The 229,398-nt window shown below is 63.4% G+C and carries 213 protein-coding genes, 5 tRNA genes, 1 pseudogene and 2 riboswitches (2 of these 221 running past the window's edge); of the genes and pseudogenes, 105 read left to right on the top strand and 114 right to left on the bottom strand.

The window, feature by feature from the left end:
• The 10 genes and pseudogenes from LL253_RS07885 to LL253_RS07840 form a co-directional block, all read right to left on the bottom strand.
• A pseudogene (locus tag LL253_RS07885) lies at window positions 1-1,007 on the bottom strand (strawberry notch-like NTP hydrolase domain-containing protein) (it extends 3,342 nt beyond the left edge of the window).
• A 211-nt stretch (window positions 1,008-1,218) separates the two neighbouring features.
• Window positions 1,219-2,022 (bottom strand): DUF7007 domain-containing protein, encoded by an 804-nt coding sequence (locus LL253_RS07880; protein ID WP_021228112.1) that lies wholly within the window; start codon window positions 2,020-2,022, stop codon window positions 1,219-1,221.
• Window positions 2,019-2,309: a hypothetical protein gene (locus LL253_RS07875; protein ID WP_228226818.1), complete on the bottom strand. Its 291-nt coding sequence runs from the start codon at window positions 2,307-2,309 to the stop codon at window positions 2,019-2,021. The genes LL253_RS07880 and LL253_RS07875 overlap by 4 nt, the downstream gene beginning before the upstream one ends.
• The gene (locus LL253_RS07870) at window positions 2,306-2,782 is read right to left on the bottom strand and encodes a hypothetical protein (protein WP_228226817.1); all 477 of its coding nucleotides are present in this window, start codon (window positions 2,780-2,782) and stop codon (window positions 2,306-2,308) included. The genes LL253_RS07875 and LL253_RS07870 overlap by 4 nt, the downstream gene beginning before the upstream one ends.
• 73 nt (window positions 2,783-2,855) lie before the next feature.
• The gene (locus tag LL253_RS07865) at window positions 2,856-3,602 is read right to left on the bottom strand and encodes a hypothetical protein (protein ID WP_228226816.1); all 747 of its coding nucleotides are present in this window, start codon (window positions 3,600-3,602) and stop codon (window positions 2,856-2,858) included.
• 84 nt (window positions 3,603-3,686) lie between these two features.
• Window positions 3,687-3,905 (bottom strand): hypothetical protein, encoded by a 219-nt coding sequence (locus LL253_RS07860; RefSeq protein ID WP_021228108.1) that lies wholly within the window; start codon window positions 3,903-3,905, stop codon window positions 3,687-3,689.
• Window positions 3,902-4,288, bottom strand: a complete 387-nt coding sequence (locus tag LL253_RS07855) for a DUF6915 family protein (RefSeq protein ID WP_228226847.1) — start codon at window positions 4,286-4,288, stop codon at window positions 3,902-3,904. Before LL253_RS07855 ends, LL253_RS07860 begins: the two co-directional genes overlap by 4 nt.
• Window positions 4,289-4,298: 10 nt before the next feature.
• A complete protein-coding gene (locus LL253_RS07850) occupies window positions 4,299-4,766 on the bottom strand; it encodes a DUF6878 family protein (RefSeq protein ID WP_228226815.1) in 468 nt (155 codons plus the stop codon).
• An 81-nt stretch (window positions 4,767-4,847) separates the two neighbouring features.
• Window positions 4,848-5,042, bottom strand: a complete 195-nt coding sequence (locus LL253_RS07845; protein ID WP_228226814.1) for a hypothetical protein — start codon at window positions 5,040-5,042, stop codon at window positions 4,848-4,850.
• 62 nt (window positions 5,043-5,104) lie between these two features.
• Window positions 5,105-7,255, bottom strand: coding sequence for a ParB/RepB/Spo0J family partition protein (locus LL253_RS07840; protein WP_228226813.1), 2,151 nt, complete (start codon window positions 7,253-7,255; stop codon window positions 5,105-5,107).
• Window positions 7,256-7,394: 139 nt separating this feature from the next.
• On the opposite strand from LL253_RS07840, the gene LL253_RS07835 reads away from it, so the two are divergent.
• Both LL253_RS07835 and LL253_RS07830 read left to right on the top strand, forming a co-directional pair.
• Window positions 7,395-7,640, top strand: a complete 246-nt coding sequence (locus LL253_RS07835) for a DUF6771 family protein (RefSeq protein WP_228226812.1) — start codon at window positions 7,395-7,397, stop codon at window positions 7,638-7,640.
• 30 nt (window positions 7,641-7,670) lie between these two features.
• Window positions 7,671-7,898, top strand: a complete 228-nt coding sequence (locus LL253_RS07830; RefSeq protein ID WP_228226811.1) for a hydrogenase maturation nickel metallochaperone HypA — start codon at window positions 7,671-7,673, stop codon at window positions 7,896-7,898.
• Here LL253_RS07830 and LL253_RS07825 read toward each other — a convergent pair.
• The 18 genes from LL253_RS07825 to LL253_RS07745 all read right to left on the bottom strand — a co-directional run bounded on the left by LL253_RS07825 (window position 7,895) and on the right by LL253_RS07745 (window position 24,975).
• The gene (locus tag LL253_RS07825) at window positions 7,895-8,275 is read right to left on the bottom strand and encodes a hypothetical protein (protein ID WP_228226810.1); all 381 of its coding nucleotides are present in this window, start codon (window positions 8,273-8,275) and stop codon (window positions 7,895-7,897) included. The genes LL253_RS07830 and LL253_RS07825 overlap by 4 nt on opposite strands.
• Window positions 8,272-9,504, bottom strand: coding sequence for a hypothetical protein (locus LL253_RS07820; RefSeq protein ID WP_228226809.1), 1,233 nt, complete (start codon window positions 9,502-9,504; stop codon window positions 8,272-8,274). Before LL253_RS07820 ends, LL253_RS07825 begins: the two co-directional genes overlap by 4 nt.
• Window positions 9,504-9,905, bottom strand: a complete 402-nt coding sequence (locus LL253_RS07815) for a DUF2958 domain-containing protein (protein ID WP_228226808.1) — start codon at window positions 9,903-9,905, stop codon at window positions 9,504-9,506. The genes LL253_RS07820 and LL253_RS07815 overlap by 1 nt, the downstream gene beginning before the upstream one ends.
• Complete coding sequence (locus LL253_RS07810; protein ID WP_021228099.1) at window positions 9,902-10,885, bottom strand: ArdC family protein; 984 nt, start codon at window positions 10,883-10,885, stop codon at window positions 9,902-9,904. The genes LL253_RS07815 and LL253_RS07810 overlap by 4 nt, the downstream gene beginning before the upstream one ends.
• A gap of 321 nt (window positions 10,886-11,206) precedes the next feature.
• Window positions 11,207-12,346 carry a DUF3800 domain-containing protein gene (locus LL253_RS07805; RefSeq protein WP_021228098.1) on the bottom strand — a complete coding sequence of 380 codons (1,140 nt, stop codon included), beginning with the start codon at window positions 12,344-12,346 and terminating at the stop codon, window positions 11,207-11,209.
• On the bottom strand, window positions 12,343-12,459 hold the full coding sequence (locus LL253_RS19990) for an SEC-C metal-binding domain-containing protein (protein WP_161626757.1): 117 nt from the start codon (window positions 12,457-12,459) through the stop codon (window positions 12,343-12,345). The genes LL253_RS07805 and LL253_RS19990 overlap by 4 nt, the downstream gene beginning before the upstream one ends.
• Complete coding sequence (locus tag LL253_RS07800) at window positions 12,456-13,157, bottom strand: competence protein CoiA (protein WP_228226807.1); 702 nt, start codon at window positions 13,155-13,157, stop codon at window positions 12,456-12,458. The genes LL253_RS19990 and LL253_RS07800 overlap by 4 nt, the downstream gene beginning before the upstream one ends.
• Window positions 13,158-13,172: 15 nt before the next feature.
• The gene (locus LL253_RS07795) at window positions 13,173-16,688 is read right to left on the bottom strand and encodes a DEAD/DEAH box helicase (protein WP_228226806.1); all 3,516 of its coding nucleotides are present in this window, start codon (window positions 16,686-16,688) and stop codon (window positions 13,173-13,175) included.
• Window positions 16,675-17,457, bottom strand: a complete 783-nt coding sequence (locus LL253_RS07790; protein WP_228226805.1) for a HamA C-terminal domain-containing protein — start codon at window positions 17,455-17,457, stop codon at window positions 16,675-16,677. Before LL253_RS07790 ends, LL253_RS07795 begins: the two co-directional genes overlap by 14 nt.
• Window positions 17,458-17,474: 17 nt before the next feature.
• On the bottom strand, window positions 17,475-18,491 hold the full coding sequence (locus LL253_RS07785; protein WP_021228094.1) for a nucleotidyl transferase AbiEii/AbiGii toxin family protein: 1,017 nt from the start codon (window positions 18,489-18,491) through the stop codon (window positions 17,475-17,477).
• Entirely contained in the window at window positions 18,484-19,077 is a 594-nt protein-coding gene (locus LL253_RS07780; RefSeq protein WP_021228093.1) for a DUF6088 family protein, read from the bottom strand. Before LL253_RS07780 ends, LL253_RS07785 begins: the two co-directional genes overlap by 8 nt.
• 502 nt (window positions 19,078-19,579) lie before the next feature.
• A tRNA-Arg gene (locus LL253_RS07775) sits at window positions 19,580-19,656 on the bottom strand.
• A gap of 280 nt (window positions 19,657-19,936) precedes the next feature.
• The gene (locus LL253_RS07770) at window positions 19,937-20,323 is read right to left on the bottom strand and encodes a hypothetical protein (RefSeq protein WP_050763014.1); all 387 of its coding nucleotides are present in this window, start codon (window positions 20,321-20,323) and stop codon (window positions 19,937-19,939) included.
• Window positions 20,324-20,378: 55 nt separating this feature from the next.
• Window positions 20,379-21,083: an endonuclease III gene (gene nth, locus LL253_RS07765; RefSeq protein ID WP_228220259.1), complete on the bottom strand. Its 705-nt coding sequence runs from the start codon at window positions 21,081-21,083 to the stop codon at window positions 20,379-20,381.
• The gene (gene dapB / locus LL253_RS07760) at window positions 21,084-21,848 is read right to left on the bottom strand and encodes a 4-hydroxy-tetrahydrodipicolinate reductase (protein WP_228226804.1); all 765 of its coding nucleotides are present in this window, start codon (window positions 21,846-21,848) and stop codon (window positions 21,084-21,086) included.
• 75 nt (window positions 21,849-21,923) lie between these two features.
• On the bottom strand, window positions 21,924-22,451 hold the full coding sequence (gene moaB / locus LL253_RS07755; RefSeq protein WP_009821504.1) for a molybdenum cofactor biosynthesis protein B: 528 nt from the start codon (window positions 22,449-22,451) through the stop codon (window positions 21,924-21,926).
• The gene (locus LL253_RS07750; protein ID WP_228226803.1) at window positions 22,451-24,238 is read right to left on the bottom strand and encodes a lytic transglycosylase domain-containing protein; all 1,788 of its coding nucleotides are present in this window, start codon (window positions 24,236-24,238) and stop codon (window positions 22,451-22,453) included. The genes moaB and LL253_RS07750 overlap by 1 nt, the downstream gene beginning before the upstream one ends.
• Window positions 24,235-24,975 (bottom strand): uracil-DNA glycosylase family protein, encoded by a 741-nt coding sequence (locus LL253_RS07745; RefSeq protein WP_228226802.1) that lies wholly within the window; start codon window positions 24,973-24,975, stop codon window positions 24,235-24,237. The genes LL253_RS07750 and LL253_RS07745 overlap by 4 nt, the downstream gene beginning before the upstream one ends.
• 121 nt (window positions 24,976-25,096) lie before the next feature.
• Between LL253_RS07745 and LL253_RS07740 the strand changes: the two genes are divergently transcribed.
• Genes LL253_RS07740 through LL253_RS07710 form a run of 7 tightly spaced genes read left to right on the top strand, consistent with a single transcriptional unit; the run spans window position 25,097 to window position 32,936 of the window.
• Window positions 25,097-26,749 (top strand): electron transfer flavoprotein-ubiquinone oxidoreductase, encoded by a 1,653-nt coding sequence (locus tag LL253_RS07740; protein ID WP_228226801.1) that lies wholly within the window; start codon window positions 25,097-25,099, stop codon window positions 26,747-26,749.
• A 28-nt stretch (window positions 26,750-26,777) separates the two neighbouring features.
• Entirely contained in the window at window positions 26,778-28,394 is a 1,617-nt protein-coding gene (locus LL253_RS07735) for a tetratricopeptide repeat protein (protein ID WP_228226800.1), read from the top strand.
• A complete protein-coding gene (locus LL253_RS07730; RefSeq protein WP_228226799.1) occupies window positions 28,381-29,262 on the top strand; it encodes a 4-(cytidine 5'-diphospho)-2-C-methyl-D-erythritol kinase in 882 nt (293 codons plus the stop codon). The genes LL253_RS07735 and LL253_RS07730 overlap by 14 nt, the downstream gene beginning before the upstream one ends.
• Complete coding sequence (locus tag LL253_RS07725; RefSeq protein WP_009821510.1) at window positions 29,259-29,975, top strand: N-formylglutamate amidohydrolase; 717 nt, start codon at window positions 29,259-29,261, stop codon at window positions 29,973-29,975. The genes LL253_RS07730 and LL253_RS07725 overlap by 4 nt, the downstream gene beginning before the upstream one ends.
• The gene (locus tag LL253_RS07720) at window positions 29,972-30,334 is read left to right on the top strand and encodes a hypothetical protein (RefSeq protein ID WP_228226798.1); all 363 of its coding nucleotides are present in this window, start codon (window positions 29,972-29,974) and stop codon (window positions 30,332-30,334) included. Before LL253_RS07725 ends, LL253_RS07720 begins: the two co-directional genes overlap by 4 nt.
• Window positions 30,331-31,722, top strand: coding sequence for an NAD(P)H-hydrate dehydratase (locus LL253_RS07715; protein ID WP_228226797.1), 1,392 nt, complete (start codon window positions 30,331-30,333; stop codon window positions 31,720-31,722). Before LL253_RS07720 ends, LL253_RS07715 begins: the two co-directional genes overlap by 4 nt.
• Window positions 31,719-32,936 (top strand): class I SAM-dependent RNA methyltransferase, encoded by a 1,218-nt coding sequence (locus tag LL253_RS07710; protein WP_228226796.1) that lies wholly within the window; start codon window positions 31,719-31,721, stop codon window positions 32,934-32,936. The genes LL253_RS07715 and LL253_RS07710 overlap by 4 nt, the downstream gene beginning before the upstream one ends.
• Window positions 32,937-32,982: 46 nt before the next feature.
• On the opposite strand, the gene LL253_RS07705 is transcribed toward LL253_RS07710, so the two are convergent.
• The 3 genes from LL253_RS07705 to LL253_RS07695 all read right to left on the bottom strand — a co-directional run bounded on the left by LL253_RS07705 (window position 32,983) and on the right by LL253_RS07695 (window position 36,829).
• Complete coding sequence (locus tag LL253_RS07705; protein ID WP_009821514.1) at window positions 32,983-34,191, bottom strand: type III PLP-dependent enzyme; 1,209 nt, start codon at window positions 34,189-34,191, stop codon at window positions 32,983-32,985.
• 151 nt (window positions 34,192-34,342) lie between these two features.
• Window positions 34,343-35,515: a carboxynorspermidine decarboxylase gene (locus LL253_RS07700; protein ID WP_228226795.1), complete on the bottom strand. Its 1,173-nt coding sequence runs from the start codon at window positions 35,513-35,515 to the stop codon at window positions 34,343-34,345.
• Between the two features lie 108 nt (window positions 35,516-35,623).
• Window positions 35,624-36,829, bottom strand: coding sequence for a saccharopine dehydrogenase family protein (locus LL253_RS07695; RefSeq protein WP_228226794.1), 1,206 nt, complete (start codon window positions 36,827-36,829; stop codon window positions 35,624-35,626).
• Between the two features lie 195 nt (window positions 36,830-37,024).
• Between LL253_RS07695 and LL253_RS07690 the strand changes: the two genes are divergently transcribed.
• The gene (locus tag LL253_RS07690; RefSeq protein WP_228220245.1) at window positions 37,025-37,582 is read left to right on the top strand and encodes a fasciclin domain-containing protein; all 558 of its coding nucleotides are present in this window, start codon (window positions 37,025-37,027) and stop codon (window positions 37,580-37,582) included.
• Window positions 37,583-37,645: 63 nt separating this feature from the next.
• Here the strand turns inward: LL253_RS07690 and LL253_RS07685 are convergent, their stop codons facing one another.
• Entirely contained in the window at window positions 37,646-39,229 is a 1,584-nt protein-coding gene (locus LL253_RS07685; protein ID WP_228226793.1) for a cisplatin damage response ATP-dependent DNA ligase, read from the bottom strand.
• Window positions 39,229-40,221: a ligase-associated DNA damage response exonuclease gene (locus LL253_RS07680; protein ID WP_009821519.1), complete on the bottom strand. Its 993-nt coding sequence runs from the start codon at window positions 40,219-40,221 to the stop codon at window positions 39,229-39,231. Before LL253_RS07680 ends, LL253_RS07685 begins: the two co-directional genes overlap by 1 nt.
• A gap of 145 nt (window positions 40,222-40,366) precedes the next feature.
• Here LL253_RS07680 and LL253_RS07675 point away from each other — a divergent pair, with 145 nt between their 5' ends.
• Window positions 40,367-41,587 (top strand): DUF3419 family protein, encoded by a 1,221-nt coding sequence (locus LL253_RS07675; RefSeq protein ID WP_228226792.1) that lies wholly within the window; start codon window positions 40,367-40,369, stop codon window positions 41,585-41,587.
• Window positions 41,588-41,604: 17 nt separating this feature from the next.
• A complete protein-coding gene (locus LL253_RS07670; protein ID WP_266100920.1) occupies window positions 41,605-42,228 on the top strand; it encodes a class I SAM-dependent methyltransferase in 624 nt (207 codons plus the stop codon).
• Between the two features lie 31 nt (window positions 42,229-42,259).
• Here the strand turns inward: LL253_RS07670 and LL253_RS07665 are convergent, their stop codons facing one another.
• The 4 genes from LL253_RS07665 to LL253_RS07650 all read right to left on the bottom strand — a co-directional run bounded on the left by LL253_RS07665 (window position 42,260) and on the right by LL253_RS07650 (window position 45,452).
• Window positions 42,260-42,730, bottom strand: a complete 471-nt coding sequence (locus LL253_RS07665; protein WP_456115072.1) for an SF0329 family protein — start codon at window positions 42,728-42,730, stop codon at window positions 42,260-42,262.
• A 1-nt stretch (window position 42,731) separates the two neighbouring features.
• Window positions 42,732-43,958: a 5-aminolevulinate synthase gene (hemA, locus tag LL253_RS07660; protein WP_228226790.1), complete on the bottom strand. Its 1,227-nt coding sequence runs from the start codon at window positions 43,956-43,958 to the stop codon at window positions 42,732-42,734.
• 180 nt (window positions 43,959-44,138) lie between these two features.
• Window positions 44,139-44,942, bottom strand: coding sequence for a glutamate racemase (gene murI, locus LL253_RS07655; RefSeq protein WP_228226789.1), 804 nt, complete (start codon window positions 44,940-44,942; stop codon window positions 44,139-44,141).
• A gap of 51 nt (window positions 44,943-44,993) precedes the next feature.
• Window positions 44,994-45,452 (bottom strand): DUF4126 domain-containing protein, encoded by a 459-nt coding sequence (locus tag LL253_RS07650; protein WP_228226788.1) that lies wholly within the window; start codon window positions 45,450-45,452, stop codon window positions 44,994-44,996.
• Window positions 45,453-45,606: 154 nt separating this feature from the next.
• On the opposite strand from LL253_RS07650, the gene plsY reads away from it, so the two are divergent.
• From plsY to LL253_RS07630, 4 genes are all read left to right on the top strand, one after another.
• On the top strand, window positions 45,607-46,218 hold the full coding sequence (gene plsY / locus LL253_RS07645) for a glycerol-3-phosphate 1-O-acyltransferase PlsY (protein WP_037542665.1): 612 nt from the start codon (window positions 45,607-45,609) through the stop codon (window positions 46,216-46,218).
• Window positions 46,215-47,297: a DNA-processing protein DprA gene (gene dprA / locus LL253_RS07640; protein ID WP_228226787.1), complete on the top strand. Its 1,083-nt coding sequence runs from the start codon at window positions 46,215-46,217 to the stop codon at window positions 47,295-47,297. The genes plsY and dprA overlap by 4 nt, the downstream gene beginning before the upstream one ends.
• Window positions 47,298-47,408: 111 nt before the next feature.
• Window positions 47,409-49,976, top strand: coding sequence for a type I DNA topoisomerase (topA, locus tag LL253_RS07635; protein WP_228226786.1), 2,568 nt, complete (start codon window positions 47,409-47,411; stop codon window positions 49,974-49,976).
• A gap of 107 nt (window positions 49,977-50,083) precedes the next feature.
• On the top strand, window positions 50,084-50,959 hold the full coding sequence (locus tag LL253_RS07630; RefSeq protein WP_228226785.1) for a hypothetical protein: 876 nt from the start codon (window positions 50,084-50,086) through the stop codon (window positions 50,957-50,959).
• A 142-nt stretch (window positions 50,960-51,101) separates the two neighbouring features.
• Here LL253_RS07630 and era read toward each other — a convergent pair whose 3' ends face one another.
• From era to lepB, 3 genes are all read right to left on the bottom strand, one after another.
• Entirely contained in the window at window positions 51,102-52,010 is a 909-nt protein-coding gene (gene era / locus LL253_RS07625) for a GTPase Era (protein ID WP_228226784.1), read from the bottom strand.
• 158 nt (window positions 52,011-52,168) lie between these two features.
• Window positions 52,169-52,852: a ribonuclease III gene (rnc, locus tag LL253_RS07620; protein ID WP_228226783.1), complete on the bottom strand. Its 684-nt coding sequence runs from the start codon at window positions 52,850-52,852 to the stop codon at window positions 52,169-52,171.
• Entirely contained in the window at window positions 52,849-53,673 is an 825-nt protein-coding gene (gene lepB / locus LL253_RS07615) for a signal peptidase I (protein ID WP_228226782.1), read from the bottom strand. Before lepB ends, rnc begins: the two co-directional genes overlap by 4 nt.
• Window positions 53,674-53,851: 178 nt before the next feature.
• On the opposite strand from lepB, the gene pgi reads away from it, so the two are divergent.
• Together pgi and gorA are read left to right on the top strand one after the other, a co-directional pair.
• On the top strand, window positions 53,852-55,366 hold the full coding sequence (gene pgi, locus LL253_RS07610; RefSeq protein WP_228226781.1) for a glucose-6-phosphate isomerase: 1,515 nt from the start codon (window positions 53,852-53,854) through the stop codon (window positions 55,364-55,366).
• A 162-nt stretch (window positions 55,367-55,528) separates the two neighbouring features.
• A complete protein-coding gene (gene gorA, locus LL253_RS07605) occupies window positions 55,529-56,875 on the top strand; it encodes a glutathione-disulfide reductase (RefSeq protein ID WP_228226780.1) in 1,347 nt (448 codons plus the stop codon).
• 7 nt (window positions 56,876-56,882) lie between these two features.
• Here the strand turns inward: gorA and LL253_RS07600 are convergent, their stop codons facing one another.
• Window positions 56,883-57,596 carry a 2OG-Fe dioxygenase family protein gene (locus LL253_RS07600; RefSeq protein ID WP_228226779.1) on the bottom strand — a complete coding sequence of 238 codons (714 nt, stop codon included), beginning with the start codon at window positions 57,594-57,596 and terminating at the stop codon, window positions 56,883-56,885.
• A gap of 78 nt (window positions 57,597-57,674) precedes the next feature.
• Window positions 57,675-58,454 carry an SDR family NAD(P)-dependent oxidoreductase gene (locus LL253_RS07595; protein ID WP_228226778.1) on the bottom strand — a complete coding sequence of 260 codons (780 nt, stop codon included), beginning with the start codon at window positions 58,452-58,454 and terminating at the stop codon, window positions 57,675-57,677.
• 100 nt (window positions 58,455-58,554) lie between these two features.
• On the opposite strand from LL253_RS07595, the gene LL253_RS07590 reads away from it, so the two are divergent.
• Window positions 58,555-59,448, top strand: a complete 894-nt coding sequence (locus LL253_RS07590; protein WP_228226777.1) for a LysR family transcriptional regulator — start codon at window positions 58,555-58,557, stop codon at window positions 59,446-59,448.
• Window positions 59,449-59,452: 4 nt separating this feature from the next.
• On the opposite strand, the gene LL253_RS07585 is transcribed toward LL253_RS07590, so the two are convergent.
• Both LL253_RS07585 and parE read right to left on the bottom strand, forming a co-directional pair.
• Window positions 59,453-60,748 carry a serine hydrolase gene (locus LL253_RS07585; RefSeq protein ID WP_228226776.1) on the bottom strand — a complete coding sequence of 432 codons (1,296 nt, stop codon included), beginning with the start codon at window positions 60,746-60,748 and terminating at the stop codon, window positions 59,453-59,455.
• Window positions 60,749-60,821: 73 nt separating this feature from the next.
• The gene (gene parE, locus LL253_RS07580; protein WP_228226775.1) at window positions 60,822-62,798 is read right to left on the bottom strand and encodes a DNA topoisomerase IV subunit B; all 1,977 of its coding nucleotides are present in this window, start codon (window positions 62,796-62,798) and stop codon (window positions 60,822-60,824) included.
• Between the two features lie 156 nt (window positions 62,799-62,954).
• On the opposite strand from parE, the gene LL253_RS07575 reads away from it, so the two are divergent.
• Window positions 62,955-63,794 (top strand): outer membrane protein, encoded by an 840-nt coding sequence (locus tag LL253_RS07575; protein ID WP_228226774.1) that lies wholly within the window; start codon window positions 62,955-62,957, stop codon window positions 63,792-63,794.
• Window positions 63,795-63,863: 69 nt separating this feature from the next.
• Here LL253_RS07575 and LL253_RS07570 read toward each other — a convergent pair whose 3' ends face one another.
• Window positions 63,864-64,562, bottom strand: coding sequence for a GcrA family cell cycle regulator (locus LL253_RS07570; protein ID WP_228226773.1), 699 nt, complete (start codon window positions 64,560-64,562; stop codon window positions 63,864-63,866).
• A gap of 118 nt (window positions 64,563-64,680) precedes the next feature.
• Here LL253_RS07570 and LL253_RS07565 point away from each other — a divergent pair, with 118 nt between their 5' ends.
• On the top strand, window positions 64,681-65,529 hold the full coding sequence (locus LL253_RS07565; protein ID WP_228220549.1) for an ABC transporter permease: 849 nt from the start codon (window positions 64,681-64,683) through the stop codon (window positions 65,527-65,529).
• A gap of 3 nt (window positions 65,530-65,532) precedes the next feature.
• Here LL253_RS07565 and LL253_RS19770 read toward each other — a convergent pair whose 3' ends face one another.
• Both LL253_RS19770 and LL253_RS07560 read right to left on the bottom strand, forming a co-directional pair.
• Window positions 65,533-65,655, bottom strand: coding sequence for a hypothetical protein (locus LL253_RS19770; protein ID WP_266100906.1), 123 nt, complete (start codon window positions 65,653-65,655; stop codon window positions 65,533-65,535).
• Window positions 65,655-66,974: a UDP-glucose dehydrogenase family protein gene (locus LL253_RS07560; protein WP_228226772.1), complete on the bottom strand. Its 1,320-nt coding sequence runs from the start codon at window positions 66,972-66,974 to the stop codon at window positions 65,655-65,657. Before LL253_RS07560 ends, LL253_RS19770 begins: the two co-directional genes overlap by 1 nt.
• Window positions 66,975-67,142: 168 nt before the next feature.
• Between LL253_RS07560 and wecB the strand changes: the two genes are divergently transcribed.
• Complete coding sequence (gene wecB, locus LL253_RS07555; RefSeq protein ID WP_323133406.1) at window positions 67,143-68,255, top strand: non-hydrolyzing UDP-N-acetylglucosamine 2-epimerase; 1,113 nt, start codon at window positions 67,143-67,145, stop codon at window positions 68,253-68,255.
• A 38-nt stretch (window positions 68,256-68,293) separates the two neighbouring features.
• Here wecB and purQ read toward each other — a convergent pair whose 3' ends face one another.
• The 6 genes from purQ to sppA all read right to left on the bottom strand — a co-directional run bounded on the left by purQ (window position 68,294) and on the right by sppA (window position 75,569).
• Window positions 68,294-68,968, bottom strand: a complete 675-nt coding sequence (gene purQ, locus LL253_RS07550) for a phosphoribosylformylglycinamidine synthase subunit PurQ (RefSeq protein WP_009821547.1) — start codon at window positions 68,966-68,968, stop codon at window positions 68,294-68,296.
• Window positions 68,969-68,971: 3 nt separating this feature from the next.
• The gene (purS, locus tag LL253_RS07545) at window positions 68,972-69,205 is read right to left on the bottom strand and encodes a phosphoribosylformylglycinamidine synthase subunit PurS (protein ID WP_009821548.1); all 234 of its coding nucleotides are present in this window, start codon (window positions 69,203-69,205) and stop codon (window positions 68,972-68,974) included.
• Window positions 69,206-69,329: 124 nt separating this feature from the next.
• The gene (locus tag LL253_RS07540; protein WP_228226770.1) at window positions 69,330-71,453 is read right to left on the bottom strand and encodes a GumC family protein; all 2,124 of its coding nucleotides are present in this window, start codon (window positions 71,451-71,453) and stop codon (window positions 69,330-69,332) included.
• Between the two features lie 2 nt (window positions 71,454-71,455).
• Window positions 71,456-72,157 (bottom strand): polysaccharide biosynthesis/export family protein, encoded by a 702-nt coding sequence (locus LL253_RS07535; RefSeq protein WP_228226769.1) that lies wholly within the window; start codon window positions 72,155-72,157, stop codon window positions 71,456-71,458.
• A gap of 123 nt (window positions 72,158-72,280) precedes the next feature.
• Entirely contained in the window at window positions 72,281-73,576 is a 1,296-nt protein-coding gene (wecC, locus tag LL253_RS07530; protein ID WP_228226768.1) for a UDP-N-acetyl-D-mannosamine dehydrogenase, read from the bottom strand.
• A 109-nt stretch (window positions 73,577-73,685) separates the two neighbouring features.
• On the bottom strand, window positions 73,686-75,569 hold the full coding sequence (sppA, locus tag LL253_RS07525; RefSeq protein WP_228226767.1) for a signal peptide peptidase SppA: 1,884 nt from the start codon (window positions 75,567-75,569) through the stop codon (window positions 73,686-73,688).
• A 168-nt stretch (window positions 75,570-75,737) separates the two neighbouring features.
• On the opposite strand from sppA, the gene gpmA reads away from it, so the two are divergent.
• The gene (gene gpmA, locus LL253_RS07520) at window positions 75,738-76,424 is read left to right on the top strand and encodes a 2,3-diphosphoglycerate-dependent phosphoglycerate mutase (protein ID WP_228226766.1); all 687 of its coding nucleotides are present in this window, start codon (window positions 75,738-75,740) and stop codon (window positions 76,422-76,424) included.
• A 6-nt stretch (window positions 76,425-76,430) separates the two neighbouring features.
• Here the strand turns inward: gpmA and LL253_RS07515 are convergent, their stop codons facing one another.
• Window positions 76,431-77,327 carry a S1 family peptidase gene (locus LL253_RS07515; RefSeq protein WP_228226765.1) on the bottom strand — a complete coding sequence of 299 codons (897 nt, stop codon included), beginning with the start codon at window positions 77,325-77,327 and terminating at the stop codon, window positions 76,431-76,433.
• Window positions 77,328-77,511: 184 nt separating this feature from the next.
• On the opposite strand from LL253_RS07515, the gene purE reads away from it, so the two are divergent.
• The 7 genes from purE (at window position 77,512) to LL253_RS07480 (ending at window position 84,681) form a co-directional block, all read left to right on the top strand.
• Window positions 77,512-77,997, top strand: coding sequence for a 5-(carboxyamino)imidazole ribonucleotide mutase (purE, locus tag LL253_RS07510; protein WP_009821554.1), 486 nt, complete (start codon window positions 77,512-77,514; stop codon window positions 77,995-77,997).
• A 22-nt stretch (window positions 77,998-78,019) separates the two neighbouring features.
• The gene (locus LL253_RS07505; protein WP_009821555.1) at window positions 78,020-79,090 is read left to right on the top strand and encodes a 5-(carboxyamino)imidazole ribonucleotide synthase; all 1,071 of its coding nucleotides are present in this window, start codon (window positions 78,020-78,022) and stop codon (window positions 79,088-79,090) included.
• A complete protein-coding gene (locus LL253_RS07500; RefSeq protein WP_009821556.1) occupies window positions 79,087-79,575 on the top strand; it encodes a dihydrofolate reductase in 489 nt (162 codons plus the stop codon). The genes LL253_RS07505 and LL253_RS07500 overlap by 4 nt, the downstream gene beginning before the upstream one ends.
• Before the next feature lie 70 nt (window positions 79,576-79,645).
• Window positions 79,646-80,572, top strand: coding sequence for a bifunctional riboflavin kinase/FAD synthetase (locus LL253_RS07495; protein WP_228226764.1), 927 nt, complete (start codon window positions 79,646-79,648; stop codon window positions 80,570-80,572).
• Between the two features lie 121 nt (window positions 80,573-80,693).
• A complete protein-coding gene (gene ileS, locus LL253_RS07490; RefSeq protein ID WP_228226763.1) occupies window positions 80,694-83,762 on the top strand; it encodes an isoleucine--tRNA ligase in 3,069 nt (1,022 codons plus the stop codon).
• On the top strand, window positions 83,759-84,271 hold the full coding sequence (gene lspA / locus LL253_RS07485; protein WP_228226762.1) for a signal peptidase II: 513 nt from the start codon (window positions 83,759-83,761) through the stop codon (window positions 84,269-84,271). Before ileS ends, lspA begins: the two co-directional genes overlap by 4 nt.
• Window positions 84,268-84,681, top strand: coding sequence for a DUF3035 domain-containing protein (locus LL253_RS07480; protein WP_228226761.1), 414 nt, complete (start codon window positions 84,268-84,270; stop codon window positions 84,679-84,681). Before lspA ends, LL253_RS07480 begins: the two co-directional genes overlap by 4 nt.
• A gap of 3 nt (window positions 84,682-84,684) precedes the next feature.
• Here LL253_RS07480 and LL253_RS07475 read toward each other — a convergent pair whose 3' ends face one another.
• The 6 genes from LL253_RS07475 to LL253_RS07450 form a co-directional block, all read right to left on the bottom strand.
• Complete coding sequence (locus LL253_RS07475; protein WP_228226760.1) at window positions 84,685-86,172, bottom strand: DUF4403 family protein; 1,488 nt, start codon at window positions 86,170-86,172, stop codon at window positions 84,685-84,687.
• A 96-nt stretch (window positions 86,173-86,268) separates the two neighbouring features.
• Window positions 86,269-88,188: a 1-deoxy-D-xylulose-5-phosphate synthase gene (gene dxs, locus LL253_RS07470; protein ID WP_228226759.1), complete on the bottom strand. Its 1,920-nt coding sequence runs from the start codon at window positions 88,186-88,188 to the stop codon at window positions 86,269-86,271.
• Window positions 88,189-88,248: 60 nt separating this feature from the next.
• Window positions 88,249-88,713, bottom strand: a complete 465-nt coding sequence (locus LL253_RS07465; RefSeq protein ID WP_009821563.1) for a Fur family transcriptional regulator — start codon at window positions 88,711-88,713, stop codon at window positions 88,249-88,251.
• 46 nt (window positions 88,714-88,759) lie between these two features.
• Window positions 88,760-89,086, bottom strand: coding sequence for a DUF423 domain-containing protein (locus LL253_RS07460; RefSeq protein ID WP_228226758.1), 327 nt, complete (start codon window positions 89,084-89,086; stop codon window positions 88,760-88,762).
• Window positions 89,083-90,873: a cation:proton antiporter domain-containing protein gene (locus LL253_RS07455; protein ID WP_009821565.1), complete on the bottom strand. Its 1,791-nt coding sequence runs from the start codon at window positions 90,871-90,873 to the stop codon at window positions 89,083-89,085. The genes LL253_RS07460 and LL253_RS07455 overlap by 4 nt, the downstream gene beginning before the upstream one ends.
• Window positions 90,873-91,295 carry an iron-sulfur cluster assembly scaffold protein gene (locus LL253_RS07450; RefSeq protein ID WP_037542672.1) on the bottom strand — a complete coding sequence of 141 codons (423 nt, stop codon included), beginning with the start codon at window positions 91,293-91,295 and terminating at the stop codon, window positions 90,873-90,875. Before LL253_RS07450 ends, LL253_RS07455 begins: the two co-directional genes overlap by 1 nt.
• A 109-nt stretch (window positions 91,296-91,404) precedes the next feature.
• On the opposite strand from LL253_RS07450, the gene LL253_RS07445 reads away from it, so the two are divergent.
• Both LL253_RS07445 and LL253_RS07440 read left to right on the top strand, forming a co-directional pair.
• The gene (locus LL253_RS07445) at window positions 91,405-91,860 is read left to right on the top strand and encodes a YaiI/YqxD family protein (RefSeq protein WP_228226757.1); all 456 of its coding nucleotides are present in this window, start codon (window positions 91,405-91,407) and stop codon (window positions 91,858-91,860) included.
• A complete protein-coding gene (locus LL253_RS07440) occupies window positions 91,860-93,047 on the top strand; it encodes a BaiN/RdsA family NAD(P)/FAD-dependent oxidoreductase (RefSeq protein ID WP_228226756.1) in 1,188 nt (395 codons plus the stop codon). The genes LL253_RS07445 and LL253_RS07440 overlap by 1 nt, the downstream gene beginning before the upstream one ends.
• A gap of 20 nt (window positions 93,048-93,067) precedes the next feature.
• On the opposite strand, the gene LL253_RS07435 is transcribed toward LL253_RS07440, so the two are convergent.
• Both LL253_RS07435 and LL253_RS07430 read right to left on the bottom strand, forming a co-directional pair.
• Window positions 93,068-94,765 carry a GAF domain-containing hybrid sensor histidine kinase/response regulator gene (locus LL253_RS07435; RefSeq protein ID WP_228226755.1) on the bottom strand — a complete coding sequence of 566 codons (1,698 nt, stop codon included), beginning with the start codon at window positions 94,763-94,765 and terminating at the stop codon, window positions 93,068-93,070.
• Between the two features lie 137 nt (window positions 94,766-94,902).
• Complete coding sequence (locus tag LL253_RS07430; protein ID WP_228226754.1) at window positions 94,903-96,957, bottom strand: transglycosylase domain-containing protein; 2,055 nt, start codon at window positions 96,955-96,957, stop codon at window positions 94,903-94,905.
• A gap of 108 nt (window positions 96,958-97,065) precedes the next feature.
• Here LL253_RS07430 and LL253_RS07425 point away from each other — a divergent pair, with 108 nt between their 5' ends.
• Window positions 97,066-97,263 carry a hypothetical protein gene (locus LL253_RS07425; RefSeq protein ID WP_228226845.1) on the top strand — a complete coding sequence of 66 codons (198 nt, stop codon included), beginning with the start codon at window positions 97,066-97,068 and terminating at the stop codon, window positions 97,261-97,263.
• 26 nt (window positions 97,264-97,289) lie between these two features.
• Here the strand turns inward: LL253_RS07425 and LL253_RS07420 are convergent, their stop codons facing one another.
• Complete coding sequence (locus tag LL253_RS07420) at window positions 97,290-98,600, bottom strand: MFS transporter (protein WP_228226753.1); 1,311 nt, start codon at window positions 98,598-98,600, stop codon at window positions 97,290-97,292.
• Window positions 98,601-98,755: 155 nt separating this feature from the next.
• Here LL253_RS07420 and pgsA point away from each other — a divergent pair, with 155 nt between their 5' ends.
• From pgsA to LL253_RS07405, 3 genes are read left to right on the top strand one after another with little or no spacing between them, the layout of a single operon-like run.
• Window positions 98,756-99,319, top strand: coding sequence for a CDP-diacylglycerol--glycerol-3-phosphate 3-phosphatidyltransferase (pgsA, locus tag LL253_RS07415; protein WP_228226844.1), 564 nt, complete (start codon window positions 98,756-98,758; stop codon window positions 99,317-99,319).
• A gap of 5 nt (window positions 99,320-99,324) precedes the next feature.
• The gene (gene moaD / locus LL253_RS07410; protein ID WP_037542678.1) at window positions 99,325-99,585 is read left to right on the top strand and encodes a molybdopterin converting factor subunit 1; all 261 of its coding nucleotides are present in this window, start codon (window positions 99,325-99,327) and stop codon (window positions 99,583-99,585) included.
• Window positions 99,582-100,025: a molybdenum cofactor biosynthesis protein MoaE gene (locus tag LL253_RS07405; protein ID WP_228226752.1), complete on the top strand. Its 444-nt coding sequence runs from the start codon at window positions 99,582-99,584 to the stop codon at window positions 100,023-100,025. The genes moaD and LL253_RS07405 overlap by 4 nt, the downstream gene beginning before the upstream one ends.
• Before the next feature lie 428 nt (window positions 100,026-100,453).
• Here LL253_RS07405 and LL253_RS07400 read toward each other — a convergent pair whose 3' ends face one another.
• Both LL253_RS07400 and LL253_RS07395 read right to left on the bottom strand, forming a co-directional pair.
• A complete protein-coding gene (locus LL253_RS07400) occupies window positions 100,454-101,383 on the bottom strand; it encodes a hydrogen peroxide-inducible genes activator (RefSeq protein ID WP_228226751.1) in 930 nt (309 codons plus the stop codon).
• Between the two features lie 39 nt (window positions 101,384-101,422).
• Complete coding sequence (locus LL253_RS07395) at window positions 101,423-102,196, bottom strand: sulfite exporter TauE/SafE family protein (RefSeq protein WP_228226750.1); 774 nt, start codon at window positions 102,194-102,196, stop codon at window positions 101,423-101,425.
• A gap of 166 nt (window positions 102,197-102,362) precedes the next feature.
• On the opposite strand from LL253_RS07395, the gene epsC reads away from it, so the two are divergent.
• The 3 genes from epsC (at window position 102,363) to uvrC (ending at window position 105,399) form a co-directional block, all read left to right on the top strand.
• Window positions 102,363-103,076, top strand: coding sequence for a serine O-acetyltransferase EpsC (epsC, locus tag LL253_RS07390; RefSeq protein ID WP_009821579.1), 714 nt, complete (start codon window positions 102,363-102,365; stop codon window positions 103,074-103,076).
• Window positions 103,076-103,414, top strand: coding sequence for a DUF2794 domain-containing protein (locus LL253_RS07385; protein ID WP_228226749.1), 339 nt, complete (start codon window positions 103,076-103,078; stop codon window positions 103,412-103,414). Before epsC ends, LL253_RS07385 begins: the two co-directional genes overlap by 1 nt.
• A 71-nt stretch (window positions 103,415-103,485) precedes the next feature.
• Window positions 103,486-105,399, top strand: a complete 1,914-nt coding sequence (uvrC, locus tag LL253_RS07380; protein ID WP_228226748.1) for an excinuclease ABC subunit UvrC — start codon at window positions 103,486-103,488, stop codon at window positions 105,397-105,399.
• Between the two features lie 164 nt (window positions 105,400-105,563).
• On the opposite strand, the gene LL253_RS07375 is transcribed toward uvrC, so the two are convergent.
• The 6 genes from LL253_RS07375 to LL253_RS07350 all read right to left on the bottom strand — a co-directional run bounded on the left by LL253_RS07375 (window position 105,564) and on the right by LL253_RS07350 (window position 111,396).
• Window positions 105,564-105,639, bottom strand: a tRNA-Lys gene (locus LL253_RS07375).
• 113 nt (window positions 105,640-105,752) lie between these two features.
• Window positions 105,753-106,865 (bottom strand): rod shape-determining protein RodA, encoded by a 1,113-nt coding sequence (gene rodA, locus LL253_RS07370; protein ID WP_009821582.1) that lies wholly within the window; start codon window positions 106,863-106,865, stop codon window positions 105,753-105,755.
• A complete protein-coding gene (gene mrdA / locus LL253_RS07365; RefSeq protein ID WP_228226747.1) occupies window positions 106,862-108,901 on the bottom strand; it encodes a penicillin-binding protein 2 in 2,040 nt (679 codons plus the stop codon). The genes rodA and mrdA overlap by 4 nt, the downstream gene beginning before the upstream one ends.
• Entirely contained in the window at window positions 108,898-109,425 is a 528-nt protein-coding gene (mreD, locus tag LL253_RS07360; RefSeq protein ID WP_228226746.1) for a rod shape-determining protein MreD, read from the bottom strand. The genes mrdA and mreD overlap by 4 nt, the downstream gene beginning before the upstream one ends.
• Window positions 109,422-110,333 carry a rod shape-determining protein MreC gene (gene mreC, locus LL253_RS07355; protein WP_228226745.1) on the bottom strand — a complete coding sequence of 304 codons (912 nt, stop codon included), beginning with the start codon at window positions 110,331-110,333 and terminating at the stop codon, window positions 109,422-109,424. The genes mreD and mreC overlap by 4 nt, the downstream gene beginning before the upstream one ends.
• A gap of 16 nt (window positions 110,334-110,349) precedes the next feature.
• Complete coding sequence (locus tag LL253_RS07350) at window positions 110,350-111,396, bottom strand: rod shape-determining protein (protein ID WP_009821586.1); 1,047 nt, start codon at window positions 111,394-111,396, stop codon at window positions 110,350-110,352.
• Window positions 111,397-111,552: 156 nt separating this feature from the next.
• On the opposite strand from LL253_RS07350, the gene mutL reads away from it, so the two are divergent.
• Entirely contained in the window at window positions 111,553-113,337 is a 1,785-nt protein-coding gene (gene mutL, locus LL253_RS07345; RefSeq protein ID WP_228226744.1) for a DNA mismatch repair endonuclease MutL, read from the top strand.
• Window positions 113,338-113,345: 8 nt separating this feature from the next.
• On the opposite strand, the gene LL253_RS07340 is transcribed toward mutL, so the two are convergent.
• The 5 genes from LL253_RS07340 to ychF all read right to left on the bottom strand — a co-directional run bounded on the left by LL253_RS07340 (window position 113,346) and on the right by ychF (window position 118,456).
• On the bottom strand, window positions 113,346-113,813 hold the full coding sequence (locus LL253_RS07340) for a MaoC family dehydratase (protein ID WP_228226743.1): 468 nt from the start codon (window positions 113,811-113,813) through the stop codon (window positions 113,346-113,348).
• Window positions 113,814-113,866: 53 nt separating this feature from the next.
• On the bottom strand, window positions 113,867-115,420 hold the full coding sequence (locus LL253_RS07335) for an alkaline phosphatase D family protein (protein ID WP_228226742.1): 1,554 nt from the start codon (window positions 115,418-115,420) through the stop codon (window positions 113,867-113,869).
• 10 nt (window positions 115,421-115,430) lie between these two features.
• A complete protein-coding gene (locus LL253_RS07330) occupies window positions 115,431-116,696 on the bottom strand; it encodes an alkaline phosphatase family protein (RefSeq protein WP_228226741.1) in 1,266 nt (421 codons plus the stop codon).
• Between the two features lie 103 nt (window positions 116,697-116,799).
• A complete protein-coding gene (locus LL253_RS07325; RefSeq protein ID WP_228226740.1) occupies window positions 116,800-117,294 on the bottom strand; it encodes a DNA-deoxyinosine glycosylase in 495 nt (164 codons plus the stop codon).
• A gap of 61 nt (window positions 117,295-117,355) precedes the next feature.
• Complete coding sequence (gene ychF, locus LL253_RS07320; protein ID WP_228226739.1) at window positions 117,356-118,456, bottom strand: redox-regulated ATPase YchF; 1,101 nt, start codon at window positions 118,454-118,456, stop codon at window positions 117,356-117,358.
• 118 nt (window positions 118,457-118,574) lie between these two features.
• Here ychF and LL253_RS07315 point away from each other — a divergent pair, with 118 nt between their 5' ends.
• Complete coding sequence (locus LL253_RS07315) at window positions 118,575-119,030, top strand: DUF983 domain-containing protein (protein ID WP_228226738.1); 456 nt, start codon at window positions 118,575-118,577, stop codon at window positions 119,028-119,030.
• A gap of 10 nt (window positions 119,031-119,040) precedes the next feature.
• Here LL253_RS07315 and LL253_RS07310 read toward each other — a convergent pair whose 3' ends face one another.
• Entirely contained in the window at window positions 119,041-120,456 is a 1,416-nt protein-coding gene (locus tag LL253_RS07310; RefSeq protein ID WP_009821594.1) for a helix-turn-helix domain-containing protein, read from the bottom strand.
• Window positions 120,457-120,579: 123 nt separating this feature from the next.
• Here LL253_RS07310 and LL253_RS07305 point away from each other — a divergent pair, with 123 nt between their 5' ends.
• The 8 genes from LL253_RS07305 (at window position 120,580) to LL253_RS07270 (ending at window position 130,819) form a co-directional block, all read left to right on the top strand.
• The gene (locus tag LL253_RS07305; RefSeq protein ID WP_037542684.1) at window positions 120,580-122,112 is read left to right on the top strand and encodes an acyl-CoA carboxylase subunit beta; all 1,533 of its coding nucleotides are present in this window, start codon (window positions 120,580-120,582) and stop codon (window positions 122,110-122,112) included.
• Between the two features lie 29 nt (window positions 122,113-122,141).
• Window positions 122,142-123,332: an acetyl-CoA C-acyltransferase family protein gene (locus LL253_RS07300; RefSeq protein ID WP_228226737.1), complete on the top strand. Its 1,191-nt coding sequence runs from the start codon at window positions 122,142-122,144 to the stop codon at window positions 123,330-123,332.
• On the top strand, window positions 123,329-123,766 hold the full coding sequence (mce, locus tag LL253_RS07295) for a methylmalonyl-CoA epimerase (RefSeq protein ID WP_228226736.1): 438 nt from the start codon (window positions 123,329-123,331) through the stop codon (window positions 123,764-123,766). Before LL253_RS07300 ends, mce begins: the two co-directional genes overlap by 4 nt.
• Before the next feature lie 114 nt (window positions 123,767-123,880).
• Window positions 123,881-126,028 (top strand): methylmalonyl-CoA mutase, encoded by a 2,148-nt coding sequence (scpA, locus tag LL253_RS07290; protein WP_228222813.1) that lies wholly within the window; start codon window positions 123,881-123,883, stop codon window positions 126,026-126,028.
• On the top strand, window positions 126,028-127,116 hold the full coding sequence (gene bioB / locus LL253_RS07285; RefSeq protein WP_228226735.1) for a biotin synthase BioB: 1,089 nt from the start codon (window positions 126,028-126,030) through the stop codon (window positions 127,114-127,116). The genes scpA and bioB overlap by 1 nt, the downstream gene beginning before the upstream one ends.
• A 406-nt stretch (window positions 127,117-127,522) precedes the next feature.
• Window positions 127,523-129,523 (top strand): acetyl-CoA carboxylase biotin carboxylase subunit, encoded by a 2,001-nt coding sequence (locus tag LL253_RS07280; RefSeq protein ID WP_228226734.1) that lies wholly within the window; start codon window positions 127,523-127,525, stop codon window positions 129,521-129,523.
• A gap of 103 nt (window positions 129,524-129,626) precedes the next feature.
• On the top strand, window positions 129,627-130,673 hold the full coding sequence (gene alr / locus LL253_RS07275; protein ID WP_228226733.1) for an alanine racemase: 1,047 nt from the start codon (window positions 129,627-129,629) through the stop codon (window positions 130,671-130,673).
• Entirely contained in the window at window positions 130,673-130,819 is a 147-nt protein-coding gene (locus LL253_RS07270) for a DUF2256 domain-containing protein (RefSeq protein WP_228226732.1), read from the top strand. Before alr ends, LL253_RS07270 begins: the two co-directional genes overlap by 1 nt.
• A gap of 54 nt (window positions 130,820-130,873) precedes the next feature.
• On the opposite strand, the gene LL253_RS07265 is transcribed toward LL253_RS07270, so the two are convergent.
• Together LL253_RS07265 and LL253_RS07260 are read right to left on the bottom strand one after the other, a co-directional pair.
• Window positions 130,874-132,046 (bottom strand): acetyl-CoA C-acetyltransferase, encoded by a 1,173-nt coding sequence (locus LL253_RS07265; RefSeq protein ID WP_228222807.1) that lies wholly within the window; start codon window positions 132,044-132,046, stop codon window positions 130,874-130,876.
• Between the two features lie 49 nt (window positions 132,047-132,095).
• Window positions 132,096-133,184, bottom strand: a complete 1,089-nt coding sequence (locus LL253_RS07260; protein WP_228226731.1) for an alpha/beta hydrolase — start codon at window positions 133,182-133,184, stop codon at window positions 132,096-132,098.
• Between LL253_RS07260 and phaR the strand changes: the two genes are divergently transcribed.
• Both phaR and proS read left to right on the top strand, forming a co-directional pair.
• Window positions 133,183-133,770, top strand: coding sequence for a polyhydroxyalkanoate synthesis repressor PhaR (gene phaR / locus LL253_RS07255; RefSeq protein WP_009821605.1), 588 nt, complete (start codon window positions 133,183-133,185; stop codon window positions 133,768-133,770). The genes LL253_RS07260 and phaR overlap by 2 nt on opposite strands.
• 84 nt (window positions 133,771-133,854) lie before the next feature.
• Window positions 133,855-135,381 (top strand): proline--tRNA ligase, encoded by a 1,527-nt coding sequence (proS, locus tag LL253_RS07250; RefSeq protein WP_228226730.1) that lies wholly within the window; start codon window positions 133,855-133,857, stop codon window positions 135,379-135,381.
• 60 nt (window positions 135,382-135,441) lie between these two features.
• Here proS and hslU read toward each other — a convergent pair whose 3' ends face one another.
• Window positions 135,442-136,743, bottom strand: a complete 1,302-nt coding sequence (gene hslU, locus LL253_RS07245) for an ATP-dependent protease ATPase subunit HslU (protein WP_228226729.1) — start codon at window positions 136,741-136,743, stop codon at window positions 135,442-135,444.
• Between the two features lie 24 nt (window positions 136,744-136,767).
• Window positions 136,768-137,337, bottom strand: coding sequence for an ATP-dependent protease subunit HslV (hslV, locus tag LL253_RS07240; protein WP_300114670.1), 570 nt, complete (start codon window positions 137,335-137,337; stop codon window positions 136,768-136,770).
• A gap of 174 nt (window positions 137,338-137,511) precedes the next feature.
• On the opposite strand from hslV, the gene LL253_RS07235 reads away from it, so the two are divergent.
• The 3 genes from LL253_RS07235 to LL253_RS07225 all read left to right on the top strand — a co-directional run bounded on the left by LL253_RS07235 (window position 137,512) and on the right by LL253_RS07225 (window position 140,281).
• On the top strand, window positions 137,512-137,700 hold the full coding sequence (locus tag LL253_RS07235; protein ID WP_037542210.1) for a hypothetical protein: 189 nt from the start codon (window positions 137,512-137,514) through the stop codon (window positions 137,698-137,700).
• Between the two features lie 161 nt (window positions 137,701-137,861).
• A tRNA-Val gene (locus tag LL253_RS07230) sits at window positions 137,862-137,936 on the top strand.
• A gap of 116 nt (window positions 137,937-138,052) precedes the next feature.
• Window positions 138,053-140,281 (top strand): S9 family peptidase, encoded by a 2,229-nt coding sequence (locus LL253_RS07225; protein ID WP_228226728.1) that lies wholly within the window; start codon window positions 138,053-138,055, stop codon window positions 140,279-140,281.
• Window positions 140,282-140,290: 9 nt separating this feature from the next.
• Here LL253_RS07225 and LL253_RS07220 read toward each other — a convergent pair whose 3' ends face one another.
• Window positions 140,291-141,001: a class I SAM-dependent methyltransferase gene (locus LL253_RS07220; protein ID WP_228226727.1), complete on the bottom strand. Its 711-nt coding sequence runs from the start codon at window positions 140,999-141,001 to the stop codon at window positions 140,291-140,293.
• Between the two features lie 157 nt (window positions 141,002-141,158).
• Here LL253_RS07220 and LL253_RS07215 point away from each other — a divergent pair, with 157 nt between their 5' ends.
• From LL253_RS07215 to LL253_RS07195, 5 genes are all read left to right on the top strand, one after another.
• Complete coding sequence (locus tag LL253_RS07215; protein ID WP_009821613.1) at window positions 141,159-142,184, top strand: aspartate-semialdehyde dehydrogenase; 1,026 nt, start codon at window positions 141,159-141,161, stop codon at window positions 142,182-142,184.
• Between the two features lie 7 nt (window positions 142,185-142,191).
• A complete protein-coding gene (locus LL253_RS07210; protein ID WP_228226726.1) occupies window positions 142,192-142,875 on the top strand; it encodes a DUF2238 domain-containing protein in 684 nt (227 codons plus the stop codon).
• Window positions 142,875-143,636, top strand: a complete 762-nt coding sequence (locus tag LL253_RS07205) for an alpha/beta fold hydrolase (protein WP_228226842.1) — start codon at window positions 142,875-142,877, stop codon at window positions 143,634-143,636. Before LL253_RS07210 ends, LL253_RS07205 begins: the two co-directional genes overlap by 1 nt.
• A 52-nt stretch (window positions 143,637-143,688) precedes the next feature.
• Window positions 143,689-145,509: a M2 family metallopeptidase gene (locus LL253_RS07200; protein ID WP_228226725.1), complete on the top strand. Its 1,821-nt coding sequence runs from the start codon at window positions 143,689-143,691 to the stop codon at window positions 145,507-145,509.
• Between the two features lie 82 nt (window positions 145,510-145,591).
• The gene (locus tag LL253_RS07195; protein ID WP_228226724.1) at window positions 145,592-146,686 is read left to right on the top strand and encodes a GGDEF domain-containing protein; all 1,095 of its coding nucleotides are present in this window, start codon (window positions 145,592-145,594) and stop codon (window positions 146,684-146,686) included.
• A gap of 8 nt (window positions 146,687-146,694) precedes the next feature.
• On the opposite strand, the gene LL253_RS07190 is transcribed toward LL253_RS07195, so the two are convergent.
• Window positions 146,695-148,149: an AMP nucleosidase gene (locus LL253_RS07190; protein WP_228226723.1), complete on the bottom strand. Its 1,455-nt coding sequence runs from the start codon at window positions 148,147-148,149 to the stop codon at window positions 146,695-146,697.
• Between the two features lie 79 nt (window positions 148,150-148,228).
• Entirely contained in the window at window positions 148,229-148,711 is a 483-nt protein-coding gene (locus LL253_RS07185) for a peroxiredoxin (protein ID WP_009821619.1), read from the bottom strand.
• Between the two features lie 144 nt (window positions 148,712-148,855).
• On the opposite strand from LL253_RS07185, the gene LL253_RS07180 reads away from it, so the two are divergent.
• From LL253_RS07180 to trxA, 9 genes are all read left to right on the top strand, one after another.
• Entirely contained in the window at window positions 148,856-149,416 is a 561-nt protein-coding gene (locus tag LL253_RS07180; RefSeq protein ID WP_228226722.1) for a YqgE/AlgH family protein, read from the top strand.
• A 139-nt stretch (window positions 149,417-149,555) separates the two neighbouring features.
• Window positions 149,556-150,968: an adenosylhomocysteinase gene (gene ahcY, locus LL253_RS07175; RefSeq protein WP_228222795.1), complete on the top strand. Its 1,413-nt coding sequence runs from the start codon at window positions 149,556-149,558 to the stop codon at window positions 150,966-150,968.
• 171 nt (window positions 150,969-151,139) lie between these two features.
• Window positions 151,140-153,488 (top strand): sensor histidine kinase, encoded by a 2,349-nt coding sequence (locus LL253_RS07170; RefSeq protein WP_228226721.1) that lies wholly within the window; start codon window positions 151,140-151,142, stop codon window positions 153,486-153,488.
• Complete coding sequence (gene tsaE / locus LL253_RS07165; RefSeq protein ID WP_228226720.1) at window positions 153,481-153,939, top strand: tRNA (adenosine(37)-N6)-threonylcarbamoyltransferase complex ATPase subunit type 1 TsaE; 459 nt, start codon at window positions 153,481-153,483, stop codon at window positions 153,937-153,939. Before LL253_RS07170 ends, tsaE begins: the two co-directional genes overlap by 8 nt.
• A complete protein-coding gene (locus tag LL253_RS07160; protein ID WP_228226841.1) occupies window positions 153,936-154,922 on the top strand; it encodes an aminoglycoside phosphotransferase family protein in 987 nt (328 codons plus the stop codon). The genes tsaE and LL253_RS07160 overlap by 4 nt, the downstream gene beginning before the upstream one ends.
• 10 nt (window positions 154,923-154,932) lie before the next feature.
• Window positions 154,933-155,643: a nucleotidyltransferase family protein gene (locus LL253_RS07155; RefSeq protein ID WP_228226719.1), complete on the top strand. Its 711-nt coding sequence runs from the start codon at window positions 154,933-154,935 to the stop codon at window positions 155,641-155,643.
• Window positions 155,636-158,605 carry a double-strand break repair protein AddB gene (gene addB, locus LL253_RS07150; RefSeq protein WP_228226718.1) on the top strand — a complete coding sequence of 990 codons (2,970 nt, stop codon included), beginning with the start codon at window positions 155,636-155,638 and terminating at the stop codon, window positions 158,603-158,605. Before LL253_RS07155 ends, addB begins: the two co-directional genes overlap by 8 nt.
• Window positions 158,586-162,020, top strand: coding sequence for a double-strand break repair helicase AddA (gene addA / locus LL253_RS07145; RefSeq protein WP_228226717.1), 3,435 nt, complete (start codon window positions 158,586-158,588; stop codon window positions 162,018-162,020). Before addB ends, addA begins: the two co-directional genes overlap by 20 nt.
• 29 nt (window positions 162,021-162,049) lie before the next feature.
• Complete coding sequence (trxA, locus tag LL253_RS07140; protein ID WP_009821630.1) at window positions 162,050-162,370, top strand: thioredoxin TrxA; 321 nt, start codon at window positions 162,050-162,052, stop codon at window positions 162,368-162,370.
• A 168-nt stretch (window positions 162,371-162,538) separates the two neighbouring features.
• Here the strand turns inward: trxA and LL253_RS07135 are convergent, their stop codons facing one another.
• Together LL253_RS07135 and argJ are read right to left on the bottom strand one after the other, a co-directional pair.
• Complete coding sequence (locus tag LL253_RS07135; protein ID WP_228226716.1) at window positions 162,539-163,336, bottom strand: inositol monophosphatase family protein; 798 nt, start codon at window positions 163,334-163,336, stop codon at window positions 162,539-162,541.
• Window positions 163,336-164,559, bottom strand: coding sequence for a bifunctional glutamate N-acetyltransferase/amino-acid acetyltransferase ArgJ (argJ, locus tag LL253_RS07130; RefSeq protein ID WP_228226715.1), 1,224 nt, complete (start codon window positions 164,557-164,559; stop codon window positions 163,336-163,338). The genes LL253_RS07135 and argJ overlap by 1 nt, the downstream gene beginning before the upstream one ends.
• A gap of 131 nt (window positions 164,560-164,690) precedes the next feature.
• Between argJ and LL253_RS07125 the strand changes: the two genes are divergently transcribed.
• The 3 genes from LL253_RS07125 to LL253_RS07115 all read left to right on the top strand — a co-directional run bounded on the left by LL253_RS07125 (window position 164,691) and on the right by LL253_RS07115 (window position 169,081).
• Window positions 164,691-165,752, top strand: a complete 1,062-nt coding sequence (locus LL253_RS07125) for a hypothetical protein (protein WP_228226714.1) — start codon at window positions 164,691-164,693, stop codon at window positions 165,750-165,752.
• A 124-nt stretch (window positions 165,753-165,876) separates the two neighbouring features.
• A complete protein-coding gene (gene secA / locus LL253_RS07120; protein WP_228226713.1) occupies window positions 165,877-168,612 on the top strand; it encodes a preprotein translocase subunit SecA in 2,736 nt (911 codons plus the stop codon).
• A 112-nt stretch (window positions 168,613-168,724) separates the two neighbouring features.
• Entirely contained in the window at window positions 168,725-169,081 is a 357-nt protein-coding gene (locus LL253_RS07115; RefSeq protein ID WP_228226712.1) for a PilZ domain-containing protein, read from the top strand.
• A gap of 158 nt (window positions 169,082-169,239) precedes the next feature.
• On the opposite strand, the gene LL253_RS07110 is transcribed toward LL253_RS07115, so the two are convergent.
• Together LL253_RS07110 and LL253_RS07105 are read right to left on the bottom strand one after the other, a co-directional pair.
• Entirely contained in the window at window positions 169,240-170,385 is a 1,146-nt protein-coding gene (locus tag LL253_RS07110) for a hypothetical protein (protein WP_228226711.1), read from the bottom strand.
• Window positions 170,386-170,501: 116 nt separating this feature from the next.
• Window positions 170,502-170,591: transfer RNA gene (locus tag LL253_RS07105), tRNA-Ser, on the bottom strand.
• 131 nt (window positions 170,592-170,722) lie between these two features.
• On the opposite strand from LL253_RS07105, the gene LL253_RS07100 reads away from it, so the two are divergent.
• From LL253_RS07100 to LL253_RS07045, 12 genes are all read left to right on the top strand, one after another.
• Window positions 170,723-171,772: a lytic murein transglycosylase gene (locus tag LL253_RS07100; RefSeq protein WP_228226710.1), complete on the top strand. Its 1,050-nt coding sequence runs from the start codon at window positions 170,723-170,725 to the stop codon at window positions 171,770-171,772.
• Entirely contained in the window at window positions 171,756-172,682 is a 927-nt protein-coding gene (locus LL253_RS07095; protein WP_228226709.1) for an SPOR domain-containing protein, read from the top strand. The genes LL253_RS07100 and LL253_RS07095 overlap by 17 nt, the downstream gene beginning before the upstream one ends.
• A gap of 48 nt (window positions 172,683-172,730) precedes the next feature.
• Complete coding sequence (locus tag LL253_RS07090; protein ID WP_009821638.1) at window positions 172,731-173,894, top strand: D-alanyl-D-alanine carboxypeptidase family protein; 1,164 nt, start codon at window positions 172,731-172,733, stop codon at window positions 173,892-173,894.
• Window positions 173,891-174,517 (top strand): dTMP kinase, encoded by a 627-nt coding sequence (gene tmk / locus LL253_RS07085; RefSeq protein ID WP_009821639.1) that lies wholly within the window; start codon window positions 173,891-173,893, stop codon window positions 174,515-174,517. Before LL253_RS07090 ends, tmk begins: the two co-directional genes overlap by 4 nt.
• Window positions 174,514-175,482: an AAA family ATPase gene (locus LL253_RS07080; protein ID WP_228226708.1), complete on the top strand. Its 969-nt coding sequence runs from the start codon at window positions 174,514-174,516 to the stop codon at window positions 175,480-175,482. Before tmk ends, LL253_RS07080 begins: the two co-directional genes overlap by 4 nt.
• Window positions 175,483-175,525: 43 nt before the next feature.
• Window positions 175,526-177,088: a methionine--tRNA ligase gene (metG, locus tag LL253_RS07075; RefSeq protein WP_228226707.1), complete on the top strand. Its 1,563-nt coding sequence runs from the start codon at window positions 175,526-175,528 to the stop codon at window positions 177,086-177,088.
• 3 nt (window positions 177,089-177,091) lie between these two features.
• Entirely contained in the window at window positions 177,092-177,865 is a 774-nt protein-coding gene (locus tag LL253_RS07070; protein ID WP_228226706.1) for a TatD family hydrolase, read from the top strand.
• On the top strand, window positions 177,862-178,653 hold the full coding sequence (locus LL253_RS07065; protein ID WP_009821643.1) for an MBL fold metallo-hydrolase: 792 nt from the start codon (window positions 177,862-177,864) through the stop codon (window positions 178,651-178,653). Before LL253_RS07070 ends, LL253_RS07065 begins: the two co-directional genes overlap by 4 nt.
• Window positions 178,653-179,282, top strand: coding sequence for a retropepsin-like aspartic protease family protein (locus LL253_RS07060; RefSeq protein ID WP_228226705.1), 630 nt, complete (start codon window positions 178,653-178,655; stop codon window positions 179,280-179,282). The genes LL253_RS07065 and LL253_RS07060 overlap by 1 nt, the downstream gene beginning before the upstream one ends.
• A complete protein-coding gene (locus LL253_RS07055; protein WP_228226704.1) occupies window positions 179,279-180,574 on the top strand; it encodes an MFS transporter in 1,296 nt (431 codons plus the stop codon). Before LL253_RS07060 ends, LL253_RS07055 begins: the two co-directional genes overlap by 4 nt.
• A 198-nt stretch (window positions 180,575-180,772) precedes the next feature.
• On the top strand, window positions 180,773-181,525 hold the full coding sequence (gene mazG / locus LL253_RS07050) for a nucleoside triphosphate pyrophosphohydrolase (protein ID WP_228226703.1): 753 nt from the start codon (window positions 180,773-180,775) through the stop codon (window positions 181,523-181,525).
• A 107-nt stretch (window positions 181,526-181,632) separates the two neighbouring features.
• Window positions 181,633-182,163 carry a tetratricopeptide repeat protein gene (locus LL253_RS07045; protein ID WP_009821648.1) on the top strand — a complete coding sequence of 177 codons (531 nt, stop codon included), beginning with the start codon at window positions 181,633-181,635 and terminating at the stop codon, window positions 182,161-182,163.
• A gap of 36 nt (window positions 182,164-182,199) precedes the next feature.
• On the opposite strand, the gene hflX is transcribed toward LL253_RS07045, so the two are convergent.
• From hflX to dusB, 7 genes are all read right to left on the bottom strand, one after another.
• Window positions 182,200-183,534 (bottom strand): GTPase HflX, encoded by a 1,335-nt coding sequence (gene hflX / locus LL253_RS07040; protein WP_228226702.1) that lies wholly within the window; start codon window positions 183,532-183,534, stop codon window positions 182,200-182,202.
• Window positions 183,535-183,651: 117 nt separating this feature from the next.
• Entirely contained in the window at window positions 183,652-184,134 is a 483-nt protein-coding gene (gene hfq / locus LL253_RS07035) for an RNA chaperone Hfq (RefSeq protein ID WP_009821650.1), read from the bottom strand.
• A 143-nt stretch (window positions 184,135-184,277) separates the two neighbouring features.
• Entirely contained in the window at window positions 184,278-185,648 is a 1,371-nt protein-coding gene (gene ntrX, locus LL253_RS07030; RefSeq protein WP_228226701.1) for a nitrogen assimilation response regulator NtrX, read from the bottom strand.
• Entirely contained in the window at window positions 185,638-187,893 is a 2,256-nt protein-coding gene (locus LL253_RS07025; RefSeq protein WP_228226700.1) for a sensor histidine kinase, read from the bottom strand. Before LL253_RS07025 ends, ntrX begins: the two co-directional genes overlap by 11 nt.
• 110 nt (window positions 187,894-188,003) lie before the next feature.
• Complete coding sequence (ntrC, locus tag LL253_RS07020; RefSeq protein ID WP_228226699.1) at window positions 188,004-189,452, bottom strand: nitrogen regulation protein NR(I); 1,449 nt, start codon at window positions 189,450-189,452, stop codon at window positions 188,004-188,006.
• Window positions 189,449-190,561 (bottom strand): two-component system sensor histidine kinase NtrB, encoded by a 1,113-nt coding sequence (locus tag LL253_RS07015; protein ID WP_009821654.1) that lies wholly within the window; start codon window positions 190,559-190,561, stop codon window positions 189,449-189,451. The genes ntrC and LL253_RS07015 overlap by 4 nt, the downstream gene beginning before the upstream one ends.
• Complete coding sequence (gene dusB / locus LL253_RS07010; protein ID WP_228226840.1) at window positions 190,558-191,580, bottom strand: tRNA dihydrouridine synthase DusB; 1,023 nt, start codon at window positions 191,578-191,580, stop codon at window positions 190,558-190,560. Before dusB ends, LL253_RS07015 begins: the two co-directional genes overlap by 4 nt.
• A 118-nt stretch (window positions 191,581-191,698) precedes the next feature.
• On the opposite strand from dusB, the gene LL253_RS07005 reads away from it, so the two are divergent.
• Both LL253_RS07005 and LL253_RS07000 read left to right on the top strand, forming a co-directional pair.
• Window positions 191,699-192,865, top strand: coding sequence for a bifunctional 2-C-methyl-D-erythritol 4-phosphate cytidylyltransferase/2-C-methyl-D-erythritol 2,4-cyclodiphosphate synthase (locus tag LL253_RS07005; RefSeq protein WP_228226698.1), 1,167 nt, complete (start codon window positions 191,699-191,701; stop codon window positions 192,863-192,865).
• 4 nt (window positions 192,866-192,869) lie between these two features.
• Window positions 192,870-193,382, top strand: a complete 513-nt coding sequence (locus tag LL253_RS07000; RefSeq protein ID WP_228226697.1) for a CinA family protein — start codon at window positions 192,870-192,872, stop codon at window positions 193,380-193,382.
• Here the strand turns inward: LL253_RS07000 and LL253_RS06995 are convergent.
• A complete protein-coding gene (locus LL253_RS06995; RefSeq protein WP_009821658.1) occupies window positions 193,334-193,804 on the bottom strand; it encodes a type II toxin-antitoxin system RatA family toxin in 471 nt (156 codons plus the stop codon). The genes LL253_RS07000 and LL253_RS06995 overlap by 49 nt on opposite strands.
• A gap of 7 nt (window positions 193,805-193,811) precedes the next feature.
• On the bottom strand, window positions 193,812-194,810 hold the full coding sequence (gene lipA, locus LL253_RS06990) for a lipoyl synthase (RefSeq protein ID WP_050763017.1): 999 nt from the start codon (window positions 194,808-194,810) through the stop codon (window positions 193,812-193,814).
• Window positions 194,811-194,817: 7 nt separating this feature from the next.
• Here lipA and LL253_RS06985 point away from each other — a divergent pair, with 7 nt between their 5' ends.
• From LL253_RS06985 to LL253_RS06975, 3 genes are read left to right on the top strand one after another with little or no spacing between them, the layout of a single operon-like run.
• Complete coding sequence (locus LL253_RS06985) at window positions 194,818-195,459, top strand: carbonic anhydrase (protein WP_009821661.1); 642 nt, start codon at window positions 194,818-194,820, stop codon at window positions 195,457-195,459.
• Between the two features lie 14 nt (window positions 195,460-195,473).
• Complete coding sequence (locus LL253_RS06980) at window positions 195,474-196,247, top strand: NYN domain-containing protein (protein ID WP_009821662.1); 774 nt, start codon at window positions 195,474-195,476, stop codon at window positions 196,245-196,247.
• A complete protein-coding gene (locus LL253_RS06975; protein ID WP_228226696.1) occupies window positions 196,247-196,528 on the top strand; it encodes an acylphosphatase in 282 nt (93 codons plus the stop codon). Before LL253_RS06980 ends, LL253_RS06975 begins: the two co-directional genes overlap by 1 nt.
• Window positions 196,529-196,546: 18 nt before the next feature.
• Here the strand turns inward: LL253_RS06975 and LL253_RS06970 are convergent, their stop codons facing one another.
• Together LL253_RS06970 and ettA are read right to left on the bottom strand one after the other, a co-directional pair.
• Window positions 196,547-196,774: a hypothetical protein gene (locus LL253_RS06970; protein WP_228226695.1), complete on the bottom strand. Its 228-nt coding sequence runs from the start codon at window positions 196,772-196,774 to the stop codon at window positions 196,547-196,549.
• A gap of 329 nt (window positions 196,775-197,103) precedes the next feature.
• The gene (gene ettA / locus LL253_RS06965) at window positions 197,104-198,789 is read right to left on the bottom strand and encodes an energy-dependent translational throttle protein EttA (RefSeq protein ID WP_009821665.1); all 1,686 of its coding nucleotides are present in this window, start codon (window positions 198,787-198,789) and stop codon (window positions 197,104-197,106) included.
• Between the two features lie 117 nt (window positions 198,790-198,906).
• On the opposite strand from ettA, the gene LL253_RS06960 reads away from it, so the two are divergent.
• The 6 genes from LL253_RS06960 (at window position 198,907) to cobO (ending at window position 205,243) form a co-directional block, all read left to right on the top strand.
• Window positions 198,907-200,280, top strand: coding sequence for a M28 family peptidase (locus LL253_RS06960; protein WP_228226694.1), 1,374 nt, complete (start codon window positions 198,907-198,909; stop codon window positions 200,278-200,280).
• Window positions 200,281-200,436: 156 nt separating this feature from the next.
• Window positions 200,437-200,649: a hypothetical protein gene (locus LL253_RS06955; RefSeq protein ID WP_009821667.1), complete on the top strand. Its 213-nt coding sequence runs from the start codon at window positions 200,437-200,439 to the stop codon at window positions 200,647-200,649.
• Between the two features lie 198 nt (window positions 200,650-200,847).
• Window positions 200,848-200,924, top strand: a tRNA-Pro gene (locus tag LL253_RS06950).
• Window positions 200,925-201,406: 482 nt separating this feature from the next.
• Window positions 201,407-203,440, top strand: a complete 2,034-nt coding sequence (locus tag LL253_RS06945; RefSeq protein WP_009821668.1) for a TonB-dependent siderophore receptor — start codon at window positions 201,407-201,409, stop codon at window positions 203,438-203,440.
• A 21-nt stretch (window positions 203,441-203,461) separates the two neighbouring features.
• The gene (locus LL253_RS06940) at window positions 203,462-204,094 is read left to right on the top strand and encodes a DUF4198 domain-containing protein (protein ID WP_228226693.1); all 633 of its coding nucleotides are present in this window, start codon (window positions 203,462-203,464) and stop codon (window positions 204,092-204,094) included.
• 84 nt (window positions 204,095-204,178) lie between these two features.
• Window positions 204,179-204,402, top strand: a riboswitch (cobalamin riboswitch).
• Window positions 204,403-204,634: 232 nt separating this feature from the next.
• A complete protein-coding gene (gene cobO / locus LL253_RS06935; RefSeq protein ID WP_228226692.1) occupies window positions 204,635-205,243 on the top strand; it encodes a cob(I)yrinic acid a,c-diamide adenosyltransferase in 609 nt (202 codons plus the stop codon).
• On the opposite strand, the gene LL253_RS06930 is transcribed toward cobO, so the two are convergent.
• Complete coding sequence (locus LL253_RS06930) at window positions 205,240-206,106, bottom strand: ABC transporter substrate-binding protein (protein ID WP_228226691.1); 867 nt, start codon at window positions 206,104-206,106, stop codon at window positions 205,240-205,242. The genes cobO and LL253_RS06930 overlap by 4 nt on opposite strands.
• A gap of 41 nt (window positions 206,107-206,147) precedes the next feature.
• Here LL253_RS06930 and LL253_RS06925 point away from each other — a divergent pair, with 41 nt between their 5' ends.
• The 10 genes from LL253_RS06925 (at window position 206,148) to cobU (ending at window position 215,388) form a co-directional block, all read left to right on the top strand.
• The gene (locus LL253_RS06925) at window positions 206,148-207,152 is read left to right on the top strand and encodes a FecCD family ABC transporter permease (RefSeq protein WP_228226839.1); all 1,005 of its coding nucleotides are present in this window, start codon (window positions 206,148-206,150) and stop codon (window positions 207,150-207,152) included.
• On the top strand, window positions 207,146-207,922 hold the full coding sequence (locus LL253_RS06920; protein WP_228226690.1) for an ABC transporter ATP-binding protein: 777 nt from the start codon (window positions 207,146-207,148) through the stop codon (window positions 207,920-207,922). The genes LL253_RS06925 and LL253_RS06920 overlap by 7 nt, the downstream gene beginning before the upstream one ends.
• Before the next feature lie 46 nt (window positions 207,923-207,968).
• Window positions 207,969-208,154: riboswitch (cobalamin riboswitch) on the top strand.
• Window positions 208,155-208,298: 144 nt separating this feature from the next.
• Window positions 208,299-210,242 carry a TonB-dependent receptor plug domain-containing protein gene (locus tag LL253_RS06915; protein WP_228226689.1) on the top strand — a complete coding sequence of 648 codons (1,944 nt, stop codon included), beginning with the start codon at window positions 208,299-208,301 and terminating at the stop codon, window positions 210,240-210,242.
• A gap of 1 nt (window position 210,243) precedes the next feature.
• The gene (locus LL253_RS06910) at window positions 210,244-210,645 is read left to right on the top strand and encodes a DUF1636 domain-containing protein (RefSeq protein WP_009821675.1); all 402 of its coding nucleotides are present in this window, start codon (window positions 210,244-210,246) and stop codon (window positions 210,643-210,645) included.
• Window positions 210,642-211,658, top strand: a complete 1,017-nt coding sequence (gene cobT, locus LL253_RS06905) for a nicotinate-nucleotide--dimethylbenzimidazole phosphoribosyltransferase (RefSeq protein WP_228226688.1) — start codon at window positions 210,642-210,644, stop codon at window positions 211,656-211,658. The genes LL253_RS06910 and cobT overlap by 4 nt, the downstream gene beginning before the upstream one ends.
• Window positions 211,655-212,224, top strand: coding sequence for a histidine phosphatase family protein (locus LL253_RS06900; protein ID WP_228226687.1), 570 nt, complete (start codon window positions 211,655-211,657; stop codon window positions 212,222-212,224). The genes cobT and LL253_RS06900 overlap by 4 nt, the downstream gene beginning before the upstream one ends.
• Window positions 212,221-212,943 carry an adenosylcobinamide-GDP ribazoletransferase gene (locus tag LL253_RS06895; protein ID WP_228226686.1) on the top strand — a complete coding sequence of 241 codons (723 nt, stop codon included), beginning with the start codon at window positions 212,221-212,223 and terminating at the stop codon, window positions 212,941-212,943. The genes LL253_RS06900 and LL253_RS06895 overlap by 4 nt, the downstream gene beginning before the upstream one ends.
• Window positions 212,940-213,917: an aminotransferase class I/II-fold pyridoxal phosphate-dependent enzyme gene (locus LL253_RS06890; RefSeq protein WP_228226685.1), complete on the top strand. Its 978-nt coding sequence runs from the start codon at window positions 212,940-212,942 to the stop codon at window positions 213,915-213,917. Before LL253_RS06895 ends, LL253_RS06890 begins: the two co-directional genes overlap by 4 nt.
• Entirely contained in the window at window positions 213,871-214,848 is a 978-nt protein-coding gene (gene cbiB, locus LL253_RS06885) for an adenosylcobinamide-phosphate synthase CbiB (RefSeq protein ID WP_407696086.1), read from the top strand. Before LL253_RS06890 ends, cbiB begins: the two co-directional genes overlap by 47 nt.
• 27 nt (window positions 214,849-214,875) lie before the next feature.
• Window positions 214,876-215,388, top strand: a complete 513-nt coding sequence (gene cobU / locus LL253_RS06880) for a bifunctional adenosylcobinamide kinase/adenosylcobinamide-phosphate guanylyltransferase (protein ID WP_228226684.1) — start codon at window positions 214,876-214,878, stop codon at window positions 215,386-215,388.
• A 33-nt stretch (window positions 215,389-215,421) separates the two neighbouring features.
• Here cobU and LL253_RS06875 read toward each other — a convergent pair whose 3' ends face one another.
• From LL253_RS06875 to LL253_RS06815, 13 genes are all read right to left on the bottom strand, one after another.
• Window positions 215,422-216,165 carry a prepilin peptidase gene (locus LL253_RS06875; protein WP_037542231.1) on the bottom strand — a complete coding sequence of 248 codons (744 nt, stop codon included), beginning with the start codon at window positions 216,163-216,165 and terminating at the stop codon, window positions 215,422-215,424.
• Entirely contained in the window at window positions 216,162-216,884 is a 723-nt protein-coding gene (gene gspN / locus LL253_RS06870; protein WP_228226683.1) for a type II secretion system protein N, read from the bottom strand. The genes LL253_RS06875 and gspN overlap by 4 nt, the downstream gene beginning before the upstream one ends.
• The gene (gene gspM / locus LL253_RS06865) at window positions 216,881-217,369 is read right to left on the bottom strand and encodes a type II secretion system protein GspM (RefSeq protein ID WP_037542232.1); all 489 of its coding nucleotides are present in this window, start codon (window positions 217,367-217,369) and stop codon (window positions 216,881-216,883) included. The genes gspN and gspM overlap by 4 nt, the downstream gene beginning before the upstream one ends.
• The gene (gene gspL / locus LL253_RS06860) at window positions 217,366-218,484 is read right to left on the bottom strand and encodes a type II secretion system protein GspL (protein WP_228226682.1); all 1,119 of its coding nucleotides are present in this window, start codon (window positions 218,482-218,484) and stop codon (window positions 217,366-217,368) included. Before gspL ends, gspM begins: the two co-directional genes overlap by 4 nt.
• Window positions 218,481-219,470 (bottom strand): type II secretion system minor pseudopilin GspK, encoded by a 990-nt coding sequence (gspK, locus tag LL253_RS06855; protein WP_037542705.1) that lies wholly within the window; start codon window positions 219,468-219,470, stop codon window positions 218,481-218,483. The genes gspL and gspK overlap by 4 nt, the downstream gene beginning before the upstream one ends.
• Entirely contained in the window at window positions 219,463-220,098 is a 636-nt protein-coding gene (gene gspJ, locus LL253_RS06850; RefSeq protein ID WP_228226681.1) for a type II secretion system minor pseudopilin GspJ, read from the bottom strand. The genes gspK and gspJ overlap by 8 nt, the downstream gene beginning before the upstream one ends.
• A 242-nt stretch (window positions 220,099-220,340) precedes the next feature.
• The gene (gene gspI / locus LL253_RS06845; RefSeq protein ID WP_228222471.1) at window positions 220,341-220,715 is read right to left on the bottom strand and encodes a type II secretion system minor pseudopilin GspI; all 375 of its coding nucleotides are present in this window, start codon (window positions 220,713-220,715) and stop codon (window positions 220,341-220,343) included.
• Window positions 220,708-221,160: a GspH/FimT family pseudopilin gene (locus LL253_RS06840; RefSeq protein WP_228226680.1), complete on the bottom strand. Its 453-nt coding sequence runs from the start codon at window positions 221,158-221,160 to the stop codon at window positions 220,708-220,710. The genes gspI and LL253_RS06840 overlap by 8 nt, the downstream gene beginning before the upstream one ends.
• A gap of 25 nt (window positions 221,161-221,185) precedes the next feature.
• Window positions 221,186-221,635, bottom strand: coding sequence for a type II secretion system major pseudopilin GspG (gene gspG / locus LL253_RS06835; RefSeq protein WP_009821690.1), 450 nt, complete (start codon window positions 221,633-221,635; stop codon window positions 221,186-221,188).
• Between the two features lie 76 nt (window positions 221,636-221,711).
• Complete coding sequence (gspF, locus tag LL253_RS06830) at window positions 221,712-222,929, bottom strand: type II secretion system inner membrane protein GspF (protein ID WP_228226679.1); 1,218 nt, start codon at window positions 222,927-222,929, stop codon at window positions 221,712-221,714.
• Window positions 222,922-224,460 carry a type II secretion system ATPase GspE gene (gene gspE / locus LL253_RS06825; protein ID WP_228222468.1) on the bottom strand — a complete coding sequence of 513 codons (1,539 nt, stop codon included), beginning with the start codon at window positions 224,458-224,460 and terminating at the stop codon, window positions 222,922-222,924. Before gspE ends, gspF begins: the two co-directional genes overlap by 8 nt.
• Window positions 224,457-226,667, bottom strand: coding sequence for a type II secretion system secretin GspD (gene gspD / locus LL253_RS06820; protein WP_228226678.1), 2,211 nt, complete (start codon window positions 226,665-226,667; stop codon window positions 224,457-224,459). Before gspD ends, gspE begins: the two co-directional genes overlap by 4 nt.
• On the bottom strand, window positions 226,664-227,506 hold the full coding sequence (locus LL253_RS06815; protein ID WP_228226677.1) for a type II secretion system protein N: 843 nt from the start codon (window positions 227,504-227,506) through the stop codon (window positions 226,664-226,666). The genes gspD and LL253_RS06815 overlap by 4 nt, the downstream gene beginning before the upstream one ends.
• A 164-nt stretch (window positions 227,507-227,670) precedes the next feature.
• On the opposite strand from LL253_RS06815, the gene LL253_RS06810 reads away from it, so the two are divergent.
• The gene (locus LL253_RS06810; RefSeq protein WP_228226676.1) at window positions 227,671-228,330 is read left to right on the top strand and encodes a prolyl hydroxylase family protein; all 660 of its coding nucleotides are present in this window, start codon (window positions 227,671-227,673) and stop codon (window positions 228,328-228,330) included.
• A gap of 3 nt (window positions 228,331-228,333) precedes the next feature.
• Here the strand turns inward: LL253_RS06810 and LL253_RS06805 are convergent, their stop codons facing one another.
• A protein-coding gene (locus LL253_RS06805; protein WP_228226675.1) for a CYTH and CHAD domain-containing protein crosses the window boundary here: on the bottom strand, window positions 228,334-229,398 show its 3' portion. It continues 363 nt past the right edge of the window; the window shows 1,065 of its 1,428 coding nt (coding positions 364-1,428); its start codon lies off the right edge, out of view; its stop codon occupies window positions 228,334-228,336.

The following is a 229,398-nucleotide window of genomic DNA, read 5'->3' as shown; positions in this document are numbered from 1 at the left end:
TGGCGGCACTTGGCTCAGCACCCATTCGAGCAGGGTTGACGTGTCGGGCGCCTTACCCGCGCTGAGCGGGAACTGACCGGGATCTCGGCCGGGATCTTGTCGATCACGGTCAGGCGTGTCGCGATGGTCGTGCCATGCTTGGCATAGACGCTGCCGTCGATCGCCGCGGTGAACAGGATGCGGCCTTGCTCCTGAAGGCGGGTGAACGCCCCGCGCCATTCCGGCGCTGATGGTGCGCAGTTGGAGCCAGTGATCGCGACCAGGCGGCCGCGGGACTCAAGCCGGGCGAGCGCCGAGGCGATATGCCGAAGCGCCGCATCCTTCATGGCATGATCGACATGAGCGACCGCCGAGAAGGGCGGGTTTATCAGCACGACAGTCGGGCGGATCGTCTGCGGAAGCCGGTCGTCGATCGAGGCTGCATCATGACAGGACAAGGGGACGGCCGGGAACAGGTGGCCGAGCAGTTCGGCGCGGACCTCCGCCAGCTCATTGAGCGCGAGATCCGCCCCGATGAGTTCTGCATGGATCGCCAGCATCCCCGTGCCGGCGGAGGGTTCAAGCACATGATCAGCGGGACGGATGGCGGCAGCGACTGACGAGACGAAGGCGAGGCCCGGCGGCGTCGAGAATTGCTGAAGCGCCTGACCCGCTTCCGATCGCCTCGTATGTGTCGGCAAGAGCGCGGCGATGCGTTCAATCAGCGCTAGGGAACTGGCCGGCGACCGCGCCAGGATCGTGCGCCCATATTTGCGCAAGAACAGGATCACCGCCGCCTCGCAGGCGTCATAGCCGGTCTTCCAGTCCCAGGCGCCTTCGGCATCCGAGCCCTCAAAGGCGTGGCTCATGGCGGCGCGCAGTTCATGGGCGTCTATCCGGCGGCCTGCTTCGAGCGCGGGGACAAGCCGCGTGGCGGCTGCCAACAGGGCGCCCGCGCGATCGGCAAAACTGGACGCGACTGGAGCAGGCGCGGCGCGAAGCGCCGCGTCGGACTGGATATGGGTCATGATGAAACGTCTCCGGGAGAGCAGGGGCAGCCGGCCCGCCGGACGCTCTCTCTGGCCCGGCCGGGCTCACGCCTTCCGGCCAAGCCTTTCCCTCTCACCCGGGATCGATATCCGGATCAGCATCGACGCCCCGAGCCTTTCGTCAGGCATGGCCAGGACTCCGGTCGTCGAGCATGAAAAAGCCCGTCCCGACGTGCGGAACGGGCTGAGGTCAGGCGGCAAGCGGGAGATGCCGTTCGAGATCGATCACGAAACCGTGTCGACCGATGATGTATTCGTCATTCGCGACGAGAAATTGCCGTCGCTCGTCACGGTCGCGACGGCCACCGAGGGCCGCAACCGTTTCAACAAAGCCTGGATGGCGATCGGACCTGGTAGCCGCGATCACCACCCAGTCGTCAGCGTGCTCTCGCTCGAAACGCTGCCGATCACGGGTGAAGGATTCCTCAGCAGTCAGGCTGCGACCATGGACGGCTTCCCAGGCGTCAGGCTCCCAGTCGCGCAATGTGCGATCGGCTTGTGCCTTCTCCTGATCAGTGAAGAGGGCGGGATAGCCGATGGCGACCCGCGCCCAGTCGCCGTCTTCCTCATACCATCCGCCCTTGATCCGGAGCGCGGGATGCAGAGCGGCGTTGCGCACGCGGTCGAGCTTGAACCCGCCGTGCGAAGCCGTCGAGTGAAGGACGACGCCATCGGCATAGATCGTCGCGCCCTGCGACATGCCCCAAGGCGTCGAGATTCGTATCCGCGTTTCCCGGCGACCCAACGCGGCGCGCTGGATGAGATGGACCGCGACCGCCTCGACATAGGCGCGGAAGGCGGCCTCGTCGGCGACCACGCCTTCGCTGCCGAAGACATCGGCTTTGGTCCATTCGTCGATCGGTCTCGACAGGCGCCATCCCGATGCGAGACGGATCCCGTCTCCCGCCGGTATGGCGATATAGCCCATATCGCCGACCCGGGCCGCGAGCAGGCCATCGGCGGTCCTGCCATAACCGGCCAGAATCGCGCTCATGCCGCCCTCCCGTCGCCGGATATACGGGAGGGTGTGAAATCGGGACCATAGTTACGCCATCGCTTGAAGTCCGGATCATCGGCCTCATCCACGAGGTACTCGGTGACTTCCTCGGCATAATCGGCACCGATCACCGCCGTATGGACAGGGCTCAACCGCACGGCATACCCGTGACCGAATACCACCGCATCGGCCGCCTGCATCGCCGCGCGATGATTTTCGGCATCGACCGCGACCTTGATCCGGATGGTCGTATAGACATGCACGAAATGGCGCCGGACCGTCATGCCGCCCTCCCCAGATAGGCGGGCGGCATGACCGGATCGGGATCGTCGACGATCTCGAACCGGGCGTCGGTGTAGCGGTTGCGAGCGAGCCAATCCTGGGCCGAAGCTATATCGGGCGCGAGGAAACGCAGTTCGTCGCGCGCGACAGAGCTTGTCAGCACGCGCACCATGCCGGGCTTTGGCATCTCGACGATCTCGAAATGAAGCGTGCTCTCGACCGAATAATGTCTGCGCACGACGACGGCGATGATGCCCTGGCTACCATAATTGCCTAGGTGTAGGCAGAAGCCAGCCGGCGATTGCCGGGTCGAGCGAACCTCCTGGGCGGTGCGTTCCACGAGGCGGCCGATGCCATTGTCGTGGTTCCACGCTTTGAGCTTGCGGGTGAAGCGCTGGGGCGGACGCGGCTCGCCATTGGAATAGCGGATCAGGCTGCCAAGCGGCGCGGTATCGTAGATCAACTGTGCGGACATATTCATGTCTCCTTGAAAACGCGAAAGCCCGGCGCGATGGCCGGGTATCAGCGGGGTTGAAGAGGAAGAAGGATCAGGCGCTGCGTTGCCCGGCGATCGCGATGGCGGCGCGGGCAGCGATTGCGGCTATGGCTTCGTGTTGCACGGCTAGGTCCGTCGCTTCGACGGCTTTGAGACACGCCATGCGGATATCCTCGCCGGTGACGGCCGAGGGATCGGCGCCAGCGGGGGAACCGACCTCCGCCATGGTGATGATCTCCTGGCGGACATCGGCTTCATCGAGGCGGAGCAGCACATGGCTGCCATGGCCGGGCGCGCAGCCCAGTTCGCCATATTCGCACCTGTCGAGCAGTCGGTATTCCATTTCGCTGGTCGAACTGGAGAGAATGTGGTCAGCGGTCACGACGGTCACCCCGCCGCCGAACCCATCGGGCCGCATCTTTGAGCAGGTCCAGCCGGATGTGATGGTGACGTGGTCGAGCTGGTCGCACCGCCTGACGATCGCCTGAAAGATCGTAGCATCGCCAAGATCGGACAGGTCGATTTCGATTTCGACCTCCTCGGGGCCGGCGGCATCGAGTTTGTCGCGTGCCATCCCGGCGATGCTCCCCGGAGCGATGATTTCATCCGCGAGCATCGCCCGAAGCTCGGTGATATCGAGCCAGACAATGCCGGACGGCCCTTCGCTGGCGAAGAAGTAGATCGATGCGTCGCCCAACTCATGCTCGTATATGCCGGTTAACAAGGCGAGTTCGAGTGGGGTGATGGCATCGACCGGGATATCCGGCTGAACGACGGTCTGCGAATAATAGTCAGCCATGTGATGTCTCCAAAAAACGCAAAACCCGGCGTGGCGGCCGGGTCTTCGTGAGAGTGAATCTGGAAGTCGGAGAGGTCGGCGCTATCAGGGCGGGGCAGGGTCTCCTCCCGCTTCGTCGAGCACCGAAACGCGCGGCGTCCAAGTGCCGAGGAGCGCGTCGCCCTCGAGAAAGCCCTCACCCATCAGTCGTGAACGGATCGCGAGTTCGGTATCTTGCACTGCCAGGTCGAACAGTTCGCGGTCGTCGACCGGCGAGCCGTCCCAGTCTTCGAGGTCGAATTCGAGAATGGCCTGAACCTTCATACGGCCTCCATTTCACTGTGCGTCGGGATCGCGAACGGATCGACGTCGCGGTGGATCGGCTGGGCGCGCCCCATCCATGGCTCGAGGCGGATGCAGCGGACCCAGTCGGCAAAGCTCGGAATGAAGCCGAGATCTTCGCGGACATGCTGCTCGCCGACGAACCGGACTGGCACGACCCGTCCCGTTGATATGGTGATCGTCGTCCCAAAGAAGCGTTCGAGCATGAAGATGCCCTCAGCATGATGGCGCAGCGCCCGATGCCGAAAGTCCGCGATGATCAGCTTCGACGGCTCGTCGAACCATTGATGCAGCGGGAGATAATCCTCCGGCGCACCGCCCCATTTGCGCACCGATGAAAGGGCATGGTGATAGCAATGTCCCATCATCGCCTCCTCACCAGCTATGCTGATGGAATTCGGACGACATGAACCGCTCATTATAGTCGAGCGTGATCGTCCCGGCGGTCACATCGAAGGTGAACTCGCCATAGGCGCCATCCGAATTCTCCCAGCCCTCATGCTTGTCGCGGAGAAGGTCATAGGCGAGCGTCTCCAGCGCTTCGTGGGTGCTGAGCTTGCGCGGTGTCGACTGTTTCGCGCCATACGGGAAATCGAGAATCTCGACCTTGCCTTTTGGGAGGTCGACCTGGGTCTCTCCTTCATAGGGCTGGATGTCCTCGATCTGGCCGCTGTCGCCCTCGCCGCCGAATGTAACGACAACGCGCGTAATCGAGGTCGAGGCGAGGTGGGCAAACAGTCGCTGCTTATTGTCGGGGACCAGCTTCGCGGCAGCTGTTTCCCAAGCTTCGTAATTGCGCATCACCTCGGCCATATCGAGAGGCGAACGGTCTGTGTCCGTCATTGTGGATCTCCGGAAACAGGAAAGCCCGGCGCGACGGCCGGGCTTTCGAGGAATTGAGGATTAGTGAAGTGCGGCCGCGCATCATTCGTGCAGGCCGCCCGAGGCGATGTCGGCGATCCAGTCGGCCGCCTCATCGAATGCGCCGTCATCGTCCGCGACGAGGCGCGCGAGCGCCACGGCTCCGTCGCGGCCAAGTTCGCCCAGACGCTGCAAGGCAGCGAGCAATGCCGGCGCGGGTTGCTCGGGGCCAGCGGTTGAAAGGTCGGTGAAGTTCATGATCGATTTCCTGAAATGGAGGGAGTGAAAGCGAGGCGGCCGAGGGCCGCCCCGCCCGCAGGTCATTCGGCGGCGACCGCGAAATCGCCGTCCTCGTCGGTGCCGATGTCCTCGTCGTCATCGAGGAAGGCCGGGAGCGATTGCGCTTCTTCGCCGGGCTCGCTCCCATCGGCCGCCAGATCATCCGGCAGGAGCGGCGTGCGCATCGGTTCGGGCAGCCAGTCCGAATCCTCCAGCAGGCGCTCGGCCTCGCGGGCCATATCCGCCTTTTTGAGATGGTCGATCATCTCGGCGAACTTCGACCCCTTCGCCTCTGCGACGTCGGCGATGATCCGCGGCTTGGTGACGCTGGTGAAATAGCCGGGGACCGTCGCCCGCCAGCCCGCGCCGATCAGGTCGAGGCCGACCGCGCGCGCGAGGACGTGGCTGTGCGCGATCCGCCGTTCGACGCTGTGCTTCGAGATGCGGCCATTGTCATATTTGGGCACCACCTCCTGCTGGGCGTTGATCGCAACCGACGCACAATGGGCGAACAGCGCAGCCTGCTCCGCGCCATCGAACTGAAGCAGCGCGTCCCACACATCCTTGTCGGAATCGGGCAGGCGATCGGCCCAACGCTTGTGACGTTCGGCGAGCGCCTTGGCCGGCGCGCTGTCGCGAAGACTCGCGGGGGCAAGCCCGAACGACACCTTGCGCAGCGATACTTCGAGACAGGATTCCCGGCTCGCATGATAGAAACAGTCGAGCACAAAGGCGTGGAGGACCGTCGCAAAGGCCGTGGACGGATTTTGCGCGAACGCATCCTGGAGCGCGAGCGTGCGCCACGCGGTGAGTTCGGCGACGAGCCGGTCGGGCAGCGGCTTCACCACCTCGCCATCCTCATCATCATCGTCACCCGATGCGGTGCCGATCGGCACGACATTGGAGCCGGTGGAGCCTTCGACGTCTTCGTCTTCCCCGCCCGTGCCGACATTGTCGCCATCGGGGGCTTCCGCCGCGCCGACCGATTCGACCTCCGCTTCGGGTTCATCCTCGGGGCGGACATAGCCGCGCTCAATGCACAGCGAGCCGTCGCGTTCGATCGACACGAAGACCCCCGCGCGCACCATTTCCTCGGAATCGAAGGTCTTCGGACGATCGACAATCGCCCCGATCTCTTCGTCGAGTGCGGTCAGCCGGGCATGGACCTCATCGGGAACGTCGGCTGCATCCATCCATTCGCTTCCGAGGGCGTCGGCTTCGGCCTGGAGCTTTTCCACGGTCTCGGCTTCTTCCGGCGTCATCGGCGTCTCGACACCATCGAGTTCACGCATGCCGCTGGTGACGCCCCAGGGCATGTCGACGGCGGTCGCTACCCATTTCCAGCCTTCCGCGCCGATCCTTTCGCCCTCGGCCTGGAGCTTTTCAGCGACGAGCCGGTCGAGCAAGGCAGGATCGGTGAGCCAGCCGCCATCGTCGGGCTGGAACAGGTCGCGCATCGCCTCGGTGCCGCCGGCGGCGACATAGGCATCGGTGCCGATGAAGCGGACCCGCTTGTCGGCGACGCGTACCGCATCCTCGGTCAGCCGGTCGCGGATGAACTGCGCCGATTTCTTGTAGCTATGGGAAAGCAGTTCCCACACCTGTTCCTGGCGGGCGTGGTCCTCCGAAACCGAAAAGGCCATGAGTTGTTCGAGCGTCATGCCGTCCTCGGCATAGATTTCGCGCAGCGCGGGCGAAACCTTGGCCAGCCGGAGGCGCTGGTTCACGACCGCCGGGGTGACGAGGAAATGCGCAGCGATCGATTCCACGCCTTCGCCCTTGTCGACCATCGCCTGCATGCCCGTGAACTGGTCGAGGGGATGCAGCGGTTCGCGGAACGTGTTTTCCGCATAGCTGTCCTCTTCGGCCAGGACATCGTCATTGGCGGCTTTGACCACGCAAGGGATCGGCGCGTTCTTCGCGAGGCGCTTCTGCTTGACGAGCAATTCAAGCGCGCGAAATCGCCGCCCGCCGGCCGGCACCTCGAACTGGCCGGTCTCCGCCCCCTCGCTGTCGAGAATGGGCCGGACATTGAGGCTCTGGAGGAGGGTACGGCGGACGATATCCTCCGCCAGCTCGCCGATCGAGACGCCGGCCTTCACCCGGCGCACGTTGGACTGGGAGAGCGACAGCCGGTCGAATGGAATGTCCCGCGAGCCCGCGAGGACGATCTTCTGGGGCGCTTTGGCCATGGGTTTTCTCCGTGACAGGCCGCCGCGAGACTCTCTCCCGGCTTCAAGCCCGTCACGAAAATCCGGCCCGCCTTTCCCTCTGGCGGGGCCGCCCTTTGGGCGGCGGCGCCCGCACGCTGGCGACATTCGTCGCAGGATCGTGGTGCAGGGCATCAACGGACTTGCCACGATGTTCTATTTTTGTTCCAATCGTCGCATGGAACGAATCGAACGAGACGAGCTATCCGCCATCCTGCTGTCGGCGCCAGGCTGGGCGCGCGTCGGCCTGACGATGCCGGATGCGCATATGCGCGAGCGCGCCGCCGACACGCTCGCGGCGACGATCATCGAGAAATTGCAGGGTGTGCCTGCGCCTGATGTCAATCAGCTCCGATTGCCGCTTTAGCGAGATTCAGGGTCGTCGCGCGGCGTCGTCATGATCGGCGGGATATGCTATTCTGCCGGGATGGGCGACGATCTCGATGATATCCTTGCGCAGGCGGAATGCCCGCGATGCGGGCGGGAATTCAGCATCCGCTATCGCACGCTTCGGCTCGAGCGGACCGTCGACTGCCCCGGCTGCGGCGAAACGATCCGGCCGATCGATGATACCCCGATCGGATTGGTCCAGAAGCTGATCGACGAAGCGCAAGGCCGCACCTAACGATATTCGTCGGGAAGATCTTTTTCCCATCCCTGCCAGACGATGTGATCACCCTCATAGATCCTGACAAACCCGTGTCCGCGCGTAAGCGGCTCCCGTGGCTTGGCTGAGAAATTGAGGCAGCCGAACGTGTCTGTCGTCGCGGAAAAGGCGAGCGGCTTGCCCGGCCGCATCAACACGCGGTCGCAGAAGCCGGTCGGCCGTTTGACACGCCGCCGAGAAATGCCGAGCTGAAACGCTTCGTAAGCGCGGACCTCCCAGTCCGAAGGCGGCGACCAATGCCGGCAATATTTGCAGTAACGCGGAACCGGCGGCCCCTCGTCCTCATCGAGGGGTGGGCCGCCATTATGGCCAAGTGGCGAGGACGGATCGGTCATCGACCGCGGCCAGCTTCGAGCCAACTGCGGAGCCGCTGACGCATCACGCCGATCCCGGCATTGATTTCGGTGACCTCGGCGTCGGGGGTGAGGCAGCGCATTTCGCGGAAGCCTTCCAGGAATGCCCGCATCACCTTGATGTAGAGTCCCCCGCCGACCAGCGCGACATTGGTGAAGGGCCGCGTGCCATGATAGGCGAGGCTGGCGATCTCGCAGCCGGGATGCGAGCCGTAAGTGTCAGGTTTGCGGGGAGACAGCGGGCGTGGCCAGCGCGTCGTCATCCCGCCCGCAATCAAGCGTTCGGCGAGATCGGAGGTCAGACGGGCGTCATAGTCCTCGATCGGGCTGTCACCCGCGCGAAAGCCGTAGCGGGCGGACAGGAAGCAGACACGGGCCAACCGGCGATCGGGATCGACCGCGCGCCAAGTCTGCCAAAGCGGCCCATCATAGCGTTCCCAGGCGGGCATCCAGCCGGGATCGTGGCGCTTGGTCGCCGAGCAGGCGAGAATGAGCAGGCGATGCGAGAAGCCCCCCTCGCGCGTCTGCGGCACATCGACCCGCACGACCTTGACCGGGCGACGCTCGGCCTCCGAGGCAAGACGGCCGATCAGGGTGATATCAGCGTTGGTGCAGACGCCGCGCACGCGGATGGTTACATCACCCTCGTCGAGCATGGACGGCACGGCATCGAGGAACAGGATCCCATTCCCGAGATTGCCGCAATATTGCCGCGCCTCAATCGCCGGTAATCCCGGCGCTGGCTCGACCATTCGCTGGCCGACGCGCTTGAAGGCATCGGCAAACCTTTGCGGATCAGGCGTTGTCCGCGCCTTGACCCGCGCATGGAACTTCCACGGCGGCCGGTCGGGATTGACACGGCCGACACGAATCTGATGCAGCAGATCGGCGAAGCTGTAGGGATCGGCCGGATAGGGACAGTCACGCCAGATCCGGCGAATCGTCCGGCGCGTTGTTTCCGGGAATGCAAACAGACGCGCCCTCGCTCGGCGCCAGACAGAGGCTCGCTCGTCCCGAAGCCGCTGTTGCTGATCGGGCCACCACTCGGCGCGGCGGGCCATTTCCTCGTCGACGCTATGCTGGCCGGCGGCGATCATGTCGGCGAAAAGCGGCAGCTTCTCGCGCTCGCGGCGCCGCTTGGCGGCAAAGGCGGAGCGCTTGCGCGCGGTCTCCACATAGGCGGTCGGCTTGGGCCATTTGGCGAAACGCATCACCGGCCTCCTTTTAAAGAGGCGGCCGCCTTGTGCAGCAGACGGTCCGCAAGAACCAGCGAGCCGGCCCGGCGCGCGGCTTCGGCATAAACCGACAAGGGAAAGGCACCTTCGAACAGGATGTCGCGTTCGATGCCGAGGCCGAGAGGCAAACGGATCGCCTCCATCTCGTCGAGCGCGAAGCTGCCCAACTCCGGGCAGCCAAAGCCCAAGTCGGCCAGTCCGAACATGACCCCGTCCGAATCGATCTCGGTGGCGAGCCAGGTGGCTTGGCCGACGGGGTTGAAGAAGCGGATGACGGGGATCGGATCGGGCTCACGCTCGCCCTTGGCCAACGCCACTCGGCGAGCATGGTCATTGGCGCACAGGGCTTCGCGGATTTCGGGGGTGAGGAGCATCATGCCGCGATCCTCCCCTCGATCGCCATCGCCCCATCAGGGTCCGGCTGCGAATCGTCGTCATTGGCGGCGATGGCGGATTGCGGCCGGAAGGCGAGCAGATAGTCGGCGGCTTTGGAGGCTGCGCTCGCGGCGCGCAGGATCGCGCGATTGTCCTCGCGGATGATCTCCAGCCAGGATCCGAGATAATCGGCGTGTCGGACGGTTGGCACGATGCCGAGCGCGGCACAGACGAAAGCGCCGGTCAGTTCGGCGCACAACTCTTCCTTGCCGTATGCGACCGAGCCGAACGCGCCGGTCTGATCGCGATTCAGTCGGGAAGCGCCGCCTGCCCAATGACCGAGTTCGTGAAAAGCCGTTCTGTGCCAGTTGGTCGGGTCGAAGAAATCATCCGGCCGCGGCACCTGCACATAATCGTGCGTCGGCGAATAGAAGGCCGATGGACCACCGATGCGGAAGTCGGCGCCGGTCGCCTCGATCAGCGCCTCGGCATGAGGCAGGATCAGCCCCTCCGGGATCGGCGGCGGCGGTTCGCAGATATGTGCGGGAAGCCCATCGCATTGCTCGACCGAGAAGACGGTGAAGTGCTTGAGGAAGGGGATGCCGCCCGATGGCTCGCGGCCCTCTATATTGGCGCGGCGGCGTTCCACCTTTGGCACGAACCGGCGTGTGTAGATCACGGCAATACCGTGCTCGCCCTTGCGGACCGACCCGCCCAGCGCGATCGCCTGTCTGAAGGTCAGAAAGGCTTGGCTCGCATAGCCGCGCGAGATCACGGCGTCCCAGAGCGTGAGAATATTGACGCCGCTATACCTTCGCTCGCTGACGGCGTTGTACGGCATGCCGATGCCGGCCTTCGCAGCGCCCCAGGGCTGGACCCAAGGGACACGGCCGGCCTCGAGTTCGGCGATGATCCGGTCGGTGATCTGCTGGTAGAGATTTGCCCGCTCGCTTGTGGGGCGGTTCTTGCTTTGCTGTGCCATGACCTGTCTCCGCGACGGGCCGGCGGCGAGCCTTTCTCTCCGCGCTCAGCCCATCACGGCCGAACCGGCTGTCCTCTCACTTTGGCGGGGCGTTGCGGGGCGGCAGCCCCGCACGAAGGGGTCCGGGGAGACGCGACAGCGGCTCGCCGGTAGGGGAAGACGTTCCCCTGCCTGGGGATATTTGGTCGGGGGTGCCCGCATACTGAAACCCAGACGAACTATCGTGGCGGAAGTCATGGAACGCATGGACGACGGCGAAGATAACGGGCGCGTGGCTTGGCCTGTCGTCGCTAGTCCGCACCTGGAGTGCGCAGGAATCGCCTACAGCAACATGCGTTCCGCGAAGTCCGCCGGGATGTGCGGAACACCCAGCGTTTCGAGCAGACGCGTGCTCATCACCAGGTTGATGCCGGTCGCTTGCATGGGGTTGCCTGCATCAATCATCCGGTGGAACACCGCGCGGAGCGGCTCGTCGATGCGAGCCTTGCGCGCCTTGCCATCCCGCGCGAAACGCATCGCGCAACCGGCAAGGATATCGGCCGCCTGGAGGCAGGGTTCGATCTTCCCCGTCGCGAAGACGAGATTTCCACGCCCTCGCAGGCGATAGTCGGCGAATGGAACGATCGGCAGAGCGGTCTCGGCCGCGAGCTGCTCCATAAGCGTCTTGGAGTCCTCGAGAACCTTCGCGTACTGCATCTGCTCGTCATGAACGAGCCGGGCGCCGTCGAGGCTGACAGGCCGGGACTGATTGAGGCGGGCGTAGATATTGGTGAGGCACTGAAGGTTGGGCAGCATCCAGACCTTCTTGCCGGTGGTGGACTCGTCGGCAATCGGCAGAAAGTCCTCGGCCTTCGCCGACGATTCCCGCACGCGGTCCCGCGCGAACATCGTCAGAACCTGAGCGGTTCGGGCGATCTCGGCGTCGGAGAGATCCAGCCAGTCCCAGAGTAGATCGATGACGCCCGCCACGGATGTCATCGAGAGCGTCTCGCAGGCGTTGATGTAGGCCAGCAACACCGCATCGGAATCCTCGTCCGAGAGGAATTCCGCGATCATATTGCGGCTCGCCATGTCGATATTGTCGAGACCGTAAGAGCCGCAAAGCAGGTGGTTGACGATGTGGGCCGCAATGAAGAACCGCTTGTCCACCAGCTCCACGAAGAGCGGCCATCGATGCCGGCCAAGGAAGGAGATCAATTCACCGGCGATCGGCGTCAGCTTCTTTCCCAACTTGGTCGATTTCAGTTCGCTTTCACCACAGGCGTAATGCACGCGCAGCCTATCCAGCTCGGCCGCCAACAGCGCGGAATCTCCCGCGCCGACGCAGGCCAGTGCGAAGAACGGCTGGCCGGCGAAAGCGAGTTCCTTCGCAGAAGCGAGATCGCCACCATGACCGCTTTCATCGAGGAAATAGCGATCGACGGGGATGCTCGACGCAGGATGGATGCCGCCGTCGATCATTGGCGGTGACAATGCTTGTATTTCCGGCCTGACTGGCACCGGCACCGCTCGTTTCGGCCGATTTTGGCCCCACGCTCGCGAGGCGGCGACGCTCGATACGAATAATCCGTCAAGGAGCACCATCCTCCCGGTGGACCGCCCGCAAAAACTCTTCGCGTGTCAGGGCGCAAAGGGCAAACTCGCCACGCTTCAATGGGCTTCCGAGTCGGGCGGCCACGCCAGGGCCGGCGAGGTAGAAGATGTACGGACCCGCATGGAAGAAGACGTGGGCAGCAGCGCGCTTCCACTTTTCAATGAACTGCTTGTTCGGTCCCATCCACCGCATGATCGCGAATTCCTTGCCGTCGAGATGGACGACCCGCGATTTGAAATCGAGCGACATGCCGAAATAGATTCCCAGGAACGAGCTTTCGCTATGGATGTGAACCAGCCAGAACATCCGATGCCCGCGCCGATAGAAGGCCTCCCGCGCATTGCGCTCGTCCTCGCTGATCGAGGAGTGCTGCAGTTCCAGCACGGTTGCCCTGGGCGTGCCGCTCCCGACCAGTACGCCCGCGCGATGAAGCTCACCTGTCATCGGATCGCGCAAAGCGATCTCGCGGCAGGACATATCGAAGAGTTCTTTCCAGCCGAGGTGCCAAGGTCCCTCAGGCTCGCCCCAGGGATCGCAGTCGCCCGCCTTGTGCCGCCAGTGGGGCGTGTTCTCAACAGGCATGACGGCGGTGAGCAGGCCGCCGCAGTCGCGGCAGGTCGTGCGTTCTCCCTTCGCGGCGGGTGCACGTTTCTGGTCGCCGACCCAGGCATAGAGCATAGCTACCGTTCCTCGTTACGCATCGGCCGTCGGCCAGCGCAGTTTCCCGCGACCGACACGCAACGTCTCCACCAACCTGGTGTCGCCGGGCAATCGGCCTGAAAAGAGGCTGGGCTTGGGATCGACCGCCGGCTTCTTGAAGACGGCAACCTGCTGGTAATCGGGCGTCGTCAGCCAGGTCCGCCCGTCACCCTCATCGGTGACGATCCGATAGAGACCGGCGGGCGGTGCAGCTGCGACGTCCAGCAAGCGCTTATAGTTTTCGACCGACCACTTCTGGATGCCGCCACTGAGGGCTTCGGTTCGGAAGCGCGCCCATAGCGCAGCGGTGTCGGGCGTGGGCCAGCCGCCGGCGTCCGTGTAGGCCGTGATGTCGTCGGATTCGAGCCAGGCACGCATCTCGGCGGGCGTGACGAAGACCGGCTTGGCATCCTCGATCGCCGCCATGGCCGCGCGCCGTGACGGTAGGCCCGCGCGGATCAGCATCGACATCATGAATTGCGGGACGCCGGTTTCGACCGCCGCCGCGGCACCGCCCGCCACCGTGTCTGGCGACCACCCGAGAGACATGCGGCGAGTGCGGACAGCCTCCAGAGCCCAAACCAAACGGTAGGTGAAGGCCTCTTCGACCGCCCGCATGTTCTGGGGCCCGATCTTGGCCACATCCTCGCCCGACACCCAACTATGCAGGATTGCCTTCCAATTCGCAGGCAGCGCGTTGTTCTTGCTGGGGATGAACGGACGCATGAACAAAAGCCGCTCTCCAAGGCCGCCAAGGGTCTCGACTAGTTCATCAATATCGCCGCTCAGTGCCGCTACGTCTGCGCGGTCGAGGAGTTCGGCCAACACGTCAGCCATGGCATCAATTGCAAGGCCTGCTTCCAGTCCAACACCCATGGCGAAATGACCGCGCCGGGCCGGCGCGGTGGTCGTCTTCCAGATGAGATCAGCTCGCGCCTCGATTACTCGCTTGTGCAGAGGAGCTACGTCTTCGTCCTCGCGGGCGATCTGACGAGCCCAGAGCGATCCTCTGAGGGCCTCGTCCAAAAGCTTCGGCAAATCGGCCCTATCAGAATCGAGCGCTTCAATGAGACCAAACACAGTCGCGTCTAGACGTTCGACTATCTGCGACAGAGGCTCCTCTTCGATGGTCTCTTCCGCATCGTCATCATCATCATCTTCTTCTTCGTCGTCATGAGCGACATCGCCATCATTCTGTCTTGCAGCAGCCAAGCGCTCGGCCAGAGATGCTTCCTCCTCCGACGACCTCCAAGCTTCGCGCGCATTAGCGAGATATTCCCAGGCATCGTCGCGATCCAGAACACCTTCGCGGGACAGCCGCTCAAGAATCTCGGCGACGATCTGGATGAGGCCGCTTTTCAGCGTGCGAGCTTTGGCGGAGGCAACCAGCTTGCCCCATTCTTTTTTTCGCCAGTTAATATTGTCGAACATGACGTGGACAATGAGTCCCTCGACGTCGACGAAGGCGCGTCCGGCTCGGCCGGCAACGTTCGCAAACTCTTCGCCTTTGATCTTCTCGCCGGCACGATACAACGCAGGCACCAAGAGCACGGCGGCGTTGAGATTGAGACCCTGCGAGAGCGTCGGCGACGCGACTATGACTTTCAGGACGCCCTCAGACAGCAGGGCTTCCAGCTCGCGCAAAAACGGGCTCGGCAGCCGACCATGGTGGATGGCAACGCCCTGCTTGAGGCAGGCGACAGCGGGATGGTCCTCACCCAGCCATTCATTGCCGACCTCCAGAGCGCGGGCGATCGACGCCTTATCCTCCAGCAGCGATTCCAGATAGCCGCGCTTGCAGAGGTCCACGACCTGTTTACCGTAGCTCTCGACCCAGTTCGCCTGCGTGGAGAAGATTAAGGTCCGCTTGCCCTGGCTGGCGAACTCCCATGCCGCGAACAAGGCGAGGTGCGAGTTCTTGCGCGGATAGGGCTTCTTCTCCCTCCCGAGCGCCGGTTTCTCCACGACGAATTTGTCGAGGAACGGACCATCTTCATCCAGGTCGAGCCGGAGCAGCGCGTCCTTGCCGCGCCACGTCAGCGCACCAAACCGCTGCCGTGTAGGACGCCAGTCAGAGCGCACAGGCTCGCCCGGCTCGTCTGAGCGAATCCAGGCGGTGAGATCATCCAATTCGTCGCCGCTGGGCAGGATGGCAGAAAGACACACAATCCGGCGGTCGCCCGCGTCCCCGCGTCGGAGCAGACGCTGAACCAGCGTCTCGTAGCGAATCTCGCGCTCGCTAGGACCGATCATGTGGCCTTCATCGAGGACGATCAGGCCCACGTCATCAATCAGAGAGGGGTCACTTCTCAGCGCGAAATCGAGCTTCTCGGGCGTCGCGATGATGATCTCACGGGTGCGCAGCGCGTCTTCATCGCCAGCCGAGAGGCCGCTGGCGCCATAAAGCGAGGAGACGCTGAACCCGAGGGGCGCGAAGGTCTTTCTGAAGGATCGCTCTGTCTGGGCGGAAAGGGCGCGCAGCGGTGTGACGATCAGCACCCGGCGCGCCGACGACAAGGTCATCAGCGCGGCGATCTCGGCCACGCGCGTCTTACCGGCGCTGGTCGGCAAGGCGACGACCAGATCGTCGGTGACGTCCGTGGAACGCTGGGCGGCTTCGCGCTGCGATGGCCATAACTCCACCTCGGACGTCTTGCGCGCGTAGAGCGACGAGATGAACAGCCGGCGCAGGTCCGGGTATTTTTCCTCCGTCCCTTCCGGCGGCTCGGTCGGCAGATTCTCGTGCAGCGAATGCCGCCAGAGGTCATCGATCAGGTGACGGCAGAGGTTCGATATCCACCAAAGTGGAACATTCTCCGCGTTGTCTGCCAGACTGACCGCAGTGGCGAGCAATGCCCGCGCAGTCTCGATCGGCTCGGACTCGCCCGTCTCGAGCGCGAAGTCAAAATGCGCCAGAGCCCGGCAGATCGTCGTGTTGAGGATAGTCGACAGCGCCTCGTCGATGTCGGGGTCTTCGCCTGTCAGCGTTCCGGCGATCTGCTCGTCGCCGTGCGCCTCATCGTCCAGCCACACGCGAACAAAGCCGCGCAGCTGGCCGAGATCGCGCAGGATCAGGTGCCGGATCGCCGTTTCGCCTGGCGAAGCATTGAGATCGTCCGCAGTCTCGTTGAAGAGCGAATAGGCGACGGCCGAAAAGCCGGCCAGGTGGTAGGCCGCAGCGGCAAGCGTGCGGCGGAAACCGCGGTCGGGCGACTCCAGATCGCCGTTGCGCACGAGGGCTTCGAAGGCGTTGGCGGCACGCTCGAACGCCTTGCTGGTCAGTTCGGAAGCGCCAGCCTGAGCGCGCAGGGCCATCGCGCCCCGAAGCAGGGCAAAACCATGCTCGGCAAGGTCGGTTTCGATCGTCGCGCCGAGGGGCGGCGCATTAGCGGGCAACACGCCATCCTCGCGCATCAGCGACCATGCGGCGCCCCGATAGAGCAGGCGCCCGAGGATGCCGTCGACGGTTGCGGTCGCTAGGAACGCGGTCAGTTCGTCAATCGTCTCCAAGGTCTTCCGCCTCCTGATACATGGCTGCGATGAAGTCCTGGTGGTCCTCGACGTGGATGTTCACGACGTAATGGTCCCGGTTGGTCCCGGTGGCGTCGAGGTCATCCTTCAGCGAAGCGTGAGGGCCGTTGCCCGACACGGTGAAGAGCATGTGGTCGATGCGATCGGCGCGGAGGGTTTTCAGGCCCACTTCGTCGCGAAGGCTGCGACCCAGCTCATTGTCGTCCGGATCGTTGCTCTCAAGCAGGCGATTGGCGACGAACAGCAGGGAATCGGGCGTGCAGCGGCCGTTGTCGCGGTTGAGCACCTTGCGGGCGCTCGTGACCGTGGTCTTGCCGAGCACCTTGTTGCTCTTGGCTTCGCCCTTCAGGAGCCAGAGCTTCTCGCCGGCCGCATCGTAACCGGCGCCAATGAAGTCGTCGCCGCGCATGGCCATGTTACGGCCGTCCTTGTAGCGGAGGCGGCGCACAGGGACGCGCAGGCCGATCTCCTCTTCGACCAGCTCGGTCGCGAGAATTTCACCGAGATCGCCGGAGCGGCCCTTGGGCGTCTGCGGCATCGCCTCGCTGAGAATCTTGGCGGCGACGTTGTAGCCGAGCCGCTCCACGTCCTCGGCGATGCGTTCGAGCCGGTCGTAGTGTGAGCGGATGGTCTCGGCGAGATCATCGCGAATTTCATCGCGGCCGCCGTCCTTCTCGACATAGGTCCAGTAGCGCTTGCGCTTGTCCTTCTCCCTGGTGGCGTCACACCAATTTTTGTATAGCCCCACGCTTTCCCCAACTCCCCCTATCGTGCCGCATCGTTCGCGCGTTCGGCGATGTCTGCGCATCGCTCGATCAGCGCCTCAAACGGCTCGGCATCTTCGAGCAGCAGCCCGTCTTCGACCATGCGCGCATAGTCTGTGGCCAATGCCGCGCGCGCTTCACCACTCGGGGCGAGCAGCAGCTTGCCGCCCACGGCGGCTTCATAGTCGATGGCCTCGCCATCGGCCGCTTTCTCCGCGAAGAACATGCTCTTGTGGCGAGCAACCGCGCCGGCGAGGTCGCGATCGGACATCGCGGCGACAGCGATCCCCGCATCATCAAGCCGAACGACATCGTGCCAGTGGCGGGCGAAGCGTTCGCCGCGTAGCCGTTCCTGCAGGCAGAAGACGTGCATCGCCGTCGCCTTCTCCCAGAAGGTCCGCTCAGCACGCATCACCCGCGGCCGCGCCATTGGAAATTCGACGCCTTCGATCAGCCCGGCCGCGTCGCACACGACATCGCGCGGGCTGGCCGGCTCTCCCGTCGAGCGGGCGCCGAACTCCAGCATCACGCTTGGAGCCACATAGCCCGACCCCGACGACGTCGCTTCGTAGTCAACGAACAATTTGTCGCCCTCGACCCTGAGCGTCGCTGGCAGCGATTGCGCCTCGATCGCGCCGGCAAGGAGAGGTCGGACCGTTCCGTCGACCCACTCGGGCAGGCGGTGCCGGACGGCCTTCGACCACCGCTTCTCCTCGCTGCGGTTTTTCGGCAGGGCCTCGCCGTTCTCGCCCACCAGATCGGGAGCGATGGCGCGAATGTCGTAGGTGAGATCCACATCCTCGGAAAAGCGCCGGATGACGTGATACGCCTTCGACAGCGACGTGCCGCCCTTGAACACGAGGTGCTCGCCAAGATCGGACCCGAACAGCGTTGCGAGGGTCCAGACGACCCACACATCCTTTTCCAGCAGATGGAGCGGGCGCCCGGATCGATCGGCGGCGACGGCCAGGGCCTCGCGCCGATCGTCCGCCGACAATGTGAGGAACGCCTCAGCCATGCGCGACCTTGCCGACCGATCTGGCGAGCCAGCTCGGGAGCTGGGGTGCTGCCGCGACAAGTTCGCCGAATGTCGAAGACGGCAGCTTGCGTTTCAATGTCTCCAAGGCCGCTTCCGCCTTCTCCGGTCCCAGCCAGGCAAGCGCGCGCACGGCCTGTCCGGCGGGCCGATCCGCCAGCGCCAACTGCCAGCGCGGAGCGTGCCGCAGCTCGACGACCTGCTGGCCGAGATTCATCGTCCGGCTACGGCCGGATGTCAGATAGACCGACCGGACCGGCACCTGGGTTGTGAGCCCGAGCGCATTGGCGGCGGCAGCGCCGTTCGACACGATGACTTCGCCGCGCTGAACCGCGAGGGCTTCGACGGCCTTCTCGACGGAGGGCGCCCGAACGCCGAACCGGCTTGAAACCGGGCGCAGATAGACGCCGCGCCCGGCGCGCATCAGCCGGCCGCGTTCAACCAGTCGCGACAATGCCTGGTCCACTGCGGCGCGATTGCCGAGATGGAGCAGGCTCTTCGCCGCGATCGGAGCGCCCTCGGGCAAGCCCTCGGCATGCGCCAGAATCTGTTCGGTCAGTCGCTGCACGATAATTCTCCTGTCAGAAATATACGCGGTTTTCTGACAATTTTCAACCTGACTACGACAGGGTCTGGACCGGGGCGCCCCAGCGGGGGAAAGGCCTCAAAAAGCCGCGCCGCCGAGCTGGCCGCCAGCGAATGCCTGCGGTCTGGGACACGACCGAATCAATGGCCCGCTAATTGGAATTATGTGTCCACGATCTGCGAGGCCGTGAGGGGAAGCCTTCCCATTTGGTAGGGGGTGCCCGCATACTGAAACCCAGATGAACTATCGTGGCCGAGGCTGCGGAATGCGCACACTCGACAGCGAGGACAGCGGACCGCGGCTTGTGGCCCGGCCTTGATCTGGTCTCTATCAATCCTTGGTGAGTTTTGAACCCAAGATTTTTTAAAGGAAATCAATGGCTTCTGCCGTCATCGCACTCAAAGGTGGTGAGTTTTTGTGATCGGCGACGCGGTAGAATGGAGAGGCTTTATCCTCTCAACCGCTTGATTTTGTTGGAGATTTTTGGCGCACCCAAGAGGATTCGAACCTCTGGCCTCTGCCTTCGGAGGGCAGCGCTCTATCCAGCTGAGCTATGGGTGCGTAGGGCTTAGAGCCGTAGGATTTGCGCCGAAAAAGGTCAATCCGCGATCAGAATCGGCAGTCCGCGCGCGGTGAGTTTCTGGTGAGTTTTTTATCCGTCCTTTCTTATGCCTTCCTAAACCCCCGGAAATCCTGTATAAAATCACTGCTCTCGCGTCGGACGTGAGCCTTCGGAGGGCAACGCTCTATCCAGCTGAGCTATGGGTGCGTGACGCAGGTCAGGAGCGGCGCTTAGCAAAGCCCGGCGCGCTGTGCCAGCATCAAATCGCCTGATGGCAGCTTATTTTGCAGGCTTTTCCATCGGCTGGAATTTGCCCAGTCCGCAGCTTGCGCCCGGTTGCAGGCCCGGGCCGACATTCCAAAGCACGGTGATGATATCGACAGAACAAAGCTGGGATATACTGGTGCGATACGAAAAACGTTTTTCGAAACCGAGGCTGGGACAACTGTTGGGCAGCGTGTTGCGGTAGATTTTCCGGTTGCTGACCTCAAAGTCGATCGTGCGGTCGTCCCGCACACGGGATGAGCGGATCGAGCGGATGTTGATGCAATCGACCGGTTCGCCCTTGGCGACATAGGGGTCAGGCTTATCCTTGGCGATCGCTGGTTGCGCGAGCGCGATAACGGCAAAAGCCGACAATAGACGGATCGGGGTGCTGACGGCCATCATCTTTCTCCTCATCTCCCGCCGGATCGACGACGCGGGGCAGGGTCTTCCGTCACTATTTGGCAGGAGGCTCCTGAACGGCACGAGAACGGGCGCGGCTGCCGCGGGTTCCCGCTGCGGATGCGGGCGGAGGCGTCTTGGGCTTGTAGCGACACAGGTCCGCCACAATACAATGCCAGCATTCCGGCCGCCGCGCCTTGCACACATAACGGCCATGCAGGATCAGCCAGTGATGCGCGTCGCGGCGAAAGGGTGCGGGCACGCGTTTGTCGAGTTTCTGCTCGACGGCCAGCACAGTTTTCCCGGGCGCAAGGCCGGTGCGGTTGCCGACGCGGAAGATATGGGTATCGACGGCAAAGGCTTCCTGACCAAAGGCGGTGTTCACAACGACGTTGGCGGTCTTTCGCCCGACACCCGGCAGGGTCGTGAGCGTATCGCGATCCTGCGGCACCTGTCCGCCGAAATCGCGCACCAAAATGGCTGACAGCGCAATGACGTTCTTCGCCTTCGCATTGAACAGGCCGATCGTCTTGATATGCTGTTTAAGGCCGTCCTCGCCCAGGTCGATCATCTGCTGGGGCGTATGGATTTCACGAAACAGTGCGCGGGTCGCCTTGTTGACGCCGACATCGGTTGCCTGCGCCGACAACACCACCGCCACGAGAAGCTGATAGTCATTGCCATAGTCCAGCTCGGTCTGCGGGGCGGGATTGGCGTCGGCAAGGCGGCTGAAAAAGTCGAAAATCTGCGTCTTGTTCATCTAGAGACCCAGCACCGCTTTCATGTCATAGCGACCGGCAGGCTGGCCGGCGAGCCAGAGCGCGCCCTTCACAGCGCCGCGAGCGAAGATGGTGCGATTTTCCGCGCGATGGCCAATTTCTATCCGCTCGCCTTCAGCGGCAAAGATGACCTGATGATCGCCCGCCACGGATCCACCACGCAGCGCGGCAAAGCCAATTGCTCCGGGCGTGCGTGGCCCTGTAATGCCATCGCGCCCGCGCTCGCTATGATCGGCCAGCACGATGCCGCGACCGCGCGCTGCGGCCTCTCCCAGCAACAGCGCCGTGCCGGACGGCGCATCAACCTTGTGGCGGTGATGCATCTCGACAATTTCGATGTCCCAGTCCTCACCCAGGCCGGCCGCCGCCTGTTCCACAAGCGCCGCGAGCAGGTTGACGCCAAGGGAGGTGTTGCCGGTCTGGAGCACGGGAATATTCGCCGCCGCCTCGTCGATCAGGGCGTGGTGGGTCGCCTCAAGACCGGTCGTGCCAATCAGGATGGGCTTATGCGCCGTGATGCAGGCCTCGAGATGGGCAGACAAGGCAGCGGGCGCGGAAAAGTCGATGAGGATGTCGGATCGCTCAGCCAGTGCGAGCGGATCGTCTGACATGGCGACGCCCGGCGTGATTTCGCCATCGGTCGTGCGGTCGGTGCCTCCGGCGATGGAAAGGCCTGCGTCCATTGCTGCGGCGGCGATCGCGCGGCCCATGCGGCCGCCTGCTCCAAAGATTCCGATGCTTGTCATGACCTTTGCCTTAGTCGGCAGGGAGGCACAAAGTCGAGAGGCCGGTTGGACGGATGGCGCGAAGATGCCGTGCCGTCACTGCTCAGTCAGGCGCGGCATCAGTTCGACGAAGTTGCAGGGACGAAACCGGCTGTCGAGTTGGCTGACGAGAATGCCGTCCCACGCGTCCTTCACCGCGCCGGTTGAGCCGGGCAGGGCGAAGATATAGGTGCCCCGCGCGACGCAGGCCGTGGCCCGTGACTGAATGGTCGATGTGCCGATGGTCTGGAAGCTCAACCAGCGAAACAGCTCGCCAAACCCTGGTATTTCCTTGTCCTGCACCTGGCGCAGTGCTTCGGGCGTCACATCGCGGCCGGTAACGCCCGTACCGCCGGTCGTCAGGATGACGTCGATCTGGGGATCGTCGATCCAGGCGTGCAGCCGTGCGACGATGGCGGCCCTGTCATCGCGCTCGATATAGCGGGCGGCCAGGACATGCCCCGCCGTTTCCAGCCGCTCGACCAGCGTATCGCCCGAACGGTCGTCGGCCGGGCCGCGCGTGTCGGACACGGTCAGCACGGCGATGCGGACCGGTACGAAAGGCCGGCTGTCGTCGATCGGCATCAGTCGGTGCCGCCGCCAATGCTGCCTTGCCCATCGGCTTTGCTGAGGCGCACCAGCTTCATGCCCTTGGCTGTCGGAAAGGTCGGCCACAGGCCCTGCGCCATGCCGGTCAGACACTCGGCGGCGCCCTTTGCCTGGATCTGGTACATCCAGTAATTGCGCATGACGATGTTCACATAAGCGCGGGTTTCGTAATAGGGCAGCGATTCCATGAACAGCAGGGGATCGCCCTTGTCGTGCACCTGCGTGTTCCACCGCTCGACCGGTTGCGGCCCGGCATTATAGGCGGCCATCACCTTGGGCAGCAGGCCACCGGTCGCGCTCATGTCGCGGAGGCTTTCCAGATAACGCTGGCCAAATTCCATGTTGGTGGAGGGAACAAAGAGCTGCGCGGCGTCGGTCAGGCCGACATCGCCTGCCGTGCCGGGACGCACCTGCATCAGGCCGCGCGCGCCGGCGCTGCTGACGACATTGGTGCGAAAACCGGATTCCTGAAGCGTGTGGGCGTAGATCAGCGACGGGTCGACCCGCCATCCGCCATCGGGACGCCAGTCGGGCGCGGGGAAGCGGGCGAAGCTACCGGGCTGCGTGCCAGCAGGGCCGTTATGCGCCAACCATAGCTGGGTCGCGGGCAGGTTGAGCGTGCTGGCAAGGCGCAGCAAGGCATCATATTGGTCTGCGCCGCCCAGTTTTGCCTGATAGCGGAGCAACTCATCCGCTTCGTCCTGCTGTCCGATCGCAGCCAATGCGATCGCTGCACGGGCATTGGGGCTGTCCTTGAGCTTTTGCCATTCGCTGCTGCCAAAGCGGGCGGCGAGGGGCGCTCCGCCCAGCGGCATGCCCAGCGACTCCCGCGCCAGAAGGCCATAGAAGGTTTCATCCGAGCGGGCGGCAAGTTTCAGATAATTCTCGACCTTTTCTGCTTCGCCGCAAACCATATAGGCGCGCGACGCCCAATAGGCCCCGGCGGCGCGCATGTCGCTATTGCCGGCCAGCGCGGCGACATTGGCGAAGGCCGGCGCGGCCGCGCGGCAGTCATTCTGGCGCCACGCGGCAAGGCCAGTGGTCCAGTGCGCCTGCACCGTCCAATCACCGCCGGTCCGCGTTTCGAGCGCGCGGGCGGCCATTCGACGGGCGTTACTATCGTCATTTTCAATATAATAGGCCCAGGCCACGCGCTGCCGTACTTCGGTCAGGCCCTCCGGCGACAAGCCCGCCTCCCCGGTCGACAACAAGCCTTCGGCGCCCATCGGATCATCGGCATTGATGAAGCCCTGAATCTTGCCAGTCAGCGCCTGCGCCAGCATGTCGGTCTTGACTGCCGCGACATATTGGCGGCGGGGCGCCGAGCCAAGCCAGACCATTTTCTGGATCTGGGGAAGTGCGGGCAGGATCGTCGCACCGCGTTTTTGGGCGAGGCGAGACAACTGATCGGCTCTGGGCAGCCAGGCCGCCTTGTTGATGAGATCCAGCAGATCGAACAGTTCCACGCGCGGGGAATTGCGGGCAAGATAGAGTTCCGACAGAGCGACCGGGCGCACCGCGTCCTGCGGGTCCAGCGCCAGGATCATCGCCTTGGCCTCAGCCCAGCGTTCGCCCTTCAGCGCGCCGAAGATCGCGCTGTAACGAGCCTTGTCGCCATCGCGCAGATCAAAGGGCGACGCGGCCACGCCGATCGTCTTCATATCCGGCAGTACGTCGGCGGTTTCGGCGCGGGCGGGCGCGGCCGCGATCCCCGCTGCGGCAAGCATGGCAAGACAAGACAGGCGGGTCGCGGCTCGAATCACGGACGGTTTTCCTCGATCAGGCTTTGCAGGGCGCGCCAGCATTCCGCCTTTGCCGCGGGCTGGCTGAGCAGAAGGCGCGGGTGGAATGTGGCGACAGCGGGCACGATGCCGCCATCATGATTAAAGTTGCGTAAACTATCCGGCTGCACCTCACCGCTCACCGGCATCAGCGCACGGACCGTCCTGTCGCCCAGCAGCAGCAGACGGCGAGGCCGGGCCAGATGAACATGTGTGCGCATACGATCTGCAGCGGCTGCCAGGTCGGCCGCTTCCACCATGCCGCCGGGCGGACGACGAAAAAACAGGGAGGCGACATAGACGTCCGCGCGATCCAATCCGATCGCGCGCAACATGGCGTCGCACAGCCCCCCAGCGCGATCGGCCAGTAGCGTTCCGGCATCCAGATCGGCGGGATCGGGCATGTCAGTCACGATCATCAACGGGGCATCGACCGATCCGGCAGGGAGAATGGCGCGGCCCGGCCAACGATGTTCGGGATGCGCGGAATCGTCCTGGAGCCAGCGTTGGAACGATTCGAGCTCTTTGGGCTTTTGGTTAGTAACCACGGACGTAGGGCGGCTTGCCGAATGACCGGAAACCGGCGCGACAGCAGGGCGCAGCCAATTGATCGGCGCTTCCGCTACGGCGCTGTCCACGCCGGCCGATTGCCACCAGGTCAGATAGGCCTGGGCGGCAATTTGGCCATCATCCTGTATTATTCCCCGCATCGCCGTCATCTAGGGCCAGAGGTTGACGAGGGGGTCAAGCTGCTTCATCGCCTGGGATGACAAACTGTTGGACTAATGCGGTGATCGGACAGCCGGGGTGCAGCCCGCCGGTCGCGCCAAGGAGGGATGAATGAGCGAACGGGAATCGATGCCCTATGACGTCGTGATCGTGGGCGGCGGGCCGGCTGGCCTGTCAGCAGCGATTCGATTGAAGCAACTTGCCAGTGAAGCGGGCGACGAACTGGCGGTATGCGTTCTTGAGAAGGGCTCCGAAATCGGTGCCCATATCCTGTCCGGGGCGGTCATTGATCCCAAGGCTCTGGATGAGCTTCTGCCCGACTGGCGAGAGCAGGGATGCAGCCTGGCCGATACGCCGGTGACGGACAACCGGCATTGGTTTCTGACGAAAAACGGCAAGATCACCATGCCACATCTCATGACGCCGGGCTGGATGCACAATAAGGGCACCTATACCGGGTCGCTGGGCAATCTGTGCCGCTGGCTGGCGGAGCAGGCAGAAGGGCTTGGTGTCGAAATCTTCCCCGGCTTTGCCGCCGCCGAAATCCTTTATCATGAGGATGGCAGCGTGAAGGGTGTCGCAACCGGTGACATGGGGATCGATCGGGAAGGCAATCGCAAACCCGATTATCAGCCGGGCCTGGAGCTTCACGCCAAATATACCTTCTTCGCTGAAGGCGCGCGCGGCCATCTGACCAAGATATTGAAGCGGCAGTTCGCGCTGGATGCAGAATGCGAACCGCAGGTCTATGGCCTTGGCATGAAGGAATTGTGGGATATCGATCCCGGCAAGCACCAGCCGGGCCTTGTCATCCACAGCCAGGGATGGCCTTTGACCGATGCCTATGGCGGCGGGTTCCTCTATCATCAGGCCAACGGGCAGGTCGCGCTCGGCTTCGTCGTCGGCCTGGGCTATCGCAACCCCCATCTCTATCCGTTCGAAGAGTTTCAGCGGTGGAAACAGCACCCGGAAATCCGGCAGTTTCTGGAAGGCGGCCGTCGCGTGTCCTATGGTGCGCGCGTCATTAATGAAGGCGGCTGGCAATCCATTCCCAAATTGGCGTTCCCTGGCGGCGCGCTGATTGGCTGCTCCGCCGGCTTCGTCAACGTGCCCCGGATCAAGGGCACGCACACAGCGATGAAATCGGGCATGCTGGCGGCTGAAACCGCGTTCGAAGCGATCCGGCAAGAGCGCACGGGCGACATTCTGTCCGACTATGATGATCGTGTACGGACCAGCTGGATCGCTACCGAATTGCAGCTGGTCAAGAATGCCGAACCGCTGCTTGCAAAGTTCGGCAACACGATCGGCACGCTGCTTGCGGGTATCGATATGTGGATGCGCACGTTGAAGATCGGATTGCCCTTCACCATGAAGCACAAGCCTGATCATGCGAAAATCTGGCGCAAGGAACAGTGCGCGGCAATCGCCTATCCCAAGCCCGATGGCGTCATCAGCTTCGACCGGCTGTCGTCAGTGTTTCTGAGCAATACCAATCATGAGGAGGACCAGCCGGTCCACCTGCAGCTCAAGGACCCGGCGATTCCGATCAGCTATAATCTGCCGCTGTATGATGAGCCGGCGCAGCGTTACTGCCCGGCGGGCGTCTATGAAGTGGTCGGCGAGGAAGAGGGTGATCCCCGTTTCCAGATCAACGCGCAGAATTGCGTTCACTGCAAGACGTGCGATATCAAGGACCCGACCCAGAACATCAATTGGGTCGTACCGGAAGGTGGCGGAGGGCCGAATTATCCCAATATGTAAGCGCCTCATCCCCGCCTTGCTGCTGGTCATGCCGGCGGTCGCTGGCGCGGCCGTTGACCCTGACAGCGCGCTTCACGCTTATGCGCAAGCGCGGCTGGCCGATGGAGATGGCGCTTTACAGGCGGCAGTGGCCAATTATCGGGCGGCGATGACGCTGGACCCTGATAGCATCGCCATCGCACGTCGTTCCTTCGCACAGGCGCTGGAAAGCGGGGACCAGAACCTGTCGGTGCGCGCTGCGACCATGCTGGATTCAGAAGGGATATTGCCGCGCGACGGGACGCTCTTGTGGATTGGCGAGGCGCTGGAGCGACGGGACTGGACGGCGGCGGCCCGCGCTACGGACAGGCTGGAACAGGAGGGCAATTTCGCTTTTCTGGCGCCGATGATCCGCAGCTGGATCGCGCAGGGCGAAGGTCGCGCCGCGCCGCCGGTCATTTCCGACGCCGATCCGTTCGCCAATCTGGCGCGGCGATATGTTGACGAGCATGTTGCGTTGCAGGCTATCGGCCGCGGCGATCTGGAGACGGCCATGCCAGCGGCCCGGCGGGCCTTGGCCTTGCGGGGCGGGAACGACGGCGCTGCACTGCGTCTCAATTTTGCCGGCCAGTTCGCCGCTCGGGGCTTTCGTGATGAAGCGTTGGCGATGCTGCCGGATGGCTCGCCGGATTTCGCGGTGGCGCGATCAGACCTGAAGCGCGGGAAATATCCCAAGGGCAAACGGGCGCTGCTATCCCCCGCGCAAGGCTATGCGCGGCTGGTGGCGCGTTTGGCGGCGGACATAGCAACGGATGAGGCGGGCGTAGCGCTTGGCATGCGGCTCGCGCGAATTGCGACCTTTGCCGACCCGACCAGTGCGGAGGGTCACATCATCGCCGCCCGGCTGCTGACCGCCGCAAGCTATCCGGCCTTTGGCGTGGCGGAGGCCCGAAAATCCACGGGCGACAGATGGTATGGTCCGCTGGCCGAAGCGGAATTGATCGTCGCGCTGGCCGAAGCGGGCGATCGCGCGGGCGCGATCGCTCTGGCGCGCAGCCGGGCGCAGCAGCCCGGGGCAGATGCGGCGCGCCATGTGCAGCTGGGTCGGTTGCTGGCCGACGAAAAGGATTTCGCCGGGGCTGCCGCCGCGTTCCGCGCCGCTCAGGCCGGCTACACCGATGAAACCATGCCATGGTCGTTGCTGTTGTTCGAAGGCAGCGCGCTGGAGCAGGGCGAGCAGTGGGACGGCGCGCGCGCCGTGCTGGAGCGTGCGGCGAGACTGGCGCCCAACGAGCCTGTCATCCTCAATTATCTGGGCTATGCGCAGATCGAGCGGCGGCAGAATGTGGATCAGGCGCTGACGCTGCTCAAGCGCGCCAGCGCCTTGAAGCCGCAGGACGCGTCCATCACGGATTCTCTGGGCTGGGCGCAATATGTGACAGGGAATGTGACAGCGGCCGTCCCTGTGCTGGAACGCGCGGCGGCGGGCGCACCAGACGACCCCACGGTAAACGAGCATCTGGGCGACGCGTTATGGAGCGCGGGGCGTCGGTATGAAGCGCGCTATGCGTGGAACGCGGCGGCCATCTTTGCCGAAGGCGATGTTGCCGAGCGGCTGGCCGCCAAGGCCCGCGAGGGATTGAAGCCCGAATATGCCGCACCCTGATCTGGAGGCTCCAGCCGATCTTCTGGTCGAAACCGCTTATGCCAAGGTCAATGTCGCTCTGCATGTGCGCAGGCGACGGGACGATGGCTATCATGCGCTCGAAAGTCTGTTCGTCTTTGCCGATCATGGCGATCGGCTGGAAGGCGAAGCGGATGATGAGGGCGCAATCGATCTGGTGATCGACGGGCCGTTCGCCACCGCGCTGGATGCGGGGCCGCGCAATCTGGTCATGCGGGCCGCCAAGGCTTTGCAGGATTATCTGGGCACCGAGCGTGGCGCACGGTTGCGTCTGACCAAGATGCTGCCCGTCGCTTCGGGGATCGGCGGTGGCTCGGCCGATGCGGCCGCGACGCTGCGCCTGCTGGTACGGCTGTGGGACGTACGGGTCGAACCGGCGGAACTGGCTGCGCTGGCTCTGGATCTGGGGTCGGACGTCCCGGCCTGCGTCGCCAGCGTGACACAGATAGTGAGCGGGCGTGGCGAGGAACTAGCGCGCCATGGCGTGGCCGGTTTGGAAGGTCGGCCGATGCTGATGGTCAATCCGGGTGTGGCGGTTTCCACCGCTGCGGTTTTTGCGGGCTGGGACCGGCAGGATCGCGGCCCGTTGTCGGCTGACAGCATAGAGCGTCTGGTCACGCAGGGACGCAATGACCTGGAAGAGCCGGCAATTGCGCTGGCGCCCGCCATTGCCGATGTGTTGGCGATGCTGAATGGACAGGCGGGGCTCACCTTAGCGCGTATGTCGGGGTCAGGCGCAACCTGCTTTGCGCTGTTTGACGATGACGTAGCGATGGGCCGGGCCGCTGCGGCGATCGGCGCCGATCGGCCGGAATGGTGGACAATGGAAACACGGATCAGAAGTGCATGACGCAAGCCTTCACCCGCATCGACGGCGGGCCGACTGACCTTTTGATCGTCGCTGATCATGCGTCAGCGCATGTGCCGGAGGATATTGACCTCGGCGTGGCCCCGGCTTTGCTGCGCAAGCATATCGCCATCGATATTGGCGTGGCGGAAGTGAGCGGGTTGCTGGCCGAACAATTGCGCTGCACCGCCCTGTTGGCCGGTGTGTCGCGCCTGGTGATCGACCTCAACCGGGAAGAGGATGCGGCCGGTTTGTTACCGGTGATGAGCGATGGCCATGCCATTCCGGGCAATCGCAACGCGGACCTGGCGGGACGGATGATCCGTTTCTATCATCCTTACCATCACGCCATCGGCGTGTTGCTGGATGGGATGACGTCGCCCTTCATCCTGTCACTGCACAGTTTTACGCCAATACTGGAGAGCGATCCGGCGCAGAAACGTCCTTGGGACATCGGCATATTGTATAATGAGGATGATCGCGCCGCCCGCATGGCGATTCCCATGCTGGAGGCGGCCGGACTGATCGTTGGCGACCAGTTGCCCTATTCGGGTCGATTGCTCAACGCCACGATGAACCGCCATGCCGAAGCCAATGGCATTCCCTATCTTGGGATCGAGATGCGGCAGGACCTTGTGGCGGACGCCGCCGGCCAGAAGCGATTTGCGGACCTGATCGGGCCGGTGCTGCTGGAATGCCGGGGTCGGTTGATATGACGCGTCTGTTCCCCGGCCTTTGTCTGCTGCCGCTGCTTGCGGCCTGTAGCGGCGATCGGACGGCTGCTGAGCAGGAGGCGGCAACGGCGCAGGGCGATGACACGCCGGTGTGCAGCATTGGAGGAGCGCAGAACTGGTCGCCCGATTGCATGTTGGAGCGCGATGGCGACGTGCTGACGATCCGTCACCCGGATGGTGGTTTTCGCCGATTCCGCGTCCTGGCCGATGGGCGCGGACTGAAGGAGGCCGATGGCGCGGAAGCTGTGCAGTTGCGCATAGTTGGCGATCATATGCTCGAAGCCAGCGTGGGCGATGATCGCTATCGGCTACCGGTGAAGATCGCCGGTCCGGCGCAATGAGCCATGCGTCTGTTCTGAAGGCAGCGCAGATGCGGGCGGCGGAGCAGGCGGCTTTCGATAGGGGTGTCGATCCTTATGCGCTGATGGAATGCGCCGGGAAGGCGGTTGCGCAGATCATTTGGCGTGCAGGACACCGGCGCGACCTGTTGGTCCTGTGCGGTCCGGGCAATAATGGCGGGGATGGCTTTGTCGTTGCGCGGTTGCTGCGCGAGCGCGGCGTTCCCGTGCGTGTGGCGGCCTTAAGCGAGAGCGGCACCGACTCCGCGCGACGGGCGCGGGCGGCATGGGATGGGCCGGTCGAAGATGTGATGACCACCGCGCCCGCGACGCAGGTGGTGGACGCCCTGTTCGGCATTGGCTTGAGCCGCGGGCTGGACGGGGCGGTAGCGCAGAGGTTGGGCGCGCTGGTGGAGAGCGCAGTGGCTTCCTATGCGGTCGACCTGCCAAGCGGAGTGGGGACCGACTGTGGCACGTTGCTGTCGGATGTGCCGCGGTTTGGCGTCACGATCGCATTGGGAGCCTGGAAGCCGGCGCATCTGTTGCAACCGGCGGCCGAGCGGTGCGGGCGACTGGTTTTGGCGCCGCTCCACATTCCGCTAGCCAGTCAGGTCGAGCGCCTGGTCGCGCCTGGTCTTACCGTTCCGGCCGTTACCGCGCATAAATATAGTCGGGGTCTGGTGGCCGTTATCGGCGGCGGCATGGCGGGGGCGAGCCTGTTGGCGAGCGAGGCGGCGGCGCGTTCTGGCGCGGGCGCGGTGCGACGGTTGGCTGTCGATGGGCCGGCTGGCGGGCTTCATGCCATCATCGATCGGCACGTTGCGCAACCTGAGGCTCTGGCGAGCGAACTGGACGATCAGCGGATTGCCGCGCTCTTGGTGGGGCCGGGCCTGGGCCTTGGCGCTGATGCGCGGGCGCGTCTGGAAGCGGCGCTGGAGAGCGGACATCCTATGGTGATCGATGCGGATGCGCTGACATTGCTCGCCGAGGAACATATGCCGTCCATTCCGTCCGGCGCGATCCTGACGCCGCATGAAGGTGAGTTCGGGCGCATGTTTGGACAGTTGTCAGGCAGCAAGATTGATCGTGCCCGCGCTGCGGCCAACAGGTCTGGAGCCATCATCGTCTACAAGGGCGCAGATAGCGTCGTGGCCGCGCCTGATGGTCGCGTGGCGGTCGCGGTGGGTGCGTCGAGCTGGCTATCGACCGCCGGGACAGGCGATGTGCTGGCGGGGCTGGCGGCTGGGCGGCTGGCGGTGACGGGCGATCCATTCCGTGCCGCCTGTCAGGCGGTTTGGCTGCACGGCGATGCGGCGCGACGCTGCCGACCGGCCTTTGTCGCGGATGATTTGCTTGACGCGCTGCCAGCGGCTATCGCCGCGCGATTGTGACCGATAGCAAGACAGACAGCGAAGCCGACAGCATCATCCGGATTGCCGCGCGCGGTGATGGCGTCACCGGCAACGGGCGGCATGTGCCCCTGACAGCGCCGGGCGACCGGGTGCTGCCCGATGGAACTGTCGTCTTTGGTGTCCATCATGCGCAGCCGCCCTGCACCCACTTTCCGGCCTGCGGGGGCTGCCAGCTCCAGCATCTGGACGAGGAAAGCTATGCCGATTTCGTAATCGCGCGGGTGGTCGGCGCATTGGCGGGTCAGGGCGTGACGGCGGCCACGGTGCTGCCGCCGCATCTGTCTCCGCCAATGACGCGGCGGCGCGCATCGCTGCGCGCGGCTAGGGCGGGCAAGCGCGTGACGATCGGCTTCGCCGAGGAGGGCAGTCATCGCCTGATCGACCTTCAGATGTGCGCTGTGCTCGACCCCAGATTGTTTGCGCTGGTGGACCCTCTGCGATCCTTGCTGGCGCTGATCTTGCCGGACAAGCGGGCGGCGCATGTGAAGATGTCCCTGATCGATCAGGGCGTTGACCTGCTGCTGGAGGGCGTGCGGGTCGAGGGGCTGGCGGCGGACGAAGGGCTGGGCGATTTTGCCCGGATGCATGGATTGGCGCGGCTGACGATCGACGAGGGGGACGGGCCGCAGACACGCTGGGAGCCGGACGCGGCAACAATCAGCTTCGGCGGTGTGCCGGTGGCGTTTCCGCCTTTTTCATTCCTCCAGGCGACGCCAGACGGGGAGGCGGCCTTGACCGATGCAGTGCGCGCTGCTTTGCCGGCAACAGGCGCGGTCGCAGACCTGTTTTGCGGACTTGGCACCTTTGCTTTGGCTGCTGGCGAAGGGAGGCCCGTCTATGCGGCGGAGGCCGCGCGTGATGTGATTCTTCAACTCAAGATGGCGGCGGGCCGGGCGCAACGGCGGCTGGCCGCCGATCATCGCGACCTGTTTCGGCGGCCATTGACACCTGAGGAGCTAAATCGCTTTGCCGCCGTCATTCTCGATCCCCCACGTGCGGGTGCGCGGGAGCAGGTGTTGCAGCTGGCGAAGGCGGATGTGCCGACAATCGCCTATGTGTCCTGCAACCCTGCCAGCTTTGCGCGGGATGCGGCGCATCTGACGGCAGCGGGCTATCGGCTGGAAAGCGTCAGGCCGGTAGGCCAGTTCCGCTGGTCGACTCATGTCGAACTGGTCGGCATCTTCCGCAAATAGAGAAAGGCCCCGCTAGCATCTGCCAGCGGGGCCTTTTTTCTGTCGCTCAGAGCGAAGAGCCGAGCTTCACCACATTCGCGCGCCTGCGGGGCAGCGAGTTTTCCGCGTAAAGGCTCGCCATCGGCTCATCCTCGACCTCGATCGTCGATTCCGAGGTAAAGCCGTTGAACCCGGTGCGCATGGCCGCGCCATAGGCGCCGAGCATGCCGATCTCGATATAGTCGCCGGCCTTCACGTCCGAAGGGAGCATGAAGGGGCCGACCATATGGTCCATATCGTCGCAGGTCGGGCCGTAAAAGGAAAAGCCCTCCAGCGATTCCAGGCTTGCTTCTTCGCGCAGCAGTTCGACCGGAAAGCGCCAGCCGATATGCGCGGCATCGAACAGCGCGCCATAGGCGCCGTCATTGATGTAGAGTTCATTGCCGCGGCGACGCTCGACGCGCACCACGACCGAGCTATATTCGGCCGACAGCGCGCGGCCGGGTTCGCACCACAGTTCCGCAGAATAGCTGATCGGCAGGCTTTCGAAACCGCGGTGGATGGCGTCGAAATAGCGCTCCAGCGACACCGGCTCCATGCCAGGATAAACCGAAGGGAAGCCGCCGCCTACGTCGATGATGTCGACCGTGACGGCCGCATCGACGATCGCCGCGCGTACGCGTTCGATGGCGTCGCTATAGGCCTGCGGGCTCATCGCCTGGCTGCCGACATGGAAGCAGATGCCGAGCGCATCGGCGGCCTGACGCGTGGCCATCAGCAATTCGCGGGTTTCGCCCAGTTCAGCGCCGAATTTGGACGCCAGGCTGAGTTCGGCATGTTCCGACGACACGCGCAGGCGAACGCACAATTCCAGATCGGTCGCATGGCCAGTCGCGCGCATGATCTTGTCCAGCTCGTCGATTGTGTCGAGCGAGAAGGTGCGCACGCCATGAACATGATAGGCTTCGGCAATGGCTTCCTCTGCCTTGACGGGATGCATGAAGCACAGCTTCGCGCCATCCTGCCCGGCAAGCGCTTCGGCAACCAGACGCACCTCAGCGATCGAGGCCACGTCGAAATGCGTGATGCCCGATGCGAACAGAGTGCGGATCAGATCAGGAGACGGATTTGCCTTAACCGCATAAAGTGAGCGACCCGGAAACTTCTCAGCAAAGAAGCGGGCGGCCCGAGCAGCGGCTTCGGGGCGAATCAGCGTTACCGGTGCTGCCGGTTTGAGGGTGGTCGCTACCCCCAGCGCGCTAGGATGCTTGTGCAATTCAAGGGACCTCCAGTGTAGTCGTTGGCAGTAAAAAAGCTGCCTTGCGGTGGAAGTCCCATGGGGCAGCGGACGGCCGATATATGCGGCGGGCTCCCCTCTGTAAAGCATCGGTAGAAATTTTGTTGCGTGGCTTGCCGTCAGCCGTGCCTCAGGAGAGACGGGCCTTGAAATCAGCGTAGGAAAAGGACCGGATTTCCTTGAGTTCGTCCGTGTCGCTGTTCCAAAGCCAGATGGATGGCAGGGGCACGCCGTTGAAGGTGTTGGTCTTCACCATCGAATAATGGGCCTGATCCAGGAAGGCGATACGCGCGCCCGGCTCTGCGCCACCGGGGACTCGATAGTCGCCGATGATGTCGCCTGCCAGACAGGACGGGCCGCCGAGCCGGGTCACGGGACCGTTGCTGTCCTCATGCAACATGGCGGGGCGATAGGGCGCTTCGATCACGTCAGGCATGTGGCAGGTGGCGCTGATGTCGGTGATAGCGACGGGCATGCCATTGTCGATGACGTCCAGGATTTCGCCGACCAATATGCCCGCGTCCAGCGCCATAGCTTCGCCGGGTTCGATATAGAGATCGAGCCCGGTCTGCGCCTTGATGGTCTGAAGAAAGGCGACGAGGTCGTCGATCTGGTAGTCGGCGCGGGTAACATGGTGGCCGCCGCCAAAATTCAGCCATTTAAGATTGGCAACGTGGGGCATGACGCGCGATTCGATCGCCGCCCAGGTGCGCTGGAGCGGGAGGAAATCCTGTTCGCACAGATTATGGATGTGGAGGCCATCCACGCCTTCCAGATGCTCCGGCCGCAACTGATCGACCGGAAAGCCGAGCCGACTATGCGGCTGCGAGGGGTCATATTTGGGCACTTCGCCTTCGGCATGGAGCGGGTTCAGGCGCAGGCCGATGTCGAAGTTCACACCATCCTTGCGTGCAGCGTCGATGACCGGCTTCAGGCGTGCGATCTGGCCGGGGCTGTTGAAGATGACATGATCGGAAATGCGCAGAATTTCGGCGAGATCATCGGGCTTGTAGGCGGCGCAATAGGTCGCGACCTCACCACGATATTCCTCTCGGCCGAGGCGCGCTTCATAGATGCCCGAGGCGCAGACGCCGTCAAGATATTCGCCGATGACGGGCCCGAGCGACCACATGGAAAAAGCCTTGAGCGCGCCCAGCACTTTGATGCCAGCGCGATCACCAATGTCGCGCAGGATCGAAAGGTTGCGGCGGATCGCGGCCTCGTCCACCACAAAGGCGGGCGAGGGCACGCGGTAGAGGTCGAAGCGGGCAAAGGCGGCGGGATCGCCGGCGCGGGTTTCCATAACAATAACTCCGTCACCCCAGCGGAGGCTGGGGTCTCAGGCGAGAGGGCACGGCGATGCCGCACGAGATCCCAGCCTTCGCCGGGATGACGATCCTGCGTGGGATCGTCAGAAGTCGAGCGGCGCGTCCAGTTCCTTCACCTGCCAGGGCAGGCCGTGCTTGTTCAGCATGTCCATGAAGGGATCGGGATCGAACTGTTCGATGTTGAACACGCCTTCTCCGCGCCAGGCGCCGGTCAGCATCATGGCCGCGCCGATCATCGCGGGCACGCCCGTCGTGTAGCTGACCGCCTGGTTGCCGGTTTCGGCATAGGCGTCCTCATGATCGCAGATATTATAGACATAGACGGTCTTTTCCTGACCATCCTTTTGACCCGTCGCGATGTCGCCAATGTTGGTCTTGCCCTTGGTGGTCGAGCCCAGGCTCGACGGTTCGGGCAGCACGGCCTTGAGGAACTGGAGCGGGATGATTTCCTGGCCATTATAGATGACCGGGTCGATCCGGGTCATGCCGACATTCTGGAGCACTTCGAGATGTTTGAGATACGCGTCTCCAAAGGTCATCCAGAAACGGATGCGCTTGATTTCGGGATAGTGGGTGGCAAGGCTTTCCAGTTCCTCATGATACATGAGGTACATGTTCTTCTCGCCGACCTGGTCGAAGTCGAAGACCTGCTTGTGGCTGAGTGCCGGCCCTTCGACCCATTCGCCGTTCGCCCAGTGGCGCGAGGGCGCGGTCACTTCGCGGATGTTGATCTCGGGGTTGAAGTTGGTGGCAAAATGCTGGCCATGATCGCCGCCATTGCAATCCAGAATGTCGAGCGTGTCGATCCGGTCGAGCAGATGCTTCTTGATGTAGCTGGCGAAGACGCTGGTAACGCCGGGGTCGAAGCCCGAACCCAGCAGCGCCATGATGCCGGCGTCCTTGAAGCGCTCCTGATAGGCCCACTGCCAGCTATATTCGAACTTGGCGGTGTCGCGCGGTTCGTAATTGGCGGTGTCGAGATAGTCGGTCCTGGTCGCGAGGCAGGCGTCCATGATCGCCAGATCCTGATAGGGCAGGGCCAGGTTCACGACGAGTTTTGGCTGGACCTTCTCAATGAGCGCGATCGTCTCGTCCACATTGTCGGCATCGACCTGCGCCACGTCGATGGTGACGCCCGTGCGCGCCTTCACCGATTCGGCGACCTTTTCGCAACTGACGATGCGGCGGCTGGCCAGCGTGATATGGCTGAATATGTCGCTGTTCATCGCCATCTTGTGGACCGCGACAGAACCGACGCCGCCCGCGCCGATGACCAGAACCTTGCTCAATTGTGTCTCCATATGCCTGCTGCGCGTGCCCGCGCGAAAGCGTCCATATAGGGTGCGGGCATGACAGCGCAAAGTCAGATGCGCCTGGGCGGGCCATCCGGCCTGTCCTTTGGGGCAGTCGCGCATCCTCCCGCCGGCTGGCGCGTAATGTCAGCATCCTCGCATGACGGGGAGTGACAGAGGAAGGATGACGACATGAAAGTATCCACCCTAACGATCGCGCTGGCCGGCGCGTTGCTATCCGTCAGCGGCGGGGCAATGGCCCAGACGGCGACCAACCCCATGGTCGGGGGAGCGGCCATGTCGCCGACCAAAGATATCATCGACAACGCGGTCAATTCGAAGGATCACACCACGCTGGTTGCGGCGGTGAAAGCGGCTGGCCTGGTCGATACGCTGAAAGGTTCTGGTCCCTTCACCGTGTTCGCGCCGACCAATGCCGCCTTTGCCAAGCTGCCCGCCGGCACGGTCGACACATTGCTGAAGCCTGAGAACAAGGCCGACCTGACCAAGATCCTGACCTATCATGTCGTGCCGGGCAAGCTGAACGCGGCCGACCTGATCGCGCAGGCCAAGGCCAATGGCGGCAAGGCGATGCTCACGACCGTTCAGGGCGAACCGCTGACGGCATGGGTGGAAGGCAATTCTGTCTATCTGACCGATGCTAAGGGCGGCAAATCGATGGTGACCATCGCAGATGTCAATCAGTCGAACGGCGTTATCCATGTCATCGATACGGTGCTGATGCCCTGACCGTTCCGATGATGTGAGGGAGGCGGCCGACCCGACTGCATGCGGGCCGGCCGCTTTCCGATTCTAGACCACCAGCTTTCTTAGCCCCTCAATCATATCCGCCTCATGCGCGGGCTTGTCCTTGCGGATACGGGCGATGCGTGGGAAGCGCATGGCCAGGCCGGACTTGTGACGCTTGCTGTCGTGGATGCTGTCGAACGCAACCTCCAGCACCAGCGTCTTTTCCACCTCCCGCACCGGGCCGAAGCGATTGACAGTATTCTGGCGGACGAAGCGGTCGAGCCATTTCAGTTCTTCGTCGGTGAATCCCGAATAGGCCTTGCCCACGGGCAGCAATTCACCCTCTGGGGTCCAGCAGCCGAACGTATAGTCGGAATAGAAAGACGATCTTTTGCCGTGGCCGCGCTGAGCATACATCATGACGCAGTCGGCGGTCAGCGGATCGCGCTTCCACTTATACCAGAGCGCGGCCTTGCGTCCGGCGACATAGGGGCTGTCGCGGCGTTTGAGCATCACCCCCTCGATCGCGGCATCGCGGGCACCGGCGCGGATGTTGGCGAGGGCGGCGAAGTCCGCAGCCTCGATCACTTGCGACAGATCGAAGCGGTGTGGATCGAGCGTGGGCGCCAATGCCTCCAGCCGGGTGCGGCGCTGGTGCCAGGGCAGCGCGCGAATATCGTCCTCGCCTTCAATCAGCATGTCGTAGAGGCGCACGAAGGCAGGATAGTCCTCCATCATCTTGGTGGTAACGGCCTTGCGTCCCAGGCGCTGTTGCAGTGCATTGAAGCTAGCGGCTTCACCCCCTTGGAACTCGCCTTTGACCAGCAATTCGCCGTCCAGCACGGCTTGGCCGGTGAAGGCCGCGGCGATTTCGGGAAAGCTGCCGGAAATATCGTCGCCGGCCCGGGAATAGAGTCGGGTCTCACGGCCGGTGCCCACAATCTGGATACGGATGCCGTCCCATTTCCATTCGGCGGCATAGTCGGTGAGGTCAACGCTGTCGGCCTCGAGCGGATGGGCGAGCATGAACGGGCGGAAATAGGGCGTGCCCTCGGGGTCTGGGCGACCGGCGCGGCCTTCGGCCCAATCGAACAGGGCCGCATAGGGCGGGGAGAGGGCGTGCCAGACCTGTTCGACATCATCGACGTCGAGGTCGAAAGCCTGGGCAAAGGCTGTCTTGGCCAACCGCGCCGAAATGCCGACTCGCAGGCCTCCGGTCGCCAGTTTCAAGAGCGCGAACCGTCCCGATGAATCGAGATGGTCCATCATGTGCGCGAGCGCGTCGGGCGCGGCGGCGCGGCTGACATTGTGGAGGCGGTCGATTATGGCGGAGAGGCTGAGCGATCCATCATCCAGTTCTGCAGGCTGGTCGGTGCGTTTGGGCCAGAGGAGGGCAACGGTTTCGGCGAGGTCGCCGACATAGTCGCGGCTCATTTCGTAAAGAATGGGGTCGGTGCGGGCGCGGATCATTTCGCTGATGGCGGAGGATTTGACGGTTTTGAGATCGAGGCTGCCAGTAAGCGCGGCAAGCGCCCAGCCGCGATCGGGATCAGGCGCGTCGCGCAGATAGGTGGCGATCAGGCCAAGCTTGCCATTGCGCGAGCGGGTGTAGACGAGGCCGTCGAGGAGTTGGGAGAAGCCGCGCATCAGCCTTCATCCTCGTCTTCACGGCCGACCAGCGCGAGCGCGCGGGCGCGGATCTGGTGGGTCATGCACCAGTGGAGCAGAGCTTCCTCGCGGCCATGGGTGATCCAGGTTTCGTTGGGGGCGACTTCCCGGATCGTATCGGTGAGTTCGTCCCAGTCGGCATGGTCGGAAATGACGAGGGGCAATTCGACATTCTTCTGCCGGGCGCGCTGGCGCACCCGCATCCACCCTGACGCCATGGCGGTGATGGGGTCGGGCAGGCGGCGGCTCCAGCGATCGTTGAGCGCGGATGGGGGCGAGAGGATGATATGCCCGCGCATCTCCTTGGCCGGAACGCCGGTGGCAGGGCGCAATGCGCCCAACTCGACGCCAAAATCCTGGTAAAGCGCGCACATCCGCTCCAGCGCGCCATGGATGTAAATGGCGTCATGATGGCCGCGGCCGCGCAGTTCGGCGATGACGCGCTGCGCCTTGCCCAGCGCATAGGCGCCGACGAGGACGCAGCGGTCGGGATTGGCATGGAGCGCGGCGAGCAGCCGATCCATCTCGCTGCCGGTGTCGGGGTGGCGAAACACCGGCAGGCCGAAGGTGGCTTCGGTCACGAAGATATCGCAGGGGACGGGTTCGAAGGGCAGGCAGGTAGGGTCGGGGCGGCGCTTGTAATCGCCGGTCACGACCACGCGCTCACCGGCATGGTCGAGGATGATCTGCGCCGATCCCAGCACATGACCGGCGGGGACATAGCGGATCGTCACGCCCCCTAGCCGCACGTCTTCGCCATAATCGACCGCAGTGCCGCTGGCCGTGCCATAGCGCAGGCCCATGATCGCCAGTGTCTCGCGCGTCGCCCAGACATGGCCATGGCCGCCGCGCGCATGATCGGCATGGCCATGCGTCACCAGCGCGCGCTCCTGCGGCAGGGAGGGGTCGATCCACGCGTCGGCGGGCCGGACATAGATGCCTGTCGGCTGTGGTTCGATCCAATGCGCCATGGGGCAAGAAGATGGGAAGGGGCATGGCGGTTCCGCAAGCCTGACCAGAAAGGCGAGTCACCGCATGGTAACGCCAGCGTCACGTCGCCGACACGCCATTGCCCTATCGCGCGAGGATAGGAACGCGCAGCGGGGAGTCGCGATCATGGCCATTTCAGCCCACAGGACCATCACCAAGGCGGTGCACAGGCATCGCCATCTGTCGAAACAGGGCTTGCTGGAACGCGCCTTCACCTTCGCCTTTCGCGGGCTGGTCTATGCCCAGATCTGGGAGGATCCGGCGGTGGACATGGAGGCGCTGGCGATTCAGCCCGACAACCATGTGGTGACGATCGCGTCGGGCGGGTGCAATGTGCTGTCCTATCTGACCGCGGACCCGGCGAAGATCACGGCAGTGGACCTGAATACCGCGCATATCGCGCTCAATCGTCTGAAGCTGATGGCGGCGCGGACGCTGCCCGATCATGCCAGTTTCCATCGATTCTTCGCGCAAGCCGACGATCGCGCCAATGTGGCGGCCTATCGCGAACTGGTCGCGCCGCAACTGGACGAGGCAACGCGGCGTTACTGGGAAGGGCGCGACCTGATCGGCCGGCGGCGCATCGGCGGATTTGCCCGTGGCATCTACAAACACGGCTTGCTGGGCCGATTTATCGGCGCGGCGCATCTGCTGGCGCGGCTGCATGGCGTCAATCCCCGGCGGATGCTGGACGCGCGGACGCGTGAGGAGCAGTTGGAAATTTTCGAGCGCGAACTGGCGCCGATCTTCGACAGGGGCTTTGTGCGCTGGCTGACCAGTCAACCGGCGTCGCTGTTCGGCCTTGGCATCCCGCCCGCGCAGTTCGAGGCACTTGCCGGGGACGCGCGCATGGACGCAGTGTTGAAGACGCGCCTGAAGAAACTGGCATGCGATTTTGATCTGAAGGACAATTATTTCGCGGTGCAGGCCTTCGGGCGCGGCTATGCAGGGGGTGAAGGGCCGTTGCCCCCCTATTTGCAGGCGGCAAACCATGAGGCGGTGCGGACGCGGGCCGGGCGCGTGGATGTCCGTCATGTCAACTTTACCGATTTTCTCGCCAGCCAGTCGGCCGCGTCCTGCGACCGCTATATCCTGCTCGATGCGCAGGACTGGATGGATGACGACCAGTTGAATGCGCTGTGGGCGCAGATTACGCGAACGGCGAAGCCGGGGGCGCGGGTTCTGTTCCGCACCGCGGGTGAGCCGAGCATCCTGCCGGGCCGTGTCAGCGACGACGTGCTGGGGCGCTGGCAGTATCGCGCCGACGCCTCGCGCGATTACACCGCGCGTGATCGTTCGGCCATTTATGGCGGCGTTCATCTTTATGTGCTGAGGGATGATGCGTGAACGATCATAAGGGGCTGATGGACGGGGTCTATCGCTACCAGCGGCATATCTATGACCTGACGCGCAAATATTATCTGCTGGGGCGGGACCGGCTGATCGCTGATCTCGCCGTGCCGGACGGCGGGACGGTTTTGGAAATCGGCTGTGGCACGGGGCGGAACCTGATCGCAGTGGGTAAGGCGTGGCCGCAGGCGGCATTACACGGTGTGGACATATCGGAAGCGATGCTGAACACGGCGCGCGGCAGCGTGGCGAAGGCAGGCATGGCGCAGCGCGTCACGCTGGCGCAGGGCGACGCTTGTGGCTTTGATGCGCTTACGCTGTTCGGGCGCGCGACCTTTGACCGGGTATTCATCAGCTATGCGCTGTCGATGATCCCGGATTGGGAAGCGGCGCTGCGGCAAGCAGCGCGATGCGTTGCTCTGGGCGGCAAGCTGGAGATCGTCGATTTCGGGCAGCAGGAGCGCCTGCCGGGACTTTGGAAGCGCGCGCTGTTCGGCTGGCTGGGGGCGTTCCATGTGTCGCCGCGCGCGGGCCTGCACGCGGCGATCGAGCAGCTGGCGCAGGATGTCGGCGGCGTGGCGCAGAGCCGGCCGCTCTATCGCGGCTATGCGGTGCGCGGCGGGTTGAGCCGGGTTTAATTATGGGGCGCGTAGGCACCGCTAAGTGGCTTCAGGCAGCGTTACGGGTCTTTACGCCTCTTGTCTGACGACGGATATCCAAGATATGGGCCGCCAGTCGGTGTAACTTGCTCCCATCAATCTGCTCAAGTCGTCGCGTTCCGATCCGGCCATCAGCCATCGCCAGGGATTGGATCAGCGGATCATCATCCTGCATCGCTTGTTCGATCGAGAGTTCATGGACGAAATCCCAGCAGGCGCGATACGCATCCTGCCGACTTAGCTCGCCAAAGTCAGCAAATTGCGAGCGATACATCAAGTTGCGACTGGCTGATCCACCTTCATAGCCACCCGCAATGTAATTTGCGCGCGTGCAGAAATTGGCAATGACCTCGCCGTCAAAGGTCATCCAGGCATGGCCACAGCTGCAATTGCCATAACGCGTGCTTTGAATATCCAGTCGGCGACGTAATTCAGGAGCGAAGCGCTCGATCACCAAAGCTCGCAACCCACTCCAACGCATCTCAAGCCGCCTGGCGCTCCAGCAGTTCCAGGTCCAGCCGGTCCCAGATTTCCACCAGTGCGCCGACCAGGTCGCGCATCATTTCTTCCGTATGGGCGGGGCCTGGCGTGAAGCGCAGCCTTTCGGTGCCGCGGGAGACTGTGGGATAATTGATGGGTTGAACATAGGCGCCATATTCGGCGAGCAGGATGTCGCTGATCCGCTTGGCCTTGACCGGATCGCCCACCATCAGCGGGACGATATGGGTGACGGAGTTCATGACCGGCAGCCCCGCGTCGCGCATCAACTGCTTGAGGAGCGCGGCCGATGCCTGCTGCCCCTCGCGCTCCTCGCTGGACCCCTTGAGATGGCGCACGCTGGCCAGGACGCCCGCGACCAGCACGGGCGAAAGGGATGTGGTGAAGATGAAGCCGGGCGCATAGCTGCGGATCACGTCGACGATCATCTGGTCGGCCGCAATATAGCCGCCCATGACGCCGAACGCCTTGCCCAGCGTGCCTTCGATGATGGTGACGCGATCGGCCACTTCGTCGCGTTCCGAAATGCCGCCACCGCGCGCGCCATACATGCCCACGGCATGGACTTCGTCGAGATAGGTGAGCGCGTTAAATTCGTCCGCCAGGTCGCAGATGGCGGCGATGGGGGCGATGTCGCCGTCCATCGAATACACGCTTTCAAAGGCGATCAGCTTGGGCGCATCGGGATCTTCGGCAGCAAGCAGTTCACGGAGATGATCGACGTCATTGTGGCGGAACACGCGCTTTTCGCATCCGGAATTACGGATGCCCGCGATCATCGACGCATGGTTGAGTTCATCGGAAAAGATGATGCAGCCGGGCAGTAGCTTGGCCAGCGTGGAGAGCGTCGCTTCGTTCGACACATAGCCCGAGGTGAAGAGCAGCGCCGCTTCCTTGCCGTGCAGGTCGGCGAGCTCGCCTTCCAGGTCGACATGATAATGGGTGTTGCCGCCGATGTTGCGCGTGCCGCCCGATCCGGCGCCGACATCGTGCAGCGCCTCTTCCATGGCGGCGACGACCTTGGGATGCTGGCCCATGGCGAGATAGTCGTTGGAGCACCACACGGTGATCGGCTTGGGGCCGTTATGGCCGTGGAAGCAGCGTGCGTTGGGGAAAGCGCCCTTGTTGCGCAGAATATCGATGAAGACGCGATAGCGGCCTTCACTGTGAAGCCGGTCGATCGCCTGCGAAAAGATGTGCTTGTAATTCACTACGCTTCTTCCCGTTCGTTCGCGCGCATATTGTCGTTCTGGGCGCGCATTTCCCCTGCCCATATGGTCGCATTTACCTGCGTGATCCGCCCATTACCAGCGATAACCATTCGCAGCCTTAGGGGGAAATACCTATCAGACTGATCGATGAAAGGGGCATTGGACAAATGGCCTACCCCGTCAGAGTTGTTCGATCCGATCAAGGCCATAGCGTGCCAGAGCCGGGCGCAACCTTTCCTGTTGGGCGTCGAGGCGGGTGAACACGGCAGTTCCCGGCGTTGGCTTAGCCGGCCAGGTCTGACCCTCCGTCAGGAAGGCGATGCGGCGGGCGATGCCTTCTCCGCCATGGACGAACCCCAGAGAATGGGGAGCGGCGGCGGCCAGTTCGGCCTCCACCAACGGGAAATGGGTACAGGCGAGGACGACCATGTCCATGCGCTGCCCCCCCGGCTGAGTCGTAAGGCCTGCGAGCGCGGCACGGGCGACCCGGGGATCGAGTGGTTCCCCGCGCAGCTTGGCTTCGGCCAACTGCACCAGGGCTGCTGAGCCATGACGCAGGACGATGCAATCGGCGCCATGTTCCGCCGCAAGGCGATCGACATAAGGCTGGCGCACGGTCGCGTCGGTGCCAAGGACGCCGAAGATACGGCTTTTCGATAGAAGCGCGGCGGGTTTGATCGCGGGAACGGTGCCGACCACGGGTATGTCGAGCGCGGCGCGCACATGCTGAAGGGCGATCGTCGATGCGGTGTTGCAGGCGATGACGGCGAGGCGCGGGCGATAGCGCTCCACCAGGCGGCCAAGCAGCGCTGGCACACGCGCGGCGATTTCCGCTTCGCTCTTGGTGCCATAAGGAAAGCCAGCGCTGTCGGCGGCATAGATTATGGATGCGGTGGGCAGCATGTCTCTGACCGGGGCGAGGATCGAAAGTCCGCCCACGCCGGAGTCGAAGAACAGGATGGGAGCATCTGCAGCGATGGTCATGCCCGCTCCTGTCGCGATGGGGTGCTTGCCTGTCAACGCCCCTGCGCGACGTCAGCGGGTGACGGCCAGTCCGCCGGCAAGGACCACCGCATCCTCGATCGCGCCGGTCGGCACTTGGCCATAGGCGCGCATCGCCTTCTTGCGCAGGGCAAGGCCCGCATAGGCGCTGGCGATGGCGGCGGTGATCGCCGTTGCGGCCCCAAGCGCGCCTTTGCCGCGGGGAGCAAGGACAGCTCCGGCGAAGGCCGACGTGATGATGCGCACCGCCAGGCCGCGCTTCACTGTGCGGTCGGGCGCGCTTTCCATCTTGTCGCCCGCCATTTCCAGCCCAGCGAGCGCAACCGCGCCCGTTGCGATCAACGGGTTGGAGAGGAGCGCGGTTGCGCGCGGCGCTTCGGGCAGTAATCCGTCGCGCGCGGCGCCGGCAAGCACGGCCAGCGGGGTGAGCGAGCGCTGGCCAGCAACCAGGCCGATAAGGGCGGATCGAAGTATCAAGGCAAGCTCCATCATGTCCGGGAAGAGAGGCATAAGCGCCCGAACGGGCAAAAGGATGCGAGTGACAGATACGGGTGACAAAGGGCGTCATCATTGCGCGACGCAGCTTCGCCATTGCTCCGCGCGACTGTCACGCTATGGTCGCGGGCACTTTCTATCGGCGATGTTCATGACACCTTATTGGCTTCTTCCCACTCTCGTTCTGGTCCTGGGTTATCTGCTGGGCTCCATCCCTTTTGGTTTGCTGCTGACCCGCGTGACCGGCGCTGGCGACCTGCGCCAGATCGGGTCAGGCAATATCGGCGCGACCAATGTGCTGCGCACCGGGCGCAAGGGGCTGGCCGCCGCGACGTTGTTGCTGGACCTGCTGAAAGGGGCCGCGGCGGTGCTGATCGGTGCTGCGATTGTCGATGGCGGTGGGCCGATGGCGGGCGCGATGGCCTTCATCGGCCATTGCTACCCGGTGTGGCTGCGCTTTGCCGGGGGCAAGGGCGTGGCGACGATGATGGGTGTCGTGACCGCGCTCTATTGGCCTGCGGGCATCGTTTTTGCGCTGGTGTGGCTGGGCCTTTTGTTCGGCACGCGCTGGTCGTCGGTCGGCGGCATGTCGGCGGGGATCAGCGCGCCCATAGCGATGTGGGCATTCGACCGCGTCGACCTGGTGCCGGTGAGCCTTGCGATGGCGTTGATCCTGTTGTGGCGGCATCGGCAGAATATTGCGCGATTGACGAGGGGTGAGGAACCCAAGGTCGGGAAATCCAAGACGGCTATGCCTGAATGAGTGAGCGGGAGCGGTTCGATCGATTGCGTTTGATCCGCTCGCCGCGAATCGGGCCAGTCAGCTATCGGCAACTGCTTGCCCGCTTTGGCAGCGCAAGCGAGGCGTTGCGCGCCATTCCCTTGCTGGCGGAACGGGGCGGTGGCCGGGCGAGCGTAGCCGATGCCGGCGCCGTCGAGCGCGAGATAGCGGCCACCCGCGCACTGGGCGGCCGCTATCTGTTGATGGGTGACGCTGATTATCCCGTCTTGCTGCATCAGATGGAAGGCGCGCCACCGGCTCTGATCGTGCGCGGCGATGCGGCACTGGCCGCGCGGTCCTGCGTCGCCATCGTGGGCGCGCGCAACGCGTCGGCGGCGGCGTGCCGCTTCGCGCGCAGTCTGGCGCAGGACTTGGGCCAGCGGGAGGCGGTGGTCGTATCGGGACTGGCGCGGGGGATCGATACCGAAGCCCATCGCGGGTCGATCGACAGCGGTACGATCGGCGTCATCGCCTGCGGCATCGACGTGGTGTTTCCGCCGGAGAATCGGGATTTGCAGGAGGCGCTTGCTGAACGCGGCCTGCTTGTCACCGAACATCCGCCGGGCGTTCAGCCGCTCGCGCGGCATTTCCCGGCGCGCAACCGGATCATCGCAGGGCTGGCTTTGGGAACGGTGGTGGTGGAGGCCGCGCCCAAATCGGGATCGCTCATCACCGCGCGGCTGGCGGGCGAGGCGGGGCGCGAGGTGATGGCGGTGCCCGGATCGCCCATCGATCCGCGCGCGCAAGGGTGCAACCTGCTGATCCGCGAGGGCGCGACGCTGATCCAGAATGGCGCGGACGTGATGGAGGCGATCGGCGGTTTCGACCCGCGCGTGGTGCGGCAGGGGAGCTTCGATTTTATCGGCGAGCCGGTGTCGAGCGACGTTGCGCAAAGCGAGCGCGCCGCTGTCATCGGGCTGCTGGGGCCGGCGGCGGCTCCGGTGGACGAACTTATCCGCCTGTCGGGCCTGTCGCCCGCCGTGGTGCAGACGGTGCTGCTCGAACTGGAGCTGGCCGGCGCGCTGGAGCGGCATGCGGGCGCTAAGGTAAGCCTGCGCTGAAAGAGGCTGGCCTTGGGCGGCAGCCATGCCTACATCAGCGACGCTTGACGGGGGGCGTCATCCCTTTCCACACTCGCGCGTATACGTGAGAGATTTTTAACCGGGGCATCCATGCAGCTTGTCATCGTCGAATCGCCGGCCAAGGCGAAGACCATCGAAAAATATCTGGGCGGCGATTTCCATGTCCTCGCCAGCTATGGCCATATCCGCGACCTGCCGCCCAAGGACGGGTCGGTGGATCCTGACAACGGCTTTGCGATGTCGTGGGAAAATTATGGCGACAAGGGCAAGCAGCTGAAAGCCATCGCCGACGAGGCGAAGAAGGCCGACCGATTGATCCTGGCGACTGACCCTGATCGCGAGGGCGAGGCGATCAGCTGGCATGTGCAGGAAGTGCTGCGCGCGAAGAAGGCGCTGCCGCAAAAGGTCGACCGGGTGACGTTCAACGCGATCACCAAGGCGGCAGTGACCGAGGCGATGGCGCAGCCACGCGCGCTGGACGAGGATTTGATCGACGCCTATCGGGCGCGCCGGGCGCTTGATTACCTGGTGGGTTTCACCCTGTCGCCGGTGCTGTGGCGCAAGCTGCCGGGCGCCAAGTCGGCCGGGCGCGTGCAGTCGGTGGCGCTGCGGTTGGTGGTCGAGCGCGAGCGCGAGATCGAAAGCTTCAGCCCCCAAGAATATTGGTCGGTCGCGGCTGAGATGGAGCAGGGCGGGCAGGCCTTCACCGCGCGCCTTGTCCGCTGGAAAGGCGAAAAGATTGAGCGCCTGACCATCGGCAAGGAAGGCGACGCCATGGCCGCCAAGGCCGATGTGGAGGCCGGGCGCTTCACCGTCGACAAGGTCGAGACGAAGCCACTCACGCGCAATCCGCCGCCGCCCTTCACCACGTCCACTTTGCAGCAGGAAGCGGCGCGCAAGCTCGGTTTTTCCGCCAGCCACACGATGCGGATCGCGCAGCAGCTCTACGAGGATGGCGCGATCACCTATATGCGGACCGACGGCGTGCAGATGGACGGAAGCGCGATTTCGGCGGCGCGCAAGGCGATTGCGGACCGTTATGACGGCGGCTATCTGCCCGAAAAACCGCGCCAATATCAGACCAAGGCGAAGAATGCGCAGGAAGCCCACGAGGCCATCCGTCCCACCGAGTTCGGCCGCGACAAGGCGGGGTCGGGCGATCATGCGCGCCTCTATGATCTGATCTTCAAGCGTGCGCTGGCAAGCCAGATGGCGTCCGCGCGGCTGGAGCGGACGACGATCGACATGGTCGATGGCAGCGGGAGTCATACGCTGCGCGCCACCGGGCAGGTCGTGATCTTTCCGGGCTTCCTGGCGCTTTACGAAGAGGGCCGCGACGACAGCGAGGACGATGATGCGAAGCTGTTGCCGCGCATGGCCGCGGGGGATGCGCCGGCCAAAAAGAAGGTCAGTGCCGAACAGCATTTCACCCAGCCGCCGCCGCGCTATTCCGAAGCCTCGCTGGTCAAGCGGCTGGAGGAACTGGGTATCGGGCGGCCGTCCACCTATGCCTCGACCTTGCAGGTGCTCAAGGACCGCGATTATGTGCGCGTGGAGAAAAACCGTTTCTTTGCCGAGGAAAGCGGGCGGCTGGTAACGGCGTTCCTGGAGCGGTTTTTCGAGCGCTACGTCTCCTATGACTTCACAGCGGGGCTGGAAGACGAGCTGGACGATATCAGCGGCGGCCGGGCGCAGTGGCAGGACGTGCTGGAGGCCTTTTGGCGCGACTTCAAGCCCAAGACCGCCGAGGTGATGGAGCAGAAGCCGAGCGACATCACGGCGGAACTGGACAAGTTTCTGGAGCCGATGCTCTTCCCGCCCAAGGCCGATGGCAGCAATCCGCGCGCCTGCCCGATGTGCGGCGACGGCCAACTGGCGCTGCGCGGCGGGCGGTTCGGGGCGTTCATCGCCTGCTCCAACTATCCTGACTGCAAATATACGCGCAAATTCGGCCAGCCCGGCGGCAAGGATGGCGAGGATACCGGGCCGGAAGTGCTGGGCCAGCATCCCGAAACCGGACAGGACATCACGCGCAAGTCCGGCCGCTTTGGCCCCTATATCGAGATGGGCGAGGGCAAGGAGGCGAAGCGCGGATCGATTCCCAAGGATCTGCCCGATGGCGAATTGACGCTGGACTGGGCGGTCAAGCTGCTGAGCCTGCCGCGTGAGGTGGGGCTGCACCCGGAAACGGGCAAGCCGATCGTCGCCAATATCGGCCGCTTTGGGCCGTATCTGCTGCACGATGGCAAATATGGCCGCTTGTCCAACACTGCCGAGATTTTCGAGGTGGGGATGAACAGCGCTGTCGTGAAACTCGCCGAAGCGGCCACGCGCGGCGGCCGGGGCGCGGCGCGCGAACCGCTGAAAGTGCTGGGCGCGCATCCCCGCACCGAAGCGGAGATCAAGGTGATGGAAGGGCGCTATGGTCCCTATGTCACCGATGGCACGACCAATGCGACGCTGCCCAAGACGGTCACGCCCGAAGCGTTGACGCTGGAGGAAGCCGCGCAACTGATCGACGCCAAGGCCGCATCGGCCCCGGCGAAGAAGGGCAAGAAGAAAGCCGCGCCCAAGAAGGCAGCCGCGAAGAAGGATAGCGCGCCAAAGAAGCCTGCCGTCAAGAAGGCATCGGCGAAGAAGACTGCCGCAACGGGCTGACCATCATGATCTTTTAGCTGCTTCATTTCGGATCAATAACGACTTGCGACTTACCATCCTTTCCTGGATGATATTCGCGGGTCGTGCGGATTCGGGGGGAGAAGCACATGCAGATTCGGCAATTTTCTGGCGGGATGGTTCTGTGCCTGGGGTCACTCCTCACGTCTGCGTGCGCGGGCGCGGGCGGCGCGCGCGTCGAACCCGTTACGATGGCGGTCTATCCCGACAGCGATAGCTGCCACACGGTACGGGAGCCTGACGTCCACAGGGGCAGGACCAGGCCGACGGCGGCGGATTCTCGTCCAGGCGCGATCGATCTGTCCTGTTTCACATTTCCTGGCACCGCCGATCCACGACTGACGGCTTATCATGCGGCGGTAGACAATGAGATTGCCCGAAATCGCCTGGCTGCGATCTTGCTGAAACAGGCGGATGACGTTTGCACGTCGGAAAAGGCGCTATTGCTCAAGCGTCAGGCCGAAGTGAATGGCTGGATGAGCATCTTCACTACAGGCTTGGCCACCACATCGACAATAGTGACCGGTGAATTGGCCAAATCCATTTTGTCGGGTGGTGCCGCCATTGTCAGCGGCAGCCGCGATCATGTGAACACCCATGTCTATCGCAACCAGATCATCCAGACGATCACCAAGGCCATCGACACCGAACGCGTCCGGTTGCTTGAGATCATCACCCCGCATCTGAAGCAGACCGCTGCGACTTATCCTGTCGACGAGATGATCCGCGAGGTGAACGCCTATCATCAGGCCTGCTCCTTTGGCACGGGACTACAGATCGTGATGGAGTCGGTCGAAAAGCGCGAGGCGTTTGACAAGATGGCGCGGGTGCAGAGCATCGACGACCAGATTCGCACGTTGGCGGATGAACGAGGGCGCAGTATCGCACCGGCTGACGCTGATACGCGGATGCAAATATTGCGCGATGAACGCATCCGGTTGGCAACGGGTGTCACCATCGATTAGCCGGCCTTTGGTCTTGTCGCACCCTGATATTGCCGGGTTGGCGGCCATGGTCGGATAATAGGTGCAAAGCCGGCCCAACCGCTGATGAGGCAGCAGCTGCGAAACCTGCTGCAAGCGGTCGGGCAACGATCTTGCTTGGCGGTTATTCCACCCAATCCAGACCGATGTCGCGGTAGATGAAGCGGTCGTCTTCCCAATCTTCCTTCACCTTGACGTGCAGGTAGAGATGGACCTTGACGCCAAGCAGCGTGGCCAGTTCGGCGCGCGCCTTTGATCCGATTTCCTTGAGACGCTGACCGCCCTTGCCGAGCACGATGGCGCGCTGGGTCGGGCGAGCGACGAGGATTTGCTGGTGGATTTCGACCGATCCATCCTCGCGTTCCTTATATTGTTCGGTATCGACGGCAGCGGCATAGGGGAGTTCGGCGTGGAGCTGATGGTAGAGCTGTTCGCGGGTGATTTCGGCGGCCAGCATGCGGTCGGTGGCGTCGGACACCTGATCCTCCGGGAAATGCCATGGTCCCTGCGGCATAGCGTCGGCAAAGGCGGTCTTGAGCTGCGCCAGGCCGTCGCCAGTCTGGGCGGAAATGAAAAATGTCTCCTCAAAGCCCACCCGCTCATAGAGTTTCTGGGTGTGGACCAGCAGCTTTTCCTTGATGGCGATGTCGACCTTGTTGAGGATCAGCCATTTGCGTTCAGAGCGATGGACGAGCGCCTCGACGATCGGCTCCATCTTGGGGCCAAGACCCGCTTTGCCATCCACGACAAGCGCGATGAGGTCCGCGCCCTGCGCGCCGCCCCAGGCCGCCTGCACCATCGCGCGGTCGAGCCGACGCTTGGGCGCGAAGATGCCGGGCGTATCGACCAGCACGATCTGCGCGTCGCCTTCGATCGCGACGCCCATGACACGGGTGCGAGTGGTCTGCGCTTTGGGACTGGTGATCGCCACCTTCTGCCCTACCAGCGCATTCACCAGCGTGGATTTGCCCGCATTGGGCGCCCCGACGATCGCGACGACGCCGCAGCGCTGGGATTCTTCTGAAACGTCCAACAAATATACTCCGTTCGACTACGGCAATCCCGTCGTCCCGGCGAAAAAGCCGGGATCCCGCTTATTCTCGCGTGTTTTGCGGAAAAAGCGGGATCCCGGGTCAAGCCCGGGATGACGAGAATGTTGTAGGTGTTTTCTATCTTGAGAGGAAGCTGGACCTATCCCGCCAGTTTCTCCAGCAGCGCCTTGGCCGCCGCCGTTTCCGCTTCCTGCTTGGATGCGCCGGTCGCGCTTGCCTCGCCTGCGCCCTTGATCGAGACGGCGACGGTGAAGCGCAGCGCATGCTGGGGGCCGGAGCGGTCTGTCATCTGATATTCGGGGGGCTTGCGCCTGTTGGCGGCGGCCCACTCCTGAAGCGCGGACTTGGGGTGGCGCGGCGCGCTGGTCTGGGTGTCGACGCGGTTGCCCCACAAGCGGCGGACGAGGGCGCGTGCTTCGTCCAGGCCGCCTTCCAGATAGAGCGCGCCGATCAACGCCTCCATCACGTCGCCCAGCACATTGTCGCTGTCGGCGGCGCCATCGTCGCGCGCCTGCTTGCCCAGGATCAGATGTTTGGGCACGCCTGCGGCGCGGGCGATGTCGGCGCAGGTTTCGCCGGACACCAGCGCGTTATACCGGCGCGACAGCTTGCCTTCGGGTTCATCGGCAAAGCGGTCGAACACCCATTCGCCGATCAACAGGCCCAATATGCGGTCGCCCAGAAATTCCAGCCGCTCATAATTGACCGGCTTGGCGCTGCCATGGGTGAGCGCTTGTTCGAAGGCGGCGCGGTTGGTCGGCGCGCGGCCGATCAAGTCCTGGAGCCAGCCATCGGTGTCAGGTCTGGGTGGCGATACGGTCAAAAGCCTTCCCCGATGCGACTCCAGCGGGCGGCGGTGAACCAGGTCCAGGGGAGCAGCCAATTGGCGCTGCCGTCGGTCGAGAACACAGAAACCAGCGCTTTGCCCACCAGATTCTTTTCCGGGACCAGTCCGATGCCGCCGCCTTCGACCGCGGGGAAGCGGCTGTCGGCGCTGCGGTCGCGATTGTCGCCCATCATGAACAAATGGCCTTCGGGCACCAGCACCGCGTCGCGATCATCGGCCGCGCCATCGGGCAGCAGGTCGAGCACATTATAGCTTTTGCCGCCGGGCAGCGTTTCGCGATATTGCGGATAGCGGCATTGCCGCCCGCCGCCCGGCGCGGCTTCCTCGAACTCCGGGCGATAGCAGGGCGAAGGGCTGCCCTCCTTTTCCGATGCCTCAATCATGTTGGGCGTTACAGGAATGACGAAGTCGGCGACCTTCTGTTTGGGGACGGCCTGGCCGTTCAGATAGACCGTGCCGCCGCGCACCGCGACGATGTCGCCGGGCAGGCCGATCACCCGCTTGATATAGTCATTTTTTTGCGTCGGCGGCGCCTTGAACACCGCCACGTCGCCGCGTTCCGGCGTGGAGGCAAGGATGCGGCCGGGGATCAACGGCACGCTGAACGGCAGCGAATAGCGCGAATAGCCATAGGGCCATTTGGCCACCAGCAGATAATCGCCGATCAGCAAGCGCGGCTGCATCGATTCCGATGGGATGTTGAAGGGCGAGACGATGAAGCTGCGCAGGATGAAGACGAACAGGCCCAGCTTGACGAGAAACCAGAGGAAGTCCCGTGTTTCGGATTTGGCAGTCATGGATGCTGGTCTTTTCCTTCGCTCTGGCCCGCAAAAGGGCCGTGGCGGCTTTTGCGGTGTCGCAAAGGCCGCGTCAAGCACACCCGATGGTGCATTGCACGGCGCGCCGGTCTAGAACGGCACAGAATCGACCGGTGCAGCGTCGATATCGACCAACGTCACAAAAAGGATTCCCAGCATGACCAGCCCTGCACTGCACGGTCCCTTGGCGGCCATTGCCGCGCTGCCCCAACCCGACCTCAAGACGATCTTTACCGCTGAGCCCGACCGGCTGTCGTCGCTGGTGCTCAGCCAGGGGCCTTTGCGGTTCGACTGGTCCAAGACGCACCTGACCGGCGAACTGATCGACGCGTTCCTGACCCTGGCGCAGGAACAGGGCTTTGCCGCGCAGCGCGATGCGCTTTTCGCTGGCGAGGCGGTCAACAATACCGAAGGTCGCGCCGCCGAGCATCCTGCCGAGCGCGGCGAGGGCAATGCCGACAGCGTTGCACGAGCCAAGGCGCTGCACGCGAGGATGCGCGCGCTGATCGATGCGATCGAGGCGGGTGCGTTGGGCGAGATCCGTCATATCCTGCATATCGGCATTGGCGGGTCGGCGCTTGGTCCCGACCTCATCATCGACGCGCTGGACGGCGATGGCATCCGTTATGACGTGGCGATCGTGTCCAATGTCGATGGCACCGCGCTGGAGCGGGCAATGGACAGTTTCGACCCGGCCTATACGCTGATCGCGGTCGCGTCGAAAACCTTCACCACGACCGAGACGATGCTGAACGCGGCGAGCGCGATCAACTGGATGGTCGAGGCCGGCGTAGAGGACCCCTATGGCCGGGTCATCGCGCTGACGGCCTCGCCCGACAAGGCAATCGAATGGGGCGTCGACGAAACGCGCATCCTGCCTTTTTCCGAAAGCGTGGGCGGGCGCTATTCGCTCTGGTCCTCAATCGGTTTTCCTGCTGCGCTGTCGCTGGGCTGGGACGCGTTCGAGAGCCTGCTGGAGGGCGCGGCGGCGATGGACCGGCATTTTCGCCTGTCCGACCCGCGCGAAAACGCCCCGCTGATCGCGGCCTTCGCCGACCAATATTATGCGCGGGTGATGGGATGCCAGACCCGCGCGCTGTTCGCCTATGACGAGCGGCTGAAGCTGCTGCCATCCTATCTTCAGCAACTTGAGATGGAGAGCAACGGCAAGAGCGTGAAGCGCGATGGCACGCCGGTCGACGGCCCGACCGCGCCGATCACCTGGGGCGGAGTGGGCACCGATGCACAGCATGCGGTGTTCCAGCTGTTGCACCAGGGGACCATCATCGCACCGGTCGAGTTCATCGCCTCGATCGAACAGGGCCATACGCTGGACCCGGCGCATCACCGGGCGCTGCTGGTCAACTGCTTTGCGCAGGGCGCGGCGCTGATGCGGGGCAAGGAGAATCCGGACGATCCGGCGCGCGCCTATCCCGGCGGGCGGCCGTCGACCACGATCCTGATGGAGGATGTGACGCCAGAGGCGCTGGGCGCGCTGATCGCCTTCTACGAGCATCGCACCTTCGCCAATGCCGTGCTGATGGGGATCAACCCGTTCGACCAGTTCGGCGTGGAACTGGGCAAGGAGATCGCCAAGTCGATCGAAGCCGATGGGCCGAGCGGATTTGATCCGTCGACCATGGCGCTGATCGATCTGGCTTTGGGAGAGTAACCTAAACCCGTTCGGTTCGAGCCTGTCGAGAACCTGTTCTCGATACGTCTTCTCGACTTCGCTCGAAGGCTACTCGAACCGAACGGAATGGTTTGCGGCGATTGCCATTTGTAACTCGCCGCGCCAGCCGCCATATCGCGCGCATCATCAGCGGAGACCGGCATGAGCGACTATGATTTCGACCTTTTCGTCATTGGCGCGGGATCGGGCGGGGTGCGGGCGTCGCGGGTGGCGGCGGCGCATGGTGCCAAGGTCGCGGTGGCCGAGGAGTTCCGGGTCGGGGGCACCTGCGTCATCCGCGGCTGCGTGCCCAAGAAGCTGCTCATCTATGGCGCGCACTTTGCCGAGGATCTGAAGGACGCGCGGCGCTTTGGCTGGAATGTGCCCGATTGCGGTTTTGAATGGACGACGCTGCGCGACAATGTGCTGGCCGATGTCGACCGGCTGGAGGGACTCTACAAGAATACGCTCGACAACCACAAGGTCGAGCTGATCGGCGAGCGGGCGACGATCACCGGGCCGCACAGCGTCAAGCTGGCGAGCGGGCGCGAGGTGACGGCGAAGGTCATATTGGTCGCGACCGGCGCCTGGCCGATCATTCCGGACGTCGAGGGCGCGGAGCATGGCATCACCAGCAACGAGGTGTTCCATCTGGACGAATGCCCCGGCCGCATCGTCATCGTGGGTGGCGGCTATATCGCCAATGAGTTCGCCGGCATCTTCCACCAGTTCGGCAGTCATGTGACGATGGTCAATCGCGGCAATACCTTGCTGCGCGGCTATGACGAAACGGTGCGCGACAGGCTGCTTCAGATTTCGACGATGAAGGGGATCAATTTCCGCTTCAATGCGAAGATGGAGAAGATCGAGAAGAATGAGGACGGGACGCTGTGCGTGCGGTTCGAGAGCGGCGATCCGGTTGCGGCCGACCTGGTGTTGTTCGCGACCGGGCGGCGGCCCCATACCGAAGAGCTGGGGCTGGAGACGGCGGGCGTTGAGCTGGACGAGAAGGGCGCGATCAAGGTCGACGACTATAGCCAGACGAGCTGCGAGAGCATCTATGCGGTGGGCGACGTGACCGACCGGTTGCAGCTGACGCCGGTCGCGATCCGCGAAGGCCATGCCTTTGCCGATACGGTGTTCGGCGGTAACAAGCGCAAGGTCGATTATGGCTGCGTGCCCTCAGCGGTGTTCAGCCATCCCCCGCTGGCGGGCGTGGGCATGACCGAGGCGGAAGCGCGCAACACGCTGGGCACGGTCAAAATCTACACGTCGGATTTCCGGCCCATGAAGAATGTGCTGGCGAACCGCGACGAGCGGGCGCTCTACAAGATGATCGTGGACGCGACGACCGACCGGGTGGTGGGGCTGCACATGATCGGCCCGGACGCGCCGGAGATTTTGCAGGCGGCAGCGGTCGCGGTGAAGGCGGGGCTCACCAAGCAGGATTTCGATGACACCGTCGCGCTGCACCCCAGCATGGCGGAAGAGCTGGTGCTGCTGAAATAGCGTTTCGTCAGCCGGCGGACGCGAAGGTTACGACCAGCGCGTCGCGCCAGGCGGGCTGGTCGGGATCGACCGGGTGGATTGCGGTGACGCCATGGAAAATTCTATGGTCGTCGATCAGCATCGTATCGCCCGGATCGGTAAGGGTGAATTCGCCGAGCGGCATGCCGTCGGGCGCGCCGATGCGGGTAATGCCTTCGCGGACGTTGCGCCGTTCGATCAGCATGACCATCACCCGGTCGACGCCGTCGCGATGCATGCCTTCGGGCGTGGGGCGGCCCTGCTGCGCGACGCTGGCCTCGATCCGGAATTGATGCAGTTCGACATGCCAGTCGCCTGATTTGGCGGGATCGAAACTGTCGGCGCAGAAGGCGAGGATCGCCTGGGCGACAGGATTGGCGATGGTGGCAGGGGCGACAGGATCGAACCAGCGCTGCACGTCGCCATTTAGAGGATTATAGTCGCGGCTTTGCCAATGGGGCTGGTGCGGTCGGCGCGTGAAGACCCCAGCCCGCAGCGCAAAGGTGGCGTGGCGACGGCGGCGATAGCGGCCGCCATCGGCCATGAAGCGATCCGGGCCAAGGTCGTTCCAGCTGGCGGCGAAATCCGCCCAGTCGCGGTCTGCAATGGCGAGCCGTTCACGCATGGCGGCAGCGGGAAGGCGTGCATAGCCGTCCAGCGCCAGCGCGGCGTCGATGCGGGAAAGGCTGTCCGTGTCGCTCATTCTTGTCCCTTAGGCGAAAAGGGGGAACGAGCGACAGGGCCATTTGCCGCCAGCAGGATCGCCAGCGGCTTGCGGGCGTCAGGCGATGGTCGGCACCATGCCGCCTTCGACGCGAAGCGCCGCGCCATTGGTGGCGGCGGCCAGCGGGCTGGCGAGATAGGCCACCATGGCGGCGACCTCGTCCGCTTCGATGAGCCGCTTGATGAGCGAGAGCGGGCGCATGCGGGTGAAGAACTCCGCTTCGCGATCGGCTTCGGGGGCGTCCTTGTCATCGACGACCGAGCGGATGAAGTCGACGATGCCTTCCGATCGGGTGGGGCCGGGCAGCACGCTGTTGACGGTGACGCCGGTGCCGCGCGTATGTTCGGCAAGGCCGCGCGAGATGGCGAGCTGCGCCGACTTGGTCATGCCATAGTGGATCATTTCGGCGGGCGGGAGCAACCCGCTTTCCGAAGCGATGAAGAGGATGCGGCCCCAATTGGCGGCGAGCATCTGCGGGAAATAGTGGCGCGAGAGACGTGCGCCGCTGACCACATTGACTTCAAAGAGGTGATGCCAGTCCGCGTCGCTGATGTCGGCAAAATCCTTTGCCTCATAGATGCCGAGATTGTTGACGAGGATATCGGTGGAGGGAACGGCGGCGATCAGGGCGGCGGCGCCATCAGCCGTCGCGGGATCGGCAAGGACGGGATTGACGGTGCCGCCGACCTGCGCGGCGGCGGCGTCCAGCTTGGCCTGGCTACGGCCGGTGATGGTGACGGCCACCCCTTCGTCTGCCAATCTTTTGGCGATGGCGAGGCCGATGCCGGCAGTCGAACCGGTGACGATTGCGCTTTTGCCCAAGAGCTTCAAATCCATGATGATTTCCTTTGAACCTGACAACGAACTGGAGAGAAGTAAGGCCATGCGCGATTAATGATTAGAGCGCATGTCATCACTTCAGAAGTGAATTGAAATCATGGATAACCGACTGGGCGATATCGAGACATTCCTGATGGTCGCGACCGAAGGCAGCTTTGCCAATGCTGCCAAGGCGTTGCGGTTGACGCCATCGGCGGTCAGCCGGTCGATCGCGCGGCTGGAACAGAGGCTGGGCGTGACGCTGGTGCGGCGCACGACGCGGGCGCTGGCGCTGACGCGCGAGGGCATGGCCTATCGTGACCGGATGATGGTGCTGCTGACCGACATGATGGAACTGGAGACGGGGCTGGGCGAGGAACGGGGCGCGCCGCGCGGCGTGTTGCGGATCAATGCCTCGCCGTCCTTCGGGGTTGAGTGGCTGATCCCGATGCTGCCTGATTTCCGTGCGCGCTATCCGGCCGTCCGCATCGATTTGACGCTGTCGGATGCGATCGTCGATCTGGTCGAGGAGCGGGCGGATATCGCCATCCGCATCGGGCCGCTGCGCGATATGCGGTTGCGTGCGAAGAAGCTGGGGCATAGCCGTATGGCGTTGGTGGCCAGTCCGGACTATCTGGCGCGGCGGGGGACGCCCGCGACGCCCAATGATCTGGCGGGACATGACTGCTTGCGCTTCAGCTTCCGCCGGTCCGTCGATAGCTGGCCCTTCCGCGTCGGGCGAAAGATCGTGCAGCTACCTGTCGAAGGCGCGTATTTCGGCAATTCGGGCGAGGTGGTGCGGCAGATGGCGGTGGCGGGATGCGGCATAGCGCGGCATGGCTATTTTCACGTCGCTCGCGACCTGGAGGCGGGGCGGCTGATAGAAATATTGGCGGACTATGCCGTGGGCGATGGCGAGGATATTCACGCCCTTTATGCCGCGGAAGACCGGACGGCGGCGCGGGTGCGGGCATTTCTCGACTTTCTGGAGGGAATAGAGTTGCCCGGCTGATCGCTCAACGCGAAGGGGCGTGCTGCGCCAGAAGGTTAAGCGCGCGGGTCATCAGCGCAACGAAGCGGGGTTCATCGACCCGTGCGGCCGGATTGTTCCAGCTGGCGCTCAGCGCATACCAGTCGCCATCCCGTGCCTGGGCGAGGAAGTTCATGGCGATGACGCCCGGTTCGCTGCCGCCCTTATAGCCCAGATAGCGCCAGCGTTTCGCGTCGGCGGGGGCGATGCCTGGATTGACCGCCAGGATCGGTAGCGCGTCGCCGCCAGCGCGCCGCAGCCGGTCGAGCAGGGCGATGCTGTCGGTGGGCGAGGCGAACCATTCTATGCTGTCGATCGCGACCGGGCTTTCCGCGACGCTGCCGATATCCACGCTGGCGGCGGTCAGGCGCGCGGCGGCGTCGCGCAGCAGCACGCGGCGGGCGTCGGGCGTGGCGGCGGCATAGCGGGCGCGCAGGTCGGCGGCAGCGGGCATTTTGAGCGCGAAGGCTTCGGCGGTGGTGAGCAGCGGCAAAGTGCGGGCCGGATCGGCATGGCCGCTGGCTGTGACCATGGCGTCCACCCTGTTGCGGCCAAGCGCCAGGAGCAACGTGTCGGCGGCACTGTTGTCGCTTTCGGCGATCATCGCGGTGGCGAGGCTGTGCAGCGTCATCGGTGCGGCGTCAGGCCAGCGCATCAGACGGCCGGAGAAGCTCTTGGGGCCGAGCGGGATGACGTCGCTCCAGCGGCGTTCCCCAGCTGCGGTGGCGCGCGCGAGTTCGGCGAGGATATAGAGTTTGAAGCTGGAGCCGGTCGCCATCTGCACCATGGCGTTGCGGGCGCGGACCAACTGCGGGCCTGCGTTGGTCAGCCGGGCGATGGCGATGGCGCTCTGACCGGGCAGCGCGGCGAGGTCGGTCATGACTTTGTCGAGGCTGTCGTCCCTCGTGCGGGCGCCGACGATGTGCAGGCCGATGACGCGGGCGGGCGGTTGGGGCGCGACGACCAGGGTGAAGCCGACCGTCGCGCGCTCGTAGCGGATTTCGACCTGGCCGGCGGTCGCGCTTTCGGTGCGGACCGCGCCCAGCGCGACCGGCTTGCCATGCTGGGCGCGCAGATCGGCGGCAGTGGCGCGCCACCGATCCACCGGCACGGCGTCAAGGAAGAGCGGGGCGAAGAAATCGGTTTCGTTGCCGGGGGCCGCGAGGATGCGGAGCAGTTGTTGCGCGCGCGCCTGATAGGCGGGGGAGGGAGCGGCGGAGGCCGGCGTCGCTAGGAACATCGTGGCGAGGGCGAGGACGATGGGCCAGGCGCGCAGGGTCATGGACGCGCGCACATGGCGGGAATAGCCCTGTTCTCCGTTTCTCGATTGCGCTCGAAACGACCGGCTGGCGCTGTCATGCGTCGATGGCTTCTTCGTCCACTGCCGCGGCATTTTCCTGGATGAAGGCGAAGCGGTGCGCGGGATTGGTGCCCATCAGCCGGTCGACCAGATCGCGCACCTGCTGCCTGTCCTCGACATCGTCGGGCAGGGTGATGCGGATGAGGCTGCGCGTCTTGGGGTCCATGGTGGTTTCGCGCAGTTGCATCGGGTTCATTTCGCCCAGCCCCTTGAAGCGGCTGACATCGACCTTCTTGCCTTTGAATTCCTTGGCGAGCAGTTGCTCGCGATGCGCGTCGTCCTTGGCATAGAGGCTCTTGCCGCCCGCGGTCAGGCGATAGAGCGGCGGCTGGGCAAGGTAGAGATGGCCGCGCCGCACCAGTTCAGGCATTTCCTGGAAGAAGAAAGTCATCAGCAGCGTCGCGATATGCGCGCCATCGACGTCCGCGTCGGTCATGATCACGACGCGTTCGTAGCGCAGATTGTCGGGATTGCAGTCCTTGCGGATGCCGCAGCCCAGCGCCAGGATCATGTCGGCGATTTCCTGATTGGCGAAAATCTTGGCGGTGTTGGCCGACGCAACGTTCAGGATCTTGCCGCGCAGGGGCAGGATCGCCTGCGTCTTGCGGTCGCGCGCCTGTTTCGCCGAACCACCGGCGCTGTCCCCTTCGACCAGAAAGATTTCAGCACCTTCCGGGTCGTCGTTCGAACAATCGGTGAGCTTGCCGGGCAGACGCAACTTGCGGCTGTTGGTCGCTGTCTTGCGCTTGACTTCTTTCTCCTGCTTGCGGCGCAGGCGTTCGTCCATGCGGTCGAGCACATAGGCCAGCAGCGCCTTGCCCCTGTCCATATGGTCGGTCAGATAATGGTCGAAATGATCGCGCACGGCGTTTTCAACCAGGCGCGCGGCGTCCGGGCTGGTGAGGCGGTCCTTGGTCTGGCTTTGAAACTGGGGGTCGCGGATGAAGACCGAGAGCATGATTTCCGATGACGTCATGATGTCGTCGGCGGTGATGTCCTTCGCCTTTTTCTGCCCGACCAGATCGCCAAAGGCGCGGATACCCTTGACCAGCGCGGCGCGCAGGCCCGCTTCATGGGTGCCGCCATCGGGCGTGGGGATGGTGTTGCAATACCAGCTGTAGCTGCCGTCCGACCAGAGTGGCCAAGCGACAGCCCATTCGACCCGGCCGGCGTCGCCGGGAAAATCCTGATTGCCTGAAAAGAAGACGCTGGTGGCGCATTCGCGGTCGCCGACCTGTTCCTTGAGATGATCGGCAAGGCCGCCGGGGAATTGAAAGACGGCTTCGGCGGGCGTGTCGTCCGACAGGATTTCGGGCGCGCATTTCCAGCGGATTTCGACCCCGGCGAAGAGATAGGCCTTGGACCGGGCGAGGCGGTAGAGGCGGGCGGGCTTAAATTTCTGTTCGCCGAAGATCGCTGTGTCGGGGGTGAAGGCGACCGATGTGCCGCGCCGGTTGGGCGCGCCGCCGACCTTTTCGAGCGGCCCTTGCGGTAATCCCTGGGAGAAGCTCTGGCGGAACAGTTCCTTGTTGCGGGCGACCTCCACCACGGTGGATGTGGACAGGGCATTGACGACCGAGATGCCGACGCCGTGCAGGCCGCCGGAGGTGGCATAGGCTTTGCCCTCGAACTTGCCGCCCGAATGGAGCGTGGTGAGGATGACCTCCAGCGCCGACTGGTTCGGGAATTTGGGGTGGGGGTCTACCGGGATGCCCCGGCCATTGTCGGTGATGGTGAGCCGGTTGCCCGGTTCCAGCGTCACTTCGATGCGGGTGGCGTGGCCGGCGACCGCCTCGTCCATGCTGTTGTCGAGCACTTCGCTGGCAAGATGGTGCAGCGCGCGTTCGTCCGTGCCGCCAATATACATGCCCGGCCGGCGACGGACCGGCTCCAGCCCTTCCAGAACCTCGATCGTCGAGGCGTCATAATCGGTGGACGGGACGGGGCTGGCGGCAAACAGGTCATCGGACATGACAGCAAGCTATAGGCAGGCAGGCGGCGCGTGCAAGCGGCACGGCATGGTGCGACGCAGCAACAATATGTTACGATGAGCCGTGAAACTAATTGAGATCATGATCCGTTTGCACCGCGGAACAGGGGACTTGTCCCAGGCGAGGAGATAAATTTTATGAAAATCAAGATGCTGGCGCCGGTTGGCGCAGTGATGGCGCTCGGCCTGTCGATGCCCGCGATGGCGCAGGACAGCGGAGCGGTGGATTGGACCGGCCCCTATGTTGGCGGATCGTTTGGCTATAATTGGCAGAAGAGCGATGGCGGCGAACATCTGCGGTTCGATACGGACGCCGATGGCGACTATAATGACGTTGTGACAACGACGACCGGTGCCAACGCCTTTTCGCCGGGCACCTGCGGCGGCGCAGCGCGCGGCCCGACGCCTGCATCGGGTTGCAATGACGACAAGGATGCGATCGCCTGGATGGGCCATGTCGGTTATGACATGCAGTTCGGCAGCTTCGTCGCCGGTGTGGTTGCCGAAGCTGGCAAAGCTTATGTCGACGACAAGGTGACAGAATTTTCCACGACTCCCGCCTTCTACACGATGCGCCGCAAGATCGACTGGAACGGCAATCTGCGCGCGCGCCTGGGCTATACGACGCCAAGCGGCATCATGCCCTATATCACTGGTGGTCTGGCCTATGCGAAGGTGAAGAACAATTTCACCACGAGCAACGGCGCCAACAGCTTCACCGAGAACAACCGCAGCGAGGACGGCTGGGGCTGGACCATGGGTGGCGGTGTCGAAGCGAAGGTTTCGGACAATTTCTCGATCGGCGCACGCTATCTGTGGACCCGCTACAATGTCGATGATTATCGCGTCGATGTGGGTGCCGGCAGCGCTCCCGCGACCAACCCGTTTCTGATCACGCCATCGGGTGGCACCAGCATCAACCGCGGCGACAAGTTCGATACGCAGAGCGTGATGGTGACGACCAGCTTCCGTTTCTAAGGTAAGCTCAAGCAACAAAAAAGGGGCCGGTTCCATGGCGGAACCGGCCCCTTTTTGCATTAAGTCGTATCAGCGGACGCGGGGCCCGCCAAAGGGCATGGGCGGCGGCGGGCGGCGCGTGCCGCGCGGCAACTGGGCCTGATAGGCGCGGCCGCAATGTTCGACGCAATAGGGGAAGCCAGGATTGACCGCTTCGCCGCAGAAGTGGAAGTCGGGCTCGCCCGGATGGCCCATCGGCCATTTGCAGATCCGCTCAGTGAGGTCGAGCAGGCTGGTCTTGTCGGCGATTTCCGGGCTGGGCTTGGCAGGCACCAGGCGGCGTGGCGGCGCGGGCGGGATCGGCGCCTGCTGATCGCCCGGACCCTGACGCAGGAAGCCGCCAGGACCGACGGAGATGATGCGAGGCTGCGGCGCGGGCGTGGGCGCGTCCGATGCGGCATCGGCTGCCGGCGCAGCAGGCGGGGCGGCGGGCGCAGCAGGTGCGGCCGCCGGGCGTGGCGGCGGTGGCGGGGCGGAAACCGGCGCGGCGGCGCGGGGCGTTTCGGCTTCAGGCGCGGCGGGCGTGGGCTTGCGGGCAGGCGCGGCGGCACGCTTGGGCGCCTCGTTCGCCTTCACCGGGGACGGGCGGGACTGCAGGCCGAGGCGATGCGCCTTGCCGATCACCGCGTTGCGGCTGACGCCGCCCAGTTCCTCGGCAATCTGGCTGGCGGTCAGGCCGCGTTCCCACATCGCCTTGAGCTGGTCGATGCGCTCGTCAGTCCAGGACAATGAAAAACTCCTTACAGATTTGGGATCACTCCCCATATGGGAAGCCCGCGCATCAGGTTCAAATCCTTTGGACCTGAACCCTTGCAGCACAACGGACCAGCCGATAGTCGATCCCACCATGAACGACCAGCCCAAAATTGCCGCCGACTCGCCCTTTGCCGAGCCGGGCGTGCCGCAGATCCGCAACGTGAACTGGGCCGGGACCTGGGCGCTGTACCGCAAGGAGGTGCGCCGGTTCCTGAAGGTGCAGTTGCAGACGGTGTGGGCGCCTGCGATCACGACCTTGATGTTCCTCATCATCTTCATCGTTGCGCTGGGGGGAAGCGGACGGACGGTTTCGCTGCGCGGCGAGGCGGTGGCCTTTGCTGATTTCATCGCGCCCGGCCTCATCATCATGGGCATGATCAACGCCTGCTTTGCCAATGCCAGCTTTTCGTTGATGGTCGGCAAGGTGCAGGGAACGCTGGTCGACTATCTGATGCCGCCGATTTCGGTGGGCGAATTGCTGTTCGCGTTGGCGGCGTCTTCAGTGACGCGCGCGGTGTTCGTGGGCTGCGCCCTATGGCTGGCGATGGCAGCGTGGCCGGGCGTGCATGTGACGCCCGCGCATCTGTGGGCGGTACTGTGGTTCGGCTTGCTCGGCACCAGTTTCATCGCGTTTCTGGGGGTGCTGACCTCCATCTGGGCGGAGAAGTTCGACCATGGCGCTGCGATCACCAATTTCGTAATCGGGCCGCTGGCGCTGCTGTCGGGCACCTTCTATTCGATCGACCGGCTGCCCGCCTTTTTCCAGGGCGTCAGCCATGCCAATCCGTTTTTCTACATCATCTCCGGCTTCCGCTATGGCTTCGTCGCGGCGGCCGACACCAATGTGGTGGTGGGCAGCGCGGTGCTGCTGGGGCTGAACCTGCTGTTCGGCGGGCTGTGCTATACGCTGTTGCGGCGCGGCTGGAAGATCAAGGCCTGATCGTCAGATGAAGGCCGCGAACAACGGCCCGGCCAGCATGAGGATGATCAGGATCGCCGCGGCCAGCAGCCAGTGATGCAGGCGGGGAGAGCGATCGGACGCCTCCCCATCCTGCGGCAGGCGCATCAGGCCGTCGCCCCGCTTGCGCCGACGCGGGTGAGGGTGAAGCCGGCGTCCTGGGCTTCGGCGAGGGGGTAGATGTTGCGCAAGTCGATGAGCGCCTTGCCGGCCATGGCGGCGGCGATGCGTTTCAGGTCCAGCGCGCGGAAAATGTCCCATTCGGTGACCAGTACCAGCGCGTCGGCGCCGTCGGCGGCCTCATAGGCGTCGCTCGCCATCGTGACGGATGGCATCATCGGCGCGGCGACCTCCATGCCTTCGGGATCATAGGCGACGATGGTCGCGCCGGCATCCTCCAACGCCTGGACGATGGCGAGGCTGGGGGCGTCGCGCATGTCGTCGGTGTTGGGTTTGAAGGTGAGGCCCAAAAGCGCGACTTTCTTGCCGCGCGCGTCGCCGCCCAAGGCCTTGACGATCTTGCGGCCCATGGCGCGCTTGCGCAGGTCGTTGACCTGCACCACCGTTTCCACGATGCGGATCGGCGCGTCATGATCCTGGCCCGTCTTGACCAGCGCGAGCGTATCCTTGGGGAAGCAGGAGCCGCCATAGCCGGGGCCAGCGTGCAGGAACTTGCCGCCGATGCGATTGTCGAGGCCGATGCCGCGCGACACGTCCTGCACTTCCGCGCCCACCGCCTCGCACAGGTCCGCCATCTCGTTGATGAAGGTGATCTTGGTCGCGAGGAAGGCGTTGGCGGCATATTTGATGAGTTCGGCGGTGCGGCGGCCGGTGAACATCAGCGGCGCCTGGTTGAGGTTGAGCGGTCGGTAGACCTGGCTCATCACCGCGATCGCGCGCTCAGAGCCGGTGGTGCCCACGACGACGCGGTCGGGCCGCTTGAAGTCGCCGATCGCCGCGCCTTCGCGCAGGAATTCGGGGTTGGAGACGCACTGAATGTCGAGATCAGGGCGCAGTTCGCGCGCGATCCGCTCGACCTCGTCACCGGTGCCCACGGGCACGGTCGACTTGGTGACGATGACCGCCGGACCATCGAGCGCGCCGACGATTTCCCGCGCCGCAGCATAGACATAGGACAGGTCCGCATGCCCGTCGCCCCGGCGCGAAGGCGTGCCGACCGCGATGAAGATCGCGTCCGCGCCCTTGACCCCGGCGGCAAGGTCGGTGGTGAAGGTCAGGCGACCGGCCGCCGCGTTGCTGCCCACCAGCTGGTCCAGCCCCGGCTCGAAGATCGGCATGCGGCCGGATTCGATCGCCGCAATCTTGCCCGCATCCTTGTCGACGCACACAACGTCATGCCCGAAATCCGCAAAACAGGCCCCCGACACAAGGCCTACATAACCCGTGCCGATCATCGTGATTTTCATGCGATCTTCCCCGCTCCACCCTTGAGAATAAGACCAAGCAGCGCGACTATTCCACAGATTGTCGCCCGTGCCGCTTGCTGCATTGCAGCGCGGAAATACACAAGATGTTCAGCGGCTGTATACCAATTTCTGCGACAGGCGGTGCAGGGAATGATGAGGGAGCGAGATGTGAAGGTGGCCATTGTGTTCGGGACGCGGCCCGAAGCGATCAAGATGTTCCCCGTCGTCCATGCGCTGCAAAGGCGCAAGGGCATTGATACGCGGGTGATCGTGACCGCGCAGCATCGCGGGCTGCTGGATCAGGTGCTGGAAATTGCCGGCATCGTGCCGGACATTGACCTGGACGTGATGGTGCCAAACCAGACGCTGGACGGGCTGACGGCGAAGCTGATCGTCGAACTGGGCAAGGCCTTTGATGCGGAAAAGCCCGATCGCGTGGTGGTGCATGGCGACACGCTGACGACGATGGTGGCGAGCCTGGCGGCCTATTATCGCAAGATTCCGGTCGCGCATGTCGAAGCGGGGCTGCGCAGCGGCGACATTCACCATCCCTGGCCCGAAGAGGTGAACCGGCGGGTGGTCGCCTGCATCGCTGACATGAATTTCGCCCCGACGCAGGCAGCGGCCGATGCGTTGATGAAGGAAAGCCGCGATCCTGCCTCCATCCACGTCACCGGCAATACGGTGATCGACGCGCTGCTGGCGACGCGCGACCGGGTACGTGATACGCCCGCCATGGCGCGGGGGCTGGACGATCTGGCGGCGCGCTTTGCGGGCAGGCGGATCGTGGCGGTGACGACGCACCGGCGCGAGAATTTCGGCGGCGGCATGGAATCGATCGCGCGCGCGATCGCCGACATCGCCGCGCGGCCGGATGTGGCGGTGATCTTTCCGGTTCATCCCAATCCCAATGTCCGCCCGATCATGGATTCCGTGCTGGGCGGCCTGCCCAATGTGGCGATGATCGAGCCGCTGGATTATCCGCATTTCGTGCGGTTGCTGGACATAAGCCATCTGGTGCTGACCGACAGCGGCGGGGTGCAGGAGGAAGCGCCGTCACTGGGCAAGCCGGTGCTGGTCATGCGCGAAACGACCGAGCGGCCCGAGGGCGTCGACGCGGGGACGGCGCGGCTGGTGGGCGCCGATCGCGAGCGGATCGTGCACGAGGTGCTGGCGCTGCTGGACGATGACGCGGCCTATCAGGCGATGGCGCGGGCACATAACCCGTTCGGCGACGGCGGGGCGGCCGAGCGGATCGCGGCCGTGATCAGCGGAGCGTGATGTGGCGGCCGGGTTGATGCCCGGTCGCAGAATGCACCTCAGGCGCGGGCCAGCAATCCTTCGACCAGGCCGTCGAACAGGCGCTTGCCATCGGTCGAGCCATGGGCGGGTTCGATGACGCGTTCGGGGTGGGGCATCATGCCGAGCACATTGCCCGTATCGTTGAGGATGCCAGCGATGTTGCGGGCCGACCCGTTGATATTTTCGGCATAGCGCAGCGCGATGCGGCCTTCGCCCTCCAGCCGGTCGAGCGTGGCGTCATCGGCGAAATAATTGCCGTCATGATGGGCGACGGGATAGCGGATGGTTTCACCGGCGGCATAGCGGCTGGTGAAGGCGCTTTGTGCATTTTCGACGGTCAGCGGCACGTCGCGGCAGACGAAATGACCGCCTGCATTGCGCAGCAGCGCGCCGGGCAGCAGGCCGCTTTCGGTCAGCACCTGAAAGCCGTTGCAGACGCCCAGCACGAAGGCCCCGCGCGATGCCGCCTGCGCCACCGCCTGCATGACGGGCGAACGCGCGGCCATGGCGCCGGACCGCAGATAATCGCCATAGGAAAAGCCGCCGGGCACGCCGATGAGGTCGATGTCGGCTGGCAGATCCGTGTCCCGGTGCCAGATCATGGCGGGCTTGACCCCGGTGGCCGCTTCGAACGCCACCGCCAGGTCGCGGTCGCAATTGCTGCCGGGAAAGACGATGACGGCGCTTTTCATGGCTCAGGCCACCTTTTCGATGCGATAATTTTCGATCACCGTGTTGGCCAGCAGCTTGCGGCACATGGCATCGATATCGTCGTCGCTGGTGCCATCGGCCAGATCGAGTTCAATCAGCTTGCCGGCGCGCACATCATTGACTCCGCCAAAGCCTAGGCCTTCGAGCGCGTGATGGATCGCCTTGCCCTGCGGATCGAGGACACCGCCCTTGAGGGTGACGAAGATGCGGGCTTTCATGGCGTGCTGCTCCTTGGGATCAACCTGGGCCGCGCGGCGGTCGGCGGCGATAATGCGGCACCCCCTAGGCCCGGTGCGCGCGCGAGGCAAGCCATTATGAGTCGGGGGACGAAGGGACGCGGACCTAGTCGCCGCGATGATAATCATAGTCGAAGGCGCGGCCCTGCTGCTTGGTCAGGATCGCGCCGATGATGACGCCGCCGGCGCGGCGGAGCCGATCGACCGCCGTGCGCAGCCCGCCATGATGGTTGCGGCCCCATTCGACGACCATCAAGGTCGCCTGCGTGCGCGTGGCGAGCAGCGGCGTGTCGCCGAGGCCCAGGATCGGCGGCGCGTCGATCAGGATCGTATCATAATGATCGTGCACCGATGCCAGCAGATCGTCGAGCGCGGGGGTGGCCAGCAATTCGGTGGGGTTGGGTGGCACCGCGCCGCAGGGCAGCAGCGAAACGCCGGGTACGCCCGTCGCGATGACGGCGTCGGCAGCGTTCGCCTGACCTGTCAGCACTTCGCTGATCCCCTTGCCGGGCGCGACGCGGAAGAGGGCGTGCTGGACCGGACGGCGCATGTCGCCGTCGACTACCAGCACCGTCTTGTCGAGGGCGGCGAGCGCGCGGGCGAGGGCGTTGAGGGTCAGCGACTTGCCTTCCCCTTCCTGCGCGCTGGTGACGAGGATGGAGCGCGGCAGGCCCCCGGTGGAGGCGAGCAGCAGCGAGCGGGCGATGGGAGCGAAGACTTCGGACGGCTGGGGATTGTCGCCCGTGACCGGCACGGCGCCCAGCAGCGGCAGATCGACCCGCTCCGCCAGCGTTTCGGCCGATGTCACCGCATCGTCAAAGGCGTGACGCGCGCCCACCAGCAGCAGGCCGAGCGCCAACCCGCCGAGCGCGGCGAACAGCATTGTTTCCCCGACTTTGGGTGAAAAGGGGCTGTCGGGCGGGGACGCGCGGTCAAGTGGCTGGATGCGGCCCGCCTGAAAGCCGGCTTGCGAGGCCATGTCGCGATAACGCTGGAGCAGGCTGTCGTGCAGCATGCGATAGGTTTCGACCGAGCGTTCGTACATGCCCATCTGGACGCTGCGGCCACGCGCGGCCTGCGCATCCTGTTCGACATCGGCGATCTCGTCGGCAATCTGCTTTTCGCCGCGCCGGGCGATGTCATAGTCCTGTCGCAGCGAGGCGCGGATGCGATTAGCCATCTGCTGCGCCTGATCGTCGAGTGCGGCGAGCCGGGCGCGCGCTTCGCGCATTTGCGGATGGGCGTCCTTGCGGAATTGCCGTTCCTCGACCAGTTCGGCCCGCGCCTGCGCTCGCTGCGCCATCAAGTCCTGCATCGCGCCGTTGCCGAGCACTTCGGGGAGGGTTTCGGTGGAGGCGGCGCGGGCGCTTTCCCAGCGTTTCTGCGCCGCGATCCGATCGGCCAGCGCCTGGGCGCGCAGGCTGTTCAACTGCGCCAGCCGGCTGTTGATTTCCGATCCCGATGGTCCGGCGGGGCTATTTGCAGAGGATGCGCTGTCCATGTCCGCGCCAGGCGGGATCGGTGCGCCGTTGCGCGCGGCATAGACCGCCAGTTCGCGCTCCGCCCGTTCCAGATCGCGCCGCGCGCCGTCCAGCTCACCCAGCAGGAAGCGCCGCGCCTGAACACCGGACTGGAAGCCGCGTTTCAGGTCCGAGCGGATCAGGCTGTCGGCATAGCCGTTGGCGATTCTCGCCGAGAGCGCCGGATCGGCGCTGACGAAATGGATGCGGATGACCCGCGACTTGCCCGGTAGCTCGACCTCCAGATGATCGCGCAGCAGGGCAATGACGCGCTCCTGCTCGGCCTGGCGCTGGCTCTGGCCGCCGGCTCCGGCTTTCGGGCGGCTGACGCCCATGCCCTGGAAGAAGGTGGGGGTGCCCACCAGCGAAAGGCTGCGCGCGACATCCTGCGCCAGAGCGCGGCTGCGCAGCACTTCCAGCTGCGTCTGCATCACCGTTTCGATGCCGTCGGTGCTGGGGCGCGGTGGCACGCCGGAGCCGGCCGCGCCTGCGGGCACATCCTGCACCTCGACCGAGGCGGTGGCGCGATAATCGGGGGTGGACAAGAGAATATAGAGCAGCGCCACGAGCAGGCAGAGCGCCATGGTGACGAACAGGATCACCCGGTGGCGGCGCAGCAGCAGCCCATAGTCCCGCAGACCGCGCGTCAACCGCGCGCCAAGGCCAAGGCGTTCCGGGCGATCGTGCAGAGGGGGCGTGGTGGCGGCCATGGTCAGTCTCCGTCCAGCGCGATGAAGCCGGCGGCAAGCGCAGGCGCGGCAATGAGCGCGCCGCCAAGGATCGCCTTGGCGCGCGACAGGCCGACGATCACCTGATCGCCCGGCAGGATTTCAGGGTCGGCCGCTTCGCCCTTTCGGATAGCGCCCAGGTCGAACATCGCCGCCTGCCGCTGACCATCGAGCCGGCGGATCACCACGACCTGGCGCGTGTCGGCCAGGCGTGTCGGACCTTTGCCAAGGGCAATTGTCTGCGACAGGGTCAGGCGGCCATCGATCGGATAGAGGCCGGGTTCGCGAATTTCGCCGTCCAGCGTGATGCGACGGCCCACCGCCTTCTTGACGAACAGGCTGACCTGCGGCGAGACGAGATAGCGTTCGCCCAGACGCCCGGCGATGACGTCGGCGGCTTCGCTGGCGGACAGGCCCGCGACCGGAACCGCGCCAATCAGGGGCATCCGCACCATGCCCTGCGCATCGACCTGTGCGTCTTCCAGCGACAGGTCGGGTTCATGATAGACCCGGATGCGCAGCACATCGTCGGGGGAGAGGCGATAGTCCATGCCGACGGCAGGCGGCGGAGGAATGACCGCATAAGCCTGATCCCCGCGCGGCGCATCCTCGACGGTGGCGCAGGCCGCGACGCTGCCCAGCAACAAGGCGGCCATGATCGCGCGCGGCGCAGGCTGTCGCATCATGCCTCATGTCCCCCATCGGCCGTTGCTTTCGCACGCGCAAAAACATCGTGCCTGGCGGGGGTTAGCGGCGGGGCGGGGCAATGGCAACCGCGTGCGCGACGGGCTGCGCCGTCGCGGCCCTGTTCAGACCGCGATGCGCCCCGATGTCGACGCTGCCGCTCGGCGGGGCTGATCGGGCCAGATTCCCCGCGTATCATAGACAGCCTTGTCGGCGCGTTCGTCGACGGGGACGGATTTGAACATGTCATGATCGACCAGAATGACGAACACGCCACATTGTTCCAGAGCCGTATCGAGATCGATAAGTTCTGCACCCGTGCCGGCGAAGTCCATCGGCAGTTCCCGGGCATAGGGTTCGACCAGCTTGATGCGGCGGCCATAGCGGCGGGCGAGTCGCGCGGCGACCTTCACGGCCGGGCTTTCGCGGAAATCGTCAATGTTCGCCTTGAAGGCGAGGCCGAGGCAGGCGATGTCCTCGCCAGCGAAATCGTCGATCAGGTCGGATGCCTTCGCTACGACATGATCGGTCTTGCCGTCATTCACTTCGCGCGCGGTGCGGATGATGCGAGCATTTTCCGGGTCGCCATGGACGATGAACCACGGATCGACCGCGATGCAGTGACCACCGACGCCCGGGCCGGGATTGAGGATATTGACGCGCGGATGCCGGTTGGCGAGGCGGATCACCTCCCACACGTCGATGTCCATATTGTCGGCAATGACGGACAATTCATTGGCGAAGGCGATGTTGACGTCCCGAAAGCTGTTCTCGACCAGCTTGACCATTTCGGCCGCGCGGGCGGTCGTCGTGATGCAGGCGCCGCGCACGAACTGGCGGTAGAAGCCCAACGCCTTGCGGGCGCAGCGCGGCGTGATGCCGCCGATGCAGCGATCATTGTCGATCAGCTCCACCAGGATGCGGCCGGGCAGCACGCGTTCGGGACAATAGGCGATGGCGACGTCGCCCTGCACGCCCATGCCCGGCATTTTGAGGTCGGGACGCAGCTGCGCGAAAATGTCGCGCATCGCTTCGGTCGTGCCGACGGGCGAGGTGGATTCGAGGATCACCGTATCGCCAGCCTTGAGCACCGGGGCGACCGTGCGGGCGGCCTTGAGCACATAGGAAATGTCAGGCGCGCGATCCTCTGCCACCGGGGTCGGCACGGCGATGATGAAGACGTCGCTTTCCTCCACCGTCAGGCTGGCGCGCAGATTGCCGCGTGCGACGACGCCCTGCACCAGCCCGTCAAGATCGACTTCCTCGATATGGACGCGGCCGGAATTGACGGTTTCCACGACATGGGGCGAGACGTCGATGCCCACCACCTGGCACCCGCCGCGCGCGATCAGCGCTGCGGTCGGCAGGCCGATATAGCCAAGGCCGATAACGGAAACCTTTTGCTTGGTATCGACGGGCATGGAGCGGCAAATCCCCTGTTCAACGGCAATGATTAGCGGCTTTTGGCCGAAATTGCTGAAGAATTCGGTAATGGCAAGGGCAGGGCGGAGACGCGCCCTACCACGGCCATCAGCGCCAGAGCGTCGCCAGCATCGCCATCATGCCATGGTCGTCCGCCGCCTGGCGCGGACGGGGCGCGCCATAGCCGCGACATTCCAGGCAGTCCGCGCGCACCCCCGCGCCCGACACGAGCCCGCGCACGTCGCTGACCGCCTGCAACGCCCAGCCGCGCTGGAGCCAGGCCTGACGCGCCAGCATGTCGCGCGGGGCGGTGGCGTCGTCGCTTTCCCGTTCAGCGAATTCCTGCAACCATTCGGCCCATTTGTCGGGCTGCTTTTCGATGCGGAAGGCGCGTGCCTTTGCCGGATCGACCTTTGCGCGGCGGGCCGCTTCGGCAATCGCATCCTCCAGCCCGCCGAACCGGTCGACCAGACCAAGCTGGCGCGCGGTGCCGCCGTCCCAGACGCGACCCTGCGCGATACGGTCGATCTGTTCCGGCGTCTTTTTGCGCGATTGGGCGACGAGGCCGACGAAGCGGCGATAGATATCCTCAACGCCCAATTGCATGATCTGGTCGAATTCGGGCGTGGTGCCGCCGGCCAAGTCGGGCTGACCCGACAAGGGCGTGGTGCGCACGCCATCGGTGGTAATGCCCATTTTCGCCAGCGTGCCTTCAAAGCTGGGCAGGATGCCGAAGACGCCGATGGAGCCGGTGATGGTGTCCGGCTCGGCAAAGATGACATCGCCTGGTGTCGAGACCCAATAGCCGCCGCTGGCCGCGACATTGGCCATCGACACGACGACGGGCAGGCCATCCTCCTTCGCCTGCATGATGGCGCTGCGGATCTTTTCCGACGCCATGACCGACCCGCCCGGCGAATCGACGCGGACGACCAGTGCCTTGAGATTGCCCTTATCGAGCGCGCTCAGCAGCAGGTCGGAAATCGTGTCGCCCGCAGCGGTGCCGGGGCCGGCTTCGCCATCGACGATGTCCCCCGCGACCGTCAGCACGCCGATCTGCCCGTTGTTGGCGGGTGCGCGGGCCTTCACATAGGAGCGCAGGTCGATGGCGGCAAAGCCGGTGGCATCACCGGCCGCCGAATCCCCGGCAATGTCCGCGACATGATCGGCAAAAGCGGTGGCGTCACCCAGCTTGTCCACCAGGCCAGCGGAGAGCGCGGCCTTGGCAATATCGCCATTGGCGGCGCGGGCAGCGGCGGCGGGATCGCCGGCATAGGCCGCGATCCTGGCGCGGGGGCGCGCCTTGGCTACATCATCCTGCCATTGCTGCCACAGCGCCTCGGCCAGCGCCTGATTGGCCTGGCGCGCTTCGGGCGATTGTTCGGTGCGGATGAAGGGTTCGACGAAGCTCTTGTAGGTGCCGACGCGATAGACATGGGTGTTGACCCCCAGCTTGTCGATCAGCCCCTTATAATAGAGGTTGGAGCCACCCCGGCCCATGATCGCCACGCCGCCGAGCGGATCGGTCCACACTTCGCTGGCATGGGCGGCGAGTTGATAGCTGTCGTCGCTGTAGAGCGTAGCGTAGGCGAGCACAGGCTTCTTCGCCGCGCGCACAGCATCGAGCGCCGCGCCGATACGGCCGAGCGCGACCTGACCGCCGCCCAGAAACCCGTCGAGGTTGAGGACCACCGCCTTGACCTTCGCATCGCCTTTGGCCGCTTCCAGCGCGGTGACGATGTCGGACAGGCGATATTCCCTGGCCTCAGGCGCGCCGCCGCTCAACAGCGCGGTCGGGCTGATTTCGGCGGGCTGTTCAACGACCGTGCCGTTAAGTTCCAGCAGCAGCGCGCCGGTGCTCACCGACTTGGCCGGCTTGGGCGAATAGGACAGGGCGGTATAGAGCGCGCCGAAGAAGAGCAGCAGGAACAGGAGGACGAGACCGTCCTTGATCGCGACCACTATGCGCCATGCGCCCTTCACAAATGCCAAGTCGGCTGCTCCTCATGTCTAAACCCGCGATCTGTGCTTCTGGCGCTATCGCATCAACGCTTGCGCTGCAATGTGGGGCATGTGTCGCCCGCGACAAGCTTGCGCGCACGATTTTGCCCGTTATGGGAAAGCGCATCATTCGCCGCTGTCGTGCAGGAGATGCGTCCCATGCCCACCCTCGTCCTTATCCGCCATGGCCAGTCCGCCTGGAACCTGGAAAACCGCTTCACTGGCTGGTGGGACGTGGACGTGACCGAAAAGGGCGTTGAGGAAGCGCGCGCGGCCGGAAGGTTGATGGCGGAAAAGGGGCTGGACTTTGACCAGTGCTACACCTCGCTCCAGACCCGCGCGATCAAGACGCTGAATCTGGCGCTGGAGGAAATGGGGCGACTGTGGCTGCCGGTCGAGAAGGACTGGCGGCTCAATGAACGCCATTATGGCGGTCTGACCGGCCTTAACAAGGCGGAGACGGCGGAGAAGCATGGCGATGAGCAGGTGAAGATCTGGCGCCGCAGCTTCGATATTCCGCCCCCGGTGATGGAAGCGGGCAGCGCGTTCGACCTGTCGGGCGACCGCCGCTACGCGGACATCGCGATTCCATCGACCGAATCCTTGAAGGACACGATCGCGCGCGTCCTGCCCTATTGGGAATCGGTGATCGCACCGGACCTGAAAGCCGGCAAGCGGGTGCTGATTTCCGCCCACGGCAATTCGCTGCGGGCGCTGGTCAAGCATCTGTCGGGCATTTCCGACGACGAGATTACGGGCCTGGAAATCCCGACCGGTCAGCCGATCGTCTATGAGCTGGCAGACGACCTGACCGCCACCGACCGCTATTATCTGTCGGAGAGGTAGAAGAATTCAATGCCAGACTGCCCATTCGAATGAACCGTCTATATTTACCTTCACAGCTTCCAATCCGATAATTTTTGCTAATCTGGCGTTGGCTAAATTCAGCAGATTGGTGGGGACGGGTACGGAACCTTTCAACCAGACCTCAGTGATTGCGTGAGTGGCCATTGGAAGCCAAAGCGAGCAATAGGATGGCCCTTGTTCGTCTTCGATTGAAGACGTGAGAATGCCAAGAAGATGTCCGTTTTTGTCAAATACCGGCCCACCACTCATCCCCCCGATTGTAAGACACTTAACTTCTATGCAGGCATGTGGGATCATGACCCGATCCCGCCCCTCAGGGTAAATCGCCGACGTTTCCCCGATTCCTACTCGAAGTTGCAATCCAACGGGCTCGCCATGAGCTACGTGCGTTGGACTTCTCAAACCGGCAAACATGATTTGCTCGCCTATTACAGGCGTTCTTGTCGTCATCTCGACGCACGATATGCCTTCTGCCGGAAAATCAGAGCGGAGTCTTAATCTAAGTATCGCGATGTCAGAATCGCTAGCACTGAATTCTAAAATATCCCATATGAGTAAATCATCATTTTCTAATATTGAAACGCCTTGTACGGTTATATTTGAGTTTCTCAATTCGTCCAGACGGTCTTCAAATATGTGTTTAGCTGATATTGCGATTCCCGGAGAAACGAGCACCGCGCAGCCTTCTGATGCTTGGCCATCTGGCCCACTGAATATGATGGCAATAAGCGAACTTCCGAAATAGCCCCAATCTGCGACCTCGCCAGATCGATTTCCTTCATCGTGAAGATAGCGTTGGAAGTTGAATGATACGGCCATTCCCGCTGGAGCGTTTTCCGTTGGGTCACCTTTTACGATGCCAAAAACTCGATCTTTCGACATGTCGATTGCCTCGGTCGTTAGGATAAATTTCAGAGCAATAAAACATTTCTACTTAATGAAGTTTAGGCGTTTATGGGTCTAAAAATGTATGGCCGCGCGACGAGAGAAATCTCACATTGCCCCCTGACGGTACGGCCGCTAAGGGGCTTTGCTTTCCGCGCCATCAGGGGACATCAGCACGGTCATGAGCGCTATCGACGTCGGCATCATCATGGGGTCCCGTTCCGATTGGGACACGATGCGGCATGCGGCCGAGACGCTGGAGGCGCTGGGCGTCGCGCATGAATGCAAGGTGGTGTCGGCGCACCGCACGCCGCAGCGGCTGTATGATTATGCCAGCGGCGCGGCGGCGCGGGGGCTGAAGGTCATCATCGCGGGCGCGGGCGGGGCGGCGCATCTGCCCGGCATGGCGGCGGCGATGACACGCCTGCCGGTGTTGGGCGTGCCGGTCGAATCCAAGGCATTGAAGGGCATGGACTCGCTGCTGTCGATCGTCCAGATGCCCGGCGGCATTCCAGTCGGCACGCTGGCGATCGGCAAGCCCGGCGCTATCAATGCGGGCCTGCTGGCGGCGGCGATCCTGGCGACGGGCGACGCTGCGTTGGCGCAGCGGCTGGACGATTGGCGCGCGCGGCAGACGCAATCCGTCGCCGATACCGTCGAAGACTGACAAGAATCAGAACAGGACCGCCATGACGATCATCCCGCCCGGTTCCACCATCGGCATCCTTGGCGGCGGCCAGCTGGGCCGGATGATCGCCGTCGCCGCGGCGCAACTGGGCTATCGCACCCATATTTTCGCACCCGAAGACAGCGGGCCGGCCGCCGACGTATCGCCCAACTGGACGCACGGCGCCTATGAGGATGCCGCCGCCCTGTCCGCCTTCGCCGACAGCGTCGATGTCGTCACCTATGAGTTCGAGAATATCGACCCGTCCGCCGTCGACACGCTGGCGCGTCATGGGCTTGTGCGACCGGGCGCGCAGGCGCTGCGCGTGGCGCAGGACCGGCTGGCGGAAAAGCGGTTCGTCTGCGATCTTGGCGGGCTGACCGCGCCCTTCGCGCCGGTGGAAAGCCTGGACGATCTGGAATCGGCGGTCGAGACGATAGGCAGCCGCGCGATCCTGAAGACCAATCGCATGGGCTATGACGGCAAGGGGCAGGCGCGCCTGGCCGAGCCGGGCGATGCGGTGGGCGCGTGGAACGCGATCGGCCGGCAGAGCGCGATCCTGGAAGGGTTCGTGACCTTTGCCGAGGAATTTTCCGTCATCTTGGTTCGCGGCGCGGACGGCGCAGTGCGATTCTGGGATTCGCCGGCCAATGTCCATGTGGACGGCATATTGTCGACATCGACCGCGCCGGCCGGGCCGCTGATCGAGGGGCAGGTCGAACAGGCACGCGCGCTGGCCAAGCAGGTGGCCGATGCGCTGGACTATGTCGGCGTGCTGACACTGGAATTTTTCGCGAGCGCCGACGGCCCGGTCTTCAACGAGATGGCGCCGCGCGTCCATAATAGCGGCCATTGGACCATCGAAGGCGCGGTGACGAGCCAGTTTGAAAATCATGTGCGCGCCATTTGCGGCCTGCCGCTGGGCGAAACGGGTCTGGCCGCGCCGCGCGTCGAGATGCGCAACCTGATCGGTGACGATGTGGCGGCGTGGGCCGATATTCTGCGCGATCCGGCCAACCATCTGCATCTTTATGGCAAGCATGAGGCGCGCCCTGGCCGCAAGATGGGGCATGTGACTCGGCTGGCGCTGTGAGCAAGATCATCCTTGTCCTCGCCCGCGCCGACAACGGCGTGATTGGCCGGGACGGCGACCTGCCCTGGCGGTTGCCGGCGGATTTGAAGCATTTCAAGGCAATCACGGCGGGCCACCCGATGCTGATGGGGCGCAAGACGTTCGACAGCCTGCCCGGATTGCTGCCGGGCCGCCGTCATATCGTGCTGACCCGCGACCGAACGTGGCGGGCCGAGGGGGCGGAGGTAGCCCATGATGTGGACGGGGCGATCGCACTGGCGCAGGCGGCGAGCCTGATGGTCATTGGCGGCGCGGAGATATATCGCCAGGTCCTGCCAATCGCGGACCGGATCGAACTGACCGAAGTGCATCTGGACGCGGACGGCGACACGAGCATCGCCTATCCCGATGCGGCGGATTGGCGCGAAACGGCGCGGGCCGATCACGCCGCTGTGGATGGCCGCCCCGCCTACAGCTTCGTGACGTTCGAGCGGCGCGCGCACTGATGGCGGGGGCGAATGAGTGCGCAATCCGCCTCCATTGCCAGTTTTTCGTCCTGTCCCTATAGCGCGGCGCATGGAGCGGCTTTCCAGCAGCGCCCCGGTCCCGCCGCATTTGCGCGGGAGCGTCATGGCGCTCGGCAATTTCGATGGCTTTCATGCCGGGCATCAGGCGGTAGTCGGACGCGCGATCGCGCGCGCGAAGGCCGAGGGACGGCCGGCGATCGTCGCGACGTTCGATCCGCATCCCATGCGGCTGTTCCGGCCCGATACGCCCAGCTTTCGTCTGACCACGCTGGATCAGCGGGAGGCATTGTTCGCCCGTGCGGGGGCGGACGCGATGATGGTGTTCGATTTCACGCCGGCGCTCGCGGCACTGGAGCCGGCGGATTATGTCCGGCTGCTTAGTGAGGATATGGGCGTCACCGCCGTCGTGACGGGGGAGGATTTCACCTTCGGCCGCGCGCGCAGCGGTACGGTCGACAGCTTCGCAGCGCTGGGACTGTCGGCGCAAGCGGTGGGGCCGGTCAGCGATGCGCAGGGCATCATTTCCTCCACCCGCGTGCGTGAGGCGCTGCGCGCGGGCGACTGCGAGACGGCGTGCCGGCTGTTGACCCGGCCTTTCGCGATCCGGGGCGTGGTGCAGCATGGCGACAAGCTGGGCCGCACGATCGGCTTTCCCACCGCCAATATCGACATGGGGCCGTATCTGCGACCGGCCTATGGCATTTATGCGGTGCGCGGCATCCTGCCCGATGGGCGGGTGCTGGACGGGGCGGCGAATCTGGGCATCCGCCCCAGTTTCGATCCGCCCAAGGAATTGCTGGAGCCGCATTTCTTCGATTTTGCCGAAAGCCTCTATGGCCAGGAGGTGGAGGTGCAGTTGATCCGCTATCTGCATGGCGAGCGCAAATATGACGGGCTGGACGCGCTGACCGCCGGCATTGCCCAGGACTGCGCCGACGCGCGGCAAATCCTTGCGGGAACGCCCATGCTCGCGTAGGGCACGGCCCTGATCTGCTCAACCTCCGTTCGGTTCGAGTGTGTCGAGACCTATTCTCGACAGCCGCTTCTCGGCTTCGCTCGAAGCTGCTCGAACCGAACGGGCCAGAATAAGCGCGCCCATGACCGACCAGCCTGCCCAGAAAACCGACGATTATAAGTCCACCGTCTTCCTGCCCCAGACCGACTTTCCGATGAAGGCGGGCCTGGCGCAGAAGGAGCCGGCGATTGCCGCGCAGTGGGAGGCGATGGACCTTTATGGCAAGCTGCGCGAAAAGCGCGCGGGGCGCGAACGCTTCATCCTGCATGACGGCCCGCCCTACGCCAATGGCGACATCCATATGGGCCATGCGATGAACAAGGTGCTCAAGGACATCATCGTCCGCAGCCAGTCGCTGCTCGGCAAGGATGCGCCCTATGTCCCCGGCTGGGACTGCCACGGTCTTCCCATCGAATGGAAGATCGAGGAGGACTATCGCAAGAAGAAGCTGAACAAGGATGAGGTGCCGGCGGCGGAGTTCCGCGCCCAGTGCCGCGCCTATGCCGACAAATGGGTCGGCGTGCAGCGCGACCAGTTCAAGCGGCTGGGCATCATGGGCGATTGGGAAGACCCCTATCTTACCATGAAGTTCGACGCGGAGGCCACCATCGTGGGCGAGTTGCTCAAGTTCGCGGAGAGCGGCCAGCTCTATCGCGGCGCGAAGCCCGTCATGTGGTCCCCGGTCGAAAAGACCGCGCTGGCCGAGGCGGAGGTCGAATATGAGGACGTCGTCTCGACCCAGATCGACGTGGCGTTCGAGATCGTGGAAGCGCCGGGCGCGCCGGAACTGGTCGGCGCGCATGCGGTGATCTGGACGACCACGCCGTGGACGATCCCGGTGAACCAGGCTTTGGCCTATGGGCCGGAGGTTGATTATGCAGTCACCACCTGCACCGACCATGAAGGAAGGCAATTCGGTCGCTTCCTGATCGCCACTGAACTTGTCGCTGCATTCCAAGCGCGCGCTGATGCAGTTCTTCGTGGCTCGGAAAATCCGGAACTTGTGGGCGCGTGGAGCATCGACGCTTTTGTTAAAGGCTCCCAACTCGCCGGAGCGGTCGCCCGCCACCCGATCTACAACCTCCTTCGTCATCCCGGCGAAGGCCGGGATCCCGCTTCTTCTTCCGACGCCACCCAAGGCAGCGGGACCCCGGATCAAGTCCGGGGTGACGATTGGGAGCGCCAACTCGCTTTCTTCGCCAAACCGCGCCCCTTCCTCCCCGGCGATTTCGTCACGACCGATGCGGGCACTGGCCTCGTCCACATGGCGCCGGACCATGGCGAGGACGACTTTGCGCTGTGCAAGGCGCACGGGATCAACCCCGTCTTCGCGGTCGAGGGCGACGGGAAATATCGCGCCGACTGGGCATGGCTCGGCGGGCAGGGGAGCGTCATCAACCCCAAGTTCGTGAGCAAGGACGGGCCGATCTGCACCGACCTGCGCGAAGCCGGGGGGCTGCTCGCCGCGTCGGACGATTTCCGGCACAGCTACCCGCATAGCTGGCGGTCGAAGGCGAAGATCATCTATCGCTGCACCCCACAATGGTTCATTCCGATGGACCAGCCGCAGGGTAAGCGCGGCGTTCTCGACAAGCTCGAACCGAACGGCGGTGGGAGCGAGGTCCACAATACTCCGTTTGGTTCGAGCAGCTTCGAGCGAAGCCGAGAAGCGTCCGTCGAGAACTCGTCGAACGGCGCAACCCTCCGCGAAATCGCGCTCGACGCGATCGCGCATACCCGCTGGGTGCCGGAGCGGTCGACCAACCGCATCCGCTCCATGGTGGAAGGACGTCCAGACTGGGTGATTTCGCGTCAGCGCGCATGGGGCGTGCCGATTGCGCTCTATGTCCATCGCAAGAGTGGCGACTATCTTGTTGATCCGGGCGTGAATTCCAGGATTGTCGAGGCATTTCGCGTGGGTGGGGCGGACGCGTGGTTCGGCGCGGATCATCAGGCGCTGCTCGGCCCGGATTATGATTTAAGCGACTATGAAGTCGTTAACGACATTCTCGACGTCTGGTTCGACAGCGGATCGACGCATAGCTTCGTGGTCGAGGGCCGCTATGGCGAGGGCGCGCGCGCGGACCTCTATATCGAGGGGTCGGACCAGCATCGCGGCTGGTTCCAGTCCTCGCTGCTCGAAAGCTGCGGCACGCGCGGCCAGGCGCCCTACAAGGCGGTGCTGACCCACGGCTTCGCGCTAGACGGCACGGGCAAGAAAATGTCCAAGAGCCTTGGCAATGTCGTAGATCCGCTCAAGATCATGAGCGAGAGCGGCGCGGACATTTTGCGCGTTTGGGTCGCGAGCACCGACTATTTCGATGACGTGCGCATCGGCAAGGAAGTGCTGGCTGGCGCGTCGGACGCCTATCGCAAATTGCGCAATACGTTCCGCTACATGCTGGGCGCTCTGTCCGATTATGATGAAGAGACGGAAGCGGTCAGCTATGCCGAAATGCCGGAGCTGGAGCGGTATATGCTCCATCGGCTGGCGGCGTTGGATGCAGAACTGCGCGCGGTAGTGGACAAGAGCAAGGGCAGCGAGAACTGGCTGGAATTCAGCCGCTACAGCCGGGCGATCTTCGATTTCGCCAATAGCGACCTTTCTGCCTTCTTCTTCGATATCCGCAAGGATTGCCTCTATTGCGATGCGAAGTCGGACCCCAAGCGCCGCGCCTATCGCACCCTGCTCGACACGCTGTTCCACGCGCTGGTCCGCTATGTCGCGCCGATCATCCCCTTCACGGCCGAGGAAGTATGGCAGAGCCGCTTCCCAAGTGCCGACGACAGCGTCCATTTCCTGGAATGGCCCGAGGTCGATGCGCGCTGGATCGACGGCGATCTGGCGGATAAATGGGCTGAGCTTCGCGACCAGCGCGAGCAGGTGAACGAGGCGATCGAGCCGCTGCGACGGGACAAGATCGTTCGGTCCAGCCTGGACGCCGACGTGAGCATGGGCGAATTGCTGCCGGTGGGCGATGTCGATTTCGCTGAAGTGGCGATCGTCGCGCGCGTGACCATGGGCGAGGGCGACGGCATCATCGTGCGGCCGAGCGAATGGCATAAATGCGGGCGATGCTGGCGCAAGTTGCCCGAAGTAACGCAGGACGGAGCGCTGTGCGACCGTTGCGCGACGGTGTTGGGCGCATGAGCGGCGTCAATCACCGCCCGCTGGGCCTGACAGTGGCGATCGTGACGCTCGCGCTCGACCAGCTGATCAAATATACCGTGACCTATCCGCTGGCGCTGCAAAGCCGGGCGGACGAGGGGATCGACCTGCTGCCGATATTCCGCCTGCGCTGGCTGGAGAATAGGGGCGTGTCGATGGGCTTTTTCCACGCGGATACCGACGCGATGCGCTGGGCGCTGGTGGGCATGACCTTCCTGATCGCCACCTTCGTCGCGGTGTGGATGTGGCGGGAAAAGGCGCGGCAGGACGTCGCGGCGCTGGGCCTGGTGCTGGGCGGGGCGATCGGCAATATCGTCGATCGCGTGCGGCTGGGCTATGTCGTCGATTATGCCGATCTGCATTTCGGCGAATGGCGGCCGTTCCTGATTTTCAATCTGGCGGATGCCGCCATCACCATTGGCGTGCTGATCCTGCTTGCGCGGGCGCTGCTGCTGCGCGACAAGGGCGCAAAGACGGAGACTTTGAAGTGAAGCGTAAACTGATCCTCGCTGCCGGCCTGATTGCAACCCTGTCGGCTTGCGGCGGCGGCCGTGGCCTAGCGGGGCGCGACCGTCCCGATGAATTCGCCGTATCGCGTCAGGCGCCGCTGGTCGTGCCGCCCGATTTCGCGCTGGTCCCGCCCGCGCCCGGCACGCCGGCTGCTGCGTCAGTGGATGCCAGCCAGGAAGCGATGCAGGCGATGTTTGGTGGTCCCGCCCAGCGCAGCGCCGCGGAGAGCGGTACGCTGACCCAAGCCGGGCGTGCCGATGCCGCCACCGGTATCCGCTCGCAGGTGGGCGACCCCGATACGCAGGTCGTGAACAAGGGCAATACCACCCGCGACATCATTGCCGCGCCCGAAGGCGATGGGCAGGACGCGCGCGCCGCGGTTCCGCAATAATCGTCAGCGCGGCTGGTAGCGAATTTGTGCCTTGCCGGTCGCGCGGACCGGCAGGTGCAGTCCCTGGCCATAGGCGTGAATCTGGCCGATCTCATAGCGGTCGGCCCTTGCGCGGATAACGAAATCGCCGGCGCGCTTGTCGGCGATGGCGCGGGCAATCTTGCCCTTGAGCTCCGCGATATCCTTGGCGAAATTCTGACTCAACGCTGCGGCGATCAGGTTGGAGAAGCCCGGCGCCTGCGCGATGGCGAGCGCGGTATCGCCGCCCGCCCCATCGGTGTCGCCGGTGATGACCGGATCGACGAAATCCACCTTCGGGGAATTGGGTGCGTTGACGGGCCGCGCCGCCAGCCAGATGCGCCCATGGGTGTCCTTTCCCTCCACACGGGCGGCGATATCCACGCCCACGGCGATGCGGCCGCCGGTTGCGCCATAGCAGGTCACATTGGAAAAGCGTGCGCGCACCGTACCGAGCGCAGGCAGGGTGAAGGGACGTGCCGCGCGCTTGTCGAGCGCGCGCTGGATCACGGGTTCCAGCGTGCGATAGTCTGACGTGACGGGCAGGAAAAAGCGCAGGCCGTCGTTGATGTCCGTTCGATCGAGCGGGGGAAGCGGCGTCGGCCGCGGCGGATCTGGACGGGCAACGCCCACCAGGGTCTGCGTCACCGCCTCCAGCCCCAGGTCGAGCCGCAGCGTGCGCCCGTCCATGCGATAGCCATTATAGAAGATGCGGGTGGGGGCAACGCGCATCCACACCGCTGGGTTGTGCCGGTTGAGCTCTAGCGTCGAAAAGGCGTCCCGCCATAGGGTTTCCGCCCTGGCGCGCAGGTCTTGTTGCGCCAGTTCGCGCGGCAGGTCGCGTTCGAGGCGCGCGACGATCGGGCGCAGCCTTTCGTCCGCCTCATCAGTGAAGCGGATGCGCTGGCCCAGAAAGTCGATGCCCGGCGGCGTTGTCCAGTCATAATGCAGGTCGATCTTGCCAGTGGGCGTCCAGTCCCGCCCGATGTCGAGCCGGATTCGCGCCTGCACCCGCGCCGTGCCGGTGGCGGTTTCCCCTTTCAGCACACCCGCCACGTCGCGGGCGCTGATGCGGGCATGGACGGGCAGGTCGGCGATGATCGTGCGCCCTTCGCCGTGCAAGGTCACCGGGCCGCGCGTAACCTCCCCGATGATGGTGCAGCCGATGGGCGGCGTGACGTTCAGTTCTTCGCCAAAGACGCGCAGTTTTTGCGGAGGTATGCAGCGAGGCTCCGGGCGGTTGATCGTCCATAAGGTGCGCGGCACGGCCTTTTCAATCGCCGCGCGCAGGGCGTCGGCGTCGGCGTCGATCGGCACGGCGATGACGGATGTTTCGCGGGGAACGGGAACGGGATCAGACGCGCGTTGCGGGGCGAGATCAGTCGGCTTTTGCTGGCAGGCGGCGAGCAGCAGCAGGGCAAGCGGCGTTCCACGACGAAAGGACGGCCAAACCGCCCGCAGACCGCTGTGCAACTGCCCCTTCTCCTATTCTCTGGTCCGCGGCGGCGCAGGGCCGCCGCGGTGAAACGAAGACAGTCAACGGGCGAAATGGTTCCGCGCCAGCGTCATTCAGGCGCGCGCACCGGCCCCCACGCTATTGTGACGCAGCGCGGTCAGCACCGTGTCGATGATGCCGTCGGCGTCCAGACGGGCCATTGCATATTGTTTTTCCGGCTTGTCCTGGTCCTGAAACAGGTCGGGCAGGCGCAGCGTGCGCAGTTTCAGACCATTGTCGATGAGGCCAAGGTCGCTCGCCAGCGTCAGGACATGCGCGCCAAGGCCGCCGACCGCGCCTTCCTCTATGGTGACGGCGACGTCATGGGTGGTCAGCAGCTTGCGGATCAGCGCTTCGTCCAAAGGCTTGGCGAAGCGCAGGTCGGCGACCGTGGTGGAGAGGCCCTTGGCCTCGAGCGCGTCCGCAGCCTTCATTGCTTCCTCCAGTCGGGTGCCGAGCGAGAGGATCGCGACCTGACGCCCTTCGCGCACGATGCGGCCCTTGCCGATTTCCAGCGCCTGCGGCTGTTCTGGCAATGGGATACCGGTGCCGTTGCCACGAGGATAGCGCACGGCGATGGGGCCGCTGTCATGCATGGCGCAGGTGTGGACCATATGGACCAGCTCCGCCTCATCGGCCGCGGCCATCACCACCATGTTGGGCAGGGTGGCGAGGTAGGTGACGTCGAAACTGCCCGCATGGGTCGATCCATCCGCGCCAACGAGGCCCGCGCGGTCGATGGCGAAGCGGACGGGCAGGTTCTGGATCGCCACGTCATGCACGACCTGATCATAAGCGCGTTGCAGGAAGGTCGAATAGATAGCGCAGAAGGGGCGCATGCCCTGCGCCGCCAAGCCTGCCGCAAAGGTGACGGCATGTTGTTCGGCGATGCCGACGTCAAAGATACGATCGGGGAAGGCGGCCTGGAACTTGTCCAGTCCCGTGCCCGACGGCATGGCCGCGGTGATGGCGCAGACAGCGGGATCGCGCTGCGCCTCGGCGATCAGCGCCTTCGCAAAGACATTGGTGTAGCTGGGCGGTCCGGGCGGCGCCTTGTCCTGCGTGCCGGTAATGACGTCGAATTTCTGGACGCCATGATATTTGTCCGCCGCAGCCTCTGCCGGGGCATAGCCCTTGCCCTTTTGCGTGACGACATGGACCAGGCATGGCCCTTGGGCCGCGTCGCGCACATTTTCCAGCACCGGGATCAGCTGGTCGAGATTATGGCCGTCGATCGGGCCGACATAGTAGAAGCCCAGTTCCTCAAACAATGTGCCGCCCATCGCCATGCCGCGCGCAAATTCATCGGTCTTGCGCGCCGCATTGTGGAGCGGACGAGGCAGCTTGCGCGCCAGTTTCCTGGCGAGATCGCGCAGGCCCAGAAATTCGCGGCTCGACACCAGGCGCGCGAGATAGGCGGACAGGCCACCGACGGGCGGGGCGATCGACATGTCATTGTCGTTGAGGATGACGACCAGACGGTTGCCCGCGTCGCGGGCGTTGTTCATCGCCTCATAGGCCATGCCCGCCGACATGGCGCCATCGCCGATCACCGCGATCGCCTTGCCCGGCTTGTCCTGCATCTTGTTTGCGATGGCAAAGCCCAGCGCCGCGCTGATGGAGGTGGAGCTATGCGCCGCGCCGAAGGGATCATAGTCGCTTTCGGCGCGCCTGGTGAAGCCGGACAGGCCGCCGCCCTGGCGCAGGGTGCGGATGCGGTCGCGCCGGCCGGTCAGGATCTTGTGCGGGTAGCATTGATGGCCAACATCCCAGATGAGTTTGTCATCGGGCGTATCGAACACATAATGGATCGCCGCGGTCAGCTCCACCACGCCCAGGCCCGACCCCAGATGGCCACCGGTGACGCCCACGGCAGCGATGGTTTCGGCGCGCAGTTCGTCGGCCAACTGGCGCAGCTGTTCGGGCTGCAGCTTGCGCAGGTCGGCCGGCCAGACGACCTGGTCGAGCAGCGGGGTTTCGGGGCGATCAGTCATGATGAGGCATAGTCTCCGCTGCGCGTCCGGCCTTGCGCGGGCCGGGCGTCCTTGTCGTCATCAGGCCGCGCACTTGGCGCACAGGCCCAGTATCTCGATGACGGGGCGTTCGGGGTGGAAGCCGTCCTGTTGCGCAATGGCGCGCACCTGGCCTGTCACTGTGTCGTCATCGACATGGGTCGCCTGCTTGCAATTGCGGCAGACCATGAAGATGCAGTCATGGTGACAGCCCGGATGGGCGTTGGCGATATAGGCATTGGCACTTTCGACACGCATCGCGACATTATTGGTCACGAACAGGTCGAGGATGCGATAGACGCTGTTGGGCGCGACGCGCTTGCCGCGCGCTTTCGACACGGTGTCGGCGATGTCATAGGCCGACGCGGGACGATCTTCGGACGCCAGCGCATCGAATATGGCGGCGCGCATCGGCGTCCATTGCTCGTTCTTCGCCTCCAGCGTCGCGCGGGCGGCATCGGCCAGCTTCGCGCCGGTCGGTTCGTGATGATGGTGGTGGTTGGCCATAAGGTCCAATCTATGCGCAGGCGGCGGTTCGGGCAAGGGCGACGCGTCAGCGCTGCCCGAAGGTCCAGGCGGCCCACAGCCAGGCTGCGATCATCAGCGCGCCGCCGATCGGCGTCACCGCGCCCAGCCAGCGTGGACCGCCTAGCGCCATGATGTAGAGCGAGACGGCGAAAATCGTCGCGCCCGCAAGCATTAGCGCGGCCGCGCCACGCGCTGTGCCCACGACCGCGAGCGCGGCGACCGCGTGGACAAGCTGATACAGGCCGCCCGTGCGCAGCCATTCGGTGGCTTTGGGATCGGCGAGGCCATGCGCGCCAAATGCGCCTGCGCCGATGGCAAGTGCCGCAGAGAGGCAGGCCAGTATCGCGATCATGCGCCGTCTCCATCCCCGCGGCTGAGCAGCCGCATGCCATTGCCAGGGCGGTACATCAGGTCCTTGGCCGCGAGCAGCGTGCCATGCTCGATCTGGAGCGCCATGCGCTGGTCGTCATTTTCGCGATATTGGCGCTCCACCTCCTCCACCTCCTTGGGCGGGACGCCCAGCGTCTCCATCGCTTGCACGCCCATGCAGATGGCCGATTCATAGACTTCGCGCACGACGCCGGCGAGGTCGATATCCTTGAGCGCCAGCACCTGCCGCCGGTCGAAGGCGCGCACCATGATCGCGGCCTGCGGGAAGGCCTCCGCGATGGGCTGGAGCGCGCGCGAATCAAGGCTGGGATCGTCGATGCAGAAGGCGATCAGCCGCGCTTCATCCGCGCCCGAACGGCGCAGCAGATCGATGCGCGTGCCATCGCCATAATAGACCTTCATGTCGAAGCGGCTCGACACTTCGATCTGGGCGGGCTTCTTGTCGATCAGCACGACGCCAAAGCCGTGGCCCATCAGCATTTGCGCGACGGTCTGGCCAAAGCGGCCATAGCCCACGATGATCGCCGATCCGCGCGGCGCATCCTCCGGCCCCGGCAGGTCATAGCGTTCCTTGTCCCTGGCAAATTCGAAGCGGCGGGCAAACAGCATCAGGAACGGCGTGGTCGCCATGGAAAAAGTGACGATGGCGCTGAACAGGCTGGCGGCCTGGGGCGCGATCAGCAGTGCATTTTGCGCTTGGGTGAAGAGGACGAAGCCGAATTCGCCGCCTTGGCTCAGCAACAGGCCCGCGCCCAGCGCCTGTTGCCAGTTCATGCCAAACAGGCGGCCAAGGCCGGTGATGATCGCTGCCTTCGTCGCGACCAGGATCGCGGCCATGGACAGAACGAAAAGCGGATTGGCGATGACGGCGCCAAGGTCCAGAACCATTCCGACCGCGAGGAAGAAGAGACCAAGGAGGATCGAGCGGAAGGGTTCGACGTCGGCTTCTATCTCATGGCGATAGGGCGAATCGGCCAGCATGACGCCGGCGACGAAGGCGCCGAGCGCGGTGGAAAGATGCAGCGCGTGCATCAGCGCGGCGGCGGCCAGCACGGTGAAGAGGCCAACCGCGACGAACAGTTCGCGCTCGCCCATGCGCCCGACCAGCGAGAGGAGCGGACGCAAGATGAAGCGGCCGGCCAGGACCAGCCCGGCGATCGCCGCCACGGTGTAGCCTGCCATCACCCAGCCGGGCGGACCACCGGCATCGGCCGGGTTGCGCGACAGCGCCGCGATGATGGTGATGAGCGGGACGATCGAAAGATCCTGGAACAGCAGGATCGAAAAGACCTTTTCCCCGAAGGGCGAGTTGATCCGGCCGCTGGATTTCAGGCCCGGCAGCACCTGCGCGGTGGAGGATAGGGCGAGCGGCAATCCGAGCGCTATGGCCGCGCCCCAGCTGAAGCCGGTCGAGTAGAAGATGATCGCTGTCAGCACGCAGCCGCAGGTCACGACCTGCGCAAGGCCGAGCGCGAAAATATCACGCTTCAGTCGCCAGAGCCGCGCGGGGTGGAGTTCCAGCCCGACGAGGAACAGCAGCAGCACGATGCCGATTTCCGCGATGGCGAGTTTCGATTCGCCGCCGCCGACAAGGCCAAGCCCCTGCGGCCCCACGAGCGCGCCCGCGACGAGATAGCCGAGCACCGCGCCAAGGCCAAAGCGGCGGAACAGCATGACGAAGGCGACGGCCGCGCCGAGCAGGATGACGCCTTCGCTCAGCAGCATGTCGGTGGCGCTGGTCGTTTCCATCAAGCGTCCGCCATCCGCGCGGCTTCCGCAATGGCTTCAAAGCCCAGGCGAATGGAGGCGTGGCGCGCGGGATAGCCGCGCGCCGGCGCCAGCACCGCCAGGCCGGGCCAGAAATCCAGATCCTCGCTTTCGCCCGCCAGATAGGCGGTCAGGCGATCGCGCGCGTCCGTTAGTTCATCTGCGGTGAGGCCGATCGCCTGCGCGGCCATCAGCGCGGCCGACGCCTGCCCCAAGGCGCAGGCCTTTACGTCAAGGCCGAGTTGCGCGAGCCGGCCATCGGTCATGCGCACGTCCGCCGTCACCCGCGATCCGCAGGTCGCCGAGCGCTTCTCCACACTGGCCTGCGGGTCGGCAAGGCGCTGATGATGCGGGATGCTGGCGGCGAGCCGCAATATGTCTGTATTGTAGAGGGGGGCGCTCATACCGCCGATGTAGGACAGGAATGCGATTTGCGGAAGGCAGGGAAGGATGCTGGGATGAAATAAGCCGCCGCCATTGTTTCGCCGGGCCGCGCGGCCTATCGCGGGCGGCATGAATATCCTGGTCGATGCCGATGCCTGCCCCGTCAAGGACGAGATCTACAAGGTCGCCTGGCGGCATGCGGTGCCTGTCACCATCGTCAGCAACAGCATCATCCGCGTGCCGGCGCATCCGCTGGTGGAGCGGGTGGTGGTGAGCGACGGTTTCGATGCGGCCGACGACTGGATCGCGGAGCGGGCGGGCGCGGGGAGCATCTGCATCACCGCCGACATCCTGTTGGCGGACCGGTGCCTGAAGGCGGGGGCGCAGGTGATCGCGCCCAATGGCAAACCCTTCACCACCAGTTCGATCGGCGCGGCGGTCGCGACGCGGGCGATCATGGCGGATTTGCGCGCGGGGGCGGTCGGCGATGCGATCGGCGGGCCGCCGCCCTTTTCCAAGGCGGACCGGTCGCGGTTCCTGTCGGCGCTCGATGAAGCGCTGGTGCGCCTGAAGCGGGGCCGCTGATGGAAAGCGGGGACCAGCAGCAATGGGACGCCATCATTCTGGGCGCGGGCGCGGCGGGGATGATGTGTGCGGCGGTTGCGGGGCAGCGGGGACGGCGCGTGCTGCTGGTCGATCATGCCGATGCACCGGGCAAGAAAATTCTGATTTCGGGCGGCGGTCGGTGCAATTTCACCAATATCCATACCGCCCCCGACCGCTATCTGTCGGCCAATCCGCATTTCGCCAAGTCCGCGCTGGGACGTTACAGCGCGCAGGATTTTCTGGCGCTGGTCGAGCTTTATGGCATTGCCTGGCATGAGAAAACGCTGGGGCAATTATTCTGCGACGGTTCGGCGCGGCAGATCGTGGAGATGTTGCAGGCCGAATGCGATGCGGGTGGCGTCACCATGATTCTGGGCGCGGCCGTGACGAACATCGACCATGGCGACGGCCAGTATCGCGTTCGCGTGGGCGAGCGGGAGCATCGCGCGCCCGCGCTGGTCCTGGCGACGGGTGGGCCGTCCATCCCCAAGATGGGCGCGAGCGGCTTTGCCTATGACGTGGCCCGACACTTTGGCCTGTCGGTGGTGCAACCGCGCCCGGCGCTGGTGCCGTTTACGCTGGGACCGGACGATGCGCTGTTCCAGGCGCTGTCGGGCGTGTCGGCGGATGTGGGCGTGCGATGGGGCAAGATTCGCTTTCGCGAGGCCGCGCTGTTCACGCATCGCGGCCTGTCGGGGCCGGCGATGTTGCAGATCAGTTCCTATTGGCAGCATCGCACGCCGATCCAGGTCGATTTTCTGCCGGATCGCGGTGCGGACTGGCTGTTGGAGGAAAAGCGGGCGCGACCGCGCACGCAGGTGCGCAAGCTGCTGGGGCAGGCGTTGCCCGAACGGTTGGCCGACGCTCTGCTGGAGCGGGCCGGGGTGCAGGGGGAGCTGGGCGCGCTGAGCGACAAGGCGTTGCGGCAATTGGCCGCGCGACTGGCGGACTGGCCCTTCACGCCGTCGGGGACGGAGGGCTATGCCAAGGCCGAAGTCACGGTAGGGGGCATTGCTACCGCCGGCCTGTCTTCCCGCACGATGGAAGCAACGCGGGTGCCCGGCCTTTATGCCATCGGTGAGGCGGTGGACGTGACCGGATGGCTGGGCGGCTATAATTTCCAATGGGCCTGGGCGAGCGGCTGGGCGGCGGGGCAGGCGCTCTGAGCCTATGGCGGCGGGTGATGTCAGGCGCGCTGGGCGCGCGCGGCTGAGATGCTGGCTTGCAGGTGCGACGGGCGGAAGGGCTTGGACAGGCGCACGATGTCGGGCGCGATCAGGTCTATCCCCTGATAGCCCGAAATGATGAGCAAGGCGATGTCCGGATGATCGCAGCGCAGCCGGATCGCCAGTTCGGCGCCGGTCATGCCTGGCATCACATGGTCGGTGACGACGATGTCGGGGCGATAGCCCGCGTCGATCATGCTGAGCGCCAGTTCGGCATGATCGACGTCGACGACATCATAGCCCATCTCGGCCAGCATATCGCGCGTGCTGGCGCGAACCAGGGCATTGTCGTCGACGAGGAGCAGCTTCCCGGTCTGGCGGCGTTCGCCCGGTTGCGGCTGGTCGGGATCGCCGGTTTGTGCAATATTCTGTTCCACCGGTAGCCATAGCAGGATGGCGGCGCCCACGCCTTCTTCACTGTCGATCTGGAGCGTGCCGCCAAGCTGGCCAGCCAGGCCGTGCGCCATCGACAGGCCCAGGCCATGACCCCCCGTCTTGGTCGTGAAAAATGGCTCTATGGCAGCCTTGCGTACATCTGGCGTCATGCCGGTGCCAGTGTCCCGGATGGTGATGCGGACATAGTCGCCCGGCGCGAGGCCTTGGGGTGGCGAAAGCCGCTCGGCTTCGATGGTAAGCGTGCCGCCATCCGGCATCGCATCGCGGCTGTTGATCGCCAGGTTCAGGATCGCCAGCTCGAGCTGGTTGGCATCGGCACGAACCGGGGGAAGGTCGGCAGGCAGGTCAGTCGACAGCGTGATGCGCGGGCCGAGCGTGCTGGCAAGCAGCGCCTCCATCCCCGCAAGGAGATCGGGCAAGTGGACCGCGGTGGGCGAAAGGGGCTGGCGACGGGCGAAGGTCAGCAGCCGCTGCACCAGGATCTGCGCCGACTCGGCCGCCTGCAGCGCCATGCCGGCATGACGGTCAATCGATTCGGGGGTGCGCCGTGGCGACAGGATGAGGTCCAGGCCGGCGATGATCGGGGTCAGCAGATTATTGAAGTCATGGGCGACATGGCCGGTCAGTTGTCCCATCACCTCCATCTTCTGAAGCTGGCGCAGCATGTCCTGCGACTGCTCCAGTTCCTGCGTTCGTTCCTGCACCCTCTGGTCAAGCTGGTCATTGAGCGATTCGAGCGCAGCGAACAGCCGCCCATTTTCCAGCGCAGTGGCGGCAGCGCGGGCCAGCGCTTCCAGCAGGGCGATTTCATTGTCGGTCGGCTCGCCCTGTTCGGACCAATAGGCGCCGACCGCCGCCGTCGCTTCGCTGCGGCCGATCGGCACCATCACCATGGATCGCACGAAAGTCTGCTCATAAGCGGTGACGGGCACCCGCGGATCATTGAATATGTCGGGGATGATGGCGGTTTCGCCATGGCGCATGGCCCAACCCGACACGCAATTGCCGGCGGGGAAACGCTGCCCTGACCAGAGCGGCGCCATCGAATCCTCGGCGACATAATGGCACAGGCCGCCTTCGCGCAGGATGACCGCGATGCCGTCCGCGCCGACGGCGCGCCGGGCAAAGGCGCGCAGGACATTGACGATTGCGTCTAGCGATCGCGCGCCGGCCAGCGCCTCCATGGCTTCTGCGGCGATCGTCCATCGCGCAGCCAGCGCCTTCTGCTCCGAACTGCGCACGCTCATCAGTTCCCTGGTCATGGGCTGCCCTCTTTCAAAGAGTGGGCAGCCCTTATATCATTGAAATTGCTTGAATGTGAAATCGGATAGGCGGCGTCGGACAGGCGCGTCACCTCTCAATCACCGGTTAACCACGCAAAACAGTGCGAAAGCTGGAATCATGGACCTTCGTCCTCGCCGGAAGGCTGGGTGCGCGCGATCGGCGGCGGAGGCGCATTGACCGGCGGACCAGGGAGGGGCTGGTCGGACGGGATGCGCAACTGATTCGGGCCGAGATTGACGGTCATGCCATCTTCATCCACGCCCAGCCCGACATTGCCGATGCCGGTTTCCACCGTGATGTTGGCGATGGCATTGACCAGATCGGCGTCCTGCGTCTCCTCCGGCGCGTCCTCGACCGGTTCGTTGATCGCGCCGCTCATGAAATTGCGCCAGATGCGCGCGGGCACGCCGCCGCCCGCCGCGCCGCCGGGAAGCGGGCTATTGTCGTCATTGCCGATCCATACCGCTGTCACCAGCCCGCCGGCATAGCCGACGAAAATGGCGTCACGGCTGTCCTGCGTCGTTCCGGTCTTGCCAAAGGTGCTGGTGCGCAGCGCAGCGGCGCTGCCTGTGCCGCGATTGGCTGCGGAGGAGAGGAGATCGCGGATCATGGCGAGCTGATTTTCGCTGAACCGCCGCTGACGCTGCATCAGCCGCGCGAACCAGCCTTCGTTCTCGGGCGGGAGGCCGTGGGCCACGACCGGATAGCTGCCGGCCGCGACCGCTGCATAGGCTTCGGCCAGTTCGATGAGAGGAATTTCCGATGTGCCAAGCGCAAGGCTCAGATCCTCGGTCAAGGGCGCGGTGACGCCCAGGTCGCGCGCGACTTTGATGACATTGTCGATACCCACCTGCTGCGTCAGGCGCACCGCCGCGACATTGCTGGAGGCGGCGAACGCCTGGCGCAGAGTAATGCGGCCGCGATATTTGCCGCCATGATTGGCGGGCCGATAGCTGCCGGAGGTGAAGGGCGTGTCGTCCACCATGTCGTCGGGCGTCATGCCGGCGCGAAAGGCGGCGAGGTAGACGAACAGCTTGAAGGTTGATCCGGGCTGGCGTTTTGCCTGCACCGCGCGGTTGAAGCTGCTCTTCGCATAATTTTTGCCACCCACCATGGCGACGACGCTGCCGTCCGGCTTCATCGCCACCAGCGCGGCTTGCGCCTTCCCGAGTGGCGCACGCCGCACGGCGGCTTCGGCAAGGCGCTGGATGCGCCAGTCGAGCGTGGTTTCGATTTGCTGTTCGCCATAGACCGCGCCCGCGCGATCGCGGGCGATGGGCAGCACCCAATCGGCGAAATAGGTGCCGCTGGTGGCGTCCGGATCGTCATGCACGTCGAGCCGCGCCGGGCGCAGCCGGTTGCGTTCTTCCTGGGTCAGATAGCCCGCATCGACCATCGCCTGCGTCACCAGCGCGGCGCGCGCGCGCGCGCCGGACAAATTCCCGGTGGGTGCAAGGCGGGACGGCGCCTTGAGCAGGCCGGCCAGCATCGCCGCCTGCGGCACGGTGAGGCGCGCGGGCACGCGATTAAAATAATGGCGAGCGGCCGCGCGCAGGCCATAGACATTGTCACCGAAATAGACGTTGGAGAGATAGCGCTCCATGATCTGATCCTTGGTCAGCCAGACCTCCAGCCAGAGCGCGATCAGCGCCTCGCGCGCCTTGCGGCCAAGCGTCCGGTCGCTTGAAAGGAACACGCCCTTGGCCAGTTGCTGGGTGATGGTGCTGCCCCCCTGCGACGCACCATCGGACCAGAGGTTATGCCACATCGCCCGCGCAACGCCGCGCGGATCGATGCCCCAATGGGTGGGGAAGCGCCGGTCCTCGATCGCCATGAACGCTTGCGGCACATGAGGCGGCAATTCGGTCATCGTCACCGGCGTATCGATGATGGCCCCACGCCGTGCGATCAGATGACCGTCCGCCGACATCAAACTGATGCTGGGCGGGACGATGGGCTTGAGCGAGCGGGACAGCGGTGCGGTGATCGCCAGCCAGGCGACCAGGATCATTAGCAGCGCGAGAAGGACCGCCAGCATCCAGCCGAAAATCTGCACCCTGCGCCGCCAGGGTGAGGGCGGCGCGAAGGCGCTCGGCGGACCAGCGCCAAAGGCGCGTGGCGGCAGCGGAGCCGGCTCGACGGGGCGAGTGTCGTTCATCGGTTCGCTCATGCTGTGTTATTCATGCCATACAGTCAAGCCTGTCCCGTGACGGGACATTGGCAAATTGCGGTCACGAAGGCATGGCACAAATGGTAAATTATTCGTTAACGACGCATGATGCGAAACCGTCCTCTCGTCCTCACGACCGAATCGGCCCGCCACCCTTTCCGGCAGAGCCTGCCCGCCCATGTGCTGCGCGTGCGCTACGACGGTGCGCCGCCGACCCGCAAGCTGGCGGATGACGACAAGGACTGGAAATTGTTTGCGTTGAGCTTCTGCGCCTTTTTCACCGCCTTCTACAGCTTCATCTTCTGAAGCCTGGCGCGGCTGTTCTGGCCGTATCAGTGACAAATCGGGCCGTCGCATGCCTTGTGCAGTTTCCAAGCCATCGCCGCGCAGGGCAGCGACAGGATGGCGACCAGCAGCAATTGCATCACCACCGACACGCCCGCGATGCTGAGGCCGATGGCGCAGAGCGACCCGATCACCATGGCGCCGCTGTTGACGATATTATTGGCGGCAACGGTCCGCGCCGCCTCGCATTTTTCGACCGTGGTGGTGAGGAACGCGTAGAGGGGCACCACGAACATGCCGCCAAAGGTCGCCACGCCCAGCAGGCAGAGCGAGAGCGGCAGCGCCAGCGGGTGCGCCATAAATTCCGACAGCGACAGCATCTGTCCATTCGGCGCGGGCGCCCACAAGTCGCACACAATATGGAAGGCGACGATGCACAGCCCCATGCCGATCACCGACGCGGGCGCATATTTGGCGGATACATGACCCTGCAACAGTCGGTTGATCGCAACCGATCCGATGGCGATGCCGATGGAAAAAATGGCGAGGAACAGGCTGGCGACCGGCTTGTCGGCGGTCAGCACATTTTTCACCAGCGGGGGAAACTGGATGAACAGGATCGATCCGACCGCCCAGAACAGGCTGATCGCCATGATGGCCAGGAACAGGCGGCGGATATGCATGGTGCCGCGCACCAGCGCGATGGACGAGCGGATGATGTGAAAGTCGATCGGCTGTGCGTCCAGCATGGATGGCGCGGGCGGCACCTGACGCCCCGCGATATAGCCGATCACCGCGGTCGCAATGATGCAGATGGCGGCGACTTCGACCGGGATAAGGCCCGCCAGGATGGTGCCCGCCAGGATCGCGATATAGGTGCCGGCCTCCACCAGCCCGGTGCCCCCCAGCACTTCGTCCTCATGCAGATGCTGTGGCAAAATCGCATATTTGATCGGGCCGAAGAAGGTGGAGTGGATGCCCATGGCGAACAGCGCCGCCAGCAAGAGCGGGATCGCCAGCGTATGGACGGTGATGCCGCTCCAGATCAGCGCCAGCCCGACCGCGCCCACCGTCATGATCGCGATTTCGGCCCCCTTCACCCAGCGGATGATGACCGCCTTGTCGCGCTGGTCGGCCAATTGTCCGGATAGCGCGGACAACAGGAAGAAGGGCAGGATGAACAGGCCCGTCGCCAGCGCGCTGAACCAGGTTTCGGACTTTTCGTCGTTATACACCTGGTACACGACGAACAGCACCATCGCGTTCTTGAACAGATTGTCGTTGAACGCGCCAAGCAATTGAGTGACGAAAAGCGGCAGGAAACGGCGCTTGTTCAGGAGCCTGAGCGAGGCTTGCATGTATGGGGGATCTTCTTTCCCGTTAGCGACCGGGGCGGGGTCTAGCGGTTGGCGGCGTCCATGTCCAATGCTTGCGGCGCGTCGTCGGGGCGCGCCATTTTCGCCTGGCTTCGCTGCTGCTTGTGCGCAGCGCCGGACTGTGGCAGTCCGCGCCCATGCTGACGCTGCCCAACCTGCTGACGCTTTCGCGCATCCTGACCGTTCCGTTGCTCGTCGCGCTGCTGTGGCCGGCGGAACTGGGTGCGCGCTGGACGACCGGCTATACGCTCGCCTTCGCGCTATACTGCCTCATGGGCATTACCGATTATTTCGACGGCTATCTGGCGCGCGCGCAGGGCACGGTGTCGAAACTGGGCGTGTTTCTGGACCCGATCGCGGACAAGATCATGGTCGGCGCGGTGATTTTGATGCTGGCGGCGACGCGCGACATTGCTGGCCTGCACATCGTCGCCGCGATGATCATATTGCTGCGCGAAATCGCCGTGTCGGGCCTGCGCGAATTTCTCGCCGGATTGCAAGTGTCGGTGCCGGTGTCCAGGCTCGCCAAGTGGAAGACGACCTTCCAGCTGATTGCGCTCGGCGCGCTGATCCTGGCGGGGGCGGTGCCGCAATTTCCCTTCGTGCAGATGGTCGGGATCGCGACCCTGTGGGCCGCCGCGATCCTGACGCTGATCACCGGCTGGGATTATCTGCGCGTCGGCATCAGCCATATGGATTGATGGCCATGGCGACGCTCACCATCGTCTATTTCGCCTGGGTGCGCGAAGCCATTGGCCGCGACGAGGAGCAGGTGGAGCGGGCGCAGGCCGGCGCCACCGTCGCGGATTTGGTCGCGATGCTGGCGGCGCGCGGCGGCGGCTATGCGCAGGCGCTGGGCGATCCCGCCCGGCTGCGCGCGGCGATCGACCAGCGGTTTGCGCCGCTCGAAACCCCGATCGGCGACGCACGGGAGATTGCGCTGTTTCCGCCGGTGACGGGCGGATGAACCGGGTCGTGATCCAGGTGCAGGATTTCGACGTCGCGGGTGAACTGGCCGCGCTGGAGGCGCTGGGCGGCGGCGGGGTCGCCAGTTTCACCGGCGTGGTGCGCGGGGGCGATGGCCTGCTGGCGCTGGAACTGGAACATTATCCGGCCATGACGCAGGCGCAGGTGGCGCGAATCGCCGAGGATGCGATGGCGCGCTGGCCGCTGCTTGGGGTCAGCGTCATCCATCGGGTCGGCCGGCTGGAGCCGGGCGCGCGGATCGTCTTCGTCGGCACTGCCTCCCGCCACCGCACCGCTGCGCTAGAAAGCTGCGCCTTCCTCATCGACTGGCTGAAATCCCACGCGCCCTTCTGGAAGAAGGAGCATTTTGAAGGCGGCGCGACGGAATGGGTGGAAGCACGCGCGGAAGATGAGGCGAAGGCGAAGGAATGGGGCGGCTGAGGGCCGAATACGACCACTTGCGGCCATTCAAGACCGAAGTAGATTAAACCCTATGCTATTTCGCTCTGTCAAACGCCTTTTAAGCCGATGGAGCAATCAACAGGAAGCTGCGCTTTGGCAAATGACGAACCGCAAGACGATGGGGAAGCGTCTCGCGGGATATGGCAAGTCAGAACGAGTGGAAGCTAAATTCTTCTTACTGGCGCTATCACCGACGATACCATTGATGTTGTCAGATATGCTAGGCTAGGAAAGAGGCTTTCTCTGGAAGGCCTGGATGTGTTTGTGCATAGCTTGGGCGTTAGGCATTATGTTTATCATGTTCGCCAGCCTGTGGCGTTCCTTCGGGCGATCGATGCGGGATTGGCGAAACGGCAGGTAGCCACCCGTCTTTTCCCCGATCTCACCTTCAAACCGTGCGCGGCGCCTCACGCAGCCTCGGGCAAGCGGCAGCTCTTCGCGGCGGCGTCGCGTAATATGTCCGCGAGCATGTGGAATTCCTTTTCACGCGGGCTGTTGCGCCGCCATACCAGCGCGATGTCGCGAGCGGAGCGGTCCGATTTGAGTGGGCGGGCGGTGATCCGCGTGTGATCCAATATGCCGCTGGCGATCGCCATTTCCGGGATCATGGTGACGCCTAGGCCATTATCGACCATCTGAATGAGCGTATGCAGCGACGTGCCCATCATCGTCGCGCTGGCGCGCAGGTCGGGGCGGTTGCAGGCGGCGAGCGCATGGTCCTTGAGGCAATGGCCGTCCTCCAGCAGCAGCAGCTTGCTCTCGTCGATCATGCCGGGCTTGATCCATTCGGGTGGATTGGTCGGATCATCCTGCGGGAAGGCGACATAGAGCCGGTCCTCGAACAGGATTTCGCTGTCCAGTTCGCCGGTGGGGAAGGGCAAGGCCAGCAGCACGCAGTCGACATTGCCGTGGCGCAGCGATTCGATCGCGGCCTGGCTGGTTTCTTCGCGCAGATAGAGTTTGAGTTCGGGCCGGTCGGCGCGCAGCCGAGGCAAAAGGCGTGGCAGCAGGAAGGGCGCGATGGTCGGGATGACGCTCATGCGCAATTCGCCGGTCAGCGGCTTGCCCGACGCTTCAGCGATGGCGGCCAGTTCCTCCGCCTCCCGCAGCACGCGATGCGCCTTTTCCACGATACGGTCGCCCAGCGCCGTGAAGCGGACGACGCGGCGCGTCCGCTCGACCAGGGTGACGCCGATCAGCGATTCCAGTTCGCGGATGCCGGCCGACAGGGTGGATTGCGTCACGAAACAGGCTTCGGCTGCTTTGCCGAAATGCCCCTGTTCCTTCAGCGCCACCAGATATTGCAGCTGTTTGAGCGTCGGCAGGTAACTGGACATTTATCGGCTTCCTCGATCAGAAGGCCGAATATAAGCGGCCTACCCGATAAATCCAAGCCATTTGCCGATGCCGAAGGCCGATGTGATGGTCAGGATCACGCCCACGGCCGAGAACAGGAAGCGCGGGGCGATCCGCCGCGCCAACATCGCGCCGAATGGCGCGGCGACAACGCCGCCGATCAGCAGGCCCAAGGTGTAGGTGGTGAATGTCTCCCAACCCAGATGGAACAGGAAGGTGAGGCTGATCGACAGGGTCAAAATGAATTCGACGCTGTTGACCGTGCCGATGGTGTGGCGCGGGCTGGACCCTTGCAGCAGCAGGTTTGACGTCACAATCGGCCCCCAGCCGCCACCGCCGGTCGCATCCATGAAGCCGCCGGCCAGCCCCAGCGGCGTCACCCATTTGGGATCGCGCGGCTTAGGCGGCAGATGGAAGCCGCGCCAGATAAGATAGAGGCCGATCGCCGCCAGATAGATCTGGACGAACGGCTTGATGACCGATCCGTCGATGTTCGAGAGCAGATAGGCGCCCGCCACACCGCCGACGACACCGGGGATGATCAGCCGCGCGAACAGCCGCCAGTCGACATTGCCGTGCAGGATATGGCTGATCGCAGATACGCCGGTGGTGAAGGTTTCGGCGGCATGGACACTTGCCGACGCGCGACTGGGCGGCACGCCCATGGCCAGCAACAAGGTGCTGGAAATGACCCCATAGGCCATGCCCAGGGCTCCGTCGATCATCTGGGCGCCGAAACCGATGAGGATGAAAGGCAAGATTTCGCCAGAATTGGCCAGCAACGCGTCAATCATCCGTCGTCCTTGGGTTTGATTGTCTACTACATTGATAGGCATATCTCCCAAAGCAAAGCAAGCACCTCTTTTCGGCGGGAATGTCCGGCCATGGGGTTGGTCTGGAAAAAGCGCTGCGGGAGGCCTATGTTGGCCGTCATTGGGTTCAGGATTTCAGGGACGCGGGATGCTGCGCAATCTTATTAGCTATATCGATTCGGTGAAGGCGCGCGATCCCGCGCCTCGATCCCGCGCCGAAATCCTGCTATATCCGGGCGTCTGGTCGCTTGCCTTTCACCGGGTGGCCCACCGGCTGTATCGCGCGCGGCTGTTCTTCCTGGCGCGCTTGGTCAATCACATCGCCCGTTTCCTGACAGGCAACGACATTCATCCCGGCGCGCGGATCGGCAAGCGCTTCTTCATCGACCATGGCTTTACCGTGATCGGCGAGACGGCGGAGATTGGCGACGATGTCACGCTCTATCAGAATGTCACGCTGGGCGGGACCGATCCCGCCAACGGCATTGCGGGTAAGCGGCATCCGACGCTGCAAGACGGCGTCATCGTCGGATCGGGCGCGCAGGTGCTCGGGCCAGTGCAGGTCGGCGCGCGGGCGCGGGTCGGTGCCAACGCCGTCGTGACCAAGAATGTGCCCGACGGCGCGACCATGGTGGGCATCCCGGCGCGGCAGATGCTGGTTGACGTTACCGCCTATCAGCGCGACTTCGTGCCCTATGGCACGCCCTGTTCCGACTGTTTCGACCCGGAAAAGCAGAAGCTGGAAATGCTCCAGTGCGAGGTCGAGCAATTGCAGAAACGGTTGGCGCAATTGATGGCCGAGCGGCAGACCCCGCAGTTGCCCGACGCCGATACGCTGTTCAAGGACCGTGACCGCGCCTGATGACCAATGTGACGCCGTTTCCCGCCGCGACTCCCGGCCAGGTCGGTTTTGAGCGGCCGGAACTGCAACGGATCATGGATCTTTATGGCCGGATGGTCGCGGCTGGCCATTGGCGCGACTATGCAATGGACATGGGGCGCGATGCCGCGATTTTCAGCGCCTTTCGCCGCTCCGCCGAACGCCCGGAATATCGTATCGAAAAGCGGCCGGCGCTGCGCAACCGCCAGGGCATGTGGGCGCTGGTGGGGGAAGGCGGCGCGATATTGAAACGCGGCGCGGACCTGCACAATGTGCTGGCGCCCGTCGAACGCAAGTTGCTGCGGATCGTCGAGGACTGAGACAGGCAGCAGGCTGGGCGATCGGCACGCCTGCCATTGCGAAACAGGACGGGAACGCTATCTGTCCCCTGATGTCTGGTCCCCAATCCCCCGATCGTTTCCACGAAGACAAGGCCACCTACACCGTCACCGGCAGCCAGCCGGATATCGACGCGGGGGTGGAGGCGATCCGCACCGTCCTCAAGACGCTGCCGATCCGGCCCGGCGTCTATCGCATGCACGATGCGCGCGGCGACGTGCTCTATGTCGGCAAGGCGCGCGCGCTGAAAAACCGTGTCGCCAACTATACGCAGGTCGATCGCTTGCCCAAGCGGCTGCAACGCATGGTCGCCCAGACCCGCAGCATGACCATCGTCACCACCAATAGCGAGGCTGAGGCGCTGTTGTTGGAGGCGCAGCTGATCAAGCGATATCGCCCGCCCTATAATGTCCTGCTGCGCGACGACAAAAGCTTCCCCTTCATCCTGCTGCGCGACGATCATGCCTTTCCCCGCGTGCAGAAGCATCGCGGGGCGCGCAAATATCAGGGGCGCTATTATGGACCCTTCGCCAGCGCCGGGTCGGTGACGCGCACGATCAATGCGCTGCAAAAGCTGTTCCTGCTGCGGTCCTGCACCGATAGTTTCTTCGCCAATCGCTCGCGCCCCTGCCTGCTTTATCAGATCAAGCGTTGTTCGGCCCCCTGCGTCGACCGGATCGACGAGGCCGGCTATGCCGAATTGGTGCGCGATGCGCAGGATTTCCTGGGCGGCAAGTCTACGGCCGTCCAGAAGAAGCTGGGCGCGGCGATGCAGCAGGCGTCGGACGCGATGGATTTCGAACAGGCAGCGGTGATCCGGGATCGGCTGAAGGCGCTGACCTTCATCCAGGGCAGCCAGGCGATCAATGCAGAAGGGCTGGGCGACGCCGACATTTTCGCGCTGGCGGAAAAGGGCGGGGCGATGTGCATCCAGGCGTTCTTCATCCGCGGCGGCCAGAATTGGGGCCATCGCAGCTTCTTTCCCGTCCATACCGCCGACGTCGTGACGGAGGAGGTGCTGGAAAGCTTCATGGCGCAATTTTACGAGGAAGTGCCGCCGCCCCGCCTGATCCTGGCCGACCGGCAGCCTGCCGAATGCGAACTGATGGCGCTGGCGCTGTCGGAGCGCGCGGGCGGCAAGGTGCGGATCGAAGTGCCGCAGCGGGGTGAGCGCACCCGTCTTATCAAGCAGGCGCAACGCAATGCGGTGGAGGCGCTCGACAGGCGGCTGGCGGAAACCACCAGCCAGGGCCGCATTCTTGACGAGATGGTCGAAACCTTCGGGCTGGAGGGTGTGCCGGACCGGATCGAAATCTACGACAACAGCCATATTCAGGGCGCGCATGCGTTGGGCGCGATGGTCGTTGCCGGACCGGAGGGATTCCGCAAGAACGCCTATCGCAAGTTCAACATTAAGAATCCGGAGATCAGCAACGACGATTTTGCGATGATGCGCGAAATGTTCGAGCGGCGGTTCGGTCGCGCCGCGCGCGAGGATCCCGACCGCGACAGCGGCGAATGGCCCGACCTGGTGCTCATCGACGGCGGTAAGGGGCAGCTATCGGCTGCGCGCGGCATATTGGAGGATTTGGGGATCGAGGATGTGTGCATGATCGGCGTTGCCAAGGGGCCGCATCATGGCCGCGAAGGGCGCGAGGTGTTTCACCTGATGGACGGCCGTGAAATCACCTTTCCCCTGAACCACCCTGTGCTGTTCTACCTTCAGCGCCTGCGCGACGAAGCCCACCGCTTCGCCATCGGCGCCCACCGCGCCAAGCGCAGCAAGGCGATCACCGTCAGCTCGCTGGACGAGGTCCCCGGCATCGGCCCTGCGCGCAAGAAGGCCCTATTGATGCACTTCGGCACTGCCCGCGCCGTCCGCGACGCCGCCCTGGAAGATCTGGCCAAGGCCCCCGGCGTGTCGAAGGCCGTGGCGCAGCAGGTTTATGATTATTTTCACGGGTGACGTGTGACAACGCCGCCGGGCATGGGCTAATCGAATCCACATTCGCGCCCATCATCATGGCAAATGCAGACAGGGGGGCTCACTGCGCGCTATCATATGCCATTGTAAGGAGAAGCATCCGCAACCGCATCGGGCGAGATCGATAGCCAGTGAGATGAAAAGAATGGTGGACGCACTAGGGCTCGAACCTAGGACCCGCTGATTAAGAGTCAGCTGCTCTACCAACTGAGCTATGCGTCCATCCGGGGCGGCCGATCGGGCCAGCGTTCCGAAGTGGGCGGACTGCTAGCAGCGGCGGCTCGTTTTGCAAACCCCTATTTGCAGCTTGTCGCGATTTTTTGCCGAAGTCGCGATCAGGCCCAGTCGCCGGGCCGCCGCTGCCGTTTGCCCGACCGGTCGATGGCCATGATGATGCCGATGCACAGCATCACGGTCAGCATCGATGATCCGCCGTAGGACATGAAGGGGAGGGGAATGCCGACCACTGGCGCCAAGCCCATCACCATCATGAGATTGATCGCCACATAGAAGAAGATGGTGGTGGTAAGGCCGGCCGCCGCCATCCGCGCGAATTTGTCCTGTGTCCGCATGGAGACGCGCAGGCCCCAGCGGAACAGGAGCAAGAACGCGCCGATCATCAGCACGCCCCCCAACAATCCCCATTCTTCGGCCATGGTGGCGAACACGAAATCGGTATGGCCTTCGGGCAGATAATCGAGGTGACTTTGCGTACCTTGCAGGAATCCCTTGCCCCAGATGCCGCCTGACCCGATCGCGATTTTCGACTGGCTGATATGATAACCTGCGCCCAGCGGATCGCTTTCGGGATCGAGGAAGATCAGCACCCGCTTTTGCTGATAATCGTGCAGAAAGCTGAAGGCGATAGGGATGGCCGCAGCGACGGTCAGGCCCGAACCGATGAACAGTCGCAGCGGCAGCCCGGCAAGAAACATGACGGTGACGCCGCCCGCCGCGATCATCGTTGCGGTGCCAAGGTCAGGCTGCACCAGCACCAGCGCCCAGGGCAAGCCGATCAGCACCAGTGCGGGCCAGATCGCGTTCCATCGTCGGATTTCGCCGACAGGCAGCAGCGCATAGAAACGCGCGACTGTCAGGACAATGACCGGCTTCATGAATTCGGACGGCTGCAGCTGCATGAACCCAAGGTTGATCCATCGCTGGCTGCCGCCCCTGACGCCCCCGATCAGTTCGACCAGCACCAGAGCGACCAGAATCGCCCCATAGGCGGGAAAGGTGTAGCGAGCAAAGACCTCAACCGGGATGCGGCTGAGCACCAGCGCCATGACGGTGAAGATGCAGAAGCGAACCGCCTGATTGGCGGCCCAAGGGAAAATGCTGCCGCCCGCGGAACTATAGAGAACGAGAGTGCCGAAGCCGGCGATTGCCAGCAATAACGCCAGCACGCGCCAAGGAAACTGCGTCAAGGATTGCGGAATGATGCTCATGGGGCGTCGGCCGCGTCGCTGCCATTGTCGGGCGCGGGAGCAGAGGCATTGGCGGTATCGGACGCATTGGACGCGTTGGCGGCTTCGGGTGGCGGCACTTCGCCCTTGCGGATCGCTTCGGCCATGCGAAAGGCGGCCATCTGGCGATTTTGCCGTTCGGCCGGTGTTCCGCCCCAGCCCTTTTCCAGAGTGACCAGCTTTTCCATCGCCCGCTCGGGATCGAAAAGATAGGACAGCGTATCGCTGGCGATCATGGGCGCGTCCTCATTGCGGATCAGGTGGCCGCCATGTTCGATGATGCATCCCACCGCATAGCGCGGCTTGTCGAAGGGCGCAAAACCCTGGAACAGGGCATGATCGCGCAGCTTGAACGCGAGCGAACTGTTGCCGCGAACGCCGCCGGCCCGTTCCGCCATGGTGATGCGCCGCACCTGCGCCGTGCCGGTCTTGCCCGCGATGAGGACATTCGGGATGTTCATGCGCGCCGCGCCCCCGGTTCCCCCGCCATTGACGACCGCGCTCATCGCATCGCGAATGATGACCAGATGCTCTTCGCTAGCGCCGACCAGCGCGGGGTCCGGGCGCGGCGCATCGTAGAGGAAATTGGGCATCAGTTGCCGACCGGTCGCCAGCCGCGCCGCCATCACCGCCATTTGCAGCGGGTTGATCAGCATATAGCCCTGACCGATGGTGGCATTCACCGTGTCATAGACCTGCCATTTCTGGTTATATTTCCGTTCCTTCCATGCGGGGTCTGGCACCGTGCCGTAACTCTGGCTGGGAAAAGGAAGGTCGAAGCGCTGCCCCATGCCGACGCGATGGGCCATGTTGGCAATGCGGTCCATCCCGATCCGCTGGGCCATCTGGTAGAAATAAATGTCGCAGCTCTGTGCGATCGCCCCGCGCATGTTGAGCGGGCCATGGCCGCGCCTTTTGTGACAGTGGAAAAGCGTGTTGCCGACCCGGATCGCCCCGCCGCAACTGATCGTCTCCTGCGGCCCCACGCCCGCTTCCAGCAGCGCCAGCGCCACCATCGGCTTGACGGTGGAGCCGGGCGGATAGAGGCCCTGCAAGGTCTTGTTGCGCAATGGAACATGATCGTCTTGCGAAAGCATATTCCATTCGAGGTGGCTGATGCCGTCGGAAAAGCTGTTGGGATCGAAACTGGGCATTGACGCCATGGCCAGCACGTCGCCATTCTGACAATCCAGCACGACGACGGCGCCGCTCTGCGTCGCCAGGCGGCGGCCGGCATATTCCTGAAGGCCAGCGTCGATGGTGAGCTTGATCGAGCGGCCCGGCGTGTCGGGTCGGGTGGTGAGTTCGCGCACGATCTTGCCGCGCGCGGTAACTTCGACCCGCTTTGCGCCGGGCTTGCCCGTCAGATGCCGGTCGAACGCTTTTTCCAGCCCGTCCTTGCCGACCTTGAAACCGGGGGTGATGAGGAGCGGGTCCTTGCGCTCCTTATATTCTTCGGCCGTGGCGGCACCGACATAGCCCAGCAGATGACCGACCGTCGCTCCGGCCGGGTAATAGCGCGAAAAGCCCTGGCTGGGCGCGACACCGGGCAGGTCGGGCAGGCGCACACTGACGGCGGCGAACTGATCATAGGTCAGCTTGTCGGCGACCTGCACCGGGCGAAAGCCGGCCGATTTTTCCAGTTCGTCGCGGATGCGGTCGATCTCATCCGATTCCAGGCTGAGCAATTGCGCGAGGTGGCGGATCGTGCCGTCTGCATCGACCATCCGCTGGGGGATGAGGTCGACGCGGAAATCCGTACGATTATTTGCCAGCGGCTTGCCATGCCGGTCCAAAATCCAGCCCCGCCTGGGCGGGATGAGCGTCAGGTTGACGCGGTTGCTTTCGGAAAGCGCGGTATAATGCTCATTTTCCGCGACGCTGATCCAGGTCATCCGGCCGATTAGCATCGCACCGATCGCGCCTTGCAAACCACCCGCCACCATCGCGCGGCGGGTAAAGGTGAAGGTCTGGCTGGCTTCGGTAACGGATTTGCGCTTGGACTTGAGAAACGTCATGCCATGACGCGCCAGCGATCGATCCGTGCGCACTGCCGGACTATGAAGGGAAAAAGCAGCATCGACCAGAGCATCTGCGGCGCGACCAAAAGCAATTCTATGCGACCCCCGCCCGTGACCCGGGCGAAGAACCATCCACCAATGAGACAGAAGATAATGGCAAGACAGGCAATTAGCCAGTCCTGCCGGTAACTGCGCCAGACCAGCCGGTGTTCGAACGCATCGACACCGATCAGCGTGATGGTCCACAGGAACATGGCCGATCCGATGGGCTGCCCGCTCATCAGATCGTCGAACAAGCCGAGCGGCAGCCCAATCCATGCCCGCCACAATTCGGGGCGGAGCAAACGCCAGGCGAGCAGCAGCAGCAGACCAAAGGGCGGCAGGACCGGCGACTGGGCGACGAACGGGAGCGCGGTAAGAGAGGAGCCCAGCATGACCACGATGACGGGCGTACCGACCAGGCGAAACCGGCCCGGATGGCGTCCCAGCCGGGGGACGTGGTGGAGATGCGGGTCGATCACGGCGCGCTCGCGTTGCCGGAAGGCGTTTCCTCGGCTGGTGTGACGGCCGGATCCTGCCGCGTGACGACCTCTTCGAAGGCGCGTTCGACGACGACCGCGTCGATGCGCGAGGGGTTGGCGAGCGGAAAGCCCCAGGCGATTTCGCCCTGAACCCGGACAACGACCGCGACAGGAATATTGGGTTGATAAATGCCGCCGATGCCGGACGTCACCAGCAGGTCGCCGGGCTTGAACGGGTTGCGACCGGCCGACAAAGCACGAATTTCCAGCGACCCGTCACCGCCCCCGGTGGAAATGGCGGGAACGCTGTCGTTGGCGCGGCGAACGGGAACGATGTTCCCCGTGTCGGTCAGCAGTAAAACTTCCGATGTGTTGGGCGTCGTGCTGTCGATCCTCCCAACCAGCCCTTCAGCCGCGCGCACGGGCATGCCGGGCCGGACCCCCTGCCAGCGCCCGGCATTGAGGCGGGCGAAGCGACGGGTGCTGCCCGAACTGGAACTGATGAGGCGGGCGGTCAGCAGATCGCTCTGATCCTCATCCACCAGCTTCAACAGTCGTTTGAGCCGCGCATTTTCCTGCGCGATGGCGCGCGCTTCGATGATGCGGTTGCGATCGGATTCGACCTGGCGGCGCAGGGAGACATTTTGAGAGCCCGCGCGCCAATAGGCGGCGAGCACTTCATCAACCGAGCTGATGCCGCTTACCATATTCTTGAGCCCAACCGAGATGGGCCGCGTGACTTCTGCTGTCACCGTGCGCAGGCCGGCAAAGCCAGTCGGATCGAAAATCGCGATCACGACTAGCAGCAGGCCCGCTACCGCGCCGACAACCGCGACGACATAGCTTGCAAACAGGCTATATTGCGCCTTCCGGTTGATGCCGGGGCGGCGGCTGGGTGGCCGCGCCATGTGCGGTCCCCTTCAATCAGGCGGTCTGGAGCACGCCCCGGAAGATCGGATCCTCCATCGCACGGCCAGTGCCGATCGCAACGCAGGTCAGCGGATCTTCCGCGATGGTGACGGGCAGGCCCGTTTCGTCGCGCAGTTCATCGTCCAGCCCCTTGAGCAAGGCACCGCCGCCGGTCAGGACGATGCCCTGATCAACGATATCGGCCGCCAGTTCAGGCGCAGTGTTTTCCAAAGCGATCCGCACGCCTTCGACGATGGTGCTGATCGGTTCTGCGAGCGCGTCGGCAATCTGGCCCTGGTTGATCGAGATTTCCTTGGGCACGCCGTTGACGAGGTCGCGACCCTTGATGTGGATCGTTTCACCGACGCCGTCTTCGGGCGGCTGCGCGACGCCGAACTGCTTCTTGATCCGCTCCGCCGTGGCTTCGCCGATCAGCAGATTATGGTGACGGCGCACGAACGACACGATCGCTTCGTCCATCTTGTCGCCGCCAACGCGGACCGACGTGGTGTAGGCAAGGCCGCGGAGCGACAGAACGGCAACCTCGGTCGTGCCGCCGCCAATATCGACCACCATCGAACCGATCGGTTCGGTGACGGGCATGTCGGCGCCGATCGCGGCGGCCATCGGCTCTTCGATCAGGAAAACCTGGCTCGCGCCGGCGTTGCTGGCGGCGTCGCGGATCGCGCGACGTTCGACGCTGGTCGAACCCGATGGCACGCAGATCACGATTTCCGGCGCGCGCCAGGGGCTGTGCTTGCCGCCATGCACCTTGGTGATGAAATGCTTGATCATCTGTTCGGCGACGTCGATGTCGGCAATGACGCCGTCACGCAGCGGACGGATGGCCTCGATCGAATCCGGGGTCTTGCCCATCATCAGCTTGGCGTCTTCGCCCACGGCCTTGACGCGCTTGACGCCGTTCAGCGTTTCGACCGCGACAACCGAGGGTTCGTTAAGCACGATGCCGCGGCCGCGCACATAGACGACCGTGTTCGCGGTGCCGAGGTCGATGGCCATATCCTGAGAGGAGAATTTCAAGAGACGCGAAAAGATCGACATGCCTTATCCTGTTTCGCCCGCCGTCCCCGCGAGGCAAAAGGGACCGGTCGGATTACGGTTCGCTCGGCCGCTTGCCCGTCGTCCTTGCCCCTTGCGGTGCAAAAAATTTGGGTTCGCGGCTCGCGGAGAGCGCTCGCTTGGGCTAGTCACTAATCAATGTCAATACGCCGTCTGCCTGAACATCTGGTCAATCGTATCGCTGCCGGTGAAGTGGTCGAAAGACCCGCTAGCGCGCTGAAGGAAATCGTCGAAAATGCGCTGGATGCGGGCGCGCATCGCATTGCGGTGCGATTGTCCAATGGCGGCTTGGACCGCATCGAAGTGATCGACGATGGCTGCGGCATGGATTCGGGTGAAATGGCGCTGGCCCTGGAGCGCCATGCGACATCGAAGCTGCCCGACGATGCGATTGAGAATGTAGCGACGCTGGGCTTCCGTGGCGAAGCGCTGCCCTCGATCGCCAGCGTAGCGCGGCTGTCGATCAATAGCCGCCCGCGCGGCGCGGATGGATGGAACCGCACGGTGGACAATGGCCAATTGGTGGCGGAAGGCCCGGCAGCACTGCCGCCCGGCACGCGCATCACCGTGGAGCAGCTTTTTGCCAGGGTGCCTGCGCGTCGCAAGTTCCTGCGGTCGCCCAAGGCCGAATATGCCGCCTGCCTCGACTGCATCCGGCGGCTCGCGATGGCGCATCCCGCCGTGGCCTTTTCCGTCGAGCATGACGGCCGGCGGGTGCTGGGCGTGCAGGAGGGCGAGGCGCGCGAGGAGCGGGTGGCGGCCCTGACCGATCGCCAACTGGCCGACAATCATGTCATCGTCAGCCTGGAGCGGGAGGGCATTCGTCTGTCCGGGGTCGCCTCCTTGCCCACGTACAATCGTGGCGTGGGCGATCATCAATATCTGTTCGTCAACGGCCGGCCGGTGAAGGACCGGCTGCTGATCGGCGCGCTGCGGGGCGCTTATGCCGACATGCTGGCGCGCGACCGGCATCCGGTTGTCGCCTTGTTTCTCGATGTGCCCGCGCACGAGGTGGACGTGAATGTGCACCCGGCCAAGACCGAAGTGCGCTTTCGCGATCCTGCGCTGATCCGGGGCATGATTGTGTCCGGCTTGCGGCGCGCTCTGGATGCGGAGGGGTTTCGTGCGGTGCAGCACGCGGATCCGGCCGGGCTTTCGGCCTGGCGCCCGGAACCGGTGTCTCCTACGCCGATCGGGGCGATGCCGATATTCGAGGCGGCCGGACAGCCTGTCAGCTACAACCCGTCGTTCCAGACTGTCGCCGATCGCCGCGCCTCCTTTCAGGCACCGCCGCCGCAGGCGCGCGCGGAACCGGCCGCCGCGCCCGCGCCCGAAGGCGCGAGTTTTCCCCTGGGGGTGGCGCGGGGGCAGGTGGCGCGGACCTATATCGTTGCCGAGGCGGAGGATGGGCTTGTCATCGTCGATCAGCATGCCGCGCATGAACGGCTGACGCTGGAGCGGATGCGGCGGGCGATGGAGGGGCAGGGTGTGGCCTCGCAAGCGCTGTTGCTGCCCGAAGTGGTGGAACTGGACGAACCCGCCTGTGACCGGCTGGAGGCGCGCGCTGGCGAATTGCGCGAATTTGGGTTGGAACTGGAGCGCTTTGGCCCGTCAGCGATGCTGGTGCGTGCCGCGCCGGCGATGCTGGGCCAATCCGATGTGCAGGGGTTGGTCACGGATCTGGCCGATGATCTGGCGGCCTATGACAGCGCCCTGTCGCTGAAAGAACGGCTCGATCTGGTGGCCGCGACGATGGCGTGCCACGGATCGGTCCGCGCCGGCAGGGTGCTGAGCGTAGCCGAAATGAACGCCCTGCTGCGCGAGATGGAGGTCACGCCCCGGTCAGGTCAGTGCAATCACGGCCGCCCCACCTGGGTAAAGCTGGGCCATGGCGACATCGAAAAACTGTTCGGTCGAAAATAGCAGCCGGTTCAGGCCGGGCGGGTGCGCCACATGGCGATGGGGATCATCGTCATCACCGGTTCGTCATGCTGGTTGAAGATCGTCACCTTGTTGCGGACGATGCCCATTTCCGGCCGCGTGAGCGATGCTTTCTTGTCGATCACCTCTGTTATGCCGTGCAGCGTATCGCCGGGGCGGACAGGACGAAGCCAGCGTAGTTCATCGACGCCCATCGCGCCAAGGCTTGCCGCCTGGCGCGCGGGATTGGCCTGCATGTCAGCAACGAACATCTTCATGAACAGGGCGGTAGTGTGCCAGCCGCTGGCGGACAGGGTGCCGAAATGGGTTTGTGCCGCTGCCTCGTCGGACAGGTGAAAGGGCTGCGGGTCGAATTCCGACGCGAAGGCGATCACTTCCTCGCGGGAAATGGTAAGCGGGCCAAATTCGAAACTGTCGCCAATTTCCAGGTCTTCGAAATAATGCAGGTCCTGCGCCATCGTCCGTCTCCTTGTTGACAATGGCGTAAGACCAGTTTCCGTTTACGTCAATGTCAGGCGATTATCAGCGATGGTTGTCCGTGCGGCACCGTGATGCTGGCCCGGGTGGCGATGCTGCCGCCTGCTGAGGAAACCCGATCCATCACGCGGAATTGCGTGGTCCATGCATCGGGCGTCACATCACAGACAAGATAGCCGCGTTGGTCATTGATGAATTTGAGCTGCGAATTATCCCGCAGCAGCATGTCGCTGCCCGCGCGCAGGTCCGATCCGTCACCGCCCGATGAAATGGAGGTCGACACAAATTCCACCGCCACCGGCTTGTCGCCGCTTTCCAGCAGCCCGGCATAATTTTGATGTTCGTCCCCAGTCAGCACCACGACATTATCAAGGCCGCGCATCTTGGCGAGCAGCCGGTCACGCGGAACGCGATAGGCCGCCCATGTGTCCATATTGTAGATGGGCTCCTTTTCATCGGCATAGCGCCGACGATCGAGCGACATCATCATCACTTGCTGCGCCAGGCAGTTCCATTGCGTCTTGCCGCGGGTCAGGTTGCGCGTCAGCCAGCCTTCCTCCTCGGGCGAGAGAATCTGGGCCTTCGCGTCATCCATGGCTGCGCAATAGGGTTTGAAGCCGTCGCCGCAGGGTTGGTCGCTGCGGAAGGAGCGGGTGTCGAGAAAATCGACGGCAAGAAGGTCGCCAAAGCGCGCCTCCCGATACATGTCGGTGATGATGCCGTTGCGCGGCAGCATTGCAGCGCGGACAGGCATATATTCATACCAAGCCTGAAGCCCGGCCTGACGGCGCAAACGGAATATCTCTGCGGGCGACTGGTCGCGGCCGTCAATGTCACCGACCCAGTTATTCTGGATTTCATGATCATCGAAGGTCGGAAACCAGCTGTGCTGGGCGCGCGCGGCCTGAAGATCATAATCACTCAGATACTGGGCGTAGCGCAGTCGATAGTCGGCCAGATCGAAACAATCCTGCCCGACATGGTGGCGTACCTGGTCGACGGGCAAGCCATCCTTGTCATAATCCGGCCCGCGCTGCTTATATTCATAGATGAAATCGCCATAATGATAGACGAAGGCGAGATCATCCTCCTTCGCCAAGTGACGGAAGGCGGTGAAATACCCATCCTCGTAATTCTGGCATCCAGCAACGCCGAATTTCAGGCGCGGGGGGCTAGCAGACGCTAGCGGCAACGTCCGCGCGCGGCCGCGCATCGACCGGTCGCTCCCCAGCGTGAAGCGATACCAATAGGGCCGGTCGGGCTGAAGCCCGGTGACTTCGACATGGACGCTGTGGCCCAGTTCCGGCCGCGCAGTCGCTTCGCCCTTTGCGACGATGGTCTTGAAGCGATCGTCGCTCGCCACTTCCCATGCGACCGGCAGCGCCACCATCGGCATGCCGCCATGCGCTTCGAACGGCTTGGGCGCCAATTTGGTCCAGATGACGAAGCCATCGGGGGCAGGGTCGCCGGACGTAACCCCCAGCGCGAAAGGATAGCCGGCAAACCAGCTTTGCGCCCGGACGATGGCGGGGGCGCCGATCAGCGGCGTGGCGGAGGCAACGGTCAGAAGCTGGCGGCGGGTGAACATGATTGCTCCTTTATTGCGCAACGATGCCCGAAAGGGCGGCGGGATTGCCGTCGGAGGGTCGGGGCGTAACCCCGATCAGCCGCGCGAGCATTGGATAGACATCGACATTGGTGAAACCGGGAGCGGGCTTCGCGCCTTTCACGAAGGCGGGGCCGTTGGCGATAAACAGCGCCTGCATGTCAGGCGCCTGATCGTCCCAGCCATGGTTGCCGCCCGTCACGGCCTTTTTCGGCGCGGTAGCCTGCACTTCCCAGCCGGTCTGCCCGAGGCAGAAATAGGGCGGAATGCGGCGGTGCGTGCCATAATGGAAACGGGCGGGAATCTCGCTTTTGCGCCAGCATTGCATATGGGGATGGGGCTTCAATAGCGCGGCCTCCAGCGCTTTTTCATGGCCGGGCACCGCCGCCAGGGTCGCATAGGGACCGCTTTCGACGACGCGATAATCCGCGGGATTGGCCACCCCGTCGAGCGCCACCACGCGATCGCTGGAATTGGCCGCCATGCCATGGTCCGCCACGATGACGAGGTTCGCTGGCTGGCCCATCGCCTTCAGTCCCTCGATCAGATCGCCGACGCGGGCGTCTACCTCTGTCAGCGCGCTCGTCGTTTCCGGCGCATCGGGGCCATAGATATGCCCGGCGGTATCCACAGTGTCGAAGTAGAGTGTCACGAATTTGGGCCGGATAGCGACTGGACGGCGCAGCACGTCGAGCACCATGTTGACCCGCTGCCCGCCATTGATCGCCTGGTTGAACTGCGCCCAGTCGCTGGGGCGCGTGCCCCCTGTGATGGTGTAGGGCCAGCCCTGCTCCTTCGTGCCGCCCCAGGGAACGTTGGAGCCGGGCCAGAACATGGTGGCGGTGCGCACTCCTGCCTTTTCCGCCGTTACCCAGATCGGCTCTGCCTCATTCCACCAATAGGGATCATCGCTCGCCATGGTGAATTTGTCGTCCGGGCGGCTCGCGTCCTCCATGCTGTTGGCGACGATGCCGTTTCGGTCGGGCCTGTTTCCCGTCACGATCGCCCAATGATTGGGGAAGGTCTTTGTCGGGAAAGAGGCGCGCATGGGCGCCTGGACGCCATCAGCGGCGAGCGCGGCAAGATGCGGCGTGACTCCACGCGCAAGATAGTCGGACCGGAAGCCGTCGATCGACACCAATATGGTGACCGGTGCGCGCTGTTCCGCTGCCGCCACAGTAGCGCCGGGCTGCGCGGGGACCGTGGCGCAGGCGCCGAGGCAAAGGAGGGCAGGGGCAAGGAGGGAAAGACGAAGCATGGCGACTCTATTTGATTATCGACAATTGTGCGTCGCGCTTAGCAGCAAGGATATGACGGTAAAGTGACCGATTGTCCCAGCCCGGTCAGATCAGCAAATCCTATCAGACCAGATGATCGCGCAGGGCCATCCACCGCTCCCGCTTCGCTTCCCGTGAAAGACTGGCATAGGCGCCCGATGTCGAGGGGAGATCGAGGAGCGTAATGCCGGGGCGATCCGTCAATTGCCTGCGGCCGTGCAGGGCAGCGGTTTTGCCGTTGAAGGCGATAGCGCGAAGGTCGGGCAGCCGTTCAACGAAATCGGCGAGGTTGCGCAGATCGGCCTGGCGAATCCGGCTGTCGAGACTGCCTTCGCGCTGCGCGCTTTCCATCACGTCCCACAGGCCCACATGATGGGCGCGCAGGCGCTTCAGGCGCATGGCATAGGGCTGCGCACGCAGATTTTCACCAACGACATCGCCGATCAGGTGCCAGAAGGCGTTGCCGCGATGGGCATAATATTCACCCTGCCGGATCGACGCATCACCCGGCAAACTGCCAAGGACCAGCACGCGGGTCGCGGCATCTGCGCTGGGCGGGAAGGCAAATTTCAGCGGCATCGTTTCCTTAAACGCATGTTCCGCTGAAACCGGGAGATCCAACTTCGCGGCGGCGGATAGATCACACGTTGAAGCGGAACAGCATGATATCGCCGTCCTGAGTGACATAATCCTTGCCTTCGGAGCGCCACTTGCCTGCTTCCTTGGCCCCGGCCTCGCCCTTATATTGGACATAGTCGGCATAGGCCATGGTTTCGGCGCGGATGAAGCCTTTTTCGAAATCGGTGTGAATCGCGCCGGCGGCCTGGGGCGCCTTGCTGCCCTTGGCGACGGTCCAGGCACGTGCTTCCTTGGGACCCACGGTGAAGAAGGTGATGAGGCCGAGCAGCTCGTAGCCGGCGCGGATGATGCGGGCGAGGCCGGCTTCGGTGAGACCGAGCGCTTCGAGATATTCGGCGCGTTCCTCCACGGGCATGGTGATCAGTTCGGCCTCGATCGCCGCCGACACGATCACGGCCTTGGCATTTTCGGCCGCCGCCTTTTCAAACACGCGGGCGCTGTGCGCATTGCCGGTTGCGGCGCTTTCTTCCTCGACATTGCAGACATAGAGAACGGGCTTTGATGTCAGCAATTGCGCCTGCGCGAAAAGCCGTTCCTCCTCCGGGTCGCGCGGCACGGTCAGGCGCGCGGGCTTGCCGTCGCGCAGCAGATCGAGCGCCTGGCCAAGGACCGATGCTGCAGCTTTCGCTTCCTTGTCTCCCTGTGCTGCCTTCTTGGCGAGATTGGGGACGCGCTTTTCCAGGCTTTCAAGGTCGGCGAGCATCAGTTCGGTTTCGACCGTGTCGGCGTCGGCAATCGGGTCGACCTTGCCCTCGACATGGGTGATGTCGTCATCCTCGAAACAGCGCAAAACGTGAACGATGGCGTCGACTTCGCGGATATTGGCAAGAAACTGGTTGCCCAGCCCTTCGCCCTTGGACGCGCCGCGCACCAGTCCGGCGATATCGACGAAACTGAGCTGCGTTTCGATGATCTTGGCGCTGCCGCCGATTTGCGCGATGGTCGAAAGCCGGTCGTCGGGCACCGCGACCCGGCCTTCATTGGGTTCGATGGTGCAAAAGGGATAGTTCGCCGCCTGCGCCGCCTGCGTTTCCGTGAGCGCATTGAACAGGGTGGACTTGCCCACATTGGGAAGACCGACGATACCGCAACGAAAACCCATTTGACTGCCTTATTAGATCGGGGTGATGGACGCGCCGATAGCGCCTTGCGCGGACAAAGGCCAGCCTTGGACAAATGGCGCCATCGACAGGAACGCTGGCGTAGGCGATAGAAAGATCATGGCACAGCAGGATATCGAACTGGACGAGGCGTTCTGGACCGACGCGCATGGCGGGCGCTGGAAGAAGCGACCGGCCTATGAGACCGGTGCGCTCGGCCGTTGTCCGCGCTGCGGAGAAGGACATATTTTTCGCGGTTTCCTGACGATCCGCGACCATTGCGAGGTGTGCGGGCTGGATTATAGCTTCGCCGACCCGGCAGATGGGCCGGCGGTCTTTGTCCAGCTGTTTGCCTGCGTCCCCGGCGTCATCTTCATCCTGATGCTGGAGATCATGGCGCGGCCGCCATGGTGGGTGCATCTGGCCGTGGGCCTGCCGGTGGTAATCCTGACAACGGTCCTGCCGCTGCGCCCGATCAAGGGATGGCTCGTCGCCGCGCAATTTACGACGCGCGCGCAGGAGGCAGGGACGGCCGACCTGTGGGCGAAGTTGCACAAGGATGGACGCGGCGGCTGAACCGGGCGCGTCAACCGATCCAGTAAGGCACGATCTGGCGATTGTCTGGATCGACATGGATCGGCCGGTCAGCCGGCGGGAAGGCACGCTGGTCGCAGCTCTGGCGCGGGCACAGGCGGCAGGTGATGCCGATGGGCGTCGCCGCGCCTTCCTCCTGCAAATGCAGGCCGTCGGCGTAGACGAAATTCGCAGCATGCGTCACTTCGCATCCCAGCACCACGGCGTAGCGGCGGGGCGTGCGCTTGTAGCTGCCCGATGGCTTTACCAGACCTTTCGCCATGGACACGTAGCGGACGCCGTCGGGCGTTTCGCCAAGCTGGACGTTGATCCGGTCGGGCACCGCTACGGCCTCATGGACGTTCCAGAGCGGACAGGCGCCGCCAAAGCGTGCGAATTGCAGCCGGGTGGCGCTGTGCCGCTTGGTGATGTTGCCGGCCATGTCGACCCGACAGAAAAAGAAGGGGATGCCACGCAGGCCGGGCCGTTGCAGCGTGGAAAGCCGGTGACAGGCCTGTTCGAAACTGACGCCGAAGGTGCGGGCGAGCCGGTCAATATCATGTCGCATCGTCCGCGCGGCTTCCCGGAAAGCGGCATAGGGCATCAGCAGCGCGCCAGCGGCGTAATTGCCAAGGCCGATCGCCAGCAGCCGGTCAGCACCCGGCACGGGCAAAGCTGCCTTTTCCACGACATCGGCGATCACCGCCTGACCCTCCAGCATCATCAACTGATGCCCCAGCATGAACTTGCGGCTTTCGGTCGGCAGCGCGGCGTTGATGAACAGCCGGCGATCGGCGGCGCGATAGGCGCGCAGGGCGCTGTCGGGGGTTTCGGCGATCAACGTTTCGATGCCGTGGCGGCGGGCCAGCGCTTCGACCAGCATCCCTTCGTCCAGCACCTGGCCCGCCGAGAAGCTGTCGGCCATGTCCTCCGCCAGGCAGTCGAGCACATGGACGTAATTGCCGGATTCGTGAAACCAGTCGCGCGCCGCTTCCCAGGGGAGGCGCGCCTGGATCTCATGATCGTTGGCGATCGCCTCCTCGATCATGTTGATCCGTTCATTGGCGCGCATATGGGCATTATAAAGATCGACATAGCGAGCAGCGAATTCGGGAAACTGCAAGTGCAGCTTCTCGATGCGTTCGGGCTCCATCAGCGTGCCGGGCAGTTCTGGATGGGCGAGCGCATAGGTGAAGGCGCCCAGCAATTGCTCCTCCTCCCGGCTGTCGAAGCTCGCCCAGTCCGTCGGGAAGGCGCTGGCGACCGCGGCCTTGACCTTTGCCGTCAGCGGCCGGTCGTCATTCTCAAGCTGGCTGAGATAGGATACGGATATGCCCAGCGCCTGCGCCATCGTCGCCTGGTCCATGCGATGGTCCAGGCGAAGCTGGCGCAGGCGAGGACCTGCGAAGATACGGTTGCCGCGTGCCATCTGACTGCCTTAATTTGCGAAGTCGTGATTTGCAAATTGGCAAATTCGCATTTGCGAAGACGCGGCCGCGCTGTCTAGGAGGGACGCCAACCGGTCTGAGCCGCTTTCGGAGAGATGCCCACCATGTCGAAGCTCGCCATCATTGAACAGTTGGAAGCCAAGCGCGACGCCGCTCGGCTGGGCGGCGGTCAGCGCCGCATCGACGCGCAGCATGCCAAGGGCAAGCTGACCGCGCGGGAGCGGATCGAAGTGCTTCTGGATGAAGGCAGCTTTGAAGAGATCGACATGTATGTCGAACATAATTGCGTCGATTTCGGCATGGACGAAGCGCATGTGCCGGGCGACGGCGTCGTTACCGGCTCAGGTACCGTAAACGGGCGTCTGGTCTTCCTCTTCAGCCAGGATTTCACCGTCTATGGCGGCGCGGTGTCGGAACGGCACGCGATGAAAATCTGCAAGATCATGGATATGGCGATGAAGGTCGGCGCGCCCGTGATCGGCCTGAACGACAGCGGTGGCGCGCGCATCCAGGAGGGCGTGGCATCGCTGGGCGGCTATGCAGAGATTTTCCAGCGCAACGTGCTGGCGTCAGGCGTGGTGCCGCAGATCAGCGTCATCATGGGACCGTGCGCGGGCGGCGCGGTCTATTCGCCTGCTATGACGGACTTCATCTTCATGGTGAAGGATAGCAGCTTCATGTTCGTGACCGGCCCCGATGTGGTCAAGACCGTCACCAACGAAGTGGTCACGCAGGAAGAACTGGGCGGCGCGGTGACGCATACGACCAAGTCAGGCGTGGCGGACGTGGCGTTCGAAAATGATATCGAAGCGCTGCTGGCGGTCCGAGACTTCGTCGATTTCCTGCCTGCGTCGAACCGCGATCCTGTGCCTGAACGACCCAGCGCGGACCCGTGGGACCGGATCGAACACAGCCTCGACACGCTGATCCCGGCCAACGCCAACCAGCCCTACGACATGCATGAACTGATCCGCAAAGTGGTGGACGAGGGCGACTTCTTTGAAGTTCAGCCGGCCCATGCGGGCAATATCCTGTGCGGCTTCGGCCGGATCGAGGGGAAGACGGTGGGCATCATCGCCAACCAGCCGATGGTGCTGGCGGGCGTGCTCGACATCAACTCGGCGAAGAAGGCAGGGCGCTTCGTACGCTTTTGCGATGCGTTCGAAATTCCGATCGTGACGTTCGTGGACGTGCCGGGATTCCTGCCGGGCACCGCGCAGGAACTCAACGGCATCATCAAACATGGCGCCAAGCTGCTGTTCGCCTATGCTGAAGCGACTGTGCCCAAGATCACGGTCATCACGCGCAAGGCCTATGGCGGCGCCTATGACGTCATGAGTTCCAAGCATCTGCGCGGCGACCTCAACTATGCCTGGCCGACCGCGGAAATCGCGGTGATGGGTGCCAAGGGCGCGGTGGAGATCATCTTCCGCGGCAAGACGCCTGAGGAGATTGCCGAGCGGACGAAGGAATATGAAGACCGCTTCGCCAACCCCTTCGTGGCGGCGAGCAAGGGCTTCATCGACGAGGTGATTCAGCCGCATTCGACCCGCAAGCGCATCGCGTTGGGGCTGCGCAAGCTGCGGAACAAGCAGTTGGAAAACCCCTGGAAGAAGCACGACAATATCCCGCTGTAAGCGGTATCGTAACCGGCGGAGTGGATTTTATGAGCAACGGACAGGATATTTTCATCGTCGCTGGTGCGCGCACGGCGATCGGGACGTTCGGTGGGGCGCTGGCGTCTTTCCGGCCAGCCGAACTGGGCGCCATCGTCATCAGGGAAGCGATCGACCGGGCGGGTATTACCGGGGCCGATGTGCAGAATGTCGTCATCGGCACGGTGGTTCCGACCCAGCCCAAGGACGCCTATGTCAGCCGCGTCGCGGCGGTGAACGCGGGCATACCGACCGATGCGCCGGCGATGAACGTCAATCGGCTGTGTGGTTCGGGGCTTCAGGCCATCGTGTCGGCGGCGCAGGCGATTGCGCTGGGCGAGCATGATATTGCCGTAGCTGGCGGGGCCGAATCCATGTCCAATGCCCCGCATATGGTGCTGTCTGCGCGCAATGGGCAGAAGATGGGCAATATCGAGATGGTCGACGCCATGCTTGGCGCGCTGCACGATCCGTTCGAGAATATCCATATGGGCGTGACGGCGGAAAATGTCGCCGAACGCTGCGGCATCAGCCGCGAGGAGCAGGATGCCGTGGCGGTGGAAAGCCACAAGCGCGCCGCGGCTGCCATTGCGGCAGGCTATTTCAAGGAGCAGATCGTTCCGGTCGAAATCAAGACGCGCAAGGGCGTCACCATCTTCGACACCGACGAGCATGTCCGCGCGGACGCATCGTTGGAGGGAATGGGCGGCCTTCGGCCCGTGTTCAAGAAAGACGGCACAGTAACGGCGGGCAACGCATCGGGCATCAATGACGGTGCGGGCGCTGTCGTGCTGGCAAGCGGCAAGGCGGTCGCGGAAAAGGGCCTGAAGCCGCTCGCCCGGATCATCGCCTGGGGCCACGCCGGCGTTGAACCCAGCGTGATGGGGTTGGGCCCGGTGAAAGCGGTTCCGGTCGCGCTCGCCCGCGCCGGCCTGACGCTCGACCAGATGGACGTGATTGAAAGCAACGAGGCCTTCGCTGCGCAGGCCTGCGGCGTTGCCAAGGAACTGGGCTTCGACCCGGCCAAGACAAATCCCAATGGGTCGGGCATTTCGCTCGGGCATCCGATCGGGGCGACCGGCGCGATCCTGACGATCAAGGCCGCCTATGAGCTGAAACGGACCGGTGGCCGCCATGCGCTGATCACCATGTGCATCGGCGGCGGGCAGGGCATCGCCATGGTGATTGAGGCGGTGGCGTGAAACTGGGCCGGCTGAACCATATCGGGGTGGCGACGCCTTCGCTGGAGGCGAGCCTCGCTTATTATCGCGACGTCATGGGGGCAACACTGGCGCATGCTCCGTTCGATTTGCCGGCGCAGGGCGTCAAGGTCTGTTTCGTTGATACGCCGGGAGAAAATGGCACTGCGGGCACGCAGATCGAACTGATCGAACCTTTGGGTGAGGCCAGCCCGATCCATGGGTTTCTGGCCAAGAATCCGGCCGGCGGGCAGCATCATATGTGCTATGAAGTGCCCGACATCATGGAAGCGAAGGCCTGGTTTGAAAGGCTAGGCAAGAAGATACTGGGCGAACCGCGCATCGGCGCACATGGCACGCCCATCTTTTTCGTGCACCCCAAGGACATGAACGGGGTGCTGACCGAGATTATGGAGACGCCCAAAGAGGCGCATTGAAAACTGAAACCCGTTCGTTTCGAGCAGCTTCGAGCACAGTTGAGAAGCGTCCGTCGAGAAAGGTTCTCGACAAGCTCGAACCGAACGGAGGTTGGTGACAGGGACGGAAATTGCATGACCGAGAAGCCGACGCTGGATCAATGGGCCGCCGCTGCCGCCAAGGAGGTGAAGGGCAAGGACCTGAACTGGGAGACCCCGGAAGGGATCACAGTGAAGCCGCTTTACACGGCCGACGATGTCAGCGTGGATCCCGGTTTGCCCGGCTTCGCGCCTTTCACGCGGGGCGTGCGCGCGTCCATGTATGCCGGGCGACCCTGGACCATCCGCCAATATGCCGGTTTTTCGACCGCCGAAGAATCCAACGCCTTCTATCGCCGCAACCTGGCTGCGGGTCAGAAAGGGCTGTCTGTCGCGTTCGACCTGGCGACGCACCGGGGCTATGACAGCGACCATCCCCGCGTGACGGGCGACGTCGGCAAGGCCGGCGTGGCGATCGACAGCGTGGAGGATATGAAGATCCTGTTCGACGGCATTCCGCTCGACAAGATGTCGGTCAGTATGACGATGAACGGCGCGGTGATCCCGATATTGGCGTTCTTCATCGTCGCGGGTGAAGAGCAGGGCGTCGATCGCGCGCTGCTCGACGGGACCATCCAGAACGACATCCTCAAGGAGTTCATGGTCCGCAACACCTATATCTACCCGCCCGAACCCTCGATGCGGATCATCAGCGACATTTTCGGCTATACGTCGCGTGAGATGCCCAAGTTCAACAGCATCTCCATTTCCGGCTATCATATGCAGGAAGCCGGCGCGACGCAGGTGCAGGAGCTGGCCTTCACCATCGCGGACGGCATCGAATATGTGAAATATGGCGTGGCGTCGGGCCTCGACATCGACAAGTTTGCCGGGCGGCTGTCCTTCTTCTTCGCCATCGGCATGAATTTCTTCATGGAAATCGCCAAGCTGCGCGCGGCGCGAGTCCTGTGGCATCGGGCGATGACGCAGCTTGGCGCGCAGCAGGAGCGGTCCAAGATGCTGCGCACCCACTGCCAGACGTCGGGCGTGTCCCTGACCGAGCAGGATCCCTATAACAACGTCATGCGGACCACCATTGAGGCGATGGCCGCGATGCTGGGCGGCACCCAATCCCTGCACACCAATGCGCTGGATGAGGCGATCGCCCTGCCAACCGACTTTTCCGCCCGTATCGCCCGCAATACCCAGTTGGTGATTCAGGAGGAAACCGGCATGTGCAATGTCGTCGATCCGCTGGGCGGCAGCTATTATGTCGAGGCGCTGACCCAGCAGCTGGTGGACGCCGCGCAGGAGATCATTGATCGGGTCGAAAACGAGGGCGGCATGGCCAAGGCGGTCGCCGCCGGCTGGCCCAAGGCGATGATCGAGACGGCAGCGGCTGCTCGGCAGGCCCGCGTCGATCGCGGTGAGGATGTGATCGTCGGCGTCAACAAATATCGCCGTGCCAACGAAGACCTGCTGGAGACGCTGGAAGTCGACAATAGCAAGGTGCGCGAAGCGCAGATCGCCCGCATCAATCGCGTCAAGGCAGACCGTGACGAAGCGGCCTGTGAGGCGGCGCTCGACGCCCTGCGCGCGGCGGCGGCCGGCCCGCAGAGCATCGAGAATAACCTGCTCGCTCATGCGGTCGAAGCCGCCCGCGCCCGCGCGACGCTGGGCGAAATATCCTCCGCCATGGAGGACAGCTTCCAGCGCTACGGCACGCAGCCGACGCCTGTGAAAGGCGTCTATGGCGCGCCGTACAAGGATGACAGCCGCTGGCAACAGGTTCTCGACGGCGTGCAGGCCGTCGAACGGCGCCTCGGTCGAAGGCCCAAGCTTCTCGTTGCGAAGATGGGCCAGGATGGACACGACCGGGGCGCCAACATCATTGCATCGGCTTTTGGCGATATGGGCTTTGACGTGGTGTCCGGACCACTGTTCCAGACGCCGGAGGAAACGGTAGTGCTGGCGCTGGATAGCGGCGTCGATGTGGTTGGTGCCTCCAGCCTGGCCGCCGGGCACAAGACCTTGATTCCCGAACTGATCGCCAAGCTGCGCGAGCAGGGCCGCAGCGATATCAAGGTGATTGCGGGCGGCGTCATCCCGCCGCAGGATTATGACTTCCTCCGTGACGCGGGCGTCCAGGGCATTTATGGCCCTGGCTCCAATGTCGTGGAGTGCGCCGCCGATGTGCTGCGCCTCCTTGGCCACAACATGCCCCCGCTGGAGGAAGCCGCGTGATGAATAGCCCCGAAACCCCATCTCCGTTCGGTTCGAGCTTGTCGAGAACGGATGCACAGGGCTCTGGACAAGCTCGAACCGAACGGGAAGGGGGAACCCCTCGCACCGACTGGACCCGCGCCGAAATCGCCGCGCTGTTCGACCTGCCGTTCAACGACCTGATGTTCGATGCGCAGTCGATCCATCGCGCCAACTTCCCGCGCAATCAGGTGCAGTTGTCCACTTTGCTGTCGATCAAGACCGGCGGCTGCCCGGAGGATTGCGGCTATTGCAACCAGTCCGCCCATGCCGAAAGCGGCCTCAAGGCCGAGAAGCTGATGAGCGTGCAGGCGGTGATGCAGGCGGCGGCGCAGGCGAAGGATGCGGGCAGCTCCCGTTTCTGCATGGGCGCGGCCTGGCGCAATCCCAAGGATCGGGACATGCCCGCCATCGTCGAGATGGTGAAGGGCGTGCGCCAGATGGGCATGGAAACCTGCATGACGCTGGGGATGCTGAGCGAAAGCCAGGCGGACATGCTGGCCGACGCCGGCCTCGATTATTACAACCACAATATCGACACTTCGCCCGAACATTATGAGAAGGTCATCACCACGCGGACCTTCGACGACCGGCTGGTAACGCTCGAAAATGTCCGTAATTCAGGTATTAACGTGTGCAGCGGCGGCATCGTGGGCATGGGCGAGACGCGCGAGGATCGCGTCGGCTTTCTCCATGCGCTGGCCGTGCTGCCACGCCATCCCGAAAGTGTGCCGATCAACGCGCTGGTGCCGGTGAAGGGCACGGTGCTGGGCAATATGCTGGCCGACACGCCGCTCGCCAAGATCGACGAGATTGAGTTCGTGCGGACCGTTGCCGTCGCGCGGATCGTGATGCCGGAGAGCATGGTGCGGCTCTCCGCCGGGCGCGAGAGCATGAGCGAGGCCTGTCAGGCGCTCTGCTTCATGGCAGGAGCGAACAGTATCTTCACCGGGGACAAGCTGCTGACGACGGCGAATGCGGGCGACAATGCCGACACGGCGCTGTTCGCGAAGTTGGGCGTCGTGCCGATGCAGGCCGAGGTGAAGGTTGAGTTGGAGGCGGCGGAGTGAAATTCGCGCCCACCCTCGTCACCCCGGATTTAATTCGGGTTCCCGCTTCTTCTTCGCCGCCGCGCGGGAAGAAAGCGGGATGCCGGATCAAGTCCGGCATGACGGGTGTGGGTCAGGTGGGCGTATGACCGGCGGTAAAGTCATCGCTCTTTCTTGGCTGACTTTCGCTGCGCTTATCCTGAGCAGCGGATCAGCTTGGCTCGGTTGGTATATTGCTGTGTCTGTTCTGCTCCTATGGCTGATCGGCATTTACTTCATTCTTCGGCGAAAATCTTCTCGCTGACACACACAACATCCGTTTGCCCTGAGCTTGTCGAAGGGCTGCACTTCTTTCCGAAGTGAAGAACGGGGCTTCGACAATCTCGGCCCGAACGGCTGATAGTATAGGACTGGGATAGGAAATAGAATGGCAATCACCAAGATCCTGATCGCGAACCGTGGCGAAATTGCGTGCCGTGTCATGCGCACGGCCAAGAAGATGGGCATTGCGACCGTCGCGGTCTATTCCGATGCCGATGCGCGCGCGCCGCATGTGCTGATGGCCGACGAAGCCGTGCATATCGGCCCGTCGCCCGCCGCCCAATCCTATCTGCTGGCCGACAAGATCATCGAAGCGTGCAAGGCCACCGGCGCCGACGCTGTCCATCCCGGCTATGGCTTTCTTTCTGAGCGCGAGAGCTTCCGCAAGGCGCTGGATGCGGAGGGTATCATCTTCGTTGGCCCTCCCGCCAATGCCATTGCGGCGATGGGTGACAAGATCGAGTCCAAGAAGCTGGCCAAGGAAGCGGGAGTCAACGTCGTCCCCGGCTTTGTCGGCGTCATTGAGGACACAGACCATGCCGTAAAAATCTCCAACGAGATCGGCTATCCGGTGATGATGAAGGCCTCAGCCGGCGGCGGAGGCAAAGGCATGCGGCTCGCCTATAGCGAGCAGGATGTGCGCGAAGGCTTTGAGGCGACCAAGCGCGAAGGGCTGGCGTCCTTCGGTGACGATCGCGTCTTCATCGAGAAGTTCATCGAAAGCCCGCGCCACATCGAAATCCAGGTGCTGGGCGACCAGCATGGCAATATCGTCTATCTCAACGAACGCGAATGCTCGATCCAGCGCCGCCATCAGAAGGTGGTCGAGGAAGCGCCATCGCCCTTCGTGTCGCCCGAAATGCGCAAGAAGATGGGCGAGCAATGCGTCGCGCTCGCCCGCGCGGTCGGCTATTTCAGCGCGGGCACGGTCGAACTGATCGTGTCGGGCGAGGACAAGACCGGCGACGGCTTCTACTTCCTGGAAATGAATACCCGGCTTCAGGTCGAACACCCTGTCACCGAAGAAATCACCGGCGTCGACCTTGTCGAACAGATGATCCGGGTCGCCAATGGCGAAAAGCTCGCCTTCGGCCAAGCCGACGTGAAGATCAACGGCTGGGCGATCGAGAACCGCGTCTATGCCGAAGATCCCTATCGCGGTTTTCTTCCCTCGACCGGCCGCCTGATCCGTTACAATCCGCCGGAGCAGGGCACGGACGAGACCGGCGCGAAGGTGCGCGTCGACGATGGCGTTGCGGAAGGCGGTGAAGTCTCGATGTTCTACGATCCCATGATCGCCAAGCTGGTGACATGGGCGCCCACGCGCCTTGAAGCCATCGACAAGCAGATCGAGGCGCTCGACCGGTTCGAGATCGAGGGGCCGGGGCATAATATCGATTTCGTGTCCGCATTGATGCAGCATGAGCGCTTCCGTTCCGGCAATATCACTACCGGCTTCATTGCCGAGGAATATCCCGAAGGCTTCAAGGGCGCCCCGGCGTCTCCGGAACTGCTGCGCCAATTGTCGGCCATCGGCGCTTTCGCCGCGATGGCGCAGGCTGATCGCGCCCGCCGGATTGAAGGGCAACTCGGCAAGCGGTTGTCCCCCCCCACGGGCTGGCAGGTGAAAATCGGCGATGCGGTCCACGATGTCGTGATCGATGGAGACCATGTCACCGTCGATGCGGAAAGCATCGACATGGCGCTGGAATATACGCCGGGCGATCGGCTGATCGAGGCGGAGTTCGGCGACAAGATGCTGGCGGTCCGCATCGCATCGGCCCGGTCCGGTTTCGTCCTGACGGCGCATGGCGCAAGCCATCGCCTGCGCATCCTGCCCGCGCATGCTGCGCCCTATGCTGCGCACATGCTGGAAAAGGTTGCGCCGGATCTTTCAAAATTTCTGATTTGCCCGATGCCCGGACTGCTGGTCGCGCTCAACGTCAAGGAAGGCGACAAGGTCGAGGTCGGCCAGCCGCTTGCCGTCATTGAAGCGATGAAGATGGAAAATATCCTGCGCGCAGGCAAGGCGGGTACGGTCAAGAGCGTGTCGGCCGCGCAAGGCGAAAGCCTGCCGGTGGACGCGGTGATCCTGGAACTGGAATAGGCCAGGCGTCGCAAACGGCTCGACGCAGGAGTTGTTTGGGCGGACATGGATTGCCCTGCCTGCCCCCTCGACGGCGAAGGCGCAGCCCGCTATCCGCGTCGCGATGCATGGCTATATCGCTCCGCTTCGGCTGCGCCTGGATGGCGACGCGCTGGTGTCCAACTGGCGCTGGCTGGCGCGGATGAGTGGCCCGGCGGCGTGCGGCGCGGCCATCAAGGCCAATGGCTATGGGCTGGGTGCGGAGGAGGTCATGCGGCGCCTTACGCACGCGGGCTGTCGCGACTTTTTCGTGTCCAATTGGGGGGAGGCCCTGGCGCTTGAGCCATTGATGGCGGATGGCGTGCGCCTGTCCGTGCTGCATGGCGTGCGCGACGAGGATATGGCTATCGCCGTTGCGTCGCGCGCGAAACCCGTTCTGTGCGCTCCCGCGCAGGTCGCGCGGTGGCGCGATGCGGGACAAAAGTCCTGCGACGTCATGATCGATACCGGCATGAACCGGCTCGGACTGGACTGGCGTTGCGATGCGGCGGGGATTTTGGACGGGCTGACCATCGAGACGGTCATGAGCCATCTCGCTTCGGCCGACGAAGAGGTGGCGCTCAACGCGGTGCAACGGGATCGCTTCGCACAGATTGCCCTTGGCGTCCCGGCAGAACGATATAGCCTGGCCAATAGTGCAGGCATCTGCCTGAACGCCGATTATCGGTTCGACCTGACACGGCCGGGAATCGCGCTTTACGGCGGCGTGCCTCATGCCAAGGCAGCCGGGCATATCCGCCGGGTCGTGCAGCCGCAGGCGCAGATATTGCAACGGCGTCGACTGATCGCGGGGGACAGCATCGGCTATAATGCGACCTTCACCGCAAAGCAGGATCATGAGGTGGCCATTTTGAACCTTGGCTATGCCGATGGCTATCTGCGCGGTTTTTCCGGCACGGGTGCGGCGAGCGTGGCGGGCGTTCGCCTGCCAGTGCTGGGACGGGTGTCGATGGACCTGGCGGCGATCGATGTCAGCGCCGTGCCCGGCCTGTCCGAAGGAGACTGGGTCGATATCGATTATGATCTGCCGCGCGCTTCGGCCGCGTCGGGCCTGTCGCAATATGAGCTTCTGACAGGGCTTGGCGCACGTTATGACCGGCTGTGGGCTTGATGCCGCGGGGCGTCGCCAAAGCGCATCTGCCGACGAAGACGTGCCCGGTCTGCCAACGCCCCTTTGCCTGGCGCAAGAAATGGGCGCGGGACTGGGAGAGCGTCATCTATTGTTCGGAGCGGTGCCGGCGGTCCAAAATATCTTGAAAAAAAGGCCGCCAGGTTTCGCCCGGCGGCCTTTTGCGATCATGCGACTTGAGATCAGCGTTCGATGCACATGGCAACGCCCATGCCGCCGCCGATGCAAAGCGTGGCCAAGCCCTTTTTCGCGTCGCGCTTGCCCATTTCATAGAGCAAGGTCGTCAGCACCCGCGCGCCCGATGCGCCGATGGGATGGCCGATCGCGATTGCACCGCCATTCACATTGACCTTGTCCGGATCAAAGCCCAGTTCCTGGCTGACGGACAGGGCCTGTGCCGCGAACGCCTCATTGGCTTCGATGAGGTCGAGGTCGGCGACCGACCAGCCCGCCTTGGACAACGCCTTGCGGCTGGCCGGAGCCGGGCCAATGCCCATGATCGACGGATCGACGCCGCAGGTCGCAAAGCCTGCGATACGGCCCAGGATCGTCGCGCCGCGCTTGGCGGCCTCATCGGCCGTCATCAGCACCAGCGCGGCGGCGCCGTCGTTCAGGCCGCTGGCATTGCCTGCCGTGACCGAGCCGTCCTTCTTGAAAGCGGGTTTGAGGCCACTCATCGCCTCGATCGTCGCGCCATCGCGAATATATTCATCGGTATCGACGATCGTGTCGCCCTTGCGCCCCTTGACCGTCACGGGCGTGATTTCATCCTTGAAGCGACCGGAGGACCGCGCGGCCGACGCCTTGTTCTGGCTGGCCACGGCGAATGCGTCCTGCGCTTCGCGGCTGATCTGATATTTCTCGGCCAGATTCTCGGCCGTAATGCCCATATGATAGCCGTTGAACGCATCGGTCAGGCCATCGACGATCATGGTGTCGATCAGGCTGACATTGCCCATTTTCTGCCCGGCGCGCAGGAACTGGGCGTGCGGGGCGAGCGACATATTTTCCTGACCGCCCGCAACCATGATGCGCGCGTCGCCCAGCGCGATCGCCTGCGCTGCGAGCGCGACGGCACGCAGGCCCGACCCGCAGACCTGATTGATCGCGAAGGCGGTACGATCCACCGGGATACCGGCAGCGACCGCTGCCTGACGGGCGGGATTTTGGCCCAGCCCTGCCGTCAGGACATGGCCCAGAATGACTTCATCCACCTCCTCGGCCGAAACCCCCGCCTGTTCCAGCGCGGCCTGAATCGCGGTCTGGCCCAGGACATGCGCCGGCGTGCTGCTGAATGCGCCAAGAAAGCTGCCGACGGGCGTGCGCTTCGCGGCGGTGATGACGATGTCTGACAAGGCCTCTATCCTCTTTGATGGTGGATGGGTTTTCGCAGGCGCAATAGCATCAGCCGCCATGGCTGGAAAGCCAGTGGGACAAAGGTTGCCACAGCAGTTCGGGGGCGCGGCTACCGACTACCATCCCCACATGGCCGAGCGACAGGCTGCGCGCCTCCCGCAGATGCGGGCTGGCGGCCGCCGGCACGATGCGGTCGGTAGTGGATCGGATCGACAAAGTGGGACAGGTGAGGGCTTGGGGATCGACCGTCATATGTCCTACGCGCCATTGCCCGCGTCCCGTGGCATCGCCAGCATAGAAGGATTCGAACAGGTCGCGTCCCGCGGCATAGGTCAGCGGTGGCCCTTCATTCGCCCAATCCTCGACCGCCAGAAATGCCTGCTCAGCATCCGAACCCGATTCGGCGTCGGCGAAGGCGGCGAACTTGCGGATGGTGCGCGCGGGGTCCATCGCCCAGAAGCCTGACTGCAAGACCTCCATCGGCACATAACCGATCCGCTGGCACATCGCTTTCGCGCCCCTCCATAGAGAGGCGATCAATTCCAGATCGGCCGCGGGGAAATGACTGAAGCGCCACGGGGCCGCAATGGTCGCGACTGCCGCTGTGGGGACGAGCGCCGCCGCTCCCAATGCCAGGCTGCCACCCAGGCAGTAGCCGACAAGAATTGGCGGGCGCGGCAGGGCGGCGAGCAGCGGGAGCAGGCGTTCCGTCACATGCCCGTCGAGGCCAAGCGAGGCATCCGCGGCGTCGGGCGCGCCCCAATCGACCAGATAGGCGTCGTGCCCTGCTGCGACCATGTGGCGCAGCAAGGATCGGCGTTCCGATAGATCGAGCACATGCGGAGGGTTGATCAGCGAAGGAATGAAGACCACCGGAAAACGATCGTTTTGTGCGCCATATTGCAGCAGGCGTGCCGATCCGGCGTGGGCGACAGGCCGCCCCGCATCACGCACTGGCGGCCGATCGGCGTTCTGATATTTGCGCAGTCCCGCAAGCGCGCGCTTGCGAAGGTCTGGATCCCCCTCTGTCTCGCGCCATAAAATATTGAGAAAAAGGGGCAAAGGCCGGGGGCCATGTTGCGGTGCGGCAACGCCCTGTGCTATTGCGGCATTCGCAGGTGTGGGAGAGGTATCCATGTCCAAATCAAAGGCCGCCAATAGTTCGGAACCGGTCGTCATCAAGAAGTACGCCAACAGGCGGCTCTATAACACCGAAACATCCAGTTACATCACCTTGGACCTGTTGTCGCAGATGACGCGGGAAGGGCGGGAATTTGTCGTGGTCGATGCCAAGACCGGCGAGGATATCACGCATAATGTGCTGACACAGATCATCATGGAAGAGGAACAGCGCGGCAAGAACATGCTGCCGGTCAACTTCCTTCGCCAGTTGATCGCCATGTATGGCGATTCGATGCAGTCGATGGTTCCGCAATATCTGGAAGCGTCGATGGATGCGTTCCGCAAGAACCAGCAGCAATTCCAGGAAGCGATGAAGGGCGCGTTCGGCGGTGGCCCGCTGGCCGAGATCGCCAAACGCAACATGCAGATGTTCGAAGCAGCCGCCAGCGCTTTTGGCAACGGCGTACCGGGAATGCCCGGGACGATGCCGGGTGCGCAGCCGACGCCGGGCAGCGTATCGGAAGGCGCGAAGGACGACGAGATCGCTGAACTCAAGGCGCAGCTCTCCGCGCTCAATGCCAAGATCGACAAGCTGAGCTGACCGCGTCGGCAAAGGGTCGACAGGGATAGCGCGTCTGGCCTATGGCGCGCCATTCTCTCAATCGACCAGCCAAGGCCAGCCATCGTGAAGCACGCTCTTTCCGTTTCCCGCGAACAGGATTTCGCCGCCTGGTACCAGGCTGTCATCGCCGAAGCCGACATGGCGGAGGAAAGCGGTGTGCGCGGCTGCATGGTAATCCGCCCCTGGGGCTATGGCATCTGGGAGCGGATGCAGAAGCTGCTCGATGAGCAGATCAAGGCGACCGGCCATGAAAATTGCTATTTCCCACTGTTCATCCCGCTGTCCTACTTCGAAAAGGAAGCCGAGCATGTCGACGGCTTTGCCAAGGAAATGGCGGTCGTCACCCATCACCGGCTGATTCAGCAGGACGGCAAGCTGGTGCCGGACCCCGAAGCAAAGCTGGAAGAGCCGCTGGTCGTGCGTCCCACATCGGAGACGGTCATCGGCGCGGCGTTCAGCCGCTGGGTGCAGAGCTGGCGCGATCTGCCCGTGCTGATCAACCAGTGGGCCAATGTCGTGCGCTGGGAAATGCGCACGCGCATGTTCCTGCGCACTGCCGAGTTTCTGTGGCAGGAAGGGCATACCGCGCACGCGACGGTCGATGAAGCCATGGACGAAACACTCAAGATGCTGGAAGTCTATCGCGCCTTTGCCGAAAAGTGCGTGGCGATGCCGGTGATCGCAGGCGAAAAGCCGGAGAATGAGCGTTTTCCCGGCGCAGTCGCCACCTATTCGATCGAAGCGATGATGCAGGATGGCAAGGCGCTGCAGGCAGGCACCTCACATTTTCTGGGCACGACCTTCAGCCAGGCGCAGAATATCAAGTTCCAGAATGCCGAAGGGCAGCAGGAACTGGCGCAGACGACCAGCTGGGGCGTTTCCACCCGTATGATCGGGGGCCTTATCATGACGCATGGCGATGATGACGGCCTGCGTGTCCCGCCGCGCGTCGCGCCTTATCAGATCGTGATCGTGCCGATGCTGCGCGACACGGAGGAGGACGCGGCGATTGTCGAATATTGCACGGATCTGGTTCATCGTCTGAACCAGCTGGACGCATTCCGCGAACCGGTGCGCGCGCTGCTCGACAAACGGCCCGCGAAGGCCGCGACCAAGCGCTGGGGCTGGGTCAAGAAGGGGGCGCCGATCGTGATCGAGGTCGGTAGCCGCGACGTGGCGGGCGGTAATGTATCCGTCATCCGCCGCGACCGCCTGTACCGCGAGGACGGCAAGCTGGACAGCCGGATCGTCGCCAAGGATGATCTGGTCGGGAGCGCGGCGTCGATGCTGGAAGAGGTTCAGGCCGCTCTCTTTGCGGATGCCAAGGCGCGACTGGACGTGGCCATCGATGAGACGATCGCAGACATCGATGCGTTGAAAGCCTATTTCACGGCCAGCAAGAAGCCGGGATGGGCGCTGGTGCAGTGGGCCAAGCCTACCGGCGCTGAACTGGAAAAGGTCGTTCAGTGGCTTAAGGGCGAAAAGCTGACGCTGCGCAATGTCCCGAACGATGCGGCGGCGGCCGACGGCGTGTGCATCTTCACGGGCGGCGCGGCGGTCGAGCGCGTGCTTGTAGGCCGCTCCTACTAAAGTTCAGCGATCGCTGGCGAAGTCGAAACATGCGTCTCGACTTCGCCAGAATGACCTTCGTTACAGCACATATTTGCTAAGGTCGGTGTCGCGCGCCACCGCGCTTAGTTGCTTTTCGACATAGGCGGCGTCGATCACCAGCGTTTCGCCGCGCCGATCCTCCGCATCGAAGCTGACATCTTCCAGCAGCTTTTCCATCACCGTCTGAAGGCGGCGGGCGCCGATATTCTCGACCTCGCTATTCACCTCTGCGGCAATCTTCGCGACGGCGCGAATGCCCTCGGGCGTCAGGTCGATCGTCACCTCCTCGGTTGCCAGCAGCGCGCGATATTGCGCGACCAGGCTTGCCTTGGTGTCGGACAGGATGGCGACGAAATCCTCTTCGGTCAGCGCCTTCAATTCAACGCGGATCGGTAGCCGGCCCTGCAATTCAGGGAGCAGATCGCTGGGCTTGGCAACGTGGAACGCGCCGGATGCTATGAAGAGGATGTGATCGGTCTTGAGCGGGCCATATTTGGTGGCCACGGTCGTCCCTTCGATGAGCGGCAGCAGATCACGCTGCACGCCTTCGCGGCTGACCGATCCGCCCCGCACATCGCTGACCGCGATCTTGTCGATTTCGTCCAGGAACACGATGCCATTCTGCTCAGCGCTACTGATGGCGACGCGGGCGACGTCGTCCTGATCCAGCCTTTTGTCCTGCTCTTCCTCGACCAGCTTGTCCCAGGCATCGGCAACACGCATTTTGCGCCGCTTCTTCTGGGTCTGCCCGAACGCCTTGGACATCATGTCGGAAAGGTTGATCATGCCGACCTGACCGCCCATACCGGGTATCTCCATGGGCATGGATGGGCTGTCGGCGACGTCCACCTCGACCTCGACCTCGTTCATCTGGTCATTCTCTATCTTCTGGCGGAACGACAGGCGCGTCGCCTCACTTGCTTCCTTGCCGGTCAAAGCATCGAGCAGCCGCGCCATCGCAGCTTCGGACGCCGCTTCGCGCACAGCTTCGCGGCGGCGATCCTTTTCCAGACGCACCGCTTCCTCGACCAGGTCGCGGACAATCTGCTCTACGTCCCGGCCGACATAGCCGACTTCGGTAAACTTGGTCGCCTCCACCTTAACGAACGGAGCGTCGGCGAGTTTTGCCAGACGGCGGCTAATTTCAGTCTTGCCGCATCCCGTCGGGCCGATCATCAGGATGTTTTTGGGCGTCACCTCGTCGCGCAGATCGGCGGACAGATGCTGGCGGCGCCAGCGGTTGCGCAGCGCAACGGCGACGGCGCGCTTGGCATCCTGCTGTCCGATGATGTGCGCGTCCAACGCAGCGACGATGGCTTTGGGCGTAAGATTGTCGTTCATAATCTCTTCTTGGGAAACTGGAGGTCAGGCGACGCTGTCGAGCGTTTCGATCGTCAATTGGTCATTGGTGTAGACGCAGATGTCGGCAGCGACGGCCATGGCCTTGCGCGCCAGTGCTTCAGCGTCCTGTTCATAATCCATCAGCGCCCGGGCCGCCGCGAGCGCGAAATTACCCCCCGACCCGATCGCTGCGACGCCATTCAATGGTTCGAGGACGTCGCCATTCCCTGTCAGGATCAGCGTTACATCCTTGTCGGCGACGATCATCATCGCCTCCAGGTTGCGCAGATATTTGTCGGTGCGCCAATCCTTGGCCAGTTCAACGGCGGCGCGCATGAGCTGGCCGTTGTGGCGCTCCAGCTTCGCCTCCAGCCGTTCGAACAGGGTGAAAGCATCGGCGGTAGCACCGGCAAAGCCGCCAATCACGCTGCCATCATGCAGGCGGCGGACCTTGCGGGCGTTGGGTTTCATCACGGTCTGGCCCATGGACACCTGACCGTCGCCGGCCACGATAACTTTGCCATTTTTTCGGACGGACATGATGGTGGTGCCGTGCCAGACCGGCATGGAAGATGCGCGAGGTTGATCGTTCATGCCGCGCGATATGGGACGCGAGGAAGAACCGCGCAAGAGACGGCGTTGCGCCGTAGGCTGTGTCATTAATACGACATATATATTTCAAAGCTGTGCCGGAACCAAACTGGGTCAATTGACATTGTGCAGCGCACAACAAATGATCAGCTATCGGTTTCGACAGGAGCGACATGGATGACTCTCAAGGCCAGGGCCATGGAAAAGGTCGAGCGCGCGGGGATATCCAACTACAGCTTTGATGAGGATGTGCTGGTCATGTGTGGCATACGCTACACGATCGATGTGTGCGATTGTGGTGAAGCGAATTGCGACGGCGTCAAATTGACTAGACACCTGGCCGCCATCAATCGCAACCTGCAATAGATATGGCATTTGCGGGATAATGTCTCCGGCGCCGCTCGAAAGGGGGCACGGATGCGGCAGGGCGGTCAACTGGCATTCACCAGAGCCATTTTACTATCGATGGGCGCGAAGCGGTTGACAGGGCCCGTCGCCAGTGTCAAAGGCCGCCTCCTCCTTTCAGGGGGCGCGTAGCTCAGCGGTAGAGCACACCCTTCACACGGGTGGGGTCACAGGTTCAATCCCTGTCGCGCCCACCATCATCCCGGCGATGATGGCTGGACAGGATATTTCCCGGCATTGATCTTTTCTTGTCCCAGGCGCTAAGCCAGCGCCTTGAAGCGGTGCGTTTGCGCGCCAATCGGAAAGGATCCTCATGCCCCCTTATCTGCAATTCGGCGCGGCCCTTGGCGCATTGATCGCCATCCAGAGCACGCCAGCCCATGCGGCCGATAGCCGCAAACTGACTTTGGAACGCGTTTTCGCCAGTCCGGATCTTGCCGGCCCTCAGCCCCGCGCGCTCAAGCTTTCGCCCGACGGCACGCTGGTCACATTATTGAAGCCGCGCGCTGACGAAAAGGAGCGGCTCGATCTTTGGGCTATCGACACCCGTACCGGGTCGGAGCGGATGCTGGTGGATTCCAAGAAGACCGGTAGCGGCGCGGCCTTGAGCGAAGCGGAAAAGATGCAGCGGGAGCGGGACCGCTCTGTCGCGGGAAGCACCGGTATCACCAGCTATGACTGGTCGCCCGACGGGAAAACGATCCTGGTTCCCGTCGATGGCGACCTGTATCTCGCCGCGCTGGATGGCAAGGTGAAGCGGCTGACCGATACGCCCGGCGGGGAGCTCAATGGCGTGGTCAGCCCCAAAGGCGGGTTCGTCTCGTTCGTCCGTGACGGCAATCTGTTCGTCCAGCCTATCGGAGGCGCAGAGCGGCAGGTGACCCAAGGCGCGAGTGACACGGTCAATTGGGGCGTTGCCGAATTCGTTGCACAGGAAGAAATGGATCGTCGCACCGGCTATTGGTGGTCCCCCGACGATAAGATGATCGCGGTCGCCCGCGTGGATGAAAGCCCGGTCGGGATCGTCACTCGCACGGCGATCGGCGGCGAAGGCACCACGGTCTATCAACAACGCTATCCCGCCGCCGGGACGCCCAACGCCATTGTGGACCTGTTCGTCATGAAGCCTGACGGTTCGGGGCAGGTCCAGGTCGATCTCGGGCCGGACAAGGACATCTATCTCGCGCGGGTGAATTGGTCCAAGGACGGCCGCACGTTATTCGTCCAGCGGGAAAGTCGGGACCAGAAGCGGCTCGACCTGCTCGCCGTCGACCCGATGACGGGCAAGGCGCGGATCGCACTGACCGAAGAGGCGAAAAGCTGGATCAACTTGTCCAATAATTTCCATCCTTTACGTGACGGCAGCTTTTTGTGGTGGTCGGAACGTTCGGGCCATGGCCATCTGTATCGCGTTACCGGAAAAAAATGGACCGCGCTCACCAATGGCGATTGGGAGGTGCGCGACGTTGTCGGCGTGGATGAGGACAAGGGCCTTGTCTACTTCACGGGCAACCGCGAAACTCCGCTTGAACAACAACTCTACGTCACGTCGCTCGCCACGCCCGTCGCGGCGCGAATGCTGACCAGCGCAGGATGGTGGAATGACGCCGTCATGGACGATGCGGCAAGCCGGGTCGTGGTGTCGCGTCAGAACACGGACCAGCCCAAGCAGGTCTATCTGGCCGATAGCGACGGCAAGCAATTGCAATGGTTGTCGCAGAACGCATTGACTGGGGATCACCCCTACGCGCCCTATGTCGCAAGTCACGCGAAGACACGCTTTGGAACGGTGAAAGCGAAGGATGGCACGACGCTTTATACCAAGATGATGACGCCGCCGCTGGAGCCGGGCAAACGCTATCCGGTCTTCATGATCCATTATGGCGGCCCCGGTGCCGGCCGGCAGGTGACGAATAGCTGGTCGGGCGCGCTCAACCAGTATCTGGTCGATCGCGGCTGGATCGTCTTTGCCATCGACAATCGCGGCACGCCCGATCGCGGCAAGGCGTTCGAGGATCATCTCTATCGCGCGATGGGCACGGTCGAGGTGGAGGATCAGCTGAAGGGCGTCGAATGGCTGAAAAGTCAGCCCTTCGTCGATGCCGACCGGATCGCCACCTATGGCTGGTCCTATGGCGGCTATATGTCGCTCAAATTACTGGAAAAGGCGCCGGGGACCTTTGCCGCCGCTGTGGCAGGCGCCCCGGTGACGAAGTGGCAGTTGTACGACACCCACTATACCGAGCGCTATCTGGGGAAACCCCAGGACAAGCCAAGCGCCTATCCGGCTGCCGGCGCGGTCGAAGAGTCGGTCAAGATCAGCGATCCGCTATTGCTGATCCACGGCATGTCCGATGACAATGTCGTGTTCGACAATGCCACCGCGCTGATGGCGAAGATGCAGGGCGCGGCGGTGCCGTTCGAGATGATGGCCTATCCAGGGCAGACGCATCGCGTCGGCGGGCCGGGCATCAGCGTGCATCTGTGGCGCACGATTGAGAATTTCCTGGCAGACCATGCCGGCGGCCCGAAACGCGAATAGGCGATTGCGCTATCGCCAGGCGTGAAACACCGCCCGGCGATAGCGGTCCTTGCGGCGGAAAGGCATGGCCCATTTGCGCCAACCCCGGTTATCGAGCGCTTCGGGCATGACCGCGAAACGCGTATAGCCAAAGCGGCGGCACATTTCGCGCAGCGCCAATATGTTGGGCGCCCAGAAGTTGGTGGGGTCCCTGTCCAGTTCCAGTTCGGTGAACAGACGCATCGCCGGCACTGGTTCGTGACGCAGCGCCGTGACCGTTTCCAGCACCAGATGATCCCGGCTCATCGCGGCGGCGGCTTCGAGGATGCGATAGGGGTCGGTGACGTGATAGAGCACACCGAGCAGCAGCACGTTGTCGAAATGGCCCAGTTCCTCGACCCGATGCTGAGCCACGTCGAGGTCGAGCGACCTTACCCTGGATTCGAAGCGCGCATGGGCGTGGTCGAAGCCCCGCTTGTCGCCCCAGCCCTGGCCGGACCAGCAGAAATGATCGGTGGCCAGTACCTCGGCCGCGCCGCGTCTTTCGGCTTCAAAGGAGAAAAATCCGTCCCATGCGCCAATGTCCAATATGCGCCGACCTGCAAGCGGTTGATTGAAAATCTGGTCCGCCTCCTCGCGGAGGGATGCGAGCGGCTTTATGCCTTCGACCCGCTCGCCATCGGGAAATTCGAAACTATGGAACCAGCGCTGGGGCAGAGGCGGCAACGAACGGGACGACATCAACTGATATTCCGATGACAAAGGGGAAAGGGGGCCGCCGACTATGCCGTGGCGGGAGCGCGCTATGGGATCGAAAAGCCCTTCTTTCTGGACAAACGCCCCAGTATCGTTATGCCGCCCCCACCGCAATATGTGCATCGGAGTGGAGTTTTCAGTCATGGGTTACAAGGTCGTCGTCGTCGGAGCCACCGGGAATGTGGGCCGCGAAATGCTGACCATTCTCTCTGAGCGAGAGTTCCCGATTGACGAGATCGCGGCGGTCGCATCCCCCAGGTCGCACGGCACCGAAATCGAATTCGGTGAAACGGGCAAGATGCTCAAATGCAAGAATATCGAACATTTCGACTTCACCGGATGGGACATCGCCCTGTTCGCCGCGGGGTCTGGTCCGACGGCCGAATATGCGCCCAAGGCGGCGGCCGCGGGCTGCGTCGTGATCGACAATAGCTCACTCTATCGCATGGACCCGGACGTGCCCCTGGTCGTGCCCGAGGTGAACCCGGAAGCGGTCGACGGCTATACGAAGAAAAACATCATCGCCAATCCCAACTGCTCGACCGCGCAGATGGTCGTGGCCCTCAAGCCTCTGCATGACGCCGCGACGATCAAGCGCGTCGTCGTCGCCACCTACCAATCGGTATCGGGCGCCGGAAAGGCGGGCATGGACGAGCTGTTCGAGCAAAGCCGCAACATCTTTGTGGGCGACAGCGCCGAGCCCAAGAAGTTCACCAAACAGATCGCCTTCAACGTGATCCCGCATATCGACGTGTTCCTGGACGATGGGTCGACCAAGGAAGAATGGAAGATGGTCGCGGAAACCAAGAAGATCCTTGACCCGAAGGTCAAGGTCACGGCGACATGCGTGCGCGTGCCGGTGTTCGTTGGCCACAGCGAAGCGCTCAATATCGAGTTTGAGAAGGAGATTTCGGCCAAGGAAGCGCAGGATATCCTGCGCGAAGCGCCGGGCATCATGCTCGTGGACAAGCGGGAAGATGGCGGATACGTCACCCCGGTCGAATGCGTTGGCGACTATGCGACCTTCATCAGCCGCGTGCGGGAGGATTCGACCGTCGAAAACGGCCTGAACATCTGGTGCGTCAGCGATAATCTGCGCAAGGGCGCGGCGCTGAACGCCGTGCAGATCGCCGAACTGCTGGGTCGGCGTCACCTCAAAAAGGGCTGAATGCCCTATGGTTTCCGGCGTTGGCAGGGCGTGGCGCGATGTGCCGCGCCCGCAACGCGGGATGATCCTGCTGTTGCTGGCGGCCATCGCGCTCGCCAATGTAAGGCAGCCCTTTCCCGATCTTGCTCCGCTCCAGCATGGTCCGACGCTGGTCCTCGCGCTCATGGCCCCGGGACTGGTGCGTCGCTGGCCCCTTTCGGATCGGGCCGTTGGCTGCGTCTGGCTCTTCCTGTTGCTGCACACTTTCGCTGCGCGCTGGATTTACAGCTATGTGCCCTATGATGACTGGGCGCGGATGCTGACCGGTCATGACATTTCCAGCTTTATGGGCCTGCGCCGCAATGGTTTCGATCGCCTCGTGCATTGCGCGTTCGGCGCGTTGCTGATGATGCCATTGGCGCAAGTCGCGCTTCGCCATGGTGGGATGTCGCACCGGTGGAGCCTTGCCTTCGCCTTTGCCGCGATCGGGCTTGGCAGCGCGCTCTACGAAATCTTCGAATGGCTTCTTACCGTGTTTGTGGCGGGCAACACGGCAGACTATTATAACGGCCAGCAAGGCGATCCCTGGGATGCGCAAAAAGACATGGGCATCGCTCAGGCCGGCGCGGCGCTGACACTCATCCTGCTGTTGCGCCAGGGCCACCGACCCCATATCGGCAAGTTGGATTTGCCGAATAAGGAACAGCGATGATGACCGACCTGCTGATCGAACGCCGTGATGTCAAAGGGTTCGATGGCCTGCCGATCGCCGTGCATATGGTGGGGCAGGGGCGGGACCTGGTGCTGATCCACGGTTATTTCTCCAACGCCTGGACCAATTGGATCCGCTATGGCCATGCCGCGAAACTTGTAGAGGCGGGATTTCGCCTGATCCTGCCCGACCTGCGCGGGCACGGGGAAAGCGCCAAGCCGCATGACGCCGCCGCCTATCCCGCAGACGCGCTGACGGACGATAATCTGGGTTTGATCGAGCAACTGGGCCTGACCGACTATGATCTTGGCGGCTATTCGCTGGGCGCGCGGACGACTGTGCGGATGCTGGCGCGCGGCGCGACGCCCCGCCGCGTGATACTGAGCGGCATGGGCCTGCGCGGCCTTACCCAGACGCTCGACAATGGCGGATATTATACCAATGTGCTCACCAATCTTGGCACCTTCGCGCGCGGCACGTCAGAGTGGATGACCGAAGCCTTTTTAAAGACGACCAAGGGCGATCCGGTCGCGCTGCTGCACATTCTCAACACCTTTGTCGATACGCCGGCCGACGTCATCGCCAATTTTCCGCAGCGGGCGGCTGTCATCTGCGGAGCGGATGACGATAGCAACGGGAGCGCCCATGAATTGGCGGACATATTGCGCGACGGGCATTATTTCGAAGTGCCCGGCAATCATATGAACGCTGTGACGCGCAAGGAGCTGGGGCAGGCGATGGTGGATTTCCTCACCGCTTGACTGTGTCGGTGGAGCAAGTCAGTCTCCGGGCATAACGTTCAGGGGACTATCCATGAAAATCGCGATTTCGCTGGCCGCGCTTGCGGCCGCTCTTGTTGCCACGCCGGTGATGGCGCAGGCCGCGCCTGCCGCTGCGCCGACCGCAGCCGAAGCGGAAGCCTTTCTGACGAAAGCGGAAAAGGCGCTGTTCGACCAGTCGATCATCAGCGGTCGGGCCGCCTGGATCAACGCAACCTATATCACCGACGACACCGACGCGATCGCATCCTATTTCGGCGCAATCGATACGAAACAGCGCGTCGATTTCGCTTTGGAAGCGGGCAAATATGCCACGGCACCGGGCCTGTCAGCCGAAACCAGACGGCGGCTCAACCTGCTGCAAACCGCGTTGACGCTGCCGGCGCCCACCACTGCTGGCGCAGCCGAGGAACTAAACGAACTCGCGACAAAGCTTCAGTCGGCTTATGGCAAGGGTAAAGGGACGCTCAAGGGCCAGCCGATCAACGGCAGCGACATAGAAGAGCAGATGGGGGTCAACCGCAATCCCCAGGAACTCAAGGAAATGTGGGTCAGCTGGCATGACAATGTCGGTGCACCCATGCGCGACGATTATGTCAAACTCGTCGGCATCGCCAATGCAGGGTCCAAGGAACTGGGTTTTGCCGATACAGGCGCCATGTGGCGTTCCAAATATGACATGCCAGCCGATGACTTCGCCAAGCTGACCGACAAGATCTGGGCCGAGGTCAAGCCGCTCTATGACGAGCTTCATTGCTATACCCGCACCAAGCTCAACGAACAATATGGTGATGCCGTTCAGCCAGCGACCGGTCCGATCCGCGCCGATTTGCTGGGCAATATGTGGGCGCAGGAATGGGGGAATATCTATGATATCGTCGCGCCCGCAGGCGCCGGCGATCTGGGCTACGACGTCACCGAATTGCTGACCACGAAAGGCTATGACCCGGTGAAGATGGTCAAGGCGGGTGAGGGATTTTACAGTTCCCTCGGCTTCGATCCGCTGCCCCAGACATTCTGGGAACGCTCGCAGATCGTAAAGCCGCGCGACCGTGAAGTCGTATGCCATGCCTCGGCCTGGGATCTCGACAATAAGGACGACATCCGCATCAAGATGTGCACCAAGGTGAATGGCGACGATTTCGTCACCATCCATCACGAACTGGGGCATAATTATTATCAACGCGCTTATCAGATTCAGAAACCGCTCTACCTCGACGGCGCCAATGACGGTTTCCATGAAGCGATCGGCGACTTCGTCGCCCTGTCGATCACGCCCGATTATCTGGTGAAGATCGGCCTGCTCGATCCCGCCAAGGTGCCGGGGTCGGACAAGGATCTGGGGCTGCTGCTACGCCAGGCGATGGACAAGGTCGCCTTCCTGCCCTTTGGCCTGCTGATCGACAAATGGCGTTGGGGCGTTTTCGATGGGTCTATTCCGCAGGATCAGTATGAAAAGGGCTGGAACGACCTGCGCCTGCAATATCAGGGCATTGTGCCGCCGGTTCCGCGCGACGAGACGAAGTTCGATCCGGGCGGCAAATATCACATTCCGGGCAATACGCCTTACACCCGTTATTTCTTGGCCCGCGTGCTGCAATTCCAGTTCTACGAAGCCGCATGCCGCCAGGCCGGATGGAAAGGCCCGCTGCACCGCTGTTCCTTCTACGGCAACAAGCAGGTTGGCGAAAAACTGAATGCCATGCTGAAAATGGGGGCGTCAAAGCCATGGCCCGACGCGCTCCAGGCGTTCACGGGCAAGCGGGAAATGTCCGGCAAGGCGTTGGTCAATTATTTCGCACCATTGCAGAAGTGGTTGATCGAACAGAATAAAGGTAAGTCTTGTGGCTGGTAACGCTCAATAAAAGTTGGTAAATGGCCGGTTCATGAGTGGGCCGGCTATCCTTCTTTCGCTGCTTTTTGGAACTTCCGTTGTGATGACGATCGCCTTGGCGATCGCCTTCGCACATTTCGGCAGGCAGAGGCATGTCCTGACATGGACCGCGTCCTATGCGGTCGGCGTCCTGCAATGGCTGGCGAACGCCGCGGGGTTTTTTCTGCAAAGCGCCGCGATGTTCATCGTGACCGGAACAGCGCTGGTCGTCAGTGCGTCGCTATTGGCGATCGGCATTCGTCAAAGATCCAGCCGACGCGTCAACATCATGGCTTTTGCCGCACCGGCGGCAATCGTCTGCATAATGATAGCGGTGGCGATCGGCTTTTTTGGCAATCAGGTCCTTCAGGGCATGATCATACCAACATATGTCGGGCTGTTGCTGCTCGTCAGCGCCGCATCGCTCTGGCCGATCGACCGGGCGATGACGCCTCCGGAAAAGGCGTTTTTCGCCTTTCTCATTCTGTTCGCGCTTTGCCAGTTGGCGCTGGCTGTATCGGCCACTTTCATTCGCAGTGCGAGCGAAGGGAAGGACCTGTATCGCAACATCCTGAGCCTTGGCATGCCGACCATATATGTCGGCACGGCGGTTTCCGCCGTGCTGGTGGTTGCGGGCGACCTGGCCCAGCAGTTGCGCAGCCAGATGCGTCACGATCCGCTGACGGAAGTGCTCAATCGTCGCGGACTGGAAGAGGCCGCGTCGCAGGCCATTGCCCAGGCCCGTCGCCACGGCCGCCCCTTGTCACTCGTGATTTGCGATCTTGATGGCTTCAAGGCGCTCAATGACAATCACGGCCATATTGCCGGCGATCATGCGCTCAAGGGCTTTGCGCAGTTGCTGATCCTGGCGGTGCGTCGCGGTGATATCGTCGGGCGGATGGGCGGCGACGAGTTCGGCCTGCTGCTACAGGATAGCGACGCGCAGGCGGCGGCCGACGTGATGGAGCGCGTGCGCCTGGAAGTTGCGCATCTTTCCCTGCCGAAGGTGCCCGAAAGCACGCTACGCGCCAGTTTCGGCGTCGCCGCCTTGCTTCCCGAAGACTTGACGCTCGAAGATATGGTTCACCGCGCCGATGAGGCGCTCTATAGCGCGAAGAAGCTGGGCAAGAACCGAGTCAGCATCGCCGGCGCTGCATGATCTACCTGTCAGCGGAAGGGCGGTTCGTTGAATGCCCGCAGCTTGCGACTGTGCAGTTTCGCGCCCTGCTGCCGCAATAATTCGCATGTCATGATACCGACGCGCAAATGCCCGGCTATCGCTTCCTCATAAAAGCGATTGGCTTGGCCGGGCAGCTTGAGTTCGCCGTGAATGGGCTTGTCAGAAACGCACAGCAACGTGCCATAGGGCACGCGGAAGCGATAGCCTTGCGCGGCGATCGTGGCCGATTCCATGTCGATTCCAACAGCGCGCGACAGGCTGAACCGCAGCGCCGAATGCGAATAGCGCAATTCCCAGTTACGATCATCGGTCGTAACCACAGTCCCGGTGCGCAGGCGACGCTTGAAATCCTCCGGATCGTTGCCGCCTAGTACCGTTTCGGCCGCAGTCGCCATGGCGACCTGAACTTCGGCAATGGCGGGCACGGGAATTTCTGGCGGCAGCATCGCGTCCAGCACCTTGTCATCGCGCAGATAGGCGTGGGCCAGCACATAGTCGCCGATCCGCTGGCTCGGTCGCAGCCCGCCGCAATGGCCGATCATCAGCCAGGCTTCCGGGCGCACAACCGCCAGATGGTCGCAAATCGTCTTGGCATTGGCCGGGCCGACGCCGATGTTCACCAGTGTGATGCCACTGCGATCGGGCGCCATCAGATGATAGGCGGGCATCTGGTGTTTGCGCCATGCACCTTCCGCAATGGCGGCATGGGGGTTGGCGGTTTCGTTCGTGACATAGACGCCGCCCGCGCCGGACAGGCCAGTGAAACGGCTGCCTTCGCGTTGCAACTCGCCACAGGCCCACGCAACGAATTCATCGACATAGCGATGATAGTTGGTGAAGAGGATGTAACGCTGCACATGTTCGGCCGGCGTGCCGGTATAATGTTTTAGCCGTGCCAGTGAAAAGTCGGTTCGCAGGCCGTCGAACAAGGCGAGGGGCCTGTCGCCATCCACATCCGGCATAAACAGGCCATCGGCAATTTCGTCACCAATCTCCGCCAGTTCGGTTGCGGGGAAGTGTCGCGCCAGTTCCGTTGGCGGCGTTCCATCCAGCGCATTGATGTCCAGCCCGTCGAGCACATAGGGGAAGGGGATTTGCTGATTACTGGGGCCGACGTCGACCTCCACCCCATAATCGCGCACAAGCAGGTCGATCTGCTCAGCGAGATAATCCGAAAACATGGCTGGCCGCGTGATCGTGGTCACATAGCGGCCCGGTTTCGACAGGCGCGCGAAGGATCGACCAAGTGGCGGCACGTCGCTGTCGCGCCGATAGGTGATGCGCAGTTCAGGGTAGCAAAAGCGGCGGTCGTCGCGGGCTTCTGGGGGCGGCACGCTGCCATCGCGGGCATAAGCGCGCATCGCTTCGCGCAGCGTTTCAATGGCGGTCTGGTAGATCTGGTCGATTTGCCCGACCGTGGCTTTGCCGATGCTCTGAGTCATCGCCTCCCGTTACCGCCTTTCGATGACGGAAGGAAGACCGCGCGCCAGTCTTATGAAAGCTGGCGCGCGGTGCGGAGGATCAGAGCTTTTCGAGCATATATTCAGCCGAAGATACCTTGAAGTCACCAGGCTCTTCGACATTGAGGTCTTCGACGACGCCGTCCTTGACGATCATCGAGAAGCGCTGGCCGCGCGTCCCCAGGCCGAACTTGCTACCGTCCATGGTCAGACCCACGGCCTTGGCGAAATCGCCATTGCCGTCGGCGAGCATGGTCACCTTTTCATCGGCGCCGGCCGATTTGCCCCAGGCCCCCATGACAAAAGCGTCATTGACGGCGGTGCAGGCGATTTCGTCCACGCCCTTGGCCTTGAGCGCATCGGCCTTTTCGATGAAGCCAGGCAGATGTTTGGCGGAGCATGTGGGCGTGAAGGCGCCGGGCACGGAGAATATGGCGACGGTCTTGCCGCTAAAATAGTCATCCGACGATACCGGCTCTGGGCCGTTTTCCGTCATCTTGGTGAAGGTGGTGCTGGGAATGCGTTCACCCTTGGAAATCGTCATGCTGTGTCTCCTGCCTATCTACGCGCCGGGAGGTCGGTTGCGACCAGCGGGATGTCAAGGCTTGGATGCACGAATATGACAGGGCGCCCCGAGCGCCGGCCCGACTGTCCTTGGCAAGCATGGTAAGCCTTCTATATTCAGATCATGGATCAGGCCCAATTTTATGGCGGCAATTTCTTGCTCGCCCTCCCCGGTATGCAGGATCAGCGGTTCGATCATTCGGTGCTGGCGCTGTGCGTGCATGACGCGGACGGGGCGCTCGGGATCGCGGTAAGCGACGAAATGGAGGGGCTGGGCCTCCGCGAACTGCTGGAAAGCTTCGATATTGACGCCAACAAGGTGCCCGATACGCCAGTGCTGCGCGGCGGCCCGGTGGAGCCGCGACGGGGTTTCGTGCTCCATTCGCTCGATTGGGCCGGACAGGACATGATGCAGGTCAATGACCAATGGGGCCTGTCGGGGTCGCTGGACATATTGAAGGCGATCGCCGAACAGCGTGGGCCCAGCCGCTATCTTGTAGCGCTGGGCTATGCCGGCTGGGGCGCGGGACAGCTTGAGGAGGAAATGACCGGCGAAAGCTGGTTCCTTGCCCCTGGCAATGCCGACCTGCTGTTCAACACACCGGCACGACGCAAATGGGCTGCGATCTTTGCCGCTTCGGGCGTCGATTCCACGCATCTCGTCGGCGGGGCCGGACTGGCATGATCCGCCATCGCTACGCTACATAAAGAAAACTTTATATCGAGTTGCCTTGATCCGCGCCGATTGGTAAGGCGCGGATCATCCCGCCGCCGGATTGTCCGCCGGCGCGCATCTGACATTTTTCAAGAACGGAGACACGCCCGTGGCCACCGCCCCCGCTGCCCAGACCCAGGATTATGTGATTGCCGACATCGGCCTTGCCGGTTTCGGCCGCAAGGAAATCGAGATCGCCGAAACCGAAATGCCCGGCCTCATGGCTCTGCGTCAGGAATTTGGCGCGGCAAAGCCGCTGAAGGGCGCGCGCATCACCGGTTCGCTGCACATGACGATCCAGACCGCGGTGCTGATCGAGACGCTGGCGGAACTGGGCGCTGAACTGCGCTGGGCGTCGTGCAACATCTTTTCGACCCAGGACCACGCCGCTGCCGCCATCGCGCAGCGCGGCATCCCCGTTTTCGCCGTCAAGGGCGAGACGCTGGAGGAATATTGGGATTATGTCGTCAAGATTTTCGACTGGGGTCAGGACACGACCTGCAACATGATTCTGGACGATGGCGGCGACGCCACGATGTTCGCCCTTTGGGGCGCCCGCGTCGAAGCGGGCGAAGCGCTGTTCACGCCCGATAACGAGGAAGAGGAAATCTTCGTCGCGACGCTGAAGCGCTTCCTGGCTGAACGTCCGGGCTATCTCACCAAGACCGTGCAGGCGATCAAGGGCGTATCGGAAGAGACCACCACGGGGGTGCATCGCCTGTATGAATTGGCAAAGAAGGGCAAGCTGCCTTTCCCGGCGATCAACGTGAACGACAGCGTCACCAAGTCGAAGTTCGACAACCTCTATGGCTGCAAGGAAAGCCTGGTCGACGCGATCCGCCGCGCGACCGACGTCATGCTGGCGGGCAAGGTCGCGGTCGTCGCGGGCTTTGGCGACGTGGGCAAGGGCAGCGCTGCCTCGCTGCGCAACGGAGGCGCGCGCGTGCTCGTGACCGAAGTCGATCCCATCTGCGCGTTGCAGGCGGCGATGGAGGGCTATGAGGTCGTAACGATGGAAGAGGCCGCGCCCCGCGCCGACATCTTCGTCACCGCGACCGGCAATGCCGACGTCATCACCGTCGACCATATGCGTGCGATGAAGAATATGGCGATTGTCTGCAACATCGGTCACTTCGACAGCGAGATTCAGATTGCGGGCCTCAACAATATGAAGTGGACCGAGATCAAGCCGCAGGTCGACGAGGTTGAATTTGCCGACGGCAAGAAGATCATCGTGCTGGCCAAGGGGCGTCTGGTCAATCTGGGCTGCGCCACCGGCCATCCCAGCTTCGTCATGTCGTCCAGCTTCACCAACCAGGTGCTGGCCCAGATCGAACTGTGGACCAAGGCAGACGATTATAAGAACGAAGTCTATGTCCTGCCCAAGCATCTGGACGAAAAGGTGGCCGCGCTTCACCTCGAAAAGCTGGGCGTCAAGCTGTCCACGCTCAGCCAGAAGCAGGCCGACTATATCGGCGTGCCGGTCGAAGGCCCGTTCAAGCCCGATCACTACCGCTACTAAGACCGACACCGAGAGGGGGAGGCTGAAACGCCGCCCCCTTTTCCGTTCAGCGATCATCATTCTGCCTGTGAATCTTTGAGCCAGCCGCTTCCCGCCATGCGCGATCTGCGTTAGGTCGGTGGCACTTATGATGAGAGACAGGCAGGTTCTGCACATGGTGGGCAAGCGCCTATGACGACGCTCTCGCCTGTCGCGGCCATGATTTTGGGGATCGTGCTGGCCCTATGGCTGGGCGCGGCCATCTGGGCGGTGATGAGCGGCCAGCGCATGCGCCGAGAAGGAACGCAGTCGCAAGGCAAGCTCGACCGTTTGACCATGCTGCTTGCGTCGGCCCCGGCGGCACCGGTCATTGTCCACCCCGACGGCCGGCTGGAGGCTGCGGACAGGCTGGCCAAATGGCTTGGCCGCACCCGCGCGCCCAATTTCCTTTCGGAACTGACCGCTGAGGATGGCGGGATCGAGCCGGAAGATGCGCATGCGCTCGCTCAGGTCATCGCTGCCGCCCAACGCGCCGGCAAAAGCTTCGCTCTGCCCGTTCGCGGCATCGATTCGACTCGCTTGCTGCTTGTGCGCGGCGCGCCCGCCGGCCCTGAGCTTGCGGAAAGCGGCGGCGTTCTGCTGTGGATTTTTGATGCAACCGACAGCCAGGCCGAAATTCAGTCCCTTCGAAGCCAGGTTGCGCAACTGCGTGATGCGTTGGAGGCGCTTGCCGGGCTCGTGGAAGCGGCGCCCTTTCCAATGTGGCATCGTACCCCCGACCTGCGGCTCAGCCTTGTCAACAGCGCCTATGTCCGCGCTGTCGATGCCCAGGACGCTGCCGATGTCATCACCCAGGGCATCGAGCTGGTCGAATCCGTAGGCGGCGTCCCGCCGGAAGCGGCTGCGGCCGATGCGATGGCGCGCGACCAGCTGGTCGAACGCATGGTGCCGGCCACGATCGACGGCGAGCGCCGGATGATGCGGGTCGTCGACGTGCCGTTGGGCGATGCGGGGATAGCCGGCTACGCGGTCGATCAGCATGAACTGGAGCAGGCGCGAGTCGAGGGTCGGCGGCTTGAAGCCGCGCAGCGTGACCTGCTGGACCGTTTGTCTGCGGGCGTCGCGCGCTTTGGTCCGGACCGTATGCTGCGCTTCTGGAACCAGCCCTTCATGAGCCTCTTTGGCCTGCGGCAGGAGGCTCTGGCGGATGCGCCGGTTTTCGAACGTGTCCTCGACCAGATGCGCGACGCCCGCCGCTTGCCTGAGCATCGCGATTTTCCGGCCTGGCGATCCGAACGGCGTGACTGGTTCCTCTCGCCTGAACCGGTGGAGGAAAATTGGCTGCTTCAGGACGGCACGCATTTGCGCGTCTACGCCCAGCCGCTTCCCGATGGTGGGCTGCTCCTGATTTTTGAAGACCGTACCGAACAGGTCCAATTGTCGAGCGCGCGCGACACGCTGTTGCGGGTGCGGACCGCCACTTTCGATAATCTGTTCGAATCGATTGGTGTCTTTGCCGCTGACGGCCGCCTGCAAATGTGGAATAGCCGTTTCCGCACGATCTGGGGCGCGAGCGAGGAATTGCTCGCCACTCATCCGCGCATCGACGATCTGATGCGCGACGTGCAATCCCGCCTCGCCAAGCCCGAACAAGGCAATCTGGTGCGCGAACTGGTGCGGGCCGCCACCGTGGAACGTAAGCAGCGCATGGGGCATGTCGGCTTTGCCGATGGCCGCATTTTCGAATTCGCAGCCATTCCGCTGCCCGATGGCAACGCCCTGTTCACCATGCTGGACGTGACGGACAGCCGCCGGGTCGAACAGGTGCTGCGCGACCGCAATGAGGCGCTGGAACAGGCGGACAAGATCAAGACGGCCTTCGTCACGAATATGAGCTATGAACTGCGCACGCCGCTGACGACCATCGCGGGTTTCGCCGAAATGATGAGCGCGGGCTATGCGGGCGAACTTTCTGAACCGGCCAAGGACTATGTCTCGGGGATCCTGCAGAGCACCGGCCGCCTGTCGATGCTGATCGACAATGTGCTGGACCTGACGCAAAGCGAAGCAGGCACCTTGCCGATCGAGCGGCTTCCGCTCGATCTAGGCGATCTGGCCCGCGCGCGCGTCGAACGGCTGCGGGCAGAGGCGGCGGCGAAGGGTATGGACCTGGCGCTCGAACTCACGCCAGCGGTGGGCGTGGTGCGCGGGGACGAACGGCGGATCGGCCAATGTATCGACCATCTGCTTGAGAACGCATTGACCTATTGCAGCCGGGGCGCGCGCATCCTGCTGCATGGCGATGGCACGGCCGATCGGGCGCGCATCGTCATTTCTGATAATGGACCGGGCATTCCGACCGAGCGTCAGCGGGCTATTTTCGAGCCGCTGGTGCGGGCGGAACAGGCGCGTAGCGGTGCCAAGGCAGGCATGGGTCTGCCCCTGGCCCGCCAATTGGTGCAGGCGCATGGCGGGACGCTGGAGCTTGTATCAAAGAAAGGGCAGGGGACGATGATCCTGATCGAACTACCCCGTGGCTGACCTTGCGGTCGATCTCCCCGACGAGTCGGCAATGATCGCTTTGGGTCGACGCCTTGCCCGGCACGTGCGCATCGGTGATGTGATCGCGCTGGAGGGCGGGCTTGGCGCGGGCAAGACCACGCTGGCGCGCGGCTTGCTTGAGGCGCTCGGCCTGCAAGGCGAAGCGCCGAGCCCGAGTTTCGCGATCGTTCAACCCTATGATGTGCCGGAAGTCAGGGTGCCGGTCACGCATGTCGATCTTTACCGGCTGGACGATGTGGCGGAAGCCGACGAGTTGGCGCTGGGCGACTATTTGATGGACGGCCTGCTGTTGATCGAATGGCCCGATCGGCTGGGAACCTCGCTCTGGCCGCACAGCCTGCGCCTCACCATAGAGATATTGGAGGATGGCGCGCGACGCTTGACAGCGGACGTGCCGGACGCTTGGACGGATCGATGGTCCCAGATTTGATCCCGCCCGTTGCCGCTCCCGCTTTTCTTGCCCAGGCAGGTTGGGGGGAGGCCGCGATCCTGCCTTTGGCATGCGACGCATCCTTCCGCCGCTACTTCCGCGTTGTCAGGTCTGGCGGGCAGGCCGTGTTGATGGACGCCCCACCGCCGCAGGAAGACCCGCGCCCTTTCATTGCGATTGCCGAACGGTTGCGGCAGGACGGATTTGCCGCACCGCGCATCCTGGCGCGCGATCTGGAGCGCGGCCTGGTACTGATCGAGGATTTCGGCGACCTGCGCGTCAAGGAGCATCTGGATGTGCATCCGGGTGATGAACTGGCCGTCTATACGCGCGCGGTCGATCTGCTGGCGGAACTGCACCGACTGCCGCCAGCCGACCTGCCGCCCTATGACCGCGCCGTATACCAGCGCGAAACGGGGCTTTTGACCGAATATTACTGCCCCGCTGTTGGCCTTTCGGTCGATGTCGATGCCTATGTCGGCGTGTGGGACCAGGTGCTGCCCCTGATCGAACGGTCGGTCAGCGCGCCGGTCACTGTCCTGCGCGACTATCATGCGGAAAATATCATGCTGATCGACGATCCGACGTCGCATGGCCTTGGGCTGCTGGATTTCCAGGATGCCCTGGTCGGCCACCCTGCCTATGACCTTGTATCCCTGTTGCAGGATGCGCGGCGCGACGTCCCGCCGGCGGTGGAGGCTGCGATGCTCGATCATTATCGCGCCATCGCGTCGCCGCCAGCGGATTTCGACGCGGCCTATGCCGTGCTTGGCGCGCAGCGCAACGCCAAGATCATCGGCATCTTCACGCGTTTGTGGAAGCGGGATGGCAAGCCGCGCTATCTGTCCTATCTGCCGCGCATGTGGAGCCTGCTGGAGCGCGATCTCGACCATCCTGCGCTGGCGCCGGTCGCTTCATGGTTCGCGCAGAATATTCCGGCGGAAAAGCGGCATAGCGCGCTTGAAGCCTACGCGCTGGCATAAGGCGGCGACCATGATCGACACGGCGATGCTGATGGCGGCGGGGCTGGGCAAGCGGATGCGCCCCCTTACCGCAACGCGCCCCAAACCTTTGGTCAAGGTGGCCGGCAAGCCTCTGATGGATCACGCGCTCGATCGGCTGGAAACCGGGGGCGTTCGCAAGGTGGTGGTGAATGTCCATTATCTCGCTGACACGGTCGAAGCCCATCTGAAGGCGCGCCGCTGCGGGATGGAGTTCACCGTTTCCGATGAGCGCGCGCAGCTGCTGGAAACCGGCGGCGGCCTCATGAAGGCGAAGCCATTGCTCGGCGATCAGCCCTTCTTCTGCGTCAACAGCGACAATTTCTGGGTCGATGGCCCGGCGGAAACCTTCGCCATGATGCGCCGCGTGTGGGATCCTGCGCGCATGGATGCGTTGCTGCTGCTTGTGCCGCAGGCCCGCGCCTATTGCCATAGCGGCATGGGTGACTTCAGGATGGACGCGGACGGCAGGCTGACCCGCCGGCGCGAAGGCCATGTCGCGCCTTTCGTCTATATCGGTATCCAGATCCTGTCTCCCGCATTGCTGGTCGATCCGCCGAGCGACGTCTTTTCCACGAATATCTTCTGGAACCGCGCTATCGCGGCGGGTCGTCTCTATGGCGTATCGCACCAGGGATTGTGGTTCGACGTCGGCACGCCCGCGGCGATCCCCGTGGTGGAATCCACGCTCGCTTATGGGTGAGCGCAGCCGTCCGGCCCTGTTCACCATCCCGGCGCATCGCGCCTTTGCCGATGCCCTGGTGACAGGGCTGCTCGCGCAGCATCGTGGCGATGTGATGGCGCTGGCGCAAGCCATGGTGCTGCTGCCCAACAACCGCGCCATTCGCGCGGTGCGGGACGCATTCGTGCGGCAATCGGGCGGGGGACTGCTGCTTCCACGCCTGATCGCGATCGGCGATCCCGATCTGGGCGAACAGGTCGGCGGCGCGTTGGACCCGCTGGGCGAAGAGGAGCCTATACCGCCCGCCATTGATCCGATGCGCCGTCAGATGCTGCTGGCGCGCATGGTGCAGGACGTGCGGCCGGAGGTGGATGCGGGGCAGGCGCTCCAGCTGGGCCAGGCCCTCGGCGCCGTGCTGGACCAGATGCAGGTGGAGCGCATTTCACCCCGCGCGCTGCGGGATATTGACCTTTCCGCAGACCTGTCACGCCACTGGCAAGTGTCTTTGACCCTGTTCGCGATACTGATCACGCGCTGGCCCGCCGAACTGGCGCGGATCGGTTGCATCGACCTTGCCGACCGGCGCAACCGTTTGTTCGATCGGCTTACTGCCCGATGGGCTCTGCACCCGCCTTCCGGTCCCGTGGTCGCCGCTGGCATTTCGACCACGGCGCCGGCGATTGCCCGCCTGCTCCGCTGCATCGCTGAAACGCCCGACGGCATGGTGGTGTTCGCCGGACTGGACCAGCATATGGATGCCGATGCCTGGGATGCGATCGGCCCGTTCGACCCCGACCCTGCAACCGGGCAGCGCGTACCCGGCCATGAAAGCCATCCGCAATATGCGCTCAAGCAATTGCTCGACCGCATGAGCGCAACCCGCGACGATGTCGCGCAGTGGCGCTGGGGCAGCGAACATGATGCGCGCGCCGTGCGCGGGCGCAATATCTCCAACGCGATGCTGCCGCCGCGGCTCACCAGTCGCTGGCGCGACCTCAAGACCGCCGACCGATCTCTGGCGGGCGTCGAAGCGCTGGAAGTCGCGACCCCGGGTGAGGAGGCGCAGGCGATCGCTATCGCGCTGCGCGAAGTTCTGGAAACGCCGGCACGCACGGCAGCGCTGGTGACGCCGGATCGGCAGTTGGCAACCCGCGTATCGGCGCATCTCCGCCGCTGGGGGATCGACGCGGATGACAGCGCCGGGCAACCCCTGTCGCGCCTGCCGCCCGGGACGCTGCTGATTGCGATGGCCCAAGCGGTGGCCGAGCGGTTCGCTCCCGTGCCGCTGCTGACGTTGCTGAAACATCCGCTGGTGATGCGGGGCGATGCGCGGATCGCCTGGCTGGACGGGGTGCGCGGGCTCGACCTACTGCTGCGCGGACCGCGCCCGCAGGCCGGGCTGCACGGCATAGACCTGGTGCTGCGCGCCCGTGACGACGACCGGCAGAGGACGCTGCGCGATCAGGTCCGCGCCTGGTGGCCGACCGCCCGGGCGTTGCTGGAGCCGCTGGAAACGGCTTTCGCCACCACCACCGGTCTCGCAGGGCAACTCGCTGCGTTGCGGGAAGCGGCCAGCCTATTGTCGGCGGAAGCGATCTGGGCGGGTCATCATGGTCATGCCGCCGCCGATCTGTTCGCGGACATGGAGTCCGCAGCGCCGGAGGGGCCGCGTCAGGCCGATGCGCGCGCGCTGCCGGCATTGCTTGACGATATGCTGAGCGGTCTTTCCGTGCGCCCTCCGCAAGGCGGGCATCCACGGCTTTCGATCCTGGGGCTTATTGAGGCGCGCCTGACTCAGGCCGACGTCATGATCCTGGGTGGGCTTAACGAAGGCGTTTGGCCCGGCTTGCCCGCGCCGGACCCCTGGCTCGCCCCGCGCATCCGGCGTGACCTGGGCCTGCCGGGACTGGAAACACGGATCGGGCTGGCCGCGCATGATTTTGCGGGCGCGTTGGGCGCACCGCGCGTGCTCATCACCCGCGCGCGGCGCGGCAGCGGCGGGCCGGCCGTGGCATCGCGCCTGTGGCTGCGTCTGAAAGCGATGGCAGGGCCGCAGTGGAAGACCGCAGATCGTTATGCGGCGATGGCGCGGGCAATCGATGCGCCGTTGGTTTACGGCCCGGCGAGGCGTCCCGCGCCATCCCCGCCGATAGCCGTGCGGCCCCATGTCATTCCGGTGACCGATGTCGACCGGCTCAAGGCCGACCCCTTCGCTTTCTATGCGCGCCGCATTCTGCGCCTGGCGCGACTCGATCCCGTAGACGCCGACGCCGGCCCGGCCTGGCGCGGCACCGCCGTCCATGAGGTCCTGCAACGCTGGGCGGAGGCGGGCACGCTTGATCCCACCGACCTGGAAGCGCGCGCGCGCGCCATGTTCGATCAGCCGGAAGTTCACCCGCTGCTCAAGGCTCTGTGGCAACCGCGCCTGATCGAATCGATCCGTTGGATCGCGGCGGAGGTCGCGCGCGACAAGTCGGAAGGGCGGACCATCATATCGGTGGAACAGGAAGGCCGTGCTGAGGTCGCGGGGGTCACGCTGATGGGCAAGGCCGACAGGCTGGACCGGCTGGCGGACGGTCGGATCGGCATCATCGATTACAAGACGGGCAAGCCGCCCAGTGCGCGGCAGGTGAAGGCAGGCTTCTCGCTTCAACTGGGGCTGCTTGGTGTGATCGCGGAAATGGGCGGCTTCGACGGACTGGGCCCCGCGCCCGTGGCCGGCGACTTTGAATATTGGTCGCTTGCCAAAAAGGGGGACCAGTTCGGATATCGGGAACGGCCGGTCGATCCGCTGGGAAAACGCGACAAGATCATCACGCAGGAATTCACGGCGCATGCCCACGCCCATTTCGAAGGGCTGGCGAATGACTATCTGCTGGGCAGTGCGCCCTTCGTGGCGCAGCTCAATCCCGAAGTCGCCAACTATGGCGATTATGACCAGTTGATGCGGCTGGAGGAATGGTATGGCCGCGACGATGGGTAGGGCGCGCGCGCTTCAGAAATTGCTCGGCGATCAGGCACGGGCTGCCGGACCTGACGCCCATGTGTGGCTGTCGGCGTCGGCGGGGACGGGAAAGACCCATGTCCTTACCGCGCGTGTATTTCGCCTGCTGCTCCAGGGGGTGCGGCCGGAGAATATCCTCTGCCTCACCTTTACCAAGGCGGGGGCGGCCGAAATGGCCGATCGCATCCATGATCGGCTGGCGGCGTGGGTCCAGATGGATGGCCCCGCGCTGGCGGCGGACCTGATGGCGCTGGGCGAGGATCATGGCCCGCAGATGCAGGATCATGCCCGGCGCCTGTTCGCCGAGGTGCTGGAGTCAACCGGTGGCCTGCGCATTCAGACGATTCATGGCTTTTGTCAGCAATTGCTGACAGCCTTTCCATTGGAGGCTGAACTGGCACCGGGCTTTCGGCCGCTGGATCAGCGCGAGCAATCGGCCCTGGCCCGCCAGACGCTGGCGGACGTGGTGGTGCGCGCGCAGGAAGAGGGCGACGACCCGATCATGACAGCGCTCCAGTCGCTCAGCCTGCGCTTGGGCGAAGGCGGCGCGGAAGCTTTTCTGATGCGCTGTGCGGCACGGGGCGAGGCGCTGTGCGGCTTGCCTGCCCACATTGCACCATGGATCGCTGCCGAATTGGGGCTGCCGGATGGTGACGTGGACCAATGGTTGGCCGACCAGTGCCGCGACGACATATTCGATATGCGGGCGCTCGACTGGATCGTGCGCGCCAATGCCGATTGGGGCAAGGGGCGCGGGCTGGAACGGTGCGACCGCATTGCCGCGTGGCGGGCGCTCGATCCGGCGGGCCGCGCTGCGGGCCTGATCGAATTGCATCGCGCCTGGGCGAAGGCGGATGGCGACATCATCGATGCCAGGGGCTGGGTGCCGCCGATCGACGGCTATGGCGAGATGGCGGCGCGGTTGCACAGCCGGTGCGGCGAGCTGATCGCGCTCAAGTTGCGCGCCGATTACGCCGCGCTGCTCGCTCAGGCGCTTCATGCCGGGCGCGCCTATGCCCGCGAATATGCGACCGCCAAACGCCTGGCCGGCGCGGTCGATTTCGATGACCTGATCGCGCGTACGGCCGCGCTGCTGGAGCAGCCCGGCATCGCCGAATGGATACGTTACAAGCTGGACCAGCGGATCGACCATATATTGGTCGATGAAGCGCAGGACACCAATGCCGCGCAGTGGCGGATCGTCCGGACGCTGGCGGAGGAATTTTTCAGCGGCGCGGGGGCAAAGGGCGACAAGGTTCGGACCGTGTTTACGGTCGGCGATTTCAAGCAGGCCATTTTCGGATTTCAGGGCACCAGTCCCCAAAATTTCGCGGCCGCGCAATTGTTGTTCCAGCGCGATGCGATGGATGCAGGTCACGATTTTCACAGCCTGTCGCTCGACCGTAGTTTCCGTTCGACGCCGGCGGTCCTGGATGTGGTGGATCGCACCATCGCCACGCTGCGTGCCGAGCGGCTCGGCCTGGAGGCGGGCGAGGTCCATCATGACAGCGCCAATCGCCATCCGGGCGAAGTGACGTTGTGGAAGCCGGTTGTCGCCAACATGACCGAGGATGCGGACGGCGAGGAGGATTGGGCTGACGATCAGGAGCGCGTGCTGGCGCAGCGGATCGCGCGGCAGATAAAGCAGTGGATCGACAACGGCGTCATGCTGGAGAGCCGGGGCCGTCCGGTGCGGGCGGGCGACATCATGATCCTGGTGCGTCGGCGGAGCGAACTGGCACGACTGATCGTCGCGCGGCTTTATGAGGAGCAGGTGGCGGTTGCGGGTATTGACCGGCTGCGCCTCAACGCGCCGCTCGCGGTGCGCGACTTGCTGGCGGCCTTGCGGTTCGCGGTTCAGCCGGAGGACGAACTCAACCTGGCGTCCCTGCTTGTATCCCCCTTGATCGGCTGGACCCAGGACGAGTTGATGAACCGGCTGGTTGGGCGCCGAACGGGGCTGTGGCGGCATCTGAACCAGACGCTGGACGATGAGGCGCTCGGGCCTTTGCGGAATCTGCTGGCGGTGGCGGACTTCTCGACGCCCTACCGCTATCTGGAAGCGATTGTGTCGGGGCCGATGGATGGCCGGCGCAAGCTGATCGCACGGCTCGGCGCGGAAGCCGCCGACCCGATTGAGGAATTGCTCAACGCAGCGCTTGCATTCGAACAGGACGATCATCCCTCGCTCCAGCGCTTCATCGACTGGTTCGACCGGGGCGAGGTGGAGATCGTCCGCGACGCGGCGGGGCAGGGGGATATGCTGCGGCTGCTGACGGTGCATGGCGCGAAGGGATTGCAAGCGCCGATCGTCATCCTGGCCGATGCGTGCCTGGACCCCGATGCGGGCAATCGCGCCGACATGCTGGAGTGGAATGGCCTCCCCATCCTGCCGCCGCGCAAGGCGGAGCGGCAAGGGCCCATCGGGGATGTGGCAGAGGAGGCGGCTCAAATCGAGCGGGAGGAGCATTGGCGGCTTCTCTATGTGGCGCTCACCCGGGCGGAGGAAAAGCTCGTCGTTGCAGGATCGCTGGGGCCGCGCGCCAAAGGCGAGGTCAAGCCGGAAAGCTGGTTTGCCGCTGTCGAAGGGGCGATGGTTTCGCTGGGCGCGCAGTGGGAGGCTGACCCCTTATGGGGCGCCGCCCGGCGCTGGCGCGGGGCGGAGCAATTGCCCTCCAAGGACGCGGCTGTCGAGGATGTGCCTGCCGATCTGGCTACCGACATGCCGGCCTGGCTTCGGCAGGCCGCGCCCGCCGAAGCCAGGCCCCCGCGGCCGCTGGCGCCATCGGCTCAGGTGGAGGATGATGTTCCCTATCCTCCGCCTACTCCCGCGATGCGCGCGGCGGCCGAGAAAGGCCGGTTGTTGCATGCCTTGTTCGAACGACTGCCTGGCCTGGGCACCAATCAGCGTGCATCTGCCGCCGACCGCTGGCTGGCGCAACAGGGGCTCATCGACGCAGATGAGCGCCAGCAGTTGATCGAGCAGGCATTGCGGGTGATCGACGCGCCGGACTTTGCTGATCTATTTGGCCCTGGCGCGCTCGCCGAAGCGCCGATTGCGGCGGTGGTGGGGGAGGCGGTCATCGCCGGTACGGTGGACCGCCTGTGCGTCGGGGCGGATCGGGTGCAGTTCGTCGATTTCAAGACGGGGCGCGTCGCGCCATCGACGCTGGCGGACGTGCCGACCTCCCACCTTCGCCAGATGGCGGCCTATGCCGCCGCGCTTGGCGTGATCTTTCCCGGCCGCCAAATCGAGGCCGGATTGCTCTACACCAGCGTTCCGCGGCTCATCACCCTGCCGCCAGCGCTGCTGGCAGCGCACAAGCCGGGCTTTGTCGGCGCGCAGGGAATTTTGCCGCTCCCGCCCGTTGAGCCGACGGCTCCGTCATCCTAGATATTGCGCCAAGCAAAGGAGATTTACCCATGGCCACCAAGGCAGTTACCGATGTCAGCTTCCAGCAGGACGTGATCGCCGCCGACAAGCCGGTGCTGGTCGATTTCTGGGCGGAATGGTGCGGCCCGTGTAAGATGATCGGCCCGGCCCTGGAGGAAATCTCCGAGGAACTGGGCGACAAGGTCACCATCGCCAAGATCAATATCGATGAAAATCCCGATGCTCCGGGCAAATATGGCGTGCGCGGGATTCCAACCATGATCCTGTTCAAAAATGGCGAAGTCAGCGCGACCAAGGTTGGCGCTGCCCCCAAGAGCGCGCTCAAGGGCTGGATCGAAAGCGTCCTGTGATGCTCTGATACGCGGCGCTCCGCCGCGTGTCGGCTGAGTAGAAAGCCGCGCCGTCAACGCTTTGACGGCGCGGCTTTTTTCATGGGCGTGGACAGCGAGTGCGACAGTTGCGCGCGGACTGCCAACTGTTCGGCTAGCCGTTGCAGCTGTCGCATTTGCTGTCGTGATTCAGCCGAACAATTGGCGCGCCGCCTGATCCCAGAGGCGGGGGGAGGATGCACCCAGCAGGCCGCGGCGCAGATCGCCTACGACATAGGGCGTGCCGTCCAGCCGCTGGCAGCAGCCGCCCGCTTCATTGACGAACAATGTGCCGGCGGCATGATCCCAAGGCAGGGTGCGCGCGAAAACGGAGACGTCATTCTGGCCAAGCACCAGCCGGGGATATTGTTCGGCGGCGCAGCGGGGAATGTCCACCACGGCAAAGGCACCCTCGGCGCGTCTTTGAATGTCCGCCCGCTCCTCAGCCGTCATGAAATAGACTGCGAGCGCTGCGATCGGCAGGTCACCGCCGCTTTCTTTCGCGCGAACGGCTTGCCCGTCAATATGACTGCCGCCGCCCAGCAGTGCGTGGCATAGCCGACCGGTCAGGGGATCCAGAATCCAACCCGCCAGCGTCGTGCCCGCGTCGGCGAGTGCAACCATGATCCCGAAAGGCGGATTGCCAGCTGCGAAATTGCCGGTGCCGTCGATCGGATCGATGATCCAGTTCAAGCCTTCGCCCGCGCGGTCCAATATGGCGGGATCGGTCGCGCAGGCTTCCTCACCGATGATGCCAGCCTCCGGCAGGATCGCGCTCAATCCTTCGGACAGCCGCAATTCGCTCTCCTTGTCGGCGATGGTGACGAAATCATCCGCCGCCTTTTCGGCGATCTCATCGGCAGCCAAGTTGCGGAAACGTGGCATGACCACGTCGCGGGCAACTTGCCGCATCAGCGCGACGACGGGTTCGTGCAGATCCAAAAGCATCAGCTGCGATAGTCCGCGTTGATGGAGATATAGCCGTGCGTCAGATCGCAGGTCCAGATGGTCGCGCGGCCTTCGCCCAACCCCAGATCGACGCCGATTTCGATCTCCTGCCCTTTCAGATGCGCGGCGACCGGTGCTTCGTCATAGCCCTCGACGGCCAAGCCGTTGGTGGCGACCTGGGTTGCGCCGAAGCGGATGGAAAGCCGGTCCCGATCGGCGGGTTCGCCGGCCTTGCCGATGGCGGCGACCACGCGCCCCCAATTGGCATCCTCGCCCGCAATCGCGGTTTTGACGAGGGGCGAGTTGGCGATCGACAGGCCGATGCGATGGGCGCTGTCGTCACTGGTGGCGCCTTCGACGCGGATTTCGATAAGTTTGGTCGCGCCCTCGCCGTCGCGCACGACAAGGTGCGCCAATTGTCGGCAGAGGTCGGCCAGCGCCGCGGCAAAGGCATCCGCGCCCGGATCGTCCATTGAACGCAGCGGGGGGTGGCCGGCCTTCCCTGTGGCGAAGGCCAGCACCGTGTCGCTGGTCGAGGTGTCGCTGTCGACCGTGATGCAGGAAAATGTGCGTGTGTTCGCGGCCGTCAGCATTTGCTGCAACAGCGCCGGTTCGATGGCGGCGTCGGTGAAGATGTAGCCCAGCATGGTCGCCATGTCCGGCGCGATCATGCCCGATCCCTTGATGATCCCGACCAAAGTCACCCGCCTGTCGCCGATCATTGCGCTGGTGTTCGCGCCCTTTGGATAGGTATCCGTGGTTCCGATGGTGATCGCGGCCTGCTCCCAGCCACACGGCGCTGCTGCGAAGGCGGCTTCAAGACCGGCTTCTGCCTTTTCCACGGGCAGTGGGACACCGATGACGCCCGTCGAGGAAATGAACACGTCCGACGGCAGGCAATCCAGATGATTGGCGACCTTGGCGGCGATCGCTTCCACGGCTGCGCGGCCGCGGCTACCGGTAAAGGCGTTGGCGTTTCCGGCGTTGACCACCAGCGCGCGCGCGGCCCCCAATGGGATGGCGTCGCGGCACCATTCGACTTCCGGCGAGGGGCATTTGCTTTGAGTCGTCACGCCGGCAACCGCCGTACCTGCCTCCAGTTCGACATAGGTCAGGTCAGCGCGCTCCCATGCCTTGTAGCCAGCACGAGCGGTGCGCAGCGTGACCCCGGCAATGGCTGGAAGGGAGGGAAAGGTGGCTGGGGCGAGGGGCGATCTGTCCATGGCGTCGCCATAGAATGCGTACCGACCGAAAGCCAGCCCGTGCCGTCGCTAAATGGCGATGCGACTGCGGACTTGCGTCAACGGCGGCGTCATGCTTGTCCGAGTTGATAGATGATAGGGTCGCACTGGATATGACGCATGTCGGCGGGGGCCGTTTCGCCTTTTATGCCAAGCGCTTTTCGCCGCGCAAGGCAAGTATCAGGCTGCGGGTTCTGGAGCCCCTGGCTGCGCTGCGCGAAGCAGGTCTGGGCGTCGCGCGCTATCCCCTGCTTCGTCGACCGATCGGTTATGACGTCGTCGTCATTTCCAAAGCTTTCGGCCGAGGCGCGATGAAGGTCGCGAAGGCAGCGGCTGCCGCGCGATCCAGCCTGGTATTCGACATTTGCGACAATCGTTTCGCCAATAATCGCTGCAAGAAATCCGCGCGCCATAGCCTGCGCACCAACCATCTGTTGGGCTGCGCGGACCTGGTGACGGTTCCGACAGAGCGGATGGGGCGTCTACTGATCCAGTCGGTCCCTGAAATCAGCGATCGCGTGCGGATCGTCCCGGACATGCTGGACGACATGTCCGGGCATGCGGTGCGGTTGGCGGTAATCGACAGGTGGCGGCTCGGGCAGCTCGACAACTTTCTCGCCCGGCATGGCGATGCGCTGCATTGCGTGTGGTTTGGCAACAATATGCCCGGGATCGCGGGTTTATGCCAATTGCACGATCGGATTGCGGAGCTTGAGCGCTTCGCGACGCGGCATCCCGTGACACTCACGATCATCAGCAACAAGCCTGCCCTATACCGTAGGGCATCGATGCACTGGGGCATTCCGCATCATTATATCCCATGGGCGCTGGCAAGCTTCCCGCATGCCCTGCGCCGCCATCGTGTCGCCGTCATCCCAGTGCCGCAAAATGATTATACCGCGGGCAAATCCATTAACCGGCCGGCGACGGCGATGATGGCAGGGCTCGGCGTCATCGCGGATTCGATCGAATCCTACGAGGAATTGCGGCATTTCATCGTGTTGGACGACTGGCAGGCGGGGCTTGCCCGCTATGCGCTTGACTGGGCAGGCGAACGGGACCGTCTGGCGGCCGGGCAGGCGCACCTCAACGCGCACTATGGGCGGGCGCAGATCGCCCAGCGATGGGCAGAGGTATTGCGCGAGGCTGAAGCGCGTCGAAACATGCAGGGCTGACAGGCATTTAGTATCCCGTAGGCCCACGCCGAATTGACGCGCGCCCGGCCGATGCCTATTTGCCGCTCAATTGTTTGCGGCGTGGCTTGTTGCGCCCTTTTGTCTTTTCGCTCAGGGAGAGCTCATGTTCGGCGCACTCGCCAAATCCATTTTCGGATCGTCCAACGAACGCTATGTCAAGTCGCTGGGCAAGATCGTCGAGCGGATCGCTTCCTTCGAGCCATCAATCGAAGCGCTGAGCGATGAAGATCTGGTCGCGCAAACGGTCCGTTTCCGCGAACGGCTGGCGGCGGGCGAGACGCTGGATGACCTGCTGCCCGAAGCCTTCGCCACCGTGCGCGAAGCGTCGAAGCGCGTTCTTGGCATGCGGCATTTCGATGTGCAGATGGTGGGCGGCATCGTCCTGCATCGCGGCGAGATCGCCGAAATGCGCACGGGCGAGGGCAAGACGCTGGTGGCGACACTGGCCACCTATCTCAATGCGCTGGAGGGCAAGGGCGTCCACGTCGTCACGGTGAACGACTATCTTGCCAGCCGCGACTGCGATTGGATGGGCCAGGTCTATCGCTTCCTTGGGTTGACCACGGGGGTTATCGTGCCCAACCTGTCCGAGGACCAGCGGCGCGCGGCCTATGAGGCCGACATCACCTATGCGACCAATAATGAACTCGGCTTCGATTACCTGCGCGACAACATGAAGTTCGACCGCGGGTCGATGGTCCAGCGCCCGTTCAATTACGCGATCGTCGACGAGGTGGATTCGATCCTGATCGACGAAGCGCGCACGCCGCTTATCATCTCCGGGCCGACGGACGACAAGTCCGAGCTCTATGTAGCGGTCGATGCGATCGTGAAGCAGGTCACGGACGCTGATTATGAAAAGGACGAGAAGCAGCGTAGCGTCACGCTGACCGAAGACGGCACGGAAAAGATCGAGCGGTTGCTGGAGCAGGCCGGGCTGTTGCAGGGCGCCAACCTCTATGATTTCGAAAATACCGCCGTCGTCCATCATGTGAACCAGGCGCTGCGCGCGAACGTCATGTTCCGCCGCGACATCGATTATATCGTCAAGGACGGCAAGGTCGTCATCATCGACGAATTCACCGGTCGCATGATGGATGGGCGCCGCTGGTCCGATGGCCTGCACCAGGCGGTGGAGGCGAAGGAAGGCGTCAATATCGAGCCGGAAAACCAGACGCTCGCTTCCATCACCTTCCAGAATTATTTCCGCATGTATCCCAAGCTTTCGGGCATGACGGGCACCGCTGCGACCGAAGCGACGGAATTTTACGAAATCTACAAGATGAACGTCGTCACCATCCCGACCAATCGGCCGGTACAGCGGATAGATGAAGAAGATACGTTCTACAAGAATCTGGAAGACAAGTTTCGCGGCATCGCCCGGACCATCAAGGTCCATGCCGAAAAGGGTCAGCCCGTGCTGGTCGGCACCGTGTCGATCGAGAAATCGGAAATGCTATCCGAATTCCTTAACCAGGAAGGCGTCAAGCATGCGGTGCTCAACGCCAGATTCCATGAAAGCGAAGCGCATATCGTCGCCCAGGCGGGCCGCAAGGGCGCCGTGACGATTGCGACCAACATGGCGGGTCGTGGCACCGACATCAAGCTGGGCGGCAATCTGGAGATGCGCGTCGAGGACGAACTGCGCGACATGCCAGAAGGTCCAGACCGCGACGCGGCCATCGCCCGGATTGAAGCGGAGATCGAAGTCGAGAAGCAGGAGGTGCTGGATGCCGGCGGCTTGTTCGTGTTGGCGACCGAGCGGCACGAAAGCAGGCGCATCGACAATCAGCTGCGTGGCCGTTCGGGTCGTCAGGGCGACCCCGGCCTGTCGCGCTTCTACCTCAGCCTTGACGATGACCTGATGCGCATCTTCGGCCCGGACACGATGTTCGCCAAGATGATCCGTTCCAACCTGGAGGACGGAGAGGCGCTGCCGCCATCCAAATGGCTCAGCAAGGCGATCGAGACCGCGCAGAAGAAGGTCGAGGCGCGCAATTATGACATCCGCAAGCAGGTCGTCGAATATGACGACGTGATGAACGACCAGCGCAAGGTCATCTACGAACAGCGCAGTGACATCATGGATGCCGATACGGTGGACGATGTCGTCACCGATATGCGGCACGAAACGGTCAACGACCTGGTCGGCGCATCCTGCCCGCCCGGCACCTATCCCGAACAATGGGACATGGAGCGACTGAAGGCCCGCACTGCGGAGATTTTGGGGCTGGAGCCAGACTTTGACGCGTGGCTCGCCGAGGACGCGGTCGATCCCGAAATGATCGAGGAGCGGCTGGTCGCGATGGCGGACGCCGCGGTTGCCGAGAAGGTCAAGGAGATCGACGCGGCCGATTGGCACATGATCGAAAAATCGATCCTGCTCCAAAGTCTCGATCATCATTGGAAGGAGCATCTTTCGACGCTCGACGCGCTGCGTCAGGTCGTCCATTTGCGCGCCTATGCGCAAAAGACGCCGATCAACGAATATAAGCAGGAAGCCTTCGCGCTGTTCGAGCGGATGCTGGAAAATATCCGCGAGGATGTGACCGGGTCGATCGCCCGCGTGCAGTTCCGGATGGAGCAGCCGCCGATGGAGGATTATGCGCTTCCCGTATTGCCGGATTTCATCACGACGCATATCGACCCGTTTTCGGGCGAGGATAATAGCGCCGATATCGATGCTGGGCAGACGGGCAGCATAACGACGACGATCCCGCGCGCGCCTGCGCCGCCGGTGGCGGGCGAAGACTTCACCAATATGGACATCAGCCGCAATGCGCCCTGCCCCTGTGGTTCGGGGCAGAAATACAAGCATTGTCACGGTGCGCTCGCCTGATGTTCTCCACAACGGCGCACATTTGCTGCGCCGTTAACCACGTGGCGTAAGCGTTCATAAAGGATCGAGAGCGAATCTGCGCCTATCCCGGGGGGCGAACCGGGAGAAGAATATGGAACAGGCCGTGTGTCGAGCCCGAGCAGAACGGAGGCGTGAGCAGCGTTTTGCCACCGAAGTGTCGGCTACGCTCAATTGGGAGGGCACGAGCCAGCCCGTCCAGATCCGGAATATTTCCATTTATGGGGCGCTGGTGAGCGGCGCGTGGCTGCCAGTGGTAGGCGAGCGCGTGACATTGATCGCCGATTATCTGGAAGTATGCGGCACGGTAATCTGGAACGGCCCGGATCGGTGCGGCCTGCTTTTGAGTCACGCAGTCGATCCGCAGGCCATCGTCTGCCAAGAGCACAATGAAGTCTCAGACGCGCGGTTGCTCACCTTGCGGGAAATCTTGCCGGGTCATTATGCTTGACCGGTTGGAGATCTGAGAAACCTTAAGGCAATATTGCGATCTGCTGTCTATGACCATAAACAGGCATTTACTTGCCCACACCGATCAGTGACATTCACCCCATAGGCGCGTGGCACTTATCGTCCCCTTCAGATTTGACACCCCGAAGAACGTCGCTTTTAAATTTGTTTTACCGAAGCAGCAGCTCGTTCGAATCCACCTGACTTCAGAAAGTTATGAAAGACTGAAATTGATCGCGGTGATTTCACCAGTGACATCAGATTTGCGACAGCCGAGGAAATATCCCCGCTCCTTAGTCGTTGGTCATATTCAGGGATTAGCGACTTCAACAAGGCCATCTGTCGGGAGTCGGGTTCGGTCAATATACTGGAAACATCATCCGTCCAGCTTTTGGAAAATGGCTGCCAATTTTGCGTCATACTGCCATATTGCTTCGTCATTTTCAGGTCTGGAAATAAGCTATTCAATTTGGCAATAAAGGGGGCGTTGCGCTGCATAATACAGGATTGTACCGCAGGAAGAAGCGCGGCTTGCGTTCCGATCCGGCCTTCCAGATTATTCAACTTTTCAAAAAAATGAATGAGTTGATTTGAGCGAGGCATGAACCGACCATCATCATCTGGCATGAAATCTCGCCTAAACCGCTGCACCAAAATCGTTTGCTCGGTTGAAAGAGAGCTATTTTCCTGTACATCGGAAAGTTTGGGCACAGGGATTTTCGGTACCATTTGAAGATAATGCTCAAAATCAGGCACGACGGATCCATCCACGAGGTTTGATCTGTCGAAAAGTCTAGCCGTCACTGTCGTGCATCGCGGTTCCGCGCGCCACCTGACAAAGGTGGCTGGAGTGTCGCGCCTATATGATGAAGGCGGTAGAAATCGAGAACTCGCCTTCAATGTCTGCTGGATATTGGAAAGATAAAGAGGGACCGGATGGCGTAGGTAAGCCAACACGTGTAATTCGCTCAACCTTTGACCTACGGCTTCCGTCAACTGCGCGATCATGGCATCAGGTGCCACGTTGAACAGTGTCTCGCCGGAAAAAATTACATATTCAGGCTGCCTCCGGGCGACAATTTCCCGGATTTCAGACATGTTCTGAAGCGCTAACCGTTTCTGCTGCTCGTTGTCGCCTCTTGTTTTTCCTGCAAACAGGGTCGTGTAGCATGAATGACCGTTCGTCGGATTGGGCGCGTGGTAGAGAATGCCTTGATCGAGAAGATCATTCGCGGCGACACTCAAGCTAGCCTGAATTGCACTACTACCGCATTTAGCGTCGCCGATATGCAGGATGACTTTCAATTCCGTCCCAATCCAATGTCAAATCAACCAATTCGATATAGGCATTTGCCGTAAAATAATCGACCCAGCCTCATTAGCGCCGGAGCAGTTGTCAACTCCAGTATACTAAGCGAAAATGGCGGACAGGGTGGGATTCGAACCCACGGTGGGCGTGAACCCACGGCGGTTTTCAAGACCGCTGCCTTAAACCACTCGGCCACCTGTCCCTGGCGCGCTTCCTAGCGCGGAATGCGCGGTTGCCAAGCGTAAAAATCATGGTGCTCGGTTCATCGTCTTCTGGCTGCGATGGTTCGATAGGGGGTTTCGCGGCCGCCATGGCCTGTGCAACAACAGCCACATGCGAGATTCTTTGCGCTCAACTCTTTCGGCATTGTGGGTCGCGGTTGCGACCGCTTCGGTCGGCGCTGCAACGCCCGTACCCGCGGTCGCGCAAACCAGTGGCGACTTTCGTTCCTATCTGGAAAGCCTGCGGCCGCAGGCGCGGGCAATGGGGATCAGCGACGCGACGCTCAACGGCGTCTTTTCAGACCTGACGCCCAACCCACGCGTCATTGAACTCGATCAGAACCAACCGGGTGGGGGCGCCTATGCGCCGATCCCGAATTTTCAGCCCTATCGCGTCAAGCATGTCGATGCCGCGCGGATCAGCCGCGGCCGCACCGCCTATCAGGCCAATCGCGCCCGGCTGGCGCGCATCGAAGCGGAAACGGGCGTGCCCGAGGAAATCATGGTCGCCATTTTCGGGCATGAGACCAATTATGGCTCCTACACCGGCGACTTTGATCTGATCCGGTCGCTGGCGACGCTGGCCTGGGAGGGGCGCAGGCGGACGCTGTTCGAACCCGAACTGCTCGCTACGCTCAAAATGCTGGACAATGGCGTGCCGCGCAGCCGACTGGTGGGCAGTTGGGCCGGGGCGACCGGATATCCGCAATTCCTGCCCAGCGTCTATCTGCGGCTGGCCAAGGATGGCGACGGCGACGGCAAGGCCGACATCTGGACCAGCGAGGCCGACGCCCTGGCATCGATCGCCAACTATTTCGTGCAGTCCGGCTGGCGACGTGGCGAACCATGGGGTGTCGCGGTATCCGTGCCATCCGGGCTTAATCGCGGGTCGCTCGCCGCGCGCACCAACCCGCCGCGTTGTCCCCGCGTGTTCAACCGCCACAGCCGCTGGATGACCATGGGTGAGTGGCGGCGGCTCGGACTGGTGCCGGAAAGCGGGCGCTGGCCGGCCGACACGATGATGGCGACCTTGCTGGAACCCGATGGCCCCGGCAAGACTGCCTATTTGTTGACCAGCAACTACCGGGCGATCCTGGATTATAATTGTTCGAATTTTTACGCCTTGTCGGTCGGATTGCTGGCGGATGCGGTCAAGCAATAAGGCGCTGGCGGCCCTGATCGCGGCGGCATTCAGCGCGATGGCCGCCATTGCTGAAGCGCAGCCTGCCGCCATGGTCGAGGATCAACCTGTCCTGCTGGGCGAAGCCTATAATGTGGCGGGTGTGCTTTACCGTCCTGCCGATCCTGCCGCTTATGATGAGGTAGGCTATGCCGCCGCGATGGCGGAGGGCAGCCAGGGCGCGAAGACGGCCAATGGCGAGGCCTTCGCGGCTGACGCGATCACGGCCGCGCACAAGACGCTTCCGCTGCCCAGCTATGTCGAAGTGACGGCGCTGGACAGCGGGCGCACGATCCTGGCGCGCGTGAATGATCGCGGGCCGATGCGCAATGATCGCCTGATTGGCCTGTCTCCAGGCGCGATGGCGCAATTGAGGCTTGCCGGTCCGTCCGCTGCGGTCCGCGTGCGGCGCGTCAATCCACCCGGTCAGGATCAGGTCGCGCTGCGCTCCCACCAGCGCGCAGCCGAACGGTTGGAAAGTCCGCCAGCATTGCTCAAGGTGCTGCGCGAAAAATTACAGCCGTCCCGCTCGCCTATAACCCAATCGGAAAAAGAGGTGCTGGCCTCCAAAGCGGCAGCGTCCGGGAGGCCCGGCGCGACGTTCGACCCCGCGCCCGCTGATCTCAAGCCGGCCGCGCCCCCGGTGACGCCGGCGGCGGCTAAGCCGGAAAAGGCGTCGGGCCGCTACTTTGTACAGGTCGGCGCCTTTTCCTCGCGCGCCAATGCCCAAAGGCTGGCGAAGCGGATCGGCGCGCAGGTGGAACAGGAGGGCGGACTATGGCGCGTGCGCTATGGTCCCTATACCACCCGGCAGGCAGCGCAGGCCGGTGTTCGCGCTGCCGCCGCGCAGGGCTTTGCGAATATGCCCATCATGGCTAAGGACGAGCCATAGCTTCAGGCCGCTTCAAGCGAATCCATCCAGTCGAAGGCAATTGTTCCGATGAAGAAATCCCTCGCAATGCTCCTGGCCGCCGGGTTGGTCGCCCAGCCGGTGATCGCGGCCGCGCCGCCTTACACGACCGAAGCGCCGATCGCCTATATGAAGGACCTGTCGTCGGGCGCGGTGTTGTACGACAAGGGCGGGGAGACGCGTATTCCGCCCGCGTCGATGGCGAAGATGATGACCGCGCATGTCGCCTTTCGCCTGATCCAGAAAGGCGACCTCAAGCTCGACACGAAATTCACCGTGCGGCCCGAAACCTGGCAGCAATGGCATGGCCCGAAAGCGGGATCGACCATGTTCCTGTCCGCAGGCGAGCAGGTGTCGGTCGAAAATCTGCTGCATGGCATCGTCACCCTGTCTGGCAATGACGCCTGCGTCGTGCTGGCAGAGGGTATTGCCGGGACCGAGCAGGCCTTCGTCGCGCTGATGAATGAGGAGGGCAAGCGCCTGGGCCTCAAGAACAGCCATTTCGGCACCAGCAATGGCTGGCCGGACGAAGGCGTGACCTATGTCACGGCCGAGGATCTGGCCACGCTCGCCCAGGCGACGATCGAGGAGACGCCCGATCTTTATAAGCGTTTCTATGCCACCAAGTCCTTCACCTGGGGCCAGACGATGGGCGGTTCGGCGATCGAGCAGGCCAATCGCAATCCCATATTGGGCAAGATCGCGGGCGCCGATGGCCTGAAAACCGGTCATACCGAAGAGGCCGGCTATGGATTCACGGGATCGGCCGAGCAGGATGGTCGCCGACTGGTGATGGTGGTTGCGGGCCTCAACAGCTTCAACGGCCGCATCAAGGAATCTGTCCGCTTCATGGATTGGGGCTTCAAGGCGTGGAAGGCCCAGCCGCTGTTCAAGAAGGGGCAGACCGTCGAAACCGCCGAAGTGCAGTTGGGAAGCGCGACCAGCGTTCCCCTGGTCGCGCCGCAGAATCTGGCGGTCACGCTCCCGCGCACCGCTTCGGCGGACGTGAAGGTCAAGGTCGTCTACACCGGTCCGATCAAGGCGCCGATCGCCAAGGGACAGCAGATCGCACAGCTTATCGTCCAGACCCATGATACCGCGCCGCAGGTCATGCCGCTGGTCGCGGGCGAGGACGTTGCCGAGGCAGGCGTTTTCGGTCGGCTCTGGAACGGCCTGAAGTCGCTGTTCGGGTGACGACCGGCCGGTTTATCTCGCTGGAAGGCGGGGAGGGTGCGGGCAAGTCGACGCAACTGCGTGCGCTGGCCCGGACCTTGCGAGAGCGAGGACTTGATGTGCTCGAAACCCGCGAGCCGGGCGGCAGCGACGGGGCGGAGGCCATCCGCACCTTGTTGCTGACCGGTGGCGCGGACCGATGGAGCCCGCGCGCCGAAGCGTTGCTGTTCGCGGCGGCGCGGGCGGATCATATCGAAAAGACGATCCGCCCGGCACTCGCGCGCGGCGCGTGGGTATTATCCGATCGCTTCTTGGATTCAAGTCGCGCCTATCAGGGGCAGGGGGAGTTGAGCGACAGCGACATAGTGGCGCTGCATCGCATCGGCAGCGCCGATTTTCTGCCGGACCGCACATTGGTGCTGACCCTGCCCGACGCCGTGGCGGCCGATCGCGCGAGGGCGCGCGATGGCGATCATGTCGATCGGATCGGCGGTCGCGACAGCCGCTTTCATCATGCCGTTGCGGATGCCTTTGCGCGCTTTGCCGCCCAGGAGAGCGAGCGGGTCCGCGCTATCGACGCCAGCGGCACGACGGAGGCGGTGACGCAGCGTCTGGTAGACGCTCTGGCCGACCTGCTACCGTGATTCTGCCCATCGGCCATGAAGCGCAGGCGCGCATGCTGTTGGCGCAGGCCCAAAGCGGACGAATGCACCATGGCTGGATTTTCGCCGGCCCCAAAGGCATCGGCAAGGGGAGCTTCGCGCGCGCTCTGGCGCTGCGGCTGCTTGCGGGCGCGGTTGGCCCTGCTATCGAAGGTGACGGGCTGGCGGTGCCGGAGGATCACCCGATCCGCCGGCTGATCGAAGCGACGGCGCATCCCGATTATGCCGAGTTGTCCCCGATCGAAAAGGATGGCGTCACCGCCCGGAACATCAGCGTCGATCAGGTCCGGGGGCTGCAACGGTTGATCCAGTCGGCACCGTCGCTGTCGCCGCGACGGATCGTGGTTGTCGACAGCGCTGACGACCTGGAGCGCGGGGCGGCCAATGCGTTGCTCAAGACGCTGGAGGAGCCCCCTTCGGACATGCTTTTCCTGTTGGTCAGCCATGCGCCGGGGCGCTTGCTGCCGACGATCCGGTCGCGCTGCCGGACCTTGCGGTTCGACGCGCTGAACGATGCGGCGATGCGACGGGCGCTGATCGAAGCGCAGCCGGGCCTGTCTGACGTTGAAATGACGGCCCTGGTCCACGCTGGCGAAGGGTCGCCAGGTCAGGCGATGCGCTTTGCTGGCCTCAATCTTGCTGAAATCGAAACGGCGCTCGGTGAGCTTGCGACCGGGGCAGACGAAGGCAACAGCAAGAGGCTGGCGCTGGTCAAGGCGCTTTCGGCCAAATCGGCCAAAGCGCGCTATGAAGCCTTTCTGGAGCGCGCGCCTGCCTTCATCGCGCAGGCTGCGCGCCAGCGGCAGGGACCGGCCCTGGGGGAAGCGCTCGATCTTTGGGAGCAGGCGCGGCACCTGGCCGGGGGCGCGGTGATCCTGTCTCTCGATCCCGCCGCCGTGGTGTTCGAACTGGCCGGTCATGTCGCGGCGCTCGCGCCCCGGCGCTGAAAAGCGGCTTTGCGCGGGCGCGATCAGCGGTTAGGGAAGCGCCATGTCGAAACCCTTCACCATTACCACCGCCATTTCCTATCCCAATGGCCGCCCGCATATCGGCCATGCCTATGAAGTGATCGCCACCGACGCGATCGCGCGGTTCCAGCGGATGATGGGACGCGATGTCTTCTTTCAGACCGGCACGGATGAGCATGGGCTGAAAATGGCGCAGACGGCGCGCGCGCGAGGCATTGAACCGCGTGCGCTCGCTGATGAAATGGCGGGCTATTTCAAGGTGATGAACGGGGCGCTGAATATCAGCCATGATCGGTTTATCCGCACGAGCGAACCCGATCATCATCGCGCCAGCCAGGCGATCTGGCGAGCGATGGAGGCGAATGGCGACCTGTATCTTGGACGTTACGAAGGCTGGTATTCGGTTCGGGACGAAGCCTTTTACGATGAGAAGGAATTGATCAAGGGGGAGGGTGGCGCGAAGCTGTCGCCGCAGAACACCCCGGTCGAATGGACCGTCGAGGAAAGCTGGTTCTTCCGCCTGTCCGCTTATCAGGACAAGCTGTTGGCGCTGTACGAAAGCCAGCCCGATTTCATCCAGCCCGAAAGCCGCCGCAACGAGATCATGCGCTTTGTCGAAGGCGGGCTGTCCGACCTCAGCATTTCGCGCACCAGTTTCGATTGGGGCGTGCGCGTGCCCGATGCCGACGGGCATGTCATGTATGTCTGGGTCGACGCACTGACCAATTATCTGACTGGCTGCGGTTATCCCGACGACGCCGAACGGATGGCGCGCTATTGGGCCGAAGGCGGCGATATCACCCATGTCATCGGCAAGGATATCGTGCGTTTTCATGCCGTTTATTGGCCAGCTTTCCTTATGAGCGCGAAGCTGCCCTTGCCGAAGCAGATATTCGGCCATGGCTTCCTCCTCAATCGTGGAGAGAAGATGTCGAAGTCGCTCGGCAATGTCGCAGATCCCATGGAATTGGCGGACCGGTTCGGCGTGGACCAGCTTCGCTATTTCCTGCTTTCAGAAGTGACGTTCGGCAATGATGGCAGCTATAGCGCGGAGGCGATCATTGCCCGGTCCAACAGCGATCTGGCCAACAGCTTCGGCAATCTGGCGCAGCGCACGTTGAGCTTCATCGCGAAAAATCTGGACGGGCGCTTGCCTGAACCAGCGGCTATGGAGGTGGATAGCGCGCTGTTGAGCGGTATTGCCGATGCCTGCCGGATATTCCAGGATGCGATGAACGATCTGGCGCCTTCGGTGGCGATCGAAGCGTGGATGCGCGCCGTTTTTGCCTGCAACGCCTATATCGACGCCCAGGCGCCATGGGCGTTGCGCAAGACCGATCCGGCCCGGATGGAGGCGGTGCTTGCCACCCTTTATGAGGCCATCGCAAGCCTTGCCGTGATGATTCAGCCAGTCATTCCTGCAAGCGCGGCCGCTTTGCTGGACCAGATGGGCATTGACGCCGATACGCGCGGCTATGAGCTGATCGGCTCCGATTTCTATGCCGCGCTGCGCGCCTCAGGCTTCGCATTAAGCCCGCCCAAGCCGCTGTTCCCGCGCCTTGAGCTTGTAGAAACGGAGGGCTGAGCGGTGCTGATCGACAGCCATTGTCATCTCAATTACAAGGGCTTGATAGAGGATCAGAAGAATGTGCTGGAACGTTCGCGGGCGGCCGGCGTGGACCTGATGCTCAACATCGCGACCCGCGAGAGCGAATGGGACGCGGTTTTGGGCACGGCGGTGCGCGAACCCGACGTTTGGGCGACGGTCGGCATTCACCCGCATGAAGCCGATGAACATTCCCATGTCGACACCGCCAAGCTGGTGGCGCGCGCTTCGCACCCGCGCGTGGTAGGCATTGGGGAAACGGGACTCGATTATTATTATGACCATAGCGACCGGGAGCGGCAGCAACATAGTTTCCGCGCGCACATTGCCGCCTGTCGCGAGACCGGCCTGCCGTTGATCGTTCATACCCGTGACGCTGAAGACGATACGATCCGCATCATGCGGGACGAAATGGAGCAGGGTCCTTATAGCGGCGTCATCCACTGTTTCACGGCGAGCGGGGCCTTTGCCGACGCCGCGATGGCATTGGGCTTCTATATCAGCATATCGGGTATCGTGACGTTCAAGAGCGCCAGGGATTTGCAGGAAACGGCGGCGCGATTGCCGCTCAACCGATTGCTGGTGGAAACCGACTCGCCCTTTCTTGCTCCGGTGCCACATCGGGGAAAGCCGTGCGAGCCGGCCTATGTGGCTGACACTGCCCGCTTTCTGGCGGCGTTGCGAGGCGAGAGCGTGGAGCAACTGGCGGCGGCGACGTCCGCCAATTTTCGCACGCTCTTCTCGAAGGTGGCATGAGCCTGAAGCTGACCATGCTGGGTAGCGGCACCTCTTCAGGCGTGCCGCGTATCGGCAATGACTGGGGCATTTGTGACCCCAGCGAGCCGAAAAACCGGCGCACTCGGGTATCCATCCTGGTGGAAAGCGCGACGACGCGCATTCTGGTGGACACATCGCCTGACATGCGGGCGCAATTGCTGAGCGCGGATGTCGCGCATATCGACGCGATCCTGTGGACGCATGATCATGCCGATCATTGCCACGGGCTGGACGATGTGCGGCAGCTTTATCATCATCGTGGAACGCCGGTGCCCGGCTATGCCCGCGCGCAGACGCTGAAATTACTGAAGCAGCGGTTCGCCTATGCGTTCGAGGGGCGGCAAGGCTATCACCCGACCATCGCCGCGTGCCCGCTGCATGATTCATTGCAGATCGGCGACATCGACATCTCCTGCGTCGATCAGCCCCATGGTGCTATCTATTCAACCGGCTTTCGGTTCAGTCATGATGGAAAGTCCATCGGCTATGCGACGGATTTTCATGTCATAACACCCGAAATGCTGGCTTTATATGATCAAGTGGACATCTGGGTTGTGGATGCGCTGCGCGAAAAGCCGCATCCTACCCACCCGCACCTGGCCATGACGCTGGAAGGCATCGCGGCGGCGCGGCCGGGACGGGCGATCCTGACGCATATGGACCAAAGCATGGACTATGCCACGCTTTGCCATACACTGCCCCGGGGCGTGGAACCCGGTTACGACGGGCTGGTGGCAGATTTGGGCAAAAATGTGCGGGAGAACTGATGGACGGGACGGGTCAGGCGGCTTCGAGCATCTGGTATCTGCTGGCGCTGGTGCTCGTCGGCTCGGCGCTGGTTGGACGGCGGCTCGCGTGGAGCAGCTTGTGGCGCATGGCGTTGCTGTGGGTCGCAATCTTTGCGGCATTGCTCGGCCTGTTCAAATTTGCGCAGGATAGCGGGTATCTCACCGGCCGCTGGGCGGAGGAGGGGGGGGTAGCTACTCCAGCCGATGCGCCTGCCGCCATGCCGCAGGCGCTGACGGAGGGCCAGAGACTGCGGATCCCGGTTGCGCCAGACGGGCATTATTGGGTCGAAGGCCGGATAAACGGCGCGCCGGCGCGCTTTCTTATCGACAGTGGCGCGACCATCACGGCCTTATCGGAATCCAGTGCCCAGGCGTCCGGGCTGAATTATGATTTAGGCGCGCCGGGTGTTATCATGACGACCGCCAATGGTCGGGTGGAGGCGCGGCGATCCAATGTCGCGACCCTCGCCATCGGGCCGATCCGCGCGAGCGATCTGCCAGTCGTGGTCTCGCCCGCATTTGGTGATGTCAATGTCATCGGGATGAACATGCTTTCGCGCCTCAAAAGTTGGGGTGTGCAGGATGGCGAAATGGTGCTGACGCCATGACGGAGAGCCATGCAGCACCCAGTCAGCGCCAGAGGCTGAAGGCGATTATCGGCGGATCCACCGGGAATCTGGTCGAATGGTATGATTGGTATGCCTATTCCGCCTTCACGCTCTATTTCGCGCCGCATTTCTTCCCCAGTGAGGATCGCACGGCGCAATTGCTGAGTGCGGCGGGCATTTTCGCGGTCGGATTTCTGATGCGGCCGATCGGCGCCTGGCTGATGGGCGTCTATGCCGACCGCCATGGCCGCAAAAGCGGCTTGACCTTGTCCGTGGCGCTGATGTGCGCCGGGTCTCTGCTGATCGGCGTGACGCCAGGTTATGAGACGATCGGCGTTGCCGCGCCGATTCTGCTGGTGCTTGCCCGGTTGATGCAGGGGCTTTCGATCGGTGGCGAATATGGCGCAAGCGCGACCTATCTATCGGAAATGGCCGGTCGAAATCGCCGGGGTTTCTTTTCCAGCTTCCAATATGTGACGTTGATTGCCGGGCAGCTGGTGGCGATTTGCGTGCTGCTGATCCTACAGGCCAGCCTGACGGTGGAGCAACTCGATTCCTGGGGCTGGCGGATACCCTTTTTCATCGGTGGCGCACTGGCGATTATCGTCTTCTGGCTGCGACGGGGCCTGTCGGAAACGCAAAGCTTTGCCAATGCCAAGGCCGAGGGCGCGCCCAAGTCTGGCTTCGTCGAATTGATCACACGCCATCCGCGCGAGACGATGACGGTGATGATGCTAACGGCTGGCGGGACGATCGCCTTCTATGCCTACAGCATCTACATGCAGAAATTTCTGGTGAACACCAGCGGCCTGACCCGCGAGGCCGCGTCTCAGATCAATGCAGTGACGTTGTTCCTGTTCATGTTGCTTCAGCCGTTCGCGGGGGCAGTGTCGGACCGCATCGGTCGCAAGCCGCTGATGATCAGCTTTGGCGTGCTTGGTGTGATATGCACCTATCCGATTTTTTCCACGCTTGCGCAAACGACCGATCCGATGGTTGCCGGATTGCTGGTCATGGCGGGGCTGCTGATCGTTACCGGCTATACGTCGATCAACGCTGTGGTGAAGGCTGAGCTTTTTCCCGCGCATATCCGCGCGCTGGGGGTGGCGCTGCCTTATGCCTTGGCCAATACGCTGTTCGGCGGCACGGCCGAATTCGTCGCCTTGTGGTTCAAACAGGCTGGCATGGAGGAAGCATTCTACATCTATGTCAGCATCATGATCGCCATATCGCTGGCCGTCTATGTGTGCATGCGCGACACGGCAAAGCACAGCCAAATATTAGAGGATTAATGCGTATGCGGACGCCGAAAGGGACAGCTCGACACACGCATCCCTCGCTATGAAACTTTACATAATATATATTATCGAACACGAATATCATCTGGCGGCTGGAGTGAACCTCACCTATCTGCGCCGATCGACGACACTGAACATGATGCGGGACGTTGTATGACACGACCAAGCCAAAGCCCAAGTCCAGCCGATATCATGCCGCTGACCACCGTCATGGCACGGCTGCGCGATCCCGAAGTCGGCTGTCCTTGGGACATCGCTCAGGATTTTGCCTCGATCGCCCCCTATACGATCGAAGAAGCCTATGAGGTGGTAGATGCGATCGAGCGCAACGACATGGCGGCATTGCGCGATGAACTGGGTGACCTGTTGCTTCAGGTGGCGTTCCACAGCCGCATGGCCGAGCAAGCTGGCCATTTTTCCATGCAGGATGTCATCGACGGAATAACCCGCAAGATGATCCGCCGGCATCCGCACGTCTTTGGTGACGGCGTCAGGCGCGAGGATGGCCATGCGCAATGGGAGGCGATCAAGGCGGCCGAACGCGCGGAAAAGGAGCCCGATCCCAGCGCCCTATCGGGTGTGGCAACCGCCCTGCCCGCACTGTCGCGCGCGGAAAAGCTCCAGAAACGCGCGGCGCGCACGGGGTTCGATTGGCCAGACACGGACGGCGTGGTCGCAAAGATCGAGGAGGAACTGAAGGAAGTTGCCGCAGCGCGGACTAGTGCCGAGTATGAGGAAGAAGTTGGCGACCTGCTGTTCGCCGTCGTGAATTTGGCGCGTCACCTGAAGGTCGATCCTGAAACGGCGCTGCGCCGCGCCAATAGCAAGTTCGAGCGCCGTTTCCGGACAATGGAAGCAGAAGGCGGATTGTCTTTTGCAGCCATGCCGCTTGAAGACAAGGAAGCGCTTTGGCAAAGCGCCAAATCACAGGAGCGCACGGATTAACCATTGTAAGTTGCAACGGATATTGACGAGCGCCCATGGCAGGCATATCTTAGCTATTCAGATCAAAGGAGAATGCTATGCGCTTACGACTCCTTCTGCCGCTTTGTATGGCTGTTTCCGTTCCTGCCTTCGCGCAAGGAGGACATGCCGTCACCGGCATCACTGGCATCAATTTCAACGCCGGTTATGACTTTGGAACCTTGTCTTCCGGTAGCACGGCATATTCTGCCAGTGGCGCGTTCAGGGGCCCCCCCGACCGTCCGCCCGTAAACGCTATGCAATATGCCCGTGAACTGGTCGTGCAGGGAAAATATGCCGAGGCCGACCCGGTGTTAAATCGGCTTATGGGGCGAACCCCGAGCAAGGACGTCCGCTTTTTACTCGGCGTGACCAAGCTGGGCCTGGGTGACGCTGACGCCGCACGCCGATATTTCGAGCGGAGCGTGCATCGCGGTTTCCATTATCATCCAGGATCCATGAGTGGTCTGGCGCTCGCGGAAATCAAGCTGGGAAATGTCGATGCGGCGAACAATATCTTGGCCCGGTTGCGCAAACAGCGTGAGGCGTGTGACAATCGTTGCGAGCGCGCCCCTGCCCTCAACGCGGCGATAAATGTCGTCGAAAAAAATCTGACGTAAGAGCTGGAGGGTGGATGGTCTTCGCCCTCTTTTATTTCACGCAAAGTCAGATTTGGTAAAGCGCGCGAAAGATGCGTCCGACAGCCGTACTTCGACATTCGTCATGTCATCGCCTGTTTCGGAACGCAATACTTCGCCATGCTCGTGCAGCCAGGCCAATGATGCGCCGTCCGCAACGGGAATGCTGAAGGTGTAAACTTTCGCTCCGCGGGTCATGTGATCGCTGATCATCCGTTGGAGTTGATCCATCCCCTCGCCTGTCAGCGCTGACAGGATCACGACATCCTCTCGCCGCGCAGCCTGCTCCCGGACCAAGGACATGCTATCCGCATCCAGCAGGTCGAGCTTGTTCCACGCCTCGATGATCGGCGGCGGCTCCGAGGTCCCCTCCCCGCGTTCCAGTGCCGCTTCACCGGTCACGCCGAGTTCTCCAAGTACGTCCAGCACGTCGTCGCGCTGGGCTTCGCTGTCGGGATGGGCAATATCGCGGACATGGACGATAAGATCAGCGGACAGCACTTCCTCCAGCGTTGCGCGGAACGCGGCGATCAGTTGCGTCGGCAGGTCCGACACAAATCCCACGGTGTCGGACAGGATCGCCTTGTCGAGGCCGGGTAACGCAATCTGGCGCATCGTTGGATCGAGCGTGGCAAACAGTAAATCTTCCGCCATGACCTCAGCCCCGGTCAAGCGGTTGAAAAGCGTCGACTTTCCAGCGTTGGTATAGCCGACCAGAGCAATCACCGGCCAAGGCGCGCGCTGGCGGCGGGCCCGGTGAAGGCCGCGTGTGCGCGTCACCTGATCCAGCTCGCGCCGGATCTTGGCCATGCGATCGCGGATCATGCGGCGGTCCGCCTCGATCTGGGTTTCGCCCGGACCGCCCAGGAAGCCAAAGCCGCCACGCTGCCGTTCAAGGTGAGTCCAACTGCGCACAAGGCGCCCCGCCTGATAGTCGAGATGGGCGAGTTCGACCTGCAATCGACCTTCGTTGGTGGCGGCGCGTTCACCGAAGATTTCAAGGATCAGACCGGTTCGGTCGATAACCTTGGCTTCACATGCCTTTTCCAAATTGCTTTGCTGAACCGGCGACAGACTATTGTCGACGATGATCAATTCGGCCTCTTCCTGGCGCGCTAGCGTCGCGATCTGGTCTACCTGCCCGCTGCCGAACAGGGTTGCCGGCTTGAGGTCGCGCACGCGAAATGCCTGCGCGGCGCGCACGTCAATGCCAATGGCGAGCGCTAGCCCTCGCGCTTCTTCCAGCCGGGCATCGCTGTCCCTACGTTCTAGCCCACGAGTTTCCGCGTGAACGACCACCGCCCGCGCGCCGCGTGAAACTTCATCCTGTGATTCGCGATTGAACACGGCCATGAATATTTCAACGCCTCAAAATGCGACATGCTCCCGTCGGGTGGCGAACAGCCTGATGGGCTGAAACGCCGGCCGAGCGGGAGCATTATCGAAGGAATGAAAGGAACGCCGCAGCGATCAGTCGTCCTGTTCGTTTTCGCCCGTCAAGTCGAGCGCATGAAGAGGCTGAACCGTGGAAATGGCATGTTTGTAGACTAGCTGCACCATGCCGTCGCGCTCCAGCAACATGCAGAACAGGTCGAACGCCGCGATCTCGCCCTGGAGCATGACGCCGTTGACCAGGAACATTGTGACCGGGCTGCCGGATTTGCGAACGGCCGACAGGAAGATTTCCTGCAACAGCTTCGACTTGCCATTCCCATCGCTCGACTTGCGTAGGTCGGTTAGGTCCATCGGCTGGGCCGGCATGACGGTTGAGATGGCGTGCTTGTATACCAGTTGCGACTGCCCATCACGGCGGAGCAGCACGGAGAAATTGTCGAACCAGGTGATGATGCCTTGCAGCTTTACGCCCTTGACCAGGAACATGGTCACCGGGGTCTTGCTCTTGCGCAGGCTGTTCAGGAAGATATCCTGAAGATTGTTCACTTTGTCGGCCATGGTCGTCGCCAGTCCTATATTCTTGGCGGGACGTTACCCGCTCTTCGCGCCCTTAAGCAGGGCGTCTTGCTTGTCTCCGCGTACCGGAAGCGGTGTATTTCTACCGCAATTGCGAAGAGCCGTCCACAGGCAATGGCAAATCGCTAATCCTTGTCTTCGGTGATGCCCAACAGCTTCAATTTCCGATGGAGGGCCGAGCGCTCCATGCCGATGAAGGTCGCCGTTCGCGAAATATTGCCGGAAAAGCGGCGGATTTGAATACGCAGATATTCGCGTTCGAAGCTCTCGCGCGCTTCGCGGAGCGGCGCGCCCATGATCGCCGATTGTCCAATCCCCTCCCCGCCGCTGTCGCTGGTCAATTCGGACGGCAGCATATCCAGCTCGATACGCCCGATCCGGTCACCCGGCGTCAGAATCATCGTGCGTTCGATCACGTTGCGCAGCTGACGGACGTTGCCGGGCCATTCATTGGCCTGCAAAGCCGCCATGGCGTCACTGGCGATTTCGGGCGGGGGAACCCGGCGATCGACGGCAAAGCGGGCGAGATAATGTTCAACCAGCGGCGGAATGTCGTCGCGACGCTCCGACAATGGCGGGATTGCCAATGGAACGACGTTGAGGCGGTAAAACAAATCTTCGCGGAACCGCCTTTCCTCGATCTCGCTTGCCAAGTTGAGCGCCGTTGAGGAAATGACGCGCACATCAACCTTCACCTGCCGCTGGCCGCCCACGCGCGTAAAGCTTTGATCGGTCAATACACGCAGGATCTTGCCCTGCGTGGTGAGCGGCATATCCGCGATCTCGTCGAGATAGAGCGTGCCGCCATGCGCCTGTTCCAGAAATCCAGGGCGCACGAGCCCACTCGCGTCCTCGATGCCGAACAATTCTTCCTCGACCCGGTCCGGGTCCATGCGCGCGGCAGCGACGATAATGAAGGGCGAGTCGGCCCGCCCGCTCCAGCTGTGCAGCATGCGGGCGGCGACTTCCTTGCCGACACCGGCGGGCCCAGAGATCAGCACGCGGCTGCCCGTGCCGGCGACCTTCTTGATGGTTGCGCGGACGCCGTTGATCGCGGCGGAAGTGCCGGTCAGTTCGTCATCCTGACCAAAGCGCGCGCGCAACACCTGATTTTCCCTACGGAGGCGCTCTGTTTCTGTGGCGCGCGCGACCAGGTGAAGCAGGCGATCGGCCTCGAACGGTTTTTCGATAAAGTCGGCCGCGCCCTTGCGGATGGCGGCAACGGCGGTGTCGATATTGCCATGGCCCGAGATCATTAATACTGGAACGGTCGGATCCCGGCGCTTGATCTCGTCCAGCAGTTCCAGTCCGTCCATGCGTGATCCCTGGAGCCAGACGTCGAGCAGCACCAGCGATGGACGACGCGAATCCAGTGCGTCAATCGCGCTGTCGCTGTTGGCAGCCGTGCGCGTGGTAAAGCCTTCATCTTCCAGCACACCCGCGACGAGGTCGCGAATATCCTCTTCATCGTCGACAATCAGAATATCAAGCGCCATGGGCCGTCACTTTTCCTTTTGGCAGCGCCACCGGCTGCCCTTCTTCCAGTTTTTCCAGTGCCATCGCGGCAAATCGCAGAGTTACGCGTGCGCCGCCGCCTTGGGCATCGTCAAAGCGGATTTCGCCAAGATGTTCTTCGACAATCTTCTTGACGATGGCGAGACCCAGGCCGGTGCCTTTGGTCCGCGTCGTCATATAGGGTTCAAGGATGCGATCCCGCTCGGGCGGCAGGCCAATGCCATCGTCCCGCACCGTGATAACGATATCCTCACCATCCCGAGCGAGCGTCATGCGAACATGGCCGCGCGGGCCACCTGCATCAGGTTCGGCCTTAGGCTCAATGGCTTCGACAGCGTTTTTGACGATATTCGTCAATGCCTGCCCGAGCTGGCGCCGGTCACATACCAGCTCCAGGTCGCTTTCGTGCGCGACATATTCGAACTGAATGTCAGGATGGGCGACTTCGTGCAGGAACAGGGCGTGGCGAGCGATGTCGCCAATCGCCTCGCGGCGGAAAACTGGCTTCGGCATCCGCGCGAAGGAAGAAAATTCGTCGACGATCCGACGCAGGTCACCGACCTGGCGCACGATGGTCCCGGTCAATCGGCTGAATGTCGCCTTGTCGCTGGTCACTTCCTCAGCATAGCGCCTCTGAAGACGCTCGGCCGCCAGCTGGATCGGCGTCAACGGGTTCTTGATCTCGTGTGCAATACGCCGGGCGACGTCCGACCAAGCCGCGCGGCGTTGGTCCGATAGTTGCTGGGTAATGTCATCGAAGGTGAGAATATGGCGCGATGCGTCGGCGGCGAGCTTCACCGCCAGGGTCCGCAAGTCGCCATGAGCCCGCACCTGAACGATGCCGGCATCCTCGCCTGATGTGACGAAATCAGCAAGTTCTGGAGAAATTTCCGCGAGACTCCGGCCGACTGGGTCATCATCCTCTCCCACAAGGATAGCTGCCGCTGAACTGTTCAGGAGCAGGATGACACCTTCCAGATCGACGGACAAAACCCCTGCGGTGACGCCTGACAGGATGGCCTCAATAAAGGCGCGGCGCTCGTCCAGCTGACTGTTGGCAGCCACCAGCGCGCCGGTTTGTGCTTCGAGGCGCTGCGTCATGCGGTTAAAGGCGGATGCCAGAGTGCCGATTTCATCGCGGCTGAGCGGGCTGGTGACGCGCGCCGACAGGTCGCCCGCGGTGATGCGCCGGGCCGCGGTCACCAGTTCGTTGACCGGGCGGACCATCCAGTCCGCCACCGCCAGGGCGATATAGACAGCGATCCCGACGAGCAACAACGAACCTACGAACAGCGCGACGTTGAAGCGCAGTTGCAGCGCGCGCGATTGCGCCGCGAAAAGATCATAGTCGGCAATCACCTTTTGCGCCCGTTCCACATTGGAGAAGGACGATGTGCCCGCGTTGCGCGTGGCGTAGAGATAGACCTTGCTGTCGGGATAGAGCAGGGTCACTGCCTCGACCTGGTTCGGGCGCGCCTGGACCACGATATCTTCGCCCGCCGCCAGGCGACGCACGACGTTTGGCGGCAGCATCTCGGCAACCGGGCGATTTTCCGGATCGACCGTCGCGGCGGTACGGGCGATCCCGTCCTTCCCCACCTCGATAATGGCCGATCGGTTCAGCTTTCGCGTGACGACCTGATAGATATAGCCCTCGGCGAAACGCGGGCTGGAAACGTCGGTCTGGCTCAGATAATCGCGAAGATCACCCGCCATGGTCAGCGTTTCGTCGCGAACCTCGCGCAAATTTTGCTCATAATAGCCGCGCGCCAGATCGCTTGCATTTTGCAGCATGCCGCGCGCGCTGTCGGAAAACCAGAATTGCACGCCATATTGGAACAGCAGGGATGCGAAGATCACCACCAGCAGCATCGGGACGCTCGCGACGATCGAAAAGATCGCGACCAGCCGCACGTGCAATTGCCCGTCGCTGCCGATCGCCGACGCGCTAGCGCGCCGCTTGGCAACGCGGCGGCCCAGCAGAACAAGCAGGGCGATTGCAGGAACCAGATTGGCAACCAGCAACAGCGCGACGATCGGCGGTGTCAGCAATGTATAGGATTGGCCGCTGCCGGACAGCAGATGGTAGGTCAGCCCCGCCATGCCGAGGAACAGCGCGAGCGTAATCCCTTCCACCAACGCAGCGAGCCGCCCGCCGCGGAGGAACGCTGGCATCAGCCTCCGCCATGCAGCGGCCCGCCTGGGGAGGATATTCGCGCCGATCATAGTGGCTTTGTTACAACAAGCCCGTGCCCATTCAAACACAGTATTTCACCGCCCAGCTGTCGCTGGTCGATTCCCCCCGTCGTTTCGTCTCGATCCGCAACCTGATCGGGTCAGTCCCCCAGACGCAGCTGCAAGGGATCAAGGCCATAATCCGTCAATTTCTTGCGCAACGTGTTGCGATTGATGCCAAGCAACCCGGCCGCCCGGATCTGGTTTCCATCAACACTCGACAACACCTCTTCCAGCAGGACCGGTTCGATCACGGCGAGCAGATCATCGTGCAAGGCGCGTTGCGGCTGGCTGATGCCGATCCCTAATTGCCGTTTGGCCCAGTCGCGGACGGCATGGATCAGATGATCGGCAGGCGCGGCATGATCCGCCGGAACATGCTCGATCGGCAGCATATGGCGCAGCATCTCGGCCGTAATGACATTTTCCCGGCTGAGCACCGACAAGCGCTGCATCATATTCTGAAGTTCACGAACATTGCCGGGCCAATGCCAGGCCATCAGCAATTGCGCAGCGTCTTCGGCCAGAGCCTTTCTCGGCAGGCCATCCTGCGCGGCGCGTTCCAGGAAATGGCGCGCGAGCAGAATGACGTCTTCCCGCCGTTCCCGCAGGGGTGGCAGCGCGATCGGCACGACGTTCAGGCGATAGTAGAGATCCTGCCGAAAGCGGCCTTCTTCAATCAGTTGCGGAAGGTGCTTGTTAGTGGCTGCGATGATCCGGACATTCACCCGGACCGGTTTCGAGCCCCCCACTGTCGTGACTTCACCCGATTGAAGGACACGAAGCAGGCGCGTCTGCGCCTCCATCGGCATATCTCCAATTTCGTCGAGAAAGAGCGTGCCGCCCTGCGCCTGTTCGAACTTGCCGGCAGTACGAACCTGCGCGCCAGTAAAGGCGCCCTTTTCATAACCAAACAGTTCCGCTTCGATCAACTCACGCGGTATTGCAGCCATATTGATCGCGATGAAGGGTTTTGTGCGCCGCTGCCCCAGGCTGTGGATCGCCTCTGCAACCAGTTCCTTCCCCGTTCCCGATTCGCCCAGCACCAGGATCGAAAGGTCATTGGACAGAACGCGCGCGATCGTCCGATAGACTTCCTGCATCGCTGGTGAGCGGCCGACGAGCGGCAGTCCGTCATGGGGCAGGCCGCCATGCCCTTCCTCCGCCCCGTCGGCCGGGGCGCGAGTGCCCAGCGCGTCGGAAACGGCGCGGGTAAGTTCGTTCAGATCGAAAGGTTTGGGCAGATACTCGAACGCCCCCTTTTCGGTCGCGCGGATCGCGGTATTGAGCGTGTTCTGCGCCGAAAGGATGATGACATTCAGGTCCGGGTTGCGGTCGAGAATATCGGCCACGCCGTCCAGTCCGTCGCCATCGGGCAGCATGACGTCAGTGATAAGGACATCGGGCGTAAAACTGTCGATCAAGGCGCTGCGTTCGCGAATGGACGCGGCCGTCTTCACCTTATGCCCCTGCCGCCGCAGCGCTTCGCCGACCACGACGCAGATTGCGGGATCGTCATCGACCACCAGGATCGCACCCGTCGCCCTCATGACGCCATCCCCATCGGAAGCAATATACGGAAGCTGGATTCTCCGGCTTCGGTGTCGCGCGCATATTGGACAAAGCCATTCATGTCGCGCACCAGCTTGTCGACCAGCGCCAGCCCCAGTCCCTGCCCGTCCCGCTTGCCGGTGATGAACGGGTTGAAAAGATGGTCAAGAATATGTTCCGGAACGCCAGGACCATTGTCGATGACCAGAATTTCGATGGGCAGCACAGCACTGCCCCTGCCGCCACCCGTCACCACAGAAACGCCGTGGCGGAAAGCGGTTTCGACGCGGATGACCGGCCTGGCGACATGATCCAGTGCTTCGGCGGCATTTTTCAGCAGGTTTATCATCACCTGCACCAACGCATCGTCGTTGATGGTGGCAAATGGCAAGGATGGATCATAATGTTTTATGATCTTGATGTTTTTTGCGAACCCCGCAGCAGCGATTCCGGCGGCGCGATCAATCAGGGGATAGATGTTGCCGGGGTGGCACTCCAAGGTTCGATCGGTCGTGAAATCCTGCATCCGGTCGATTAGCGCGGCAATGCGATCCACCTCATTGCAGATAAGTTGTGTCAACGCTGTGTCGCGCCCGTCCTGACCGGATTCCAGAAGTTGCGCCGCGCCACGAATTCCCGACAGCGGATTCTTGATTTCATGCGCCAATATGGCGGCCGCGCCCATGGCGGAGCGCGCCCCTCCGGCCGAGTTGCGACGACCGATCTTGCGCGCCTGGCTTTGCGCGTGCACCGACACAACGCGCCAGCCGTCATGATCGACGATCGGCGAAATCAGCAAATCGACTTCCATCTCCGCGGTGCGGCCCGCATGAACCTTGATATCGTAAGCCGCAACCGCCTTGTTGCTGTGCCAGATGTCAAAGCGTGCACCTGCTTCGGCAATTCTGATGGTCCGCGACACGTCACTGCCAATGATCGCCGAACGCGCCATGTTAAGCAGCGTTTCTGCGCGAACATTGGCGTCGGCAATACTATTGTCCGGCTTCACGATCAGTGTCGCGACCGGCAACGCAGTCATCTGTTCGGCCAGCGATGGTCCGTCCTGCGCGACGCGGAGCGGCGGGACCGACGTCAGGACGCTGGTCATGCGGCCTTGCGCAATTCCGCCGGATCCAGGCCGCTGGCGATCAACGGTTCATAAAAGCGCGCCAGCATGTCGAGGACGGTGTCGGCATCCGGCTCCTGGTTCACGGCATTGCGGAATTCCGCCGATCCAGTCAGCCCCTTGGTATACCAACCAATATGCTTGCGCGCCATGTTGACGCCGGTATGCCTGTCATAATGATCGAGCATCGCGCGATAATGCTCTACGATTACGCGATATTGTTCTTCAAGCGAAGGATCGGGCAGACGCGTTCCGTCCGTCAGCCACGCCATGACCTGACCGATCAGCCAGGGACGACCATAAGCGCCGCGGCCGATCATCACGCCATCCGCGCCGCTTTGCTCCAGTGCTGTGTCGGCATCCTCGATCGAACAGATATCCCCATTGACGACGACGGGCAGCTTCACCGCATCCTTCACCTTGCGCACAAAGGCCCAGTCGGCCGACCCCTTGTACATCTGGTTACGGGTGCGGCCGTGCACGGTGATCAGTTTTGCGCCCAGATCCTCGGCGATATGCGCCAGTTCGGGCGCATTGAGGCTGGCATGATCCCAGCCCATCCGCATCTTGACGGTGACGGGCACGTCGACCGCCTCTACCGTCGCCTTGATCAGCGAGGCGGCGAGCGGCAGGTCGCGCATCAGCGCGCTGCCGGCGTCGCCATTGACGACCTTCTTGACCGGGCAGCCCATGTTGATGTCGATAATGGCTGCGCCGCGATCGGCATTGAGCCTGGCGGCATCGGCCATTTCCCTGGGAGAACAGCCGGCCAACTGCATTGACACCGGTTCTTCCAGCGGATGCCAGGCGGCCTTTTGCAGCGACTGGCGCGTTTCGCGTATCATCGCCGCCGAAGCGATCATTTCCGTCACGTTCAGGCCCGATCCATAGCGGCGCACCAGCGTCCGAAACGGCATGTCGGTGACGCCGGTCATTGGTGCCAGAACGACGGGCATGTCGATCGTCACCGGACCGATGGAAATGGGTGAAAGCCTGCGCATGATCTTCACTTCACAATGTGCCTAAAAAACGGGCAGCCTTTAGCGGAAATGGGCATCGCCGACAAGCGCTGTGCCTCTCCCCCTTCCTGATTTGAGCGGGAGCGGCTATGCGGCGGCGATGACCTTTCCCTTGAAGACCATCGCGCTGATCGTCGCCGCCGGCCAGGGCAACCGCGTTGGCGGTGACGTGCCAAAGCAATATCGCGTCGTCGCAGGCAAAACCGTGTTGGCCCACGCGCATGAGGCCCTGGCCAGCCATGATGCAATCGACGGCGTGGTCATCGTCGTGGCGGCGGGTCAGCAGGATGTCGCGCAGGCGCTGCTTGGTGAGGATGTGCAGGTGGTGGTCGGCGCGGACAGCCGGAGGGGATCGGTACATGCGGGGCTGGAGGCGATCGCTGCGGCAGGCGGCGCGGACATCGTGTTGATCCACGATGCGGCGCGCCCCTTCCTGCCCCCGGTGGTGGTGGATCGGCTCTTGGACGCGTTGATGGACAAGGACGGGGCTATCCCCATATTGCCCGTTGCAGACACTCTGGTGCGCGGTGCGGGCGGCCTCATGGAAAATACGGTGGATCGCGCGCAATTGCATCGAGTCCAGACGCCGCAAGCCTTTCGCTTTCCAGCTATTTTAGCTGCGCATCGCGCCTGGGATACGGCACATGACGCGACCGACGACGCGCAAATTCTGCGCGCCTGTGGTCATGACGTCATTCTGGTGCAAGGTGATGAAAGATTGAACAAATTGACCTACGAACAGGATTTCAGCCGCGTGCAAGCCCTGTTGGCGCCCGTTTTCGTTACCCGCGTGGGCATGGGCTATGACGTGCATCGCCTTGCAGCGGGCGAGCCCTTGTGGCTGGGCGGCGTCCTCGTCCCGCATGATCGCGGGCTGGCCGGTCACAGCGACGCGGATGTCGCGCTCCATGCGATCGTCGACGCGCTGCTGGGCGCGCTGGGGGATGGAGATATTGGCAGCCATTTTCCGCCATCCGATCCGCAATGGCGGGGGGCGTCGTCAGACCGTTTCCTTGCCCATGCCCGCGACCGGGTGAAGGCGCATCAGGGGCGGATCGACCATATCGATCTCACCATTATCTGCGAAGCGCCCAAGATCGGTCCGCACCGCGAAGCCATGCGCGCCCGTATCGCCGAGATATTGGAGGTGTCGATCGGACAGGTCAGCGTGAAGGCGACGACGACCGAGAGGCTGGGTTTTGCGGGCCGCCGTGAAGGGATCGCGGCACAGGCGGTTGCCACCCTCTCCCTACCCGCGCTATCCTGACGCCATGCCCGATACTGTCCTCCCGACCCGACTGGTCGAACTCGCCGACAAGGTCATCATCGCCAATCGTCGCGCCGGGCGCACGGTGGCGGTTGCCGAAAGCTGCACTGGTGGCCTTGTGTCCGCCGCACTGACCGAGATCGCTGGCTCGTCCGACGTCTTCGAAGCTGGATTTATCACTTATTCCAATGACATGAAGGCGGAGCTTCTGAAGGTTTCGCATGACGTGTTGGACACGTTCGGCGCCGTGTCTATCGCCACCGCCTGGGCGATGGCGCAGGGCGCGCTGAAACAAAGCCACGCCGATGTCGCTGTCGCCATCACAGGCATTGCGGGGCCAGGCGGCGGCAGCGATCAAAAGCCCGTCGGCACAGTCGTGTTCGCGCGCGCCGAGCGGGGCGCCAGCCCCGACAAGGTCGTCGCCGACATGCGGCATTTCGATAATGACGGCCGGGGCGGCGTTCGCCTTCAGGCGGCGCTGTGCGCGCTGGAATTGCTGCTGCCCGGCGAGGCGTAAAGTTCGGCAGCGCGTTCTTCGAACGCACCGATCATCTTGCGCAGCGCCTTGTCGAAAAACTGCCCGGCGAGCATTTCGAAGATGCGGTTCTTGAATTCGAACTCCACCTCGAAATCGACCAGCACGCCCCCCTGCCCGTCGTCCCGGAACTGCCATTCATTGTGCAGATGCTTGAGAGGCCCGTCGAGATAATCGACTCGCACATGATCGGGTCGCTCCTTAAGGACGCGCGATGTGAAGCTTTCCTTGATGCCCTTGAAGCCTACGATCATGTCGGCGACCATTTCTCGCTCGCCATCCTGACGCACACGGATCGCGCTCACCCAGGGCAGAAATTCGGGATAAGCCGCGACGTTCGACACCAGGTCGAACATCTGGGCAGGCGTATAGGGAAGATGACGCGTTTCGTTGTGACGGGGCATCGTGCGGTCAGGCCTTCGCCGCGGCCTTGGCAAGCCGCGCTTCGCGCGCTGCCTTCATTTCGGCAAAATCCTTGCCAGCATGATAGCTGGAGCGGGTGAGCGGGCTGGACGCCACTTGCAGGAAGCCCTTGGCGCGGGCGATGCCGGCATAGGCGTTAAACGCGGCAGGTGTCACAAACTCCATCACCTTGGCATGTTTGGGCGTCGGCTGGAGATATTGGCCCATGGTCAGAAAATCGATGTCGGCCGAACGCATGTCGTCCATTACCTGATGCACCTCCAACCGCTCCTCGCCCAGCCCCAGCATGATGCCCGACTTGGTGAAGATCGACGGATCGAGCTTCTTGACCGTTTCCAGCAGGCGCAGCGACGCATAATAGCGCGCGCCCGGCCGGATGGTTGGATAGAGGCGCGGCACGGTTTCAAGATTATGATTGTAGACGTCGGGGCGCGCCGCAACGATCATTTCGACCGCCCGCTCATGCTTGTTGCGGAAATCGGGCGTCAGAATTTCGATGGTCGTGTTCGGCGTCGTGCGGCGCAGAGCTTCGATCACCTTGACGAATTGGCTGGCGCCGCCATCGGGCAGATCGTCGCGATCGACCGAGGTAATGACGATATGCTCCAGCCCCATTTCAGCGCAGGCATCCGCCAGATTCTGCGGCTCATTGGGGTCGACCTTGCGCGGCATGCCGGTCTTGACGTTGCAAAAGGCGCAGGCGCGGGTGCACACGTCCCCCAGGATCATGACCGTCGCATGCTTTTTGGTCCAGCATTCGCCGATATTGGGACAGGCCGCTTCCTCGCAAACCGTCGCCAGCTTCTTTTCCCGCATCAACTGGCGGGTCTCATTATAGCCCTTGCTGGTCGGGGCTTTCACGCGGATCCAGTCGGGCTTGCGGGCGCGTTCGGGCTGGGCCGGCGCGGGAATGGGGGACAGCTCGTTCATGGGCACCAGATAGCGATGCCGGGTCGCTCTTGCCAGTGCAGAGTTTGTCAGGCACATCGTCGCCATGATCGACTTTGCCGAAATGCTGGCGGGCTATCGCCGCTTCCGCGAAACCGGCTGGGCGCAGCAGCGCGACCGCTGGGATGAATTGAACGAAGGGCAGAGCCCCCGGGTGATGGTGATCGCCTGTTCGGACAGCCGCGTCGATCCGGCACAGATATTCGACACCAGCCCCGGCGAAATCTTCGTTGTGCGCAATGTTGCCGCTTTGGTCCCGCCATTCGAAACGACGCCAGGCCGTCATGGTGTATCCGCCGCGCTGGAATTTGCGGTGCAGGTGCTCAAGGTCGACGAGATCCTGGTCATGGGCCATGGCAAATGCGGCGGCTGCAAGGCGGCGCTCAGCGCCGATCTGAAGGGCGCGCCTCCGGGCGAAGGCGGCTTCATTCACAATTGGATCGAGCTGCTGGACGAGGCGCGCGAGACGGTCGTTGGCCGCTATGGCGAGCGCCGCGACCGGGAGGTCGAGCGAGCGATGGAGCAGGAAGGGGTCAAGGTCAGCCTTGCCAACCTGCGCAGTTTCCCGTGCGTGCGCGAGAAGGAAAAGGCGGGCGAACTCAAACTGATCGGCAGCTTCTTCGCGATCGCCGACGGCCAGCTTCACATATTGGATGAAGCGAGCGGCGCCTTTTCGCCGGCCGCCTGACGCAGGAGACGGCTATGGCGACGCGACAGGAAGGGCGCGGTAACATTGCGCTGCTGATCGATTCCGACAATGCTTCGGCGGCGCATTTCGATTCGGTGATGACAGTTCTGGCAGAACTAGGAACGGTGAATATCCGCCGGGCCTATGGCAATTGGAGCAAGACGACCCTGAAAGCCTGGGCCGCTCTTTCAATTACCCAGGCGATCGAGCCGCAGCAGCAATTCGACCTGACCAAAGGCAAGAATGCCACGGACATGAAAATGACCATTGATGCCATGGACTTGCTGGCCAGCGGCCGTGTCGATGGTTTCGGCCTCATGTCCAGTGATAGCGATTTCACGCCCTTGGTGACGCGCATCCGACAGGACGGCATCCCCGTTTACGGCTTTGGCAATGCCAATACGCCCGAAGGATTTCGCCGCGCCTGCACCCGCTTCATCGACGTTGCCGCGCTGGAACCGGCCGAGGTTCCTGCTTCCAAGCCTGCACGGAAGGCGGAAACCAGACCGGCTGCGGCGAAATCAAAAGCCGCGACCGAATCGGAACCGAAGGCCAAACCGATCGATGAGGAAGTCGTCAAACTGCTGATCGACGCTTATGACGCCGTCAAGCGCGACGAACATGGCTTTGCGGCGTTGGGCAGCGTAGGGCAGCTGGCGGGAAATCGGTCGAGTTTCGATACACGCAACTATGGGTATAAGCGCCTGTCCGACCTGATCCGCGACGTTCCCAATTTCACGGTCGAGGTGCGCGAAGGCGGCCAGACCTGGATCAAGCGCGTCCATTAATGACCCGGGTCGCGCGCCGCCTGACGATCACAGGCCGGGTTCAAGGCGTCTGGTATCGTGCATGGACGGTGGAAACAGCGCAAGGCCTTGGCCTTTGCGGGTGGGTGCGCAATCGCACCGATGGCAGTGTCGAGGCTCTGATCGAAGGCGATGAGAATGCCGTCGCGCAATTTGTCCGACTGGCGCATGATGGACCGCCCACCGCGCGGGTCGATCGGGTTGATGCCCAGCCGGCCGCTGTTAGTGGACATCAAGATTTTTTGAAGCGATCCACGGCCTGAGCAAATCCCGGGCTCGCGTCAGGCGGAATGCGTGAGCACCTGCACGGCTTTCGCGCGAATGTCACTGTAGCCCCCCTCGCCAGTCGCGGGGTCTACCAGCATCTGCAATACCGCTTCGAGGCTGACGATCCGCGCATTGAGCGCCGCGACCTGGGCGTCATTCTGCGATCGGGTCGAAACGTCATGGTCTTTAGCAAGCCGCTCGACCGTATCCCAAACCTCAAAGAGCGAATCTTCGGTCGGCATTGCACCGTCGACAGCATCGGGAGGATCGTAAGGATATGCCATAACCTCCGCTGTAGCTACCTAATACGGCTGTTCTATGAAAGCCTTTAGTTCAATGGCTTATCGATTTTTTGGTGCGGTTCGGCTTGCTCGCAGGACGCCCCTCTTATCCCTGCTCCGCCACCTTGCGCGCCGCAGAAAAAAAGGGCCGGTCGAATGACCAGCCCGAAAGTTTTTAGGAGAGGATGCCTGAAAGGCACCTTTGGATATGGAATGGTAGCGCGATCATCGCAAGTGCGAAAGGTACCCGAGCGATTGCAAAAACTGCAATCGCCCCGAGGTCATTCAGATCAGCGCGTCAGCTTCTTATAGGCAAGGCGGGTCGGCCGATCGGCAGCATCGCCCAGGCGACGGCGCTTATCCTCTTCATAAGCCTCGAAATTGCCTTCGAACCATTCGACATGGCTGTCGCCTTCAAACGCGAGAATATGGGTGGCGAGGCGATCAAGAAAGAAGCGGTCATGGCTGATGACCACGGCGCAACCAGCGAAATTCTCGATCGCTTCTTCCAGCGCCGCGAGCGTTTCGACGTCAAGATCGTTGGTCGGTTCGTCGAGCAGCAGCACGTTGCCGCCCTTCTTAAGCATCTTGGCGATGTGGACGCGGTTGCGTTCACCACCCGACAGCTTGCCGACATTCTTCTGCTGGTCCTGTCCCTTGAAATTGAACGCGCCGACATAAGCGCGGGTCGACATATCGTGGCCGTTGACCTTCACATAATCGAGGCCGTCGGACACTTCCTCCCAGACATTCTTGCTGGCATCCAGATGGTCGCGGCTCTGATCGACATAGCCCAGGCGCACGGTCGAGCCGACGTCGATTTCCCCCGAATCCGGCTGCTCCTGACCCGTGATGAGTTTGAACAATGTCGATTTGCCCGCACCGTTCGGGCCGATCACGCCGACGATGCCGCCGGGGGGCAGCATGAAGGACAGGTCTTCAAACAGCAGCTTGTCACCATAGGCTTTGGAAATCCCCTTGGCCTCGATCACCTTGCCGCCCAGACGTTCAGGCACCTGGATAACGATCTGCGCCTTGCCGGGCGCGCGATTTTCCTGGGAGGCGACGAGCTGCTCGAACTTGGCGATACGCGCCTTGGACTTGGTCTGGCGGCCCTTCGGCCCCTGCCGGATCCATTCCAGCTCGTCGTTAATGGCTTTCTGGCGGCCGGTCGCCTCCCGGTCCTCCTGCTCCAGACGCTTGGCCTTCTTCTCCAGATAGGTGGAGTAGTTGCCTTCGTAAGGGAAATATTTTCCGCGATCGAGCTCCAGGATCCAGCCCACGACATTGTCGAGGAAATAGCGGTCGTGGGTGATCATCAGCACCGCGCCGGCATATTCCTTGAGGTGATTTTCCAGCCAGGTGACGCTTTCGGCATCCAGGTGGTTGGTCGGTTCGTCGAGCAGCAGGATGTCCGGCTTCTGGATCAACAGACGGGTGAGCGCGATGCGGCGCTTTTCACCGCCGGAAAGGCTTTCGACGCCCCAATCGGACGGCGGGCAGCGGAGCGCTTCCATCGCGATTTCCAGCTGGTTGTCCAGCGTCCACCCATCGGCGGCGTCGATCTGTTCCTGCAAGGTGCCCATTTCTTCCATGAGCGCATCGAAATCCGCGTCCTCCGGCGGATCGGCCATGATCATGCTGATCTCGTTGAAGCGATCCAGCTTGTCCGCCATTTCGCGCGCGCCGTCCTTCACATTTTCAAGGACAGTCTTGTTCGGGTCGAGTTGCGGCTCCTGCGGCAGATAGCCGACGGTGATATTTTCACCCGGCCAGGCCTCGCCCGAAAAATCGGTGTCGATGCCGGCCATGATCTTCATCAGGGTCGATTTGCCCGCGCCGTTGGGGCCGACGATGCCGATTTTGGCGCCGCGATAAAATTGCAGGTTGATCTGATTGAGGACCGGCTTCGCCGCGCCGGGGAAGCTCTTGGTCATGCTCTTCATGACATAGGCATATTGCGATGAGGCGGACATGGGTGCGCGCTGCTCCGAAAGTCTAAGGTAGGAAAAAAGCGGATTGGAAAATTTGCGCCGGGTTAGCGGACGCGGAACATATTGGCAAATAGGGGAAGGCCCGTTACCCCTCCACCCATGCAGAAAATCCGATCGGGCACGCTGGCCGCCCTGCTCCTTGGCAGCATTTTCACCCCTTCCCTGTCTCTCGCCGCGCCTGCGGACAATGACGTGATTCGGGAGGCGGCGCTAAAGGACGATGTGGCGTGGGACTTCACTGAAGGGCTGACGACCGAAGTCGGCCCCCGCCCGGCCGGCACACCGCAGGAAGCGCGTGCGCGCGACTGGGCGGTGGCAAAGCTCAAGGCATTGGGCTTTTCCAATGTCCGCGCCGAACCCTACACCATGCCTGTCTGGGTTCGCGGACAGGACGAGGCGCGCATCCTGTCGCCCTTCCCGCAAAATCTGGTGCTTGCAGCGCTGGGGAACAGCGGATCCACGTCGGACAAGGGTATCGAGGGCGAGATCATTTACTTCCCCAGTATCGATGCACTGGAAGCGGCGTCGGCCGCTAGCCTGAAGGGCAAGATTGCCTTTGTCGACCATGGGATGGGGGCCACGCAGGATGGCTCTTCCTATGGCTATTATGGTGCCGCGCGTCGCCAGGGTCCCAGCATCGCGTCCAAAAAGGGCGCGATCGCCATCCTGATCCGATCGATCGGCACCGATCATCATCGCGTGCCGCATACCGGGGTACAGATGTGGGCTGACGGAGCCACGCCGATCCCGGCCGCCGCCTTGTCCGTGCCGGACGCCGAGCAACTGGTGCGGGTGGTGAAGCGGGGCCAGCCGGTGAAGGTGCACCTGACGCTCACGTCGAAAATGTTGAAGGATCAGCCGTCGGGTAACGTCGTCGCCGAAATTCCCGGCAGCGATCCGGCCGCGGGCGTGGTGGTGGCGGCCTGTCACCTCGACAGCTGGGATCAGGGCACGGGCGCGATCGATGATGCGACCGGCTGTGGCATTGCGGCCGCATCCGCCCTTCAAGTGGCCAAAACCGGCCAGCCTCGGCGGACCATTCGCGTGTTGATGGCAGGCGCCGAGGAAGTTGGCGGTGACGGCGCTCGCGCCTATTTCAAGGCCCACGGAACCGAGCGTCACGCCTTGGCAATGGAATCGGACTTTGGCGCCGATCGCGTCTGGCGCGTCGATTTCAAGCTGCCGCAGGGGCATGATGACCTGGCCAAGCGGATCGCCATGGCGCTTGCCCCATTGGGTATTGGCGCCGGGCGGCAGGAGGCAGGTGGTGGCGCCGACATTGCGCCGCTGGTGAAGGCGGGCGTTCCGGTCATCGACCTGCAGCAGGACGGCACACGCTATTTCGACCTGCACCATACGCCTGACGATACGCTCGACAAGGTGGACGTCGCCCAGTTGCGACAGAATGTCGCAGCGTGGGCAGTGACGTTGAACCTGGTCGCCAATGCGGCAGAAAGCATGAGCGCTAACTGAACTTTTATAGTAGACAACACCCCGTCGTGTGATTCTGCCACTTCACCGACTTAGAAAAGCATTGATTTGTGCAGCGCACACGTTAATGCGGGTCGCTCGCGTAGGGTCACTCTGTAACGTGCCAGACGCGGCATAATGCTATGGGAGCCGTACACAATGAAGAAGATCGCTGTTGTTTTCGCTTCGGCCAGCCTGATGGCCCTCGCCGCTTGCGGTGAGAAGCCGGCCAACGAGACCGCGAACGCTTCGAACGCTGTCGTCGAAAACGTTGTCGAGAACGCCATGAACGCTTCGGACAATGCGATGGACGCCGCGAATGTCGCCGACAACGCCGCGATGAACGCGATGAACGCTTCGAACGCGATGTAATCTTCGCATTAGCGAGATTTCAGAAAGGGCGGGTCCTTCGGGGCCCGCCCTTTTTCATGGCGTGATCCGGGCGTCGGGCGCGAAGCCGTGCCCTGGCAAATGTCGTCAAAGACATTCCGGTGAATTTTTCCCAACTGATGATCTTTCATGGAAGATCGATTGACGGACCGCTCGTTTCCCGGCTAGGGGCCACGCAGTCGGGGAGTGGCGCAGTCCGGTAGCGCGCCTGCTTTGGGAGCAGGATGTCGCAGGTTCGAATCCTGTCTCCCCGACCACTCACAGACACGCTGGTACGTCAGCTGTGCAGCCCAATGTCAGTCCCGATTTTAGCGAACAGTCTTTGGTGCCGCGCCTAGTCAGCGTTGCGGCACAGAATCCACCATCCACAACGGGCCACCGCCGGCCTCGAAGTAATAGCGGACGCGATGCTGCCCTCCCAGCGGGATCGTGAATGCGCATGCTTCCCAACCGGAACGCCAAAGTCGCTGTTTTCCGAATGTGCGCGGCTTCGGCATCCTCCAGCCTGCCGAGGAGCGGCATCTGCTAGACTCTCGCGATACAGGCGAAGAACGCGTCCGCCGGATTGACCGGCAGGAGGAAGCTTCGAGCTGCGCTGCAACGGCCATATTTTCATGGCTGCCCGACGATCCGGCCGACCCTGCTATTGCAACATAGTCTCAATAGCTATACTTGGCCCCTAGAGATTAAAGGGGACATCATGAATTTCATCCGTTTTTCGGCGCTATCCTCCGTGGCGATGGTGGCGGTAGCGACACCTGTCGGAAGCTACGCACAGACGCCGGACGATAGTAGCGTGGACGGCGACACGATCATGGTCACCGCCACCCAATATGCCGGCACCAAGACGGACACGCCGATCATTGAAACGCCGCAGCCCATCACTGTCATCGATGCGGACCGCTATTTGTCGCAGGGCGCGATCAGTATCAGCGATACCGTAAAATATGCCGCCGGGGTGCTCGCCAATCCCTATGGCCGGGACACGCGGGTCGATGGCTTCACCATTCGAGGCCTGGATGCCTTGCAGTTTCGCGACGGCATGCGGGACATCTTCTCTTATTATGCGTCGATCACGTCGGACCCCTATAATTTCTCCCGCGTCGAAATTTTGCGCGGTCCCGCTTCGGTCCTGTTCGGGCAGGGTTCGATTGGCGGCCTGGTGAACCTTGTGACGAAGACGCCGAATTTCACCACAGGCGGCGAAATAAACCTCGTCTACGGCAGCTATGATCGCAAGGAAGCGCTGGGCGACGTCAACTTCGCGATCGCCGACAACCTGGCTGTCCGGTTTGTCGGGCGGGCGCGCGACTCCAACACGTTCATCGATCATGTTCCCGACGACCGCGTCATGGTCGCGCCGTCGATCCGCTGGCAACCCACGCCGGACACCGACATCATTCTGACCGGCCTGTATCAGGAGGATGATACCGGATCGACGTCGCAATTCCTGCCGATCGTCGGGACATTCCTGCCCAATCGCGTGGCGGGCGCGCAACTGGATCGCGACACATTTGTCGGGAAGGCGGGCTGGGACCGCTATGCCGGTCGTTCCTTGCAGGGCGCGGCCTTCGTCACCCATGACTTCTCGGATCAGGTGAAACTCAGCCTCAAGGCGCGCTATATCGACAGCGACCTGGAATATAACACCCATTATGCCGACAGCTATTCCAATCCCCAGGACCCCTTCTCTGTTTATGGCACTGACGGGCGGACGATCGGGCTGACCGCCGATGCCAGCGATGCGCGGATGAATGTCTTTTCCACCGACAACAATCTGCTCTTTACGTTCAACACTGGCGCCAATCTTGAGCATAAACTGCTGGTCGGCATCGACTATAGCTGGAACAAGGTGGCAAAGCGCTATGCCGGCGGGACCGAGATCGTCGACCTGTACGACATCGATTATGCCGCCTTGAAAACCTACGATCCGACTGGCCCCTTTTTGGCCGACAGCCAGAAGCAGCTAGGTATCTATGTTCAGGACCAGATGCGCTTTTTCGATCGCGTTTCGATCGTGCTGGGCGCCCGGCGGGATCGGGTAACAGGGTCATCCGGGCAGAAGGACAATGCTACCACCTTTCGCGCCGGCATCATCGGCGAAATTGGGGCCGGCTTCTCCCCTTTCTTCAGCTATACCGAGAGCTTCCTGCCGGTCGCGGGCCGTATCGACAATGGCGACGGCACCTTTGGCGATCCCTATCGCCCGCAGACCGGTAGCCAATATGAGGCCGGCATCAAATGGCAGCCTGCGCCGGGGACGCTCGTCACGGCGACGGCGTTCAAGATCAAGGAGCGCAACCGTGTGCTCTACCTCGCCGCTGGCGGCACCGCGCAATCCGGGGAACTCAACACCAAAGGGTTCGAAGTCGAGGCCAGTCACACCCTGCCGGGCGATTTCGAGTTGCTGGCCAATTATGGTTATACGAAGCTCAAGTCGGAAACGAACACCAATCTCGATTATATGCCGCGCCACACCGCATCATTCTGGACGACCAAGACCTTTGGCTTGCCGGACGAAGCCCAGCTCCGGCTGGGCGGCGGCGTCGTCCACAGCGGCAAGAGCGTATCGACCAGCGCGATCTGGTCCATTGTCACGCCATCGCGGACGACTGTCGACGCCCTGGCGGAAATCAACTGGAACAGCTGGCGCTTCGCCGTCAACGCGACAAATCTGCTGAACAACCATTATTACGCGTCCTGCCTGGCGCGCGGCGACTGTTTCATCGGCGCGCCGCGCAATGTGATGGGCACGGTCGGATTCCGCTTCTGACGAATGACGAGGAGAGAGACGATGAAAGCATGGCCGCTCGCGCTGTTGGCGCTGATGACCCTGCCGGTGAGCGCGCAGGCGCATGAAATCTGGGTAGAGCGGGATGGCAATGGCCCTGCCCGCATCTATCTCGGCGAACCGGCCGAGGCCCTGCCCGAAGGCGGCGATCCGGAGTTCGAGAAGCTCAAGGCGCCCAAGCTGATCGGCGCAGCCAATGCGGCTCAGGTCCGCAAGGCTGGCTATGTCGAGGTCGCCGTGCCAGCGGGCGATGTCCGCGTTACCGACGACAGCGTGTTCGAACCCTGGGGCGAGGAGGGCAAGAAGCAAGGCGTGATCTATTATGCGCGTGCCGGCCGATCGGACACGAAGGCGGTGCTGCCGCTGGAAATCGTCCCGACGGCTGCGGGCGCGAATAGCTTTACGCTGATGCGTGAGGGTAAACCGGTCCCTGCCGCCAAGCTGCTGGCAATTTCGCCCGACAAATGGTCGAAGAGCTTCACCACGGACGGCCAAGGCCGGGTATCCCTGCCCATTTCCCTCAAGGGTCGCTATATCCTGAGCGCTACCCAGGAAGAGACGGGCGACTTGAAGCTGCGCGGTGCGCCGGTGTCCACAATCTACCATATGACGACCACCAGCTTCGTCCACGACTGATAGCGAAACAGAGGTGCGGCCTTGCGCCCGATTGCCAAGGTCGCGCCGTCCGCGCTATGGCGCGGGCGCGGACTCGCGAGATGTCCGTCAAAGATCGCGCTGGTGCCCGTCATGGGCTTAATAGGGAATATGGTGCGGCCGCGCCTTGGAGTGGCCAACGCCATGGCTGTCCCTGCAACTGTAAGCAGTGAGCGCGTCGCACGGGTTCCGGCCATTGCCGGAACGGCCACTGGACATATGCGTCCGGGAAGGCGTGCGACGGGCGATGACCTGCGAGCCAGGAGACCTGCCGGCGTGGGTCGCTCTTGCCCTTGGTCCAGGGAATGACCGGGGCGCGGCATGTCCGGCGAGCGACGACCAGGCGGCAGGGGTCGCCACGGCAGGCTGGTCGCCCGGCGTCCTGACGCGGACGCCCGGCCCGCCCGACGGTCGATCGCGCCGCGTATCGACAGATCCCTTGCCTTCGTTGCACATGCGTCGAGGACATGGGGATATGAGGTCGATCATCAGCATTTGCTCAGCCATGACAGGCTCAGTTCAGTGAAAGCGCGCACCGACGCAGAGCATCAGGAGAAGATGCGCAAGCTCAAGGTCGCTCAGGACAAGAAGATCGCGTCCAAGACGATCGAAAAGGGCCTGGTCATTGTCCATACCGGCACTGGCAAGGGCAAGACCTCCGCTGCGCTCGGCATGGTGGTCCGCGCCATCGGCCATGGCATGAAGGTCGGTGTCATCCAGTTCGTGAAGGGGGCGATGCAGACCGGCGAAAAGGCGGTATTCGATCGCTTTCCCGATCTCGTCGAATTCAGGCCGATGGGTGAAGGCTTTACCTGGGACACGCAGGACCGCAGCCGTGACATCGCGGTTGCGCGCGCTGCTTGGGATGAAGTGAAGCGGATGATCGCCGATCCATCCTATCAGATGGTTGTCGCCGACGAACTCAACATCGTGCTGCGATACGACTATCTCCCCCTTGACGAGGTTCTGGCCGCACTGGAGGACAAGCCTGAGATGACGCATGTCATCATCACCGGCCGCAACGCGCCTCAGACCCTGATCGACGCGGCGGACCTCGTCACCGACATGACGCAGGTCAAACACCCTTTCCGCGAACAGAATGTAAAAGCGCAGCGAGGCATTGAATTTTAATGATGCTGCGCGTCGAACCGGGCGATTTGCGCCGACATGCTATGCGCGGCACGGACATAGGCAGCGCTACCGCACACTGTCCAGGCCTGTGGAATGCTGATGCGGGGAATGTCCCGCAGCGCCGGGTGATGCAGCATTTCGCTGCCCTGATCCGTCACCTTATCCGTCGCGCTTTCGACGATCAGGAAATCGGGGCGGGCCGCCACCATCTCTTCCAGGCTGACCTGCGCAAGCGCCGGCTTGCCCAGTTTCGCCGCCAGATTGGTGAGGCCCATCCGTTCCATCAGGTCGTCCACCAGCGTGCCGGTGCCCGTCATATAACCTCGTCGCTGATAATAGGCCGCAATCCGCCCGCGCCCCGTTTTCTTCAAGTTGGCCAGATCGCGTTGCATGGCCGCGATCATACGCCTTCCGCGTTCCGGATGGCCGACGGCCGCGGCGGTTTCCCCGATTGCGTCGTAAATATCAGCCAGCCGGTCCGCACTTTTAAGGTTCAGCGTCCGATAATCATGCCCCTTGAGCGCCGCCAGCGCCATGCTGCGGCTGGCGGGCATGCCCACGACCAGATCGGGATCGATCGCCAATATATGCTCGGCCGAACTGCTGAGCAGCGGCAGGCCTTGCGCCCGGGTCGCCTCGGCCGACATTTCCCGGTCGGCGGCGTTGCGGGTCAGGCCGGCAATCTGGTTCCGGTCCGCCAGCGCCAGCACAAGCTGATCGGCACACAGATTCACCGACACGATCCGCTTGGGCGTATGGCCGGTCGATCGGCCGGCGACGGCGTTCGACGCCCAAATGGCGGAACCAGCGGCGGTCGCGAGCAGGCAGAGGACGGAAACCGGAATAAGAGCCTTGTGCATCATGCCAAGTGCCATAGTCGTCACATCACGGCCGGCCAATGGTAATGATGATCCATAATCTACGGGGCCGCATGCTCCTGCTGGGCGGGCTGACCCTGTTGATGGCCGTTGCGGCATTCGGGTCCCTGTTGCTGGGCGCTGTCCCGCTGCCGCTGCACCGCATCCTCGCGGCACTGGCCGGACATGGCGATAGCGTCACCCGCACGATCCTGTTCGACCTGCGCATCCCGCGCACGCTGCTGGGCCTAGCGGTCGGCGCGATGCTGGGCCTCTCGGGCGCTTCGCTCCAGGGCTTCCTCCGCAACCCGCTGGCTGAACCATCGGTGCTGGGCACGTCGAGCGCGGCGGCCCTGGGTGCGGTCGGCGCGCTTTATTTCGGTTTCGCACAGCTTCACGCGCTAATGCTGCCAGCAATGGCGATCGGCTCCGCCTGTCTTTCGCTGGTCCTGCTCTTCTTTCTGGCGGGGCGGTCGGAAAGTTCGCTGACCCTGATCCTGGCAGGGATAGCCGTCGCCACCCTGGCGCAGGCGGGCATCAGCCTGGCGCTTAACCTGTCCCCCAATCCCTTCGCCGCCATGGAGATCATGACCTGGTTGCTCGGCAGCCTGGAGAACCGGTCCTTCGACCATCTCTGGATCGCCCTGCCTTGCATCGCCATCGGCATTGTCCTGCTGATATGGGATGGGCGCGCACTCGATGCGCTGACGTTGGGCGAAGACGGCGCCATTGCGCTGGGGGTCGACCTTCGCCGCACACGCCTGCGGCTGATGCTGGGCACCGCAATCGGCGTGGGTGGCGCGGTGGCGGTATCGGGAACGATCGGCTTCATCGGCCTTATCGTCCCGCACCTCATAAGGCCGCTGACCGATCGCAGCCCTTCGGCTATCCTGCTGCCCTCGGCACTGGGAGGGGCGGCATTGCTGACCCTGTCCGACATCGCCGTGCGCTTGATCCCGACGACCAGCGAATTGAAGCTGGGCGTCGTCACGGCGTTCCTGGGCATCCCCATCTTTCTTCTCCACCTTTTGCGGGAGCGGCGGCTATGGTGATGCTCACGCTGAGAGGCGTCGGCGTGACGCTTGGCCGTCGCACGGTGCTGCGGGATATCGACGCCTCCCTGACAGCGGGAATGCTGGTCGGCGTCGTCGGCCCCAACGGCGCCGGCAAATCGACACTGGCGCGCGCGATCATGGCGCTGGTCCCCTCCCGCGGAGAAATCGCGCTGGACGGCCGGACGGTGAGCACGCTTCGGCGGCCGGACCTCGCCAGGCAGATCGCCTATCTGCCGCAGGGACAGACATTGCATTGGCCCCTTACCGTCGAACGCCTGGTGGGCCTTGGCCGGCTGCCGCATCTCGGTCCCATGTCGCGCCTTGGCGATGCGGACGCCGCCGCGATCGAGACCGCGATCCTCCGTGCCGATGTTGCCGACCTTCGGCACCGCGTCGCCACGCAATTGTCCGGGGGGGAGCGCGCCCGGGTGATGCTCGCGCGTGCGCTCGCCATCGAAGCCCCGGCCCTGATCGCGGATGAACCGCTCGCCAGCCTTGATCCGGGGCACCAGATCGATGTCATGGACCTGCTGCGCGATCAGGCCCGTCAGGGAGCTTTGGTCATCGCGGTGCTGCACGACCTCACGATGGCGGCGCGCTATTGTGATCGGCTGATCCTGATCGATGAGGGACGTCTGATCGCTGACGGCAGTCCTCAGCAAGTGCTGACGCCGGATCACCTGGCCATGGTCTATGGCATAGACGCGCGGGTGGACATGGAAGGCGCCTGGCCCAGCATCATCCCCATGGGCCGGCGTCACCTGTAGAATTTTGCTCTCGCGAAACGATTGACGGCTTGCCACCATCCGATGTAACGGCCGCGCTGCGACAGGTTCCCCGGCGACGGGGATGAAAATGGGAACGGATAACATCCGGCTGCCCCTGCAACTGTATGCGGTGAGTCATCGGCCATATGCCATTGGAAGCGCAGCTTCCGAGAAGGCGACCGACCGGCGTTGACCCGCAAGCCAGGAGACCTGCCCGTCGCCGTCGTCTTTCGCGCGGACAGGGTGAGCCGGGCGGACGGGGGTAAACCCGCATGACGACAGGAAGCGTCGCGCTTTGCGCGGGCGATGTCGTTTGTCCTTTTTGCAAGGGACGGCATGGCCCGCATGCGCGCGGCTCGTGTCAAAGGGGGTTACCATGCAGAGCCTGTTGCTCAAGAATTCCGTTGCTTTCGTCGCATTGTCCATCGCCTTTCCGGCTCTGGCGCAGGCGCCTGAGGAAATGTTTGACGATAGTGGTATCGTCGTCACCGCCACCCGGACGCCCACGCCACTCGATCAGGTGCCCGCTTCAATCACGGTGCTCGACAAGGCCACGATTGACCGGGCGCAGGATATCGGCGCAACCGAATTGCTGTTGCGCACGCCCGGCATCAGCATGTCGCGCAATGGTGGCTATGGCACCGCCACCTCGCTGCGCATTCGCGGCGCGGAATCCGAACAGACCGTCGTTGTCATCGATGGGGTGAAGCTCAATGATCCGTCCTCGACTGGCGGCGGCTATAATTTCGCCAATCTGCTGATCGGCGATGCGCAGCGGATCGAGGTCCTGCGCGGCCCACAATCGACGCTTTGGGGCAGCCAGGCGATTGGCGGCGTGGTCAACATCGTCACCGCCAGTCCACAGGCCCCGATCGAGGGCAGCTTCGACATCGAAGGGGGATCGCGCGATACCGTCAGCGCCCGCGCCGCACTGGGCGGCGTGTCCGGTCCGCTCAGCTGGCGGATCGGTGGCCAGTCCTTCACCACCGAAGGCATCTCGGCTATCGCGCCGGCCTTTGGCGGCGGCGAGCGGGATGGCTACACCAACCGCAATGTCGCCGGTCGGGCGGAACTGGCGCTGGGCGCCAACGCCAGCATAGACCTGCGCGGCTATTATTCGACAGGCCGGGTGGAGATTGACGGGTTCAGCGGCGACGCGCCCGATTACAGCCATAATCGCGAGTTTGTCGGCTATGCCGGCCTCAATTTCGCTCTGCTCGACGGACGGTTGCGCAACCGCATTGCCTATAATTATACCGACACCGATCGCGACAGCTACAGCCCGGAACTTGAACGGCCCCTGAGCTTCGAGGCGGCCGGCAAGAACCGCCGGTTCGAATATCAGGGCATCTTCGACCTGTCCGATCGCATTTCCGCGACCTTCGGCGTGGAAAATGAGCGGTCGCGCTTCAAAAGCCGGTCGCCGTCCGGCTCCCTGGCCGATCCGCTCCCCGACTTTGTCAGGGGCAAGGCGGAAATAACCAGCGTCTATGGCCAACTGACCGTCCGCCCGCTCGATGGCCTCACCATCAATGGCGGCGTGCGCCATGACGATCATAATCGCTATGGCGGACGCACGCTTTTTTCGGCGGGCGGCATCTGGACCCTGCCCAGCGGGACAACGCTGCGCGCCAGCTATGGTGAAGGGTTCAAGGCCCCGTCCCTCTACCAGCTGTTCAGCGAATATGGGAATGTGAACCTCGACCCTGAACGTGCTCATGGTTGGGAAGCGGGCGCGCAGCAGGCGTTCTTCGGGGACATGCTGACGATCGGCGCGACCTATTTCGAGCGGACAACGACCGGGCAGATCATCTATAATGGCTGCGACGTCGGCACCACCGATCCGCTTTGCGTCGTGCCCGGCACCGACACGCCGCGCTGGGGCTATTATCTGAACGTGGCCCGTGCAGAAGCGCATGGCGTCGAAGCGGATGCGGCGTTTCGCCTCGGCGGATTGACGCTGGATGGCAATTATAGTTGGACCGTGGCGGAGGATCGCTCCGCCGGCACTGCCAATGAAGGCAACTGGCTGCCCCGTCGCCCGCGCCATCTGGCCAATGCGTCCCTATCCTATGACTTCGCCTTTGGTCTGACGCTGGGCTCTGCGGTGCGCTGGGCGGGTAAAAGCTATGACAACGCCTCCAACGCTACGCGGCTCGACGATTATACGCTGGTCGACCTGCGGGCGGAATATCGGCTGAGCGACAGCCTCCGGCTGTTCGCGCGGGCGGAGAATGTCTTCGACGAACAGTATATGACGGCGTATCGCTACGGCACTCTGGGCCGCAGCATCTATGCCGGGATCAGAGGCCGTTTCTGACATGCTGACCCCGGTCGATCCCGGTCCAGCCGTGGTGGCGTGCAGCAGTTGCCGCCGCCCCGGCAGCCCGGCGTCGGGCGAGCCGCGCGATGGCGCGCGGCTCGTCGCGGCGCTGGATCGGGTGCAGGCGAGCGATCCGGCCTATCGGGACATCGCCATTCAGTCGATGCCCTGCCTGTTTGCCTGCGGTGATGGCTGCACGGTCCATCTGCGCGCGCCCGGCAAGATGGGCTATGTTCTGGGTCGGTTCGAGCCCGATGAGGACGCCGCGCGCGCGATCCTGGATTATGCGCTGAACCATGCGGCCAGCGCCGAAGGACAGGTGCCCTACGCCCTGTGGCCGCAAGGTGTGAAGGGCCATTTCCTGGTGCGCGTTCCTCCGGCAGGATATGTAGCGACATGACTGGCTTTTCCACCATCACAGCATTCGAACACGCCCTTGCCGATTTACCCGCCGCCGATCCAAAAGCGCAGGCAGCGGCACGTGCCCGGCAAGCGGAACTGACGAAACCGGCGGGATCGCTCGGCCGGCTGGAGGAGATCGCGGTCTTCTTCGCGGGCTGGCAGAAACGGGAACGGCCCCGTATCGACACCGCCCGCGCCGTCGTCTTTGCCGGCAATCATGGCGTCACCGCACAGGGGGTCAGTGCCTTTCCCGCCAGCGTCACCGCCCAGATGGTGAGCAATTTTGAAAGCGGCGGCGCGGCCATCAACGCCCTGACCCGCGCGGCCGGTCTTGACCTTCATGTCGTGCCCATCGATCTTGACCGGCCGACGCAGGATTTCTCGCTGGCGCCGGCCATGTCCGTCGACGAATGCCTGTCCGCGCTCAGTATCGGCGCGGCTCAAGTGGACGCCAATCTCGACATGATCGTGCTCGGCGAAATGGGCATCGGCAATTCGACGGCCGCAGCCGCCCTGTGCGCGCGCAGTTTTGGTGAGGCCGCTGCGGCATGGACCGGCCCAGGCACCGGCGTGGATGGCGCAGGCGTTCAGCGCAAGATCGCGGTCATCGATCGCGCGCTCGCCTTGCATGGCAAGGTGCCCCGTTCCGCCTTTGAAACTTTGCGCCATGTCGGTGGCCGGGAAATCGCCGCCATGGCCGGCGCGATGCTGCGCGCACGCCAACTTGGCGTGCCCGTCATCCTCGATGGTTTTATCTGTTGCGCAGCGCTTGCCCCTTTGGCGGTCGATAATCCAGCCATTACCGATCATTGCATCGCGGGCCATTGTTCGGCCGAACCGGGGCACGCCCGACTTCTCGACCGGCTGGGGCTCGATCCCCTGCTGTCCCTTGGCATGCGTCTGGGCGAAGGTAGCGGCGCGGCAGTGGCGACCCATATCGTCCGGTCCGCGCTTGCCGCCCATGCCGAGATGGCAACCTTCGCCGAAGCCTTCGTTTCGGATAGGCAATGAGTGGCTATCGCCTGCATCTTCTTCGCCACGGTGAGCCGGTTCAGCCGGGCCTGATGCTTGGCCGTACGGATATGGCGCCGACGCCGGAAGGGATCGACCAGTGCCTGCGTCAGGCGCGGGGCCTGGACGTCGATCAGTTGATCGCTTCGCACCTGGAGCGATGCCGCCTTCCCGCTGAAGCCATTGGCGCGGAGCAGGATATGACCCCGGCGCTGGACCCACGCTGGCGTGAACTGGATTTTGGAGATTGGGACGGACGCGCCGCCGCCGACCTCGATGCCGAGGCGTTGGGCCGGTTCTGGGCAGATCCGGACACAAGTCCGCCCCCCGGAGGGGAGCGCTGGTCCGATCTGGTCGATCGCATTTCCGCCGCGCTGTCAGGCCTCACGCCACGGCCTACCCTCATCCTGACGCATGGTGGGCCAATGCGCGCGGCCCTCCATCTGCTATGCGGGTTCGATATGAGCCAACTCTGGTCGTTCGATCTGCCTTATGGCGCGTTGCTGTCGTTTCAGGTCTGGCCCGGCGAACAGCCATCAGCCCAGTTGACCGGTTTGGGGCGATGAGGCGCCTCATCCTCGCCTTTCAGTTTCTCACGCGCCTTCCCTTGCCCGCCGTCGCTGCACAGGCCGATGACTTTGCCGCCTCGATCCGATGGTTCCCTGCTGTCGGGATCGTGATTGGCCTGCTGGTCACGGCGGCGGCCTGGGCCGGGACAATGATAGGCGACTGGGTTGGGGCATTGGCGGCGCTGGCCGTCTGGACGTGGATCACCGGCGCGCTGCATCTGGATGGGCTGGGCGATATTGCCGATGCGGCCGGTGCGGCGCACAAGGGCAAGGATGACATTCTGGCAGTGCTGCGCGATCCGCATGCCGGCAGTTTCGCCATCGTTGCGATCATGATGCAGCTGATCGCAAAGCTGGTCCTGCTCCATCATCTTATCATGACGGACGCGCTGTTCGCCCTGGCCCCCATTCCCTTTGCCGCCCGTATCGCACCGCTTTGCTGGGCGCGCTGGTTGCCGCCGCTCCATGAAGGGCTGGGGTCGCGCTTTCGTCATGCCGTGCGGACGATCGACCTGATCGTCTGGGCTTTGGTCCTGATCGCAACCACGGTGATGCTGTCGCTTTCGCTGTCGCTCCTTCCATTTGCGACGCTGGTCTGGGGGCTGTGGATCAGGCGGCGCATCGGGGGCATTTCAGGCGATGGCCATGGCGCTGGCATCGAACTCACCGAGACAGCCCTGCTGCTGGCCGCGGCCATCGCCAGCGCCCTGACATGAGCAGCCCCTTTGTCTGGCACGGCGGCGCTTTGGAAGCGGCCAAGCGGGCATTTGGCGGTGATGCGCCGTGGATGGACCTGTCCACCGGCATCAATCCCGATCCATGGCCCGGTGCGGCACCAGATTCTTTCGATTGGGCACGTCTGCCCGAAATGTCGGCCCTCAAGGAACTGGAGCAAGTCGCCGCGGCCTATTTCGGCGTCGCGCCCGTCCATGTCTGCGCCGTTCCCGGCACCGAAATCGGGATGCGGCTGGTAGGCCGGATGCTCGGCGGCCCGGCCCATCATGTCGAACCCGGCTATCGCACCCATGCCGAAATGATCGCCGGCAGCATTCCCGCAGCAGCGCATGATGCGAGCGGGACATCAACCACGCTGATATTGGCCAACCCCAACAACCCGGATGGTCGGACGATCGCGCCCGCCGAGATGGATGGCTTGCTCAGGAAACGATCCGATACCAGCTGGCTGCTGATCGACGAAGCCTTTGCTGACGTCGATCCCCGCATCAGCATGGCAAGCGACGTGCGCGACACGGCGCGGCTGGTCATCTTCCGGTCCTTCGGCAAATTTTTCGGATTGGCCGGCGTTCGTCTCGGCTTCGTCCTTGGCCCACGGATCATCATCGACCCGTTGCGCAGCCTGCTGGGGGCCTGGCCCCTGTCAGCCGCCGCGCTGGCGATCGGGACCGCAGCCTACCAGGATCATGCATGGATTGCGCGGACGCGGCTGGGTCTGTTCGACGCCGCTGCTACACTCGACGCCCTGTTGACCGACCACGGATATTCCCCGATCGGCGCCTGCCCGCTGTTTCGCCTGATCGAGGTCGATGACGCCCATGCGCTGTTCGACCAACTTGCCCGGCAGGCGATATTGACGCGCCCCTTTGCTGATCGCCGCCATTGGCTCCGCATAGGATTGCCGCGTGATGCAGCATCGTTCGACCGGCTGGACCGGGCATTGCGTCATGGTTGAATCGGCCGCGATGATCGCCTTGATTGTGGATGCGGCTGTGGGTTGGCCCGATCGCCTCTATCGCGGCATCGGCCATCCGATCGGCCTATTTGCGCGCGCGATCGACGGCTGCGAACGACGGTGGAACCGGCCATCCTTCACTTTTAGCGCGCGCCGCGCATTGGGGCTTGCGACCCTGGTCCTGCTGCTCGGCGTGGTGATCGGCGTCACGGCCGCATTGACGCTGATGATCGAGTATCTGATGGCCGACTTCGCGTGGATCGGCTTTGGCATCCTGGCATGGCCTGCGCTCGCGCAACGCAGTCTGTTCCAGCATGTTCGCCCGGTCGCCGCCGCCCTCCATTCCAGGGACCTGCCCGTCGCGCGGCAGTCCGTGAGCGCGATCGTCGGTCGAGACACCGGCGCGTTGGATGAGGCCGGTATTTCCCGCGCCGCCATCGAAAGCCTGGCGGAAAGCCTTTGCGACGGGGTCGTCGCGCCACTTTTCTGGCTGCTGCTGCTGGGCCTTCCGGGCGTTTGGACCTATAAGGCTATCAATACTGCGGATAGCCTGATCGGCCATAAGGAAGAGCGCTGGCGCGCGTTCGGCTGGTCGGCGGCGCGGCTGGACGATGTGGCGAACCTTATCCCTGCGCGCCTTTCCGCGCTGCTGCTGTGCATGGCAGGCGGAGGCGGCTGGCGCATGGCATGGCGCGACGCGGGCAAGCATGCTTCACCCAATGCCGGCTGGCCCGAAGCGGCGATGGCCGGCATATTGGACGTTCGGCTGGCGGGCCCCGTCGCCTATGATGGCGTCCAGCATGACAAGCCATGGATCAACGCGGAGGGGCGATCCGCGGGCGCCATCGACATCGATCATGCGCTGCGCCTCTATATCCGCGCCTGCTTCCTGTTATGGGTGGTCACCGCCCTGACAATCTGGCCGCTCTGATCTGCAACCAGGAACCAACCGTACGCTATGACCCGTCACCGTCTCCTGTGCCTAGGCGGCGCGCGTTCAGGCAAAAGCCGCTACGCACAGCAGCGCGCCGAAGCAGCGGTTGGCGCGCCGGTTTTCATCGCCACTGCCCAAGCGTTCGATGATGAAATGCATGCACGCATCGCCCGTCATCGCGCCGACCGGGACGCGCGCTGGGACTGCATCGAAGCGCCGCTCGCCCTTGCCCCAACGATCGACGCCCTGTCCGGCCAAGGCAAGGTCGTGCTCGTCGATTGCCTGACGCTCTGGCTGTCCAACCTCGTGCTGGCTGACAGGCCGATCGAGGCCGAGATGTCGAGCCTCACGCAAGCCATGGATCGCTTTGACGGCACGATCATTCTGGTCGCTAATGAGGTGGGCTGGGGCATCGTTCCCGACAATGCGCTTGCCAGGCGATTTCGCGACCATGCCGGTCGTCTGAACCAGGCGATGGCGACCATCTGCGACGAAGTGACCCTCATCGTCGCGGGCCTTCCCCTCTGCTTGAAATGAATGCACCACGGGCCTTTCGCAGCCTGGATCCGATCATGGCATCAGGTAGATTGTCAGCATCCAGCCCGGCACGGCCGCGATAGCCAGAAATGTGCCGAGCGGCGCTCGCGCGGCGGCACTTTTCGCCCGGCCCGTCAGCAGCATGACCAAAAGCCCCGATCCCGCGGCGCAGAACAGGATCAGCGGCAATGCCTGCCATCCGAACCAGGCTCCCAGCGCCCCCAGCAGCTTGGCATCCCCCAGCCCCAGCCCGTCCCTGCCCCTTATCGCGCGATAGGACAGGGCAATCGCCAGCAGCACGCCATAGCCCAGCGCTGCACCAATGCCCCTGTCCATCACGCCAACATCGGTCGCGTAGGGGCCGAGCGCAAATCCAAGGAATGCGAGCGGGAGGGTGAGCGCGTCCGGCAGCCAGAAATGGCGCCAGTCCAGAATCGCCAATGGCAGCAGCAGCCAGCCAAGGGATGCCCAGGCAGCGCCAGCAAGGTTCGGCGCAAAACCCAGCGCGAAGCACCCGATCACCGCGCAGCCAGCTTCCACCCGTCCATGCAACGGATCGATCCGGGCGCTGCAGGACCGACACCGGCCGCGACTCAGCAGCGCACTGACCAACGGAAAAAGGTCGCGGGGGCCGAGCGTCCGGCCACAGCTGTCGCAGGCGGAACGGCCGCGCATCACCCCCCTGCCCTGGGGCCAGCGTATAATCACCGTAGCGAGGAAGCTGCCAAGGATGGCACCCGCCAGCGCGCCCAGCAACGCGGCCCAGGGGGACATCACAACCTGCCTTCGACCTTCAACATCCTGGCGTTGCCCTCAGCGGTGAAGCCTGCCTGTTCCAGAGTCGACGCCAAGGTGGGGTCCGTGGTATCGACCCGCATTTCGGCGACATAGCGGCCCGAGCGCCAAAGACGCAGGGTGATTTTTTCCAGCCCCGACTGGCTGACCAGCGGCAGCAGCAGCGCTTCCCCGTCGCATGCCGCAACGCCCGACAGGCCTTGCGACAGGTTGAGGCCGGGAAACTGCCCCGCCAGGCGCGCGCGCACGCGGCCTTCGGCATGGCCACAGCGATCGCCGACAAAATACCCGCTGACATCCTCCATCGTCAGGCTGCTGACCGGCAGCGGCGCGAACGTGTGTCCCAACGGAACGGCGCCCGTCACATCGTCGACTCCGATCCGTCCGAAACCCACCGTGATCGCGCCGGCAATATCATCGGGCAGCCCCTTTTGCCGGGCTATGTCAAAACGCGCCCGGCCCATGAACAGGCCGATCGGTGATAGTCCGGCGCGAACCGTGCCCAGCGGCATGTTGCCTAGCATCAACTGGTCGATCCGCCCGCTCCAGACGGTGCCGCTGATTGCGCGCGCGGAAACGCCCAGCCGCTCCAGACCGGCCAGCCCAAGCGCCACGCGCATCGGCAGGAAGAGCAAGAGAGCAAGGAGCAGCATGACGACGAGGAAGACACGCATGCGGCGGGACAGGACCAGCCCCATCATTGCCCCTCTCCCCGTTCCAGCACGGCCTGCACGGAAATGCTGCCCGCCGTGGGGGACGGGCGCGCGCTCATGGTGACGACGCGCACGCCCTGCCCTTCCAGTGTCGAAAGCCACGAAAACAGTGCGATCGGTCGCACCGAGGCAATGGCAATATCCATCCGGTCATTCCCCTGCGCCTGGGCGCGCTCCAGCGTCAGGCCGGCCTCCCCGGCGCTCTGCCCGACAAACTGGTCGAGCGGCACGGTCGATCCGACATTGGCTGGCGCGCGGGGCAGCGCCTTTAGCTGCGCCACGGTGGCGCGAATGGCGGCATTGCGCTCGGTCGCCTCCACCAGCCGGTCGCGGGCGTCACGCTGCGCCCGGTCGAGCGGGACGGCAATGCCAAACCAGAGGATGACGATCGCCAGCAGCGCGAACATCACGCCCAGCATCCAGCGTTCGCGGGGCGAGCGTTCCGCCCAATAAAGTCCCAACCTGTCCATCATGCCCGCACCGTGACTTCCGCCAGCGTCCGGCCGCCCGGATCCTGGGACGACGTGGCCGTAATCGTAAAGCCCGCCGCCTGAAGCGCGAGCAGCACGATATTGATGTCCTCCGCCTTGGCGGATGCCAATGTGGCGCGAACCATGCCGTCGGCATCCCGCGACAGGGTCGTGAGCGCAACGCCCGGTGCATCCTGCATGGCCGACAGCAAGGCGGCGACAGGCGCGGTAAAGGCGCGTCCGCCAGCACCCCGCGCGGCCAGCCGGCCCTCCATTTCGATCTGCGCCTGCGCAGCGTCAGATGCGTTTGGCAAAACCTCCTGCGCCAGCGCCAGGCTTTCGCGATCCAGCCGGTTCGCCTCGCTATGCTGACGTGCAAGCCAAATCAGCGCCGTCGCCAGCAGCAAGAACAGGATCATCCCTGTCCAGACCGCGATGCGTTGAAGCGCACGGTGATCCAAAGCCGGTCGCACCCGCTTGGCGAAATCGCCTTGGCGCATGTCAAGTGGTGGTCGGTCCAGCGCCGCGATCGCGCGTCCCTCCACCATGCCGGTGGTGACGTCGATCACCGGCGCATCGGCGATCAGCTCGGGCAGCGCCATGTCCTCGGGCAGCGCCATATTCTCACCGCGCAGCACCGCCGTACCGCCGATCATGGCGCGGCCCAACCCCTGTTCTGGCGCTTCGATCAATAGGGGGGCGGGCACGATGATATCAGGATCAAGGCCATGATTCTGGGCCCAAAGCATCCAATGCTGCATATCGGTGCGGCTGGCCAAAGCGATCAGATGCGGCGCGGACGGATCGTCATTTTCATCGACAGCGGCGAATAGCTGGTCGGCAGGCAGCAGCCCGCTCGCCAGCACCGCCAACCGCGCAGCCGCCCGTCCCTGCCGCGGGGGAAGATCGGGGTAGGCCATCCAGTGCAGCGTCACCAGGGCGGCCGGCGGCACCAGCAGCACGCGGGCCTGTTCGGGCAAAGCGGCTATGCCACAGGCGGCGAGCCAGTTGGCGCCTTCGCCCGACTGGACCAGCGCCCCATCGATCACCCGCATCCAGCGCACGGGCAGTTCCGCCGCTTCGGGCAGGAAAAGGATCAGCGCGTCGCGGCTGCTCACGCCCCCGCGCCCCAGCTACGCCGCACCAATTGCGCCGGGCTTTCCCGCGCATCGATCAGCGCGCGTTCCACCACCTGCGTTCCCCCGACATTCACCGAAACCGTCACTCCAAAAAATCCCGTCTTCAACTTCACCTGCTCTGCGACCTCGGCCGCGGGCGACAGGCCGACCAGCGAGGGCAGCTTCCAAAAGCCCGGCACGCTGCCGTAGCCATCCTCCGGCCGCTGCGCCAGCAATTGCCGTGCCTGCGCGACGCTCAGCTCGCCCGGCAGCAGCATCGCAAAAAGGGGCGCCTGCGCAGGCAGCAGCGTATTGATGTTGATCGGCGACAGGTCCGTGACAGGCAACGCGCAAATCCAAGGCTTCACCAGATCATAGATGGCAGGCGTGATACCGGCGACCGCGCGCAACTCGCTTGGGTCGATCATCATGCGATTGGCGGCGCGATAGGGCCGATCCATGCCGGCATAGGTTTCATCCTCCGCACCGCCCGGTTGCGGCACGGTGTCGCTGTCGACCCAGTCGGCCAGGCTTGACGCAGCCGTCGCTGCCTGACGCGCGTCCACGCCCAATGCCTCCAGCAGCGCCTGGAACTGGGACACGCCGACCGGACGCACCTTGAGGAGGGCCTCGCTTCGTCCGCTGACCACGCTGTTGAGGTTGAAGCAATTGCCGCCATCGGTCACTTGCGCGGTCGCCAGACCGCCAGGCACGGGAATTGTTTGCGGCGTGCCCATCCACCCGCCCGCCAGCGTGATCTTCGCAGGATTGGATTCGACCAGATCGTTGATGCGCAACCGCGCCATTTCCGTGCCGGCATCAGCGAAGGCGCGCGCCTGATCCACCGCGCCGCCATTGCCGGTCATGCGCGTGGCAAGCGCCACGCGTTCCAGGGCGGTCGACGCGACCACTGCCATCACCGCAACCAGGAGCAGTACGGTCAGCAGCGCGGCGCCCCGTTCTTTTGGATTGCCAGGATCAGGCACCGGCCGCTCCTTCCGCGCCTTCCAGCTTTTCGACCGGACCCGGTGCAACCAGAAAGCGCATCATGACCGGCGGCTCGCCGGTGCGCGTCACCGTCATCTCGACCGCCTTGGGCAGCAGGTCGGGCTGGCTTGGTGTCCAATCCTCCCGCCACCGCCCCTGCGCATCGCGAAAACGCAGCGTCACGGCCTCGACATTGTCGAGCAGTGCGGCAGGATCATCGCCCGCAGCGCCATCGAGCTGCGCATAGGTCCGCCGCTCCAGCCGCCCTTGCCGGACCCAATATTCGACCTTCTGCAGGGAGGGGCGCGGCATGTCACCCAGATTGTCCCAGCCCCCGCGCACGAACTGCATCACGGGTTGCGCGTCTCCATCATCATGCGCCCAGAAAGCCGGGGCCAGCGTGCCCGCCTCTGTCCGGGTGATGCGCGGCACCGCCTGTCCCAAGTCCCCGGCGAGCGCGCCGCCGGCCCGCTGCACCGCGGCCATATCATCGAGCCGCGCCTTGACCTGCGCCTGCGCCGACACGCTGTTGCCCAGCAACAATACGCCCGCACTCGCCAGCATCGCGAAAATCATCAACGCGACCAGCAGCTCGATCAGCGTGAAGCCGTGTTCGGCGGAACGCATATCAGACGTGAAGCCGTGTTCGGCGGAACGCATATCAGACATGAAGCCGTGTTCGGCGGAACGCATATCAGACATGAAGCCGTGTTCGGCGGAACGCATATCAGACATGCAGCCGTGTTCGGCGGAACGCATATCAGACATGCAGCCGTGTTCGGCGGAACGCATATCAGACATGCAGCCGGGTTCGGCGGAACGCGTTTCGGGCTCGAAGCCCCGTTGCACGACGATTTGCCTGCCCTGCGTCATTCCACCACCCGCACAAAGCTGAGCGCGACCGGCGATGCACCGGGCTGGCCATCAACCGTCAGGTCGACCTGTAGCAGGCGGCGGTCATCGGTCGGCTTGACCACACGGCTCCAGCGCCAGCGACGTCCCCCATTGGAAACCTCACCGTCTTCTTCGCCAATCGAGGGGGGGACAGGATCAGTCTGCACGTCCACCATAAGGTTGCGTGCAACGATCTGGCCCATCGCCTTGCTATCCAGGTCGGCCGCCGTGCGCAGCGTCACGCCCTGCAACCGGACAAGCGCCAGCGCGGCCAGGCTGAACACAGCGAGCGCCACCAGCATTTCCAGCAGGGTAAAGCCCCCTTCCCCCTGACGCGCGCGATCAGCCATCGACCATCACCTTGCCGGCCATGTCGATGCTGACGGACACGCGTTCACCTTCGCGCGCAAGGGTCACGGTGAGGGCATCGGTAGGCAGGCCCGTCCCGTCGAAGCCGATCTGCAAGCGCCCATCCCGCCCGACTTGCGCGCGCGTGCCGGGCTTCCAGTTGGTGGTGACGAACGGCTTTTCTTCCAGCGGCGTCCACTGGCCGCCATCGCGGCGCTGAAAGCCGTAGCCGGACGCGGATACCCACAGGCCCAGGGGGCGCGCGGTCACGACCGCTTCGTCGCGCGCGGCGGCAACGCGCGCGGCGAAGCGGTCGGCATCTTCAATCACGCGGCCGCGCGGATCGGGGATGGCCAGCACAACGGCCGCCGAAATGAAACCGATGATCGTCAGCACGACCATCAGCTCCAACAACGTGAAGCCCTGTTGGGCGGAACGCGCGTCCACCGCGAATTCCGCCTTGTACGTCCGCTCAGAGTTCGCTGGAATAGATGTCCGCATTTTCCTGCTCTCCGCCCGGCTGACCGTCGGCGCCCAGCGAGCTGATGTCGAACGCGCCGCGACGACCCGGTACGGTGTAGACATAAGCGCGGCCCCAGGGATCATCAGGCAGTTTCTTGATATAGCCTCCGCGCCGATAACGTTGCGGCTGCGCAAGCGAGGGCGGCGGGTTGAGCAGCGCCTGGAGGCCATCCGATGCCGACGGATAGGTCAGATTGTCGAGCCGATACTGCTCCAACGCCTGTTCGATGGTTGCGATGTCCGCCTTGGCCTTCTCGACGCGCGCGGTGTCGGTAGCAGGGATGACGTTGATCGCCACGATCGTCGCCAGCAAACCGATGATGACGATGACGACCATCAGTTCGACGAGGGTGAATCCCTCTTCGCCCGACTTTCCCCCTTCATTCCTGTCAAAACGCATTGCGGCTTTGAAAGAAAGGCGCGTGGCGTTGCCACATTTGGCCCGAAGAAATGTCACGAAACGCATATATACTCCTTCAAGCCCCGGTGAGGCTTTGCAGCTGCAGGATCGGCAGCAGGATGGACAGGATGATGACGGCGACGATGCCGCCCATCAGGATGATGATGACCGGCTCTAGCATGGCCAGAGCAGCTGAAGTGAAACTGTCAAATTCGCGCTCCAGATAATCGGCGGCGCGCTCCAGCATCGTGTCGAGCCGCCCCGCGCTCTCGCCACTGGCCGCCAGATAGACGAGCAGTGGCGGGAACACGCCCGCCCGGCGCAGCGCGGCCGACAGGCTTCCGCCGCCACGGATCGCTTCGACGATGTCGTCGGAGGCGCGGCGGAGCATCCGGTTGTGGACGGTGTTCGCCGTGAGCGACAGCCCCTCCATCAACGGCAGGCGGCTGGCCACCATGGTAGACAGGGTCCGCGCCATGCGCGCTGCGTGCAGATCCCGGATCAACCGGCCGAGCAGCGGCAGGCCAAGCAACGTCGCGTCGAACCGATAGCGGAAACTATCCACCTTCAGCGCACGCCAGAACATCAGGCCCGCTATCGTCAGCAGCAGTAGCAAGAGCCACCAATAACCGGCGAGGAACGCCGACAGGCCCATCACCATGCGGGTGAGCAGGGGCAATTCCTGCCCCACCGTATCGAATTGCTCCACGACCTTGGGCACGACGAAGATCATGAGCGCGGCGACGACGCAAACGGCGAAGGTGGCGAGGACCGACGGATAGGCGATGGCGGTGAGCACCTTCGAGCGCATCAGCGCCTGCCGCTCCATCAGGTCCGACAGCCGCTCCATGATGGTCGGCAGGCTTCCCGAACTTTCGCCGGCCGAGATCATGGCCCGATAGAGCGGCGGGAAACTGCGTGGCTCGGCCCCCAGCGCGTCGGCCAGGCGCCGCCCCTCCAGAACGCCGCCATGCACCGTGCCGACGATGGCGCGGACATGGTCCTGTTCGCTCTGGCGGCCAATCGTGCGCAGCGATTCCTCCAGCGGGCTGACCTGGATCAGCGTCGAAAGCTGGCGAGTGAAAAGCGTCAATTCCTTGGCGCTGAGCCGTGGCGCGCGCAGCGACAGGCCCGCGCGCTGCCGTGCCTTCGTTGCCGCTCCAGGCTCCAGCCGCACAATGAACAGCTTACGCGCGTCCAGCCGGGCGCGCGCGTCATCGACCGTATCGGCCCTGACCTTGCCCGACCGTTCGCGCCCTGCCGGGTCGATCGCCACATAGTCGAAATCAGCCATCGGCGATGGTTTCCACCTCAGTCGCGTCCCGGCGCGACACGCGGATCGCTTCTTCGGCCGTGGTCTGCCCATCGCGCACGAGCGCGCGGGCCGCCGATCCCAGATTGGGCGCGTTGAGGAAGGCGTGGCGCGCAATCAATGACTCGTCCCCGCCGTCGTTGATCAGGCGGCGGATCGTGTCGTCGACACGGATCGCTTCGAATACGCCGATCCGGCCCTTATAGCCCGAACCGCTGCATTCATCGCAGCCGCGCGCCTTGTAGATGATGGTCCCGGGGTCGAAGCCCAGCAGCGCGCTGGCTGACTTGTCTGCCTGCACCGGCTCGCGGCAGTGCTGGCAGAGCCGGCGGACAAGCCGCTGGGCAATGACGGCGCGCAGCGTCGAGGCAAGCAGGAAGGGTTCGACGCGCATGTCGCGCATACGCGTGATCGCGCCGACAGCGTCATTGGTGTGGACGGTCGAAAGGACAAGGTGGCCCGTCAGCGACGCCTGCACCGCAATCTCCGCCGTCTCGCGGTCGCGGATTTCGCCGACCATCACCACGTCCGGGTCCTGACGCAGGATCGCGCGCAGGCCCGCCGCGAAGGTCAGGCCGACCTTGGCATTGACCTGTGTCTGGCCGACGCCTTCGATCGCATATTCGACCGGGTCCTCCACCGTCAGGATATTGCGGCTGCCATCGTTGAGCTGGCGCAGGCCCGCATAGAGCGTGGTCGTCTTGCCCGAGCCCGTAGGCCCTGTGACCAGGATGATGCCGTTGGGTTCGGACAGTCCCTCGCGGAAGATGCGGTCGGGCGCACCCGTCATGCCCAGAAGGTCCAGGTTCATGCCCGCATTCTCCTTGTCGAGAATACGCAGCACCACACGCTCGCCTGCCCGGCTCGGCAACGTGGACACACGGACGTCGAGCAACTTGCCGCCCAGGGTCAGGCCAATGCGCCCATCCTGCGGCACGCGGCGCTCGGCAATGTCGAGCCGCGCCATCACCTTGATGCGACTGACCACCACCGGGGCAACGTGCGGCGGCATCCGCAGCGTTTCGCGCAGCACGCCATCGACGCGCATCCGCACGATCAGCCCGGTTTCATATGGCTCGATATGAATATCCGACACGCCCTGCCGCGCGGCTTCGGCGATGATGCCGTTGATCAGGCGGATCGCCGGGGCGTCGTCCGCGCTGTCGAGCAAATCGTCGGCGGTGGGAATGTCGGCCGCCAATATGTCCAGTTCATCCGCCCCCACCTCAAGCGATCCTGCCATCGCAGCGGCGCTGCCCTCCATCGCATAATGGTTGGACAGATGGCGGTCGAACTCGGATGGCTCGACAAAGCGCACATCGAAGCTGCGCGCCAGATGACGGCGCACTTCCAGCAGGACGCGCGGATCGCTGCCCGCCCGCACCGCGATCACGATCCGATCACCCTCCTGCGGCAGCAGGACGACGCCATGCTTGCGCGCAAAGACATAGGGAATGTCGATCGGCCGCGGCGGCGATGGGATCGCGGCCTCGACGCTCTCCAATTCGCTCATCGCTGCTCTCCGCTCGCGGGGATTTCGACCGGGCGCACCACGCCGCTCGACTGACGGACGGTGGGTTCGATGACGTCGGGCTGCACGCCTGCCTGCGGCTGTACCACCATATCGCCGGGCTGCGGCGGCGCAATCGGGGGCGCTGCGCCCATATAATCGCGGACCAGCTCGTCGATCGTCGGCTCGGAGTCCGGATCGCGCTGCAACTGCATGCCGCGAATATAGCCGTAGCGCTGCTGTGTCAGCTTCTGCGCATCTTCCTTGGACCGGAGGATGGTCGGGCGGATGAAGACCATGAGGTTGGTCTTCGTCCGGCTGCGGCTGCGCGATTTAAACAGCTCGCCGATGCCCGGAATGTCCGATAGCAGCGGGATGCGCTCGATCGTCTTGCGCTCATTGTCGTCGAGCAGGCCGCCCAGCGCCAATATTTCGCCGTCATCGACGGTCACCGTCGTTTCGATCTCGCGCTTGTTGATGATGAGGTCACTGTTATCGTTGCTGACCGGTCCGGCCACGCTCGACACTTCCTGGCGCAGGAACAGCTTGATTGCGCCGCCGGTATTGATCTGGGGCTTAACCTCCAGCTTGATGCCGACATCCTGGCGCTGGACCGTGCGGAACTGGTTGTCGAAATTCTGGCTGAGCGCCTCACCAGTGGTGACGGGCACTTGCTGCCCCACCAGGATCGACGCCTTCTGATTGTCCAGCGTCATGACCGAAGGCGTGGAGAGCAGGTTGCTTTCGGTGTCGGATTTCACCGCATTGATGATCGCGCCGAAAATGCCATTGCTGCCGATGCTGCCGCCCAGGCCCGCAATTGCCCCGGTCGCGCTTTGCAGGCTGTTGATCGCCGCTTGTTGCAGCGTGCTGGCAAGGTCGCTATTTTCGCGCACTTCGGTGGTGGTACGGGTGCCGTCAGGCGCCACCACCGTCGTCGTCGTCGTACCCAGCTGATTCGCGCCATAGGCCCCGGCGAGCGTCAGCAGATTGGGCGAGGCATTGCTGTAGTTGGTCGCGGCAAACCCGGTCTTGGTACTGCCGATCAGGAACTGCACGCCCAGTTTCTTGGCGGCGGCATCGCTGATTTCAACGATGATCGCTTCCACCAGCACCTGCTCGCGGCGCGTATCGATCTGGCGGATGGTTTCGCCCAGCATACGCTGCACATCGCTGTTGGCGGCGACGATGATGGCGTTCGCACCTTCATAACGAGTCACGATTGCCGGGCCGCGCGTATTGATGCCGCCGCCGGACGAGGATGCGGACGAAGACGCCGCGACGGGTGCGGCGGCCTGGGACGCGGGTGCGCCGCCCTGCCCGCCCGACGCGGGCGTTGCAGATGTTACCGGTTCGCTGGTCGATTGCCCCACCAATTGCTGCAAGACTGGCAACAGCTTTTCAGCATCGGCATGCTCCAGCCAGTAGACCCGGATTTCCGTGCCGCTTGCCGCCTGGCGGTCCAGTTCGCGCGCCATATTGGCGAGCCGGGCCACCGTCCCGGCGTCACCGCGAATGGCCACCGAATTGCTGCTGTCGATCGGCACTACGGTCGCGGCTGACGGCGCGGCATTCTCGCCCCCGCCGCCATTCGTCACCAAGGCCTGAAGCGACGTCGCGATCTCCCGCGCGCCGGCGTTCTTGAGTGCCACCATCTGCGTGGCGGCAGTGTCGCGGTCGATGCGGGCGATCACCTGGCGGATGCGGGCGACATTGTCGGCATAGTCCGCGACGACCACGCTGTTGCCGGCGCGGTTGGCCGTGACCGACCCTTCCTTGCTGACCAGCGGGCGCAGGGTTTCCAGTGCGCTCGCCGCGTCGATCGACCGGAGGCGAAACACTTCCGTCAGGAAGCTGTTGCGGTTGGCGGCGCGGCCGACGCCGCTTGGCTGACCCGCTGCGCCATCGACCGGCTGGATGCGATAGGCGCCGCCCGGCGCAGGCACGGCCACCAGCCCGTTAGCGCGCAAGGTCGACAGGAAAATCTCGAAATATTCCGATCGGCTGAGTGGCCGGTCGGTGACGACCGACACCTTCCCCTGCACCTTGTTGTCGATGATGAAGGTGCGGCCCGTCACCCGCGCCGCATCCTGAATGAAAGCGCGAATGTCGGCGTCGCGCACATTGAGCGTCTGTTGCGCCCGAACAGACGCGATCGGCGTCGCCAAAGCGAGGGCCATGGCGGCGGAGAGGAGAAGTTTGCGGGTCATTGGCCTTGCACTATGAGGTTGACCGAGGCGACGGCCGCGCCGCGCTCGACGGTCAGGGACAGGCGCGCACCGGGCGCGATCTGGTTCTGGAGGCTTTGCAGGTCGCCGACCGACTGGCCGTTGACCTGGGTCACGATATCGCCGGGACGGAAGCCTGCGGTAGCGAAGCCCGGTCCCTTGGCCGCCACGACGAGGCCGGTCACCCGGCCATTTTCCATGCGGGGGGCAAAACCGATGTCGCGCTTCAGCATATCAGCCGTCAAGCCGCCTCCAGGCGCTGCCGGAGGCGGCGGGGCGGCGCTGGTCCACCCCGCGCCGCCGGCCGGTGGGGCTTCAGCGTCTGTTGCCGATGTCGACTGATCGAGAAACGCCTGTTCCTCCGCTCCGCCGCGATCGATCGTGACATGATCGAACGCCACGGCTTTCAGCACCACGCCGGGCATGATCTCATCACCCACAGCGTAGCTGTTCTGGACGCCGTCGGGCGTAGCGATGATGGCGGACCCCAGGCCCGAGCCCTCGTTCAGGCGTATGCCATAGACCGTCAGCGCCAGGGAAGTGACCACACCGCCCGATTGCTCCGGCGCTTCAGCGCGAAAAAAGGGATCGAAGCTTCCAAACAACAGCGCACGTGCCTGGGGCGACAATAGCTGAGCCTGACGTCCCTCCCATGGTCCAAAGCTGCCGACCGGGGTCACGACCGCCCACACCAGGCGCACCAGCAATAGCGCCAGAACGACCAGCAATGTCTTTTCCAGAAGACCAAGCCAGTCTATACCGCGGGCAACAGGCCGCGCCCGCCGCCAACGGTCAATCCTGTCACCTACCGCAACGCGCATGATGTCCGACAAGCCCCCCGAGATATGCGAGCCTGCTAGGCGCGGCGCTTTACATCAAAATGACGGTTATATTGCTTTATTATGACAGGCTTGCATGCAGAGCATTTCTACGGCTGAAGGTCAACATTTGCGACCATCAAGGCATGTCATCGACACGAGGCTCCATGACCCCAGAGACCCTTTCACCGCCCGCGCCTGCCGGCGTTGACGCCGATCCGGCCTGGATTGCGGCACATCCTCGTGTTCAACGAGTCCCCAACAGGGATCTCGCGCTTTTCATCCTGCGTGACTTTCTGAGCGCGGGCGATTGTGCGGGACTGATCGACCGGATCGATGCGCAACGCCGTCCGTCAACCATCGCCGATCATAATGGCGACGGTTATTTCCGGACGAGCGAGACATGCGATCTCGATCATGGCGATCCCTTCGTCGCGGCAGTCAATGCGCGCCTCGACGCGTTCACGGGAATCGCGACCGAACATGGCGAACCCATTCAGGGACAGCGCTATGCCGTGGGGCAGGAGTTCAAGGCCCATACCGATTATTTCGATCCTAAGGGCGCCGATTTCGACCGTTACTGTGCAGTGGCCGGCAATCGCACATGGACGGTGATGCTCTATCTTGATCAGCCCACCGCCGGCGGCGCCACACGCTTCACCCGCATCGGCAAGACGGTTCAACCCGAAACCGGCAAGCTTCTGGCGTGGAATAACCGCCTGCCATCAGGCGCGCCCAACCCAGCCAGCATCCATCACGGCATGAAAGTGCGCAGCGGGGTCAAGCATGTCATCACCAAATGGTATCGCGAGCGGCCCTGGGGCTGATGCCTAGCGCCAGAAACGCGGAGCCTGCGCGAAGCGGTCATGGGCTTTGCCCGCCTTACGCAGCAGTTGCTTCTCCGATTTGATATCCAACCCGATATTATCGGGCAGATGGTAGCGTGCGAACAGCGCTGGCGCCGTTGCCAGATCGTTAAGGTCGCCTAGACGATCCTGCAATTTGGCCAGCGCCTTGACATACGCGCCATGCGCCTTCTGCGATGGCTTGTCCCGATAAAGACCCGCAAAAAATTCAGAGCCATAGCGCAGCTTCTTGGCATCTTTACGGACCTTGTGCTGCAAATCCGACGGCAGCCTCGTCAGATCATCTCCCCCCTTGGCGACTCGCTTGTGTAGTTTTTTAAGGCGACTGGCCGCGAAATCCGCCACCGACGCATCCGATGCACCACTGCATCCCGCCCCCAGCGCCAGCCATTCGGCAATATCCAGCAGCAAGCCGCGAACGCGCGCCGATTCTAGCCATTCGCGCACCCGCGCATGGCTTTCCGCGCGCGCCTCCGCAATCGCCGCCTGGGCAACGGGGTCCAACCGCCCGTGCAGCACATCCAGATCGCGCGCCTCGCCCAGCAACGCCGCCAGCCAGCGCAACTCCTGTTGAAAGCGTGCGACGTCTGCCTCCAGCAGCACCGTCTTGAACAGGGTCAGCGCACTGCGCAACCGGCGCACCGCAACACGCGCCTGATGCAGGGCCCGCTCTCGATATGCGGTCAGCAACAGCGACTCGTTGCGGCGATAATGGCGCAAGCATGCGCCCGCGATTGCCAGAAACGCATCGCGGATCGTCATATCGGCGTCGAGCAGGACCGGCTCAGCCTTGACCGATTCCCTTATCGGTCCCCGCAGCAGATAGCCGCGCTCCGCCTTGCTCAGAACCGCAGGGCGCACCGACACCTCGGCATCTATGCGGCGCGCGATTGCGAACAGCGCGGCAGGTGCGCCAGCGACAAGTTCGAGTTCGACCTCGCACAGGGCTGCTTCGCGCGCACCCGCCCGCACCACGCCCCGGTCGATCACCATCTCCACCTTCGCATCGCCCTCTTCGATCTGCCAGCG

This window comes from Sphingobium soli, assembly GCF_020782245.1.
GTDB lineage: Bacteria > Pseudomonadota > Alphaproteobacteria > Sphingomonadales > Sphingomonadaceae > Sphingobium > Sphingobium soli.
The sequence above is the reverse complement of the archived record's forward strand: the minus strand, read 5'-3'. Positions and strand labels throughout refer to the sequence as shown.

Bases quoted from the DNA above. Each gene is read 5' to 3' on its own strand.
- LL253_RS07880 (WP_021228112.1), bottom strand. From the start codon at position 2,022: ATGAGCGCGATTCTGGCCGGTTATGGCAGGACCGCCGATGGCCTGCTC.
- LL253_RS07875 (WP_228226818.1), bottom strand. From the start codon at position 2,309: ATGACGGTCCGGCGCCATTTCGTGCATGTCTATACGACCATCCGGATC.
- LL253_RS07870 (WP_228226817.1), bottom strand. From the start codon at position 2,782: ATGTCCGCACAGTTGATCTACGATACCGCGCCGCTTGGCAGCCTGATC.
- LL253_RS07865 (WP_228226816.1), bottom strand. From the start codon at position 3,602: ATGGCTGACTATTATTCGCAGACCGTCGTTCAGCCGGATATCCCGGTC.
- LL253_RS07860 (WP_021228108.1), bottom strand. From the start codon at position 3,905: ATGAAGGTTCAGGCCATTCTCGAATTCGACCTCGAAGACTGGGACGGC.
- LL253_RS07855 (WP_228226847.1), bottom strand. From the start codon at position 4,288: ATGGGACATTGCTATCACCATGCCCTTTCATCGGTGCGCAAATGGGGC.
- LL253_RS07850 (WP_228226815.1), bottom strand. From the start codon at position 4,766: ATGACGGACACAGACCGTTCGCCTCTCGATATGGCCGAGGTGATGCGC.
- LL253_RS07845 (WP_228226814.1), bottom strand. From the start codon at position 5,042: ATGAACTTCACCGACCTTTCAACCGCTGGCCCCGAGCAACCCGCGCCG.
- LL253_RS07840 (WP_228226813.1), bottom strand. From the start codon at position 7,255: ATGGCCAAAGCGCCCCAGAAGATCGTCCTCGCGGGCTCGCGGGACATT.
- LL253_RS07830 (WP_228226811.1), top strand. From the start codon at position 7,671: ATGATCGGCGGGATATGCTATTCTGCCGGGATGGGCGACGATCTCGAT.
- LL253_RS07825 (WP_228226810.1), bottom strand. From the start codon at position 8,275: ATGACCGATCCGTCCTCGCCACTTGGCCATAATGGCGGCCCACCCCTC.
- LL253_RS07820 (WP_228226809.1), bottom strand. From the start codon at position 9,504: ATGCGTTTCGCCAAATGGCCCAAGCCGACCGCCTATGTGGAGACCGCG.
- LL253_RS07815 (WP_228226808.1), bottom strand. From the start codon at position 9,905: ATGATGCTCCTCACCCCCGAAATCCGCGAAGCCCTGTGCGCCAATGAC.
- LL253_RS07810 (WP_021228099.1), bottom strand. From the start codon at position 10,885: ATGGCACAGCAAAGCAAGAACCGCCCCACAAGCGAGCGGGCAAATCTC.
- LL253_RS07805 (WP_021228098.1), bottom strand. From the start codon at position 12,346: ATGATCGACGGCGGCATCCATCCTGCGTCGAGCATCCCCGTCGATCGC.
- LL253_RS07800 (WP_228226807.1), bottom strand. From the start codon at position 13,157: ATGCTCTATGCCTGGGTCGGCGACCAGAAACGTGCACCCGCCGCGAAG.
- LL253_RS07785 (WP_021228094.1), bottom strand. From the start codon at position 18,491: ATGGCTGAGGCGTTCCTCACATTGTCGGCGGACGATCGGCGCGAGGCC.
- LL253_RS07770 (WP_050763014.1), bottom strand. From the start codon at position 20,323: ATGGCCGTCAGCACCCCGATCCGTCTATTGTCGGCTTTTGCCGTTATC.
- nth (WP_228220259.1), bottom strand. From the start codon at position 21,083: ATGAACAAGACGCAGATTTTCGACTTTTTCAGCCGCCTTGCCGACGCC.
- dapB (WP_228226804.1), bottom strand. From the start codon at position 21,848: ATGACAAGCATCGGAATCTTTGGAGCAGGCGGCCGCATGGGCCGCGCG.
- moaB (WP_009821504.1), bottom strand. From the start codon at position 22,451: ATGCCGATCGACGACAGCCGGCCTTTCGTACCGGTCCGCATCGCCGTG.
- LL253_RS07745 (WP_228226802.1), bottom strand. From the start codon at position 24,975: ATGACGGCGATGCGGGGAATAATACAGGATGATGGCCAAATTGCCGCC.
- LL253_RS07740 (WP_228226801.1), top strand. From the start codon at position 25,097: ATGAGCGAACGGGAATCGATGCCCTATGACGTCGTGATCGTGGGCGGC.
- LL253_RS07735 (WP_228226800.1), top strand. From the start codon at position 26,778: ATGCCGGCGGTCGCTGGCGCGGCCGTTGACCCTGACAGCGCGCTTCAC.
- LL253_RS07730 (WP_228226799.1), top strand. From the start codon at position 28,381: ATGCCGCACCCTGATCTGGAGGCTCCAGCCGATCTTCTGGTCGAAACC.
- LL253_RS07725 (WP_009821510.1), top strand. From the start codon at position 29,259: ATGACGCAAGCCTTCACCCGCATCGACGGCGGGCCGACTGACCTTTTG.
- LL253_RS07720 (WP_228226798.1), top strand. From the start codon at position 29,972: ATGACGCGTCTGTTCCCCGGCCTTTGTCTGCTGCCGCTGCTTGCGGCC.
- LL253_RS07715 (WP_228226797.1), top strand. From the start codon at position 30,331: ATGAGCCATGCGTCTGTTCTGAAGGCAGCGCAGATGCGGGCGGCGGAG.
- LL253_RS07700 (WP_228226795.1), bottom strand. From the start codon at position 35,515: ATGGAAACCCGCGCCGGCGATCCCGCCGCCTTTGCCCGCTTCGACCTC.
- LL253_RS07690 (WP_228220245.1), top strand. From the start codon at position 37,025: ATGAAAGTATCCACCCTAACGATCGCGCTGGCCGGCGCGTTGCTATCC.
- LL253_RS07685 (WP_228226793.1), bottom strand. From the start codon at position 39,229: ATGCGCGGCTTCTCCCAACTCCTCGACGGCCTCGTCTACACCCGCTCG.
- LL253_RS07680 (WP_009821519.1), bottom strand. From the start codon at position 40,221: ATGGCGCATTGGATCGAACCACAGCCGACAGGCATCTATGTCCGGCCC.
- LL253_RS07675 (WP_228226792.1), top strand. From the start codon at position 40,367: ATGGCCATTTCAGCCCACAGGACCATCACCAAGGCGGTGCACAGGCAT.
- LL253_RS07670 (WP_266100920.1), top strand. From the start codon at position 41,605: ATGGACGGGGTCTATCGCTACCAGCGGCATATCTATGACCTGACGCGC.
- LL253_RS07665 (WP_456115072.1), bottom strand. From the start codon at position 42,730: ATGCGTTGGAGTGGGTTGCGAGCTTTGGTGATCGAGCGCTTCGCTCCT.
- murI (WP_228226789.1), bottom strand. From the start codon at position 44,942: ATGACCATCGCTGCAGATGCTCCCATCCTGTTCTTCGACTCCGGCGTG.
- LL253_RS07650 (WP_228226788.1), bottom strand. From the start codon at position 45,452: ATGATGGAGCTTGCCTTGATACTTCGATCCGCCCTTATCGGCCTGGTT.
- plsY (WP_037542665.1), top strand. From the start codon at position 45,607: ATGACACCTTATTGGCTTCTTCCCACTCTCGTTCTGGTCCTGGGTTAT.
- dprA (WP_228226787.1), top strand. From the start codon at position 46,215: ATGAGTGAGCGGGAGCGGTTCGATCGATTGCGTTTGATCCGCTCGCCG.
- topA (WP_228226786.1), top strand. From the start codon at position 47,409: ATGCAGCTTGTCATCGTCGAATCGCCGGCCAAGGCGAAGACCATCGAA.
- LL253_RS07630 (WP_228226785.1), top strand. From the start codon at position 50,084: ATGCAGATTCGGCAATTTTCTGGCGGGATGGTTCTGTGCCTGGGGTCA.
- lepB (WP_228226782.1), bottom strand. From the start codon at position 53,673: ATGACTGCCAAATCCGAAACACGGGACTTCCTCTGGTTTCTCGTCAAG.
- pgi (WP_228226781.1), top strand. From the start codon at position 53,852: ATGACCAGCCCTGCACTGCACGGTCCCTTGGCGGCCATTGCCGCGCTG.
- gorA (WP_228226780.1), top strand. From the start codon at position 55,529: ATGAGCGACTATGATTTCGACCTTTTCGTCATTGGCGCGGGATCGGGC.
- LL253_RS07600 (WP_228226779.1), bottom strand. From the start codon at position 57,596: ATGAGCGACACGGACAGCCTTTCCCGCATCGACGCCGCGCTGGCGCTG.
- LL253_RS07595 (WP_228226778.1), bottom strand. From the start codon at position 58,454: ATGGATTTGAAGCTCTTGGGCAAAAGCGCAATCGTCACCGGTTCGACT.
- LL253_RS07590 (WP_228226777.1), top strand. From the start codon at position 58,555: ATGGATAACCGACTGGGCGATATCGAGACATTCCTGATGGTCGCGACC.
- LL253_RS07585 (WP_228226776.1), bottom strand. From the start codon at position 60,748: ATGACCCTGCGCGCCTGGCCCATCGTCCTCGCCCTCGCCACGATGTTC.
- parE (WP_228226775.1), bottom strand. From the start codon at position 62,798: ATGTCCGATGACCTGTTTGCCGCCAGCCCCGTCCCGTCCACCGATTAT.
- LL253_RS07575 (WP_228226774.1), top strand. From the start codon at position 62,955: ATGAAAATCAAGATGCTGGCGCCGGTTGGCGCAGTGATGGCGCTCGGC.
- LL253_RS07565 (WP_228220549.1), top strand. From the start codon at position 64,681: ATGAACGACCAGCCCAAAATTGCCGCCGACTCGCCCTTTGCCGAGCCG.
- LL253_RS19770 (WP_266100906.1), bottom strand. From the start codon at position 65,655: ATGCGCCTGCCGCAGGATGGGGAGGCGTCCGATCGCTCTCCCCGCCTG.
- LL253_RS07560 (WP_228226772.1), bottom strand. From the start codon at position 66,974: ATGAAAATCACGATGATCGGCACGGGTTATGTAGGCCTTGTGTCGGGG.
- purQ (WP_009821547.1), bottom strand. From the start codon at position 68,968: ATGAAAAGCGCCGTCATCGTCTTTCCCGGCAGCAATTGCGACCGCGAC.
- purS (WP_009821548.1), bottom strand. From the start codon at position 69,205: ATGAAAGCCCGCATCTTCGTCACCCTCAAGGGCGGTGTCCTCGATCCG.
- LL253_RS07540 (WP_228226770.1), bottom strand. From the start codon at position 71,453: ATGGCCGCCACCACGCCCCCTCTGCACGATCGCCCGGAACGCCTTGGC.
- LL253_RS07535 (WP_228226769.1), bottom strand. From the start codon at position 72,157: ATGATGCGACAGCCTGCGCCGCGCGCGATCATGGCCGCCTTGTTGCTG.
- wecC (WP_228226768.1), bottom strand. From the start codon at position 73,576: ATGCCCGTCGATACCAAGCAAAAGGTTTCCGTTATCGGCCTTGGCTAT.
- gpmA (WP_228226766.1), top strand. From the start codon at position 75,738: ATGCCCACCCTCGTCCTTATCCGCCATGGCCAGTCCGCCTGGAACCTG.
- LL253_RS07515 (WP_228226765.1), bottom strand. From the start codon at position 77,327: ATGTCGAAAGATCGAGTTTTTGGCATCGTAAAAGGTGACCCAACGGAA.
- purE (WP_009821554.1), top strand. From the start codon at position 77,512: ATGAGCGCTATCGACGTCGGCATCATCATGGGGTCCCGTTCCGATTGG.
- LL253_RS07505 (WP_009821555.1), top strand. From the start codon at position 78,020: ATGACGATCATCCCGCCCGGTTCCACCATCGGCATCCTTGGCGGCGGC.
- LL253_RS07495 (WP_228226764.1), top strand. From the start codon at position 79,646: ATGGAGCGGCTTTCCAGCAGCGCCCCGGTCCCGCCGCATTTGCGCGGG.
- ileS (WP_228226763.1), top strand. From the start codon at position 80,694: ATGACCGACCAGCCTGCCCAGAAAACCGACGATTATAAGTCCACCGTC.
- lspA (WP_228226762.1), top strand. From the start codon at position 83,759: ATGAGCGGCGTCAATCACCGCCCGCTGGGCCTGACAGTGGCGATCGTG.
- dxs (WP_228226759.1), bottom strand. From the start codon at position 88,188: ATGACTGATCGCCCCGAAACCCCGCTGCTCGACCAGGTCGTCTGGCCG.
- LL253_RS07465 (WP_009821563.1), bottom strand. From the start codon at position 88,713: ATGGCCAACCACCACCATCATCACGAACCGACCGGCGCGAAGCTGGCC.
- LL253_RS07460 (WP_228226758.1), bottom strand. From the start codon at position 89,086: ATGATCGCGATACTGGCCTGCCTCTCTGCGGCACTTGCCATCGGCGCA.
- LL253_RS07455 (WP_009821565.1), bottom strand. From the start codon at position 90,873: ATGGAAACGACCAGCGCCACCGACATGCTGCTGAGCGAAGGCGTCATC.
- LL253_RS07450 (WP_037542672.1), bottom strand. From the start codon at position 91,295: ATGAGCGCCCCCCTCTACAATACAGACATATTGCGGCTCGCCGCCAGC.
- LL253_RS07445 (WP_228226757.1), top strand. From the start codon at position 91,405: ATGAATATCCTGGTCGATGCCGATGCCTGCCCCGTCAAGGACGAGATC.
- LL253_RS07440 (WP_228226756.1), top strand. From the start codon at position 91,860: ATGGAAAGCGGGGACCAGCAGCAATGGGACGCCATCATTCTGGGCGCG.
- LL253_RS07435 (WP_228226755.1), bottom strand. From the start codon at position 94,765: ATGACCAGGGAACTGATGAGCGTGCGCAGTTCGGAGCAGAAGGCGCTG.
- LL253_RS07430 (WP_228226754.1), bottom strand. From the start codon at position 96,957: ATGAGCGAACCGATGAACGACACTCGCCCCGTCGAGCCGGCTCCGCTG.
- LL253_RS07425 (WP_228226845.1), top strand. From the start codon at position 97,066: ATGCGAAACCGTCCTCTCGTCCTCACGACCGAATCGGCCCGCCACCCT.
- LL253_RS07420 (WP_228226753.1), bottom strand. From the start codon at position 98,600: ATGCAAGCCTCGCTCAGGCTCCTGAACAAGCGCCGTTTCCTGCCGCTT.
- pgsA (WP_228226844.1), top strand. From the start codon at position 98,756: ATGCTGACGCTGCCCAACCTGCTGACGCTTTCGCGCATCCTGACCGTT.
- moaD (WP_037542678.1), top strand. From the start codon at position 99,325: ATGGCGACGCTCACCATCGTCTATTTCGCCTGGGTGCGCGAAGCCATT.
- LL253_RS07405 (WP_228226752.1), top strand. From the start codon at position 99,582: ATGAACCGGGTCGTGATCCAGGTGCAGGATTTCGACGTCGCGGGTGAA.
- LL253_RS07400 (WP_228226751.1), bottom strand. From the start codon at position 101,383: ATGTCCAGTTACCTGCCGACGCTCAAACAGCTGCAATATCTGGTGGCG.
- LL253_RS07395 (WP_228226750.1), bottom strand. From the start codon at position 102,196: ATGATTGACGCGTTGCTGGCCAATTCTGGCGAAATCTTGCCTTTCATC.
- epsC (WP_009821579.1), top strand. From the start codon at position 102,363: ATGCTGCGCAATCTTATTAGCTATATCGATTCGGTGAAGGCGCGCGAT.
- LL253_RS07385 (WP_228226749.1), top strand. From the start codon at position 103,076: ATGACCAATGTGACGCCGTTTCCCGCCGCGACTCCCGGCCAGGTCGGT.
- uvrC (WP_228226748.1), top strand. From the start codon at position 103,486: ATGTCTGGTCCCCAATCCCCCGATCGTTTCCACGAAGACAAGGCCACC.
- rodA (WP_009821582.1), bottom strand. From the start codon at position 106,865: ATGAGCATCATTCCGCAATCCTTGACGCAGTTTCCTTGGCGCGTGCTG.
- mrdA (WP_228226747.1), bottom strand. From the start codon at position 108,901: ATGACGTTTCTCAAGTCCAAGCGCAAATCCGTTACCGAAGCCAGCCAG.
- mreC (WP_228226745.1), bottom strand. From the start codon at position 110,333: ATGGCGCGGCCACCCAGCCGCCGCCCCGGCATCAACCGGAAGGCGCAA.
- LL253_RS07350 (WP_009821586.1), bottom strand. From the start codon at position 111,396: ATGTCGATCTTTTCGCGTCTCTTGAAATTCTCCTCTCAGGATATGGCC.
- mutL (WP_228226744.1), top strand. From the start codon at position 111,553: ATGTCAATACGCCGTCTGCCTGAACATCTGGTCAATCGTATCGCTGCC.
- LL253_RS07340 (WP_228226743.1), bottom strand. From the start codon at position 113,813: ATGGCGCAGGACCTGCATTATTTCGAAGACCTGGAAATTGGCGACAGT.
- LL253_RS07335 (WP_228226742.1), bottom strand. From the start codon at position 115,420: ATGTTCACCCGCCGCCAGCTTCTGACCGTTGCCTCCGCCACGCCGCTG.
- LL253_RS07330 (WP_228226741.1), bottom strand. From the start codon at position 116,696: ATGCTTCGTCTTTCCCTCCTTGCCCCTGCCCTCCTTTGCCTCGGCGCC.
- LL253_RS07325 (WP_228226740.1), bottom strand. From the start codon at position 117,294: ATGCCGCTGAAATTTGCCTTCCCGCCCAGCGCAGATGCCGCGACCCGC.
- ychF (WP_228226739.1), bottom strand. From the start codon at position 118,456: ATGGGTTTTCGTTGCGGTATCGTCGGTCTTCCCAATGTGGGCAAGTCC.
- LL253_RS07315 (WP_228226738.1), top strand. From the start codon at position 118,575: ATGGCACAGCAGGATATCGAACTGGACGAGGCGTTCTGGACCGACGCG.
- LL253_RS07310 (WP_009821594.1), bottom strand. From the start codon at position 120,456: ATGGCACGCGGCAACCGTATCTTCGCAGGTCCTCGCCTGCGCCAGCTT.
- LL253_RS07305 (WP_037542684.1), top strand. From the start codon at position 120,580: ATGTCGAAGCTCGCCATCATTGAACAGTTGGAAGCCAAGCGCGACGCC.
- LL253_RS07300 (WP_228226737.1), top strand. From the start codon at position 122,142: ATGAGCAACGGACAGGATATTTTCATCGTCGCTGGTGCGCGCACGGCG.
- scpA (WP_228222813.1), top strand. From the start codon at position 123,881: ATGACCGAGAAGCCGACGCTGGATCAATGGGCCGCCGCTGCCGCCAAG.
- bioB (WP_228226735.1), top strand. From the start codon at position 126,028: ATGAATAGCCCCGAAACCCCATCTCCGTTCGGTTCGAGCTTGTCGAGA.
- LL253_RS07280 (WP_228226734.1), top strand. From the start codon at position 127,523: ATGGCAATCACCAAGATCCTGATCGCGAACCGTGGCGAAATTGCGTGC.
- alr (WP_228226733.1), top strand. From the start codon at position 129,627: ATGCATGGCTATATCGCTCCGCTTCGGCTGCGCCTGGATGGCGACGCG.
- LL253_RS07270 (WP_228226732.1), top strand. From the start codon at position 130,673: ATGCCGCGGGGCGTCGCCAAAGCGCATCTGCCGACGAAGACGTGCCCG.
- phaR (WP_009821605.1), top strand. From the start codon at position 133,183: ATGTCCAAATCAAAGGCCGCCAATAGTTCGGAACCGGTCGTCATCAAG.
- LL253_RS07260 (WP_228226731.1), bottom strand. From the start codon at position 133,184: ATGGATACCTCTCCCACACCTGCGAATGCCGCAATAGCACAGGGCGTT.
- hslU (WP_228226729.1), bottom strand. From the start codon at position 136,743: ATGAACGACAATCTTACGCCCAAAGCCATCGTCGCTGCGTTGGACGCG.
- hslV (WP_300114670.1), bottom strand. From the start codon at position 137,337: ATGAACGATCAACCTCGCGCATCTTCCATGCCGGTCTGGCACGGCACC.
- LL253_RS07235 (WP_037542210.1), top strand. From the start codon at position 137,512: ATGACTCTCAAGGCCAGGGCCATGGAAAAGGTCGAGCGCGCGGGGATA.
- LL253_RS07225 (WP_228226728.1), top strand. From the start codon at position 138,053: ATGCCCCCTTATCTGCAATTCGGCGCGGCCCTTGGCGCATTGATCGCC.
- LL253_RS07220 (WP_228226727.1), bottom strand. From the start codon at position 141,001: ATGTCGTCCCGTTCGTTGCCGCCTCTGCCCCAGCGCTGGTTCCATAGT.
- LL253_RS07215 (WP_009821613.1), top strand. From the start codon at position 141,159: ATGGGTTACAAGGTCGTCGTCGTCGGAGCCACCGGGAATGTGGGCCGC.
- LL253_RS07210 (WP_228226726.1), top strand. From the start codon at position 142,192: ATGGTTTCCGGCGTTGGCAGGGCGTGGCGCGATGTGCCGCGCCCGCAA.
- LL253_RS07205 (WP_228226842.1), top strand. From the start codon at position 142,875: ATGACCGACCTGCTGATCGAACGCCGTGATGTCAAAGGGTTCGATGGC.
- LL253_RS07200 (WP_228226725.1), top strand. From the start codon at position 143,689: ATGAAAATCGCGATTTCGCTGGCCGCGCTTGCGGCCGCTCTTGTTGCC.
- LL253_RS07195 (WP_228226724.1), top strand. From the start codon at position 145,592: ATGACGATCGCCTTGGCGATCGCCTTCGCACATTTCGGCAGGCAGAGG.
- LL253_RS07190 (WP_228226723.1), bottom strand. From the start codon at position 148,149: ATGACTCAGAGCATCGGCAAAGCCACGGTCGGGCAAATCGACCAGATC.
- LL253_RS07185 (WP_009821619.1), bottom strand. From the start codon at position 148,711: ATGACGATTTCCAAGGGTGAACGCATTCCCAGCACCACCTTCACCAAG.
- LL253_RS07180 (WP_228226722.1), top strand. From the start codon at position 148,856: ATGGATCAGGCCCAATTTTATGGCGGCAATTTCTTGCTCGCCCTCCCC.
- LL253_RS07170 (WP_228226721.1), top strand. From the start codon at position 151,140: ATGACGACGCTCTCGCCTGTCGCGGCCATGATTTTGGGGATCGTGCTG.
- LL253_RS07155 (WP_228226719.1), top strand. From the start codon at position 154,933: ATGATCGACACGGCGATGCTGATGGCGGCGGGGCTGGGCAAGCGGATG.
- addB (WP_228226718.1), top strand. From the start codon at position 155,636: ATGGGTGAGCGCAGCCGTCCGGCCCTGTTCACCATCCCGGCGCATCGC.
- addA (WP_228226717.1), top strand. From the start codon at position 158,586: ATGGCCGCGACGATGGGTAGGGCGCGCGCGCTTCAGAAATTGCTCGGC.
- trxA (WP_009821630.1), top strand. From the start codon at position 162,050: ATGGCCACCAAGGCAGTTACCGATGTCAGCTTCCAGCAGGACGTGATC.
- LL253_RS07135 (WP_228226716.1), bottom strand. From the start codon at position 163,336: ATGCTTTTGGATCTGCACGAACCCGTCGTCGCGCTGATGCGGCAAGTT.
- argJ (WP_228226715.1), bottom strand. From the start codon at position 164,559: ATGGACAGATCGCCCCTCGCCCCAGCCACCTTTCCCTCCCTTCCAGCC.
- LL253_RS07125 (WP_228226714.1), top strand. From the start codon at position 164,691: ATGACGCATGTCGGCGGGGGCCGTTTCGCCTTTTATGCCAAGCGCTTT.
- secA (WP_228226713.1), top strand. From the start codon at position 165,877: ATGTTCGGCGCACTCGCCAAATCCATTTTCGGATCGTCCAACGAACGC.
- LL253_RS07115 (WP_228226712.1), top strand. From the start codon at position 168,725: ATGGAACAGGCCGTGTGTCGAGCCCGAGCAGAACGGAGGCGTGAGCAG.
- LL253_RS07100 (WP_228226710.1), top strand. From the start codon at position 170,723: ATGCGAGATTCTTTGCGCTCAACTCTTTCGGCATTGTGGGTCGCGGTT.
- LL253_RS07095 (WP_228226709.1), top strand. From the start codon at position 171,756: ATGCGGTCAAGCAATAAGGCGCTGGCGGCCCTGATCGCGGCGGCATTC.
- LL253_RS07090 (WP_009821638.1), top strand. From the start codon at position 172,731: ATGAAGAAATCCCTCGCAATGCTCCTGGCCGCCGGGTTGGTCGCCCAG.
- metG (WP_228226707.1), top strand. From the start codon at position 175,526: ATGTCGAAACCCTTCACCATTACCACCGCCATTTCCTATCCCAATGGC.
- LL253_RS07065 (WP_009821643.1), top strand. From the start codon at position 177,862: ATGAGCCTGAAGCTGACCATGCTGGGTAGCGGCACCTCTTCAGGCGTG.
- LL253_RS07060 (WP_228226705.1), top strand. From the start codon at position 178,653: ATGGACGGGACGGGTCAGGCGGCTTCGAGCATCTGGTATCTGCTGGCG.
- LL253_RS07055 (WP_228226704.1), top strand. From the start codon at position 179,279: ATGACGGAGAGCCATGCAGCACCCAGTCAGCGCCAGAGGCTGAAGGCG.
- mazG (WP_228226703.1), top strand. From the start codon at position 180,773: ATGCCGCTGACCACCGTCATGGCACGGCTGCGCGATCCCGAAGTCGGC.
- LL253_RS07045 (WP_009821648.1), top strand. From the start codon at position 181,633: ATGGCTGTTTCCGTTCCTGCCTTCGCGCAAGGAGGACATGCCGTCACC.
- hflX (WP_228226702.1), bottom strand. From the start codon at position 183,534: ATGGCCGTGTTCAATCGCGAATCACAGGATGAAGTTTCACGCGGCGCG.
- hfq (WP_009821650.1), bottom strand. From the start codon at position 184,134: ATGGCCGACAAAGTGAACAATCTTCAGGATATCTTCCTGAACAGCCTG.
- ntrX (WP_228226701.1), bottom strand. From the start codon at position 185,648: ATGGCGCTTGATATTCTGATTGTCGACGATGAAGAGGATATTCGCGAC.
- LL253_RS07025 (WP_228226700.1), bottom strand. From the start codon at position 187,893: ATGATCGGCGCGAATATCCTCCCCAGGCGGGCCGCTGCATGGCGGAGG.
- ntrC (WP_228226699.1), bottom strand. From the start codon at position 189,452: ATGAGGGCGACGGGTGCGATCCTGGTGGTCGATGACGATCCCGCAATC.
- LL253_RS07015 (WP_009821654.1), bottom strand. From the start codon at position 190,561: ATGACCAGCGTCCTGACGTCGGTCCCGCCGCTCCGCGTCGCGCAGGAC.
- dusB (WP_228226840.1), bottom strand. From the start codon at position 191,580: ATGCGCAGGCTTTCACCCATTTCCATCGGTCCGGTGACGATCGACATG.
- LL253_RS07005 (WP_228226698.1), top strand. From the start codon at position 191,699: ATGACCTTTCCCTTGAAGACCATCGCGCTGATCGTCGCCGCCGGCCAG.
- LL253_RS07000 (WP_228226697.1), top strand. From the start codon at position 192,870: ATGCCCGATACTGTCCTCCCGACCCGACTGGTCGAACTCGCCGACAAG.
- LL253_RS06995 (WP_009821658.1), bottom strand. From the start codon at position 193,804: ATGCCCCGTCACAACGAAACGCGTCATCTTCCCTATACGCCTGCCCAG.
- lipA (WP_050763017.1), bottom strand. From the start codon at position 194,810: ATGTGCCTGACAAACTCTGCACTGGCAAGAGCGACCCGGCATCGCTAT.
- LL253_RS06985 (WP_009821661.1), top strand. From the start codon at position 194,818: ATGATCGACTTTGCCGAAATGCTGGCGGGCTATCGCCGCTTCCGCGAA.
- LL253_RS06980 (WP_009821662.1), top strand. From the start codon at position 195,474: ATGGCGACGCGACAGGAAGGGCGCGGTAACATTGCGCTGCTGATCGAT.
- LL253_RS06975 (WP_228226696.1), top strand. From the start codon at position 196,247: ATGACCCGGGTCGCGCGCCGCCTGACGATCACAGGCCGGGTTCAAGGC.
- LL253_RS06970 (WP_228226695.1), bottom strand. From the start codon at position 196,774: ATGCCGACCGAAGATTCGCTCTTTGAGGTTTGGGATACGGTCGAGCGG.
- ettA (WP_009821665.1), bottom strand. From the start codon at position 198,789: ATGTCCGCCTCATCGCAATATGCCTATGTCATGAAGAGCATGACCAAG.
- LL253_RS06960 (WP_228226694.1), top strand. From the start codon at position 198,907: ATGCAGAAAATCCGATCGGGCACGCTGGCCGCCCTGCTCCTTGGCAGC.
- LL253_RS06955 (WP_009821667.1), top strand. From the start codon at position 200,437: ATGAAGAAGATCGCTGTTGTTTTCGCTTCGGCCAGCCTGATGGCCCTC.
- LL253_RS06945 (WP_009821668.1), top strand. From the start codon at position 201,407: ATGGTGGCGGTAGCGACACCTGTCGGAAGCTACGCACAGACGCCGGAC.
- LL253_RS06940 (WP_228226693.1), top strand. From the start codon at position 203,462: ATGAAAGCATGGCCGCTCGCGCTGTTGGCGCTGATGACCCTGCCGGTG.
- LL253_RS06930 (WP_228226691.1), bottom strand. From the start codon at position 206,106: ATGATGCACAAGGCTCTTATTCCGGTTTCCGTCCTCTGCCTGCTCGCG.
- LL253_RS06925 (WP_228226839.1), top strand. From the start codon at position 206,148: ATGATGATCCATAATCTACGGGGCCGCATGCTCCTGCTGGGCGGGCTG.
- LL253_RS06920 (WP_228226690.1), top strand. From the start codon at position 207,146: ATGGTGATGCTCACGCTGAGAGGCGTCGGCGTGACGCTTGGCCGTCGC.
- LL253_RS06915 (WP_228226689.1), top strand. From the start codon at position 208,299: ATGCAGAGCCTGTTGCTCAAGAATTCCGTTGCTTTCGTCGCATTGTCC.
- LL253_RS06910 (WP_009821675.1), top strand. From the start codon at position 210,244: ATGCTGACCCCGGTCGATCCCGGTCCAGCCGTGGTGGCGTGCAGCAGT.
- cobT (WP_228226688.1), top strand. From the start codon at position 210,642: ATGACTGGCTTTTCCACCATCACAGCATTCGAACACGCCCTTGCCGAT.
- LL253_RS06900 (WP_228226687.1), top strand. From the start codon at position 211,655: ATGAGTGGCTATCGCCTGCATCTTCTTCGCCACGGTGAGCCGGTTCAG.
- LL253_RS06895 (WP_228226686.1), top strand. From the start codon at position 212,221: ATGAGGCGCCTCATCCTCGCCTTTCAGTTTCTCACGCGCCTTCCCTTG.
- LL253_RS06890 (WP_228226685.1), top strand. From the start codon at position 212,940: ATGAGCAGCCCCTTTGTCTGGCACGGCGGCGCTTTGGAAGCGGCCAAG.
- cbiB (WP_407696086.1), top strand. From the start codon at position 213,871: ATGCAGCATCGTTCGACCGGCTGGACCGGGCATTGCGTCATGGTTGAA.
- cobU (WP_228226684.1), top strand. From the start codon at position 214,876: ATGACCCGTCACCGTCTCCTGTGCCTAGGCGGCGCGCGTTCAGGCAAA.
- gspN (WP_228226683.1), bottom strand. From the start codon at position 216,884: ATGATGGGGCTGGTCCTGTCCCGCCGCATGCGTGTCTTCCTCGTCGTC.
- gspM (WP_037542232.1), bottom strand. From the start codon at position 217,369: ATGATGGACAGGTTGGGACTTTATTGGGCGGAACGCTCGCCCCGCGAA.
- gspJ (WP_228226681.1), bottom strand. From the start codon at position 220,098: ATGCGTTCCGCCGAACACGGCTTCACGCTGATCGAGCTGCTGGTCGCG.
- gspI (WP_228222471.1), bottom strand. From the start codon at position 220,715: ATGGCTGATCGCGCGCGTCAGGGGGAAGGGGGCTTTACCCTGCTGGAA.
- gspG (WP_009821690.1), bottom strand. From the start codon at position 221,635: ATGCGTTTTGACAGGAATGAAGGGGGAAAGTCGGGCGAAGAGGGATTC.
- gspF (WP_228226679.1), bottom strand. From the start codon at position 222,929: ATGGCTGATTTCGACTATGTGGCGATCGACCCGGCAGGGCGCGAACGG.
- gspE (WP_228222468.1), bottom strand. From the start codon at position 224,460: ATGAGCGAATTGGAGAGCGTCGAGGCCGCGATCCCATCGCCGCCGCGG.
- gspD (WP_228226678.1), bottom strand. From the start codon at position 226,667: ATGACCCGCAAACTTCTCCTCTCCGCCGCCATGGCCCTCGCTTTGGCG.
- LL253_RS06815 (WP_228226677.1), bottom strand. From the start codon at position 227,506: ATGCGCGTTGCGGTAGGTGACAGGATTGACCGTTGGCGGCGGGCGCGG.
- LL253_RS06810 (WP_228226676.1), top strand. From the start codon at position 227,671: ATGACCCCAGAGACCCTTTCACCGCCCGCGCCTGCCGGCGTTGACGCC.